This window comes from Streptomyces sp. NPDC002032 (assembly GCF_042890765.1).
In the GTDB taxonomy this organism is placed as follows: Bacteria; Actinomycetota; Actinomycetes; order Streptomycetales; family Streptomycetaceae; genus Streptomyces.
In genome coordinates this window covers 169,947-376,895 of the sequence record NZ_JBIASM010000007.1, presented here as the reverse complement: position 1 = coordinate 376,895, position 206,949 = coordinate 169,947, and the positions used below count along the sequence as shown (strand labels likewise).

Genomic DNA, 206,949 nt, shown 5'->3' with positions numbered 1-206,949 from the left:
CGGTGACCCGCTGCCCGAGGAGGTCCAGCAGGTCGGGGACGGTCACGGGACCGGCCGAGAGCTGGAGCAGCGACAGGAGCTGGGGCATCGCCTCGACCACCTCGGCGACGGCCGAGGGGGCGATGTCGGCGGGGGCCGGGTGGACGAGCGACCAGGCGTCGAAGAGGGCGACCCAGCCGCGCAGTACGGCGGTGTCGTCGCGGTCCCAGGCGCGCAGCCGCCAGCCGGGCCGGGCGTGGCCGCCGTGCACCTCGACGAGGCCGGAGAGCCGGGCGCGGTCCCAGCCGACCCGGATCTGGCCGTGCGTCAGGGAGAGTTCCGCGGCGGCGCGTTCGACGTCGGCGGCGGGCAGCGCGGCCGCCGGGGCGGGCCGTCCGCCGTCGCCGGCTCCCAGGTTCAGCTCGGCCCAGCGGGCCAGCCGTACCGCGTCCGCGAGGGAGGCGCGGGCGCGGTTCGCCAGGTCCGCCGTGGCGGGGGTGCCCGCCGGAGGACGGGGGGCCGTCCGGGTTCGCCGGTCGGTCACCGCCTTGCGCGCCGTGGCGACGGAGCGCGGGGAGACGAGTCGGAGTCTGGAGTCGCGAGCCAACTGCTCATCAGGCTTTCGGGACGTCACGGAAGCAGTCTCGCCCGTCACTGGCCGAAAGCCCAAACGGAACCAGTCGTTTCCACAGGGCGGCGGCGGGATGAACCGGGGCAATGCGGCCACCCCGTCCCGTCCGCCACAGCCCCTTCACATAAGTGATCACATGAGCGGTACGAGGAAGCGGCGCAGCGCCTCCTCGTACCGGGCGGGGTCGGCGTTCCACATCGCCCCGTGCGCGGCGTCCTTGACGGTCTGCAGCACGACCAGGTCGGGCCGGGCGGCGGCGAGCCGGCGGGAGGGTTCCCAGGGGGCCAGGGTGTCGTCGGGGCCGTGGAAGACCAGGACGGGGACGCGCAGGGCGGCGGGGTCCGAGCCGGGCGGCCGACGGTCGACGCGCAGCCCCGCCCGGCCCTCGGCGGCGCGTACGGCGAACGGGATCAGCGGGGCGGGGGTGCGGCGGGCGGCGAGGAGGGCGCGCAGGGTGGCCTGCCAGTCCAGGACGGGCGAGTCCAGCACGATCCCGGAGATCCGGCCGGCCAGGGCGGAGCGCTCGACGGCGTGCAGGGCCATGGCCGCCCCGGTGGACCAGCCGTGCAGGATCACCCGCCGGGCGCCGTAGCGCACGGCGTAGCGGATGGCGGCGTCCAGGTCCCGCCACTCCGACTCACCGAGGTGGCCGACGCCGTCCGGGTTGGCCGGGGCGCCGAGGTCGCCCCGGTAGGCGAGGTCCAGTACGGGGAGCCGCAGGCGGTGCAGGAAGGGCATGACCACCATGGGGTGCTCCCGGCCGGCTCCCAGCCCGTGCACGGTGATCACCCAGGTGTCCCGGGCGGCGGGCACGAACCAGGCGGGCAGGGGGCCCAGCTCCCCGGGGACGTCCACGTCGGCGTGGTCGAGGCCGAGGGCGGTGCTCGGGTTGCCCAGGTGGACCACGGGGGTGAGGGTGACGCGGGTGCCGGGGTCGAGGCTGCCGTGGGTGACGGCGATCAGGCGGCGCACGACGGTGTCGGGGCCGGACGGGACCCCGTCGAGGACCGGGCCGACCACGGCGTGCACCCCGGGCGCGGTCAGTCCGTAGGTGCCCGGACGCAGGGAGGCCAGGGAGCGGGTGAGCACGACGCGCCCGGCGGCGGTGGAGTGGACGCTGAGCCGGGGGCCGCCGGGCAGCGGGCGGCCCGGTTCGGCGCGCAGGGCGCAGTCGGCGGCGTACCGGGCGGCCGCGACGGCGGCCGCTCCGGCACCGATCAGGCTCGTGGTGACGGCCGCTGCCGTCGCTGTGGCGGTACGCACCGCTCCAGTGTCGGGGCGCGGGGGCGGGCGGGCCACCGGAGCGGGATCACGGGGGCGGGCTCCCGGACCGGGAGGACCGGGAGAACCGGAGTGATCTACCTCTCTTTTCCCTCGTGCCGGGGTGGGCGTCCAGGCCGAGGGGCCCCCGGGCCCGGGCCCCGCCACCCGGCCCTGACATGGGCGAATCGATATATCTACGACAGAATCGGGACCAACGACGCGATCGCGCCGTCGGCCGGAACACCACCCGTCCCTAGTCAGTTCACCTTCCGTTCATCCAGGTTGCCTACGGTCGCCGAGCCACTGACGTCAAACAGAAGCTCGGGTAAATGGAGCACATAACGCTTCTCCTCGGGATCGTGATCATCACCGCTCTCGTGTTCGACTTCACGAACGGTTTCCACGACACGGCCAACGCGATGGCCACCACCATCTCGACCGGCGCCCTCAAGCCCAAGACGGCGGTGGCCATGTCCGCCGTGCTCAACCTGGTCGGCGCGTTCATGTCCGTGGAGGTCGCCAAGACGATCTCCAAGGGCCTCGTCAACGAGGAAGGCATCCAGCCGGAAGTGATCTTCGCCGCCCTCGTCGGCGCGATCCTCTGGAACCTGGTGACCTGGCTGGTCGGACTGCCGTCGAGCTCCTCGCACGCCCTGATGGGCGGCCTGGTCGGCGCGGCCGTCGCCTCCGCCGGCCTCGGTGCCGTCAACGGCGGCACGCTCGTCACCAAGGTGCTGCTCCCCGCCGTCGCCGCGCCGATCGTGGCCGGTGCGGCCTCGATGCTGGCCGCCAGGCTGACGTACAAGCTGGGCGGGAACATCGGCGAGAAGACCTCGGCCAAGGGCTACAAGGCCGGTCAGATCGCCTCGGCCGGACTCGTCTCCCTCGCGCACGGCACCAACGACGCGCAGAAGACGATGGGCATCATCACCCTGGCCCTGGTCGCCGGCGGCGCGCTCGCGCCCGGCTCCAACCCGCCGGTCTGGGTCATCGTCTCCGCCGGTCTGGCCATCGCGCTGGGCACCTCCCTGGGCGGCTGGCGCATCATCCGCACCATGGGCAGCGGCCTGACCGACCTCCAGCCGCAGCAGGGCTTCGCCGCCCAGACCTCGGCCGCCAGCGTCATCCTGGCCTCCTCCAGCCTCGGCTTCTCCCTCTCCACCACCCACGCCTGCTCGGGCGCGGTCATGGGCGCGGGTCTGGGCCGCAAGGGCGGTGTGGTCCGCTGGTCCACCGCGACCCGCATGTTCATCGCGTGGGGCCTGACCCTGCCGGCCGCGGCCCTGGTCGCCTCGGGTGCCGAGCTGGTCATGCGCACCGGTGACGTCGGCGTCGCCGCCGTCGCGCTCTTCCTGGTGGCCTCCTGCTTCGCGATCTGGGTGATCTCCCGCCGCCAGGTCGTCGACCACACCAACGTCAACGCCGCCGACGCCGCTTCCGCCGCGTCCGGCTCCGAGCAGCCCGGCGTGGTCACCACCGCGATCGCCGCCGTGGCCGTCCCGCCGACCGCGGGCGCCGTCGCGGCCGCGACCACCGCCGAGGTCACCGACGAAGCCCTCAAGGCCACCATCCCGGCCGCGACGGCGGCCCCCGCGGCTCCGGCCGCGGCGGTCTGACCCCGAGAACGACAGAGGAAACGGCAGTATGAAGATCGACTGGGCAGCACTCGGCTCCGTCTTCGGGGTCAGCCTCTCCGCCACCGTCGCCCTCGTGGCCCTGTTCACCCTGGGCCTGGTGGGCCTGTCCAAGCACGAAGCCGCCACCGAGCGGGGCGGGGCCGCCACCCTGGCCCGCAGCGGCGCCTACGCCTGCTTCGCGCTCTGCGCGGTGGCCGTCAGCTACGGGATCTACCTGATCGTCAGCTGACCCGGCACGCACCACGGCGCGCGAGGGCTCCCTCCGGAATCCCGGGGGGAGCTTTCGCGTACCCGTGCCTCCCCTTCGTCCCCCGTCCCACCGCAGGTCAACAGTAAGTTGACGGGCGTTCGCGGGGCGTGGTGGACTGCCCGGGCCAATACGGCGGCATGGAGAGGAAGTCCGGTGCGAATCCGGCGCGGTCCCGCCACTGTCACCGGGGAGCGCACGCGGCGCGTGCGGGCCCCGGGAGCCAGGAACTCTCGCCGCCGGACACGTCGAACCAGGGCGCGGACCCTGAGTGAGGACATACCTGCCACCATGCGTGCCGACCGCGTCTTCGCGTACGGCGCCACGGCGGGCCTGATCGGCGACCGGATCCTCGGGGATCCGCGCCGAGGGCACCCCGTGGCCGCCTTCGGACGAGCCGCCGCCGCCGTCGAGGGCGCCCTGTGGCGCGACGACCGCGCCCGGGGCGTCCTGCACACCCTGATCTGCGCCGGGGGCGCGGCCGCCGTCGGAGCGCTCGGCGCCCGCGCCGTGCGCTCCCGGCCCGCGGCCGCCCGGATCGCCCTGACCGCCGCTGCCACCTGGGCCGTCGTCGGCGGCACCTCGCTGGGCCGGGAGGCCCGCGCGATCGGCGGAGCGCTCGCCGCCGGCGACACCGACGTCGCCCGCGAACGCCTCCCCCACCTGTGCGGGCGCGACCCGCAGGCCCTGGACGGGCCGCAGATGGCGCGGGCCGTCGTGGAGTCCGTCGCGGAGAACACCTCCGACGCGGTGGTCGGCGCACTGGTGTGGGGAGCCCTCGCCGGGGTCCCCGGCCTGCTCGCCTTCCGCGCCGTGAACACCCTCGACGCGATGGTGGGCCACAAGTCCCCCCGCCACCTGCGCTACGGCTGGGCCTCCGCCCGGCTCGACGACCTGGCCGGCTGGCCCGGGGCCCGGCTGACGGCGCTCGCCGCCGTGGCCGCCGGTCCCGACCGGCGGGGAGCCGTACGGGCCTGGCGCGCGGACGCCGCCGCCCATCCGAGCCCCAACGCCGGCCCCGTCGAGGCCTCCTTCGCCGGGGCCCTGGGGGTCCGCCTCGGCGGGACCCTGTCCTACGGCGGCCGGGTCGAACACCGGGCGGTGCTCAACGGCGCGGCCGGGCGGCCCGTGGAGGTCGCGGACATCGACCGGGCGGTACGCCTCTCGCGGCGGGTGACCTGGCTGGCCCTGGGCACCTGCGTGGCGGGCCGGGCGCTGGCCTCCCGCCTCACCTCGACACGGAAGGGACGCGCATGAACGGCGCGCGGCGCGGCGGCGGACTGCTGGTCGCCGGTACGACCTCGGACGCGGGCAAGAGCGTCGTCACGGCCGGCATCTGCCGCTGGCTGTCCCGGCAGGGCGTGAAGGTGGCCCCGTTCAAGGCCCAGAACATGTCCCTCAACTCCTTCGTGACCCGCGAGGGCGCCGAGATCGGCCGCGCCCAGGCCATGCAGGCGCAGGCCGCGCGGGTGGAGCCGACGGCCCTGATGAACCCGGTGCTGCTCAAGCCGGGCAGCGACCGCAGCAGCCAGGTGGTGCTGCTCGGCAAGCCGGTGGGCGAGATGAGCGCACGCGGCTACCACGGGGGACGCCAGGAGCAGTTGCTCGGCATCGTCACGGACTGCCTGGAGCAGCTGCGGGGCACGTATGACGCCGTGATCTGCGAGGGGGCGGGCAGTCCGGCCGAGATCAACCTGCGCCGGACCGACATCGTGAACATGGGGATCGCGCGGGCCGCGCGGTTCCCGGTGGTCGTGGTCGGCGACATCGACCGGGGCGGGGTGTTCGCCTCCTTCTTCGGGACGACGGCGCTGCTGTCCCCCGAGGACCAGTCGCTGATCGCGGGCTACATGGTCAACAAGTTCCGGGGCGACGTGTCCCTGCTGGAGCCCGGCATGGAGATGCTGCGCGGGCTGACCGGCCGGGCCACGTACGGGGTGCTGCCGTTCCGGCACGGCCTCGGCATCGACGAGGAGGACGGCCTGCGCGTCTCCCTGCGGGGCGCGGTGCGCGAATCCGTGGTGGCCCCGCCGGTGGGCGAGGACGTGCTGCGGGTCGCGGTGTGCGCGGTGCCGCTGATGTCGAACTTCACCGACGTCGACGCGCTGGCGGCGGAGCCGGGCGTGGTCGTGCGGTTCGTGGACCGGGCCGAGGAACTGGCCGACGCGGACCTGGTCGTCGTACCGGGTACGCGGGGCACGGTGAAGGCCCTGGAGTGGCTGCGCGCGCGCGGACTCGCGGACGCGCTGGTCCGGCGCGCCGCGCAGGGCCGCCCGGTCCTGGGCGTCTGCGGCGGCTTCCAGCTGCTCGGGGAGCACATCGAGGACGAGGTCGAGTCGAAGGCCGGGGCGGTGGCGGGCCTCGGGCTGCTGCCGGTACGCGTGCGCTTCGAGCGGGAGAAGACCCTGGCCCGGCCGGTGGGCACGGCCCTCGGCGAGCCGGTGGAGGGGTACGAGATCCACCACGGGGTGGCCGAGGTGCTGGGCGGGGAGCCCTTCCTGGACGGGTGCCGGGTCGGGTCCGTGTGGGGCACCCACTGGCACGGCTCGCTGGAGTCGGACGGCTTCCGGCGGGCGTTCCTGCGCGAGGTGGCCTCGGCGGCGGGGCGCCGGTTCGTACCGGCGCCGGACACCTCGTTCGCGGCGCTGCGCGAGGAGCAGCTGGACCTGCTGGGCGACCTGATCGCCGAGCACGCCGACACCGGCGCCCTGCTCCGTCTGATCGAGGGGGGCGCCCCGTCGGGCCTCCCGTTCCTGCCCCCGGGCGCGCCGTGAGGGGCGCGGGGAGCGCGTCAAGCACGGCGAGCCGCCGGCACGGCGGCACGGAAGTCCATCGCAAGCCACTCGAAGGAGTGACCGTCTCATGAGCAGCGCCCACTTTCCGTTCTCGGCCGTCGTCGGACAGGACGACCTGCGGTTGGCCCTGCTGCTCAACGCCGTGAGCCCCGCGGTCGGCGGGGTGCTCGTGCGCGGGGAGAAGGGGACCGCCAAGTCCACCGCCGTGCGCGCGCTGTCCGCGCTGCTGCCGCAGGTCGACGTCGTTCCCGGCTGCCGGTTCTCCTGTGCGCCGGCGGCTCCCGACCCCTCGTGCCCGGACGGCCCGCACGAAGCCGGTCCCGGCGCCCAACGGCCGGCCCGCATGGTCGAACTGCCCGTCGGCGCCTCGGAAGACCGGCTCGTGGGCGCCCTGGACATCGAACGGGCCCTGGCGGAGGGCGTGAAGGCCTTCGAGCCCGGTCTGCTCGCCGACGCGCACCGCGGGATCCTGTACGTCGACGAAGTGAACCTCCTCCACGACCACTTGGTGGACGTGCTCCTCGACGCCGCCGCCATGGGCGCCTCCTACGTGGAGCGCGAGGGCGTCTCCGTACGCCACGCCGCCCGCTTCCTGCTCGTCGGCACCATGAACCCCGAGGAGGGTGAGCTGCGGCCGCAGCTCCTCGACCGGTTCGGGCTGACCGTCGAGGTGGCGGCCTCCCGCGAGCCCGCCCAGCGCGTCGAGGTGGTGCGCCGCCGGCTGTCCTACGAGGACGACCCCCAGGCCTTCGCGGCCCGCTGGGCCGGGGACGAGCACGAGGTGCGCGCCCGCGTCGTGGCCGCCCGCGCCCTGCTGCCGAAGGTGACGCTCGGGGACACCGCGCTGCTCCGGATCGCGGCCGCCTGCGCCGGGTTCGAGGTGGACGGTATGCGCGCCGACATCGTGATGGCCCGGACCGCGACGGCCCTGGCGGCCTGGGCGGGGCGCACCGAGGTCCGCAAGGAGGACGTCCGGCAGGCCGCCCTGCTGGCGCTCCCCCACCGCCGGCGCCGCAACCCCTTCGACGCGCCGGGCCTGGACGAGGAGCAGCTGGACCGGATCCTGGACGGGTTCCCGGACGACGAGCCCGAGCCGGAGCCCGATCCGCAGCCGCAGGGCCCGGACGACGGCGGCGACGGTGACGGCGATGGCGACGGCGACGGCGACGGGGGCGGCGGTCCGGACGGGGACGGCGGCGGGCTCCCCCCGCGGCACGACGGGCCCCCGGCCCAGGACTCCCCCGAGAGCCCCGACGCCCCCGACGCCCCGCAGACCCCCGACACCGCGCGCGAGGACGCCCCGCAGCCCGCGGCCCAGGGCGCCCCGGCCCCGGAGCAGCCCGCCGTGGCGGCCGCCGAGCCGTTCCGCACCAAGGCCCTCAGCGTGCCCGGGCTCGGCGAGGGCGCGGCGGGCCGGCGCTCGCGCGCCCGTACCGCGCACGGCCGCACCACCGGGTCCCAGCGCCCCCGGGGCCACCTGACGAAGCTGCACCTGGCCGCGACCGTCCACGCGGCCGCCCCGCACCAGAAGGCGCGCGGCCGCGCCGGGCGCGGGCTGGTCATCCGCAAGGACGACCTGCGCCAGGCCACCCGCGAGGGCCGCGAGGGCAACCTCGTGCTGTTCGTGGTCGACGCCTCCGGCTCCATGGCGGCCCGGCAGCGGATGAGCGCCGTCAAGGGCGCCGTCGTCTCGCTGCTCCTCGACGCCTACCAGCGCCGCGACAAGGTCGGCCTGATCACCTTCCGGGGTGCCGGGGCCGAACTGGCGCTGCCGCCCACCTCGTCGGTGGACGCGGCCGCGGCCCGTCTGGAGCGGCTGCCGACCGGCGGCCGCACGCCGCTGGCCGCCGGGCTGCTCAAGGCCCACGAGGTGCTGCGCCTGGAGCGGCTGCGGGATCCCTCGCGGCGCCCGCTGCTCGTGGTCGTCACCGACGGGCGGGCCACCTCGGCCGGGGCCCTGGGCGGCGATCCGCGCGAGCTGTCGGGGCGCAGCGCCCGCCTGCTGGCCGCCGAGGGGATCGCCTCGGTGGTGGTGGACTGCGAGTCCGGTCCGGTCCGGCTGGGGCTGGCCGGGGTGCTCGCCGCCGATCTGGGCGCGGCCGCCGTGACCCTCGACGGGCTGCGGGCCGACTCGCTCGCCGGGCTCGTGCAGAACGTACGTACCGCAGTGACACACACTGCGTCACCCAACAGCGTCTCCAGGAGGGCCGCGTAATGCCGCAGGGACAGCCGTCCGTCGTTCCCGACGACGGGCTCACGACGCGTCAGCGCCGCAACCGTCCGCTCGTCTTCGTCCACACCGGACCGGGCAAGGGCAAGTCGACGGCCGCCTTCGGGCTGGCGCTGCGCGCCTGGAACCAGGGGTGGCCGATCGGGGTGTTCCAGTTCGTGAAGTCGGCGAAGTGGAAGGTCGGCGAGGAGAACGCGCTGAAGGTGCTCGGCGCCTCCGGCGAGGGCGGCAGCGTCGTCTGGCACAAGATGGGCGAGGGCTGGTCCTGGGTGCAGCGCGACGCGCAGCTCGACAACGAGCAGGCGGCCAAGGAGGGCTGGGAGCAGGTCAAGCGCGACCTGGCCGCCGAGACGCACAAGCTGTACGTGCTGGACGAGTTCGCCTACCCGATGCACTGGGGCTGGATCGACGTGGCCGAGGTGATCGAGGTGCTGCGCGGGCGTCCCGGCACCCAGCACGTGGTCATCACGGGCCGCAACGCGCCGCAGGAGCTGGTGGAGTACGCGGACCTGGTCACCGAGATGACCAAGATCAAGCACCCGATGGACGCCGGTCAGAAGGGCCAGAGGGGCATCGAGTGGTGACGTCCGTCCACGTGCCCCGGCTGGTGATCGCCGCGCCGTCCTCCGGCAGCGGCAAGACCACCGTGGCGACGGGCCTGATGGCGGCCTTCGCGGAGCGCGGCCTCGCCGTGTCCCCGCACAAGGCCGGGCCCGACTACATCGACCCCGGCTACCACGCTCTCGCGACCGGGCGCCCCGGGCGGAACCTGGACGCCTTCATGTGCGGGCCGGAGCTGGTGGCACCGCTGTTCGCACACGGGTCCGCCGGCTGCGACCTGGCCGTGGTCGAAGGGGTGATGGGGCTCTACGACGGGGCCGCGGGGCGCGGTGAGCTGGCGTCGACGGCGCAGGTCGCGAAGCTGCTGCGGGCGCCGGTGGTGCTGGTCGTGGACGCCTCCTCGCAGTCCCGGTCGGTGGCCGCGCTGGTGCACGGCTTCGCCTCGTTCGACCCTCAGGTGCGCCTGGGCGGGGTGATCCTCAACAAGGTGGGCTCCGACCGGCACGAGGTGATGCTGCGGGAGGCACTGGAGGAGGCCGGGACGCCGGTCCTCGGCGTGCTGCGGCGGGCCCCGCAGGTGGCGACGCCGTCGCGGCACCTGGGGCTGGTCCCGGTGGCGGAGCGGCGCACCGACGCGCTGGCCGCCGTCGCCGCCCTGGCGGAGCAGGTCCGGGCGGGCTGCGATCTGGAGGCCCTGCTGGCGCTGGCCCGTACGGCGCCGGCGCTGGACTGCGCCTCGTGGTCGCCGGGCGGGGCACTGGCCGGGGAGCCCGCCGGGGAGCCGGCCGGGCCGGCCGGGCCGCGGCCGGTCGTCGCCGTCGCGGGCGGACCGGCGTTCACCTTCTCCTACGCCGAGCACACGGAGTTGCTCACGGCCGCCGGGGCGGAGGTCGTCACCTTCGACCCGCTGCGGGACGAGGCGCTGCCCGCCGGTACGGCCGGGCTGGTGATAGGGGGCGGGTTCCCCGAGGTGTACGCGCCCGAGCTGTCGGCGAACGAGCCGCTGCGGGCGGCGGTGGCCGCCTTCGCCGCGGCCGGCTCCCCGGTGGCGGCGGAGTGCGCCGGGCTGCTGTACCTGGCCCGGTCGCTGGACGGGAAGCCGATGTGCGGGGTGCTCGACGCCGAGGCGCGGATGTCGGAGCGGCTCACGCTCGGGTACCGGGAGGCGGTGGCGGTGTCGGACAGCGCGCTGGCCGTCGCCGGAACCCGGCTGCGCGGCCACGAGTTCCACCGCACGGTGATCGAGCCCGGCGCCGGTTCCGCCCCGGCCTGGGGGTTCACGCATCCGGAGCGGCGCGTGGAGGGCTTCGTACGGGACGGGGTGCACGCCAGCTACCTGCACACGCACTGGGCGGCGCGGCCGTCGGTGGCGGCCCGGTTCGTACGGTCGGCGCGGGCCGGCGGGGCGGACGGGGCCGGCGGGGCCGCGTACGCAGGCGGGACGGACCGGACGGACCGGGCGGCGCGGGCGGCCGGGTGAGGTCAGTCCGCGAGCCCGACCACGAGCCAGATCCCGGCCACCCCGCCCACCGTGCACATCAGCGTGGACAGGGCGGGGTGTTCGTGGTGCGCCTCGGGCAGGATCTCGGCGGCCGCCAGGTACAGCAGGACCCCGCCGAAGAAGCCGAGGTAGGCCCCGAGCGGTTCCTCCGGAAGGGTGAACAGCAGGGTGGACGCGGCGCCCACGACGGGTGCCACCGCGTCCGCGAGGAGCATCTTGACGGCCTTGCGGCGCTCGTTCCCGTAGAGGGTCGTCAGGGTGTACGTGTTGAAGCCGTCGGCGAAGTCGTGGGTGACCACGGCCAGCGCGACGGCGAGGCCCATGCCCCCGCCGACCTGGAAGGCGGCGCCCAGGGCCACCCCGTCGGCGAGGCTGTGGCCGACCATCGCGGCGGCCGCGGTGAGTCCGACCTCGGGGACGCGGCCGCCGTGCCCGGCGCCGTCCTCGGCGCCGTGGGCGGCCTGGCGCACGGCGAGCAGGCGTTCCACGACGTGGGCGACGAGGAAGCCGCCCACGAAGAGCAGCAGGGCCAGGGGGACGCCGAAGACCTCGTCCCCGGCGGCGCGCATCGCCTCGGGGAGCAGGTCCAGGCCCACGACGCCGAGCATCAGCCCGCCGGCCAGGCCCAGCACGAGGTGGCGGCGGTCGGTGACGCGTTGCGCCGTCCATCCGCCCGCCAGCGTCATCAGGAACGCGCCCAACGCCACGATCACCGCCATGTGCCCCTGAATACCGACTGGCGGCCGCGCGCGCACGTCCGCGCGCGGGTGGCGCGGGACACCGTGTTGACGACGACGGCAGACTGACGCAAGTGACTACGGAGGGAGGGCCCCGGTGGGCGAGTACGTGACGCGGCTGGTGGTCGGCGTCGGCGGACGGGCGGGTGTTTCCGTCGCGGAGGTCTGCGCGCTGGTCGAGGAGACGCTGCGGGGGGCCGGACTGACCGCCGGCGCCGTGACGGCGCTGGCGACGGTGGAGGCGAAGACCCTGGAGGCGGGGATCGCGGGGGCGGCGGAACGTTTCGGCGTCCCGCTGGTCGGCTATCCCGCGGAAGAGCTGGCACGGATCTCCGTGCCGCATCCGTCGGGGGCCGTACGGGAGGCCGCCGGGACGGCGTCGGTGGCGGAGGCCGCGGCGCTGGCGGCGGGCGGGGAACTCCTCGTGCCCAAGCGGCGTTCGGTGGCGGCGACCTGTGCGGTGGCCACCGCACAGGAGCACGACCTGCGCCACCACGGGGACGCGGAGGTGGTGGACGCGGGCGGCGCACTGGTGGACCTGGCGGTCAACGTACGGGCGGACACCCCGCCGGAGTGGCTCAAGCGGCGGATCGCGGGCAGCCTCGGCTCGCTGGCCGCCTACCCGGACGGCCGGGCCGCCCGGGCGGCGGTGGCGGCGCGGCACGGGCTGCCGCCCGAGCGGGTGCTGCTGACGGCGGGGGCGGCGGAGGCGTTCGTGCTGATCGCCCGGGCGCTGGGCGCCGAACGGCCGGTCGTGGTGCATCCGCAGTTCACCGAGCCGGAGGCGGCCCTGCGCGATGCGGGGCACCGCGTCGAGCGGGTGGTGCTGCGGGCGGCGGACGGGTTCCGGCTGGACCCGGCGGCCGTGCCGCAGGACGCCGACCTGGTGGTCGTCGGGAACCCGACCAACCCCACCTCGGTGCTGCACCCGGCCGGGGTGCTGGCGGCGCTGGCCCGGCCGGGACGGACCCTGGTGGTGGACGAGGCGTTCATGGACGCCGTCCCGGGCGAACGGGAGGCGCTGGCCGGGCGGATGGACCTGCCGGGGCTGGTGGTGCTCCGGAGCCTGACGAAGACCTGGGGGCTGGCGGGGCTGCGGATCGGCTACGTGCTGGCCGAACCGGAGGTCATCGCGAAGCTGGCGGCGGCGCAGCCGCTGTGGCCGGTGTCGACGCCGGCGCTGGTGGCGGCGGAGGCCTGCGTGGCTCCGGCGGCGCTGGCCGAAGCGGAGGAGGCGGCCCGGCGGATCGCGGTGGACCGGGAGCACCTGCTGGCGGGGCTCACCGAGTTCGAGGAGATCTCGGTGGCGGGGGTCGCGGAGGGGCCGTTCGTACTGATCCGCGTCGCGGGGGCGGCGGAGGTCCGGACCCGGCTGCGCGCGCTCGGCTTCGCGGTGCGCCGCGGGGACACCTTCCCGGGCCTCGACGCCTCGTGGCTGCGCCTGGCGGTCCGCGACCGCGCGACGACGGGCCGCCTCCTCCAGGCGCTCGACCACGCCCTGGCGCTGGCCGCGCGGTAACCCCGGCGGCGGGACCCCGCCCCGGGGCTCCCGCCTCCCCTCCCCCGTCCGCGACGGGGGGTGGGAGGGCCGGGCGGTTCCGGGGGCGGGGCGGCGGGGCGGACCCTACGATGACCGCGCGGAGCATTCGGCACCGGTGGTACGGCGACGGGGGCGGCAGATGAGGGCAGCGGTGAAGGCGGGTGCGGCGGTCGCCGGACTGGCGGTCGCCGGGGGCGCGGTCGCGGTCTACGCCGTTCCCCGGCTGCTGGAGAGCGGCGCGCCGGCCGCCACGGAGCAGCGGCTCGGGCCGGCGCCCTCGGGCACCTCCGCCGCGCCCCCCGGTCCGCCGGGCCGGCCGTTCACCCTGGTGGCGACCGGGGACATCATCCCGTACCCCTCGATCGTCCGGCGCGCGGCGGACGACGCGGGCGGCGCGCCCGGGGAGTACGACTTCCGGCGGATACTCGCCGGGGTGAAGCCCATCGTGTCCGCCGCCGACCTGGCGATATGCCACCACGAGATACCGTACGGGCGGCCCGGCGGCCCCTACACCGGCTACCCCCTGTTCAAGGCCCCGCACCAGCTGGCCGACGCCCTGCGCGACACCGGGTACGACAGTTGCTCCACCGCCTCGAACCACACCCTCGATGACGGCTACGACGGCCTCGTCCGGACCCTCGACCACCTCGACCGCGTCGGCGTCAAGCACGTCGGCTCCGCGCGCGGGGCCGAGGAGGCGAAGGCCCCCGCCGTCCTCACCGCGGGCGGCGCGAAGGTCGCCCAGCTGGACTACACGTACGGGACGAACGGGATACCGCTCCCGGCCGGCAGGCCCTGGGCCGTGAACCTGATCGACCGGGAGCGGATCGTGGCCGACGCCCGGGCGGCCCGCGCCGCCGGGGCGAATGTCGTCGTCCTCAGCGTCCACTGGGGCACCGAGTGGCAGACGGCCCCCGACGAGCAGCAGCGCGAACTGGCCGGGGCCCTCACCGCTTCCCGCGCGGCCGACGGCCTGCCCGACATCGATCTGGTCCTCGGCACCCACAACCACGTGCCGCAGCCCTACGAGAAGATCAACGGCACCTGGGTGGTGTTCGGCATGGGCGACCAGGTGGCCAGCTTCTACGAGGCGGACAAGGCCCGCGGGAACATGTCCTCGATCCCCCGCTTCACCTTCGCCCCGGATCCCGCGCATCCGGGCCGCTGGTCGGTGGTGAAGGCCGAGTACCTCACCCAGTACGCGGACACGGGGCCGCCGTTCCGCGTGGTCTGCGCCTCCTGCGCGAGTGCGGACACCGCCCCGGCGACGGCCGGCGGCGGCGCGTACGCCCGGGCCGACCGCGAGGTCACCGCGGCCGTGAACGCGCGGGGCGCGGCCGCCCAGGGCCTGGAGCGCGCCACCCGCTGACCGCCCCGCGCGTGGCCCGCGCGGAGCCCGCGCGCCGCCCGCGCTCCTTACGAGGCCCTGCCGCGCCGGGTCACGACGAGCGCGCCCGCGCCGATGCCGAGCAGGAGCAGCGCGCCGCCCGCCACGTACGGGGTCACCGAACCGGCCCCGGTCTCGGCCAGGCCGGCGTGGCTGACGGGCGTCCCGGTGCCCGTCGCGGTCTGCGGTTTGACGTCGGGGCCGACCGGGGGGGCGGTCGAGGGCGCGGGAGCCTCGGGGGCCTCGCAGTGGGCCTCGGCGAGCACGACCTCGCCGTCGACCTCGGCCACGTTCAGGTTCAGCGGGTTCACCGACACCTTCAGCCGGAGCGCGGAGGCGGCGGCGGTGGTGGAGGTGGTCTGCGTACCGGACAGCTCCAGGCTGACGAGGCCGACGCCCGGGACGTCGAGCTTGGTGGGGCCGCCCGCCGTCAGGCTGACCTTCTTGCCGAGCGCGGTGACGGACCCGAGGACGTTCGCGCGGGCGACCGGCTTCCTGCCCGCCTCGCAGACGGCCTTGGAGGTGACCTTCTCCACCTCGATGAGGGAGAGCGCGGGCAGTCCGGGCACGTGCACCTTGGCGTGCGCGAGGCTGGCCTCCGCCTCGGCGCGCCCGTCGGCGGCGGTGGCCTTGGCGGTGGCGACGTCCGCCTGGAGGACGTTGACCGGGCGGCCCTGCTCGGCCCCGTCGAGGGTGACGGTGAGGGCGGTCTTGTCGGCGGTCGCGGGGGCGCTGACCTCGTTGAGGGTGGTCTTCAGCGGGACGTGCACGGACTTGTTGAGCAGGCCCACGTCCAGTCCGGCCCGCAGGACGACGGCGCCGGAGCTGCCCTGGCCCGCGCCGCCCTGCGCGCCTCCGCCGCCGGCGGCGAGGGCGGGCGACGCGGTGAGCAGGGCGACCGCTCCCGTGGCGAGCAGAACGGCCGCGGGCAGGCGGAAGGTATTGCTGTTCAAGGTGGTGGAACCCCCGGGGAGATGGGTGCCGTCGCGCCGCCAATGGGGGACATCGCGGGCGCCGACGGCTTCGACCCTCGGAATTTTTACGCACTGTGAGTGAACGGGGGTCAACCTGCGGTGAGTTCACCCCAACGGGTGGTTTCCATGCACATATTCGATTTAACGGGCATCACGCGGCACGCCCGTTCCCTCCTGCCCCACCAGCGGGCCGGACCAGCCCCTGACCGGGTATTCCCAACGAGGGGCGGGGCGTGGACGTCACGCCCCGTCAACCGGCCGCCGCCGTCGTACCCGTCGCCGTCCGCCGTCGCTCAGGCGCGGACCTCGCCGTTCACGATGACCCGGTCCGGCGCCGCCAACGCCCGTACGTCGGCCCGCGGATCGGCGGCGTACACGACGAGGTCGGCCGGCGCCCCCTCGGTCAGGCCGGGCCTGCCGAGCCACTCGCGCGCCGCCCAGGCCGTCGCCGAGAGGGCGTCCAGCGCCGGGATGCCGGCCTTGACCAGCTCCGCGACCTCGGCGGCGACCAGGCCGTGCGGCAGAGAACCCCCCGCGTCGGTGCCGACGTACACCGGGACGCCCGCGTCCCAGGCCGCGCGCACCGTGTCGTACCGCCGCTCGTGCAGCCGCCTCATGTGCGCCGACCAGCGGGGGAACTTGGCGTCGCCGCCCGCCGCCAGCTTCGGGAACGTCGCGATGTTGACCAGGGTCGGCACGATCGCCACCCCGCGCTCCGCGAACAGCGGGACGGTGTCCTCGGTGAGCCCCGTGGCGTGCTCGATACAGTCGATGCCCGCCTCGACGAGGTCGCGCAGCGCGTCCTCGGCGAAGCAGTGCGCGGTGACGCGGGCGCCGAGCCGGTGCGCCTCGGCGATGGCCGCCTCCACCTCGGCGCGTGGCCAGCAGGCCGTCAGGTCGCCGGCCTCGCGGTCGATCCAGTCGCCGACCAGCTTCACCCAGCCGTCGCCGCGCCGCGCTTCCCGGCCGACGTAGGCGACCAGGTCCGCGGGCTCGATCTCGTGGGCGTAATTGCGGATGTAGCGCCGGGTCCTGGCGATGTGCCGGCCGGCGCGGATGATCTTCGGGAGGTCCGCGCGCTCGTCGATCCAGCGGGTGTCGGAGGGGGAGCCCGCGTCGCGGATGAGGAGGGTGCCCGCGTCCCGGTCGGTGAGGGCCTGCTGTTCGGCGGTCCGCGCGTCGACCGGACCGTGGGCGTCCAGCCCCACATGACAGTGCGCGTCGACCAGCCCGGGCAGCACCCAGCCGGTGACGGTGGTGACCTCGCGGGCGGCGCGCGGCCGCTCGAAGGAGACCCGCCCGCCGACGATCCACAGCTCGTCGCGCACCTCGTGGGGCCCGACGAGCACCCGTCCCTTCACATGGAGCACACCGCTCTGATCACTCATGTCGGCACCCTACGCGCGTGCTGGGTACGCTCACCCGGTAACCCCGGACGAAGAGAGCCCCGCCGTGACCCACCCCCTCCTGGACCTTCCGCCGCTCACCGCCGAGCACTTCGCGTCGATCGAGCGGGGGGTGGCCCGGCTCCTCGGCACCCGGCACGACGTCGTGATCACCCAGGGCGAGGCGCTGCTCCCGCTGGAGGGCTGCATCCGCTCCGGGGCGCGGCCCGGTTCGACGGCGCTGAACATCGTGACCGGCCCGTACGGGACCACCTTCGGCAACTGGCTGCGCGACGCCGGGGCGAACGTGGTGGATCTGGCGGTGCCCTTCGACACGGCGGTCGACGGTGACCAGGTCGCCCGCGCGCTGGCCGCGCACCCGGAGATCGACTTCGTCTCCCTGGTGCACGCCGAGGCGGCCACCGGCAACACGAACCCGGTCGCGGAGATCGGCGAGGCGGTACGGGCCCACGGGGCCCTGTTCATGCTGGACGCGGTGGCGTCGGTGGGGGCCGAGCCGCTGCTGCCGGACGCGTGGGGCGTGGACCTGTGCGTGATCGGCGCCCAGAAGGCGATGGGCGGCCCGGCCGGGGTCTCGGCCGTGTCGGTCTCGGACCGGGCGTGGGAGCGGTTCGCGCGGAACCCGGCGGCTCCGCGCCGCTCGTACCTCTCCCTGCTGGACTGGAAGGAGCGCTGGATCGACGGCGGGCGCACGGCCCTGCCGCACGCGCCCGCGCAGCTGGAGATGCTGGGCCTGGAGGCCGCTCTGGACCGGATCGCGGCCGAGGGCCCGGCGGCCGTGCTCGAACGGCACGCCCGCGCCGCCCGGGCCACCCGGGCGGGCGCGGCCGCGCTGGGCGTCGCCCCGTGGGTCGGAAAGGCGGCGCAGGCGGCGCCGGTGGCGACCACGCTGCGCGTCGCGGAGGCCTCCGCGGTGGTGGCGAAGGCCCTGGCGGCGCAGCCGCAGGCGCCGCTGGCGGCGGGCGGCGGGGCGCTGGCCGGGGAGATGGTCCGGGTCAACCACTACGGCCCGGCGGCCTCCCCGGAGGCGGTCGCGACCGCGCTGCGCGCCCTGGCCTCGGCCCTGTCCGCCGACCCGGCCCCGGCCCTGGCGGCCGCGTCGGCGGCCTGGCGGTAGGGGCCCCGGGGGCCGGGCCGCGGGCCGCGGCCCGGTCAGCCGGCCAGTACGTCCAGCAGGCGGTCGACGTCGGCCTCGGTGTTGTACAGGTGGAACGAGGCCCGCAGCGCACCGGCGCGGGCCGCCGTGGACACCCCGGCTTCGAGCAGCGCGGCCTGGCGGCCGGCGAGGCCGGGCACGGAGACGATGGGGGCCGTGCCGGGCACGGCCTCGTGGCCGAGGCGGGCGAGTCCGGCCCGGTAGCGGGCGGCGAGGGCGGTGTCGTGGGCGTGCACCGCCTCGATGCCGATCCGCTCCAGCAGGGCGAGCGAGGGCTCCGCCGCGTGGTAGGGGAGGAAGGCCGGGGACTCGTCGAACCGGCGCGCGTCACGGGCGAGTTGCCGCATGGGCCCGTAGGTGGCGTCCCACATCGACTCCGCCGCCACCCATCCGGCGTGCAGCGGGACCAGGCCGCTCTGGGCCTCTTCGGAGACCGTGAGGTACGAGGCTCCGCGGCCGCCGAGCAGCCACTTGTACCCGGCGGTGACCGTGTAGTCGTACGGCGTGGCGTCGAAGGGCAGCCAGCCCACGGCGTGGGTGGCGTCGACGAGCATCCGCGTCCCGTGCGCGGCCGTGGCCGCGCGGACGGCGGCCAGGTCCGCGGTGCGCCCGTCCGCGGACTGTACGGCGCTCAGCGCGACCAGCGCGGTGTCCGCCTCCACCGCTTCGGCGAGGGACTCCAGCGGGGCGAAGCGGACCTTGAGGTCGCCGCGCACCACGAAGGGGTTCATGACGGAGGCGAAGTCGCCCTCGGGGACGAGGACTTCGGCGCCGGGCGGCAGCGAGGCCGACACCAGGCCCACGTGCGCGGCGACGGACGAGCCGACGGCCACGCGCCCGGCGTCGACCCCGACCAGCCGGCCGAAGGCGGCCCGGACCCGGTTCACGCGCTCGAAGTCGCCGAATCCGGCGGGGAGTCCGGCGCCGGCCGCCTCGGCCAGCGCGCACACCTCGGCGACGGCGGCGCGCGGGAGGATCCCGCTCGTGGCCGTGTTGAGGTAGGTGGTGGAGTGCGCGAACTCGGCGCGGCACAGGTCGGGGAGCGGCGGGAGATCCATGACGCCAACTCTGCGCCAGGAGCTACCCAAAGTCCATCGCCTTAATGCGCATGCCATCCCCAAGGTTTCCTTATGGGGCGCGCCGCCCGGCCCCGGGGCTGCCCGGGGCCGGTCCCGGGGCCGGTCAGCCCTGGGGGACGGCGCAGGCGCCGTCCGGCTCGCAGGCCTCGGCGCCCCCGGCCTGCCCGGCCGGCTCGCGTCCGGCCCAGGCCTGCTCCAGCGCCTGGGTGAACACCTCCGCGGGCTGGCCGCCGGAGATGCCGTAGCGGCGGTCGAACACGAAGAACGGCACGGCGCTCGCGCCCAGTTCGGCTGCCTCGTGCTCGTCGGCCCGCACCTCGGCGGCGTACGCGGAGTCATCGGCGAGGACCTCGCGGGCCTCCGCCTCCTCCAGCCCCGCCTCGACGGCGAGCGCGACGAGCACCTCGGGGTCGAAGACCGACCGCTCCTCGGCGAAGTTGGCCCGGTAGGCGAGGTCGAGCAGCTCCTCCTGGCGGCCGCGGGCGGCGGCCAGGTGCAGCAGGCGGTGGATGTCGAAGGTGTTGCCGTGGTCCCGGCCCTCGGTGCGGTACGTCAGCCCTTCGGCGCGGGCACTGGCCGCGACGTGCTCCTCCATGCCGCGCGCCTCGTCGAGGGTCCGGCCGTACTTGCGGGCCAGCATCTCCAGGACGGGGGCGGTGACGCCCTTGGCGCCGTTGGGGTCGAGCTCGAAGGACCGGAAGACGACCTCCACCTCGTCCCGGTGCGCGAAGGCGGCCAGGCCCTTGGTGAACCGGGCCTTGCCGATGTAGCACCAGGGGCAGGCGATGTCGCTCCAGATCTCGACGCGCATGATCCTTCTTCTCTCCGGGTTCTCACGGGGGCAGGGGTAAGGGGGATAAAACGGTTACCCCTTCAACCATTCAGGGCTCCGTCTCATTCCCCGGACGGGCCGGGGCTCTCCGGGGGGACCTCCAGCCAGAGCGTCCGGTGGGTGCCGGAGGCGGAGTCGGCGGGGGCCGGGCGCCAGCCGTGGGCGGCGTAGAAGGCCTGGGCGCGCAGGTTGTGCGCGTAGACCTCCAGCCGGACCCGCTCGATCCCGGCCCGGCGCCAGGCGGCCAGGCAGGCCTCGTGCAGGGCGGCCCCGGTGCCGCGGCGCCAGTGTGCGGGGTCGACGTGCAGCTGGGTGAGGGTGGTCACGCCGTCGTCGGTGAGGAAGGCGGCCACCCCGGTGACCTCGCCGTCCCGCTCCGCGCAGAACACCCGGCCCTGCACCTCGGACCGGCCGACGGCCCGCGCCCAGCCCTCGCGGGAGCGCGCCAGCTCGGCCTCGCCGGCGTAGGCCTCTTCGGGCACGCGGCCCCGGTAGTAGGTGGCGCGCGCCCGGGTGTGCAGGGCGGCGATGGCGGCGACGTCGGCGGGGAGCGCGGTCCGGATCATGGCAGCAAGAACGCGCCGGGAACCCCGATCGGTTCCCGGCGCGCGGCCCTGCGGGGGCGGGGGCTACTTCTTCAGCCAGGCGGCCATCATCTTCTGGGCGATCGGGGCGGCCAGCTTGCCGCCGCCGATCTCGGAGCGGTCGGTGTCCGAGTTCTCGATCATCACGGCGACGGCGATCTGCTTGCCGCCGGCCTTGCCGTACGAGGTGAACCAGGCGAGCGGCGGGATGTTGTTGTTCACGCCGCGCTGGGCGGTACCCGTCTTGCCGCCCACCTCGGCACCCGCCACCTGGGCGGGCTTGCCGCCGCCGTCGGTGGCGACCGTGCGCATGGCGTCCTGGAGCATCGAGGCGGTCTTCGCGCTCATGACCTCGTCCGCCTTGGGGTCCTTGAAGCTCTCCAGGACGTTGCCATCCGCGTCGGTCACCTCGGAGACCATGTGCGGGGCGACCAGCTTGCCGCCGTTCTCGATCGCGGCGGTCACCATGGCGATCTGGAGCGGGGTGGCCTGCACGTCGAACTGGCCGATACCGGTCTGCGCGACCTGGTCGACGGACATCTTCTTCGACGGGTACTTGCTGGACGGGTTGGTGCGGATCGGGGTGTCGATCTGCGTGTTGAAGCCCAGCTTCTCGGCGGTCGCGCGCATCTTGTCCTGGCCGAGCTTGGAGGCCAGGTCCGCGAAGACGTTGTTGCAGGACAGCTTGAGGGCGGTGCGGGCCGAGACGTTGTTGCAGGCCGCGTCGCCGGCCTCGCTGGGGAGGTTCGTCCGGGTGCCCGGGATCGTGTACGGGGCGGCCACGCCGGTGGGCGCGTCGATGCTGGTGACCAGCCCGTTCTCGATCGCGGAGGTCAGGGTGACCAGCTTGAAGGTGGAGCCGGGGGCCTGCGGCTTGCGCAGTGCCACGTTCTCCATGGCCTTGCCCTGGTCGGCGGACAGCTCGTTCCAGGCGGCCTGGTCGGTGGCGCCCGTGATGCGGCCCGGGTCGTACGAGGGGTTGTTCACCACGGCGAGGATCTCGCCGGTCGCCGGGTCGAGGGCGACGGCCGCGCCCTGCTTGCCCTGGAGGGCGTCGTAGGCGGCCTTCTGGACGCCCTTGTCGATGGTCGTCAGCACGTTGCCGGGGTCGGCCCGCTTGTTGGTGAGGACGTCCATCATCGTCTTGAGCCGGGTGTCGGAGCCGTTGAGGACGTTCTTGTAGACGCCCTCCAGCATGGTCGTGCCGTAGGCCTGGGAGCTGTAGCCGGTGATCGGCGCGTACAGCGGGCCGTCCAGGTACGTCCTCTTGTAGCCGAAGTCCTTGCCGCCCGTCTTCGTGGAGCCGGTGACCGCCTCTCCGCCCACGATGATGTTCCCCAACGGGTTCTCGTACTGCCCGATGAGGTTGCGCCGGTTGTTCTTGTCGTCTGCGAGGGCCTGGCCTTGATATGCCTGCACCCAGGTGACCCGCACCAAAAGGGCCAGCACCAGAAGCAGACAGAAGACCGACGCACGCCTGATCGTCTTGTTCATCCCCCGGAAAGACGCGCGAGCGGCTCCAGGCGTTCCGCTCTGCCCCGATTGTGGCGGGGTTCTCAGCCTTTCCTCATGATGAGACCTGCCTCACCGGCGGCGGCTTCGCCGGGAGCCGGCCCGGCTCACATCCGCCGCGTCACCACCGACAGCCGGTCCCGGGCCTCGAACAGGGCCGACTTGATCAGCTGCTCGTGCCCCGGCGTCAGCCGCGCCACCGGCACCGAACAGCTCACCGCGTCCCGCGCCGGGGTCCGGTACGGCACCGCCACCCCGAAGCAGCGCAGTCCGAGCGTGTTCTCCTCCCGGTCGAGCGCGTACCCCTGCTCCCGCACCAGCGCCAGCTCCTCCACCAGCTGCTCCCGGTCGGTGATGGTGTGCTGCGTGACCGCCTCCAGCCGGCGCGGCAGCAGCGCGCGCACCTCGTCGTCGGTGTGGGTGGCCAGCAGGGCCTTGCCGAGCGCCGTCGAGTGCACCGGCAGCCGCCGGCCGACCCGGGTGAAGGGCCGCAGGTAGTGCTGGGACTGCCGGGTCGCGAGGTAGACCACGCTCGTCCCGTCCATCCGGGCCAGGTGGATGGTCTCGGTGGTGTCGTCGGAGAGCCGGTCCAGGGTGGGCCGGGCGGCCGCCACCACCTCGTCCCCGTCGATGTAGGAACTGCCGACCAGCAGGGCCCGTACGCCGATGCCGTACCGGGTGCCGGTCGCGTCCGTCTCCACCCAGCCCAGGTTCACCAGGGTGCGCAGCAGCATGTAGAGGCTGGACTTGGGCAGGGCGAGGTCGTGCTGGATGTCGGCCAGGCTGTGCAGCCCGGGCCGCGCCGCGAAGTGCTCCAGCAGCAGGACCGTGCGCACCGCCGACTTCACCGGCGCCGCGGTATGCCCCTCCGGACCCTCCGTACCCGCCGCCCCCTCCGGAGCTCCGGCCCCCTGCGCTCCCTCCGGCCCCTCCGGCCCCTCCGGCCCCTCGGCCGTCGCCGCCGTCTCCGCTGTCGTCATGCGCCCGCTTCCCCTCTGTTCGGCTCCGGACTCCCCTTGTCACGCGGTGGGCGCGGAAATAGAGTCCGCAGCAGCAGTGATCATTCATCCACCGGAACACCGTTCAGAATACTGAACGATCCAGGAGGCAGCGGGCGATGGCAGCGACACCAGTCTGGAGTGTGGACCCCCGCACCGGGAAGCAGCGAGAAATGGTCACCGCCGAAGCCTCGCCCCGGGACGTGGACCTGGCCGTGCGCGCCGCGCACTCCGCCCGCGCCGCCCTGGCCGGCTCCCCCGCCCGCGCCGCCTTCCTGCGGGCCGCCGCCACCCTGCTGGACGGCGCCGCCGCGCGGATCGTCGAGACCGCCGACGCCGAGACCGCGCTGGGCCCGGTCCGGCTCACGGGCGAGCTCGCCCGCACCACCGGTCAGCTGCGGGCCTTCGCCGACCTCGTCGAGGAGGGCTCCCACCTCGACGTCCGCATCGACCGCGCCGACCCCGCGCTCACCCCGCCGCGCCCCGAACTGCGCCGCTACAAGGTGCCGCTGGGGGTGGTCGCCGTCTACGCCGCCTCCAACTTCCCGCTCGCCTTCTCCGTACCCGGCGGGGACACCGCCAGCGCCCTCGCCGCCGGCTGCCCGGTGGTGGTCAAGGCCCATCCCGACCACCCCGCCACCTCCGAGCTGTGCGGCTCCCTGCTGCGCCGGGCCGCGGAGTCGGCCGGGCTGCCCGCCTCGGTGGTCCAGGTCGTCCACGGCTTCGACGCGGGCCTGGAGCTGGTCCGCCACCCCCTCGTCACGGCCGCCGGGTTCACCGGTTCCGTGCGGGGCGGGCGGGCCCTGTTCGACGCGGCCGCCGCCCGGCCCGTCCCCATCCCCTTCCACGGCGAGCTCGGCTCCCTCAACCCCGTCGTGGTCACCCCGGCGGCCGCCGCCGAGCGCGCGGAGGAGATCGGCAGCGGACTCGCGGGCTCCGTCACCCTCGGCGCGGGCCAGTTCTGCGTGAAGCCCGGCCTGGTCCTGGTCCCCGAGGGCCCGGGCGGCGACCGGCTCGCGGACGCGCTCGGCACGTCCCTCGCGCGGACCGGTCCCGGGGTCCTCCTCGACCACCGGATGCGGGAGAACTTCCTCGCCGGGGTGGCCGAGCGGGCCGCCCTGCCCGCGGTCACCGCACCCGTCGCGCCGGGACCCGCCGGGGAACACGCCGTCGGCCCCGGATACTTGAGCGTGCCCGCCGCCGATCTGCTGGGCGGCGGCCACGAGGTGCTGCTGGAGGAGTGCTTCGGCCCGGTGACCGTCCTCGTCCGCTACGCCGGGCGCGAGCAGGCCGCCGCGGTGCTGGGCCTGCTCGACGGGAACCTGAGCGCCACCCTCCAGCTCTCCGCCGCCGAGGCGACGGGAACCACGACGGCGGACGGGCCGGACGGCCCGGACAGCCCGGACGGGCCGGACTCCCCCGACGCCCCCTTCGCCGCCGAGCTGATCGGGCTGGTCACGGCGCTGGCCGGACGGATCGTGGTCAACGCCTGGCCGACCGGCGTGGCGGTCGCCCCAGCCCAGCACCACGGCGGCCCCTACCCGGCCGCCACCTCCCACTCCACCTCCGTCGGCGGCACGGCGATCGAACGCTGGCTGCGCCCGGTGGCGTACCAGTCGGTGCCCGACGCGCTGCTCCCGCCCGAGCTGCGCGAGGCCAATCCGCTGGGGGTGCCCCGCCGGGTGACCGGAGCCCGGTAAACCCGTTGCCCGCCCCGCCCGCGGCGGGGCAGGCTGCGCCCATGCCCAAGCCGCACGGGTTCTCGTACGAGATCCGCAACGACACCACCGTCCTCATCACCCACCAGGGCCGTGCCGCCGCCACCCTCCGGGGCGGCCGCGCCACCGCGTTCCTGGCCGAGGTGGAGCGCGGCGACGCCCAGCTGGTGATGGCCCGCTGGACCGGCTCCTACAAGTTCGGCAACGAGCGCACGGCCCGGAACCACCCGCGCAACCGCCGCTGAAATCTCCCGGAATCTCCGGCGAGGGTAAGGGAACGGCAAAGCCGCTCCGGTCGTTCTCCGGGCATGACCGCTATGACCCCTGGTTCCAACCTGCCGCTCAATGCCGTCAGCGTGACGGTCGACGTGGCTGCCCCGGTGCGTCTCGACGTCTCGGGTCTCCTCCTCGCCGCGGACGGCAAGGTGCGTTCCGACGCCGACTTCATCTTCTACAACCAGCCCTCCGGGCCCGGCGTGAGCCACCGGTCCGGCGGCGGGTCGGCGCCCGACTCGATCACCGTGGACACGGGCGCGCTGCCGCCCGGCATCGAGCGGATCGTGGTCACGGCCAGCCCCGATGCCGCCGGGCAGAGCTTCCAGGGCATCGAGCCCACCGCCACCGTGCGGGACGCGGCCACCGGCACCGTGATCGCCACCTTCACCCCGCCCAGGCTGGGCGCGGAGACGGCGCTGGTGGTCGTCGAGGTCTACCAGCGCGGCGGCGTGTGGAAGGTGCGCGCGGTCGGCCAGGGGTACGCCAACGGCCTCGCCGGCATCGCCACCGACTTCGGGGTCTCCGTGGACGAGGAGCCGGCCGCGGCCGCCGCCCCGGCCGCCCCGGCCGCTCCGCCGGTGCCCCCGGCGCCGCCCGCCCCGCCGGTCTCCCACCCCGTCTCCCCCTGGCTCGGCGGCCCCGCGCCCGCCCAGGCCGCGCCCGCCGCGCCGCCCGCCGCCCCGGCCGCCGCCCCCCTCGGCGCCGGGAAGGTCAACCTCGACAAGGGCCGGGTCAGCCTCCAGAAGAACCAGACGGTCTCCCTGGTCAAGGGCGGCCGCCCGCTGCTCTCCCAGGTCAAGATGGGCCTGGGCTGGGAGCCCGCCTTCCGCGGCGCCGACATCGACCTCGACGCCTCCGTCATCGCCTACGGCCCGCAGCGCAACCACATCGACAGCTGCTACTTCGGCAAGCTGTCCATCCTGGGCGGCGCGATCAAGCACTCGGGCGACAACCTCACCGGCGAGGGCGCCGGGGACGACGAGGTGATCGTCGTGGACCTCGGCCGGATCCCCGCCGAGGCCACCGGCCTGGTCTTCACGGTGAACTCCTTCTCCGGGCAGAAGTTCACCGAGGTCGCCAAGGCCTACTGCCGGCTCGTCGACGCGGCGAGCGGTGAGGAGCTGGTCCGCTTCGACCTCACGGGCGCCGAACCGCAGACCGGCGTCATGATGGCCAAGCTGATCAAGCAGTTCTCCGGCGAATGGGAGATGACGGCCATGGGCGACTTTGTGAAGTCCCGCACAGTGCGCGGCATGGTCAAGCCGGCCTCCCAGGCACTCTGAGCAGGTGGGCGGGTACGCGGCGGCCCCGGCGCGGACGGCCGGGGCGGCCGGGTGATGGATGCCACGCGTAATCCGGAGGTGGCTGTCAGTGCCCGCCCGTAGCCTGGAACGCATGCCCATGCAGAACACACTCCAGCCCGCGGGACCCGCGCGCCCGTCCGCCGCCGAGGCGAACGAGGCGATCCGGCTGCTCGTCGAGACCCGGGTCGACGGCGAGTGGCCCGCACAGGCGTACGAGTTCCTGCTGGAGGAGTGGGCCGCGGCCTCCCGCAAGGACGTCCGCGCGGACTGGTGAGCCCCGCCCCGGCGGGCGGGGCTCCGGGCGCCCGCCCCGCCGGCGCCCGCCCCGCCAGTGCCCGCCCCGCCGGCGCCCGCCCCGTCAGTGCCCGCGCCGCCAGGGGCCGGTGACGGCGAGCATGATGCCGGGTTCCTGGATGTTGGCGTACAGGGTCCGGCCGTCCGGCGAGAAGCAGACCCCGGTGAACTCCGAGTACTCGGGTGCCTCGGGGGTTCCGTTGTTGAGCTCGTTGCGCGCCAGCGGGTAGACCCGGCCCGACTCGGTGGCCCCGAGCAGGTGCTGGAGGCCGTTGCCGTCCTCGGCGATGACCAGCCCCCCGTACGGGGACACGGTGATGTTGTCGGGGCCGTCGTAGCCGCCCTCCGCCGCCGGGTCGGCGTTGACCCCCAGCAGGACGACGAGGCGGATGGTGCGCCGCTTCGGGTCGTAGAACCACACCTGGCCGTCGTGGGCCGCGCCCGGGCTCTCCTCGCGGGCGTAGGAGGAGACGAAGTAGGCGCCCCCGTCGGCCCACCACATGCCCTCCAGCTTGCGCGCCCGGGTCACGGCCCCCTCCGCGAACTGCTTCCGTACCGACACGCTCCGCGCGTCGCGGTCGGCCACCGGCGCCCAGTCGACGCCGTAGACGGTGCCGGTCTTCGTCGCGCGCGAGAGGTCGTCCACGAAACGGCCGGAGCTGTCGAAGCACTTGGCGGCCGCCAGCACCCCGGCGTCGGCGGCGAGCGTACGGAGCTTGCCGCGCCCGTGCCGGAAGCCCTGCGGCGGGCTCCAGCGGTAGAGCAGCCCGTTGGGGCCGGAGGCGTCCTCCGTCAGGTACGCGTGGCCCTGGCGCGGGTCGATGACGACGGCCTCGTGCGCGTACCGGCCGAAGGCCTTGACCGGCTGGGGGTCGCGGTTGGCCCGGCGGTCGTGGGGGTCGACCTCGAAGACGTAGCCGTGGTCCTTGGTCATGCCGTTCTTGCCGGCCAGGTCCTCGGTCTCCTCGCAGGTCAGCCAGGTGCCCCAGGGGGTGGCGCCGCCCGCGCAGTTGGTCGACGTACCGGCAATGCCCACCCATTCGGCGACCTCGCCGCCGCGCCGGACCTCGACGACGGTGCAGCCGCCGGCCGCGGCCGGGTCGTAGACGAGGCCCCCGGTGAGCGGGACGGGGTGCGCCCACTTCGCGCGCGGTCCCTTCAGCTCGTGGTTGTTGACGAGGAGGGTGGTGCCGCGCGCGCCCTCGAACGCGGCGGTCCCGTCGTGGTTGGAGGGGGTGCTCTCGCCGGAGTCGAGGCTGGTCACACCGCTGTGGGTGATCACGCGGTAGGTGAACCCGGCGGGCAGGGCGAGCAGTCCGGCCGGGTCGGGGAGGAGCGGTCCGTAGCCGGGGCCGTGCGGGCGGCCGTGCTCGTCGGAGCCCTCCCGGTGGGGGCCGTCGTCGGCCGCCAGCGCCCCGGGGGCCGTGGCGAGCGCGGCGACCGTTCCGGTGAGGGCGACGCCCGCTCCGGCGACGACGGTGCGGGCGGTGAAGTCTCTGCGGCTGAGGGGCATCGGGTCTCCAGGGGTGGGGAGGTGGTGCGCCTGACGTACGGTCGTCGGCGCACACGCTCCCGCCCGTACGTGAACGGCGGCTGAACTACCCGCAAAGGGGGCCCGATCCCTTGCCGGTGGCCGCAATGGCCTACGCCCGCCACTCGAACGGCTGACCGCGCACCGCCACCCGCCGCGGCGGGCGCGCACCCCCCGCCCGCCCGTCAGGGCTGCCGGGAGCGGGCTTTGAACGCCGCCTTCCGGGCCTCCTTCGCGGCCTTCTTGTCGGGGTGCAGCCGGCCCATCGCCTCCAGTACGAACGCCGTCGCGGGGTGCTCGACCCGCCAGGCCTGCTCGAAGAACTCCGCGTGGTGCCCGGTCAGCGAAGCCATCAGCAGCGGCAGTTCCTCGGTCTCCCCGTCCGCCGCGAGCTGCGCGGCGATGGTGTCGACCGTCAGCCACAGCACCATCTCGGCGTCCGGGGCCGGTACGTCGGTCACCCCGTGCTCCGCCAGCCAGACCCGGGCCAGCCCGCCGAGCTCCGGGTCGTCCAGCACGGCCCGCACGGCCGGCTCGGCCTCCCGCCCGGCGGGGGTCAGGGCCTGCTGGCAGCGCAGCCGGCGCAGCGGGGCGCCCTCGTCGTCCCCGCGGGCCGCGGCGAGCAGTTCGGCGACGGCCTCGGCCGGTTCGCGGCCGGCCAGCCACGCTTCGATCTCGGCCTGCGCGGCGCCCTCGGGGTAGAAGGAGACCGCGTCGAGCAGCGCGTCGGCGCCCTTGCCGGCCAGCTCGCCGACGGCGGGGGCCTCGACCCCGGCTTCGAGCATCCGGGCGCGGACCCCGTAGAGGCCGAGCGGGGTCAGCCGCACCATCCCGTACCGGGAGACGTCCTCGTCGTCGCCGTCGTCCTCGGGGAACGCCTCGGCGCTGTCGTCGGCCTCCGCCATCAGCTCCTCGTCGACGGGGCGGTACTCGACCAGGCCGATCGGCTCCAGCTGCCGGAACTGGTCGTCGAGGCGCATCATCGCGTCGGAGACCTGCTCCAGGACCGCGTCGCTCGGGTCCCCCATGTCGTCGGGCACGATCATCGAGGCGGCGAGCACCGGCAGCGGCACGGGGCCCTCGCCCGCGCCGCCCTCCGCGACGGTGAGCAGGTAGAGGTTGGCGAGCACCCCGTCGAGGAAGTCCGCCTCGCGCTGGGGGTTCCAGTCGAGGCGGTCGAAGTCGATCTCCCCGCCCGCGTCCATGGCGTCGACGAGGTCGTCCAGGTCGGGGACGGCCGCGTCGGCGAGGACGGTGTCCAGGGCCGCGAGCCACAGGTCGAGGACGTCGCCGGGGGCGCCGCCCGCCACCAGCGCGAGGTCCTCCCCGGGGGCGGCGGTGCCGAATTCGGGCCCGTCGCCCGCGCCGTCGCCGTCCTCCTCCGGTTCCGTCACGTCGACCAGGCCGGTGTCCACGGCCACCCGCCAGGCCTGGCCGGCGTACACGGGGCTGTCCTCGTCCGCGGCGTCGAGGCCGAGCACGGTCACGGCCTCGGCCAGCTGCCCGGGGACCAGTTCCCCGCCGACGTCGACACGGGTGTCGGGGCCGGCCCAGCGGGCGAGGCGTACGGCGCGGGCGAACAGCGGGGCGACGAGGGCGTCGCGGGCCAGCTCCGCATCGGAGTGCAGCCGTACCGGCGGCAGCGTGGGGTGCGGCTCTGCGGACATGGGGTGGTTCTCCTCGGACGGGACGCGCGGGGGCGGGTGACGGCGGATGAGGGACGGTGACGCGGTTGCGCGGACGGGGTGTCAGGCCCGTTGCGGCGTCCCAGGGTAGACGCATTTCGGGCAGCCCCGAGGAGCCCTCGCCTTCGGTTCATCCCACAGTCAACTCCCGTCTTCCCTGGAGGCCTTGACAACTTCGCTGGTCGCACTGGAAATTGACGCGCGTAGATGTATCAGGGTCCACACCTCCCACCCCCCTCCACACACCGGAGTTCCCGCCCATGCGCTCCTCGCATCCCCGTTCCGCCGCCGTCGCGGCCCTCGTCGCCACCGCCCTGGCCACCGGCCTGCTCGCGGGTTCCGCCGACGCGGCCGAAGGCGCCGTGTCCGCCGATCCGATACGCATCCACGACATCCAGGGCACCACCCGGGTGTCCCCGCTCAACGGCAAGGCCGTCGCCGACGTCGAGGGCATCGTGACCGGCGTGCGCACCTACGGCTCGCGGGGCTTCTGGCTCCAGGACCCGGACGCCGACGACGACCCTGCCACCAGCGAGGGCATCTTCGTCTTCACGAACTCCGTTCCGGCCGTCGCCGTCGGTGACGCGGTCAAGGTCTCGGGCACGGTCGGCGAGTACGTTCCCGGCGGCCTCGGCTCCGGCAACCAGTCGGTCACCCAGATCGCCAAGCCCACCGTGACGGTGGTCTCTTCGGGCAACGCGCTGCCCGCGGCCGTCGCCGTCAACGAGTACTCCGTGCCGGCCGCCTACGCCCCGGCGGGCGACCCGGCCGCGGCCAACAGCATCAACGCCCTGCCGCTGGAGCCCTCGCGCTACGCCCTGGACTACTACGAGTCCCTGGAGGGCATGAACGTCAAGATCGGCACCTCGCGCGTGGTCGGCGCCACCGACCCGTACAACGAGCTGTGGGTCACGGTGAAGGGCTGGGAGAACCCCACCAAGCGCGGCGGCACGCTCTACGGCTCCTACGGGGCCCAGAACACCGGCCGCATCCAGATCCAGCAGCTCGCGCCGGTCGCGCAGCAGCCCTTCCCGGTGGCGAACGTCGGCGACAAGCTGACCGGCACCACCGAGGGCCCCCTCGACTACAACCAGTTCGGCGGCTACACCCTCGCGGCCCGCACCCTGGGCACGGTCACCGCGGGCACCCTGGCCCCCGAGAAGACGAAGGCGCAGGCGGCGAACGAGCTCGCGGTGGCCACGTACAACGTCGAGAACCTCGACCCGACGGACCCGCAGTCGAAGTTCGACAACCTCGCCAAGGCGGTCGTGGAGAACCTCGCCTCGCCCGACGTCCTGGCGCTGGAGGAGATCCAGGACGACAACGGCGCCAAGAACGACGGCACCGTCTCGGCCGAGCAGACCCTGACGAAGTTCACGGCGGCCATCGCGGCCGCGGGCGGCCCGGCCTACCAGTGGCGGTCGGTCAGCCCGGAGAACAACAAGGACGGCGGCGAGCCCGGCGGCAACATCCGCCAGGTGTTCCTGTTCAACCCGGCGCGGGTCTCCTTCACCGAGCGCGCGCCCGGCGACGCGGTGACGGCGACCGGTGTGACGACGGAGAACGGCAAGGCCGCCCTGACCCACTCCCCCGGCCGGATCGACCCGGCGAACCCGGCGTGGGCCGACAGCCGCAAGCCGCTGGCCGGCGAGTTCGTCTTCCAGGGCAAGACGGTCTTCGTCATCGCCAACCACTTCGGCTCCAAGGGCGGCGACGAGGGGCTGACCTCGGTCCACCAGCCGCCGGTGCGCTCCTCGGAGGCCAAGCGGCTGCTCCAGGCGCAGGCCGTGAACGGCTTCGTGAAGCAGCTGCTGGCGGCGGACAAGAACGCGGCCGTGCTCGCCGTCGGTGACATCAACGACTTCGAGTTCTCCGGTACCGCGCAGGCGCTGGAGGACGGCGGGGCGCTGTACTCGGCGATCAAGTCGCTGCCGAAGGCGGAACGTTACTCCTACGTCTACCAGGGCAACGCGCAGGTGCTGGACCAGATCCTGACCAGCCCGGCGGTGAAGAACTTCACCTACGACAGCGTGCACATCAACGCCGAGTTCTCCGCGCAGAACAGCGACCACGACCCGCAGGTGCTGCGCTTCCGCCCGTAAGACCCCGCGCAACGCGGCATGACGCTGCGTGACTTCCGGTCCGCGAAGGGCCCGGCCACCGTCCCGGCCGGGCCCTTCGCCATGCGCGGACGGGGACTTTCGCCCCTGGCGTGACACTCGCCACACCCCTCCCGAAATCGTCCGGTTGTGGTGTTGAGTGTCTGCACGCCCGATCATCCGTCCCGGTTTCGTCCCGGCTCGTACGGTTCGCACTCACTGGAGGACCGCGTGTTCCCCTCCATTTCCCCCGTCCAGGAAATCGGCCTCGCCGTCCTGTTCGTGGCCGCCCTCGTCTGGGTCCTCGGCCTGGGCCACATGCTGTGGGACAGCCGTTTCCACCACCCCGAGCCGGGCGCCTACGAGGGCCTCCCCGTCATCCCGTCCCAGCGCGCCGCCGCCGGGCACCCGATGGAGTCGGTGGAGCTGACGGAGGCGGAGGAGCAGGCCTTCGCGGGCCTGATCCGCACCTTCCCGCTGCACTGACGCCGGGCCCCCGGGCCCCCGGCCCACCCCCTCGCGCACACGGCGGAGCCCCTCACCCCGGCCGGGGTGAGGGGCTCCGCCGCCAGTGGCCCGTACGGGTCAGTTGTGGCTGTGCAGGACCTCGTTCAGGCCGCCCCAGGCCGCCTTGTAGGGGCGGGCCTCGACGGCGCCCGTGACCGAGTTGCGGCGGAAGAGGATGTTGTCGGCGCCGGAGAGCTCCAGGGCCTTGACGATCTGGCCGTCCGGCAGGGTGACCCGGGTGCCGGCGGTGACGTAGAGGCCGGCCTCGACGACGCACTCGTCGCCCAGCGCGATGCCGATGCCCGCCTCGGCGCCGACCAGGGTGCGCTCGCCGATGGAGATGATCTGCTTGCCGCCGCCCGAGAGGGTGCCCATGGTGGACGCGCCGCCGCCGATGTCGGAGCCGTCGCCGACCACGACGCCCGCGGAGATGCGGCCCTCGACCATGGAGGTGCCGAGGGTGCCGGCGTTGAAGTTGACGAAGCCCTCGTGCATGACGGTGGTGCCCTCGGCGAGGTGCGCGCCGAGCCGGACGCGGTCGGCGTCGGCGATGCGCACGCCCTTGGGGGCGACGTAGTCGGTCATGCGGGGGAACTTGTCGATCGAGGTGACCTGGAGGTGCAGGCCCTCGGCGCGGGCGTTGAGCCGGACGGTCTCCACCTGGTCGACGGCGACCGGGCCGAGCGAGGTCCAGGCGACGTTGGCGAGCAGGCCGAAGAGGCCGTCCAGGCTCTGGCCGTGCGGCTTGACCAGGCGGTGGCTCAGCAGGTGCAGGCGCAGGTACGCGTCGTGCGCGTCCAGCGGCTTGTCCTCCAGGGAGGAGATCACCGTACGGACGGCCACGACCTCGACTCCGCGGACCGCGTCCGTACGGATGGCCTTGGCCGCGGCCGCGCCCAGGAGCTCCACGGCCCGCTCGGCGGTGAGCCGCTCGGTGCCGGCCGGGCCGGGCTCGGCGGCCAGCGCGGGAGCGGGGAACCAGGTGTCGAGGACGGTGCCGTCGGAGGCGATGGTGGCAAGTCCGGCGGCGACGGCGCCGGTGGTACGCGTAGCAGTCATGCCCGAAACCTAACCGGCGACGGCCCGCGCCCGCGAACCGGTCTCAGGTGCCGGGCGCACCGCGTGTCGCCGGTCCGCCCGGGCCTGCCGCACCGAGAGCCGGATCAGGGCCGCCCCCGCCCCGGCGGCCAGGCCCGCGCACACCGGCCACAGCAGCCCGGGGGCGGCCGCGTACAGGGCGCCGCCCAGGGGTGGCCCGAGGACGGTCCCGGTGACGGAGACCCCGGCGTACAGGCTCTGGAAGCGGCCGGCGGCGTGTTCGGGGGCCTGGTCGGCCACGTAGGCGGTGGCGGTGGTCTTGTAGAGGATCTCGCCGAGGCTCAGCAGCACCATCATGGTGACCGCGCTCGCGAGGCCCGCGCCCAGCACCAGCGCCCCGTACCCGGCGCCGACCAGCACCAGCCCCGTCCCGGTGACGGCCAGCGGCGGCCGGGCGCGCAGCGCGAGCGCGGCGGGCAGTTCCAGGAGCAGGATGACGGCCCCGTTCAGGGCGATGACGAAGCCGAAGGCGCGGACGTCCTGGCCGTGGTCGGCGAGGAACACCGGGAAGGTGAAGTACTGCTGGCGGTAGACCACGTCGGCGACCAGGATCGCGCCGAGCAGCACCGGCACGGCGGGCCGGGCCCGCAGTGCGGCGAGGATGCCGCCGCGGCCCCGACCCCCGTCCGGGGCCGCGGCGGACGTGCGGGGGGCGCCGCGCGCCGGGACGACGCGGGCGGTCCAGAGGGCGAAGAAGAGGGTGCCGAGGCCGTCGCCGACGAAGAGCCAGTCGTACGAGAGGCCCGTCGCGACCAGGGCGCCCAGCGGCGGCCCGAGGGTGAACCCGCCGTTGGAGGCGCACCGGACGACGGCGAAGGCCTGGCGCCGGGCCCCCTCGGGGACGGTGACCGCCACCAGGGCGGAGTTCGCCGCGCGCACCACCCCCGAGGCGTACTGGGCCAGCGGCAGCGCGGCGTACAGCGCCGGAGTGGGCAGCAGCGGGAGGGCCATGAGGGCCAGGCCGCCGAGGGCGGAGGCGCCGAGCAGCACGCGGCGGTGGCCGAAGCGGTCGCCGTACCAGCCGCCGGTGAAGTTCCCGGCGACGAGGCCGATGCCGCCGATGCCGGTGACGAGGCCCGCCCCGGCGGCGCCGAGGCCGCGCGGGCCGGTCAGGTAGAGGAAGACGAAGACGAAGGTGAAGCCGACGACGGCGTTGACGAAGACCCCCGCAGCCAGCAGCCACACAGCCCTCGGTACGTCCTTGAACCCCTGCAGCACACCCGTGCCCCCCGCCCCACGTGGTCAGTTCCTTTTGGGAACGGACTATGTCAGCATGACAGCCTGGGGTCAACGGACAAAGGAGTGCCATGGCCCAGCGCACACACCTCGGCGACGCGGACTGCTCCATCGCCCAGGCGCTCGACGTCGTCGGCGACTGGTGGACGCTGCTGATCGTGCGCGACACCGCGCGCGGCCTCTGCCGCTTCGACGAGCTCCAGCGCGAGCTGGGCGTGTCCCGCAAGGTGCTCGCCGAGCGGCTGAAACTGCTGGTCGAGGCCGGGGTGCTGACGCGCGAGGCGTACCAGGAACGTCCGGTGCGCCACGAATACCGGCTCAGCCCGCGCGGGCGGGGGCTGTTGCCCGTCCTGGTGGCCCTCCAGGACTGGGGCGACACCTGGGTCCTGGGAGAGGGAGAGATGACGGCGACGACCGAAGAGGCCTCGAAGGAGGCCGTACGGGTGCACGCGCTGCGCGGCACCCGGCTGCCGGAACTGCTGCTGCCGGACCGCTTCGGCGAACTCCGCGACCCCGTGGCGGACACCCCGTTCACCGTCCTGTACTGCTTCCCCGGCGCCTACGCCCGGGCCGAGGCCTATCCGCCGGGCTGGGCGGGGATCCCGGGCGCGAAGGGCTGCACGTTCGAGTCGTGCACCTTCCGCGACCAGCTCGCGGAGTTCACCGCCGCGGGCGCCACCGTCCACGGGGTCTCGACCCAGCGGCCGGACGAGCAGCGGGAGTTCGCCGAGCAGGAGCGGCTGCGCTTCCCGCTCCTGTCGGACGCGGGGCTGGACCTGGTGACGGCGCTGCGGCTGCCGACGTTCCGCGCGGGCGGGGTCAGCCGGCTGAAGCGGCTGACGCTGGTCCTGGACCGGGACCGGACGGTGCGCGAGGTGATCTACCCGATCCGGGACATCGAGGCGAGCGTGACGGCGGCCCTGACGGCGGTCCGCGCGGCCGCCTGACGGACCGGCGCGCGCTGCCCGGCGCCCTGACGGACCGGAGCCCGCCCGCGCCACAGCCGCCTGACGGCCCGAGCCCGCCGCGCGGCGCCCTGACGGGCCGGAGCCCGCCGCCGGGCCGCCGAGGGCCTCCCGTCAGCCGGCCGGCCCCAGGACGCGGCGCAGGACGGCCCGCGCGTACGGCTCCTCGTACGGGCGGCCCGTCAGCAGGACCTGGAGGCTGATGCCGTCCATCACGGCCACCAGCGCCCGCGCCGTCACCGGATCGGTGTGCTCCGCGAGCGCCGTCGCCACCGATTCCAGCCACTCGGCCGCGACCGGCCGCAGCGCGGGGCGGCGCAGGGCGGCCAGGTAGAGCTCGTACTCCAGCTCGGCCCGCCCCCGGCCGGCCCCCAGGAGCCGTCCCAGCAGCCGGGCCAGCGCGTCCGCGAGGTCCTCGCCCGGGCCCGGCGTCCACCCGCGGGCGTGGCCCTCGTTGGCCTGGCGCAGGGCGGCCACGAGCAGCTCGTCCAGGGTCGCGAAGTGGTAGGTCGTCGAGCCCAGCGGCACGTCCGCCTCCGCCGCCACGCTGCGGTGGCTGAGCCCCGCGATCCCCTTGGCGCCCACCACCCGGATCGCGGCGTCGATGATGCGCTGCCGGCGTTCCGGGTCGTACCGGCGCGCCCTCGCCGCCATCAGTGGGCCGCCCCGCCCAGGTTCAGCACGACCACGCCCGCGATGATCAGCGCGATCCCGGCGAGCTTCGCCGCGGTGGCGGCCTCCCCCATGAACACCATGCCGATGGCGGCGATGGCGGCGGTGCCCACCCCGGCCCATATCGCGTACGCCGTGCCGACGGACATGGACTTCAGGGTCTGCGCGAGCAGGGTGAAGGCGATCACGTACCCCAGCAGCGTGCCCAGCGAGGGCCACAGCCGGGTGAAGCCGTCGCTGAACTTCATGGCCGTGGTTCCGGCCACCTCGGCGGCTATGGCCGCGGCAAGCAGTACGTAGGGCATGCGGACAACTGTACGCATCGATGCGTACACATGTACACACGCACGCCCCAGGACACTCACAGGATCCGGGGTTACGGTGTCCCCCCTCATACGACAGGGGGGACCTCGCATGGCGCGGCAATGGACCCACCGGGGCGGCGGCTGGCTGCCCCCACAGCGGCCCCGGCCCGGCGTGGTGCCGCTGCGCCCGCTGGGGCCCGGCGACATCCTCGGGGGTGCCTGGGCCGCCTTCCGGCGCTACGGCGGCCGGGTGTGCGGCGCGCTGCTGCTGGGCCAGCTCGCGGCGGGGGCGCTGGTCATCGCCGCGGCGGGCGCGGCGGCCCTGGCCTCCCTCAGCCCGCACGCCGGCGAACGGGCCTTCGTCTGGGTGCTCTTCCCGGCCGCGGCCCTCTTCCTGCTCTTCACCTGCGCGCTGGCCACCGCCCTGATCGCCGCCCTGCTGCGCCCGGCGGTCCTCGGGCGCGCCGTGACCGTGCCCGGGCTGCTGCTGGCCGCGCTGCGGCGCACGCCGCGGGTGCTCGGCGCCCAGCTGCTGGCCCTGCTCGCGGCGGCGGGTCCGGCCGCGGTGGCCCTGGCGGCGGGGCTGCCGCCGCTGGTGGCGGCGGCGCTCGCCCCGGTCGCACTGTGGCTCGGGGTGGGGTTCGCGCTGGCGCCCACCGCCGCCGGGTACGAGGGGCTCGGGCCGGTGGCGGCGCTGCGCCGCTCGGTACGGCTGGTGCGCGGCGCCTGGTGGCGGACCTTCGGCTGGACCGCTCCGGCCGTGGCCTTCACGGCGGGGGCCGGGTGGGCGCTGCTGGTGTGGGCCGGGCTGCCGGGCGCGCTGCTGGCGCTGGTCCTGCTGCCGGCGTTCCCGCAGCTGCCCGCCGGGCTCCTCTACGTGGACCGGCGGATCCGCCGCGAGCACCTGGCCGAGGCCCTCGCGACGGATCCGGAGCCGGAGCCGGATCCGGTCATCCCAGGGTGAACCAGGCGGCCCGGGCCTTCTTCCACTCCGGGTGGGTGAGGTCCTTGGCCTCGGTCCCGTCGCCGTACAGGTCGGCGGACCCGCTGTCGGTGACCAGCTGCACCCGCGCCCCGGGGGCGTTCAGGTCGGGCACCTCGACGATGGCCTCCCAGCCGCCGGGGTCGCCGGTCGGCAGGTCGGCCCGCTTGACCGGGGCGTGGCCGGGGATCCCGTCCCACTGGTAGAGGGCGTAGGGGTCGGAGTTGTCGTCGGCGGCCCAGGACCCGGCCAGGATCAGGTACTGCCCGGCGTCGTTCTTGCGGAGGTCGCGGACGGCGAGGCCGCCGAGGTCCAGCTCGACGCCGGCCCCGAAGACGGCCTTGGAGCCGCTGGAGAGGACCTTGTCGAAGTTGGTGACGGGCACCAGCAGCGCCTTGCCGCCCGGGACGGCGGGGGCCAGCGGGGCACGGAAGCCCAGGTAGGCGGTGGTGGTGGAGCCCGGGGCGAACTCCAGCCCCTCCACGTTGAACCCGTCGATCTGCTTGGGCGCCTGGCCCGCGGCGGTGCCGGCCGCGAAGCCGTAGCGGTTGCCGTTCGCCGTGTCCCAGGCGACGAGGTCGTCGCGCAGGCTCTTGTACGAGCGCCCGTACGCGAGCTGGGTGGCCGAGCCGGCGCCGCTCACCGTGGTGGTGAACACCGTGTTGCGGGGGGCCTTGTACTCGCCGTCCTTGTTGTTGCCGAGCGAGCCCGTCCAGTAGATGGTGTTCCCGATCCGGGTCGCGCCCTCGATGTCCACCTCCTTGGAGACGCCGAGCTGCGAGCTGAAGTCCCAGGTGCGCACCGGGGCGGCGGAGTGGGAACGGTCGTACAGGCGCAGCACGTTGTTCTCGTCGTCGGCCACCACGGTGAAGCCGCCACCGACGTCGACGGCGGCCGAGGAGTCCGAGGCGCCGCTGAAGTAGCGGGCGTCGGCCGGGTTCTGGACGGCGGCCGAGGCGGCGTAGGAGAGGGTCTTGACGGCGCTCTTGCCGCCGAGCCCGCTCACCTTGACGGTGAGGTTGGTGTAGCCGCGGGCGTGTGCGGTGACGGCCAGCCGGCGGACGGCTCCGGTCCCGGTGACGGTGACGTCGCCGGTGCCCGCGACCGAGGACTTGCTGGAGGCGGTGGCGCTGACGGTGAGCGCGGAGGCGTCGGCCCCGCTCTGCCCCACCGTCACGTCCACGGTCTGGTCGTCGACCCCGCCGACGGCGCCGGACAGGTAGGCGGCGGAGAAGGAGATGGTCGGCGTGCCGTAGGACGCCGCCTGCGCCGGGGCGTTCAGCCCGGCGAGCAGGAGCGCCGCGAGCGCGGCCGTACCCAGGTGCTTGTTCTTCATCGGTGTCCCCCACGGGTCGGGCCGAGCGTGAACCACGCGGAGCGGGACTTCTTCCACTCCGGGGCCGCCAGGTCCTTGGCTTCGGTGCCGTCGCCGTAGAGGTCGGCGGCGCCGTTGTCGGTGATGAGCTGTACGCGGGCGCCGGGCACCCGCAGGTCGGGCACGTTCACGATGGCCTCCCAGCCGCCGGGGTCGGCGGTGGGCAGGTCGGCACGCTTGTGCGGGGCGTGGCCGGGGACCCCGTCCCACTGGTAGAGGGCGTACGGGTCGCTGTTGTCGTCGGCGGCGAAGGAACCGGCCAGGATCAGGTACTGCCCGGCCGCGTTCCTGCGGAGGTCGCGGACGGAGAGGCCGCCCAGGTCCAGCTCGACGGGGTCGCCGAAGACGGGCTTCTCCCCCGAGGCGACGACCCGGTCGAAGTTGGTGACGGGCACCAGCAGCGCCTTGCCGCCCGGGACGGCGGGGGCCAGCGGGGCGCGGAAGCCCAGGTAGGCGGTGGTGGTGGAGCCCGGGGCGAACTCCAGCCCCTCCACGTTGAACCCGTCGATCCGCTGGGGGACGCGGCCGGGCGCGGTGGCGGCGGCGAAGCCGTAGCGGTTGCCGTGCGCGGTGTCCCAGGCGATCAGGTCCTCGCGCAGGCCCCGGTAGGCCGGGCCGACGGTGACCTCGGTGGCGGCCCCGGAGCCGGTGAGGCGGGTGGTGAAGACGGTGTCGCGCTCGGCCTTGTACTTGCCGTCCTTGTTGTTGCCGAGCGAACCCGTCCAGTAGACGGTGTCGCCGACCCGGGCACCGGCCTCGATGTCGGCCTCCTTCTTCAGGCCGAGGGCGGGGCCGAGGTCCCAGGTCTTGACGGGCCCGCCGGAGCGGGAGCGGTCGTACAGCCGCAGCACGTTGGACTCGTCGTCGGCCACCAGCACGTGGCCGTCGCCGGCGTCCACGGCGGCGGAGGCGTCGGAGGAGCCGGTCAGGTAGCGGGTCGAGGAGGGGGCCCCGGTGCGGGCCGAGGCCGCGTAGGAGAGGACGGCGGTGGCGGTCTTCCCACCGCGTCCGGTGACGCGCAGCGTGAGGTCGGTGTACCCCTGGGCGCGGGCCCGGACGGTCAGCGTCCGGTCGCCGTCCGGAGTGCGTTCCTGGCGTACGTCGCCCGCGTCGGCGACGGCCGGGTTGCTGGAGGAGACCACCTGGAGCCGCAGGAATCCGGCCGGGACGCCGGCCTGCTCCACGTCCACCGTGACGGCGGGGTCGCCGCCGGCGTCCACGGCGCCGCTGAGGTGGGTGGCGGACAGCGCGATCGTCGGCGCGGCGTAGCCCGCGGCCGCGTACGCGGGTCCGGTCAGCCCCGCCAGAAGCAGCGCCGCGGCTCCGGCCGCGCCGACGGCGCCGCAGCGGCGTGCCGGTGAAAGGCGAACGGTCACAGAGGGTCCTCTCGTGTGCGCCGCCCTTTCAAGGCGGCCGTCGAGAAGATTCGGCCACCGTGGCCAACTCCCGGTGCACGTCACCTGTCGGCCCGGAAAACAGGGAGGGCCCCCGGCACGACCGTGCCGGGGGCCCTCTCGCAGTCGCCTCGCTCAGACGTTGAAACCGAGCGCGCGCAGCTGTTCACGACCGTCGTCCGTGATCTTGTCCGGGCCCCACGGGGGCATCCAGACCCAGTTGATGCGGAGTTCGTTGACGATGCCGTCCGTCGCCGACTTCGCCTGGTCCTCGATGACGTCCGTCAGCGGGCAGGCCGCCGAGGTCAGGGTCATGTCGAGGGTGGCGATGTTCGCGTCGTCGACGTGGATGCCGTAGATCAGGCCCAGGTTGACGACGTCGATGCCCAGCTCGGGGTCGACCACGTCGTAGAGGGCCTCGCGGACCTCTTCCTCGGTGGCCGGCTTGATCGACGCCTCGGGCGTCGCGTTGTCGGTCATGCCGTCTTCCTCTCCGCGTCGCCCAGAGCCTGGGCGGTCGCGTCCTTCCACGCCATCCAGCTCAGCAGAGCACACTTCACGCGCGCCGGATACTTGGAGACGCCGGAGAAGGCGATGGCGTCCTCCAGCACCTCCTCCATGGCCTCGTCGGGCTCCAGCTTGCCCTTGGACTGCATCAGCTCCAGGAAGGTGCCCTGGATCTTCTGCGCCTCGGCCAGCGACTTGCCGACGAGCAGCTCGTTCAGTACGGACGCGCTGGCCTGGCTGATGGAGCAGCCCTGGCCCTCGTAGGAGACGTCGGTGAGCGTCTCCCCGTCGTACTTCACGCGCAGCGTGATCTCGTCCCCGCACGTGGGGTTGACGTGGTGCACCTCGGCGTCACCGTCGCGCAGGCCGCGACCGTGCGGGTGCTTGTAGTGGTCCAGGATCAGGTCCTGGTACATCGAATCCAGCTTCACTGCGGCCCCAACGCCTTCGTCTCGTCCCTCGTCATCCGAAGAAGCTCCGTACGTGCTCCAGCCCGTCGACCAGCGCGTCGACCTCGGCGGGAGAGGAGTACAGGTAGAAAGACGCTCGCGTCGTCGCGGGAATTCCGTAGCGCAGGCAGACGGGGCGCGCGCAGTGGTGTCCCACGCGGACCGCGATGCCCTGCTCGTCCAGCACCTGGCCGACGTCGTGGGGGTGGATGTCGCCGAGCACGAAGGAGATCGCGGCGCCGCGGTCCTCGGCCGTGGTGGGGCCGATGATCCGCAGGTCGGGGACCTCCAGGAGGCGCTTGACCGCGTACTCGGTGATCGCGTGCTCATGCGCGGCGATCTTGTCCATGCCGATCGCCGACAGGTAGTCCACAGCCGCGCCGAGGCCGACGGCCTGGGCGATCGGGGGCGTACCCGCCTCGAACTTGTGGGGCGCCGGAGCGTACGTCGAGGCGTGCATCGACACGGTCTCGATCATCTCGCCGCCGCCAAGGAACGGAGGCAGGTCCTCCAGCAGCTCCTGGCGGCCCCACAGGACGCCGATGCCGGTCGGGCCGCACATCTTGTGGCCGGTGAAGGCCACGAAGTCGGCGCCGAGCGCCTGCACGTCCAGCGGCATGTGCGGGGCGGCCTGGGAGGCGTCGATCAGGACGAGGGCGCCGACGTCCTGGGCGCGCCGGACGATCGCCTCGACCGGGTTGACCGTGCCCATGATGTTGGAGACCAGCGTGAAGGAGACGATCTTCGTCTTCTCCGTGATGACCTCTTCGATGTTGGACAGGTCGAGCCGGCCGTCGTCGGTCAGGCCGAACCACTTCAGCTTCGCGCCGGTGCGCTGCGAGAGCAGCTGCCACGGCACGATGTTGGAGTGGTGCTCCATCTCCGTGATGGCGATCTCGGTCTCGCGGTCGACCCGATAGGGCTCGTCCGCCCAGCCGAGCATGTTCGCGACCAGGTTGAGCGACTCCGAGGCGTTCTTGGTGAAGATCACCTCGTCGCGGCTCGGTGCGTTGATGAAGGCGGCGACCTTGTCGCGAGCGCCCTCGTACAGCGCCGTGGCCTCCTCGGCCAGCACGTGCACGCCGCGGTGGACGTTGGCGTTGTGCTGCTCGTAGTACTCGTTCAGCGCGTCGAGCACCTGGCGCGGCTTCTGCGAGGTCGCCGCGTTGTCCAGGTAAACGATCTTCTTCCCGTCATGGACCACTCGATCCAGCAGGGGGAAGTCCTTGCGGATCGCCTCGATGTCGAGGAGGCCAGGCAGCTGTGTCACGCGGTCGCGCCACCCTTCGTGCTGTACGCCTCGTAACCTTCCGCCTCCAGCTTGTCGGCGAGCTCGGCGCCGCCGGACTCGACGATGCGGCCCTCGGAGAAGACGTGGACGAAGTCGGGCTTGATGTAACGGAGGATCCGCGTGTAGTGCGTGATCAGCAGCGTGCCGACCTCGCCGGTCGCGCGGACGCGGTTGACGCCCTCGGAGACCTGGCGCAGCGCGTCGACGTCGAGGCCGGAGTCGGTCTCGTCGAGGATCGCGATCTTCGGCCGCAGGAGCTCCAGCTGGAGGATCTCGTGGCGCTTCTTCTCGCCGCCCGAGAAGCCCTCGTTGACGTTGCGCTCGGCGAAGGCCGGGTCCATCGACAGCTGCTCCATCGCGGACTTGACCTCCTTCACCCAGGTGCGCAGCTTGGGGGCCTCGCCGCGGATGGCCGTGGCCGAGGTCCGCAGGAAGTTGGAGACGGAGACGCCGGGGACCTCGACCGGGTACTGCATGGCGAGGAAGACGCCGGCGCGGGCGCGCTCGTCGACGGACATCTCCAGGACGTCTTCGCCGTCGAGGGTCACGGTGCCACCGGTGATGGTGTACTTCGGGTGCCCGGCCAGCGAGTACGCCAGCGTGGACTTGCCGGAGCCGTTCGGACCCATGATGGCGTGCGTCTCACCCTGCTTGACGGTGAGGTCGACGCCCTTGAGGATCTCGCGGGCGCCGTTCTCGGCCTCGACGGAGACGTGCAGGTCGTGGATTTCAAGCGTTGCCATGGATACCTCAGGACTCCTGGGTGAGGGAGGCGCGTACGTCAACGAGGACGCTGCCCCCTTCGATCTTTACGGGGTAAACGGGTACGGGGCGGGTCGCGGGCAGGCCCGAGGGCTTGCCGGTGCGCAGGTCGAAGGCCGACCCGTGCAGCCAGCACTCGATCATGCAGTCCTCGACCTCGCCCTCCGAGAGGGAGACGTTCGCGTGCGAGCAGATGTCGTTGATCGCGAACACCTCCCCCGCGGTGGAGACGATGGAGACCGGCGTGCCGTCGAGTTCCACCCGCTTGGGGGTGTTCTCCTCCAGCTCGCTCAGCGCACAGGCCTTGAGGTAGCTCATCAGACGGACGCCTGGAGCTCGGTCTCGATCCTGGCGAGCAGGCGCTCCTCGATGTCCGCGACGCCGATCTGCTGGACGAGCTCCGCGAAGAAGCCGCGCACGACCAGACGGCGGGCCTCGTCGGCGGGGATGCCGCGGGCCTGGAGGTAGAAGAGCTGCTCGTCGTCGAAACGGCCGGTGGCGGAGGCGTGGCCGGCGCCGACGATCTCGCCGGTCTCGATCTCCAGGTTCGGCACCGAGTCGACGCGCGCCCCGTCCGTCAGGACGAGGTTGCGGTTCATCTCGTAGGTGTCGGTGCCCTCGGCGGTCTTCTCGATGAGCACGTCACCGATCCAGACGGCGTGGGCGTCCTGGCCCTGCAGCGCGCCCTTGTAGACCACGTTCGACTTGCAGTGCGGGGCGTCGTGCTGCACGAGGAGGCGGTGCTCCTGGTGCTGGCCGGCGTCCGTGAAGTACAGGCCGAACAGCTCGGCCTCGCCGCCGGGCCCCGCGTAGCTCACGCGCGGGTGGAGGCGGACCAGGTCGCCGCCGAAGGTGACGACGACCGACTTGAAGGTCGCGTCCCGGCCGATCAGGGCGTTGTGCTGGGAGACGTGGACGGCGGTGTCGTCCCAGTCCTGCACGGAGACCACGGTCAGCTTGGCGCCGTCGCCGACGAGGAAGTCGACGTTGGCGGCGCGCACGCCGTCACCGGTGTGGTCGATGACGATGACGGCCTCGGCGAAGGCCTGCACGTCGAAGACGGTGTGGCCGAAGGTCGTGCCGCCCTCGCCGTGCAGCGTGACGCGCACGGGCTCGGTCAGGACGGCCTCCTTGGGCACGGTCACGACCGTGGCCTTGGCGAAGGACGAGAAGGCCTGCGCGGCGACCCGGTCCACCGGGGTGCCGGCCTTGCCGATGCGCGCGTCGCCGCGCTCCACGGACTCGATCGTGACGACGTCGGGCGCGTCGATCTGGGCCTTCATGGTGCCGTCGGCGACCGCGGTGCCGTCGTGCAGGCCCTTGAGGCGGGCGAGCGGCGTGAAGCGCCACTCCTCCTCGCGGCCGGTGGGCACGGGGAAGTCCGCCACGTCGAAGGACGGGGGGGCACTCATCCGGGTGGCGACGGTGGACTCGGCGGCCACCGCGATCGCGCCGGCGGTGGTGGAACCCGCCGGAATGTTCTGAGCCTCTGCCATGGCTGTCGTCTTGCTCTCTTCCTAAAGAATGTGCTGCGGGACGGGCGGTTCGGCCGGGACTAGCCGACCGAACCCTCCATCTGCAGCTCGATCAGCCGGTTCAGCTCCAGCGCGTACTCCATGGGCAGCTCGCGCGCGATGGGCTCGACGAAGCCGCGCACGATCATGGCCATGGCCTCGAACTCCGTCAGACCGCGGCTCATCAGGTAGAAGAGCTGGTCGTCGGAGACCTTCGAGACGGTGGCCTCGTGGCCCATGGAGACGTCGTCCTCGCGCACGTCCACGTAGGGGTACGTGTCCGAGCGGGAGATCGTGTCGACCAGGAGCGCGTCGCACAGCACGTTGGACTTGGAGCCGTGGGCGCCCTCGCCGATCTCGACCAGACCGCGGTAGGAGGTGCGGCCGCCGCCCCGCGCCACCGACTTGGAGACGATGTTCGAGGAGGTGTTCGGCGCCATGTGGACCATCTTGGAGCCGGCGTCCTGGTGCTGGCCCTCGCCCGCGAAGGCGATGGAGAGGGTCTCGCCCTTGGCGTGCTCGCCCATCAGGTAGACGGCCGGGTACTTCATGGTGACCTTGGAACCGATGTTGCCGTCGATCCACTCCATGGTCGCGCCCTCGTACGCCACGGCGCGCTTGGTGACCAGGTTGTAGACGTTGTTCGACCAGTTCTGGATGGTCGTGTAGCGGCAGCGGCCGCCCTTCTTCACGATGATCTCGACCACGGCGCTGTGCAGCGAGTCCGAGGAGTAGATCGGGGCGGTGCAGCCCTCGACGTAGTGGACGTAGGCGTCCTCGTCGACGATGATCAGCGTCCGCTCGAACTGGCCCATGTTCTCCGTGTTGATGCGGAAGTAGGCCTGGAGCGGGATGTCGACCTTGACGCCCTTGGGGACGTAGATGAACGAGCCGCCCGACCACACGGCGGTGTTCAGCGAGGCGAACTTGTTGTCCCCGACGGGGATGACCGTGCCGAAGTACTCCTGGAAGAGCTCCGGGTGCTCCTTGAGCGCGGTGTCCGTGTCGAGGAAGATCACGCCCTGCTCCTCCAGGTCCTCGCGGATCTGGTGGTAGACGACCTCGGACTCGTACTGGGCCGCGACACCGGCGACGAGGCGCTGCTTCTCCGCCTCCGGGATGCCGAGCTTGTCGTACGTGTTCTTGATGTCCTCCGGCAGGTCCTCCCAAGAAGCGGCCTGCTTCTCGGTGGAACGCACGAAGTACTTGATGTTGTCGAAGTCGATGCCCGAGAGGTCGGAACCCCAGTTGGGCATGGGCTTCTTGCCGAACAGCTTGAGGCCCTTGAGGCGGAGGTTCAGCATCCACTCCGGCTCGGACTTCTTCGCCGAGATGTCGCGGACGACTTCCTCGGACAGACCCCGCTTGGCAGCGGCGCCGGCCGCGTCGGAGTCGGCCCAGCCGTATTCGTAGGTGCCCAGGCCATCGAGCTCAGGGTGAGCAGTCTCCGTGGTCATGCGGGGTTCCTCCCGGCCGTACTTGCAGATGCTGATGTGTCGGTCTGTGTGGCGCTTCGCGGAATGAACGTGGTGCACACTCCGTCGCCGTGGGCGATCGTGGCGAGGCGCTGCACGTGCGTCCCGAGCAGGCGGGAGAAGACCTCGGTCTCCGCCTCGCAGAGCTGTGGGAACTGCTCGGCGACATGTGCGACCGGGCAGTGGTGCTGACAGAGCTGTTCGCCGCTGTGCGGGCCGGGAGCGCTCTTCGCCGTAGCAGCGTACCCGTCCGCGGTCAACGCCCGGGCCAGGGCCTCGGTGCGGTCCGCGGGGGCGGCCGCCTCGACGGACTCCCGGTAGGCCTGTGCCTGCGCCTCCATGCGGGCCCTGGCGAAGGCGGCCACGGCCGCCTCCCCCTGATCGCCGCCGCCGGCGCCCTGTGCGATCCAGCGCAGGGCGTCCGCGGCGAGCGTGTCGTAGGACTGGTCGAAGGCGTCCCGGCCGCAGTCGGTGAGCGCGAAGACCTTGGCGGGCCGGCCCCGGGTGCGCGCGCCGTACACGCGCTGCTCACGGGACTCGACCACGTCGTCGGTGACGAGCGCGTCGAGGTGGCGGCGGACGGCGGCCTGGGTCAGACCGAGACGCTGTGCGAGGTCGGCGACGGTGGAGGGACCGTGGTCCAGGATGGACCGCGCGACCCGGTTGCGGGTTGACCGCTCCCCGGTCGCGAGCTCCCCCTGGGGGGTCTCGCTCATCCGTTCGCCGTATTTCACAACGCCATTGTTGCGTAATTAACCGAGCCGCGACAAGCCGTGATGGAGGACACGCCTGGTGGCCTCCATCACTAAGGGTTACCTAATTTGTCTACGCAGAGTTAATCGGCCGCCATCGCTCCGCGCTCGCGGCGAGACCCTCCGGTGAACCAGTACACGGCTCCCACCAGCAATCCTCCACCCATGATGTTGCCGGGCACGGTGAACATGAGATTCCGGAAAAGGTCACGGAAACCGACTGAGCCATCCAGGATCGCCAAGCTGAAAAGAGCCATGTTCGCGACGCAATGTTCGAATCCGACGGCCACGAAGACCGCCACGGGCAGCCAGAGGACGAAGATCTTGGCCGCGTCCCCGCGGGCCCGGGTGAACATCCAGACCGCCAGACAGACGAGCATGTTGCACAGCACCGCCCGCCAGAACAGCTGACCGCCGCCGAGCGCGGTCTTCCCGTGCACCATGTCCGTGAGCATGGCCCGCGCCGACGGCGAGGAGGTCACACCGGACGCGTGCACCATCGCGCCGAATGCGAAGGCCCCGGCCAGGTTGCCCGCCAGCGACAGCCCCCAGGAGGCGAGCAGGTCCCGCGGCCCGGTGCGCCCGGACAGCGCGCCGACCAGCATCACCATCACGTTGCTCGTGAAGAGCTGGGCCCCGGCGAACATCACGATGGTCAGCGCGACCGGGAAGACCGCCCCCTCCAGCAGCTTCACCGCCGCCGAGCCCTGGGCCACGAACGGCGAGACCGCCACGAGCAGCAGCACCTCGCCGATGCCGATGTACGCGCCCGCGAGCATCGCCGAGACGAAGTAGCGCGGGGGGTGCCCGAGGTCGCGGGCCTTGTGCGCGGCCTGCCCCGAGGTGGCTTCGACGTTCTGAGCGATGCTGTTCACCCTTCGACGCTAGGGCCGCCCGGGACCGCGCGGCAGCCGGTGAAGGTCATCACCGCGGGGGCCGCCGACCCCGCCACCCCCAGGACCAAGGACCCTCCCGCGGGCTCCGTAGACTCACCCCCCATGAGCAACGACCCCGCCGTGGAGATCCGCGGACTGGTGAAACGGTACGGACCCAAGACCGCGGTGGACGGCCTCGACCTCACCGTCCCGGCCGCCTCCGTCACCGCGGTCCTCGGCCCCAACGGCGCGGGCAAGACCACCACCGTGGAGACCTGCGAGGGCTACGTCCGCCCCGACGCGGGCACCGTCCGCGTCCTCGGCCTCGACCCGGTGGCCGGGGCCGCCGCCCTGCGCCCCCGGATCGGCGTGATGCTCCAGTCCGGCGGGGTCTACTCCGGCGCCCGCGCCGTCGAGATGCTCCGGCACATGGCGAAGCTCTACGCGGACCCCCTGGACGTGTCCGCCCTCGTGGAACGCCTCGGCCTCGGCGGCTGCGGCCGCACCCCCTACCGCCGCCTTTCCGGTGGCCAGCAGCAGCGGCTCGCCCTCGCCATGGCCGTCGTCGGCCGCCCCGAGCTGGTGTTCCTCGACGAACCCACCGCCGGCCTCGACCCGCAGGCCCGCCGCGCGACCTGGGACCTCGTACGCGAACTGCGCGCCGACGGGGTCACCGTCGTCCTCACCACCCACCACATGGACGAGGCCGAGCAGCTGGCCGACGAGGTCGCCATCGTGGACGCCGGCCGGGTCATCGCCCACGGCAGCCCCGAGCAGCTGTGCCGCGGCGGCGCCGAGAACACCCTGCGCTTCACCGGCCGCCCCTCCCTCGACCTCGCCTCCCTGCTCAAGGCCCTGCCCGACGGCACCCAGGCCGCCGAGCTCACCGCCGGCGCCTACCGCGTCACCGGTGCCGTGGACCCGCAGCTGCTGGCCACCGTCACCTCCTGGTGCGCCCAGCACGGCGTGCTGCCCAGCAGCCTCTCGGTGGAGCGGCACACCCTCGAAGACGTGTTCCTGGAGCTCACCGGTAAGGAGCTGCGCGCATGAGCGCCGGTACGTTCACCCCCCGCCCGGGGGCCGCGCCCGTATCCCGCATGATCCTCGCGCAGACGGCGCTGGAGACCCGGATGCTGCTGCGCAACGGGGAGCAGCTGCTGCTGACCGTGATCATTCCGGCGCTGCTGCTGACCCTGTTCTCCGCCGTGGACATCGTCGACACGGGGGCCGGGGACCCGGTGGACTTCCTCGCGCCCGGCGTCCTCGCGCTCGCCGTGATGTCCACGGCCTTCACCGGCCAGGCCATCGCCACCGGCTTCGACCGCCGCTACGGGGTCCTCAAGCGGCTCGGCGCCTCCCCGCTGCCGCGCCGGGCCCTGATGGCCGCCAAGACCCTGTCCGTGCTGGTCACCGAGGTCCTGCAGATCGCCCTGCTGACGGTGATCGCCCTCGCGCTGGGCTGGTCCCCGCACGGCGACCCGCTGTCCGTCGCCGCCCTGATCCTGCTGGGCACCGCCGCGTTCTCCGGACTCGGGCTGCTGATGGCGGGCACCCTCAAGGCCGAGGTCACCCTGGCCGCCGCCAATCTGGTCTTCCTGCTGCTGCTGATCGGCGGCGGGGTGATCGTGCCGCTGGAGAAGTTCCCCGGCGCCGTGCGGTCGGTGCTGGAGCTGCTGCCGATCTCCGCGCTCTCCGACGGGCTGCGCGAGGTGCTCCGCGACGGAGCCGTGCTGCCCTGGGGCGACGCGGCGATCCTGGCGGTCTGGGCGGTTCTGGGCCTGGGGGCCGCGGCGAAACTGTTCCGCTGGGAGTGAAGCGGGAGTGAAACCCCTCCGCCGTGCGTTGGGCAGGCGGGAGGATGACCGCCTCCACATCAGCGACATCAGTGACGCACGACCGGACGCCGGGGGGCGGACATGTCTCAGCGGGAGGCCGTTCTGCGGCTGGACGAGCAGTGGGCGCGGATCCGCTCCGGAGCCGCGCACGCGGATCCCGGCGAGGACGACCGGCTGCTCGCCGAGCTGATCGGCGCGCTGCGCGAGCCCGCCCGCACCGATGCCGAGTGCGCGGCCCGGCTGGGGCTGCGCCTGGGCGACCTCGCGGCCCGGCGGTTCGCCGCCGGCGACCGGGCCGGGGCGCTGGCCGCCATCGAGGAGGGCCTGCACCACGCGCGGCAGGCCGCCGGACACGCGCCGGAGTACGCCCGGTGGTACGCCCGGGGTCTGATCAACCAGGGGGTCTGGCTGGCCTGGCCGCTGAGCGACGCGGACCGGCTGCCCCGGCACCCGCTCGGCGAGGCCGGCGAGAGCCGGCCGAGCCCCATGGAGCGGGCGGCCGGCGAGCGCGCCCGCGACCTGACCCGGACCGCCGTCGAGGTGTGGGCCTCCCTGGACCAGGACGACCCCGTCAACCGGCGCGGGCTCGCGCAGGCCAAGGTCTTCCTGGGCGACCGCCTCGCCGAGCTGGGCTCCGCCGCCGACGCGGTCGCCTGGGCGGTGGACGCCGAGGCCGGATTCCGCCGGCTGCTGCGGGCCGCTCCCGGGGCCGAGGAGGCGCAGGAGGCGGAAGAGGCCCTGGACCACATCGGCCGGCAGCTGGAACTGCGGCTGCGCTTCCTGGCGTTCGAATCGCTGGCGGGCCTGCGCGCCGGGGGGCTGCTGCCCGAACGGCTGCTCCCCCAGGCGGTGGTGGCCGCCCGGATCCAGGGCGTGGCCGAGGCGGAGATCGCCGCCCGGCTGGGGCTGGACGCCGAGCAGGTGAGCACGATGCTGGAGGTGACCCCCTGGCGCGCGGTGTGGCGGATCGAGGTGCGCGGCGCCGACGGGCTGTGGGCGGCCGCGCCCGCGCCGTGGCAGGGCTCCGCCGAGGTGAGGAACCGGACAGCAGAGGACGTAGCGTCCGAATTGGTACGGGGGTTCAGGGACTCGGCCGCCTATCCGGGCGAGGGCGCGCTGTGGCGGGTCCGGGTCTGGTGGCACGCGGAGGGGGACCCGGCCGGGGCCCGGTTCCGCCTGGTCATCGGCCCCGACTCACCCGCTCCGACCCCCTCGTGAAAGTTTGCACAAGGCGGCCTTTACGATAGTGGCCGTGTTGAACCCCTTCGCGTACATCGCCAGCCGCTGGACCCCGTCACCCCGGACCGTCCGGCGCGCCGCGCTCGCCGCGCTCGTCATGAGCGTGGTCATCGTCGTCACGGGCGGCGCGGTGCGGCTGACCGGATCCGGTCTCGGCTGCGACACCTGGCCCAAGTGCACCGACGACAGCCTGATCGTGACGCAGGCCCAGGGCTTCCACGGAGCCATCGAGTTCGGCAACCGCATGCTGACCTACGTGCTCTGCGCGGCGGTCGGCGGGATCATCCTCGCGGCCCGCTCGGCGAAGCCGTGGCGGCACTCGCTGACGAAGCTCGGCTGGCTCCAGTTCGCCCTCGTGATGGGCAACGCGGTCCTCGGCGGCATCACCGTCCTGACGGGGCTCAACCCCTACAGCGTGGCCGGCCACTTCCTGCTCGCCACCAGCCTGATCACCGTCACCACCGTCACCTGGCACCGCACCGGCGAGGGCGACACCGCCCCCCGCCCGCGCGTTCCCGGCCCGGTGCGCAGGCTCTCCTGGGCGCTGGTCGCGACCACCCTGGTGCTGATCGCGGCCGGCACGGTCGTCACGGGCTCCGGCCCGCACGCCGGGGACAGCAGCGAGATCCAGCGCATGCCGTTCGACTGGGCGGCCACCGCCCACGCGCACGCCATCGCCGCCTGGCTGGTCTGCGCGCTGGCCGTCGCGATGTGGCTGCTGCTGCGCGTGGCGGACGCCCCCGCCGACACCCGGGCGCGCGCCCGTGACCTGCTCCTCGTACTGCTCGCCCAGGGCGCCGTCGGCTACGTCCAGTTCTTCACGGACCTGCCCGAGGCGCTGGTCGCCGCGCACATGCTGGGCTCCTGCCTGGTGTGGATCTCGGTGCTGCGCGTGGTGCTGAGCCTGCGCGAGCGTCCCGCCGGGCAGACCGGGGCCCCGGTCCAGGGCGACCCGCAGCTCTCGGCGGTCTGAGAGGCGGCCCGGGGCGCGGTCCCCGGCTCCGGGGCGGCCCTGCGGCTCCGGGCGCGGCTCAGCCCCGTTCGTCCAGCCGGTAGACGCGCCGGGCATTGCCGGCCGCGAGCATCGCGGCGACCCGGTCCGCGTCCCGCCAGGACCAGGCCCCGTCGTTGACCCAGCCGACCAGGACCCGGCCGAGCGCCTCGCGGAACACCAGGGCGCCGACCGCGTGCAGCTCCGGCAGGCGCCGGCCCCCGCTGGAGAACAGCAGCTTCCCGAAGGGCGCGAGTTCCAGCAGCTCGGCCAGGACGGCGGCCGCCCGGGCCCCCGTCGCCGCGAGCGCGGGCCCCAGATCGGCGTGGACGTGCGGGTACGCCGCCGCCAGCCGGGCCGTGTGCCGGTGGTGCGGGTAGCCGCCGAGCAGCACCAGCGGCGCCCCGAGCCCCGCGGTGGCCCGGACGAACCCGGCCAGCGGCCCCGGCTCGCGCGCGGCGGTGTGCAGCTGGAGCGGCAGCCCGGTGGTCACCGCGCTCCACAGCAGGTGCCGCAGCAGCACCGGGTCGCGCAAGGACTCCCCCCGGCCCCGCCCGGCGAGCCAGCGCCCGGCCGCCCCGCGCACCTCGCCCGGCCCCGGCGGCCCGGGATCCCGGTCCAGCGCCCGGGCGTATCCGGTGGCGGCCCCGCAGCCGAAGGCGACGGCGACGGCGGCGGCGTGGTGGACGGCTCCGCCGAGGTTGGCCAGGAAGGCGGCGACCGTCCCGGAGGTGTCGGCGGCCTGCTCGGCGAGCAGCTCCAGCCGGGCCACCTCGTACGCCCGGGCGTTCCCGGCCCGGCCCAGCTCCTCGGGCCCGCCCAGGTCCCCCGCGGCGGCGTCCCCGGCCCCCGTGGCGGGCGAGCCGGCCGTACCGGCTCCCGCGCCCACTCCCGTGTCGACGAGGTACGCGCCCACTCCCGAGCCCCCCAGCAGCCGCCGCCCGGTCTCGGCGACCCCGAGCTCGCGCCGCCGGGCCAGGTAGCGGGCGGGCGCGCAGTGCGGCTCCAGCCCGAGCAGGGGCGGACACCAGCGGCGCACGGCGAAGCCGGTCTGGGTGTCGAAGAAGGTGGTGCCGGCGGCGGGCGGGCCGGCCGAGTCGATCAGCTGGGCCTCGAAGGTGCCGAGGCCGAGCTCCGTGCGGAGCACTCCGTGGCAGTACTGGTCCACCAGGGGCGGCGTTTCGATCATCCGGGCATCCCGTTTGCGGACGTGAGGAAGGGGCTTCCACGCGTCCTAACGGGTGAGCGGGGTATGAAGTGTTGCTCGCGCTGTTGACCGAGTCTCACGAACGGGCGCGCGCCGCCGGACGGGCGACGGGGCGCGGCGCCGGAGGCGAGCGTGCGCGGAACGCCGGACGGTGCCCGGGCCGGTTAGGCGGCCCGGGTCCCGCGCGGGCTCAGGCCGCCGGGTTGGCGGGGCCGCCGAGCTGGATGCCGGCCATGCGCGTCCACTCGTACGGTCCGGTGCGGACGCGGGCGGCGAACTCGCCGTCGAACTCGTCGTGGAGGATCAGCCCGGCCTTCTCGGCGGCGAGCCGGGCGACGGCGTGGGTCGGGGCCACCAGGTCGCCCCAGCCGCCGTCACCGCCGACGAGCACGATGCGCGTGCCGGCCTGGCCGATGTAGGCGAGCTGGCCCTCGGCGCCGCCGTGCCGCTTGGCGAACGCGCCGATCTGCCGGGCCAGCTTCGCCGCCGTGCGGCTCTGCTTCCTGTCCGCGCTCTCCGCGGCCTGCGTGCTCTGCGTGGTCTCTCCCATGGAGAGCATGCTACCGGCGAGTAATCAACGGAGGAAGGGATCCACGGCGACGGCCACGAACAGGAGCGAGACGTAGGTGATGGACCAGTGGAACAGCCGCATCTCCTTCAGCTTCGCACCCGTCACCCCGGACCTGGCCCGGACGTTCAGCGCGTGCGCCTCCCACAGCCACCAGCCGCCGGCCAGCAGCGCCACCGAGGTGTAGAACCAGCCGGTGTATCCCAGCGGGGTGAGCAGCAGCGAGACGGCGACCATCACCCAGCTGTAGATGACGATCTGCTTGGCGACGGCCTTGTTGCCGGCCACGACCGGCAGCATCGGCACGCCGACGCGCGCGTAGTCGTCCTTCACCTTCATGGACAGCGGCCAGTAGTGCGGCGGCGTCCAGAAGAAGATGACGAGGAAGAGGATGACCGCGGCCCAGGAGACCTCGTTCTTGACGGCCGACCAGCCGATCAGGACCGGCATGCAGCCGGCGATCCCGCCCCAGACGATGTTCTGCGCGGTGCGCCGCTTCAGGAGCATCGTGTAGACGACGACGTAGAAGAGGAGCGCGCCCAGCGCGAGCGCGGCCGACAGCCAGTTGATCAGCAGCCCGAAGAAGAGGGTGGAGACCACCCCGAGGGTGATGCCGAAGGCCAGGCATTCGCGCGGGCTGACCATGCCGGTCACGAGCGGCCGCTGGGCCGTCCGGTCCATCAGCGCGTCGATGTCGCGGTCGATGTACATGTTCAGCGCGTTGGCGCCGCCCGCGGACAGGTAACCGCCGAAGCAGGTGGCGAGCACCAGCCACAGCGAGGGCACCCCCTGCTCGGCCAGGAACATCACCGGCACTGTGGTGATCAGCAGAAGTTCGATGATCCGCGGCTTGGTCAATGCCACGAAAGCCATGACCCGGGCCCCGAACGGCCGGTGACCGGGGCTCGTCCCGAGCACCCCCGCTGGACGGGATTCGACGGCCGTCACGCACACCCCTGAGAGAGAATCCAGCAAGCTCCGACTCGGACCGTTCAGGACATGAAGGGCCGGTAAAGGCTTGCGCGTACCACGCCACTCTAGACGTTGCACTTCCGTCGCCCCGCGCGGGGGTCGTCTCGTGTTGGGCCGATCGGACCGGGCGGCGGGGCGCGGGGCGGGGGGCGACGGCCCCGCCGGCGGGGCGCCGCGCCGGGGGCGGCGGACCGGACGCCGGGCGCGGACGCCGGATGAACAGCGGGCGGCGACCCGGCGACGCACCATCGGCACTCGAATAGCCGCACGCCCCGGCGGGGGTAGGCTCGGAATCGCGCCGGTGCGTCGTTCGTCACCGGGAATACAACATGTGGAGAGGAGCCCTGACCAACGGTGAGCACCAAGCCGACCACCACAGAGCTCGAGTGGACCGAACTGGACCAGCGGGCCGTCGACACCGCCCGCATCCTGGCCGCGGACGCGGTCCAGAAGGTCGGGAACGGCCACCCCGGTACGGCGATGAGCCTGGCCCCCGCCGCGTACACCCTTTTCCAGAAGGTCATGCGGCACGACCCGTCCGACCCCGAGTGGGTCGGCCGCGACCGCTTCGTGCTCTCCGCGGGGCACTCGTCCCTGACCCTTTACACCCAGCTCTACCTGGCCGGCTTCGGTCTGGAGCTGGATGACCTCAAGGCCTTCCGCACCTGGGGTTCCAAGACTCCCGGCCACCCGGAGTACGGCCACACGGCCGGCGTCGAGACCACCACCGGCCCGCTGGGCCAGGGCGTGGCCAACGCGGTGGGCATGGCCATGGCCTCCCGCTACGAGCGAGGCCTGTTCGACCCGGAGGCGGCCCCCGGCACCTCCCCGTTCGACCACATGATCTACGCGATCGCGGGCGACGGCTGCCTCCAGGAGGGCATCTCCCACGAGGCGTCCGCGCTGGCCGGCCACCAGAAGCTCGGCAACCTCGTGCTGCTGTGGGACGACAACCACATCTCCATCGAGGGCGACACCGAGACGGCCGTCTCCGAGGACACCCTCAAGCGCTACGAGGCGTACGGCTGGCACGTCCAGCGCGTGGCCCCGCAGGCCAACGGCGACCTCGACCCGAAGGCGCTCTACGCCGCCTTCGAGGCCGCCAAGGCCGAGACGGAGCGCCCCTCCTTCATCGCCACCCGTTCGATCATCGCCTGGCCGGCCCCGCACGCCCAGGGCACCGAGGCCGCGCACGGCTCGGCCCTCGGCAAGGACGAGGTCGCCGCGACCAAGCGCGTGCTCGGCTTCGACCCGGAGCAGACCTTCGAGGTCTCCGACGAGGTCCTCGCCCACACCCGCCAGGCCGTGGACCGCGGCCGCGAGGCCCGTGCCGCCTGGGAGAAGGACTTCTCCGCCTGGCGCACCGCCAACCCCGAGCGCGCGGCCTCCTTCGACCGCATCAACTCCAACGAGCTCCCCGCGGGCTGGGAGGACGCGCTCCCCGCCTTCGAGACCGGCAAGGCCGTCGCCACCCGCGCCGCCTCCGGCAAGGTCCTCGAAGCGCTCGGCGCGATCATCCCGGAGCTGTGGGGCGGCTCCGCCGACCTGGCCGGCTCCAACAACACCACCATCGACAAGAACTCCTCGTTCCTGCCGGTGGGCAACCCGCTGCCGGAGGCCGACCCGTACGGCCGCACCATCCACTTCGGCATCCGCGAGCACGCCATGGCCGCCGCCATGAACGGCATCGCGCTGCACGGCCACACCCGCATCTACGGCGGCACCTTCCTGGTGTTCTCCGACTACATGCGCAACGCCGTGCGCCTGTCCTCCCTGATGCACCTGCCGGTGACGTACGTGTGGACGCACGACTCCATCGGCCTGGGCGAGGACGGCCCGACCCACCAGCCCGTCGAGCACGTCGCCGCGCTGCGCGCCATCCCGGGCCTGAACGTGGTCCGTCCGGCCGACGCGAACGAGACCGCCATCGCCTGGCGCGAGGTGCTGCGCCGCCACACCAAGGTGTTCGGCAAGGGCGCCCCGCACGGTCTGGCGCTCACCCGCCAGGGCGTGCCGACGTACGACCGCAACGAGGACGCCGCCAAGGGCGGGTACGTGCTCTTCGAGGCCGAGGGCGGCCCCGCGCAGGTCGTGCTCATCGGCACCGGTTCCGAGGTCCAGCTCGCCGTCGCCGCGCGCGAGGCGCTCCAGGCCGAGGGCGTCCCGGCCCGTGTGGTCTCGATGCCGTGCGTCGAGTGGTTCGAGGAGCAGGACCAGGAGTACAAGGACAGCGTGCTGCCCCCCTCCGTCCGGGCGCGAGTCGCGGTCGAGGCCGGCATCGGCCTGACCTGGCACCGTTACGTCGGGGACGCGGGCAGGATCGTCTCGCTGGAGCACTTCGGTGCCTCCGCCGACGGCGCCGTCCTGTTCCGCGAGTTCGGCCTCACCGCCGAAGCCGTGACCGCAGCCGCCAAGGCCTCCATCACCGCCGCCGCCGCGCGCTGAGACCGGTACCAGAACCAGTAGGAGATGCAATTCCCATGACAGACGCACTCAAGCGCCTCTCCGACGAGGGCGTGGCGATCTGGCTGGACGACCTGTCCCGCAAGCGCATCACGTCGGGCAACCTCGCCGAGCTCATCGACCAGCAGCACGTGGTCGGGGTCACCACCAACCCGTCGATCTTCCAGAAGGCCATCAGCCAGGGAGACGGCTACGATCAGCAGCTCTCTGACCTGGCCGCCCGCAAGGTGACCGTCGAGGAAGCCATCCGCATGATCACCACGGCGGACGTCCGCGACGCCGCCGACATCCTGCGGCCGGTCTACGACGCGACCGACGGGCAGGACGGCCGGGTCTCGATCGAGGTGGACCCGCGCCTCGCGCACAACACCAAGGCGACCGTCGCCGAGGCCAAGCAGCTGGCGTGGCTGGTGGACCGCCCGAACACCCTGATCAAGATCCCGGCGACCATGGGCGGTCTGCCCGCGATCACCGAGGTCATCGGCCGGGGCATCAGCGTCAACGTGACGCTGATTTTCTCCCTGGAGCGCTACCGCCAGGTCATGGACGCCTACCTGGCCGGCCTGGAGAAGGCCAAGGCCGCGGGCCTGGACCTCTCCAAGATCCACTCGGTCGCCTCCTTCTTCGTGTCCCGCGTGGACAGCGAGATCGACAAGCGCCTGGACGGCATCGGCACCGACGAGGCCAAGGCCCTCAAGGGCAAGGCGGCGCTCGCCAACGCCCGTCTGGCCTACCAGGCGTACGAGGAGGTCTTCTCCTCGGAGCGCTGGGCCGCCCTGGACAAGGCGCACGCCAACAAGCAGCGCCCGCTGTGGGCCTCGACCGGCGTGAAGGACCCGGCGTACAAGGACACCCTGTACGTGGTGGACCTGGTCGCCCCCGGCACCGTCAACACCATGCCCGAGGCCACCCTGGAGGCCACCGCCGACCACGGCGAGGTCACCGGGGACACCATCCGCGGCACGTACGAGCAGGCTCGCGCCGAGCTCGACGCGGTCGCGAAGCTGGGCATCTCGTACGACGATGTGGTGCAGCTGCTCGAAGAAGAAGGGGTCGAGAAGTTCGAGGCCTCGTGGAACGACCTGCTGAAGTCGACCGAGGCGGAGCTCAAGCGCCTCGCCCCCGCGGAGGACTGAGTATTTTGTCAGGAAACGGAGCGAACCCGCTTCGTGACGCACAGGACCGACGGCTCCCGCGCATCGCGGGGCCGTCCGGCCTGGTCATTTTCGGCGTTACGGGTGACCTGTCCCGCAAGAAGCTCATGCCCGCCATCTACGACCTGGCGAACCGCGGTCTGCTGCCGCCGGGCTTCTCCCTGATCGGCTTCGCCCGCCGCGAGTGGCAGGACGAGGACTTCGCCCAGGAGGTGCACGACGCCGTCCAGCAGCACTCGCGCACCCCCTTCCGCGAAGAGGTCTGGCAGCAGCTGGTCCAGGGCTGCCGGTTCGTCCAGGGCGACTTCGACGACGACGCGGCCTTCGAGACCCTCAAGGCCACGATCGAGGAACTCGACAAGGCCCAGGGCACGGGCGGCAACTTCGCCTTCTACCTCTCGGTCCCGCCGAAGTTCTTCCCCAAGGTGGTCCAGCAGCTCAAGGACCACGGTCTGGCCCAGAAGGAAGGCTCCTGGCGGCGCGCCGTCATCGAGAAGCCCTTCGGCCACGACCTCAAGAGCGCGGAAGAGCTCAACAAGGTCGTCCACGAGGTCTTCCCCCGTGACGAGGTCTTCCGGATCGACCACTACCTCGGCAAGGAGACCGTCCAGAACATCCTGGCGCTCCGCTTCGCCAACACCATGTTCGAGCCGATCTGGAACCGGTCGTACGTCGACCACGTGCAGATCACCATGGCGGAGGACATCGGCATCGGCGGCCGGGCCGGATACTACGACGGCATCGGCGCGGCCCGTGACGTCATCCAGAACCACCTGCTCCAGTTGCTGGCGCTGACCGCGATGGAGGAGCCCGGCTCCTTCCATCCCAAGGCGCTGGTAGCCGAGAAGCTCAAGGTGCTGACCGCCGTGGAGCTGCCCGAGGACCTGGGCAAGCACACCGTGCGCGGCCAGTACTCGGCGGCCTGGCAGGGCGGCGAGAAGGTCGTCGGGTACCTCGAAGAGGACGGCATCGACCCCAAGTCGAAGACCGACACCTACGCGGCCATCCGCCTGGAGATCAACAACCGCCGCTGGGCGGGCGTCCCGTTCTACCTGCGCACGGGCAAGCGCCTGGGCCGCCGGGTGACCGAGATCGCGGTGGTCTTCAAGCGGGCGCCGTACCTGCCGTTCGAATCGGGCGCGACCGAGGAGCTGGGGCAGAACGCCCTGGTCATCCGGGTGCAGCCGGACGAGGGCATCACGGTCCGCTTCGGCTCCAAGGTGCCGGGCACCTCCATGGAGGTACGGGACGTGACGATGGACTTCGCCTACGGCGAGTCCTTCACCGAGTCCAGCCCCGAGGCCTACGAGCGGCTGATCCTCGACGTCCTGCTGGGTGACGCGAACCTCTTCCCGCGCCACCAGGAGGTCGAGCTCTCCTGGAACATCCTCGACCCGATCGAGCAGTACTGGGACAAGCACGGCAAGCCCGCGCAGTACCCGGCGGGCACCTGGGGACCGGTCGAGGCGGACGAGATGCTCGCACGAGACGGACGGAGCTGGCGCCGGCCATGAAGATCGACCTCACGGAGACCACCTCCAGCAAGATCAACGCCGCGTTGGTGCAGGCGCGCCGGGACATCGGCACGCCGGCCATCGGCATGGTCCTCACGCTGGTGATCGTGACCGACGAGGAGAACGCGTACGACGCGCTCAAGTCGGCGAACGACGCGTCCCACGAACACCCCTCGCGGATCGTCGTCGTGGTCAAGCGGGTCAGCCGTTCCCCCCGCAGCCGTCGTGACGCCCGGCTCGACGCGGAAGTCCGCGTCGGGGCGGACGCCGGCAGCGGTGAGACGGTCGTGCTCCGCCTGCACGGCGAACTGGTCGACCACGCCCAGTCGGTGGTGCTCCCCCTCCTCCTGCCCGACGCCCCCGTGGTCGTCTGGTGGCCGGAAGGCGCTCCCGCCGACCTGGCGGGCGACCCGCTGGGTGCGCTCGGACAGCGCCGGATCACGGACACCTACTCCTCCGAGCACCCGATCGAGGCGCTCGGCAGCCGGGCGGAGGCGTACGCCCCGGGTGACACGGACCTGTCCTGGACCCGGATCACCCCGTGGCGCTCCATGCTGGCCGCCGCGCTGGACCAGCAGTGCCTGTCGGTCATCTCGGCGACCGTCGAGGGCGAGGACGAGAACCCGAGCTGCGAGCTGCTGGCCATGTGGCTGGCGGACCGTCTCGGGGTCCCGGTCCACCGCGCCCTCTCGGGCGGTCCGGGGCTGACCGCCGTACGGCTGGAGACCAAGGACGGCTCGATCGTCCTGGACCGGGCGGACGGCGCGCTGGCGACGCTGTGCATGCCGGGTCAGCCCGACCGTGCGGTGGCGCTCAAGCGCCGCGACACGGCCGAGCTCCTGGCGGAGGAGCTGCGCCGGCTGGATCCGGACAGCACCTACGAGGCCTCGCTGAAGTTCGGCGTGGCCCGCCTGGAAGCGACCCCTCCGGCCCCGGCCGGCAAGGCCGCTCCGGCCAAGGACGCCCCGGCCAAGGAGGCCCCGGCCTCCGCTGGGGACGCGGCCCAGGCACCGAAGCCGGCCGCCAAGCCGGCGGCGAAGAAGGCTCCGGCCAAGTAACCGGCGGTCCACCGCGCGGAGCCGCCCCCCGGCGAGGGGGAACGGCTCCGCGCGGTGGCACCCGGACCCGCGCCGCAGCCACCGCACTCCCCCGAACTACCAAGAAGGCGGCACCACATGGGTATGACGACTCCCCAGGTCGTCGTCCACCGGGACAAGGAGCTGATGGCCCAGGCCACCGCTGCCCGGCTCATCACGAAGATCGTGGACGCGCAGGCCGCCCGGGGCGGTGCCTCCGTGGTCCTGACCGGCGGCCGCAACGGCAACGGGCTGCTCGCGGCCCTGGCCGCCGCCCCCGCCCGGGACGCGGTCGACTGGTCCCGCATCGACCTCTGGTGGGGCGACGAGCGCTACGTCCCCGCCGACGACCCCGAGCGCAACCACGTACAGGCCCGTGAGGCCCTGCTGGACTCGGTTCCGGTGGATCCCGCGCGCGTGCACGTGATGCCCGCCTCCGACGGCCCGTACGGCGCCGACGTGGACGCCGCCGCGGCCGCCTACGCCGCCGAGCTGGCGCGGGCCGCGGGCCCCGAGGACCACGGCCCGGTCCCCACCTTCGACGTGCTGATGCTGGGCGTGGGCCCCGACACGCACGTGGCGTCGCTGTTCCCGGAGCACCCGGCGACCCGCGAGACCGACCGCACGGTGGTCGGGGTGCACGGCGCGCCGAAGCCGCCGCCGACCCGCGTCTCCCTGACCCTCCCCGCGATCTGCGCGGCCCGTGAGGTGTGGCTGCTGGCCGCGGGCGAGGACAAGGCCGCCGCGGTGGCCGTGGCCCTCGGCGGCGCGGGCGGCGTCCAGGCCCCGGCGGCGGCCGTCCACGGCCGCAGCCGCACCCTGTGGCTGCTGGACCGGGCGGCCGCGGCCAAGCTGCCGGCCGGGCTGTACTCCCCGGCGTCCTGACCACGCGAAAGCGCCCCGCACCGGCCGGTGCGGGGCGCTTTCGCGTGCACGCCGGGAGGGCTCAGCGGCCGCGCAGTTCCCGGTACCTGGCCACGAGCGCCCGCGTGGAGGGGTCGAGGCCCGCCACGTCGGCCCCCTCCACCAGAGCGGGCTCCAGCCGCTTGGCGAGGACCTTGCCGAGCTCGACGCCCCACTGGTCGAAGGAGTCGATGTTCCAGACGGCGCCCTGGACGAACACCTTGTGCTCGTAGAGGGCGATGAGCTGCCCCAGCACCGACGGGGTCAGCTCGGGGGCGAGGATGGTCGTCGTCGGGTGGTTGCCCCGGAAGGTCTTGTGCGGGACGAGCTCCTCGGGGACGCCCTCCGCGCGCACCTCCTCCGGCGTCTTGCCGAAGGCCAGCGCCTGCGTCTGGGCGAAGAAGTTGGCCATCAGCAGGTCGTGCTGGGCGACGAGGCCGGGGAGCAGGCCGTCCACCGGGCGGGCGAAACCGATGAAGTCGGCCGGGATCAGCTTCGTGCCCTGGTGGATCAACTGGTAGTACGCGTGCTGCCCGTTGGTGCCGGGCGTGCCCCACACGACCGGGCCGGTCTGCCAGTCGACCGGTTCGCCGTCCCGGTCGACCGACTTGCCGTTGGACTCCATGTCCAGCTGCTGGAGGTAGGCCGTGAACCGGGACAGGTAGTGGCTGTACGGCAGGACCGCGTGGGACTGCGCGTCGTGGAAGTTGCCGTACCAGATGCCCAACAGGCCCAGCAGCAGCGGCGCGTTCTCCTCGGGCGGCGCCGTGCGGAAGTGCTCGTCCATCAGGTGGAAGCCGCTCAGCAGCTCGCGGAAGGCGTCCGGGCCGATGGCGATCATCAGCGAGAGCCCGATGGCCGAGTCGAAGGAGTAACGGCCGCCGACCCAGTCCCAGAACTCGAACATGTTGGCCGTGTCGATGCCGAACTCGGAGACCTTCTCCTCGTTGGTGGACAGCGCCACGAAGTGCCGGGCGACGGCCTCTTGACCGGCCTTCAGCTCCGTGAGCAGCCAATTGCGCGCCGAGGTGGCGTTGGTGATGGTCTCGACGGTGGTGAAGGTCTTCGAGGCGATGACGAACAGCGTCTCGGCCGGGTCCAGGTCGCGCACGGCCTCGTGCAGGTCGGCCCCGTCGACGTTGGAGACGAAACGGACCGTCAGTTCGCGCGCGGAGAAGGCCCGCAGGGCGTCGTACGCCATCGCCGGACCGAGGTCGGAGCCGCCGATGCCGATGTTGACGACGTTCTTGATGCGCTTGCCGGTGGAACCGGTCCACTCCCCCGACCTGATCCGGTCGGAGAAGGCCGCCATCTTGTCGAGGACCGCGTGCACACCGGGTACGACGTTCTCGCCGTCCACCTCGATGACCGCGTCCTTCGGAGCGCGCAGCGCGGTGTGCAGGACCGCCCGGCCCTCCGTCGTGTTGATCTTCTCGCCGCGGAACATGGCCTCGCGCAGTTCGGCCACGCCGGTCGCCGCGGCCAGTTCGCGCAGCAGCGTCAGCGTCTCGTCGGTCACGAGGTGCTTCGCGTAGTCGATGTGCAGGTCCCCGACCCGCAGGGTGTACCCGGTGCCGCGGTCCGGGTCCGCCTCGAACAGCTCCCGCAGATGCGTCTGCCCCAGCTCTTCGCGGTGCTTGCCGAGCGCGTTCCACTGCGGCGTCCGGTTGAGCCTCGTACGGCTGTCTGCGTTCATCTCGGACATCAACCCACTTCTTCCGTCCTGTCGTGCCCCGCCGCCTCCAAACCTAAGGGATCGGAGGGGGAACAACGGACAAAAAGGGGCCCGGCCCGCGGGATTCGCATTCCCACGGGCCGGGCCCCGAGTCACTCTTGAGGGTGGCCCCGACCGTCGCCGAGTCTCAGATCTCGCCGCGCAGCTTGGCGAGGGCCTCGGCGAGGATCGCCTCGCCGTCGGCGTCGGTGCGGCGTTCGCGCACGTACGCGAGGTGCGTCTTGTAGGGCTCGGTGCGCGGCGGCGCGGGCGGGTTGTCCCGGTCCTGGCCGGCCGGGAATCCGCAGCGCGGGCAGTCCCAGGTGTCCGGCACGGTCGCGTCGCTGGCGAAGCTCGGCTGCGTCTCGTGCCCGTTCGAGCACCAGAAGGAGATGCGCAGGCGGGGCGCGGATTCACCGCGCTCGGCCTCGCCCATCGGCCCGGCTCCGACCCGACTTCCACGAATCGCGTTGCCACTTGCCACGGTCGTAACTCCCTGCGTGATGGTGCCGCGGAGCGTGAGGGGGGTGTCCGCTGCGGGCGCCCCAGTCTACGTAAGGCCCAACGCACGTCCAGTAACCGGAGTTACTCGCTCCGGGCGTGGACGCCGGACCTCATGATAGGCCGGGCGCAGCCGCCGGGACCGGCACTATGGCCAGAACGGTCAGCTCGCCGACTTCGTGAGCAGGCCGAGCGCCACGATGCAGGCGAACCACAGGAGCCCGATCACGACGGTGATGCGGTCGAGGTTGCGCTCTGCCACGGAGGAACCGCCGACCGAGGACTGCATGCCGCCGCCGAACATGTCGGACAGGCCGCCGCCCTTGCCCTTGTGCATCAGCACGAGCAGCATCATCAGGGCGCTGAAGACGACCAGGGCGATCGAGAACCCCATAATCACGGCTGATTCCTACTTTCTGGGCATTCAGTGCATTCGGGTTTTCCAGGGCTTCCCCCGGTGCTGCGACCGGTGCCGCTACGCGCACGGGGGCCAGCGGCTGCCGATCGCAGCCCCCTGGCCCCCGCAAGGGTACGACGGATCCGCCCTACCGCATACTCACTGGTCGCGTCACTGGTCGCGGAAGCGGACGATCTTGACGAACTCGTCCACGTCCAGCGCCGCCCCGCCGATCAGGGCGCCGTCGACGTCGGGCTGGGCCATGATCGCGGCGATGTTGCCGGACTTGACGGAGCCGCCGTACTGGATGCGGACCTTGTCGGCCAGCTCCTGCGAGTACAGCTCGGCGAGGCGGCCGCGGATCGCGCCGCAGACCTCCTGCGCGTCCTCGGGGGTGGCGACCTCGCCGGTCCCGATCGCCCAGACGGGCTCGTACGCGATCACGATGGACTCGACCTGCTCGGCCGGGACGCCCTCCAGGCCGCCGTCGACCTGCCGCAGCGTGTACGCGACCTGCTCGCCGGCCTTGCGGACGTCGAGGCCCTCGCCGACGCACAGGATCGGGGTGAGCCCGTGCCGGTAGGCGGCCTTGACCTTGGCGTTGCAGAGCTCGTCGTTCTCGCCGTGGTACTGGCGGCGCTCGCTGTGGCCGACGGCCACGAAGGTGCAGCCGAGCTTGGCGAGCATCGGGCCGGAGATCTCGCCGGTGTAGGCGCCGGAGTCGTGCGCGGAGACGTCCTGGGCGCCGTACTTGATCTTCAGCTTGTCGGCGTCGACCAGGGTCTGGACCGAGCGCAGGTCGACGAAGGGCGGGAGCACCGCCACGTCGACGGCGTCGTAGTCCTTGTCGGCGAGCGAGAAGGCGATCTTCTGGGTGTGGGCGATGGCCTCAAGGTGGTTGAGGTTCATCTTCCAGTTGCCCGCCATCAGCGGGGTGCGGCCGTTGGCAGCAGCAGACATAAGGGTTCAGCCCTCCAGGGCGGCGAGGCCGGGGAGCGTCTTGCCCTCGAGGTATTCGAGGCTGGCGCCACCACCGGTGGAAATGTGACCGAAGGCGTTCTCGTCGAAGCCCAGGATGCGGACCGCGGCCGCGCTGTCGCCACCGCCGACGACGGTGAAGGCGCTGCTGTCGACGAGGGCCTGGGCGACGGCCTTGGTGCCGTTCGCGTAGTCGGGGTGCTCGAAGACGCCGACCGGGCCGTTCCAGAAGACGGTCTCGGCATCGGCGATCTTCGACGCGTAGAGCTCCCGCGTCCTGGGGCCGATGTCCAGGCCCTCCTTGTCGGCGGGGATCTTGTCCGCGTCGACGGTCTCGAAGTCGGCCGGGGCCTTGGTCTTCAGGTCGGGGAACTCCCCGGAGACGAGGACGTCGACCGGCAGGACCAGCTCGACGCCGTTCTTCTCGGCGCGCTCCATGTACTCCGTGACCTTGTCCAGCTGGTCTTCCTGGAGCAGGGAGATGCCGACCTCGTAGCCCTTGGCCTTGAGGAAGGTGTACGCCATGCCGCCGCCGATCAGCAGCCGGTCCGCCTTGCCGAGGAGCTCGTCGATGACGGCGAGCTTGTCGGAGACCTTGGCGCCTCCCAGGACGACCACGTACGGGCGCTTCACCTCGGCGGTGAGCTTCTTCAGGACGCCGACCTCGGTGGCGATGAGGTAGCCGGCCGCGTGCGGGAGGCGCGCGGGGAGGTCGAAGACCGAGGCGTGCTTGCGGTGGACGGCGCCGAAGCCGTCGCCCACGTAGACGTCGGCGAGCTCGGCGAGCCGGTCGGCGAACGCGCCGCGCTCGGCGTCGTCCTTCGCGGTCTCACCGGCGTTGAAGCGCAGGTTCTCCAGGACGGCGACCTGTCCGTCGGCGAGGGCGGCGACGGTCTCCTTGGCGGAGGTCCCGACGGTGTCGGTGGCGAACGCCACCTCCGCGCCGAGCAGTTCGCCGAGCCGCGCGGCGGCCGGGGCGAGCGAGAACGCCGGGTCCGGGGCGCCCTTGGGACGGCCCAGGTGCGAGGCCACGATCACGCGGGCGCCTGCTTCGGCGAGCTTCGCGATGGTGGGCTGGACGGCACGGATGCGGCCGTCGTCGGTGATCCGGCCCCCGTCCAGCGGCACGTTGAGGTCGGCGCGGACGAAGACCCGCTTGCCCTGGACGCCTTCAGCGAGAAGTTCGTCGATCGTCTTCATGTGTTTCTACTCCTTTGAGCGCTTCACCCGAAGGGCGAGGAGGGAGGGCGAGGCAAGCGACAGGGCCCGTGCGGCGCATCGTTGCGCTGCCGGACCCTGTGCTCACATGATGGTGCCTTGCCCTACGTTTTTAGAGCTGACCGCCGACGAAGACGGTGAGGTCGACGAGACGGTTGGAGTAGCCCCACTCGTTGTCGTACCAGCCGATGACCTTGACGCTCTTGCCCTGGACCATGGTCAGGGAGGAGTCGAAGGTGCAGGACGCCGGCCAGTTCACGATGTCGGAAGAGACGATCGCGTCCTCGGTGTAGTCGAGGATGCCCTTGAGCTGGCCCTCGGCGGCCTTCTGGAAAGCGGTGTTGACCTCGTCCTTGGTCACCTCGCGCTCCAGCTCGATGACCAGGTCGGTCACGGAGCCGGTGGGGACCGGGACGCGCATCGCGATGCCGTCGAGCTTGCCCGCGAGCTCCGGGATGACCAGGGCGGTGGCCTTGGCGGCACCGGTGGTCGTCGGGATGATGTTCTCGGCGGCGGCACGCGCGCGGCGCAGGTCCGAGTGCGGGAAGTCCAGGATGCGCTGGTCGTTCGTGTACGCGTGGACCGTGGTCATCATGCCCTTGACGATGCCGAAGTTCTCCAGGAGAACCTTGGCCATCGGCGCCACGCAGTTGGTGGTGCAGGAGGCGTTGGAGATGACGTGGTGGTTGGCCGCGTCGTACTTGTCCTGGTTGACGCCCATCACGATCGTGATGTCCTCGTCCTTGGCCGGAGCCGAGATGAGGACCTTCTTCGCGCCCGCGGCGATGTGCTTGGCGGCGTCGGCCTTCTTGGTGAAGATGCCGGTCGACTCGATGACGATGTCGGCGCCCAGCTCACCCCAGGGGAGGTTCGCGGGGTCGCGCTCGGCGAAGGTCTTGAAGGTGTTGCCGCCCACCGTGATGGTGTCGGCGGTGTGGGAGACCTCGGCCTTGAGGCGGCCCAGGATGGTGTCGTACTTGAGCAGGTGCACCAGGGTGGCGTTGTCAGTCAGGTCGTTGACACCGACGATCTCGATGTCCGCTCCCTGCTCCAGGAGCGCCCGGAAGTAGTTGCGGCCAATTCGGCCAAAACCGTTGATGCCTACGCGGATCGTCACGAACCGATCTCCTCGTTGGTGCGCCGGCCTGTCCGCCGGCGAGCTGTATGGGATGTCCCCGACCGCTTACGACCCTACCTCTCCGTGAGCTTGCGAGTGACATCGACGGGGGCCTGACACTCCCCCTACTCCGTGGGGGAGCCCCGAGGCCCTGTACCAGGCGCCCTGGCACGGGACCTCGGGGACCTTGGCCCCGGTCACCCAGCGTGATCGGGGAGGGAGCCGCAGGTCAGTGGCGCAGGGACCGGAGCGCCTTACCGACGAGTACGGCGCGGTCCGCCGCCGTCGGCAGGTGCTCCAGCCCGAAGCCGAGCAGAACGGTGTCACGCGTAGTCACCGACGCGTAGGACTTGAACAGCTCGCCGGCCCTGGACCAATCGCCCGGAACATCGGGACTTCCGGCCGGCGCGCCCTGCGCGGTCCACGCGCCGAGCGAGCTCTCGAAGCCCTCGACGGCCTGGTCGGAGCCGCCCACCGAGACCCGCGCCTCGTCCGCGAAGACGCCGCGGCCGCCCGAACCGGGGTCGGTCACGTAGGAGAGGGAGACCTCCACCGTCTTGCCCGCGTAGGCGCTCAGGTCGAAGGAGACCTGCTTCCAGCCGCCGGAGGAGCCGGTGAAGCTGTTCCAGCTGCCGCTGGTGCCGCTCGGTGAGCAGCCGCCGCCGTCGAGGGTGAGGTAGTGGCGCAGGAACGGGTGGTCGTTGATGAGGAATCCGGCCCCGCACTCCGCCGGGACTGTGCTGGAGCTCTGCCCGCCCAAGTCCGCAAGTGTGGTCCAGTCCTCGCCGCCGGCCGTACGGGCCTCCAGGACGGCGTGGTCGTAGCCCTCCTCGGTGTTCCAGTTGAGGGCCGTCTTCAGCTTCGGCGCGTCCGCGGCGGTGACATGGGTGAGGTCCACGGTGCGCGTGAGGCGCTTCCAGTCGTCGTCGGTATGGGTGGCCGCCGCCATCCCGGTCCCCGCGAAGGGGGCGTACGGGTTGACGACCCCGGCGTACTGGCCCGCCTGCGCACTCTTGAACTGCGGGAACTGCGCCGGCGCCAGGGTGTCCGAGGTGACGGTGTAGGCCCCGGCGGCGTCGAGCGGGTTGCCCGCCGCACCGGCGAGGGCCCCCTGGGCCCCGGCCAGGGCGCCGGCCCCGGTGAAGCCGGTCGCCCCGGGGACGCTCGCCCGCCCGTAGGCGCCCAGGTAGTACTGGCTGAAGTCGTCCGTCAGGGCGCGGCCGACCTTGGCGTTGCCGCCCGCCAGCTCGCCGGCCTCGATGAGCTTGCCGCCCTCGTTGAGGAAGTCGCGCACGGCCAGCTGGGTCTCACCGCCGGGGGCCTTCGCCCCGGTGTAGTGGACGGCGGTGCGGAAGTGCGAGAGCACCCCGAGGTGGTGCGGGGCGCCCTGGGTGGCCACGTCCCAGACGGCGGCCGACTTGCCGTTGGCGCGCAGCGCGTCCACGTAGGTCTGGGCGTACTGGGCCTTGGCGCCCTCCTCGGCGATCACCAGGACGTCCGCGTGCGGGCGCTGCGCCACGGTGTACGTGAAGTGCTCGCTGGAGACCTGCTTGCCGGAGCGGTCGCGGCCGGTGAACCAGACCTCGACCTTGTCGCCGGGCTTGGCGCCGTCGACCTTGGCGCGGTACTCGTCGAACCAGTTGTTGTCCTCGCCGCCGTAGACGTCACCGCCCTTCCAGGCCTTGAGGGCGTCGTCGTGCGTACGGCCGCCGTTGATGCGGAAGTTGAGCGCCTTGTCCCCCAGCGCCTTGCGGGCCGTGACGGAGACCGTCTGGTCCTCGCCGCGCTCCACGTAGGAGGTGGTGAAGGGGTCCACGGTGAAGTCGGCGGCGCTCAGGCCGACGGAGGAGGAGGGCCGGTCCGGGTGCGCGGCGCTCTCGCCGACGGACAGCGCGAAGGGCACGTTCTTCGCGAACTCCTGCTGGATCAGCTTCTCGTCGTCGGGGAAGTTGAATCCGGAGGGGCAGTCCTCGGGCTTCCAGGCGTCGTTCGGGTCGATCGCGGAGGCCGTCTGGCAGGTGGTCATCTCCGGCGTGAACATCATGACGCCGTTGCCGTTGGCCGCCTGGCCGTCGGCCTCGCCGTTGGTGGTGTAGAGCTCGGAGGAGAGCTGCGGGTAGTAGCCGGGGACGGCCGGGTTCTCGGGAGTGCCGGCGAGGGCCTTGTAGGCGACGTCGTCGGGGGTGGGGGTGGCCACCTGCCAGCCCACTCCGTAGAGCAGCAGCTCGGAGGCGGAGTGGTAGTTGATGGCGTACCGGAAGCCGATGCGCTTCTCGAAGGCGTCCAGGGCCCTGGTCTCGGGCTCGGAGGAGGCCTTGGGGCCGCGGTAGGTCTCGCTGGACGGGTTCGGGGAGGAACCCTCGTTGTCGTAACCCCACTTGTAGTCGAAGTTCCGGTTGAGGTCGACGCCGTCCACGGCGGTGATCTTGCCGTCGCCGTTGTTGTCGTGCATGTTCTTGCGCCACAGCCGGGCGCTGTCGGTGGTGAAGGTGTAGTCGTAGCCGTCGGGGTTGGCCGAGAGCAGGAACCACATCTCGGTGGAGTCCACCAGCTTGGTGATCCGCGGGTCCTTGCCGTAGTTGTCCAGGGTGTGGTGCATCAGCCGCCGGGTCATCTCGGGGGTGATCCACTCACGGGCGTGCTGGTTGGACATGTAGAGGACGGACGGCTTGTCGCCGTCCTTCGACTTCTTGGCGTCCTTGGTGACCTTGACGGCGAGGATGTCCTTGCCCTGGACGGTCTTGCCGATGGAAATGACCTTGGTGAGCCCGGGGTTCTGCCGGGCGGTGGCGAGGATCTCCTCCTGGAGGCCGCCCTTGCCGCTGTACGGGCGGAAGACCCCGTCCCCGGCGGCCTTGGCGCGGGCGAGGCCCTGGGCGGCGACCTTGCGCTCGACGATCCTGACGCCCCGGGCGGCGAGCCCGGCGGCCTGGTCCCCGGTGAGGAACAGCTCGACCCTGGCGGTCCCGGTCTGCGGGGCGCGTTCGGCGAGTTCGTGGGCGTCCTGGCCGGCGGCGAGGACGAGCGGGACCTGTTCCTTCGTGATGTCGGCGTCGTAGACGCGCACTTCGTCGGCGCCGGATGCGGCGTCGGACGCGGGCCGGGCCTGGGCCGTCGCGGGTAGCGCGGCGAGTGTGGTTCCGATGACGAGTGCGCTTGCGGCGAGGATCGATCTCGCGCGGTGCCTCATGTGCCCCCCTGGGCGTCGTCTGCCACGAAAGCGTGCGGACGCAAGGCTCACGACCGGCCCGTGCTCATGTCAATGGGGCGTACCGAGAAGGGACCCGCACGGGTGAGCGTGCGGGCCCCTTCGGAGCAGGTGCGGACGGACGGGCGGGTCAGCCCGCCATGTTGTCGGCCAGTTCCTCGCTGAGGTCCAGGTTGGACTCGGTGCCCGGGATGCCCAGGTCCTGCGCCCGCTTGTCGGCCATCGCCAGCAGGCGGCGGATCCGGCCGGCGACGGCGTCCTTGGTCAGCGGCGGGTCGGCGAGCGCGCCCAGCTCCTCCAGGGAGGCCTGCTTGTGCTCCATGCGCAGCCGGCCGGCCGCGGCGAGGTGCTCGGGGACCTCCTCGCCGAGGATCTCCAGCGCGCGCTGGACCCGGGCACCGGCGGCCACCGCGGCCCGCGCCGAGCGGCGCAGGTTGGCGTCGTCGAAGTTGGCGAGGCGGTTGGCGGTGGCGCGCACCTCGCGCCGCATCCGCCGTTCCTCCCAGGCGAGCACCGAGTCGTGGGCGCCGAGACGGGTCAGCAGCGCGCCGATCGCGTCACCGTCGCGCACGACGACCCGGTCCACGCCGCGCACCTCGCGCGCCTTGGCGGCGATGGAGAGCCTGCGGGCGGCGCCCACCAGGGCCAGGGCGGCCTCGGGGCCGGGGCAGGTGACCTCCAGGGAGGAGGACCTGCCCGGCTCGGTGAGGGAGCCGTGGGCCAGGAAGGCACCGCGCCAGGCCGCCTCGGCGTCACAGGTGGCCCCGGAGACCACCTGCGGGGGCAGACCCCGGATCGGGCGGCCGCGGCCGTCCACGAGGCCCGTCTGGCGTGCGAGCTGGTCCCCGCCCGCGACGACCCGTACGACGAAGCGGCTGCCCCGGCGCAGCCCGCCCGGGGCCATGACCACCAGGTCCGAGGAGTGGCCGAAGATCTCCAGGATGTCCTTGCGCAGGCGCCGCGCGGCGACCCCGGTGTCCAGCTCCGCCTCGATGACGATGCGGCCGCTCACCAGGTGCAGCCCGCCCGCGAACCGAAGGATCGCCGAGACCTCCGCCTTCCTGCAGCAGGTCCGGGTGACGGGGAGGCGGGAAATCTCATCCTTCACCGCGGGCGTCATCGCCATGGGCCGATCCTTCCATGCATCCGAAAAATACGGTCGTACGCGGCGGCCAGCAGCTCCGGATCGTGCTTCGGAGAGCCGTCCCGTCTGGCCACGGGGGCCAGCTCGACCGCGGCACCGAACCGTTTCGCGGCATCGGAGAGGGACTCGCGGTCGGGTACGGCGGCCTCGTCGGCCAGCACCACGTCCAGGGCGAGTTTAGGGGCGTGTCGGGCCAAAACCTCCAAATGACGCTGCGGAGAGAAGCCCTCTGTTTCACCGGGCTGCGGCGCGAGGTTCAGCGAGAGGACCCGCCGGGCCTTCGTCGCGATCAGCGCGTCGAGCAGTTCCGGCACCAGCAGGTGCGGGATCACGGAGGAGAACCAGGAGCCCGGGCCGAGCACCACCCAGTCGGCGTCGAGCACCGCGGCGACGGCCTCGGGCACGGCCGGCGGGTCGCGGGGCACGACCTGGACGGAGAGCACCTCGCCGGGGGTGAGGGCCACGGTGGCCTGTCCCCGTACGGTGTCCACGTCGTCCGGGCGGGCCGGATCGTGCCCCTTGACCAGGGCCTGGAGCTCCAGCGGCACCGCCGACATCGGCAGGACCCGGCCCTGCGCGCCCAGCAGCTTCCCGACCAGGTCGAGGGCCTGGACGGGGTCGCCGAGCTGCTCCCACAGGGCGACGATCAGCAGATTGCCGACGGCGTGCTCGTGCAGGTCGCCGCGCGACTGGAAGCGGTGCTGGATGACGCGGGCCCAGGTCTGTCCCCAGTCGTCGTCCCCGCACAGCGCGGCCAGCGCCTTGCGCAGGTCCCCGGGGGGCAGCACGCCGAGCTCCTCGCGGAGCCGGCCGCTGGAGCCTCCGTCATCGGCGACGGTGACCACCGCGGTGAGCTCGCCGGTGATCCGGCGCAGGGCCGCGAGGGAGGCCGACAGGCCCATGCCGCCGCCGAGGGCGACGACCTTGGGCGCGGCGACCTTGTCGGCCGCCGCGCCGCGGCGGCCGGTGCGCACGGCCACGCCGTCCTCGCCCCGGGTGGGGGTGAGGCGGCGCAGCCGGCGCAGCCGCAGGGTCCGTCCGGTCACTCGCGCCCCATGTCCCGGTGGACGACGACGGTCTCGACTCCCTCGGAGGCGAGGCGGGCGGCGACCTTCTCGGACATGGCCACGCTGCGGTGCTTGCCGCCGGTGCAGCCGACCGCGATGGTCACGTACCGCTTGCCCTCGCGGCGGTAGCCGGTGGCGATGAGCTGGAGCAGCTCGGTGTAGCGGTCGAGGAACTCCTTGGCGCCGGGCTGGCTGAAGACGTACCCGGACACCTCCTCGTTGAGCCCGGTGAAGGGGCGCAGCTCCGGGACCCAGTGGGGGTTGGGGATGAAGCGGCAGTCGACGACGAGGTCGGCGTCGACGGGGAGGCCGTACTTGTAGCCGAAGGACATGACGGTGGCCCGCAGCTCGGGCTCCTCGTCGCCGGCGAACTGGGCGTCCATCTTGGCGCGCAGTTCGTGGACGTTGAGGCTGGAGGTGTCGATGACCAGGTCGGCGTCGCCGCGCAGCTCGCGCAGCAGGTCCCGCTCGGCGGCGATGCCGTCGACGATGCGGCCGTCGCCCTGGAGGGGGTGCGGACGGCGGACCGATTCGAAGCGGCGGACCAGCGCGTCGTCGGAGGACTCCAGGAAGACGATGCGCCGGGTGACCCCGCGGGACTCCAGGTCGGCGAGGGACTCGCGCAGGGCGTCGAAGAACTGGCGGCCGCGGACGTCGACGACGACGGCGATGCGCGCCACGTTGCCCTGCGAGCGGGCGCCGAGCTCCACCATGGTGGGGATCAGCGCCGGCGGGAGGTTGTCGACGACGAACCAGCCGAGGTCCTCCAGACACTTGGCCGCGGTGCTGCGGCCGGCCCCGGACATCCCGGAAATGATCACCAGTTCCGGGATGGCCGCCTCGGCGTTGTCGCCGGGCTCCACTGTCGTGCCCGTACTCACCTGTGCTCCGTCTCCGTCGTACGTGTTCTCGTGCGTGTTCTCGTGCGTGTTCTCGTGCGTGTTCTCGTGCGTGTGGTCAGGCGTGGTCCGCGTGGTCGGCGCGGTCTCGTGCTCGGTCATTGCTCGGTCCCCCGTTCGGACGCTGCTCCCGCGGGCGCGGGTGTCTCGTCCTCCATGATCTCTCCTGTCGCCGTATTGACGGCAGGACCGGCCGGGGGAGCCTGGGCGAGTGCGGCGGCCACGGTCTCGGCCGTCTTGCGTCCTATGCCCGGGACCTCGCAGATCTGGTCGATTGTCGCCTGTCTCAGCTTCTTCACCGAACCGAAGTGCTTGATCAGGGCCTGCCTGCGGCTCTCGCCTAGGCCGGGCACATCGTCGAGCGGGCCCGATTTCAGGCGCTTGCCGCGCTTGTTGCGCTGGTACTGGATCGCGAACCGGTGGGCTTCGTCACGCACCCGCTGGAGCAGGTACAGGCCCTCGCTGGTGCGGGGCAGCACGACGGGGTCGTCCTCGCCGGGCAGCCACACCTCCTCCAGCCGCTTGGCCAGGCCGCAGACCGCCACGTCGTCGATCCCGAGCTCCTCCAGGGCCCGCTTCGCGGCGGCCACCTGGGGCTGCCCGCCGTCGACGACGACGAGCTGGGGCGGGTAGGCGAAGCGGCGGGGGCGGCCGTCGTCCTCCTCGGGCAGCGGGTCGCCGTCCTCCGGGGACCACTCCCCCGTCTTGAGCTTCTCCTGGAGGTAGCGGCGGAAGCGCCGGGAGACCACCTCGTGCATGGAGCGGACGTCGTCCTGGCCCTCGAAGGTCTTGATCTGGAAGCGCCGGTACTCGCTCTTGCGGGCGAGGCCGTCCTCGAAGACGACCATCGAGGCCACCACGTCGTCGCCCTGGAGGTGGGAGATGTCGAAGCACTCGATGCGCAGCGGGGCGCCGTCCAGCTCCAGGGCCTCGGCGATCTCCTCCAGGGCCCGGGAGCGGGTGGTGAGGTCGCTGGCGCGCTTGGTCTTGTGCAGGGCCAGGGACTGCTGCGCGTTGCGGTACACGGTCTCCATGAGGGACTTCTTGTCCCCGCGCTGCGGGATGCGCAGGCTGACGGCCGACCCGCGGCGGGCGGCCAGCCACTCGCTCAGCGCCGGGGTGTCCTCCGGCAGCGCCGGGACCAGTACCTCCTTGGGGACGGCCTCGCCCTTCTCCTCCCCGTACAGCTGCTGGAGGGCGTGCTCGACGAGCCCGGCCGTGTCCACGGCCTCGACCTTGTCGGTGACCCAGCCGCGCTGGCCGCGGACCCGGCCGCCGCGTACGTGGAAGATCTGCACCGCGGCCTCCAGCTCGTCCTCGGCGACCGCGATCAGGTCGGCGTCGGTGGCGTCGGCGAGGACGACGGCGTTCTTCTCCATGGCCCGGCGCAGGGCCCCTATGTCGTCGCGCAGCCGGGCGGCCTTCTCGTACTCCATCTCCTCGGCGGCCTCGTGCATCTGCCGTTCGAGGCGGGAGAGGTAGGTACCGGTGCGGCCGGCCATGAAGTCGCAGAAGTCCTCGGCGAGTTCGCGGTGCTCCTCGGGGCTGACCCGGCCCACGCAGGGGGCGGAGCACTTGCCGATGTAGCCGAGCAGGCAGGGCCGGCCGATCTGGGCGGAACGCTTGAACACGCCGGCCGAGCAGGTGCGGACCGGGAAGACGCGCAGCATCAGGTCGACGGTCTCGCGGATGGCCCAGGCGTGGCCGTACGGGCCGAAGTAGCGCACGCCCTTCTTCTTGGGGCCGCGCATGACCTGGACGCGGGGGTACTGCTCGTTCATGGTGACGGCGAGGGAGGGGTAGCTCTTGTCGTCCCGGTACTTGACGTTGAACCGGGGGTCGTACTCCTTGATCCAGGAGTATTCGAGCTGGAGGGCCTCGACCTCGGTGGAGACCACGGTCCATTCGACGGAGGCGGCCGTGGTGACCATGGTGGCGGTACGGGGGTGCAGCCCGGCGATGTCCTGGAAGTAGCTGGCCAGGCGCTGGCGCAGGCTCTTGGCCTTCCCGACGTAGATCACCCGGCGGTGCTCGTCGCGGAACCTGTAGACCCCCGGGGAGTCGGGAACCTGCCCGGGCTCGGGGCGGTAGCTGGAAGGGTCGGCCATGCCGCCCACCCTACTGGCGCCCGCCGACATCGGGCCGTACGCCTGCCCCGCAGGACCCGGCCCCTGGCGGCGGCCGGGCCCTGCGGGGCGGGGGGTCAGGACCGGGCGGCGCGCCGGCGGCGCAGCAGGAGCACCGAGCCCGCCGCGCCCAGCGCGAGGGCCCCGGCGCCGCCGGCCAGCGCGGCCGCGGGGGGCCCGGCCGGGTCCGGTGCGGGCTGCGCGAAGCCGCCGGCCGCGCCGGCCTTCGCGTAGGCCGAGCCGGGGAGCTTGTCCCCGTACGCCCGGGTCACCCGGGAGCGGTACGCGGCGAGGGTCGTGCCGCGGTCGCCGACGGCCCGTACGGCGTCCTCGTCCAGCGGCAGCACCCGCTCGCCCCCGGCCACGTACCAGGCGTCGATCTGCGGCTCGCGGAAGACGGTGCCGCCGGGGAGCGCGGCGGCGCCGAGCCGCGCGTAGCGGAACTCGTCGTCGCCGGTGGCGATGTTCACCACCTCCCAGCCCTGCCCGGTCTTCGCGGTCCACAGCGCGGCCCGCTGGCCGTCGGAGGAGACCGCCTGGCTGACGAGGAACTCCAGCCTGGCCACGCTCGCGCCGGGCCGGCCCGCGACGAAGTCCGGGGAGAGGTAGCTGACGGGGATGGTCTCGCCCTCGATCCTGGGCTGGGCGGTGGCCGGGGACACCTTGCCCTCCCGGGAGAAGAACCGGGAGAGCGTGGCCAGGGTGGCGGGGGCGGCGGCGGCCTCGTGGGCGGCCGCCCGGTTCTCGGCGGTGGCGGTCTGCGGCTGGGGTACGGGGGCCGCGGCGGCCTGCCCGGCCAGGGCGAGCACGGCGGTGGCGGCGGCGAGGGCGGCCGCGGCGGCGGAGCGCACGGTCATGGCGGTCACGCCCCGATCCGGTAGAGGGAGTGGGTCCAGGAGAAGGTGCCGTTGTCCACGTACCAGGCGTGGGAGGCCCAGTTGTAGCGGTCGCTGGAGGGCCAGGGGTCGCCCCAGTAGACCCAGCTGTTCGCGGTGTCGTAGCCGTAGAGGACGTGCATGTGGCCGCCGCCGTTCGACCACTGGATCCGGGTCTCGACCGGGCGGTCGTTGTTGATCTCGCTCTGGACGGTCGCGTACTGGAGCCAGCCGGTCACGTAGCTGCCGGAGTTGATGCCGGCCCAGCGCAGGGCGGTCTGGACGTTGCCGAGGGTGGCCTGGTTGTTGGGGCACTCGGTGTTCTGCTGGCGGTTGAAGGCGGCGTTGCAGAACTGGTTCTGGCTGTAGCCGCGGCCGAACCAGGTGGCCACGGTGTTGCCGCTCGCCGCCCAGCACCAGTTGCTCTTCTGCTGGGCCTGCATGGTGATGTTCAGGCGCTTGGAGGCCAGGGCCGCGCCGGGGACCTCCGGCGCGGCGGCGGACGGGGCGGTGGCGGTCGTGCCCGCGGCGGCGGCGGCGGCGGCGGCGGTACCGGCGCCGAGGGGTAACAGGACGAGGAGCAGGGCGGCGAGCAGGGCGGCCGGGGAAAGCCGCCGCGTTCTGTCGTTGCGCATCGCGTTCCTCCCGAGGTGGGGACCCGAGGTGGGCGGTGGGGGGGTGGAGGAGCGCGTCCGGACGCTGTGGAGGAGCATCAGGGAGTTGTCGCGATCAGGTCAACACGCTTCAATACGCGGTGACATCGCAGTGTGAACGGTGGGGTTGTGGTGTGAACGGTTGCTGTCGTTCCACCTGCTCCCCCGACCCCCACCGGCACGGCCCCGCCCGGCCCCCACGCCGGCGCGTGTGAACGTTCACAGAGGAGTCGCCATGCGGCCGACCGGCGACCAGGCGCCGACGGCGGAACCGGCGGACGCCGCGGACACGGCCGTCGTGGCCGAACTGCGCCGCCTGCTGCGCGAAGGCCCCTTCCACCTCGCGCTGCGCGCCGCCCTCGCCTTGCGCGGGCTGCCGCTGCACCGGGTGCAGCACCGCCTCGCGGCGCGCGGCATCAAGGTCGGCGTCACCAGCCTCAGCTACTGGCAGCAGGGCGCCCGGCGCCCGCGCCACCCGGAGTCGCTGCGCGCCGTGGCCGCCCTGGAGCAGATCCTGGAGCTGCCCGACGGCGCCCTCCGGCGCCTGCTGACCGGCCCCGGCGGCTCTTCCGGACCGGGCGGGGGCCGCCCCGCCGCCCGCTCGTACCGGGCGCTGGTGAGCGTCGGCGCGGCGGTGGAGCAGCTGCTGGCCGGCATGGAGCTCCCGGCGGACGGCGGCCTGCACTCGGTCGGCCACCACGAGCGGGTCCGCATCGGCGCCGACGGCGCCCTGCGCACGCGGGAGTCCCAGCAGATCGTCCGGGCCCACCGCGACGGCGTCGACCGCTACCTCGCCGTCCACCACGGCGACCCGGGCTGCGACGCGGAGCGGGTGCGGGTGACGGCGTACGAGAACTGCCGCACCGGCCGGATCCGGCGCCACCGGGAGGCGGGCGTGGTGGTGGCGGAGCTGCTCTTCGACGCCCGGCTGCGGCGCGGGGACACGTACGTCTTCGGCTACAGGATCGAGGACGGTACGGGCGCGCGCTGCACGGAGTACGTACGGGGCTTCAGCTACGCGGGCGGGCAGTACATGCTCCAGGTCCGCTTCGACGAGGCGGCCCTGCCGGTGCGCTGCCGCCGCTTCGCCCGCGCCGGGCCGCACGCCCCGCGCACCGGCCTCGCGGACCTCACCCCGAGCGGCCGGCACCGGGCGGTGCACCTGGTGGAGCAGGGGGTGCGGCGGGGCCTCCTCGGCATCGCCTGGGACTGGGACTGATCCGCCGCCCCGGCGCGCCGCCCCGGCGTGCCGCTCCGGCGTGCCGCTCCGGCGTGCGCGCCCTCAGCCCGCGATCAGCTTGCCGTTCTCCACCTTGACCGGGACGGCCGGCAGCGGCCGCTCGGCCGGGCCCTGGACGACCTTGCCGGTGGTGACGTCGAAGCGGCTGCCGTGGCAGGGGCAGTTGCCCTCGCCCTTGTCGATCGTGTCGAGGACGCACCCGGCGTGCGTGCACTGGGCGCTGAACGCCTTGTACTGACCCTCGGCCGGGCAGCTGACCAGGACCTTGCGCTCCCGGAAGAGCTTCGCGCCTCCGACGGGGACCTCGCTCGCGGCGCCCAGCTCGACCGGCTCCTTCGGGACCGCCGGAGCGCCCGCGCCGCCGGGGGCCCCGGTGGAGCAGGCCGAGAGCGTCGCCCCGGCACCCACAGCCCCGGCGAGCGCCGCGGCACCCTTGAGGACGGTACGGCGAGCGGCGGGCGGCGACGCGGACATGCGGTTCTCCTGGCGCGAGGTGAGGGTGCCCGGGCGGGCCCACCCGACGATACCGGCGGGCGATGGGGTACCTTCCCCCGCGTGATCGTCGTCGGTGGAGAAGCCCTGATCGACCTCGTGCCCCTCGCGGAGCCGGCGGGCGCCCTGCTGCCCCGGCCCGGCGGCGGGCCGTACAACACCGCGCTGGCGCTGGGCCGGCTCGGGGCGCAGACGGCCTTCTGCTCCCGGGTGTCCGCCGACGGCTTCGGGGAGACCCTGCTGGCCGGGCTGCGGGCCGCCGGAGTGGACCTGTCGCTGGTGCAGCGCGGGCCCGAGCCGACCACCCTGGCCGTGCCCTCGCTGGCCCCGGACGGCTCGGCGGCGTACGGCTTCTACACCGAGGGGACCGCCGACCGGCTGTTCACCCTGCCGCCCGCGCTGCCGCCGGGCGTACGGGCCCTCGCGCTCGGGACCTGCTCGCTGGTGCTGGAACCGGGCGCGAGCGCGTACGAGGCCCTGCTGCGGCGCGAGTCGCGGCGCGGGCTGACGACCCTGCTCGACCCCAACGTGCGCCCGGCGCTGATCACCGACCCGGCGGCCTACCGCAAGCGGTTCCTGGGCTGGCTGCCGTACGTGTCGGTGCTCAAGCTCTCGCAGGAGGACGCGGCCTGGCTGGGCGGCCGGGTCGAGGACTGGCTGGCCGCCGGGCCGTCGGCGGTGGTGCTGACCGGGGGCGCGGCGGGCCTGACGGTGCGGACGGCGCGGGGCGAGGAGTACGGCGCGCCGGCCCGGCCGGTGGCCGTGGCCGACACGATCGGGGCGGGCGACACCGTCAACGCGGCCCTGCTGTACCGGCTCGCGCAGGCCGGTGGCGCCGGGCGGCTGGACTGGCCGGCCACCCTGGACTTCGCCGCCCGCGCCGCCGCGCTGACCTGCTCCCGGGCCGGCGCGGAGCCCCCGTACGCGGCGGAACTCGGGCTCAGCCGATAGCGGCCCACAGGGTGCGCGCGACGGCCGGGGCGAACTCCTCGACCGGCTGGACCACCTCGGCGCCGGAGAAGTGCAGGAAGAAGGCCCGCTGGAAGCAGGCGCCGAGGAGCAGCGCCGCGGCCGCCCGCGGGTCGGCGCCGGCCCGGAGCCGACCGGCGGCGAGCTCGCGGCGCAGCCGTCCCTCCAGGGCGTCGAGCACCACGTGCGGTCCCGCCCCGATCGCGTGGACGCCCTCGCGGTGGCGGCTGAGGAGGGCGGGCTCGGCGAAGAGCGAGGCCGCCAGCGGCATGGCGTCCGCGTAGAAGAGCGCGGCGTGGCGGGCGATGCCGGTCAGCGCCTCCTCGACGGTCCGCTCCCCGGGCTCGGCGGTGAGGGCGGCCATCAGGGGTCCGGCGTTCGGGGTGCGCTCCATCAGGACGCGGACGAAGAGCTCTTCCTTGTTGGCGTAGTGCTTGTAGAGCGCGGCCTCGGAGCAGCCCGCCTCGCGGGCGATGGCCTTGGTCGTGGTGTTGGCGAGGCCGATGGTGCGCATGAGCATCTCGGCGGCGTCCAGCAGCCGCTCGGGCGTGGGGCGCCTTGACTTCGGGGTGAGCATTCACTCATCCTAAGGGACACGAGGGTGAGTGAACGCTCACCCACCAGCGTTCTCCGGTCAGGGGGCCACGATGAAACTCACGGTGTTCGGAGCCACGGGCGGGGTCGGCCGCGAGGTCGTCCGCCAGGCGCTCGCGGCGGGCCACGAGGTGACGGCGGTCGTCCGCGATCCGGCCCGGCTGGAGGTGCCGGCGCACGAGCGGCTGCGGGTGGAGGTGGTGCGCGACCTGACGGACGGGGACGCGCTGGGCCCGGTGCTGGCCGGGCGGGACGCGGTGGTCTCGGCGCTCGGGGCGTCGAGCAACAAGCAGGCCCGGCTCGCCCCCGTCGCCGGACCGGCCCTGCGGGCGGTCGTCTCGGCGATGGACCGGGCGGGCGTGGCCCGGCTGTCGGCGATCAGCGCGGCCCCGCTCGGGCCGGACGCGCCGGGCGAGGGGATGCTGCTGCGCGCGGTGGTGTACCCGCTGCTGCGGCGGGCGCTGCGCGACGTGTACGCGGACCTGGCGGTGATGGAGGCGGCGATCGGGGCGAGCGGCCTGCGCTGGACGGTGGTGCGCCCGCCGCGCCTGCTGGACCGCCCCCGCACCGGCACCTACCGCCGCGCCCTCGACGGCAACGTCCCGGGCGGCCGGGTGATCCCCCGCGCGGACGTCGCGGACGCCCTGCTGACCACCCTCACCGACCCCGCCACGGCGGGCCACGCGCTGGGCGTGGCCACCTGATCGCACCCGCCCGGCCCCGGCCCCCGGCCCCGGACGCGACGACGGCCCGGCCTCCGCCCCCGGTCGGGGGCGGGGGCCGGGCCGTCGTGCCGCTCGCCGGAGGCCGCGCGCTACGCCTTGCGGGCGCGCGTCGCCTTCTTGGCCGGGGCCGCCTTCTTCACGGCCGCCGCCTTCTGCGTCTCCGCGGCCTTCTTCGCCGTCACGGCCTTCTTCGCCGGGGCCGCCTTCTTCGCGGTGGCCGCCTTCTTCGCCGCCGGGGCCTTCTTCGCGGTCCGCGCCACCGGCACGCCCGCGTCCGAGACCCGGTCCGCGCCCAGGATGTCCCGCAGGAACTTGCCCGTGTGGCTCGCGCCCACCGAGGCCACCTGCTCCGGCGTGCCCTCGGCGACGACGAGCCCGCCGCCGTAACCGCCCTCGGGGCCCATGTCGACGACCCAGTCCGCGGTCTTGATGACGTCCAGGTTGTGCTCGATGACGATCACCGAGTTGCCCTTGTCCACCAGCCCCGACAGCACCTTGATCAGCTTCGAGATGTCCTCGAAGTGCAGACCCGTCGTCGGCTCGTCCAGGACGTAGACCGTCCGGCCCGTCGACCGCTTCTGCAGCTCCGACGCCAGCTTCACGCGCTGCGCCTCACCGCCCGACAGCGTCGGCGCGGACTGGCCGAGCCGGACGTAGCCCAGTCCGACCTCGTTCAGCGTGCGCAGGTGCCGCGCGATGGTGGGAACCGCCTCGAAGAAGTCCAGCGCCTCCTCGATCGGCATGTTGAGGACTTCCGCGATGGACTTGCCCTTGTAGTGGACCTCCAGCGTCTCCCGGTTGTACCGGTCGCCGTGGCAGACCTCGCAGGGGACGTACACGTCCGGCAGGAAGTTCATCTCGATCTTGATCGTGCCGTCGCCGGAGCAGTTCTCGCAGCGGCCGCCCTTGACGTTGAAGGAGAAGCGGCCCGGCAGGTAGCCGCGCACCTTCGCCTCCATCGTCTCCGCGAAGAGCTTGCGCACGTGGTCGAAGACGCCCGTGTACGTCGCCGGGTTGGACCGCGGGGTGCGGCCGATCGGCGACTGGTCGACATGCACGACCTTGTCGACCAGGTCGTCGCCCTCCACCCGGGTGTGCCGTCCGGGCACGGACCGGGCGCCGTTCAGCTCGCGCGCCAGGTGCGTGTAGAGGATGTCGTTGACCAGCGTCGACTTGCCGGAGCCCGATACGCCCGTGACCGCCGTGAGCACGCCCAGCGGGAAGGACACGTCGATGTCCCGCAGGTTGTTCTCCTTGGCGCCGTGGACGGTGAGCCTGCGCTCGCCGTTCACGGGACGGCGTACGTCCGGCACCGGGATGGAGCGCTTGCCGGACAGGTACTGCCCGGTCATCGACTCGGGGTTGGCCAGCAGCTCCTTGAGCGAACCGCTGTGCACCACCTTGCCGCCGTGCTCGCCCGCGCCGGGGCCGATGTCCACGACCCAGTCGGCCACCTTGATGGTGTCCTCGTCGTGCTCGACGACGATGAGGGTGTTGCCCATGTCCCGCAGCCGCACCAGCGTCTCGATCAGCCGGTGGTTGTCCCGCTGGTGCAGGCCGATGGACGGCTCGTCGAGCACGTACAGCACGCCGACGAGGCCGGAGCCGATCTGCGTGGCCAGCCGGATGCGCTGGGCCTCGCCGCCCGACAGGGTGCCGGCGGCGCGGTTGAGCGAGAGGTAGTCCAGGCCGACGTCCACGAGGAAGCGCAGCCGCTCGTTGACCTCCTTGAGGACCCGCTCGGCGATCTTCTTGTCGCGCGCGTCGAGCCGCATCCGGCCCAGGAAGTCCGCGCACTCGCTGATCGACATCGCGGCGACGTCGGCGATGGACTTCTCCATCACCGTCACCGCCAGGACGATCGGCTTGAGCCTGGTCCCCTCGCAGGTCGGGCAGGGCACCTCGCGCATGTAGCCCTCGAAGCGCTCGCGGCTGGCGTCGCTCTCGGACTCCGAGTGCCGCCGCTTGACGAAGGGCACGGCCCCCTCGAAGGCGGTGGTGTAGGCGCGCTCGCGGCCGTACCGGTTGCGGTAGCGGACCTCGATCTGCGTCTTGTGCCCGTACAGCAGCGCCTTCTTCGCGCGCAGGGGCAGCCCGGCCCACGGGATGTCGGTACGGAAGCCCAGCTCGCCCGCGAGCGCGCCGACGAGCCGCTGGAAGTAGTCCCGGGTGTGGCCGAGCGACCACGGCGAGACGGCTCCCTCGTCGAGGGACTTCTCCTCGTCCGGGATGATCAGCTCGGGGTCCACCTCCATGCGCGTACCGATGCCGGTGCACTCGGGGCAGGCGCCGAAGGGCGAGTTGAAGGAGAAGGAGCGCGGCTCCAGCTCCTCGAAGGAGAGGTCGTCGTACGGGCAGTAGAGGTGCTCCGAGTACATCCGCTCGCGCTCGGGGTCGTCCTCCGGGAGGTCGACGAAGTCCAGGATGACCATGCCGCCGGACAGGCCCAGCGCGGTCTCGACGGAGTCGGTGAGCCGGCGCTTGGCGCTGTCCTTGACGGTCAGGCGGTCGATGACCACCTCGATGGTGTGCTTCTCCTGCTTCTTCAGCGTGGGCGGCTCGGAGAGCTGGATGGTCTCGCCGTCCACCCGCGCCCGGCTGTAGCCCTTGGTCTGGAGGTCGGCGAAGAGGTCGACGAACTCGCCCTTGCGCTCGCGGACCAGCGGGGAGAGCACCTGGAAGCGGCTGCCCTCGGGCAGCGCGAGGACCTTGTCCACGATCGCCTGGGGCGACTGGCGGGAGATCGGCCGGCGGCATTCGGGGCAGTGCGGCTTGCCGATGCGCGCGAACAGCAGGCGCAGGTAGTCGTAGACCTCGGTGATGGTGCCGACGGTGGAGCGGGGGTTGCGCGAGGTCGACTTCTGGTCGATCGAGACGGCCGGGGAGAGACCCTCGATGAAGTCGACGTCGGGCTTGTCCATCTGCCCGAGGAACTGGCGGGCGTAGGAGGAGAGCGACTCGACGTAGCGGCGCTGGCCCTCGGCGAAGATCGTGTCGAAGGCCAGGGAGGACTTGCCCGAGCCGGAGAGTCCGGTGAAGACGATGAGGGAGTCGCGGGGCAGGTCGAGCGAGACGTTCTTCAGGTTGTGCTCGCGAGCGCCACGAACGATGAGACGGTCGGTCACGCCGGTCCGCACCTTTCTTGAGAGAAGCGGGGGCCACGGGCCCCGGCTATCCAGGGTATGGGGGGCGCCTCTGCGACGGAGTGGGTCTGGACTCCCGAGCGTATAGCACGCACATTCGATTTATGGCACCCGAGAGGCGTCTTCACCCGATCGTGTGGCGCGGGCCCCGGGGCCACTACGCTCGGTCTCATGACTGATCATGTGCACGACCTGCGATCTGTACGTGAAGCCACGGAACGACTGCTCACCGCGGTCACGAAACTGGACAACGCCGCCCTCGCCGAGGAGTCACTCCTCCCCGGCTGGAGCCGTGGTCACGTCCTGACCCACCTCGCACGCAACGCGGACGCCCTCGTCAACGTCTTCGAGGGCCGCCCGATGTACGAGAGCGCCGCCGCCCGTGACGCGGACATCGCGCGCGACGCCGGCCGGCCTCTGGAAGAACACCTCGCGGACCTCCGTGATTCCGCGGCCCGCTTCCTCGCCACCACCGAGGCCCCCCAGGACTGGTCGCGCACGGTCGAGCTGCGCAACGGCGTCACCGACCTCGCCTCGAACGTGCCGTTCCGGCGCCTGGTGGAGGCCGAGCTGCACCACGTCGACCTCAACGTCGGCTACGGGCTCGGCGATCTCCCGGAGGAGTTCACCGACCGCGAAATCGCCTTCCTCGCCGACCGCTGGTCCGGCCGCCCGGACGTCCCGCCGGTCACCCTGCGCGCCGAGAACGGCGACGTCTGGCACACCGGCGGCCCCGAGGGCGCCCCCGTCACCCTCTCCGGGCCCAAGGACGAACTGCTCGGCTGGCTGGCCGGGCGCGCCGCGCGCGGCGCCGGCCTCACCGTGGAAACCGGCGACGGCCTGCCCACGCTCCCCCCGCTCTAGCCCTCCCCCCTCCCGCACACCCTTAGGATCACGACATGACGTACAGCGGAGCGGTGAAGGTCGGCGGCCCTGCCGACGTGCACGAACTCGCGGACCTGATGATTTCCAAGGTCGCCGTGGGCCCGATGAACAACAACGCGTACCTGCTGCGCTGCCGGGCCACCGGCGCACAGCTGCTGATCGACGCGGCCGCCGAGGCGGACACGCTGCTCGGCCTGATCGGCGACGACGGCATCGAGTCGGTCGTCACCACGCACCGGCACGGCGACCACTGGGGCGCGCTCGCTCCCGTCGTCGATGCCACCGGCGCGCGGACGTACGCGGGCGCCTTCGACGCGGAGGGCATTCCCGTCGCCACGGACGTGCCGGTCCAGGACGGGGACACGATCACGGTCGGCCGGGTCGAGCTGACCGCCCGCCACCTGGTCGGCCACACCCCCGGCTCGATCGCGCTCGTCTACGACGACCCGCACGGTCACCCGCACGTGTTCACCGGCGACTGCCTCTTCCCGGGCGGTGTCGGCAACACCCACGACGACCCCGAGGCCTTCACCCGCCTGCTCGACGACGTGCAGCACAAGATCTTCGAGCAGCTGCCGGACGAGACCTGGGTCTACCCCGGGCACGGCAACGACACCACCCTCGGCGCCGAGCGGCCGCACCTGGCCGAATGGCGCGAACGCGGCTGGTGACCCGCCCGGCGGCCCCCGCCGCCGTCAACCCGGCGGTGCCCTGCACTCCTTCCGGTCGTTGATCACCGAACGCACGTCCCGAGGGGGCGGCCCGGGGTAGTTGCTGCACCATGCAACGACACCCCTCCCCGCCCCCCGGCACGTCCCCCTCCATGCTGCGGATCGCCCTGGCCTCCCTCGCCGGCACGGCCATCGAGTTCTACGACTTCTTCGCCTACGGCACGGCCGCCGCCCTGGTCCTCGGCCCGCTGTTCTTCCCCGTCTTCTCCCCGCTGGCCGCGTCCCTCGCCGCCTTCGCCACCTTCGGCGTCGGCTTCCTCGCCCGCCCGCTCGGCTCCGTCCTCTTCGGCCACATCGGCGACCGCCACGGCCGACGCCCGGTGCTGCTCGGCTCGCTGCTGCTCACCGGCCTCGCCACGGTGGCCGTCGGCTGCGTGCCCTCGTACGGCGCCATCGGGATCGCCGCCCCCGTCCTGCTGGTCCTGCTGCGCTTCCTCCAGGGGCTCGGGCTCGGCGGCGAGTGGGGCGGGGCGGTCCTGCTGACCGCCGAGCACGCCCCGGAGCGGCGCCGCGGGCTGTGGTCGAGCTTCCCGCAGATGGGCCCGCCCGTGGGCTTCCTGCTCGCCAACGGGGTGGTCCTGGCGCTGTCGGCGACCCTGAGCGACGCGCAGTTCGCCGCCTGGGGCTGGCGGGTGCCGTTCTGGGGCGCCGGACTGCTCGCGCTGACGGGGCTGTGGCTGCGCCGCACGGCCGAGGAGACCCCGCAGTTCCGCGCGCTCACCGAGACCGGCCGGCGGGCCGAGGCCCCGCTCACCGAGGTCGTACGCGGCCACTGGCGGCTGCTCCTGCTGACCGGCGGGGCGATGGCCTTCGGGTACGCCGTCTTCTACGCGGTCACCACCTGGTCCCTCGCGTACGCCACCGGCCACCTGCGCATGGACCGCACCGTGATGCTGGCCTGCGTGATGGCGGCGGTCCTGTTCCAGGGGCTGCTCACCCCGCTGCTCGCGGTGCTCGGCGACCGCTGGGGGCGGCGCCCGCTCTGCCTGGCCGGCAGCGCGGCCTGCGCGGTGTGGATGTTCCCCTTCGTGGCCCTGCTGCGCACGGCCGACCCGCTGCTGGTCACCCTCGGCTGCGCGGGGGCGCTGCTCGGGATGGTCTCGGCGTTCGCGGTGGTCGGCGCCTACCTGCCCGAGCTCTACGCCCCGCGGATCCGCTGCACCGGCGCCGCCGTCGGCTACAACCTGGGCGGGGTACTGGGCGGGGCCCTGACCCCGCTGGTGGCGACGGCCCTCGCGGAGGGCTCCGGCCCGCCCTGGGGCGTGGCGGTCTACCTCACCGCCCTCTCCCTGACCAGCCTGGCCTGCTTCGCCCTCCTCCCGGAAACCAACCCCGCCCGGCTCCGGACGCGGGCGGGCACGGGAACGGGGGCGGCCGAAGCGGCCGCCCCCGCGTGATCCGTCGGATCCGTCGGATCCGTCAGACCCGTCAGGCGTCGACGCTCTTGTCCTGCGGGGTGGCGGCGGTTTCGGCCGCCGCCTGCTTCTTCGAGGCGATGAGGCTGGTGATGGTGGTGATCACCAGGACGCCGCAGATGACGCCGAGCGAGACCGGGATGGAGATCTGCGGGACGTGCAGCCCGGACTCGTGCAGGGCGTGCAGCACCAGCTTCACGCCGATGAAGCCGAGGATGACGGACAGGCCGTAGCTGAGGTGGACCAGCTTCTTGAGCAGGCCGCCGATCAGGAAGTACAGCTGGCGCAGGCCCATCAGGGCGAAGGCGTTGGCGGTGAAGACGATGTACGGGTCCTGGGTGAGGCCGAAGATCGCGGGGATCGAGTCCAGGGCGAAGAGGAGGTCGGTGGTGCCGATGGCGAGCATGACGACCATCAGCGGGGTCATGATCCGCTTGCCGTTCTCACGGCTGAAGAGCTTGGTGCCGTGGTAGCGGTCGGCGACGCCGAACTTCTTCTCGATCGACTTCAGGAGGCGGTTCTCCTCGAACTCCTCGTCCTCCTCGTCCTTGCGGGCCTCCTGGATCAGCTTCCACGCGGTGTAGATCAGGAACGCGCCGAAGATGTAGAAGACCCACGAGAAGGTGGTGATGATCGCGGCGCCCGCGGCGATGAAGATCGCGCGCAGCACCAGGGCGATCAGCACGCCGACGAGCAGCACCCGCTGCTGGAGGTGGGAGGGCACCGAGAACTTCGCCATGATCAGGACGAAGACGAAGAGGTTGTCCACGCTCAGGGACTTCTCGGTGATGAAGCCCGCGAAGAACTCCTGGGAGGCCTGGCCGTTGCCGAAGAGCAGCAGGCCGAGGCCGAAGAGGGCGGCGAGCACGATCCAGACGACCGTCCAGATGCCCGCTTCCTTCATGGAAACGTCGTGCGGTTTGCGGCCGATGAAGAAGTCGGCGCCGATGAGGATGCCCAGACCGACGATGGTCAGCACCCATAGGGTCAACGAAACGTCCACGGTATTCACGCCTCCGGCGGATGGCTCAGCACAGGGTCAGCGTCATCGCTGCCGGAGGTCTCTTCCACCCGGGCGGCCCGGTGGGACCGCGGGCCGGCGCCCCGGGACCGTAGCGGTCCGTATTGACGGGTACGCCGCGCAGGAAATAGCAGGAATACTCCCCTCCGCGCGTCCCACAGTACCCGCGGAGGGGGTCAAAGGTAAAGAGCAGACCAAGAAGCGGTCAGTGTCCGGTCATGGACGCTCGTGGACGGTCAGCCGCGGGAGGACCTCCTGGCCCGCGCCACCCGCTCCAGCGCCTGGTCCAGGACCCGGCTGCCCGGCGGGGGCAGGTCCGGCTCGAAGGTCCAGGCGTGCTGCACCCAGGGGTCGGCGAGGTGGCCGTCCGGCACCGGCGACAGCCTCATCAGCGAGCGCCACAGCGGGTCCAGCAGCGGCCCGTACGCCGAGGCCTCGTCACGGTCGGCGACCATCAGCAGGTGCACGCCGACGGCGGGGCCCTCGTCCGCCAGGTAGCGCAGACGGGTCACGGCCCGGTCGTCGAAGCCGTGCGGGAAGTCGTGTACGACCAGCAGCTGCTCGGCCCGGTCCACATCCGGCGGCAGGTCCTCGGGGGACCCGGCGCGCAGCGCCATCTGTACGAGGTCCACGCGCCGGGTCAGCAGCTCCAGGGTCCGGGTGACCCCGGCGGAGCCGGCGGCCGCCGGGGCGGCGAGCACCCCGGCGCGCACCAGCGGGGCCAGGGAGGCGGCCCCGGCCCCGGCCGCGTCGATGACGTGGACCGCGAAGCGGCCGGCGGGGTGGACCGCGAGCAGCCGCGCCGCGTGGGCGACGGCCATGTCCATGGCCAGCCGGCGCAGCCGCTCGGTGTCCATGGTCATGGCCGCCTCCGAGCCGGTGCGGCCGTTGTCGATCCACAGGCCGCGTTCCAGCGGGAGCCGCATCAGCATCGGGATCCGCAGGCCGGGCCGCTCGGGCAGGCTGAGGTCGCCCAGCCGCAGGGCGAGGGGGCCCTCCTCGGGGACGGCCTCGCCGTGCCAGACGGGAGCGGCCCAGCGGGCGTAGGCGGCCGGGAGCGCGGGCTCGACCACCTCGGCCTCGGCGGACAGCTGGACGAGGTCCCGGTCGAGGACGGCGCGGGCCTGCGCGACGAGGTCGTCGCGGCGGGCCCGCGCGGTGTCGCGGGCGGCGTCACCGGAGCCGCCGAGCCGGTGCCGGGGGTCGGCCAGCGCCGCGTCGAGCTCGCGGTCCAGCCGGGAGTCGGCGAAGTCGACGGCGCTGCGGTAGGCGGCGACGCTGCGGGCCAGGTCCTCGAACATGCCCCAGACCTGGTTGTAGAGGCGCTCGTCCATGGACCAGCCACTGGCGTCCCCGGCGACGGGGCGCGGCGGCTCTCCCGGCGCGGCGGCGGGGGCGGCCCGGGGTGCGGGTTCGGGCGCTTCGGCGGTGGTGCGCCGGCGGCGCGGGTGGGCGTAGTCGATGGTGGGCGGACCCCCGGCGGCGACTGGGGCCGTGGCAGCGGCCGCGGCTGCGGCGCCCGCCACGGCGCCGGCGGCCGGGAGCGGATCCGGCGGTCCGGGCGGGGGTGCGGCGGGGCCCTGGGCGGGGTCCTGCGGGGCGTGCGTCCCGCGCGGGAGGGTCGGGGCGCCCCCGGTCGGCAGGGCGGCCAGGGTGACGTCCCCGGAGGCGACGAGCCCCAGGGCGGCGGCGGTCAGCTCCGCGGCGGCCGGCCCGGCCAGACCGGCGTCGGCCAGGAGCGCGCCGAGGCCGCCCGCGTAGCCCTGGCCCACCGCCCGGACCTTCCAGGCGGCCTGGCGCCGGTACAGCTCCAGGGCCACGACGGCGCTCTCGGAGTCCAGGCCGGTGACGGTGTACCCGGCGAGCTCGGCGCCCTCCGGGTCGGCCACGGCCACGTGCGGGACGGCGACCGCGCCGAAGCGGGCCGGGCCGCCGGGCGGGAGCACCAGCAGGACCCGGACGTGGTGCACCTCGGTTCCGACGGCGTCGAGGTCGACGGTGAACCGGTGCCGGTCACCGACCCGGTCCGGCACCTCCAGGCCCGGCAGGGCCCGGGCACCGGGGTGCGCCAGGGCCCGGGGACCGGCGAGCCGGCCCCCCTCGTCGGCGGTGGCGGCCAGTGCCAGCACGGCGGCGCCTGCTGAAACCCTGATCTCCACCCGGTTGCGGGACAGGGGGTGGTTCTGCCCCCGGACCAGTTCGGCCGTCATCGTGCAGCCACCCCCCGTGCCTTCTTCTCTTGTTCCGTACTGCTGGTGCTACTGCTACTGCTACTGCTCCTGCTACCGCTGAGGCCGCCGTCGTTACAGGTGCGGCAGGATCGCCGGCATCAGGTCCTGGAAGGTCCGGCCGTTGGCCGGGTTGCCGAGGGCCGTCATCTGCCAGCCGCCGCCGGCCCGGGAGACCTTCGCCATGATCTGGGCGGTGTACTGGCCGCCGCCGTCCAGGGTGTAACGGGCCAGCTCCTGGCCGTTGGTCTCGTCGACGATGCGGCAGAAGGCGTTCTGCACCTCCTGGAAGGTCTGGCCGGTGAACGAGTTCACCGTGAAGACGATCTGGTCGATGTGGACCGGCACGCGCTGGAGGTCGACGAGGATCGCCTCGTCGTCCCCGCCCTGGCCGACGCCGCCGACGAGGTTGTCACCGGTGTGCCGGACGGAGCCGTCGTCGCTCTGCAGGTGCCGGAAGAACACCACGTCCACCGGCTGCTTCTCGGCGAAGAGCACCGCCGACGCGTCCAGGTCGATCTCCCGGGTCCGCGAGCCGAACAGTCCGCGGCGCTTGGCCGCCTGCCAGCCGAGGCCCATGCGGACCGCGGTCAGCGTGCCGCCGTCCGACTTCTGCAGACTGATGGCCTGACCCTTGGTCATGTTGACCGTCACGCGCTGTCCCCTCTCCGTAGCCCGCCCCCATTAACGGGCGCGCAGCGTGTAACCGTGGCTGTGCGCCCCAACCCTACTGACCGGCCCCGGGTCAGGCGAGACCCGCTTCCCTCATCTGCCGGAGCTCCTTCTTGAGCTCGCTCACCTCGTCGCGGAGGCGTGCGGCGACCTCGAACTGGAGCTCCGCCGCGGCCCCCCGCATGCGCTCCGTCATCTGCTCGATCAGCGCGGCCAGTTCGGCGGCCGGCCGGTCCGTGAGCACCTCGGCCGCCTTCGCGCCCTTGGCCCCCTTGCCGCCCTTGGCCGCCTTCGTCGCGCCCGCCGCCGCCTTGCCGCCGAGGGCCGGTACCGGCGCCTTGGCGCCCTTGCCCTCCTTGGCCTGCCGGTAGCCGGTGCCGAGCAGCTGCTCGGTGTCCAGCTCCTCACGGGCGATGGTGGCGACGATGTCGTTGATCTTCTTGCGCAGCGGCTGCGGGTCGATCCCGTTCGCGGTGTTGTAGGCGACCTGCTTCTCGCGGCGCCGGTTCGTCTCCTCGATGGCCTTCTCCATCGCCGGGGTGATCCGGTCCGCGTACATGTGCACCTGGCCGGACACGTTGCGCGCGGCGCGGCCGATGGTCTGGATGAGGGAGGTACCCGAACGCAGGAAGCCCTCCTTGTCGGCGTCGAGGATCGCCACGAGGGAGACCTCGGGCAGGTCGAGGCCCTCGCGCAGCAGGTTGATGCCGACCAGGACGTCGTACTCGCCGGCGCGCAGCTCGCGCAGCAGCTCGATGCGGCGCAGCGTGTCGACGTCGCTGTGCAGGTAGCGGACCTGGATGCCGAGCTCCAGGAAGTAGTCGGTCAGGTCCTCGGCCATCTTCTTGGTGAGGGTGGTGACCAGGACCCGCTCGTCCTTCTCCACGCGTGCGCGGATCTCGTGCACCAGGTCGTCGATCTGGCCCTCGGTGGGCTTGACCACGACCTCGGGGTCGATGAGGCCGGTGGGGCGGATGATCTGCTCGACGAAGCCGTCGCCGCGCGAGAGCTCGTACTTGCCGGGGGTCGCCGACAGGTAGACCGTCTGGCCGATGCGCTTCTGGAACTCTTCCCACTTCAGCGGCCGGTTGTCGAGGGCGGACGGCAGCCGGAAGCCGTGGTCGACCAGGGTGCGCTTGCGCGAGGCGTCGCCCTCGTACATGGCGCCGATCTGCGGCACGGTGACGTGGGACTCGTCGATGACGAGGAGGAAGTCCTCGGGGAAGTAGTCGATCAGGGTGTTGGGCGCGGAGCCGCGCTCGCGGTCGTCCATGTGCAGCGAGTAGTTCTCGATGCCGGAGCAGGACCCGATCTGGCGCATCATCTCCAGGTCGTAGGTGGTGCGCATGCGCAGCCGCTGGGCCTCCAGCATCTTGCCCTGCTTCTCCAGCTCCGCGAGGCGCTCGGCCAGCTCCGTCTCGATGCCCGCGATGGCCTTCTCCATGCGCTCGGGCCCGGCGATGTAGTGGCTGGCGGGGAAGACGTAGAGCTCGCGGTCCTCGCTGATGACCTCGCCGGTCAGCGGGTGCAGGGTGGACAGGGCCTCGATCTCGTCGCCGAACATCTCGATGCGGACGGCCAGTTCCTCGTAGACCGGGAAGATCTCGATGGTGTCGCCGCGCACCCGGAAGGTCCCTCGGGTGAAGGCGACGTCGTTGCGGGTGTACTGGATGTCGACGAAGCGGCGCAGCAGCTGGTCGCGGTCCATCTCCTCGCCGACCTTGAGCGGGACCATCCGGTCCACGTACTCCTGCGGGGTGCCGAGGCCGTAGATGCAGGACACGGAGGCGACGACGATCACGTCGCGCCGGGTCAGCAGCGAGTTGGTCGCGGAGTGGCGCAGCCGCTCCACCTCCTCGTTGATCGAGGAGTCCTTCTCGATGTAGGTGTCCGACTGCGGTACGTAGGCCTCGGGCTGGTAGTAGTCGTAGTACGAGACGAAGTACTCGACGGCGTTGTTCGGCAGGAGCTCGCGGAACTCGTTCGCCAGCTGGGCGGCGAGGGTCTTGTTCGGCGCCATGACGAGGGTGGGGCGCTGGAGCTTCTCGATCATCCAGGCCGTGGTCGCCGACTTGCCCGTGCCCGTCGCACCCAGCAGTACGACGTCCTTCTCACCTGCACGGATGCGCTTCTCCAGCTCGGCGATGGCCGCCGGCTGGTCGCCACTGGGCTGGTAGGGGCTGACGACCTCGAAAGGCGCCACCGTGCGTTCGATCTTCGATACGGGCCGCATGGGTCAACCGTACGGCCCCCCACTGACACTCGGCACGGTCTGGTCCGTTTGTCGTAGTTCGGTGGCGGGGCCGTGATCATCAAGCCCATGATCGCGGTGGAAGGGCTCGCCGCCGGTGCCCGGCGGGTGCGTCGCCGCAACGTCTGTCGCTCCGCACCCGTTTGAGGCAGAGCAGGGCTCACGACCCGAGGAGATCGCCCATGTACGTCGTCCGACCCGCCGCCGCGGCAGCCGCCGCCTTCCTGGGCCTCGCCCTCAGCCTGCTGGGCGCGGGGGCCGCGGCCGCCGCGCCGGGCGCCCCCGGCTCCCCCGGCTCCCCCCGCTCCACCGGCGCACCGGGCGCCCCGGCCCCCGCCTCCGCCTCCGGCGCCGCCACCGGCCAGCAGCGCTTCCTGGGCCCGGTCGTCTACTCCCACCGGGGGGCTTCGGCCTACGCCCCGGAGAACACCATCGACTCGATCGACCGGGCCATGTGGATGGGCTTCAAGTGGGTCGAGAACGACGTCCAGCGGACCCGCGACGGAGAGCTGGTCGTGATCCACGACGACTCGCTGGCCCGCACGACCAACGTCGAACAGCTGTTCCCCGATCGCAAGCCCTGGCTGGTCAAGGACTTCACGGCGGCCGAGATCGCCCGGCTGGACGCGGGGAGCTGGTTCGACCCGGCGTTCGCGGGCGCCCGGGTGCCGACCCTGCGGGAGTACATGGACCGGGTCCAGGACAACCAGCAGCGGCTGCTGCTGGAGATCAAGAAGCCGGAGCTCTACCCGGGGATCGAGGAGCAGACCCTCAAGCTGCTCGGCGAGCTGGGCTGGCTCGACGCCAAGCACGTCTCCCAGCGGCTGGTGGTGCAGAGCTTCAGCGCCGACTCCGTACGGATCGTGCACCGGCTGCGGCCCGACCTGGTGACGGCCTTCCTGGGCACCCCGACCGTCGCCGAGCTGCCCCGGTACGCCGAGTTCACCGACCGGATCAACCCCTGGCACACCACGATCACGGCCGACTGGGTCAAGGCGGTGCACGGCCTGCGGGGCGCGCACGGCAAGGCCATGGAGGTGGACACCTGGATCGTGGACGACGCGCCGACGGCCCGCAAGGTCCGGGAGATGGGCGTAGACGGGATCATCACCAACATGCCGGACGTCGTACGGGAGGCCGTGGGCGGCTTCTGAGCCGGGGCGGGGGCCGGGGGCCGGGGCGGGCCGGAGGCCGGGGCCCGGGCGCCGCCGGGGCGGGCCGGGCTGTCGGCGGGGCGCCGTACCGTGGAGGCGTGGACAGCACCGAGCGGCCCCGCGGGCCGCACCTCGAATGGACCGTCGTCCCCAGTGACATCGGTCCCCTCCTCCTGGCCGCGACCCCCGAGGGCCTGGTCCGGGTCGAGTTCCACGCCGGGCCGCAGCGGGCCGAGCGGATGATCGGCTCGCTCGTCTCCCGGCTCGGCGCCGACGCCCGGCGCCCGGCCCCGGGCGAGGAGGTCCTGCTGGCCGAGCCGATACGCCAGCTCGACGCGTACTTCGCCGGTGAGCTGCGCCGCTTCGCACTCCCGCTGGACTGGCGGCTCAGCTCCGGCTTCAACCGCCAGGTGCTGCTGGAGCTCGACCGTTCGGTCCCATACGGCTCGGTGGTCGGATACGGGGAGCTGGCCGCGCGGGCCGGGCAGCCGGGGGCGGCCCAGGCGGTGGGCAATGCCATGGGGTCCAATCCGCTGCCCCTGGTCGTGGCCTGCCACCGGGTCGTGGAGAACGACGGGGGCATCGGGGGCTTCGGGGGCGGGGTGGAGACCAAGCGGATGCTGCTCGCGCTGGAGGGAGTCCTTCCGCAGCCCCTCTTCTGACCTGCGCGTTATCCGCCCGGGCCGCCCTGTTCCGCCGCGCGGTAAGGGGTGGGAAACTGCCGCGGTGACTACTGCCGCCGCATCCGGCCTCCCCGCGCGCACCGCCGCGCGCACCCCCGCCCCGGACCTCGATCCCGCGTGTCCGCGAAGGGGGTGCCGGGCGTGACCTCCACCCCCGAAGTCACCCCCGGCGGCGTCGGCGACGCCACCGCGCCCGCCGATGCCGGCGGCGCGACGGCGGCGGTCCAGGCCCGCGCGGCGACCCCCGACGCGGCGGAGCTGCCGCGGCTCCAGCGCCGGATCTCCGGGGTGCTGATCGCCAGCCAGATGATCGGCAGCCTCGGCGTGCCCATCAGCATCGCCCTCGCCCCGGTCCTGGCCACCGAGATCAGCGGGACCGAGGCGCTGTCCGGACTCGCCTCCACCGCCTCCGTGATCGGCACCGCCCTGGTCTCCCTCCCCCTCGCGGCGCTGATGACCGCACGCGGCCGCCGGCCGGGGCTGGTCGTCGCCTACGCGATCGGCACGCTCGGCGCCGTCCTCGTCGTCCTGGCCGCCTCCGTCAAGAGCTTCCCGCTGCTCATGCTCGGCATGGCCGCCTTCGGCGCCGCCTCCTCCGCCAACCTCCAGGCCCGCTTCGCCGCCGCCGACCTCGCCGCGCCCGACCGGCGGGCCCGCTCGATCTCGGTGGTCGTCTGGGCCTCCACCCTCGGCGCCGTGCTCGGCCCCAACCTCTCCGCCCCCGCCAGCTCCAGCTTCGCCGGCACCTCCATACCCCAGACGGCGGGCCCCTTCGTCTGGGCCGCCGCCGTCTTCGTCCTCACCGGCACCCTGATCGCCGTGTTCCTGCGCCCCGACCCGCTGCTGACGGCCCGGGCCCTGGCCGAACCCGCGGAACAGTCCCGGCAGAGCCGCTCGCTGCGCGCCGGGGTCCGCGCCGTACGGGCCTCCCCGAGGGCCCGGCTCGCGCTGCTCACCGTCGCCGTGTCCCACACCACCATGGTCTCGATCATGGTGATGACCCCCGTCGACCTCGGGCACCACGGCGCCGGTCTCAAGCTGGTCGGCCTCGTCATCAGCGGCCACATCGCCGGCATGTTCGCCTTCTCCCCCGTCATGGGGTGGCTCGCCGACCGGCTCGGCCGGCTGTCCGTGATCGGTCTCGCGGCGGGGCTGCTGTCGGTCGCCGCGCTGCTCGCCGGCACCGCGCACGGCAACCACGCCCAGAGCGCGGCGGGCCTGTTCCTGCTCGGCCTCGGCTGGTCCGCCGGGATGGTGGCCGGATCGGCGCTGCTCACGGACTCGGTGCCGCAGCCCGCGCGGGCCGCCGTACAGGGCCTGAGCGACCTGACGATGAACACCGCCGCGGGGCTCGGCGGGGCGGCGTCCGGGCTCGTCATGTCCCAGGCGGGATACGGCTGGCTCAACGCGATCGGCGCCGCGCTGCTGCTGCCGATGGCGGCGCTCGCCCTGTTCACCTCACGGCGCCACCCCGTGACCGCGAAGGGCGTCAGTAGCTGATGTGGTAGGCCTTGCGGAGGGTCTCGTGCACCGTCCAGGTGGTGCGGTCGCCCTCCCGCAGGACGCAGGCCGAGCCCGGGCCGACCTCCAGCGTCGCGCCGCCCTCGACCTCGATCGTGGCCCGGCCGCTGACCACGACGAACAGCTCGTTGGCCTCCGTATCCGTGACCACGCCCGGGGTGATCTGCCAGATCCCCCGGACCTGCGAGCCGTCCTCGGCCTCCCACAGCACCCGGCCGGTCACCACGGGGGCGCCGGAGACGATCTGCGCGGGGTCGAGGTCCTCGGCCTCCAGCTCGGAGTCGGGTACGTCCGCGACGGACACGGCGAAGGAGCCGGGGGCGGGGTGATCACTGGTGCTCATGACGCGTCAGCCTAATCCGGGCTCCCCCGCCCCCGGGGTGATCAGAGCGTCCAGTGCGGACGCGGCGCACCCGTCACTCCGTCGAGCCCGGCCGGCCGGTTCCGGCCGGTTCCGGCCGGCGCGGCCCGGACGGCGGGGACGCGACTCGGACAGCTTCGCGCCGGAGCGCGCCGGGCGAGTTTGGCGGCGCGGAACCCGTGCCATGGATGGGGACATGCCACAGCACAGAGCAACCGAGGTCCCCGTCCTGTCGGAAGAGGTGCGCGAGGCGCTCGCCGCGCGCAGGCCCGTCGTCGCCCTGGAGTCGACGATCATCGCCCACGGGCTGCCGCGCCCCCGCAATCTGGAGGTGGGCCTGGAACTGGAGTCCCTGGTCCGGGCGGAGGGCGCGGTTCCGGCGACGGTCGCGGTGCTGGACGGGGTGGCGTACGCGGGCCTCGACAAGGGCGGACTGGAGCGGATCGCCGCAGGTGAGGGCGTCCGCAAGCTCGGCCACCGCGACCTCGCCCCGGCCCTGGCCACGGGGGCGACCGGCGCGACGACCGTCTCCGCGACGGCCCTGCTCGCCTCGCGGGCGGGGCTGCGGGTCTTCGCAACCGGCGGGCTGGGCGGCGTACACCGGGAGTGGACGCGCTCCCAGGACGAGTCGGCGGACCTCGCGCTGCTCGCCCGGACCCGGATCACGGTGGTGTGCGCGGGGGTGAAGTCGATCCTCGACGTGCCGGCCACCCTCCAGCGGCTGGAAACCCTCGGCGTCGGGATCCTCGGCTACCGGACGCGCCGCTTCCCCGGCTTCTACCTGGCCGACTCGGGCGAGCCCGTCGACTGGACGGTGCAAGGCCCGCGGGAGGTGGCGGCGGTGATGGCCGCTCAGGACGCGCTCGGCGGACCGGCGGCGGCGCTCGTGGTGGCCAACCCGGTACCTCGGGAGCGGCAGCTGGACCCGGCCCTGCACGACCGCGTCCTGGCCGAGGCGCTCGCCGAGTGCCGGACGCGCGGGATCACCGGGCAGGCGGTGACGCCGTTCCTGCTGGACCACCTCGTACGGGCGACCGGCGGAGCCTCCCTGGAGGCGAACCTGGCGGCGGTACGGGGCAACGTACGCCTCGGCGCCCTCATCGCCGGCGCCTGGGCGGCCCGCGCATGACGGCACCGGGGGGACCGGGGGCACCCGGGATACCGGGGGCGCTGGTGGTCGTCGGGGACGTGGTCACGGACGTGGTGGCGGTCCACACGGAGCCCCTCGCTCCGGCGACCGACACCGCCGCCCGGATCCGTACGCTGCCGGGCGGCGCGGGAGCGAACGCGGCCTGCTGGGCGGCCCGCTCGGGAGCCGCGGAGGTGCGTCTGCTCGCCCGGGTGGGCGCGGAGTCGGCCCGCTGGCACGAGCGGGCCCTCGTCGACGCGGGGGTCCGGCCCCGGCTGGTGGTGGACCCGGTGGAGCCGACCGGGACGGTGGTGGCGCTGGTCGGCAAGGACGCGGAGCGGACCTTCCTCACCGACAGCGGGGCCTCGCTGCGGCTGTGCCCCGCCGACTGGGCGCCCGCGCTGCTGGACGGCGCCGCGCACCTGCACCTGTCGGGGTACCTCTTCTTCGCGGAGAGCAGCCGGGAGCTGGCCCTCGTCGCACTGCGGGCCGCCCGGACCCGGGGGGTGCCGGTCAGCGTGGACCCGGCGTCGGCGGGCTTCCTGGCCGTGCTCGGCGCCGGGCGCTTCCTGGCGGCGGTGGCGGGGGCCGGCGTACTGCTGCCGAACGAGGACGAGGCCCGGGTGCTGACGGGCCTGCCCGATCCGGCCGCCGCGGCCGTCGAGCTGAGCCGGCGGGTACCGCTGGTGGTGGTCACCCGGGGCACGGGGGGCGCGCTCGTCGCGGAGGGGGGCCGGGTCACCGCCGAGGTCCCGGCGCGGCCGGCCGACGCCGTGGACACCACGGGCGCCGGTGACGCCTTCACCGGCGGTTTCCTGGCGGCCCGGCTGGCGGGCGCCGACCCGGCCGCCGCCGCCGCGGCGGGCTGCCGCGCGGCCGCCCGGGCGGTGACCCGCCTGGGCGGCCGCCCAGACTGACCGGCCCGGAGCCGGGGGCCGCCCGCGGCACGACGTGACGGGTGGTGCGGGACGGAGCCGCCGGACGGAGCGGGCAGGGAGGCCGGCAGGCCCGCCGCGCCGCCCCGCCCAGGCGCTGCCCCGGGCCCGTCATCCCCCGCCCGGGCAGCCGCTCCACGCCGGGTGCCGTGGATCGTCGGCCCGGACCAGGACGTCGGCCGCCGACGCCGGATCGGTTTCCCGCGCGTACCGGGCGAAGGCGGGCAGCGTCCAGCGCGCGCCCTCCTCCGTGCGCCGCGCCAGCGCCCCCGCCGACAGGCTGATGTGCACGCTGAGGTCGAAGGGGAACCAGTGCCCCATCAGCAGCGGTCCGTGCACGATCAGCACCGCTCCCGGCGGCAGCGCGGTGTACGGGCTGCGGGTGGCCCGGTCGGTCACCGGGTCCCAGAGGTCGGGCAGCACCCGTCCGCTCCCGCCGGGATCGGTCGGTCCGAACACCTCCCGCCACAGGGCGCCGGTGTCGTACCAGCCCCCGAGGAAGGCGTCCACGTCCTGCCGCCCGAACTCGTACCGCAGCGACGCCGGCCGCAGGAACCCCCCGGCGCCGACGACCAGCACCGAGCGGCCCCGCGACCGCAGCGCGTCCGCGAGCAGCCCCGCGAGCAGCCCGGTGTCGGCGGCGGGGGCGCCGTCGATGCCGACGCGCTGCCAGACCGCCTCCTGCCCGCCGCCGACGGCCCCGCCGTCCCCGCCGCCCCCGCCGTCCCCGGCCTGACCGTCGAGGTGGGCGGCGAGCCGCTCGGCCATCCGCTGCCAGGTGATCGCTTCCAGCTTCACCGTCCCATTGTCAGTGCTCGGCCTTAGCTTTTTTCACGAGGGATCACCGGTGAACAGGAGCCGTTGGCCCCGCTCTTGGGGAGGGGTCTGTCATGGCTCGGGAGACGACGTACCTGGAGCTGTCGCAGGAGGACGGCGCGGCGCACAAGTTCTACGAGGTGACGGTCGACGGCACCGCCGTCTCGGTGCGCTACGGCCGCATCGGCGGGGCCGGCCAGGTGCAGAGCTCCTCGTTCCCCACGCCGGACAAGGCCCGCGCGGCGGCCGCCAAGAAGATCGGCGAGAAGGTCCGCAAGGGATACGCGCCGGCGGTGCGGGGCGCCCGCGCGGCCCGCGCGGTGACCCGCAGGCAGGTCACCTCCACGCCGTCCACGGCGCGTGCGGTCGCGCCGGTGCTGTGGCGGATGCGCACGGGCTCCTCGGCGTTCGGCATCCACGTGGACGAGGAGCGCTGCTGGGTCGGCAACCAGGCGGGCGACGTCTACACGGTGAGCCACGGCGGTGAGGTGCTGGCCCGGTACTCGCTGCCGGACGGGGTCAAGTGCCTGGTCGCCGACGAGTTCTGGATCTACGCCGGCTGTGACGACGGCACGGTCTACGACCTCTCCTCCAAGGTGCCGTTCGGGGCGTACGACATCGCGGCGGACGTGGACATCTTCTGGCTCGACATCCGCGAGGGCGTGCTGAACGTGGCCGACCGCGCCGGCGGGCTGACCGTCATCGACCACGAGGACGAGTTCCAGTGGTCGCGCCGGTCCGCGGGCTCCAACGCCTGGATGGTCCGGGCGGACGACAGCGCCGTCTACCACGGCCACAGCCAGGGCGTGACGGCGTACGCCCCCGACGGCAGCGGTGAGTTGTGGCACACGGACACCGACGGCTCGGTGCTCTTCGGCTGGCAGGAGCGGGACGCCGTGTACGCGGGGACGGGGCGCAACACCGTGCAGCGGCTGTCCAAGGCGACGGGCGCGGTGGAGGCCTCGTACCGGTGCGACGCGGCGGTGTACTCCTGCGCGACCTCCCCGGACGGGCGGCACGTGTTCGCGGGCGACCTCGCCTCCTCGGTGTACTGCTTCGATGCCCGGGGGCGCAGGCTCTGGAAGCTCGGCACGGGCAGCGGGGCGGCCCTGTCGATGCAGTACTTCGACGGACGGCTCTATCTCGTCACCACGGACGGCTCGCTGGTGTGCGTGGACGCGAGCGAGGCGGCGATCGCGGCGGCCCAGCAGGGGTCGGTGCCCGCGGCGATGGACGTCAAGTCGGCCGCCGCCCTGCCGGTGTTCACCCCGGCGGCGTCGGCCGCCGCGGTGGCGACGGTCCGGTCGGCCGCGGTCCCGGCGGGCACGGTGGTCGTCGAGTGCGTCCAGCAGAACGGCCGGATGCGGGTGCAGGTGGTGTCGGAAGGGTTCGAGTCCAGCTGGAACGTGCAGTTCCCGCGCGGGATACGGGAGCCCGGCGCCCGGTACGTGGTGGACGGGCTGCACCCGGCGGCCGGGGGCTTCTACCGGGTGCGCGGCGAGATCCGCCGGCTGGTCTGAGCCCCGGCGGTGCGGTGCCGTGGCGGACGGGGGTCACCACGGCACCGCCCCGCGCGGGCCGGGCCCGATTGCCCGTCCGTGCGAGGTGAGAGAAGCACCGGCCGGCGGTATCACCACCGTATGAGTCTCGTCGTGTTCGAGTCGCAGAAGCAGATCCAGTGCGCCGACTGCCGCCGGGGCCCGCTGCGGCACCTCGTGCGGGAGGCCGGCGTGCCCCGCTGTCTGGACTGCGCCGATCTGGGGCACCTCGTGTACCTCCCGCGCGGCGACACGGCGCTCACCCGGCGGGCCCGGGAGGCCAGTTCGCTGTCCGCCGTGGTCGTGCGCCGGCACCGGGGGCGGCGGCGCTACGAGCGTCAGGGGCTGCTGGTCGAGGAGGCCGCCCTGGCCCGGGCCGAACGCGCCTGCCTCGCGGACGCGGACGCCCGCGCCCGCCGCCGGGAGCGCGACCGGCTGCGCAGGGCGGCCGAGGACGTCCGGTTCACCGCGGCGTTCGCCGCCGAGATCCTGCGGCTGTTCCCCCGGTGTCCGCCCGGCCGCGCCCATGCCATCGCGGCGCACGCCTCGGTGCGCGGCAGCGGCCGGGTCGGCCGCACCGCCGCGGGCCGGGCCCTCGACGAACAGGCGGTGTCGGTGGCGGTACGCGCGGCGGTCCGGCACACCGAGACCGACTACGACGCCCTGCTGATGGCGGGTGTTCCCCGCTTCACGGCCCGGGCCCGCCTCGCGGCGCAGATCGACGCGGTGCTGGACGGCTGGCGCGCGGCGTCGTGAGCACCGCCGGGCAGGCGCCCGGGTCCGGCCACCGCGCGGCGGCCGGACCCGCGCACCGCCCCGGGGCCGTCCCTCAGTTGAGGCGGAAGCGCCGGTAGAGGAGGGCGCCGCCCAGGAGCAGGCCCCCGCTGCCGGGCAGCAGGTAGCCGAGCCCGTCGGAGCCGGTGTGGGCCAGTGCCGTGGTCTCGCGCGGCGCGACGGTGCGGACCGCCGGGGCCGTGGGCGCGGGCGGGGTGACGGGCCGTGCCGTGACGGGCGGCTGCGGGGGCTTGCCGGTGGTGGGGGTCTCACCGTTGACGGCGGTGTTGCCCTGGGAGGCGTTGCCGACCCCGACGACGCTCACCGAGTTGCCGCTGAGGTTGACGGGCAAGTCGACGGGGAGCTGGAGGCCGTTGCCGGAGAGCAGACCGGGGGAATCCTTTCCGCGCCCGTCCGCGACGGCCCCCGCGCCGTTCCTCGACCCCGGTTTCGACGTGTCCCCCGATCCGGACGGATGGGCGGGCCTGGGCTCGGGATTCCCCCCGCCCCCCGGCCCGTTGGCACATCGGTTGCCGCTCGCGGAATTGAGCACCCCGACGACGCTGACGGTGTTCCCGCAGACGTTCACCGGGGTCTGCACGGGAAGTTGCAGCAGGTTGCCCGAGAGGAGTCCCGGCGAACGCTCGGCCTGCCCGCCCGCGTCCGCATCGGCGTGGGCGAGGCCACCCACCCCCGCGACCGCCAGTCCACCGCCCGCGACCATCGCCGCGATCAAGCCGTTCCGACGACTGTGACGCATCAGTTTTCCTGCCTTCCGGAGGGTTCGCGGACATCTTGTCCGCACCGGAAACAACGCCTTGAACCCATTCGGGTTATAGAGCCAGTAGGCATTTCACTCCATCGTGTACTGGGTAGTGCCTACTTCATGACGGAACGACCGCTGCTCCTGCTCGATGTGGACGGACCCCTCAATCCGTTCCGTGATCCCTTCGCCGGCCTGCGCGGGTACACGAGTCACCGGATGCGACCCGACGTCTGGCTCTCCTACCGCGACCCGGAGTCCCGGCGCGCCCGGCGCGGGATCCGGGTCCGGCTCCATCCCGCCCACGGGGCCCGCCTGTTGGCGCTCCCGTTCGAACTCGCGTGGGCCACGGCATGGACGCACCAGGCCAACACCCTGATCGCGCCGCACATCGGACTGCCCCCCGACCTGCCCGTCATCGACTGGCCGGAACTGTTCGCACGCGATCCCGACGGGCTGTTCTGGAAGACCCGGCCCCTGCTCGACTGGGCGGCCGGCCGTCCCTTCGCCTGGGTCGACGACATGATCACCCCGGCGGACCGGGCCTGGGTGGCCGCCCACCATCCCTCCCCGGCCCTGCTCCTGCGCATCCATCCCCGGCTCGGCCTGCGCGAACGCGACTTCCGGGCCCTGGCCGGCTGGGCGGCCGAGGTCAGCGCAGGGCGGTGAGGGGATCCGGCGAGGCGGGGGCGCGGGTGGGCCACCAGTCCTCGGTGTCGGGGCGGGACTCGTAGCCGTACCAGAGGCCCTCGCGGCTCAGACGGAGCTGACGGGTCCGGGCGGTGAGGCGGTTGCGGTCGGGACGGAAGGACTCCAGACCGGCCGCGAGGAGCGCCGGACGGGCCCGGTCGAACGGGCCGGCCGGCGGATCCCAGGGCTCGTCGAGGACGGTGAGGGCGGGCAGGCCGCCCTGCCGCCAGGCCGCGGCGGCGCGGGCCAGGTCGGTGCTGGTGCGCCCGGTGGCCCGGGCCAGGTCCCGGTACAGGCTGCGCGCGGCGCCGGTGAGGCCGGCGGTGGGGTGCGCGGAGGCCAGCCGTACGGCGTCCTGCCACAGGGTGAGCCCCCCGGTCGGATCGGATCCGGTGGTGAGCAGGGCGAGGGCGCGGGCGGCGGCGTCCGTGGCCAGCTGGTCCAGGGCCAGCGGGTCGGGGGCCGCCGGGTCGGCCGGGTAGGCGGGCGGCAGCCCGACGGCGGCGGGCGCGGCGGGCGCGGCCGGCAGCGGGGGCAGGGCGGTGCGGGCCGCCGCCGCGCGGGCCGGGACGCCCGGGAAGTCCGGTGTGGAGCCGGGCCGTTCGCGCGCGGCGTGGGCGGCGTTGCGCCGGGCCAGCTCCTCCAGGAGCTCCCGCTCCCCGCGACCGCGCAGGAGCAACAGGACGAAGGGGTCCGTATCGAGCAGCCGGGCGGCCCGGTAACAGAGCGCCGCGGCGTGCTTGCAGGGCGGCCGTGCCACATCGGGGCAGGAGCAGCGCGCGAGGAGCTCGCCCGCGCCGGGCAGCACCGTCTGCGCCAGGGAGCGCGGAACCTCCCGCTCCAGCAGGGCTCCCAGGGCCGCCGGGTCCGCTGCCACCGCCTCCAGGAGTTCGGCCCATTCGCCGTCCGCGAAGGCGGCCAGCGACAGCTCGGTGCGGTACGGGCGGGCACGGCTGCCCCGGACGTAGGCCACGATCCGGCCCGGGGTGACGGTGACGGCGTCGACGTGCCCCTCGGAGGCGTACGCACGGCCCCGGGCGAGCCGGGCGGCGTCCTGCGCACGCGCCTCCAGGGCCGCCACCCAGGCCCGGCCCCACCAGGTCGCCGCTTCCACGCCCGCGGGCACCGTGTCGAAGGTGCGGCGCCGGTCGTCCCGTGCGGTGATCACGCGGGCCTCCGCAGGGAGACGAGGTCGGCGAGTTCACGGTCGGTGAGTTCGGTGAGGGCGGATTCGCCGGAGCCGAGGACGGCGTCGGCGAGGGCACGTTTGGCGTGGAGCATGTCGGCGATGCGGTCTTCCACGGTGCCTTCGGTGATGATGCGGTGGACCTGGACGGGCTGGGTCTGGCCGATGCGGTAGGCGCGGTCGGTGGCCTGGTCCTCGACGGCGGGGTTCCACCAGCGGTCGTAGTGGATGACGTGTCCGGCGCGGGTGAGGTTGAGGCCGGTGCCGGCGGCTTTGAGGGAGAGCAGGAAGACGGGGACCTCGCCGGACTGGAAGCGGTCGACGAGTTCCTCGCGGCGCGGTACGGGGGTTCCGCCGTGCAGGAGCTGGGTGGGGATCCCGCGCGCGGCGAGGTGTTTCTCCAGGAGCCGGGCCATGGTCACGTACTGGGTGAAGACCAGCACCGAGCCACCCTCGGCGAGGATCGTGTCGAGCAGCTCGTCCAGGAGCGCGAGTTTGCCCGAACGGTGCGGGATCCGGGGCGGCTCCTCCTTCAGGTACTGCGCCGGGTGGTTGCAGATCTGCTTCAGCGAGGCCAGCAACTTCATGATCATGCCGCGCCGCGCGATGCCCTCGCTCGACTCGATCACCGCCATGGCCTCCTCCACCGCCGCCTGGTAGAGCGAGACCTGCTCCCGCGTCAGGGACACCGGGTGGTCGGTCTCGGTCTTGGGCGGCAGCTCGGGAACGATCCCGGGGTCGGACTTCTTGCGGCGCAGCAGGAACGGCCGCACCAGCGCCGCCAGCCGGGCGACGGCCGCCTCGTTGCCGCCGTCCTCCTCCTGCTGGTGCTCGACGGGGCGGGCGTGGCGGGCCCGGAAGGTGGTGAGCGGGCCCAGCAGGCCGGGGGTGGTCCAGTCGAGGAGGGCCCACAGTTCGGAGAGGTTGTTCTCGACGGGGGTCCCGGTGAGGGCCACCCGGGCCGGCGCCGGGATCGTGCGCAGCGCGCGGGCGGTCGCCGAATGCGGGTTCTTCACATGCTGGGCCTCGTCCGCGACGACCATGCCCCAGGAAACGGCGGCCAGTTCGGACGCCGCCGTACGCATCGTGCCGTACGTGGTGAGCACGAAGCCCGCGGCCGGGCCGGACGCGCCCGGCGAGCCGGACGAGCCCGAGTCCGAGCCCGACGAGTCCGGCGCGGCCTCCAGGCCCTCCAGGCTGCGGGCCGAGCCGTGGAAGCGGCGCACCGGCGTGCCCGGCGCGAACCTCTCGATCTCCCGCTGCCAGTTCCCCAGCAACGACGCCGGACACACCACGAGCGTCGGCTCCGCCCGGCCCCGGTGCAGATGCAGCGCGATCAGCGTCACCGTCTTGCCCAGACCCATGTCATCCGCCAGACAGCCCCCCAGACCCAGCGACGTCATCAGGTCCAGCCACGCCAGACCCCTCAACTGGTAATCCCGCAACACCGCCTTCAGCCCCACCGGCTGCGCCACTACCGGCAACTCCCCCGTCAGCCGGTCCCGCAGCGCCGCCAGCGCCCCCGCCGGGACCACGGGCACGGTCTCCCCGTCGGTTTCGGCCGCCCCGGTCAGCACGGTGGCCAGCGCGTCCACCGGGTCCAGCAGCCCGAGCTCCCGTTTGCGCGCCTTGCGCACCAGCTCCGGATCGACCCGGACCCACTGGTCGCGCAGCCGCACCACGGGCCGGTGCGCCTGCGCGAGCGCGTCCATCTCGCCGGGGGTGAGCCGGTCCTCGCCGAGCGCGAGTTCCCAGGAGAAGGCGAACAGCGAGGCCGCGTCGAAGAAGGCGGTGCCGTCGGTGGCGGAACCCGGCGCGACCGGGCGCACGACGGCGGTCGCGGACAGGGTACGGGCCAGCTCGCGCGGCCAGTGGACCGGTACGCCGGCCGCCGCGAGGCGGGGCGCGGCCGTGCCGAGGAGGTCTTCGAGCTCCGGGTCGGACAGGGCCAGCGCATCGGGCACGGACTGGTCGAGCAGGCGCAGCAGCGGCGGCCAGACCCGCGCGGCCCGGCGCAGCGCGAGCACGGCGTCGATCCGGGCGCGCGGTCCGAACCCGGCGGCCGCGGCCCCGGCCCACAGCTGCGCGGCGTCCGTCACCAGCGTCGGGTCGGCGAGGCTGTGCACCTGCACCACGGCGGCCCCGGCGCGGCGCACGTCCTCCGGCTCGGCCTCGTCGAACAGCCGGAAGGAGGACAGGTCCAGGCGCAGCGAGACGCCCACCCCGGCATCGGCGCCGGCCGCGACCTGCGCGGCCCACTCCTGTATGCCGGGCACCCGCTGCGGCTCCCGCGCGGCGAAGGGGAGCCCGGCGGCGAAGGGCGCGGCCGGGGTGCGGGGCAGGGTGTCGGCGACCGCGTCGAGGAACGCCCGGACCAGGGCCTCCGGCTCGGGCAGCGTCAGCGGGCGGCGGCCGGCGAGCGGGGTGGCGTACCCCTCGTACGGGAGGGCGGCCGCGACGGCGCGCAGGTACGCGACGTCCCCGGCTTCGAGGGGCCCGGCGCGCCAGGCGTCGATCCCCTCCGGGGTGAGCCCGGGCAGCAGCCGGCCGCGCGCCACGAGGAGCAGGGCGAACCGGGCCGCGGTGCCCCAGGCTCGGGTGGCGGGGTGGGCGGCGGGGCTGTGGGGTGCCCGCGCGAGCACCGGCAGGGCCTCGGTGAGGGACAGGGTCAGGGCGGGCACGGTACGGGTACGGACGCCGTCGCCGTGCGGCCGGACCACCTGGAGCGGCCCGGGGCTGCCACCCCCGGTCTCGGGCAGCGGGTCGCCCTCGGGGCACCAGAAGGCCACCCGGCCCTCCCGGGGGACGGCGGCGGGCAGGAACACCGCGGCCCGGCGCAGCAGCGCCGACGGCTGCGCCGCCTGCTGCCCGGGGCCCGGCGCCGGCCCCTGCCCGTACGGCTGCGACGAGCTCACGGCGCTCCCCCTCCCTGACGTCTCCGGCTCCGCCCGGTCATGGCGGTACCACTGGCGTCGAGTCTAGGCGGGCCCACCGACAACCCCCGCTGACCTGCACGGATGCCGGGCCGGCAGTGGGGCTGGCGCAGTCGGCGGCCCTGCTCGCCGGCGCATCCGTACGCGGCCCGTCCCGTCGTACGGCCCGTCCCGTCATGCGGCCCCGGCCACTGCCGCCGCGACGGTGGGACCATGGATGGGAGGCGATGTCCATGCGTACCGGAAACGAGCCCGTGACCGCCCGCAGTCCGCTGCGGCTGCGGTTCTGGCTGAGTCTGTGGGGGGTGCTCTGGGGCGCCGCCGGGGCGGTCGCGTTCGTGCTGGCCGGCCGTCCCGGGTGGGCTGCGGCCTGTGCGGCGCTCGTGGTGCTGGCCGGGGTGGACCTGGCGGTCGTGGTCCGGCACATGCGTCAGGGCCCGCACTACCAGCCGGGCCGGGACGTGCCGCCGTACGAGCCGCCCCGCCGGGGCCGCTGACTCACTCCTCGAAGCGGGCCGCGGCCAGGTACTCGGGCTGCGGGTCGAGGGCGGCCGCGAGCCGGAAGTGGCGCCGCGCCTGATCGGGCCGCCCGGACCGCTCGTGGGTGCGGGCGAGCGCGAAGTGGGCGAAGGCGTTGTCCGGCTCCCGTTCCAGCACCACCCCGAACTCCCGCTCCGCCCGGCGCAGCTGGGCCGACGCGAAGAAGGCCCGGGCACGCAGCAGCCGGGCCGCGGTGTTCTCGGGGTGGGCGGCTATCACGGAGTCGAGGAGCCGGAGCGCCCCGCGCGGGTCCCGGGCGGCGAGCAGCTGCTCGGCGGCCCGGTAGTCGATGACGTGCGTCTCGGGACTGACGGCACCCGGGGACGGCCGGTCCTCCGGTTGCTCTGGCTGCGGCGGGGGCGTGGTGTCGGACACGGTGTCTTTCCTTCCCTCTACGGGCGCGTTCAACGCCCCCCGCCGCCGGGGCTATTCCGCCGCCGCGCGCGCCGTGAGTTCCTGCCACACCGCGCGCACCTGGGGCTCCAGGGCCTCCAGCGGCCCGTCGTTGTCGATGACCAGCGTGGCCACCGCGAGCCGCTGCTCCCGGGTGGCCTGCGCGGCCATCCGGGCCTTGGCCTCGTCCTCGGTCATGCCGCGCAGTGCGGTCAGCCGGGCCAGTTGCGTCGCGGGCGCGGCGTCCACGACCACGACGAGGTCGTAGAGCGGTGCGAGGCCGTTCTCCGCGAGCAGCGGTACGTCGTGCACCACGATCGCGTCCGGTCCCGCGGCCCGTTCCAGCTCGGCGGAGCGGGCTCCGACCAGCGGGTGCACGATCGCGTTCAGGGTCTTGAGCCGCTCCGGATCGGCGAACACGACCGCCCCGAGCTTCGGCCGGTCCAGGGCGCCGCCCGCGGTCAGTACGCCCTCTCCGAAGGCCTCCACCACGGCCGCGAGCCCCGGGGTTCCGGGTTCGACGACCTCCCGCGCGATGCGGTCGGCGTCCACGACGACCGCCCCGTACCCCGCCAGCAGCCGCGAGACCTCGCTCTTGCCGGCACCGATTCCGCCTGTCAGGCCCACTTTCAGCATGCTGTGCACCCTAGGCCCCGCCGGCCCGCCGCATCCAGGCCCCCCGCACCAGGCCGTCGGCCCCGGAGCCTGACTTCCGGGCTCCGTGCCCTTCCGCGCCCCTCCCCGTCCCTATCCCTCGCCCTCGCGCTCCGCCAGGAAGCGCTCGAACTCGCGGCCGATCTCATCCGCCGACGGGATCTCGGCGGGCTCGGCGATCATGTTGCCCCGGCTCTCGGCCCCGGCGGCGGCGTCGTACTGGTGCTCCAGCCCCTGGACCAGGCTGACGAGCTCCTCGTCGCCCTCCCGGATCTGGCGGTCGATCTCGGTCTGCGTGCGGTGCGCCTCGGTGCGCAGGGCGTGCGCGACGGCCGGCAGGACCAGCCCGGTCGCGGCGGTGATCGCCTCCAGCGCGGTGAGCGCGGCGTCCGGGTACGCGGAGCGGGCGACGTAGTGCGGTACGTGCGCGGCGACGCCCAGCACGTCGTGCCCGGCCTGGCCGAGGCGGAACTCGACGAGCGATTCGGCGCTGCCGGGGACCTGGGCCTCGTCGAAGGGACTGCGGTGGCCGGGCATCAGGTCGGTGCGGTTGCCGTGCGGGGTGATGCCGACGGGGCGGGTGTGCGGGACACCCATGGGGATGCCGTGGAAGTTGACCGAGAGCCGCACTCCGAGCCGCTCGACGATCTGCCGGACGGCGACGGCGAAGCGCTCCCACTCCACGTCCGGCTCGGGGCCGGAGAGCAGCAGGAACGGCGCGCCGGTGGCGTCCTGGACCAGGCGCACCTCCAGGGCGGGCTCCTCGAACTCCGTCCAGTGGTCGCGCTTGAAGGTCAGCAGCGGGCGCCGGGCGCGGTAGTCCACGAGCCGGTCCGCGTCGAACCGGGCGACGACCTGGTGGGGCAGCGAGTCCAGGAGCCGCTCGACGATCTGCTCGCCGGCCTCGCCCGCGTCGATGTACCCCTCGAAGTGGTAGAGCATGACCAGTCCGGCCGAGTCCTGGGCGAGAGCCAGGTCGGCCACCGCCAGCCCCTTGGCGTCCCACTCGTACAGACCCTGTGGATCAAGCACCGTCACCACTCCTCCCTCGCGCCGTGTTCTTGTGGTGAGAACGTCCAAGGAGGCGGTGTCATTCCCCAGTTGACGCCTTTCACCGGAAGAGCCCCGCGACGGCCGGCCGCACGCGCCCCGCAACGCGGCGAGGCCCGCCCCCCGAAGGGGACGGGCCTCGTCGTCGTGCTCAGCTCAGCCCGCGCCGTGGCGCGGTGCCGGTGCCGTGCGCTGCGATCAGCTCTGGCCGCCGGCCAGCTTCTCGCGGAGCGCGGCCAGGGCCTCGTCCGACGCCAGGGCGCCGGAGGTCTCGTCCGCACCCTCGGAGGAGTACGAACCGCCGGAGAGGCTGGCGCCGCCACCGGTGTTGCCACCGGCGGCCGGGGCGGCAGCGCCCTCGGCGGCAGCGGCCTCGTCGGCCTCGCGGCTCTTGATGACCTGCGCCTGGTGCTGCTCGAAGCGGACCTGCGCCTCGGCGTACTGGCGCTCCCACGTCTCGCGCTGGGTGTCGAAGCCCTCGAGCCAGTCGTTGGTCTCGGGGTCGAAGCCCTCGGGGTAGATGTAGTTGCCCTGGTCGTCGTACGAGGCAGCCATGCCGTACAGGGTCGGGTCGAACTCGACCGACGCCGGGTCGGTGCCGAAGGACTCGTTGGCCTGCTTCAGGGACAGCGAGATCCGGCGACGCTCGAGGTCGATGTCGATGACCTTGACGAAGATCTCGTCGTTGACCTGGACGACCTGCTCCGGGATCTCCACGTGGCGCTCGGCCAGCTCGGAGATGTGGACCAGACCCTCGATGCCCTCGTCCACGCGGACGAACGCACCGAACGGAACCAGCTTGGTGACCTTACCCGGGACGACCTGGCCGATCTGGTGGGTCCGGGCGAACTGCTGCCACGGGTCTTCCTGCGTCGCCTTCAGCGACAGGGAGACGCGCTCGCGGTCCATGTCGACGTCGAGGACCTCGACGGTGACTTCCTGGCCGACCTCGACAACCTCGGACGGGTGGTCGATGTGCTTCCAGGAGAGCTCGGAGACGTGCACGAGACCGTCGACGCCGCCCAGGTCCACGAAGGCACCGAAGTTGACGATCGAGGAGACGACGCCGGAGCGGACCTGACCCTTCTGCAGGGTGGTGAGGAACGTCTGGCGAACCTCGGACTGGGTCTGCTCGAGCCAGGCGCGGCGGGACAGGACCACGTTGTTGCGGTTCTTGTCCAGCTCGATGATCTTCGCCTCGAGCTCCTTGCCCACGTAGGGCTGGAGGTCGCGGACGCGACGCATCTCGACGAGAGAGGCCGGCAGGAAGCCGCGGAGGCCGATGTCGAGGATGAGACCACCCTTGACGACCTCGATGACGGTACCGGTGACGATGCCGTCTTCTTCCTTGATCTTCTCGATCGTGCCCCAGGCACGCTCGTACTGAGCGCGCTTCTTGGACAGGATCAGACGGCCTTCCTTGTCCTCCTTCTGGAGAACCAGGGCCTCGATCTCGTCGCCGACCTTGACGACCTCGTTCGGGTCGACGTCGTGCTTGATCGAGAGCTCGCGGCTCGGGATCACGCCCTCCGTCTTGTAACCGATGTCGAGGAGAACCTCGTCCCGGTCCACCTTGACGATGACGCCGTCGACGATGTCGCCGTCGTTGAAGTACTTGATCGTCTCGTCGATGGCCGCGAGGAACGCGTCCGCGTCGCCGATGTCGTTGACCGCTACCTGCGGAGGGGTGGTGGCGGTGGTCTCGGTGCTGCTCGTCATGTGGGAAAGGGCTCCGGTTACGGACAGAAAGTCGTAGGTACTGCTACGCCGGGAGCCCTTATCGGCATCTGCCGAAGCCGGACAGCCAAGGAAGCCCCAGATCCGCGGAAGCGGCAGGGCCTCGAAAACCGAGGGGACATCAACAGAAGCAAGCGCAGCCTGCTAGGTCTGAGGAGCACAGGCTCGCAGCGCAACTTGTAGCATACGGGGGCAGCCGGACAGGGTCAATGCGCGAAGGCGCACACCCCGGGCAGATCACCGCACAACCGGCACAATTCGTGGGCGTGGACGCCCCGATGAGCACGTTCAGAACCCATCCGCAGACTACGACGACGGGCCCCATGAACCAAGAGGACTACGCCCCCGAAGACGCGTACGAGGCGGAAGACGCCGCCGGGGACGACGCCGAGGCCACCCGGCGTGAGGCGGGGGAAGCGGAGAGCAGCCGGGCGAGCCGCGGCTGGTGGGACCGCAACGCCGACGACTACCAGAGCGAGCACGGCGCCTTCCTCGGCGACGACCGCTTCGTGTGGGGCCCCGAGGGCCTCGACGAGGAGCAGGCCGGCCTGCTGGGACCGGCCGCGTCCCTCCGGGGCAAGGACGTGCTGGAGATCGGCGCCGGGGCCGCCCAGTGCTCGCGCTGGCTCGCCGCCCGGGGCGCCCGTCCGGTGGCCCTGGACCTCTCCCACCGCCAGCTCCAGCACGCCCTGCGCATCGGCGACGACGTCCCGCTGGTCGAGGCCGACGCCGGCCGGCTGCCCTTCTGCGACGCCTCCTTCGACCTGGCGTGCTCCGCGTACGGGGCCGTGCCCTTCGTCGCCGACCCGGTCAACGTCATGCGCGAGGTGCGCCGCGTCCTGCGCCCCGGCGGCCGCTGGGTCTTCTCCGTCACGCACCCGCTCCGCTGGGCCTTCCCCGACGAGCCGGGACCGGAGGGGCTCTCCGTCGCCGCCTCCTACTTCGACCGGACCCCGTACGTCGAGCAGGACGAGGAGGGCAACGCCGTGTACGTCGAGCACCACCGCACCCTCGGCGACCGGGTCCGGGACGTGGTGGCGGGCGGGTTCCGGCTGCTGGACCTGGTGGAGCCGGAGTGGCCCGAGTGGAACCACCAGGAGTGGGGCGGCTGGTCCCCGCTGCGCGGCAACCTGATCCCCGGCACCGCGATCTTCGTCTGCGAGCGCGACTGACGTGACCCGCCCCCCGGACCGCCCCGTGACCAACCCCGTGACCAACCCCGTGACCAGCTCCGCGACCCGCCCCGTGACCAGCTCCGCGGCCCGCTCCCCGATGCGGACCGCCGACCTCGAAGCCCTGCCCGTACGGGAGGCCGTGCCCGCGCTCGTCGCCGCCCTGGAGGACCGGGGCGCGGCGGTGCTGTGCGCGCCGCCCGGCACCGGCAAGACCACGCTGGTGCCCCTGGTGCTGGCGGGGCTCGTGGGAGGCGGGCCGCGGCGCCGGGTGATCGTCGCGGAGCCCCGGCGGATCGCGGCCCGGGCCGCCGCCCGGCGGATGGCGTGGCTGCTGGGCGAGCGGACCGGGGAGTCGGTCGGCTTCACGGTGCGCGGCGAGCGGGTCGTGGGGCCCGCCACCCTGGTCGAGGTGGTCACCACCGGAGTGCTGCTCCAGCGGCTCCAGCGGGATCAGGAGCTGACCGGCGTGGACGTGGTGGTCCTGGACGAGTGCCACGAGCGGCACCTGGACGCGGACACCGCCGCCGCCTTCCTCCTCGACGTACGCGCGACCCTGCGCCCGGAGCTGCGTCTGGTGGCGGCCTCGGCGACGACGGACGCGGACGCGTGGGCCCGGCTGCTGGGCGACGCCGGGGACGGGGCCGGGGACGGGGACGGGGCCGGTTCGCCGGCGCCGGTGGTGGAGGCCGCGTCCGTCTCCTACCCGGTGGAGACCGTGTGGGCGCCGCCGGCCCGGCCGGTGCGGCCGCCGCACGGCATGCGGGTGGATCCGGCCCAGCTGACGCACGTGGCCTCGGTGGTGCGGCGGGCCCTGGCGGAACGCTCCGGGGACGTTTTGTGCTTCCTGCCCGGCGTGGGCGAGATCGCCCGGGTCGCCGGGCAGCTGGGGGCGGTCGACGCGGAGGTCCTCCAGGTGCACGGCCGGGCGCCCGCCGCCGTCCAGGACGCGGCGCTGGCGCCCGCGCCGCACCGCCGGGTGATCCTGGCGACGGCGGTCGCGGAGTCGAGCCTGACCGTGCCGGGCGTACGGGTGGTCGTGGACTCGGGGCTCGCGCGCGAACCCCGGGTGGACCACGCCCGGGGCCTGGGGGCGCTGGCGACCGTACGGGCGTCGCGCGCGGCGGGCCGCCAGCGGGCGGGCCGGGCCGGACGGGAGGCGCCGGGGACGGTGTACCGGTGCTGGGCCGAGGCGGAGGACGCCCGGCTGCCCGCCTTCCCCGCTCCCGAGATCCGGATCGCGGACCTGGCGCAGTTCGCGCTCCAGGCCGCCTGCTGGGGCGACCCCGACGCCCGTGGACTGGCCCTGCCGGACCCGCCGCCCGCCGGGGCGATGGGCGCCGCGCGGGAGGTGCTGACGGCCGTCGGCGCGGTGGACGCCGCCGGGCGGCCGACCCCGCGCGGGCAGCGGATGGCCCGGCTGGGGCTGCACCCGCGGATGGCCCGCGCCCTGCTGGACGGCTCCGCCGCGCTGGGGCCCCGGCGGGCGGCGGAGATCGTCGCCCTGCTCAGCGAGGAGCCGCCGCGCGAGTACGGGGACGACCTCGCCGCCGCCTGGCGCCGGGCCCGGTCGGGCGGCGACGCCTACGCCGCGCGCTGGCGGGCCGAGGCCGGGCGGCTGGAACGCGCCGCCACCGCCGGGAAGCCCGCGCCGCGTGCCGAGGGCGCGCTGTCCGACCAGGCCGCCGCCGGGCTCGTCGCGGCCCTCGCCTTCCCGGAGCGGGTGGCGAAGGCCAAGGGCGGGGGCGTCTTCCTGATGGCCAACGGCACGGGAGCCGAGCTCGCCGACGCCTCGCCGCTGCGCAGTGCGCCCTGGCTGGCCGTCGCGGTCGCCGACCGGGGGCCGCACTCCCCCTCCGCCCGGGTACGGCTGGCGGCCGTCATCGACGAGCCGGACGCCCGCGCCGCGGCCCGGCACCTGCTCACCTCCGGCGAGGAGGTGCGCTGGGAGGACGGTGACCTCGTCGCCCGCGCCGCCGAGCGGCTCGGGGCGATCGAGCTGGCCGTCCGCCCGCTCAGGTCCCCCGACCCGGACCTGGTCCGGGCCGCCCTCCTCGACGGCCTGCGCGGCGACGGCCTCGGCCTGCTGCGCTGGTCCCAGGACGCGCTGGCGCTGCGGGCCCGGCTGGGCTTCCTGCACCGCGCGCTGGGCGGCGCCTGGCCCGACGTGGCGGACGACGCCGCGCTGCTGGAGCGGGCCGGGGACTGGCTGGAGCCCGAGCTGTCGCGGGCCCGCCGCCGCGCCGACCTGGGCCGCATCGACGCGGGCCAGGCGCTGAAGCGGCTGCTGCCGTGGGCCACCGGCGAGGCGGGGCGGCTCGACGAGCTCGCCCCCGAGCGGATCGAGGTGCCCAGCGGTTCCCGCGTCCGCGTCGACTACTCCGGCGAGCAGCCCGTGCTCGCGGTGAAGCTCCAGGAGCTGTTCGGGCTGGCCGAGACCCCCCGGGTGGCCGGGGTGCCGGTGCTGGTGCACCTGCTGTCCCCCGCCGGGCGGCCCGCCGCCGTCACCGCCGACCTGGCCTCCTTCTGGCAGGGCGGCTACCGCGCCGTCCGCGCCGAGCTGCGCGGCCGCTACCCCCGGCACCCGTGGCCCGAGGATCCGGCGACCGCCGAGCCGACCCGGCACACCAACGCCCGCCTCAGGCGCTGAGGCCGCCCTCGCCGCGGGGTTCCCCGCGGCGGCCGCGGGCCTCCAGCCAGAGGGCGGCCGCGAGCAGCGCCAGCCCGCCCAGCGCGAGGCCGGCCGGGGCGTAGGTGTGGAGTGCGAGGACCTTCGTACGGTTGGCGGAGACCAGGTCCAGGGTGTACTTCGCGTAGTCGGGCCGCATGGTGACGTGCCCGGCGAAGGCGGTGAGCTTGCCGTCGGGCGCGCCGGCCGCGATGCCGCCGCGCATCTCCTGCTGGATGTCCTGCTCGGCGTTGACGGGTGCCCCGGTGACGGGATCCACCCAGAACCGGGCCGTCACCGTGTACCAGAGGGTGGTGCCGGTGGTCTGCTCGATCGTCGCCGGGTCGATGCCCTCGATCGGCATCTTCTTCGGCATGGGCACCTTGGTCCAGGGGACGGTCTGCTCGAAGTAGTAGACGTCCATGCCCCGGTAGGTGCGCGGTCCGACGTAGTGGATCGGCGACGAGGTGCGGGTCTGGGCGTCGAAGTAGAGGTAGTCGCGCGGCTCGGTGAAGAACGGCCACTTGAACTCGATGCCCCGGCGTTCGACCGGGTCCCCGTCGACCATCTCGCCGGTGGCGTGCACCGGGTCCTGGGTGTGCGCGTCGAAGATGTAGCGCTCGGGGATCCGGGAGACCATCTTGCCGTCCGGCCCGATGATGTAGGACAGCGTGTCCCAGACGACGACGTCCTTGCCGGCGCTGGCCTCGATCTCCCTGGACGCCTCGACGTTGCCCTTGAGGGTCTGGACGATGGTGACCTTGTCGACCTTCTTGGGCTGCATGCCGCCCGTGTAGTCGAGCAGGGTCGCGTCCTTGGCCTCCAGCACCATCTCCTGGTACTGGTTCGGCGGGATCTTGGCCAGCCTGGGGTACGCGTACCAGCGCAGCAGTGGTGCGAGGGCCGCGCAGAACACGGCGAGGGCTAGCAGGACCAGGCTCGCTCTGCGTCGCACGGCCGGTCTCCTCTACTGTCCGGGCGCGGCGGGCGCGGTGGTGAGCAGCGGCTTGGGCGAGGTCGTGCCCTCCGGCGCCCCGAACGCCGTGACGGCGAGGACGAGGGCCAGCGCGGCGGCCAGCCCGATGGCGGCGGCGACGAGTGCGCGCATGCCGGGGCCTCCGATATCTGATGGGGCGTCAGGGAGGCGTACCGTAGCAACGCGGGGGCGAGATGAGAACCGTCTGGACCTGCACCGCGAGAAGGCCCGCCCCGCCCGGGCAGCGGGCGGAGCGGGCCTGGGGATCCCGGCGGTCTCGGGGTCCTGCGGGGTCCTACGGGGTCCTACGGGGTCCGCGAGGCGGAGGCGGCGGGGGCGGGGCTCGCCTTGGGGGTGGCCGCCGGGACGGAGGGCTTCGCCGAGGGGGACGCCGACGCGGAGGGGCTCGGGGTGGGCGTCGGCTTCGGGGTGGGGGTCGGCGTCGGCGTCGGGGTCGGCGTGGGGGTCGGGGTCGGGGTCGGCGTCGGCGTCGGCGTCGGCGTGGGGGTCGGCGTCGGCGTAGGAGTCGGGGTCGGGGTCGGGGTGGGGGTCGGGGTGGGGGTCGGCGTAGGAGTCGGCGTCGGCGTAGGCGTGGGGGTCGGCGTAGGAGTCGGCGTCGGCTTCGGGGTGGGCTTCGGCTCCGGCTTCGGGGTGGGCTTCGGGGTGGACGTCCCGCCCGTCCCGGCGCCCGCGCCCGCACCCGCACCCGTACCGCCGCCGCCCGTACCGCCCGTGTCCGGGACCTCGTGCGCTCCCTGGAGGTAGTACGTGAACCAGGCCCGGACCGTCCTCAGGTACTCCCCGGACTGGTTGTAGGAGAGCACCGCCCGGTCGAGGTCCGCCCCCACCCGCAGGTCACGGTTGCCCGCGCACAGGTAGCGGCCGGCCGCCAGGGCCGCGTCGTGGACGTTGTTCGGGTCGCGGCGCCCGTCGCCGTTGGCGTCCTGGCCCCAGGCCGCCCAGGTGGAGGGGATGAACTGCATCGGTCCGACGGCCCGGTCGTACCGGGCGTCGCCGTCGTAGGCCCCGCCGTCCGTGTCGGAGATGTTCGCGAAGCCGTTGCCGTCGAGCACCGGCCCCAGGATGGGCCGCAGGGTGGTTCCGGCCGCGTCGACCCGGCCGCCGCCCGCCTGTCCGGACTCGACCTTGCCGATCGCCGCGAGGAGCTGCCAGCGCAGCCCGCAGCCGGGGTCCGTCTGCGCCAGCTTGCGTTCGGCCCCCCGGTACGCCGCCAGCACGCTCGCGGGTATCCCCTGGGCGTCGGCGCCCTCCCACACCACCGGCACCGTCACGGGCACCGCAGGTCCCGCCGCGTCGGGGACCGGGCCGGGCGTCGGCTGCGCGGCCGGCGCTGCGTCCTCCCGCAGCAGCACGGCCGGGGGCGCCGGGCTGAGCAGCGGCGGGAGTCCGGTGATGTAGGAGGAGTCGCCCCCGGAACCACCGACGCCGCCGGATCCCCCGGAGGGCCCCGCCGCCTCGGACCGCGCGTCTTCCCCGGCCGCGGACATCCGCCCGCCGATGCCGGAGGCCGGGCCCTGCGAGGCCGTCAGGGCCGCGGCGACCAGCGCCGAGACCAGAGCGGCGGCGGCACCCCTGCGCAGTCCGCGTCCGACTATTCGTGCCGACATGAGCGGTCCCTCCCCTAGGTGTGCGCGTGACCCTACGTCAACTCCCTTCACTGGGCACGCACCTGGGTCCGGATTTCACCGGATCCCCACGTCCCCGCGCGGCTCACGCATACTGTCCCGGTCCGAAGAGTCAGGAGAAGTGCCGTGCCGTTCACCCTCAGCCATGCGGCGGCCGTACTTCCGGCCATCCGCCGGACCGGCCGCGCCCGGGGGCCGCTGGTCGCCTCGGCCCTCGTCGTGGGTTCGTTCGCGCCGGACACCTTCTACTTCGCGGACGCGGTCGTCCAGGGCCTGTTCGGCTACGGGGACTTCGCACACTCCGCCGCCGGGGTGCTCACCGTGGACGCCGCCCTGAGCGCCGCCCTCTGCGCGTACTGGCTCCTGCTGCGCGAGCCGCTCCTCGCGCTGCTGCCGCGGGCCCGGCGGGGCCGGGCGTACGCGTTCGTGCGCGGCGAGGACTGGCGGGAGCGCCGGCCGGCCTCCCTCGCCCTGTGGTTCTACCTGTCGGCGGTGGCGGGCTCGGCCACGCACGTGGGGTGGGACGGCTTCACGCACCCGCACCGCTGGGGCACGGAGGCGCTGCCCCGGCTCGGGGAGCCCTTCGCCTTCGGCCTGCCGCTCTACTCCTTCGTCCAGTACGGCACTTCGGCGCTCGCCGCCTGCGCGCTCCTCTGGTTCGTGGTGAGCGCCCTGCGCCGGACGCCGGCCCCGCCGGCGGCGCCCGCGGCGGTGCCGGAGCTCGGCCGCGGCACCCTGTGGGCGGCGGCCGCGCTGGTCACGGGATGCGTGGCGGCGGGCATCACGCTGCGGGTGATCCGGTACTTCACGTTCTTCGACCGGATCCGCACTCCGCTCGACATCATCCCGACCGTCTGCTTCGGCGCGGGCGGCGGCCTCGCCGTCGGCCTCCTGCTGTACGGGGCCCTCGTGCGGCTGCGCCACCGCCCCGGACCCGCCGGTCCCACCGGCCCCGTCGGCCCCGCCGGTCAGTCCGGCCGGGACGCGCGAACGCCCGTCCCCACCGCGTAGGCGGGGACGGGCGCCCGGGCGGACGGACCGGGGGACCGGGGTCAGTGCGCGGCGGACTCCCAGTCCGCGCCCACGCCCACGGACACGTCGAGCGGGGCCCGCAGTTCGACGGCGGCGGCCATCTCCCGGCGCAGCAGCTCCTCGACCCGCTCGCGCTCGCCGGGCGCGATCTCCAGCACGATTTCGTCGTGGACCTGGAGCAGCATCCGCGAGGTGAGCCCGCCCTCGGCGAGGGCCTTGTCCACGCGCAGCATGGCGACCTTGACGATGTCGGCCGCGGTGCCCTGGATGGGGGCGTTCAGCGCCATCCGCTCGGCGGCCTCGCGGCGCTGGCGGTTGTCGCTGTTGAGGTCGGGCAGGTAGCGGCGGCGCCCGAACACGGTGGCCGTGTACCCCGTCGCGCGGGCCTCGTCGACCACGCGCTGGAGGTAGTCGCGGACCCCGCCGAACCGCTCGAAGAAGGTGTCCATCAGACCGCGCGCCTCGGCGGGCTCGATGTTCAGCTGCTGGGCCAGCCCGAAGGCGGACAGCCCGTACGCCAGACCGTAGGACATGGCCTTGATCTTGCGGCGCATCTCGGCATCGACCTGGGAGCGCTCCACCCCGAACACCTGGGAGGCGACGGTGGTGTGCAGGTCCTCGCCGGTCGCGAAGGCCTCGATCAGGCCCTCGTCCTCGGAGAGGTGGGCCATGACGCGGAGCTCGATCTGGCTGTAGTCGGCGGTCATGAGGGACTCGTAGCCCTCGCCGACGACGAAGCCGCGGCGGATGGCGCGGCCCTCGTCGGTGCGCACCGGCACGTTCTGCAGGTTGGGGTCGGTGGAGGACAGCCGGCCGGTCGCGGCGACGGTCTGGCTGAAGCTGGTGTGCACCCGGCCGTCGGCGGCGATGGCCTTGACCAGGCCCTCGACGGTGACGCGCAGTTTGGCCTGCTCCCGGTGCCGCAGCATGATCACCGGGAGTTCGTGGTCGGTCTGCTTGGCCAGCCAGGCCAGCGCGTCCGCGTCCGTGGTGTACCCGGTCTTGGTCTTCTTCGTCTTCGGCAGGTCCAGCTCACCGAAGAACACCTCCTGGAGCTGCTTGGGCGAGCCGAGGTTGAACTCGTGGCCGACCGCCGCGTGCGCCTCCTTCACCGCCTGCTGCACGGCTCCGGCGAACTGCTGCTCCATGCCCTCCAGGTGGTCGCGGTCGGCGGCGATGCCCGCCCGCTCCAGCCGGGCCAGCAGTGCGGAGGTCGGCAGCTCCATGTCGTGCAGGAGCCCGGTGGCGCCCACCTCGTCGAGCTTGGCGGTGAAGGCCTCGCCCAGGTCCAGGACGGCACGGGCCTGCGCCATCAGGGCGTCGGCCTCGGCGGTCTCGTCGGCGCCGAAGGCGAGCTGGCCGTCGGCGGCGGCGGGCGCCAGCTCCCGGTGCAGGTACTCGTTGGACAGCACGTCCAGCGCGAAGGAGCGGCGGCCCGGCTTGACCAGGTAGGCGGCGAGCGCGGTGTCCATGGTGACCCCGGCCAGCGTCCAGCCGTGCTCGGGGAAGACCCGCATCAGGCCCTTGGCGTTGTGCACGACCTTGGGCCGCGCCGCGTCGGCCGCCCAGGCGGCGAAGGCCTTCTCGTCGGCCTCGTCCACGGCGGACGGGTCGAACCAGGCGGCGGCCCCGCCGGCCGCGGCCAGCGCGACCTCGGAGACGTTGCCCTGGCCCAGGGCCCAGCTGTCGACGGTGGAGACGCCCAGCGGGCCGTGCCCGTGCTCCTCCAGCCAGGGCGCCAGCTCGCCCGCGCCCAGCACGGAGCCGTCCAGCTCCACCCCGGCCGCCGGAGCCGGGGCCGGCTCCTCGGCCGTGCCCGGGTCCACGGCCAGCAGCCGCTCGCGCAGCGAGGCGTTGCGGATCTCCAGCACGTCCAGCACGCCGGTGACCGCGGACCGGTCGTAGGGGGCGCGCTCCAGGTCGGCGGGGGCCTTCGGCAGCTCCACGTCCTTGACCATCTCGGTCAGGACCCGGTTGAGCTTCACGGCCTCCAGGTGGTCCCGGAAATTCTGCCCGGCCTTGCCCTTGACCTCCTCGGCGCGCTCCACCAGCTCCTTGAACGACCCGAACTGGGTGATCCACTTGGCGGCGGTCTTCTCGCCGACGCCGGGGATGCCGGGCAGGTTGTCGGACGGGTCGCCGCGCAGCGCCGCGAAGTCCGGGTACTGCTGCGGGGTCAGGCCGTACTTCTCCTCGACCTTCTCCGGGGTGAAGCGGGTCAGCTCGGAGACGCCCTTGGTCGGGTACAGCACGGTGGTGTGCTCGGACACCAGCTGGAAGGAGTCCCGGTCACCGGTGACGATCAGCACGTCGAAACCGGCCGCCTCGGCCTGCGTGGCCAGCGTCGCGATCACGTCGTCGGCCTCGAAGCCGTCGACGGCGAACCGCGGCACCTTCATCGCGTCGAGCAGCTCGCCGATCAGCTCGACCTGTCCCTTGAACTCATCGGGGGTCTTGGAGCGGTTCGCCTTGTACTCGGGGAACTCCGTCGAGCGCCACGTCTTGCGCGAAACGTCGAACGCCACCGCGAAGTGCGTGGGCGCCTCGTCGCGCAGCGTGTTCGCCAGCATCGACGCGAAGCCGTAGATGGCGTTCGTCGGCTGGCCGGTCGCGGTCGTGAAGTTCTCCGCGGGCAGCGCGAAGAACGCCCGGTACGCCAGGGAGTGCCCGTCCATGAGCATCAGGCGGGGGCGGTCCGCTGCGGTCGGCTGGTCGGTCTTCTTCGCTGCTGTCTCTGCCACGTCCCCGATCCTAGGCGCCCCCACCGACAAATCCGGCTTCGGTGATGTCGGCGGAGCGTGACAGGATCGGGCGCGTACGCGAATACGCGCGGTACCGCAGCCGCACGGGGCGACGAAGCAGCCGACGAAGCAGCCTATGAAGCAGCTCAGGATGCTCGAAGCCCAGGATGCTCAAAGGGGAGCGACATGGCCACCAAGCCGCCCACAGGTGATCCGGTACAGGACGCGCCGCAGGTCGCGCCCCCTCAGCACGCGGCGGCCGGTCTGCCCGCGATCGGGCACACCCTGAAGATCGCCCAGGAGCAGATGGGGCTCGCCCGCACCGCGCGCACCCTCCTCAAGGTCAACCAGAAGGACGGCTTCGACTGCCCCGGCTGCGCCTGGCCCGAGGGCGAGAAGCGGCACACGGCCGAGTTCTGCGAGAACGGCGCCAAAGCCGTCGCCGAGGAAGCCACCCTGCGCCGGGTCACCCCCGCGTTCTTCGCCGAGCACCCCCTCGCCGACCTCGCCACCCGCTCCGGCTACTGGCTCGGCCAGCAGGGCCGCATCACCGAGCCCGTCTACCTCCCCGAGGGCGCGGACCGCTACGAGCCGATCAGCTGGGAGCGGGCCTTCGCGGTGATCGCCGAAGAGCTGCGCGCCCTGTCCTCCCCCGACGAGGCCGTCTTCTACACCTCCGGCCGCACCAGCAACGAGGCCGCGTTCCTCTTCCAGCTCTTCGCCCGCGAATTCGGCACCAACAACCTGCCGGACTGCTCCAACATGTGCCACGAGTCCTCGGGCTCCGCCCTCAACGAGACCATCGGCGTCGGCAAGGGCAGCGTCTCCCTCGAAGACCTCCACCAGGCCGAACTGATCATCGTCGCCGGGCAGAACCCGGGCACCAACCACCCGCGCATGCTCTCCGCCCTGGAGAAGGCCAAGCACGCCGGCGCGAAGATCATCTCGGTGAACCCGCTGCCCGAGGCCGGCACCGAACGCTTCAAGAACCCCCAGAGCCCCCTCGGCATGCTCAAGGGCACCGCCCTGACCGACCTCTTCCTCCAGATCCGCATCGGCGGCGACCAGGCCCTCTTCCGCCTCCTCAACAAGCTCGTCCTCGACGCCGGCGACGCCACCGACGACGCCTTCATCCGCGAGCACACCCACGGCTACGAGGAGTTCGCGGCCGCCGCCAGGGAAGCCGACTGGGACGAGACCCTCACCGCCACCGGCCTCACCCGCCCCGAGATCGAAGCCGCCCTGGCCATGATCCTGGCCTCCCGGCGCACCATCGTCTGCTGGGCCATGGGCCTCACCCAGCACAAGCACGCCGTCGCCACCATCCGCGAGGTCGTCAACCTGCTCCTGCTGCGCGGCGACATCGGCCGCCCCGGCGCCGGCGTCTGCCCCGTCCGCGGCCACTCCAACGTCCAGGGCGACCGCACCATGGGCATCTTCGAACGCCCCGCCCCCGCCTTCCTCGACGCCCTGGACCGGGAATTCGGCATCACCTCGCCGCGCGCCCACGGCTTCGACGTCGTCCGCGCCATCCAGGCCCTGCGCGACGGCGAGGCCAAGGTCTTCTTCGCCATGGGCGGCAACTTCGTCGGCGCCACCCCCGACACCGACGTCACCGAGGCCGCCATGCGCCGCGCCTCCCTCACCGTGCACGTCTCCACCAAGCTCAACCGCTCCCACGCGGTCACCGGCCGGCGGGCCCTGATCCTGCCCACCCTCGGCCGCACCGACAAGGACGTCCAGGCCTCCGGCAAGCAGTTCGTGACCGTCGAGGACTCCATGGGCATGGTCCACGCCTCCCGCGGCAACCTCGCCCCCGCCTCCCCCCACCTGCTGTCCGAGCCCGCCATCGTCGCCCGCATGGCCCGCGCCGTCCTCGGGAAGGCCTCCGCCACCCCGTGGGAGGCGTTCGAAGCGGACTACGCCACCATCCGCGACCGCATCGCGCGCGTCGTCCCCGGCTTCGAGGACTTCAACGCCCGCGTCGCGCGGCCCGGCGGCTTCCAGCTCCCCCACGCCCCCCGCGACGAACGCCGCTTCCCGACCAAGACCGGCAAGGCCAACTTCACCGCCGCCCCCGTCGAGTACCCCCGCGTCCCCGCCGGCCGCCTGCTCCTGCAGACCCTGCGCAGCCACGACCAGTACAACACCACCATCTACGGCCTCGACGACCGCTACCGCGGCATCACCGGCGGCCGCCGCGTCGTCATGGTCCACCCCGAGGACGCCGCCGGGCTCGGCCTCGCCGACGGCTCCTACACCGACCTCGTCAGCGAGTGGACCGACGGCGTCGAACGCCGCGCCCCCGGCTTCCGCGTCGTCCACTACCCCACCGCCCGGGGCTGCGCCGCCGCCTACTACCCGGAGACCAACGTCCTGGTCCCCCTCGACTCCACCGCCGACACCAGCAACACCCCCGCCAGCAAGTCCGTCGTCGTGCGCTTCGAGCAGGCCTGATAGAACGGCCACCACAGACATCGAGTTAACGAGCGTTGACGAACGGAGCAGACCCATGGCCGAGCAGCACGCCGAGCAGCACGCCGTGAAGTTCCCGCAGGAAGTCCTCGACGAGTACGCGGCCCTGGGCATAGACCTGCCCGCGCTCTTCTCGGCCGGCGACCTCGGCACCCGCATGGAGATCCGCGTCCTGGAGGCCTCCGCCGAGCGGGTAGTGGCCACCATGCCCGTCAAGGGCAACACCCAGCCCTACGGACTCCTCCACGGCGGCGCCTCCGCCGTGCTGGCCGAGACCCTCGGCTCCATCGGGGCGATGATGCACGGCGGCATCAACAAGATCGCCGTCGGCGTCGACCTGAACTGCACCCACCACCGCGGCGCCCGCTCCGGCCTGGTCACCGGCGTGGCCACCCCCGTCCACCGGGGCCGCTCCACGGCCACCTACGAGATCGTCATCAGCGACGAAGAGGACCGCCGCGTCTGCACCGCCCGCCTCACCTGCCTGCTGCGCGACACGGAGTCTTAACAAGCGGGCCGATACGAGCAGTTGTGCGGCCACCGGCGCCGGTCTAGCGTTCCCCCATGGGATCGCGACCGGCGCCTGCGCGCGCCACGACCGCGCGCACGCTCGCGACCGCGGCGCTCCTCGCCGCAGCCCTCCCCGGCTGCTCCGCCGCCCCCGCACCGCACGCCCCGCCCTCCCCCAGCACCACCACCCCGCAGGAACTCTGCACCTCCCTGATCACCCACTGGGCCCGCGTCATCCTCGACGGCGGCCAGGGCGCGGACGCCGTCCGCCTCGACTACCAGTCCATGGGCCTGTCCGGCGACCAGAACGAGATCCTGCGCGCCGTCCTCGACGAGGCCCGCGCGCAAGAGCCGGGCCGCGGACCCGACGCCGCCCGCGCGCTCGCCGCACGCGAGAGCGCACGCCGCTGCGCCGAGCGCCACCGCTCGGGCGCCCCGACCGGCGGGCCCTGGCAGTGAGCGGGGGCATCGGGCCGCTGGAGCCCGGAGAGGGCACGGCCGGGCACGAGGCCCCGCGCACGGGTCCCCGTACGCCCACGGGCCGCGCCGCCGGACGGATCCGCGCGGCCGCCACCCGCCACCGGCGGCCCCTGCTGGCCCTGGGAGCGGCGGCCGTCCTGGCCGCGGGCGCCGCCCGCTGGTACGCCACCCGGCCCGAGACCGTGCCCCCGGCCGCGCCGCCGCCCCCTTCCCAGACCCTCTCCCTCGGCTACGGGGATCCGCTGGACCCGCCCCCCGCCGGGAGCGCGTTCGCGTTCACTGTGCGTGTGCGGACCTCCTCCGGTCCGGCCGTCACGCTGGAGCGCATCGGCCAGCCGTCGAGCGCGCTGGGCGTCACGATCCGGCCAGCGCTGCCGGTCACGGTGGGCGCGGGGGAAGTCCGCGAGCTGATCCTGACGATTCAGGCGAAAGACTGCGTGCATGTAGCACGGAATTCTGGGCTCCCTTTCCTGGAAGTAACCCTGAGTAATGGTTTCCAGAAAGAGGATCACAGTTACATCCCCGGTGACCGTTATGCCAGAGATCTTTCCGCCGCCCTGACCAGGGCCTGTCCCGAAACCCGAGACAGCGCGCCCTCACCCTCGTCATGACCAAAAGGCCCCAGAGTCCTGGCGCGACAGGACCCAAACTGCCCTACGGTCCTCACCTGTCTCACCATGCGGACAAGACGAACCGGCCTGAATTCCCCCGTTCCACCCGCAGAGATCCGCTATGTATTACGCCGTGGCATAACAAGAGAGTCACATCATTGGCCTCAGCCCTCCATATCCCCCGAAGAGCCGCTTAGAGTCACGGCCAGTTACCGCGACCGCCGGATTCACTTCAGTTCGGTTCCCCGCGTTCGACTCGGCGCGTCCCAGGGGGGACGCGGCGCCAGGAAAGGACTGATCGTGCGTCATCGTCAGCTCATCGCCGTGACCGCCGCCCTCGCCGCGGGCGCCCTCACTCTCACCGCCTGCGGCTCCCGCGACGGCGGCAGCTCCTCCGGCGACGGTGGCAACACCACGGTCGTCATCGGCGTCGACGCCCCGCTGACGGGCGACCTCTCCGCCCTCGGCCTCGGCATCAAGAACTCCGCCGACCTCGCCGCCAAGCAGGCCAACGAGAAGAAGTACGTCAAGGGCGTCACCTTCAAGATCGAGGCCCTCGACGACCAGGCGCAGGCCTCCTCCGGCCAGCAGAACGCCACCAAGCTCACCGCCGACAAGGACGTCCTCGGCGTCGTCGGCCCGCTGAACTCCTCGGTCTCCGAGTCCATGCAGAAGGTCTTCGACGACGCCAAGCTGGCCCAGATCTCCCCGGCCAACACCAGCCCGTCCCTGACCCAGGGCCCCAAGTGGGCCGAGGGCCAGAAGGTCCGCACCTACAAGAGCTACTTCCGCACCGCCACCACGGACGCCATCCAGGGCCCGTTCGCGGCGCAGTACCTCTTCAACAAGGGCGGCAAGAAGAAGGTCTTCATCATCGATGACAAGAAGACCTACGGCGCCGGCCTCGCCGGAACCTTCAAGGGCGAGTTCACCAAGCTCGGCGGCGCCGTCGCCGGCGAGGGCCACATCGACCCCGAGTCCAAGGACTTCTCGGCGATCGTGACCCAGGTCAAGAGCTCCGGCGCCGACGTCGTCTACTACGGCGGCGAGTACCCCGCGGCCGGCCCGCTCAGCAAGCAGATCAAGGCCTCCGGCGCCAACATCCCGCTCGTCGGCGGCGACGGCATCTACGACAAGAAGTTCGTCGAGCTCGCGGGCGACGCCGCCGCCGGCGACTTCGCCACCTCCGTCGGCGCCCCCGTCGAGAGCCTCCCCTCCGCCAAGGACTTCGTCGCCAACTACACCAAGGCCGGTTACAAGGACCCCTTCGCGGCCTACGGCGGCTACTCCTACGACTCGGCCTGGGCCGTCATCGAAGCCGTCAAGAAGGTCGTCGACGCCAACAACGGCAAGCTTCCCTCCGACGCCCGCGCCAAGGTCCTCGAAGCCGTCCAGGGCGTCTCCTTCGACGGTGTGACCGGCAAGGTCTCCTTCGACGAGTTCGGCGACGCCACCAACAAGCAGCTCACCGTCTACAAGGTCGACGGCGGCGAGTGGAAGTCCGTCGAGTCCGGCACCTACGGCGGCTGACCTCCCCGGCTAGCACCTAGCACCTAGCCCGCTAGCCCCTCACCCCTCACCTGCCGCGCGGGGCGCGCATCCAGCGCCCCGCGCGGTGTCACATCCGTCGAAAGACTCGGAGGACCTGCGGTGCACGAACTGCCGCAACAGCTGGTCAACGGCCTGCTACTGGGATCCATGTACGGGCTCGTCGCCATCGGCTACACGATGGTCTATGGCATTGTCCAGCTCATCAACTTCGCCCACGGCGAGATCTTCATGACAGGCGGGTTCGGAGCCCTCACGGTCTGGCTGATGCTCCCCAGCGGCACCACCATGTGGCTCGCCCTGCCGCTCATGATCATCGGTGCGATCATCATCGCCACCCTCATAGCCGTCGGAGCCGAACGCTTCGCCTACCGCCCCCTGCGCAGCGCACCCCGGCTCGCACCGCTCATCACCGCCATCGGCCTCTCCATCGTCCTCCAGCAGGCGGTATGGGCCTGGTACCCCGACGCGAAGTCCTCCCGGGTCTTCCCCGAAATACCCGGGGGCCCCTTCCACATCGGCAGCATCACCATCCAGACCGGTGACGTCTTCCTGCTGATCGCCGCCCCCATCTCCATGGCCATCCTCGGCTTCTTCGTCAAGAAGACCCGCACCGGCCGCGGCATGCAGGCCACCGCCCAGGACCCCGACACCGCCAAGCTCATGGGCATCAACACCGACCGCATCATCACGGTCGCCTTCGCCCTCGGCGCCGCGTTCGCCGCCATCGGAGCAGTCGCCTACGGCCTCAAGTACGGCGAAGTCAACTACCGCATGGGCTTCATCCTCGGACTCAAGGCCTTCACCGCCGCGGTCCTCGGCGGCATCGGCAACATCTACGGCGCCATGATCGGCGGCCTGGTCCTCGGCCTCGCCGAAACCCTCACCACCGCCTACATCGCCGACGTCCCCGGCATGAGCCAGCTCGGCGGCCAGTCCTGGGGCAACACCTGGGCGTTCGTACTCCTCATCCTCGTGCTGCTCTTCCGACCCCAGGGTCTGCTGGGCGAGCGCGTGGCCGACAGGGCGTGAGAACCATGACGACTACCACCACGGACACCACGGACGCCCCGCAGCAGACGCTCGCCGGCCGCCCGGGGATCTCCCTCCCCGAGACGACGGCCCGCGCCCTCGCCACCTCCGGCGGCGCCCTCACCGTGATCTCCTGCTTCCTCGCCTGGACCTGGACCTCCGCCTTCCCCGGCGACCTCACCGTCTACGGATACCCCGGCGGCCTCCAGTGGCTCGTCCTCGTCGGCGGCGCCCTCACCACCCTCTTCGGCCTCTCCTCCTACGGCGTCAAGGGCCTGCGCTGGCTCACCCCCGCCGGAGCCGACGCCGCGATCAAACTCACCGCCCTCGGCACCCTGCTGACCATGCTCTACACGGCCTGGGCCATCAGCAACACCCTCGGCGGCCTCGTCAACCTCGAACCCGGCGCCTTCGTCGCCCTCGTCACCGCCGCAGCCGCCTACCTCGGCGCCCGCTCCCTCCCCTTCGAACGCCCGGTCCTCGAACCGGCCGACCCCGAAGACACCTGGTGGGAGCAGACCAAGCACAACATCGGCAACAGCTGGGCCGTCACCAAGGCCGCCCACGCCGGCGGCACCCCCAAGCCGGCCCGAGCCCTCCCGGCCTACGCCGAGATCCTGCTCATCGCCGCACTCCTGGCCGTCGCCCTCGGCATCTTCACCTACGGCGTCACCACCGCCTACCAGGAACTCTTCCTCGGCTTCCTGATCATCGCCGCCTTCGGCTTCACCGCCCTCAACAAGGCCGGCCTGGTCGCCCGCTTCACCGCACTCACCGGCAAGCACCGCAACGTCGCCCTCGTCGGCGCCTTCGTCGCGGCCGCCGCCTTCCCCCTCACCCAGACCGACGACCAGTACGCGACCCTCGGCGTCAACATCCTCATCTTCGCCACCGTCGCCCTCGGCCTGAACATCGTCGTCGGCCTCACCGGCCTCCTCGACCTCGGCTACGTCGCCTTCCTCGGCGTCGGCGCCTACACCGCAGCCCTGGTCTCCGGCTCCCCCAACTCCCCCTTCGGAGTGCACTTCCCCTTCTGGGCCGCGATCCTCCTCGGAGCCCTCGCCTCCATGGTCTTCGGCGTCCTCATCGGCGCCCCGACCCTGCGCCTGCGCGGCGACTACCTCGCCATCGTCACCCTCGGCTTCGGAGAGATCTTCCGGATCTCGATGAACAACCTCGACGGCGTCTCCGGCCCCGACCTCACCAACGGCCCCAACGGCATCGCCGGCGTCCCCAACGTCGACCTCTTCGGCTTCGACTTCGGCGCCACCCACACCATCGCCGGATTCACCGTCGGCCGCTTCGCCAACTACTTCCTGCTGATGCTCCTGGTCACCCTCATCGTGATCATGGTCTTCCGGCGCAGCGCCGAATCCCGCATCGGCCGCGCCTGGGTCGCCATCCGCGAAGACGAGACCGCCGCCGAAGCCATGGGCATCAACGGCTTCCGCGTCAAGCTCATCGCCTTCGCCCTCGGCGCCACCCTCGCCGGCCTCGCCGGAGCCGTACAGGCCCACGTGAACTACACCGTCACCCCGGACCAGTACGTCTTCGCCAACGCCGTCCCCCCGAACTCGGCCTTCCTCCTGGCCGCGGTCGTCCTCGGCGGCATGGGCACCATCTCCGGCCCCCTCGTCGGCGGCGCCCTCCTCTTCATGATCCCCAACAAGCTCCAGTTCCTCGGCGAGTACCAGCTCCTCGTCTTCGGCATCGCGCTCGTCATCCTCATGCGCCTGCGCCCCGAGGGCCTCATCCCCAACCGGCGCAACCAGCTCGAACTGCACAAGGACCTCGAAGCACCCACAGTCCTCGGCAAGACAGGGGCCTGATCCATGACCACCACCACGACCGGGACCGTCACCGAGACCGGCACCGAGACCGTCCTCGACGCCCGAGGCGTCACGATGCGCTTCGGCGGCCTCACCGCCGTCAAGAACGTCGACCTCACCGTCCGCAGCGGCGAGATCGTCGGCCTCATCGGCCCCAACGGCGCCGGCAAGACCACCTTCTTCAACTGCCTCACCGGCCTCTACATCCCCACCGAGGGCGAAGTCCGGTACAAGGGCACGGTCCTGCCCCCCAAGTCCTACAAGGTCACCGCGGCCGGCATCGCCCGCACCTTCCAGAACATCCGTCTCTTCAACAACATGACGGTCCTGGAAAACGTCCTCGTCGGACGCCACACCCGCACCAAAGAAGGCCTCTGGTCCGCCCTCCTGCGCCTGCCCAGCTTCGGCCGCGCCGAAGAAGCCAGCCGCCAGCGCGCCATGGAACTCCTGGAGTTCATCGGCCTCGCCCACAAGGCCGACCACCTCGCGCGCAACCTCCCCTACGGCGAACAGCGCAAGCTCGAAATCGCCCGCGCCCTCGCCAGCGACCCCGGCCTCATCCTCCTCGACGAGCCCACCGCCGGCATGAACCCCCAGGAAACCCGCGCCGCCGAAGAACTCATCTTCGCCATCCGCGACCAGGGCATCGCCGTCCTCGTCATCGAGCACGACATGCGCTTCATCTTCAACCTCTGCGACCGCGTCGCCTGCCTCGTCCAGGGCGAAAAGCTCATCGAAGGCACCGCCACCGAAGTCCAGAGCGACGAACGCGTCATCGCCGCCTACCTCGGCGAACCCTTCGAAGGCGCCCCCGGCGCCGAAGAAGCCGCCGAAGTCGAAGCAGCGGAGGCGCACAGCACCACCAGCACGGACGGAGAAGCCAAGTGACCGCCCTCCTCGAGGTCGAGGACCTCCGCGTCGCCTACGGCAAGATCGAAGCCGTCAAGGGCATCTCCTTCACCGTCGAAGCCGGCCAGATCGTCACCCTCATCGGCACCAACGGCGCCGGCAAGACCACCACCCTGCGCACCCTCTCCGGACTGATCAAGCCCCGCGGCGGCCAGATCAAGTTCGAGGGCAAATCGCTCAGGAAGGTCCAGGCCCACGACATCGTCTCCCTCGGACTCGCCCACTCCCCCGAGGGCCGGCACATCTTCCCCCGCATGACCATCGAGGACAACCTGCTCCTCGGCGCCTACCTCCAGAACGACAAGGCCGCCATCCAGCAGGACGTCAACCGCGCCTACGAGCTCTTCCCGATCCTGGGCGAGCGCCGCAAGCAGGCCGCGGGCACCCTCTCCGGCGGCGAACAGCAGATGCTCGCCATGGGCCGCGCGCTCATGTGCCGCCCGAAGCTGCTCATGCTGGACGAGCCCTCCATGGGCCTCTCCCCGCTCATGATGCAGAAGATCATGGCCACGATCGCCGAACTCAAGGCGGCCGGCACCACGATCCTGCTCGTCGAGCAGAACGCCCAGGCCGCGCTCTCCCTGGCCGACCAGGGCCACGTCATGGAGATCGGCAAGATCGTCCTGTCGGGCCCGGGCCGCGAGCTCCTCGTCAACGAGGACGTCCGCAAGGCCTACCTCGGCGAGGACTGACCCCGCCACCCCGTACGCGTGAGGCCCGTCTCCCCTCGGGGGGAGACGGGCCTCACGCATGCGCACGACCGCTACTTCGCGGCGTTCTTCTTCTCCTCGGCGTCCTCGATGACCGCCTCGGCGACCTGCTGCATCGACATCCGGCGGTCCATCGACGTCTTCTGGATCCACCGGAACGCGGCCGGCTCCGTCAGCCCGTACTGGGTCTGCAGGATGCTCTTGGCCCGGTCCACCAGCTTGCGGGTCTCCAGACGGGCGGAAAGATCCGCCACCTCCCTCTCCAGCGCCCGCAGCTCCGCGAAGCGCGACACCGCCATCTCGATGGCCGGCACGACGTCGCTCTTGCTGAACGGCTTCACCAGGTACGCCATGGCCCCGGCGTCCCGGGCCCGCTCCACGAGGTCGCGCTGCGAGAACGCGGTCAGCATGAGGACCGGGGCGATGGACTCCTCCGCGATCTTCTCGGCGGCGGAGATCCCGTCGAGGACGGGCATCTTCACATCGAGGATCACCAGGTCGGGCCTGTGCTCACGGGCCAGCTCGATGGCCGTCTGCCCGTCCCCGGCCTCCCCGACGACGGAGTAGCCCTCCTCCTCCAGCATCTCTTTCAGATCCAGACGGATGAGCGCCTCGTCCTCGGCGATGACGACCCGGGTCGTCAGCGGCGGAACGTGCGACTGGTCGGCGTCGGGCGTGGGCGTCGACTCGTGCTCGGCGGTCACGGGGGGCTCCTCTTTGCGGGGCGGTGCTGCTTGGATGAGCCTACCTAGCAGCGCCGCCACATGGTCACCCGGTACACTCCGACGTGCAGCCCGGCCGGGTTGGTGGAATGGCATACACGGATGTCTCAAACACATCTGCCCGTGAGGGCTTGCGGGTTCGAGTCCCGCACCCGGCACTGTCCGAAAAGCGGACGTTCACCTTCGCGTGAACGTTCGCTTTTTGCTACGCACAGCCACGCAGCCTCACGCACAGTTGCGTCATGGAGTTCCACAGTCTCGAAGTACGGCAAACGGCCCTCTCCCTCCTGCGCGGTGGCGCGAGAAACGCGGACGTGGCCCGGAAGCTCGACGTCCCACTGGGGACCATCGGCTACTGGAAGCACATGGACCGCGCCAAGCGCGGCGAGTGTCCAGGCCGGGGCTACCACGACTGCCCACGATGCGACGGGGTGCCCCTGGACCACGCCGCGTACGCGTACCTCCTGGGCCTCTACCTGGGCGACGGCCACATCAGCCACTACTCCGGGCATCGGACACTCACCCTCATGATCACGCTGGACGACCATTGGCCTGGGATCCAGGACGAGGCGGAAGCCGCGCTGAGGGCGGTGTTCCCCGGACGTGCCACATGCCGAGTCCGCGTGAAGGGTGCACACAACATCAAGGTCTACTCGAAGCATCTGCCCTGCTTGTTCCCTCAGCACGGACCGGGCCGGAAGCACGAACGGCTCATAGCTCTCGCCCCCTGGCAGCAGGAGATCGTCGATCAGCACCCTTGGAACTTCGTCCGGGGGTTGATCCACTCGGACGGCTGCCGGATCACGAACTGGACGGTGCGGAAGGGCAAGCGTTACGAGTACCCCCGCTACTGGTTCACCAATGTGTCCGATGACATCAGGGCACTGTTCACGGGCACCCTAGACCGGCTCGGCGTCGCCTGGACGAACTGCACCCGGCACGGAAAGGGGTACAACGTGTCCGTCGCCCGCAAGGACTCCGTCGCGCTCATGGACGCCCACATCGGGCCGAAGTACTGATCCCGGCGGCTCGCCTAGAGTCGGGGGCATGAGCGATAAGGCACGGAAGCTGTTCGACGCGCTGGATCTGAACCAGGACGGTGAGCTGACCCGCGCGGAGGTGATCTCGGCGTTGCGGAGCAAGGGGCCGACGTTGGCGGCGCGGGGGGATCTGCCGTTCTGGGGGGTGGGGGACGCGGACGCGTCGTCGGCGTTGTTCGACGCGGCGGATGCGAACGGGGACGCGGTGTTGTCGTTCGAGGAGTTCGCGGCGGTGGTGGACCGGCGGTTCGGCTGGTGACACCCCGGGTGGCGGGGGTGTCACCTGGCCGGTGGGGGGTCAGCGGACGGCGTCGCCGATGTGGTGGATGCGGACGAGGTTGGTCTTGCCGCTGACGCCGGGCGGGGAGCCGGCGGTGATGACGACGACGTCGCCGGGGACGCAGCGGCCGATGCGCAGGAGTTCTTCTTCGACCTGGGCGACCATGGCGTCGGTGGAGTCGACGTGGGGGCCGAGGAAGGTTTCGACGCCCCAGGTGAGGTTGAGCTGGGAGCGGGTGGCTTCGTCGGGGGTGAAGGCGAGGAGGGGGATGGGCGAGCGGTAGCGGGAGAGGCGGCGGACGGTGTCGCCGCTCTGGGTGAAGGCGACGAGGAATTTGGCGCCGAGGAAGTCGCCCATTTCGGCTGCGGCGCGGGCGACGGCTCCGCCTTGGGTGCGGGGCTTGTTGCGGTCGGTGAGGGGGGGCAGGCCCTTGGCGAGGATGTCTTCTTCCGCGGCTTCGACGATGCGGGCCATGGTGCGGACCGTTTCGACGGGGTATTTGCCGACGCTGGTTTCGCCGGAGAGCATGACCGCGTCGGTGCCGTCGATGACGGCGTTGGCGACGTCGGAGGCTTCGGCGCGGGTGGGGCGGGAGTTGTCGATCATCGAGTCGAGCATCTGGGTGGCGACGATGACCGGCTTGGCGTTGCGCTTGGCGAGTTTGACGGCGCGCTTCTGGACGATGGGGACTTGTTCGAGGGGCATTTCGACGCCGAGGTCGCCGCGGGCGACCATGATGCCGTCGAAGGCGGCGACGATGTCGTCGATGTTGTCGACGGCCTGGGGCTTTTCGATCTTCGCGATGACGGGGAGGCGTCGGCCTTCCTCGTCCATGATGCGGTGGACGTCCTCGATGTCGCGGCCGCTGCGTACGAAGGAGAGGGCGATGACGTCGGCGCCGGTGCGCAGGGCCCAGCGGAGGTCTTCGATGTCCTTTTCGGAGAGGGCGGGGACGGAGACGGCGACGCCGGGGAGGTTGAGTCCCTTGTGGTCGGAGACCATGCCGCCTTCGATGACGCGGGTGTGGACGCGGGGGCCGTCGATGGCGGTGACTTCGAGGGTGACGCGGCCGTCGTCGACGAGGATGCGTTCGCCGGTGGTGACGTCGGCGGCGAGGCCCTTGTAGGTGGTGCCGCAGGTGTGGCGGTCGCCTTCGTGGTCTTCGACGGTGATGGTGAATGCGTCGCCGCGTTCAAGGAGTACGGGGCCTTCGTGGAAGCGGCCGAGTCGGATCTTCGGGCCTTGGAGGTCGGCGAGGATGCCGACGCTGCGGCCGGTCTCGTCGGAGGCCTTGCGTACGCGCTGGTAACGCTCCTCGTGTTCGGCGTAGGTGCCGTGGCTGAGGTTGAGGCGGGCGATGTCCATTCCGGCTTCGACCAGGGCTTTGATCTGGTCGTATGAGTCGGTGGCGGGGCCCAGGGTACATACGATTTTCGCTCGGCGCATGGGTCGAGCGTATGCCCCTACCAGGCAGTAGGAAATTGGTTCCGGGTGACCACTCAACAACCGTTGGGCAAAAGGTTGTTGACAATTGTTGAATGTGCGTGGGGGTGCTCTGATGAGCACCCCGACAGGGGCACGGGTTCGGCAATTCGTACGGGTTTCAGAGCTGCGGCGGGGTCATCGTGAAGCGGGCGTTCACCTGGGCGTGGACGGTCTGCCGCTGGGGTTCGAGGTCGAGGGGCGGGGCGACGGAGTCGTCGGTGCCGGCGGCGAAGGCCATGGTGCGCATGCCCGCGCCGCCGGGCCGGCCGAAGGGGGCGCCGTCCTCGGCTCCGAGGTCGGCGAGTTCGACGAGGGCGGAGAGTTCGGCGCCGAGGGCCCGGGCGTATTCGCGGGCGCGCTGGACGGCTTCGAGGACGGCCTGGCGGCGGGCTTCGCCGTGGGCGGGGGAGGTGGGGCGCAGGGCCCACCAGGGTCCGTCGACCTGGGTGAGTTCGAGGTCGGCGAGGCGGGTGGTGAGTTCGCCGAGGGTGGTGAAGTCGCTGAGTTCGGCGGTGATGTGGACGCGGCCGTGGTAGGCGCGGACGCGTTCGGCGCGCCCGTGGCGGGTGAGTTCGGGGGTGATGGAGAAGGCGCCGGTTTCGAGTTTTTCGACGGGTTCGCCGTAACTCTTGACGAGGTCGAGGACGGCGTTGTTGCGGCGGGTGAGGTCGTCGAGGGCGGTGCGGCGGTCGGTGCCGCGGGCGTTGACGGTGATGCCGATGCGGGCGATTTCGGGGTCGACTTCGAGGTGGGCTTCGCCGCGTACGGCGACGCGGGGGGTTTCGGGGGTTCCGTAGGGCTGGTGTGCGGGGTCGTGGGTCATGGATTCACTGTCGCACTGTCGCTCGTTCGGGTGTGGTCATCGGATCGAAACCTGTGGGGGGTGTTGCGCTTTGTTACCCGTGGGTCAGAATCTACGCGCGTTGTTCACGCCTGACAGGGGAGATGGCATGACGTTCGACCGTAGAAAGTTCATGGGGGCATCGGCCGCGACCGGTGCGGCCGTCGCGTTGGCGGGGGCCGCGGGCACCCCGGCCGCGGCGCAGGAGGTTCAGGGGGCACAGGGGGCGCAGGGGGCTTCGAAGGGGCCGCGGACGTACGCGTTCACGGTGATGGGGACGACGGACCTGCACGGGAACGTCTTCAACTGGGACTACTTCACGGACAAGGAGTTCGACGACAAGGCGCACAACGATGTGGGTCTGGCGAAGATCTCGACGCTGGTGGAGCAGGTCCGGGCCGAGAAGGGCCGCTGCAACACGCTGATGATCGATGCGGGTGACACGATCCAGGGGACGCAGCTGTCGTACTACTACGCGAAGGTGGATCCCATCACCGCGCGTCGTGGTCCGGTGCATCCGATGGCGCAGGCGATGAACGCGATCGGGTACGACGCGGCGGCGCTGGGGAACCACGAGTTCAATTACGGCATTCCGGTGTTGCGCAAGTTCGAGGAGCAGTGTGACTTCCCGCTGCTGGGGGCGAACGCGCTGGACGCGAAGACGTTGCGGCCGGCGTTCGCGCCGTACAGCATGCACCGGCTGCGGACCCCGCACGGGCGGGACGTGAAGGTGGCGGTGCTGGGGCTGACGAATCCGGGGATCGCGATCTGGGACAAGGCCAATGTGCAGGGGAAGATGACGTTCCCGGGTCTGGAGGAGCAGGCGGCGAAGTACGTGCCGAAGCTGCGTTCGATGGGTGCGGACGTGGTGATCGTGTCGGCGCATTCGGGGTCGAGCGGGACGTCGAGCTACGGGGACCAGCTGCCGTACATCGAGAACGCGGCCGGTCTGGTGGCGGAGCAGGTGGCGGGGATCGACGCGATTCTGGTGGGTCACGCGCACACGGAGATCCCGGAGTACCGGGTGAAGAACAAGGCGACCGGCAAGGACGTGGTGCTGTCGGAGCCGCTCAAGTGGGGTCAGCGGCTGACGCTGTTCGACTTCGAGCTGGTGTGGGACAAGGGCCGCTGGTCGGTGTCGAAGGTGTCGGCGAAGGTGCTGAACTCGAACACGGCGGCCGAGGACCCGAAGATCGTGCGGCTGTTGTCGGACGAGCACCGCAAGGTGGTGGCGTACGTGAACCAGGTGATCGGTACGTCGACGCAGGCGATGTCGTCGGCCGAGGGGCCGGTGAAGGACGTGGCGATCATCGATCTGATCAACCACGTGCAGGCGGAGACGGTGACGGCGGCGCTGGCGGGTTCGGAGTGGGCGGCGCTGCCGGTGCTGTCGCAGGCGTCGTGTTTCTCGCGGACGGCGTCGATTCCGGCGGGGCAGATCACGATCAAGGACGCGGCGGGTCTGTATCCGTTCGAGAACACGCTGGAGGCGCGGCTGCTGACGGGTGCGCAGCTGAAGGACTATCTGGAGTATTCGGCGCGGTATTACGTGCGGACCGCTCCGGGTGATGTGGTGGACCCGGCGAAGATCACGAATTCGGAGAGCGTGCCGGACTACAACTACGACGCGGTGTACGGGCTGACGTACGACATCGACATCGCGCAGCCGGTGGGGTCGCGGATCACGGGGCTGTCGTTCCAGGGGAAGCCGGTGGATCCGGCGGCGCGGTTCGTGTTCGCGGTGAACAACTACCGGGCCTCGGGCGGCGGGAACTTCCCGCACGTGCCGCAGGCCCGGCAGTTGTGGGCGAACTCGGAGGAAATCCGTAACACGATCATCCAGTGGGTGAAGGCGAAGGGGACGGTGGATCCGGCGGCGTTCGCGTCGGTGGACTGGCGTCTGACGCGGGCCGGGGTGCCCGTCTTCTAGGGGCCTGCCGCGGTTTTACGGGTGTTCGACGAGCGGGAGCAGCTCGCCTGCGGGGTGCGGGCGGGTGTGCTCCCGCTGTTCGAGGCCGAAGGTGGTGAAGGCGGTCCGCCGGGGCTGGGGGTAGGGCTCCTTGTCGGTGAGGGTGTTGAGGATGGCGGCGCTGCGCCAGGCGGCGAGGCCGAGGTCGGGGGCGCCGACGCCGTGGGTGTGGCGTTCGCCGTTCTGGACGAAGACGGTGCCGGTGACGGAGGGGTCGAGGACCATGCGGTGGCGGTCGTCGATGCGGGGGCGGCCGGAGGAGTCCTTGCGCATGTAGGGGTCGAGGCCGGCGAGGAGGCTGGTGAGGGGGCGTTCTTCGTAGCCGGTGGCGAGGACGACGGCGTCGGTGGTGAGGCGGGAGCGGGTGCCTTGCTGGGTGTGTTCGAGGTGGAGTTCGACCTTGGTGGTGGCGACGCGGCCGGCGGTGCGGACGCTGACTCCGGGGGTCAGGACGGTGTCGGGCCAGCCGCCGTGGAGGGTGCGGCGGTAGAGCTCTTCGTGGATGGCGGCGATGGTGGTGGCGTCGATGCCCTTGTGGAGCTGCCATTGGGCGGGGAGGAGCCGGTCGCGGACGGGTTCGGGGAGGGCGTGGAAGTAGCGGGTGTAGTCGGGGGTGAAGTGTTCGAGGCCGAGCTTGGAGTACTCCATGGGGGCGAAGGAGGGGGTGCGGGCGAGCCAGGTGAGGCGTTCGCGGCCGTGGGGGCGGGCGCGGAGGAGGTCGAGGAAGACTTCGGCGCCTGACTGGCCGGATCCGACGACGGTGACGTGGTCGGCGCCGAGGATGCGCCGGCGGTTGTCGAGGTAGTCGGCGGAGTGGATGACGGGGACGGTGGGAGCGTCGGCGAGGGGGCGCAGGGGTTCGGGGACGTAGGGGGCGGTGCCGATGCCGAGGGCGAGGTTGCGGGTGTGGGTGCGGCCGAGTGCTTCGGCTTCGCCGTCGGTGTCGAGTTGGGTGTAGTCGACTTCGAAGAGGTCGCGTTCGGGGTTCCAGCGGACGGCGTCGACCTGGTGGCCGAAGTGGAGTCCGGGGAGGCGGCCGGCGACCCAGCGGCAGTAGGCGTCGTATTCGGCGCGCTGGATGTGGAACTGCTCGGAGAAGTAGAAGGGGAAGAGGCGTTCCTTGTGCTTGAGGTAGCTGAGGAAGGTCCAGGGGCTGGTGGGGTCGGCGAGGGTGACGAGGTCCGCGAGGAAGGGGACTTGGAGGGTGGAGCCGTCGATAAGGAGGCCGGGGTGCCAGCGGAAGTCGCGGCGCTGGTCGTAGAAGGCGGTGGCGAGGGGGCCGATGCCTTGTTGGGGGAGGCCGTGGGCGAGGGCGGCGAGGGAGAGGTTGAAGGGGCCGATGCCGATTCCGACGAGGTCGTGGGGTGCATCGAGGTGGGCGGTCATCGGTGGGTTCTGCCTTCCAGGTGGGCGACGAGGGTGTCCAGGTCCTGCGCGGTGGTGTGGGGGTTGAGCAGGGTGGCTTTAAGCCAGAGGCGGCCGTCGGCGGTGGCGCGGCCGAGGACGGCGGTGCCGTGGTGCAGGAGGGTGCGGCGCAGGGTGGCGAGGTGGTCGTCGTCCGTGGGGGTGGGCCGGAAGAGGACCGTGGTGAGGGTGGGGGGTGCGTGGAGTTCGAAGCCGGGGTGTGCGTCGAGGAGTTCGGCGAGCCGGTGGGCTGCGGTGAGGGTGAGGTCGATGAGGTGGGAGAGGCCGTCGCGGCCGAGTGAGCGCAGGGTGACGGCGATTTTGAAGGCGTCGGGGCGGCGGGTGGTGCGCAGGGAGCGGCCGAGGAGGTCGGGGAGGCCGGCTTGGGTGTCGTCGGTGGCGTTGAGGTAGTCGGCCTGGTGGGCGAGGGGGGCGAGGAGGTCGCGGTCGGGGACGGCGAGGAGGCCGGCGGCGACGGGTTGCCAGCCGAGTTTGTGCAGGTCGAGGGTGAGGGAGCGGGCGCGGCTGAGGCCGTCGAGCCGGTGGCGGTGGCGGGGACTGAGGGCGAGGGTGCCGCCGTAGGCGGCGTCGATGTGGAGGCCGGCGCCGTGCTGGTCGCAGAGGTCGGCGAGGGGGGTGAGGGGGTCGATGAGTCCGGCGTCGGTGGTGCCGGCGGTGGCGGTGACGAGGACGGGGCCGGGGGTGGTGGCGAGGGCCTCGGCGAGGGTGGCGGGGTCGAGGACGCCGGTGGGGGTGGGGAGGGCGACGGCGGGGGGCAGGCCGAGGAGCCAGGCGGCGCGCGGGATGGAGTGGTGGGCGTTGGCTCCGTGCAGGACGGTCAGGCGGGGGCCGTGGCGTTCGCGCGCCAGGAGGAGGGCCAGTTGGTTGGCTTCGGTGCCGCCGGTGGTGAGGAGGGCGTCGGCGCGGGGGGTGGCGTAGAGCTCGGCGGCGAGGGTGCGGGTGAGGTGGGCCTCGATGACAGAGGCGGCGGGGGCCTGGTCCCAGGAGTCGAGTGAGGGGTTGAGGCAGCTCGCGGCGAGGTCGGCGGCGGCGGCGACCGCGAGCGGGGGGCAGTGCAGGTGGGCGGCGCAGAGGGGGTGGGCGGGGTCGGCGGCGCCCGCGGCGAGGGTGTGGACGAGGGTGCGGAGCGCTTCGTCGTCTCCGCTTCCCTGGTCGGGCAGTACGTCGCCCAGTGCGGCGGTGACGCGGGCGGCGACGGCGTCGGGGCCGCCGGCGGGGAGGGGGCCGCCGCGTGCTTCGGCGCCGGTGCGCAGGGCGGTGAGGACGGTGTCGAGGAGGGGCCGCAGTGCGTCGGCGCCGTGCCGTCCGCCGGCGAGCGGGGGCGCCGGCGTGGGCGTGGGCGCGGTCATGGGGCCTCCGGGGGCTCGGCGGTGCGGGGCGCCGCTGGGCCGAGGCCGGGCGGGACACCCGGCCGGTACAACGATCCGACCCGAATGGGGTAACCGCCGGGGTTTGTCCGGTGTAGCTTTCCGGCCGTCCCGTCCGGTGACCCGTCAGCCCGCCCGGGGCCGCGCCCGGGGCGCTCAGCCCGCTCGGGGTCCGCGCCGGGCCCCGGCGCCTCGGGGAGGCGCCGGGGGTGGTGGGGTCAGGGGCGGCGGACGTGGAGGGCGCGGGAGAGGTCGTCCAGTTGGTCGACAAGCTGCCGGCGCAGGAGCGGGAGGATGCCGGGGGCGTCGAGCGCGGCGAGGCCGGTCTGGAGGTGGGCTTCGTCGACTGCGTGGGAGGGGAAGGCCCAGCGGCCCGCGGCCTGGCCGATGGCGGGGCCGCGGCGGGCGGCGAGGGCGATGGCGTCCGGGTAGTAGCGGGGGACGTACTCGCTGACGAGGTCGGCCTGTTCGGGCTTCCAGAAGCCCTGGGCGGTGGCGCTGAAGAGGTAGTTGGACAGGGTGTCGTCGTGGAAGAGGCGGTTCCAGGCGGCGGCCTTGGCCTCGGGGGTGGGCAGGGCGGCGCGGCAGCGGGCGGCGCCTTCCCCGCCGGTGGCGCTGGGGTCGGCGGCGAGGGCGGCGTCGATGGCGGCTTCGTCGACGGCGCCGAGGACGGAGAGCCGGCCCAGGATGCGCCAGCGCAGTTCGGGGTCGAGCTCGGGGCTGCCGCCGACGGTGCCGTCGGCGAGCCAGGCGGCGAGGGTGTCGGGCTGGGTGGCGCTGTCGATGGCGGTGCGGACGGCGGCCAGGCGCAGTCCGGGGTCGCGGCCGTCCTCGGTGCGGCGCAGCAGGGCGCGGGCGATGGAGCCGATGGTGGTGAGGGCGGCGCCGCGGTGTTCGGGGGCGGTGTAGTGGTCGGCGATCTGGGTGCGGGCGAAGGCGAGGACGCCCTGGACGACGGCGAGGTCGCTTTCGTCGGGGAGGTGGGCTTCGGCGGTGGCGAGGTAGGTGGCGGGGTCGAGTTCGCCGTCGCGGACCATGTCGCGCAGGCAGGTCCAGACGACGGTGCGGGTGAGGGGGTCGGGGATGCTGGAGAGGTCGCGCAGGGCGGTGTCGAGGGAGGTTTCGTCGAGGCGGACCTTGGCGTAGGTGAGGTCGCCGTCGTTGAGGAGGAGCAGGGCGGGGCGGGGGCCGGCGGCGGAGAGGATCTCGTCGGAGGGGACGTCGAGGTCGAGGAGTTCGGCGCGTTCGAGGCGGTTGTCGGGGGTGCGGGCGTAGGTGCCGGCGGTGATGCGGTGGGGGCGGCTGCCGGTGCGGTCGACGGTGAGGGTCCAGCCGCCGGGGCTTTCCTGGATGCGGGGGGTGAGGGTGTCGATGCCGGTGGTGCGCAGCCAGATCTCGGCCCAGGCGTGGACGTCGCGGTCGGTGTGGGCGGCGAGGGAGTCGACGAAGTCGGCGAGGGAGGCGTTGGCGAACTTGTGGCGGGCGAAATGGGTGTTGATGCCCGCGAGGAAGTCCTTCTCGCCGAGCCAGGCGACGAGCTGGCGCAGTGCGGAGGCGCCCTTGGCGTAGGAGATGCCGTCGAAGTTGAGGAGGGCGGAGGCGGTGTCGGGCACGTCGTCGGGGCCGGGGGCGACGGGGTGGGTGGAGGGGCGCTGGTCGGCGTCGTAGCCCCATGACTTGCGGGTGACGCCGAATTCGGTCCAGGTGTCGGTGAAGCGGGTGGCTTCGGTGAGGGTCTGGTAGCCCATGTATTCGGCGAAGGACTCGTTGAGCCAGATGTCGTCGAACCAGGCGAGGGTGACGAGGTCGCCGAACCACATGTGGGCCATCTCGTGGGCGATGACCATGGCGCGGGTCTGGCGTTCGATGTCGGTGACGGCGGAGCGGAAGACGAATTCGTCGCGGAAGGTGACGAGTCCGGGGTTCTCCATGGCGCCGGCGTTGAATTCGGGGACGAAGGCCTGGTCGTAGGAGTCGAAGGGGTAGGGCTCGGCGAACTTCTCGTGGTAGCGGTCGAAGCAGGCGGTGGTGACGGAGAGGATCTCGTCGGCGTCGGCGTCGAGGTGGGGGGCGAGGGAGCGGCGGCAGTGGAGGCCGAAGGGGAGGCCGGCGTGCTGGGTGGTCACGCTGTGCCAGGGGCCGGCGGCGACGGCGGCGAGGTAGGTGGAGATGAGGGGGGTGGGCGCGGAGGTCCAGGTGGCGGCGGCGGGGCGGTCTTCGGTGGCGGGGGTTTCGCCGGTGCGGGTGGTGATGCCGTTGGCGAGGACGGTCCAGTGCGCGGGGGCGGTGACGGTGAAGGCGAAGACGGCCTTGAGGTCGGGCTGGTCGAAGGCGGGGAAGACGCGCTGGACGTCGTCCATGAACATCTGGGAGTAGACGTACGTCTCCCCGTCCGCGGGGTCGGTGAAGCGGTGCAGGCCCTCGCCGGTGCGGGAGTAGCGCATGCGGGTGTCGAGGCGCAGTTCGTGGGGGCCTTCGGTCAGGCCGGTGAGCGGGAGCCGGTCGTCACTGAGGGCGGCGGGGTCGAGGGGGGTGCCGTCGAGCGTGGCGGAGCGCAGTTCGTCCGGCTTCAGTTCCACGAAGGTGTCGCCCGTGGTGCGGGCGGTGAACCTGATGACGGTGGTGGAGTCGAAGGTGTCGTCGCCGGTGGTCAGGTCGAGGGCGACGGCGTAGTCGTGGACGTCGAGGAGCCGGGCTCGGAGCTGCGCTTCGTTGCGCGTCAGTGCGGACATGCGCCCATGCTGCCTGACGGCCGGTCCGTGCCGAAGGGGGCGTGGGCCGTGGGGCCCGCCCCCTCCGGTGGCGGCGGTTACTGGTCTTCGCGGGCGGCGATGGTCTCGTGGTGGCGGATGACCTCGGCGATGATGAAGTTGAGGAGCTTCTCGGCGAAGGCCGGGTCGAGCTTGGCGTTCTCGGCGAGCTGGCGCAGGCGGGCGATCTGGCTGGCCTCGCGGCTGGGGTCGGCCGGGGGCAGCTGGTGCTTGGCCTTGAGGTGGCCGACCTGCTGGGTGCACTTGAAGCGCTCGGCGAGCATGTGGACCACGGCCGCGTCGATGTTGTCGATGCTGTCGCGCAGGCGGGACAGTTCGGCGGTGACGTTCTCGTCGATCTCGTCGATGTCGCTGTTGTTCATGGTTCCCGAGAATACGTGGCGGCCGCGGCCGGTACTGCGGCCAGTCGGTCCGTGAGACGGGGGCCTCACAGGGGCAGGAGGGCGGTGACGAGCCAGCCTCCCTCGGGGGCGGGTCCGGCGGAGAGGGTGCCGCCGAGGGCTTCGGCGCGTTCGGCCATTCCGGCGAGGCCGTAGCCGCCGCCGCGGGCCTTTTCGGAGAGGCGGGCGGGGCGGCCGCCGTCGTCGGCGACGCGTACTTCGAGGCCGGTGGGCAGGGTGCGCAGCCCGACGCGGACGGCGGTGGCGGTGGCGGCGTGCTTGGAGACGTTGGTGAGGGCTTCGAGGACGATGCGGTGGGCGGTGGCGGCGACGTGGCCGGGGAGGCGTGCGTCGAGGCCGTCCTCGATGGAGAGGACGACGGGCGGGCCGGTCGTGGAGAAGCGTTCGGTGAGGCGGCGCAGGTCGGCGAGGCCGGCGACGGGGGCGGCCGGGGCGGGGTGGGGGCGGTCGTCGTCGCCCTCGCGGAGGATGGCGACGAGGCGGCGCATGGAGCCGAGGGCTTCGTCGCCGGCGGTTTCGATGCGGCCGAAGGTCTCGGCGGCGCGTTCGGCGGAGACCTTGGTGAAGCGGGCGGCGCGGGCTTCGACGACGATGCCGGTGACGTGGTGGGCGACGAGGTCGTGGAGCTCGCGGGCGAGTTCCAGGCGTTCGGCGGTGCGTACGGCGCGCAGCTCGCGCACGCGCTGGACGGACTGCAGGCGCAGCAGCAGGGAGTAGGCGCCGACGACGACGGCCAGGACCGAGAAGAGCAGAGTGAAGCGGCCGGGGTCGGTGTCGCGGACGGGTACGGCCATGCAGCCGAGTCCGAGGAGGGGGCCGAGGACGGCGGCGGTGCGGGCGGGGGCGCGCAGCAGGACCTGGGAGAGCAGGACGAGGAGGGCGATGGCTTCGCCGCCGCCCCAGACGACGAGGGGGTGGTTGCCGAACATCAGCAGGAGGGTGACGGTCCAGGTGGTGGCGGCGGCGAACCAGGCGCGGGCGAGGAGGGGGATGCGGGGCCAGGGGGCGGCGCTGAGGCAGACGAGGACGCCGGAGATCCAGACGGCGGCGTGCGGGAGGCTGGGCTGGCGGGCCAGGACGACGCCTTCGAAGGTGACGAGGGCCAGCAGGAGCAGGGAGAGCAGGAGCCGGATCCGGCCGGCGGCGTGGGGGTGGCGGCGCGACCAGGTGGCGAGGGGGCTCACGCGGGGTGGGCGGCGAGGCCGCTCTCCCAGGCCCAGGCGGCGATCTCGACGCGGTTGCGGGCGTCGAGTTTGGCCTGGACGTTGGCCAGGTGGGTCTTGACGGTGGACAGGGAGACGTACAGCTCGGCGGCGATCTCGGCGTTGGTGAGGCCGCGGGCGAGGCAGCGTACGACTTCCCGTTCGCGTTCGGTGAGGGGTTCGGCGGGGCGGCGGGCGGCTTGGGCGGAGGGCAGGCGGGGGGCCATTTCGCGCAGGAGGCGCACGGTGATGGCCGGGGAGACGAGGGCGTCGCCGACGGCGGCCGCGCGGACGGCTTCAACCAGCATGGCCGGGCTGGCGTCTTTGAGGAGGAAGCCGGACGCGCCGCCGTGGAGTGCCGCGTGGACGTATTCGTCGAGGTCGAAGGTGGTGACGATGACGATGCGCGGGCCGTCCTGGCCGGCGAGGCGGCGGGTGACTTCCAGGCCGTCGAGCCCCGGCATGCGGATGTCGAGGAGGAGGACGTCGGGGTGGTGGGCGGCGACGGCGGTGAGGGCCGCTTCGCCGTCGACGACGTCGGCGACGACCTCGATGTCCGGCTGGCTTTCGAGGATCATCCGGAATCCGGTCCTGACCATCTCCTGGTCGTCCGCGATGACCACTCTGATCGTCATGCGCTGCCTTCCCCACTGTTGCCCGCTGCCGCCGATGGAGTCTTCCCATGGGACCTGCGTGTGCTTCGGCCCGCAACCGCACGGACGGCCGTGGGGAGGGTGCCGCGAGGCGGGGGCGGCGGTGGGCCGGGCTCGTGGCAGCCCGGCCGACTGTACGGGGGTGGGGGGCGGGGCACCTCGTCCGTCCGGCCGTTTCGGGCGGGGCCGGAAGGACGAGGCGCGGGTGCGTGGGGTGGGGCCGGTGGGGCCGGTGGGGCCGGTGGGGCCGGCCGGGCCGGCCGGGGGTGCGGGCCCGGTGGGGCTAGAGGCCGGCCGCGGCGGCCTTGATGTCGGCGGCGAAGGTGGAGACCTCGGTGTAGACGCCGGGGTAGCCGGCGCGGGCACAGCCCTCGCCCCAGCTGACGATGCCGACCTGGATCCAGGCGTTCGCGTTGTCGCGGCGGAACATGGGGCCGCCGGAGTCGCCCTGGCAGGTGTCGACGCCGCCCTGGGTGAAGCCGGCGCAGATCTCCTCGCCGGGGACGAGGTCGGAGCCGTAGGCGCTCTGGCAGGAGGCGTCGGAGACGAAGGGGACGGTGGCCTTCATGAGGTAGCGCTGCTGGCCGCCGCCCTCGCGGGTGGCGCCCCAGCCGGCGACGGTGAAGGTGCCGTTGTCGTAGGCCTTGGTCTCGGCGATCTTGAGGGTGGGCTGGTTGATGGGCTGGGCGAGTTTGATCAGGGCCCAGTCGCGGCCCTTGCCGTTGTAGCCGGGGGCCTGGAGGACCTTGGTGGACCTGACCTTGACGGCGCTGGAGCTGTTGAGGTCGACGACGCCGCCGGTGGCGGTGATGGAGGTGTTGGCGCCGGAGCCGTCGACGCAGTGGGCGGCGGTGAGGACGATCTGCTGGCTGTAGAGGGCGCCGCCGCAGCCCATGGAGAGGCGGACCATGAAGGGGAACTCGCCCTGCGCGGCGCGGGTGCCGCCGACGACGGGGGTGGGTGCGGCGCTGGCTCCGGTGGGCTGGAGGCTGACGGCCGCGAGGGCCACGGCGCCGGCGGCGAGGGTGCGCTTGAGGATTCTTCCGAGAGTGGCCACGGTCAACACACTGCCTTTCGTGGGGGGTTGGGCTGTGCGCGCCATCATGTGCATGACGAGTCCATGACACATCTGTGGTACGGCTGCCTTCAAGAAGGCGTTTTCGGACAACTTCCGGCCCGGAGGGCCTCATGACGGACAACGGTGGGCGGACCAGCCCGGTCGAGCACGGATTTCCGCACCTGGAGACGGTCCGGGCGGCGCTCACGGCGCTGTTCCGCCGGCTGACCGCCGAGGGGATCGGGGCCTACGCCCTGAGCATCTCCCCCGCCGAGGCGGCCTTCGGGCCCGCCGAGGACCTGCACCTGGGCGCCCACCGGGTGGCCTCCGCCGTGGTGCGCGCGCTGCGGCTGCCCGACGCGCGGATGGTGGTCTCGTTCCGGCCGATGCGGGACGCGGCCACCGTGGAGCTGACCGCGGGACCGGAGTACTTCGTGGAGGTCAACGACCGCTTCCGGCTGCACCGGCGCGATCTGGCGGCCGCGCTCTCCCACGAGGTGACGCACGTCCTGCTGCACCGCCTGGGCCTGGGCTTCGCGGACACCGCCGCGAACGAGATCCTCACCGACACGGCCGCCGCCTTCCTCGGCTCCGGCTGGCTGCTGCTCGACGCCTACCGCGAGGACGGGCTGACCCACCAGAAGCTCGGCTACCTCACCCCCGAGGAGTTCGGCTACGTCCTGGCCCGCCGCGCCCGGTACTTCGGGGAGGACCCGGCGCCCTGGTTCTCCAGCCCCCAGGCCTACGAGGCCTACGTGCGCGGGCGCGCGCTGGCCGACCGGGAGGCGCGCCGGGCCCCGCTGGCCGCCGCGGGCGCGGGCGAGCGGCGCCGCTACACCCGGGCCCGGCGGACGGGGTCCGCCCCGCCGCGCGGGGCGGCGTACCGGTTCGGGCGGGACGGGGACGGCGAGGGGGGCGGGGACGGGGTGCTGCGGGTGAGCTTCCCGTGCCCGGTGTGCGGCCAGTGGCTGCGGGTGCCGGCGGGCGGCGGGGCACTGCGGGCGCGGTGCGGGCTGTGCCGCACGGTGCTGGAGTGCGAGGTCTGAGCGGGCCGCGCAGCCGCCGGCGAGGAGCGGACGTGATCATTCACCGGGCGGCCACGAAATGTTTCCTACCGACCAGTAGACAGGGGGGCGGCGCTCCTCCAGCCTGATCGCGTACATGTCAATACGATCGAGGAGCGCCCCCACATGCTCGCAGCCCACCGCGCCCGCACCGCCGCCGCGGCCGCCGTCGCCGCCACCGTCATGACCCTGCTGCCGGCCACCGCCGCCGAGGCCGCCCCCGCGCCCGGGCCGGCGCCGGCGCCCGCCGCGGCGCCCGCCGCCGCCGCGCCCGGCGGCAACGCGGCGATCCTGGGCATCGACTACGCGGTCTGGCAGCGCGACGTGGCCTCCGTCATCGACGCCGCCCGCCCCGGGATCGAGCAGCGGATCGCCGCCTCCCCGGCCGGGGAGAAGCCGGCGATCGTCCTCGACATCGACAACTCCTCGCTGGAGACGGACTTCCACTGGTTCTGGACCTTTCCGACCCCCGCGATCTCCAAGGTCCGCGAGCTGACCCGGTACGCCAGTGACCGCGGCGTGGCGATCTTCTTCGTCACCGCCCGTCCCGGCATCGTGTACTCCCTGACCGAGCGCAACCTCAAGGCCGTCGGCTACCCGGTCTCCGGGCTCTACGTCCGCGATCTGCCCGACCTCTTCTCGCAGGTCAGCGCCTACAAGACGGCCAAGCGCGCGGAGATCGAGGCCCGCGGCTACACGATCATCGCCAACATCGGCAACAACGACGGCGACCTGGTCGGCGGGCATGCCGAGCGCACCGTCAAGCTCCCGGACTACGACGGCAAGCTGTCCTGACCCGCCCCGCCCTCCCGGTCCCGCGCGATGGCGTTCACCGCCGCCCAGGAGAAGGCCATCGCGGGGCCGATGGTGGCGCCCGGGCCCGGGTAGGTCTCGCCCATCACCGCCGCCGAGCAGTTGCCCGAGGCGTACAGCCCCTCGACCGCGGCGGCGTCCTCGCGCAGCACCCGCCCGTCCCCGTCGGTGACCAGGCCGCCCTTGGTGCCGATGTCGCCCGGCTGGACGGGGACCGCGTAGAAGGGGCCCTCGGCGATCGGCGCCAGGTTCGGGGAAGCGGGCGACGGCCGCGGGCAGGCCGGGCGGCGGGGCGCCGGGCGGGCGGCCCGGGCGGCTCCGGCGCCCCCGCCGGACCCGGAACCCGCCGTCTGCGAACGGGCGATGGACAACATGTTGGGCTGGCTGCGGTTCAGCGGGTGGATGTAGCGGGTAGTCATATCCCATCGCACGAGAAAGGCTCCGGACCCGACCCCTCGCCAGGGGGCCGGACCCGGAGCCTTTCTCACGCGTAGCCGATGTGCACCCGGTCGCTCAGCGGCAGCGCCTGACAGGTCAGAACGCAGCCCGGCCAGGTCGGCGCCGTCCAGCACGTCGAGCAGCGGGGCCCGCCGGGGGCGGCGCGGCGGCGGGGGCGCCCCGGCGGCAGCGTCCATCAGCGGGCCGGGCCGGCCGGCGGTCGGCAGCCCCTGGAGCTCCCAGGCGGGGTGCGGGGCGGGCGGGAGGCCGCGCTCCCGCTCAGCGGGAAACGGCGGCCGGGCGGCAGGGGCGCGCGGGTGTCCACCGGAATCCGCCCCGCCACCACCGCGTCTCGGTCAATTCGCCCGCGCGGACGGAACCCGCCTTGCGGGCGGCGGCCGCGCATGAGGCAATCTCCGCGTTTCCATCGGCATCCACCGACTCACACCGACTCCCGGACAAGGAGCACGAGCGTGCCTTCTCGGATCAGCGGGTTACAGCACGGAGTGATGCGGCGAGGGGCGGCGGCCGTGGCCGCCGTCGGACTCGCCCTGGCCGGCGCGGCGGTCGTGGGCGCCGCGCCCGCACAGGCCGCCGGACCGGTCTGCGAGGGGACCAAGGTCGACACCCTGGCCTTCGAGACCGGCTACACCTACCTCTACTACAGCTCCGCGACGGGCCGGAACTGCGCCTACACCGTCCCCAAGAGCGGCAGCGGAACCACCCAGCTGATGTTCGTCGGCCTGACCCGCGCGAGCGACAACGTGGGCTCTTACGACAGCGGCGACTTCAAGTACTACGCGGGCCCCGTCTACCTGGACGCCCGGGGCACCTGCGTGCAGTTCAACGGGCAGGTCGGCTCCTGGGCGGGCAACTCGGGCTGGGGCCACTGCGGCGCCCGCCACTGAGACCCGTGCGGGGCGGGGCGCCCGGGGTGCCCCGCCCCGCAGGCCCTACAGGGCCCGGACGAAGGCGGCGAAGGCGTCCCGCCCGACGGTGAAGACGGGCCCGCCGGCAACCTTGGAGTCCCGCACGGCGACGAGGCAGGTCCGGGGGGAAACCTCGACGCAGTCCCCGCCGGTGCCCCCGCTGTACGAAGCCTTGCGCCAGACGGCGTCGCCGAGGGGAGCGCACTCCACGCACTCGCCCCCGTTGGTGCTGCTGTACGACGCCTTGCGCCAAACGGCGTCGCCGAGGGGAGCGCATTCGACGCAGTCGCCGCCGCTAGAACCGCTGTACGACGACTTACGCCACAGCACGTCCGTCAGGCTCAGGCCGGTCTCCATAGCGTTCCTCCATCACCCGTGCGATCAGCGCCGCTGACAATCCGGGCGACAGCGCCTCGGCTTGAAGGCGAGCGTATCCGACCGAACGTTCCCTGATCACTTGCGGATTGGCCGTCATATGGCCGTCGTCGTAGCTCTCGCTGTAGTGCAAGTCAGGGTTGGTATCGAACCGCAGTAGGTTGAACGAGCCCATCATGCCCGCGTGCTGACCCACCTCGAAGGGAAGCACCTGGAGGTTGACCCACAACCGGTTGCGCAGCTCCAGCAAGGAAGCAAGCTGCTCCCTCATCACGGTGGGACCGCCGATCTCCCGGTGCAGGACCGCCTCGTCCAGCACCACCCACAGCACGGGCGGAGTGCCGCGAGCAAGAATGCGCTGCCGATCCATCCGGGCCGCCAGCATGGTGTCCGCCGTTTTCGGGTAGTCCACGTCGAGCACCGCCCGGGCGTACGCGGCGGTCTGCAGCAGCCCGTACACCAATTGGCACTGGTACGTGGAGATGTACTCGGCCCGGGCCTCCATCTCCGCGTACTCCTGGAACCACACCGGCAACTGGCTCCGCAGGACCAGCCCCACCAGGCGGCTGAACGTGCCGCCCGTGTTCAGGGCCGCGTCGATCCGCTCCGAGAACTCCCGGCTCGGGACCTTCCTCGCGTTCTCGATCTGGCCGATCAGGGACCCCGTACAGAAGACGATGCCGCCCAGGTCGCCCTGCGTCAGCTTGGCCTCCTCCCGCCATCGGCGCAGCTCGGAGCCGTAGTAGTCCAGCGGCGAGGCGCTGGGATCGAGGTCGCGAATGTTGACCACGGGCGGTCACCCCCATGCTCACGCCGTGCGGCGTCCGGTCCGGTCTGTAGCCGAGCGTAACCACGTCACCCCGCTCCGGTACCGGAAATCGGAAAAGGGGGGCGGGGCCGGTCGCACGTCGGCCCCGCCCCCCCCTCCGCCGGGGCGGCTACGTCCGCGGCGCCGGGCAGGTCTGCCAGGCGAGGTGGTACAGGGTGTTCACGCTGGCGTCGGTGGAGTCCATCGCCATGAAGCTGGTGGCGCTGGGGCTGGACGTGCCGCCGTTGACGCGGAGTTCGGTGTTGATGTTGAAGTTGCGCTTCTCGCCGCACGGGGCCCAGACGAGGTCCGCGTACTCGGTCTTGTCGGAGGTCTGCCAGTTGTCGTCCAGCGGTCCGCTGAAGGTGTGGGTGCGCTGGGCGGTCTGCGGCATGCCCTGGAAGTAGTAGTTGGCCCGCTCGACGCCGGACGCGCCGGGATGGAGGAAGCCGAAGCCGCGGTAGTCCGCCTGCACGATGGCGTACGTGAAGCCGTTCGGCACGTGGACGCGGAGGTTGAGCTGGCAGTTCTTGCGGAAGGCGGTCGGCGGGGCGCCGGGGCCGACCTGGGCCATGTACTCGCTGTAGGTGACGGTGAAGGCGGTGTTGTCGGGGGCGACCGCGACCTGGGCGGTGCCCTCGCGGCAGCCGGAGCCGTTCACGGTGGCGAGTTCGATGACGATCTTGTCCGGCGGGACCGTGATCTGCGGGGCCGCGGCCTGCGACGGGGCGGCGGTGGCGATCAGGGCGGCGGCCGCGCCGCCGACGAGCAGGGTGCGGGACAGGGAACGAGACATCGTTGTCACTCCTTCTGCGTGCGCGCGGTCCACGGTCAGGCGGCGGCGGGACACTCCTTCCACTCGAAGTGGTAGACGGTGCTGACGCTGCCGTCCGTGGAGTCCATGCTCATGAAGCTGAGGGCCTGGGGGCTGGACGTGCCCCCGTAGACCCGCAGTTCGGTGTTGACGTTGAGGTTCCGCTCCTCGCCGCAGGGGGCCCAGACGAGGTCGTTGTAGGCGGTCTGGTCACTGGCCTGCCAGTTGTCGGAGTACGGGCCGTTGACCTGGTGGGTGATGCGGGTGGTCTGGGAGGCGCCCTGGAAGTAGTACCCGGCGCGTTCCTGGGCGTAGGCGCCGCGCTGGAGGTGGGCGAAGCCGCGGTAGTCCGCGCGGGCGATGGCGTACGTGTACCCCTGGGGGACGTGGACGCGGAGGGCGAGCTGGCAGTTCTTGCGGAAGTCCGTGCCGCCGGAGCCGGCGCCGGTCTGGGCGAGGTAGTTGCTGTAGGTGACGGTGAAGGCGGTGTTGTCGGAGGCGGCGGCGACCTCGGTGGTGCCCTGGGGGCAGCCGGAGCCGTTGGCGCCGACGACCTCGACGGTGACGCGGCCGGGCGGCACCGAGGGGGTGTCCGCCTGGGCGGGGGCGGGAGCGGCGACGGCCGCCAGGGCGATGGCGGCGGCCCCGAAGGTGAGTCTGCGCAACAGCATGTCCAGGTACTCCGTCCGTCGGAAACGGGGTGGCTTTGGGCATGCACATGCCATCACAGGCCGCGGGGGCCGGGAGGGGCGCGTACCGGACAAGCGGCCCGGGGCCGGGGCCGTCTCCCGCCCCCTGGCCGGAATCCGCAAGTCCGCAACCCCCCGCGGCGCCGCCCCACCAGGCCCGCTCCCCCGTCCCCCGGCGCGCCGGGCGGGCGCGGCCGGGCGCAGGATGTCCCGAACCGCCGGTCCCGCCGGGGCGGGCGCGGGGAAAAACCGGTGGAACGGCGCCGGCGGGGCCATTTACCGTGCTGCCGGACTCCATCGCCCAGGCAAGGACGGCCCGTTGTACACCGTGTGAGACCCCCCGACTGCTGATTCGTCGCGCGCCGCGCCCGTTCGCGCCGCGCTGCTTCCCGCTGCGGACTTCTCACTGGAACCGGTGTCCTCCTGTGCTCGACAACTGGGTCGTCATGCCCACCTGCCTGCCGCTCGTCCTGCGCCACTGCCACACCTGCGCGGCCGGCCGCTTCCGGGCGAACGGCAAATTCCGTATCAACGCGCACCACAAGCTCCTCGACGTCTGGGTCCTGGTTCTCTGCACCGGGTGCGGGGAAACCGCGAAGCTCACGGTCCTGGAGCGGGTGAACGTGCGCTCCGTACCGCCCCGGCTGCTGGAGCGGCTGCACGACAACGACCTCGGCCTGGCGGCCGAGCTGCTCCGGGATCCGCTCCTGCTGCGGCGCAACCGCGTCGCCCTGGACTGGGACGGCGCCTGGCGCCTGGACACCGGCGGCTCCGGCCGCCCGGCGGTCGCCGGGGCGGTACACGAGGCCTCCGACGAGGCGGTCGACGTATCGGTGCGCTTCGCGGCGCGGATCCCGGTCCGGCCGCTGCGGCTGATCGCCGAGGGCTGCGGCCTGTCGCGGGGCGGGGCCGCGCGGCTGCTGACGGAGGGGAAGCTCGTCTCGGCGGTCCGGCTGGACCGCCGGATCAGCGGCGACTTCACCTTCACCCTCAAACACTGAGCGCCGCGGTCGAGTTCCGGGGCTGATGGCCGGGCGCCCGCCCGCGGAGGGTGCCCGGCTCCCCCGGCCTTGACATCACAGCATGTACCTGACACCAGTGGCGGTTGCACCGCCCACCCGCGTCACCCCCACGCACGCCGCCACGGCCCCAAGGGAGCGATCAGCGCATGACCCAGCCGCAGAGCACGGGACACTACGACGTCGTCATCAGCGGGGCCGGCCTCGCCGGGAGCGCCGCGGCGATCCTGCTGGCCCGGCGCGGTGCCCGCGTCGCCCTGCTGGAGCGCCGTTCGGACCCGGCCGCGTACAAGAGCCTCTGCACCCACTCCCTGACGGCCAACGCGTACCCGGTGCTGGAGGAGCTGGGCCTCGTCCCGGCGCTGGAGGAGGCGGGGGCGGTCCGCAACGAGGCCCGCTGGTACACCCGCTGGGGCTGGATCGAGCCCAGGGCCGCGCCGGGCGGGCCCGCGCTGCCGTACGCGTACAACGTGCGGCGCAGCGTCCTGGATCCGATGATCAGGTCCCGCGCGGCCGGGACCCCCGGCGTCGACCTGCTGTTGGGCCACCAGGTGAGCGGGCTGGTCCGGGAAGCCGGGCGGACGCTGGGGGTGCGCGCGTCCACGCCGGAGGGGGAGCGCGAGATCCGGGCCCGGCTGGTGGTCGGCGCCGACGGCCGGGAGTCGGCCGTGGCGAAGTCCGCCCCGGTGGGCGGGCGGCAGTACGAGAACGGGCGGTTCGGCTACCTCGCGCACTTCCGCAACCTCCCGCTGTCCGGCGGGATCGGCCAGACGTGGTTCCTCGAACCCGACATGGCGTACGCCTTCCCGAACGACGACGGGGTGACGGTCCTCGCGGTGCTCCCGGACAAGAAGCGGCTGCCGGCCTTCCGGGAGGACCTGGAGGGCAGCTTCCTCGCCTTCGTCCGCGCCCTGCCCGAGGCGCCGCCCGTGGACTCCGCCGAGCGCGTCTCGAAGATCACCGGCACGGTCAACTACCCGCTGCACAGCCGCGTACCGAGCGCACCGGGCCTCGCCCTCATCGGCGACGCCGCCCTGACCGGCGATCCCCTGTGGGGGGTGGGCTGCGGGTGGGCGCTGCAGTCCGCGCGGTGGCTGGCGGAGGCGGTCGCCCCGGCCCTGACCGGCGGGGGCGACCTCGACCGGTCGCTCGCGCTGTACGCGCGCAGGCACCGGCGGCGGCTCGGCGGCCACCAGAAGCTGGCCGTCGACTTCGCCACCTCCCGCCCCTTCAATCCCGTGGAGCGGCTGATGTTCTCGGCGGCGGCCCGCGACGAGGCGCTGGCGCGGCACATGTACCTGTTCGCGTCGCGCCTCATCGGTCCGCTGCGCTTCCTGAACCCGGTGGCCCTGGCCAGGGCCTCGCGCGTCAACCTCAGGCACCGCGGCCCGGCCCGGGCCCGGCGGACTCCGGGAGGGACGGCCGCCTAGGTGTGTTGTCCCGGGACGTTGGTGTCCCGCGGCTCCCCTAGGTCCCGTACACCGCGCCCGGGGGCTGGGAGGCGGCCAGGAGTTTCGCCGCCGCTTCGCCCGCCTCCGCCGGGGTCCAGCGGGAGGCGCGGTCGGCGGTGGGGCCGGGGCGCCAGCCCTCCATCACGGTGATGCGGCCGCCCTCGGCCTCGAAGACGCGGCCCGTGACGCCGGCCGAGGCGTCCGAGCCGAGCCAGACCACCAGGGGGGAGACGTTCTCGGGGGCCATGACGTCGAAGGCCCCGGGGGCGGGGGCCGCCATGGTCTCGGCGAAGACCTGCTCCGTCATGCGGGTACGGGCCGCCGGGGCGATGGCGTTGACCTGGACCCCGTACCGGCCCATCTCGGCCGCCGCGACCAGGGTCAGGCCGAGGATGCCCGCCTTGGCTGCGCTGTAGTTGCCCTGGCCGACGGAGCCCAGCAGGCCCGCCCCCGAGGAGGTGTTGACCACCCGGGCGGCGACCGGCCGGCCGGCCTTCGCCTCGGCCCGCCACCAGACCGCGGCGTGCTTGAGCGGCAGGAAGTGGCCCTTGAGGTGGACCCGCATCACCGCGTCCCAGTCGTCCTCGTCGAGGTTGACGAGCATCCGGTCGCGCAGGAACCCGGCGTTGTTGACGAGGGTGTCGAGGCGGCCGAAGGCCGAGACGGCGCACTCCACCAGCGCGGCCGCGCCCGCGGCCGTCGCGATGTCCCCGCCGTGGGCCACCGCCTCCCCGCCCGCCGCGCGGATCTCCTCGGCCACCCGCGCCGCCGGGCCGCCGGGTCCGGGCCGGCCGTCCAGGCCCACCCCCAGGTCGTTGACGACGACCCGCGCGCCCTCCGCCGCGAAGGCCAGCGCGTGCGCCCGGCCCAGGCCGCGGCCCGCGCCCGTCACGATGACCACTCGTCCGTCCGCAATTCCCATGTCAGTTCTCCTTGTTGACGTTCGCCGCGTCCAGGAAGGCCGGCCGCTCGCCGCCCCCGTGGACCAGCAGGGCGGCCCCGCTGATGTAGGCCGCCCGGTCGGAGGCGAGGAACACGGCCGCCTCCCCCACGTCCGAGGGCTCGGCCAGCCGGCCCAGGGGGACGGTCGCGCCGACGGCGGCGAGGCCCGCCTCGTCGCCGTAGTGCAGGTGCGCGAGTTCGGTCCGCACCATGCCGAGCACCAGCGAGTTGACCCGTACCTCGGGGGCCCACTCCACGGCCATGGAGCGGGCCAGGTTCTCCAGCCCCGCCTTGGCCGCGCCGTAGGCGGCGGTGCCGGGCGAGGGGCGGGTGCCGCTGACGCTGCCGGTCATCACGACCGAGCCCCGGCTCTCGCGCAGCCACGGGTACGCGGCGATCGAGGCGGTCATCGGGGCGATCAGGTTCAGCGCGAGGACCCGGGCGTGCCGCTCGGCGCCGCCCTCGCCGAGGAGCCGGTACGGGGTGCCGCCCGCGTTGTTCACCAGGCAGTCCAGGCGTCCGTGGCGGCCGGCGACCTCGTCGAAGAAGGCTTCGACGGCGGCGGGTTCGCGCAGGTCGACGGCGGTGTAGGCGGCCTCCCGCCCCCCTGCGGCCACCGGCCGCTCCGGTGGCCGGCGGGCGCAGACCACGACGTCGGCGCCCGCCGTCAGGAACGCCCGCGCGATCCCGGCGCCGACGCCCCGGGTTCCGCCGGTGACGACGACGACCCTCCCCTTGAGCTCCATCGGCTGCTACCTTCCTCACCTAACAAATGTTTGGTGGAAAGGTAGCTGATCCGTTCATGGGTGTCTCCACCTCCCGCCCCGACAAGGGCGTCTCACTCGTCACCGTCGACTTCCCGCCCGTCAACGCGCTCCCGGTACGGGGCTGGTACGACCTCGCCGACGCCCTGCGCGCGGCCGGCCGCGACCCCGAGGTCCGCTGCGTGGTCCTGGCCGCCGAGGGCCGCGGCTTCAACGCGGGCGTCGACATCAAGGAGATGCAGCGCGACACCGGGCACGCCGCCCTCATCGGCGCCAACCGCGGCTGCTACGAGGCCTTCGCCGCCGTCTACGAGTGCGAGGTCCCCGTCGTCGCGGCGGTGCACGGCTTCTGCCTGGGCGGCGGTATCGGCCTCGTCGGCAACGCCGACGCGATCGTCGCCTCCGACGACGCCGTCTTCGGCCTGCCCGAGCTCGACCGGGGCGCCCTCGGCGCGGCCACCCACCTGGCCCGGCTGGTCCCCCAGCACCTGATGCGCACCCTCTACTACACCTCGCGCACCGCCACCGCCGCCGAACTGCACGCGCACGGCTCGGTGTGGAAGGTCGTCCCGGGCGCCGGACTGCGGGCGGCCGCCCTGGAGCTGGCCGCCGAGATCGCCCGCAAGGACGGCTCCCTGCTCCGGCTGGCCAAGGCCGCGATCAACGGCATCGACCCCGTCGACGTCCGGCGCAGCTACCGCTTCGAGCAGGGCTTCACCTTCGAGGCCAACCTCAGCGGGGTCGCCGACCGGGTCCGCGACACCTTCGGGAAGGACGGGAGCACCCCGTGACCGACAAGACCATGACCCCCGACGAGGTGGTCGGCCGGCTGCGCAGCGGCATGACCCTCGGCATCGGCGGCTGGGGCTCGCGGCGCAAGCCGATGGCCCTGGTCAGAGCGCTGCTCCGGTCCGAGATCACCGATCTGACCGTGATCGCGTACGGCGGCCCGGACATCGGCCTGCTCGCCGCGGCGGGCCGCATCAGCCGCCTCGTCACCCCGTTCGTCACCCTCGACTCGATCCCGCTGGAGCCGCACTACCGGGCCGCCCGCGAAAGCGGTGCCTTCGCCCTGACCGAGTACGACGAGGCCATGTTCATGTGGGGCCTGCACGCCGCCGCGAACCGGCTGCCCTTCCTGCCCGTCCGCGCCGGTCTCGGCTCCGACGTGATGCGGGTCAACCCGGAGCTGCGCACCGTCACCTCCCCCTACGCCGACGGGGAGGAGTTCGTCGCCGTCCCCGCCCTGCGCATGGACGCGGCCCTGGTCCACCTCAACCGCGCCGACCGCCTCGGCAACGGCCAGTACCTGGGCCCGGACCCCTACTTCGACGACCTGTTCTGCGAGGCCGCCGACACCGCGTACCTCTCCTGCGAGCAGCTCGTGGAGAGCGCCGAGCTGGCCAAGTCGGGCCCCCTCCAGTCCCTCCTGGTCAGCCGGCACGCGGTGACCGGCGTCGTGGAGACCCCGAACGGCGCGCACTTCACCTCCTGCGCGCCCGACTACGACCGCGACGAGGCCTTCCAGAAGCTGTACGCCACCACCCCCTGGCCGGAGTTCGCCGCCCGCTTCCTGTCGGGCGCGGGCGAACACGACTACCAGAGCGCCGTCCGCGCCTGGCACGAGGAGCAGAAGTGACCGCCCTGCCCACCCGCCCCGAATACTGCGTGATCGCCTGCGCCGAGGCCTGGCGCGACAACGGCGAGGTCCTCGCCAGCCCGATGGGCCTGGTCCCCGGCTTCGGCGCCCGCCTCGCCAAGCGCACCTTCTCCCCCGACCTCCTGCTCACCGACGGCGAGGCCACCCTGGTGGGCCTGGACGGCACGCCCGAGGGCTGGCTCCCGTACCGCAGGCACCTGACGATGGTCACCGGCGGGCGGCGGCACGTGATGATGGGCGCCAGCCAGATCGACCGGTACGGCAACCAGAACATCTCCTGCATCGGCGACTGGGAGCGGCCCGCCCGCCAGCTCCTGGGCGTGCGCGGGGCCCCGGTCAACACCCTGAACAACCCGGTGAGCTACTGGATCCCCAAGCACTCCCCCCGGGTCTTCGTCGAGCGCGTCGACATGGTCAGCGGCGTCGGCCATGACCGCGCCGAGGCGGCCGGGGTCACCCGCTTCCACCGCCTGCCGCGCGTCGTCAGCGACCTCGGCGTCTTCGATTTCGACGGCCCGGGCCACACGATGCGGCTGGCCTCCCTCCACCCGGGCGTCACCCTCGACCGGGTCCGGGAGGCCACCGGCTTCGAGCTGGCGCTGCCCGAGGGCGGGGAGATCCCGTACACCCGCGAGCCGACCGGCGAGGAGCTGCGGCTGATCCGCGAGGTGATCGACCCCAAGGGCCTGCGCGACCGCGAAGTACGGGCCTGACGTGGCGGCGCAGGCGGCGGGGCCCGCCCTGGAGACGGCCTTCACCCGGCTCGTCGGCGTCCGCCACCCCCTCGTCCAGACGGGCATGGGCTGGGTGGCCGGGCCGCGCCTGGTGACGGCGGCGGCCGAGGCCGGGGCGCTCGGCATCCTCGCCTCGGCGACGATGACCACGGAGCAGCTGCGGGCGGCCGTCCACGAGGTGAAGTCCCGTACGGACGCGCCCTTCGGGGTCAACCTGCGCGCGGACGCCGGGGACGCGGCCGAGCGCGCCCAGCTGATCATCGACGAGGGCGTACGGGTGGCCTCCTTCGCCCTGGCCCCCTCCAGGGAGCTGATCGCCCGGCTCAAAGACGCGGGCGTGGTGGTGATCCCCTCCATCGGGGCGCGCCGGCACGCCGAGAAGGTCGCGGCCTGGGGCGCGGACGCGGTCATCGTGCAGGGCGGGGAGGGCGGCGGGCACACCGGGGACGTGGCGACCACGGTGCTGCTGCCGCAGGTGGTCGACGCCGTGGACATCCCGGTGGTCGCGGCGGGCGGCTTCCGCGACGGCCGCGGCCTGGTCGCGGCGCTGGCCTACGGCGCCGCGGGCATCGCCATGGGCACCCGCTTCCTGCTGACCTCCGACTCCCCCGTCCCGGACGCCGTCAAGGCCGAGTACCTGAGGGCCACGGTCAGGGACGTCACCGTCACCACCGCCGTCGACGGGCTGCCGCACCGGATGCTGCGCACCGAGCTGGTCGAGGCCCTGGAGCGGGCGGGCCGGACCCGGGCGCTGGCCCGGGCGGTGCGGCACGCGGCGGGGTTCAAGAAGCTGTCGGGCCTGACCTGGTCGCGGATGGTGCGCGACGGGCTGGCGATGAAGCACGGCAAGGACCTGTCCTGGAGCCAGGTCCTGCTCGCCGCGAACACCCCGATGCTCCTGAAGGCGTCCATGGTCGAGGGCCGTACGGACCTCGGAGTCATGGCATCCGGCCAGGTCGCGGGGGTGATCGAGGATCTGCCGTCCTGTGCGGAGCTCGTCGGCCGCGTCATGGCCGAGGCACACGCGGTCCTGCACACGCTGCGCACCCTGCCTCCACCAGGGTGATCCCCCTTCTCCGTCACGGGAGCCGTATCCCATGAGCCGTGCCCGAATCCGCCTGGCGACCGCGGCGGCCGTCGCCGCGCTGACCGTCGCCGCCGCACCGCCGGCCGCCGCCCTGCCCGCCGCCGCGCCCGCGGCGGCGGCGACGCCCGCAGCGGGGGGCCGGGCCCCGCACGGGCTGCGGCCGCAGGCCCCGGTGATCCGCCAGATCGTCCTCCAGGGGGCCGTCAACGTCCGCGACGTCGGCGGCTACCGCACCTACACCGGCGGCCAGGTCCGCCAGGGGCTGGTCTACCGCTCCGACGGGCTCGGCAAGCTGACCCCGGCGGACGTCGGGACCGTCGCGGGTCTCGGCCTCACGAAGGCCGTCGACTTCCGCGTCCCCGTCGAGGTCCAATACGACGGCGCCGACCGGCTGCCGCCCGGCCTGCCCGCCACCTCCCGCCCGGTCAGCGACCTGGGCCTGTACACGACCCTGCTGACCGCGATCGGCAGCGGTGACCCCGTCCGGCAGGAGGAGATGCTCGGCGGCGGCCGCGCCGAGTCCTACATGCGCGACATCTACCGCACCTTCGTGAGCAGCCCCGAGAACCGGGCGCAGTTCGCGGCGACGCTGCGGGAGATCGCGGACGGCCGGCAGGGCCCGCTGCTCTACCACTGCACCTCGGGCAAGGACCGTACGGGCTGGATGAGTTACGTCCTGCTGCGCGCGCTGGGCGTGCCGGAGCAGAGCGCCGGGGCCGACTACCTGGCCTCCAACACCTTCCGGGGGGCCTACGACGCCCAGGTCCGGGCGGCCCTCAAGCAGTCGGGCCGGATGCAGGACCCGGACCTGCTGATCCCGCTCCAGGAGGTCCGCCAGGACTACCTGGACGCGGCGACCGCGCGGATGGAGGCCGACTACGGCAGCTTCTACGGCTACCTGACCAAGGGCCTCGGCCTGGACCTGGGGACCCTGGCGGCGCTCCAGTCGAAGATGGTCCGCTGACGGCTGACCGCTGACCGCTGACCGTGGGCCGTGGGCCGCCGCGGCCGGAACGCGAAGGAGCCGGGCGGCGCGTGATGCGCCGCCCGGCTCCTTCGTACGTACGTGTCCGCCCGGTCAGACCGCGCGGCGGCGGCCCTGGCCGCCGGTGCCGACGCGGCTGCGCGCGGAGGCCGCGGCGGCGCCGCCGGAAGCGCCGCCCCCGGTGCGCCGGCCCTGGCCGGCGGAGGCCGACCCCGAGCCGGAGCCGCCCTGGCCGCCCTGGCCGCGGCGGGCCTGGCCCGACCCGGCGGCGGGGGCCTGCCCGGACGCGCCGCCGGAGCGGCGGCCGCGGCCGCCGCCCGCCGGGGCGCCGCCCGTGGCGGAGCCGGTGCGCGGGGCGCCCGAACGGCGGCGCGCGGAGCCGGAGCCGGAGCCCGCGCCGGAACGCTGCTTCGGCGGGGTGGCCTGCGGCACCTCCAGCACCACGGGGATGCCCGAGGGCTCCTTGGCGCCGGTGAGGCGGGCGAGCTCCGCGTCGGAGGACTTGATCTGCGCGGTGCGCGGGGTGATGCCGGCGTCCGACATCAGCCGGGTCATGTCGCGCTTCTGGTCGGGCAGGACCAGGGTGACGACGCTGCCGGACTCGCCCGCGCGGGCCGTGCGGCCGCCGCGGTGCAGGTAGTCCTTGTGGTCGGTCGGCGGGTCCACGTTGACGACCAGGTCGAGGTCGTCGATGTGGATGCCGCGCGCGGCCACGTTGGTGGCGACCAGTGCGGTGACCTCGCCCGTCTTGAACCAGTCGAGGGTGCGGTTGCGCTGCGGCTGCGAGCGGCCGCCGTGCAGGCCGGAGGCGCGGACGCCGTCCGCGAGGAGCTTCTTGACCATGCGGTCGACCCCGCGCTTGGTGTCGACGAACATGATCACCCGGCCGTCGCGCGCCGCTATGCGCGTGGCCACGGCCTTCTTGTCGGTCTCGTCCATGACGTACAGGACGTGGTGCTCCATCGTGCTGACCGCACCGGCGGACGGGTCGACGGAGAAGGCGACGGGGTCCGTCAGGAACATCTTGACGAGCTTGTCGATGTTCTTGTCGAGGGTCGCCGAGAACAGCATGGTCTGCCCGCCGGGCGCGACCTGCTTGAGCAGGGCGGTGACCTGCGGCATGAAGCCCATGTCGGTCATCTGGTCGGCCTCGTCGAGGACCGTGACGGCGACCTGGGAGAGGTCGGCGTCGCCGCGGTCGATGAGGTCCTTCAGACGGCCGGGGGTGGCGACGAGCACCTCGGCGCCGCGGCGCAGGGCGCCGGACTGCCGGTTGATCGACATGCCGCCGACGACGGTCGAGATGCGCAGGTTGACGGACGTGGCGTAGGGGGCCAGGGCGTCGGTGACCTGCTGCGCGAGCTCGCGGGTCGGTACGAGGACCAGCGCGAGCGGCTGCTTGGGCTGGGCGCGGCGGCCGGCGGTGCGGGCCAGCAGCGCCAGGCCGAAGGCCAGCGTCTTGCCGGAGCCGGTGCGGCCGCGGCCGAGCAGGTCACGGCCGACGAGGGAGTTCGGCAGCGTGGCGGCCTGGATGGGGAACGGCTCGGTCACGCCCTGGGCGGCGAGGGTCTTCAGCAGCGCCTCGGGCATGGCCATGTCCTCGAACGCGGCCACCGGCGCGAGGGCCGGGGTCAGCGGTTCGGGCATGGTGAATTCCTGCGGCCGGGCAACGGGGGCGGACTTCTGCCGTCCCGCGCCAGCCTTCGGACGTCCCTGGGCCGCACCTCGGCCCCGAGTGGGGCGGCGGCTGGGTCGTGCGGAGCTGGAGCTGGTCATGCGGAAAAAGCCCTCCTGAAACCGGCAGGTACGCACGTTCGTACGCGGTGGGTGCGAACGCGGGGTGAAACAGCAGACAAGCCGGGGCCCGCACCTCGCGGTGCGGACCCCGGCCGGCTGACGTACTTAGTTGGCGGGGAGGATGTTCTCCGCCTGGGGGCCCTTCTGGCCCTGGGTCACGTCGAAGGTCACACGCTGACCCTCCTGGAGCTCACGGAAGCCCTGGGTGGCGATGTTCGAGTAGTGGGCGAAGACGTCCGGGCCGCCACCGTCCTGCTCGATGAAGCCGAAGCCCTTTTCCGAGTTGAACCACTTCACGGTGCCAAGTGCCATTTGAATCTCCTGAATAGGCGGCAAGGGCCCCATCCGGAGATCCCGGTAAAAACAATTAAAGCGCCTGTCGGAGCATTCCCGTCAGGCGCACATAAAGTTCATGGGTACCACAACTGCAACGCGTCCAACGCTAGCACACCTCCCCCTGAGTGCGCTGCCCGGACGGTGACATTTCTTCCGCCCGGGCCTCTGACCTGCGACTACAGCCGTTCGATGATCGTCACGTTGGCTTGGCCGCCGCCCTCGCACATGGTCTGGAGGCCATAGCGGCCGCCGGTGCGCTCCAGCTCGTGCAGGAGGGTGGTCATGAGCTTGACACCCGTCGCGCCCAGCGGGTGGCCGAGGGCGATGGCGCCGCCGTTGACGTTCACCCGTTCCGGGTCGGCGCCGGTCTCCTTCAGCCAGGCCAGGACGACCGGGGCGAATGCCTCGTTGATCTCGACCAGGTCGATATCCGGCAGCGTCAGGCCCGTCTTCTTCAGGGCGTACGCGGTCGCCGGGATCGGCGCGGACAGCATCCGGATGGGGTCCTCCCCGCGGACGGAGAGGTGGTGGATCCGGGCCCGGGGGGTGAGCCCGTGTTCGGCGACCGCCCGGGCGGAGGCGATCAGCATCGCCGCCGCGCCGTCGGAGACCTGGGAGGAGACGGCCGCGGTGATGGTGCCGCCCGGCACGACCGGCTTCAGGGCCGCCATCTTCTCCAGGGAGGTGTCCCGGCGCGGGCCCTCGTCCGCGCGCACGTCCCCGTACGGGACGGTCTCGCGCGCGAAGCGGCCCTCGTCGATGGCCCGCAGGGCCCGCTGGTGGGAGCGCAGGGCGAACTCCTCCATGTCCCGCCGCGAGATCCCCCACTTCTCGGCGATCAGCTGCGCCCCGTGGAACTGGTTGACCGGGGCGTCGCCGTAGCGGGCGCGCCAGCCCGCCGAGCCCGCGTAGGGGCCCTCGGTGAGGCCCAGGGGTTCGGCCGCCTGCCGGGAGGCGAAGGCGATGGGGATCATCGACATGTTCTGGGTGCCGCCCGCGACCACCAGGTCCTGGGTGCCGGACAGGACGCCCTGCGCGGCGAAGTGGACGGCCTGCTGGGAGGAGCCGCACTGGCGGTCGACGGTGACCCCCGGCACCTCCTCGGGCAGGCCCGCCGCCAGCCAGGCCGTCCGCGCGATGTCCCCGGCCTGCGGGCCGACGGTGTCGAGGCAGCCGAAGACCACGTCCTCGACGGCGGCCGGGTCGATCCCCGTCCGTTCGACCAGCGCCTTCAGGACGTGCGCGCCCAGGTCGGCGGGGTGCACGGCGGACAGGCCGCCGCCCCGGCGCCCCACGGGCGTGCGGACGGCGTCGACTATGTAGGCCTCGGGCATCGGGACTCCTCTTGGGGGTTACGTGCGTACGGCGATCCCGTCCAGCACCATCGACAGGTACTGGCGGGCGATCTCCTCGGGGCTGTGCCGGCCGCCGGGCCGGTACCAGGAGGCGGCGACCCACACCGTGTCGCGGACGAAGCGGTAGGTCAGGCGGATGTCGAGGTCGGCCCGGAAGACCCGGGCGGCGACCCCGCGCTCCAGCGTTCCGAGCCAGGCCTTCTCGAACTTGACCTGCGAGTCGGAGAGGTAGTGGAAGCGGGGCTGCGCGGACAGGTGCCGGGCCTCCTTCTGGTAGATGGCGACGGCGGCGCGGTGCCGGTCGATCTCCCGGAAGGACTCGGTGACCAGGGCCTCGATGGTCTCCCTGGGGCCGAGACCGGCGGCGAGGACGGTGTCGTAGCCCGCCCAGAGCTCGTTCAGGAAGGCCGAGAGGATCTCGTCGAGCATCGATTCCTTGGAATCGAAGTGGTAGTAGAGGCTGCCGGCGAGCATGCCGGCGGCGTCGGCGATCTTGCGGACGGTGGTGGCGTTGTAGCCCTGGGCCGCGAAGACCTCGGCGGCGGTGTCGAGGAGTTCGCGACGGCGCTCGGGCGAGGCCGTCACCTGCGTCTTCTTCTTGTTCGTTGGCACGGGCCCATTCTGCGGCTACGCGTGCTGGCTGCTGACCGAGACGGTCTCGCCCGTCATGTAGGAGGAGTAGCCGCCGGCCAGGAAGACGATGACGTTGGCGATCTCCCAGGGTTCGGCGTAGCGGCCGAAGGCCTCGCGGGCGGTGAGCTCGGTGAGCAGCTCCTCGCTGGTGACCTTCACCAGGTGCGGGTGCATGGCCAGGCTCGGGGCGACCGCGTTGACGCGTACGCCGAACGCGGCGGCCTCCAGTGCGGCGCAGCGGGTCAGCGCCATGACCCCGGCCTTGGCAGCGGCGTAGTGGGCCTGGCCGGTCTGGGCGCGCCAGCCGACGACGGAGGCGTTGTTGACGACGACGCCGCCCCGCCCGGCCGCCTTCAGGGACCGCAGGGCGGCGCGGGTGCAGCGGAAGGTGCCGTTCAGGGTGACGTCGAGGACCTTGGACCACTGGTCGTCGCTCATGTCGACGAGCGCGGCGGTGCCGCCGAGCCCGGCGTTGTTGACGACGACGTCGAGGCCGCCGTGGAGCTCCTCGGCCCGCGCGAACAGGGCCCGGACCTGGTCCTCGTCGGTGACGTCGCAGGGCAGGGAGGCGACGCGGGCGGCGCCGAACTCGGCGCCGAGCGCCTCCTCGGTCTCCTTGAGGCGGCGGGCATGGGCGTCGCCGATGAGGACATCGGCGCCCTCCTCCAGGAACCGGCGGGCGGTGGCGCCGCCGATCCCGGCGCCGGCGGCCGCGGTGATGACGGCGGTGCGGCCGCGGAGCAGTCCGTGGGCCGGGACGTACGCGGGGGCGGCGGTCATGCCCGTACCTCCTTGGGAAGGCCGAGGACGCGCTCGGCCACGATGGTGCGCCGGATCTCGTCGGACCCGGCGTAGAGGGTGTCGGCGCGGGAGAAGAGGAAGAGGCGCTGCCGGTCGTCGAGGCCGTACGCCTCCCCGTGCGCGCCGGTTGCCGGCAGCGAGGCGGCGCCGCAGACGTCCACGGCCCGGACCGGCGGGAGGAAGCGGGCCTTCTGCTCCTCGGTGCGGAACTCCTCGACGCTGCTCATGGCCGTACGTTAACCTACCAAACACTTGTTAGGGAAGGATAGGTGGATGCCTGCTCACCCCGCCTCCGACGTGGCCCGCGAGGAGGAGCCCATGGTGCTCTACGAGCACCGCGGCCCCCTCGCCCACGTGACGATGAACCGCCCCCGCTACCGCGACGCCCAGACCGGCGCCATGACGTACGCCCTGCCCAGGCCGGTGATCGCCTCCGTCCGGGGGGCCTGCGTGGCGGCCATGAAGGAGGCGAACGGCTGATGGACCTCGACCACACCGCGGAGGTGGCGGACTTCCGGGCCCGGGCCCGGGACTGGCTGCGCACGCACGTCCCGGCCCGGCCGCTGCCCTCGCTGGAGACCGCGCGGGGGTTCGCGGCGCACCGGGAGTGGGAGGCGCAGCTGCACGCGGACCGCTGGTCGGTGGTGTCCTGGCCCGAGGAGTACGGGGGCCGGGGCGCGGACATAGAGCGGTGGCTGGTCTTCGAGGAGGAGTACTGGGCGGCGGGCGCGCCCGGCCGGGTCTCGCAGAACGGCATCAGCCTGCTCGCCCCCACCCTCTTCGACCACGCCACGCCCGAGCAGCGGGCCCGCGTCCTGCCCCCGATGGCGAGCGGGGAGGTCATCTGGGCCCAGGCCTGGTCCGAACCGGAGGCCGGCTCCGACCTGGCCTCGCTGAAGTCCCGGGCCGAGCGCACGGAGGGCGGCTGGCTGCTGTCGGGGCAGAAGACCTGGTCCTCGCGGGCCGCCTTCGCGGACCGGGCCTTCGGCATCTTCCGTACGGACCCCGGCGCGGCCCGGCCCCACCACGGGCTCACGTACCTGATGTTCGACCTGCGGGCGCCGGGGGTGACGGTGCGGCCCATCGGGCGCCTCGACGGGAAGCCCGCCTTCGCCGAGCTCTTCCTCGACGAGGTCTTCGTCCCCGACGAGGACGTGATCGGGGAGCCGGGCCAGGGCTGGCGGATCGCCATGTCGACGACGGGCAACGAGCGGGGGCTGACCCTGCGCTCCCCCGGCCGGTTCCTGGCCTCCGCCGAGCGGCTCCTGGCCCTGTGGCGGGAGCGGGGCGACCCGGCGGACACCGCGCTGGCCGACCGGGTCGCGGACGCGCTGGTCGGAGCCCGCGCCTACGAGCTGTTCACCTGGACCAACGCCTCCCGCTTCGCGGCCGGGGCCACCCTCGGCGCCGAGTCCAGCCTGAACAAGGTGTTCTGGTCCCAGTACGACATCGCCCTGCACGAGACGGCCCTGGACCTGCTGGGGGCGGACGCCGAGCTGGCGGCGGGCGCATGGGCCGAGCCCTGGGTGTTCTCGCTGGCCGGCCCGATCTACGCGGGCACCAACGAGATCCAGCGCGACATCATCGCCGAGCGGCTGCTCGGCCTCCCGAAGGGCCGCCGCTGATGCGCTTCCTGCCGACCGGGGAACAGGCGGACTTCGCCCGTACCCTGCGCTCCCTGCTCGCCGCCGCCGAAGTGCCGTCCGTCGTACGGGCCTGGGCGGCGGGCGACCACGCGCCGGGGCGGGAGCTGTGGTCCCGGCTGGCCGGCACCGGGCTGGCCGCGCTGGCCGTGCCGGAGGCCCACGACGGGCTGGGCCCGCTCCCGGTGGAACTGGCCCTCGGCTACGTCGAGCTGGGGCGGGCCGGGGTGCCGGGGCCGGTGGTGGAGGGCGCGGCGGCCTGCGTACTGCTGGCACGGCTGGGGGACGAGGCGCTGGCGAAACGGTTCCTCCCGGAGCTCGCCTCCGGCGCGGCCCTCGCCACGCTGACCCTGCCCGGCGGGTCCCCGTACGCCCTGGACGCGGACGCGGCGACGCACCGCTTCACGGTCTCGGCGGCCGGGGAACTGCGCCTCGCCCCCGGCGGCGGCGAGGCGCTGGCCTCCCTCGACCCCGCCCGCGCCCTGTCCGCCCCGGCGGCGGGCGGGGAACTCCTCGCGGCCGGGCCCAACGTCACGGCCGCCGCCCGCGAGGCCCTGCACTGGGCGCGGCTGCTGACGGCGGCCCAGTGCCTGGGCGTCGGCGAGGCCCTGCTCGGGCGCACCGTCGAGTACGCGAAGCAGCGCACCCAGTTCGGCACGCCCATCGGCGCCTTCCAGGCGGTCAAGCACCGGCTGGCGGACACCCTGCTCGGCCTGGAGTTCGCCCGGCCGCTGCTCTGGGCGGCGGCGCTGTCCCTGGAGCCCGGCGAGATCGCGGCGGCGAAGCTCACCGCGGGCGAGGCGGCGTACGCGGCCGCGCTGACCGCGCTCCAGCTGCACGGGGCCGTCGGCTACACGCAGGAGCTGGACCTGTCGCTGTGGCTGCGCAAGGCCCGCCCGCTGCGCGACGCCTGGGGGACGCCCTCGGCGTGCCGGGCTCAGGTGCTGCGGTCCCGGGAGCGGTAGGCGGTGACCAGGGCGGTGTTGACGAGCACCAGCCCCGCGAACCACAGGGCCTGGCGCCCGTGCCCCAGCCCGGCGATGGCCAGCGCCGCGGAGCCGAAGACCAGGGCCTTGACCGCGAGGACGGCCGGCAACGGCACCCGGTAGCGGGCGCGGGGGGCGGCGAAGGCCCCCCACAGGACGGCCGCGGCCCCCGCCACCACCGCCCCGATCAGCGCGCCGACGACCAGGCGGCCGCCCCACTCGTAGCCCCAGACGGCCAGCGCGAGCAGGGCGGCCACCTCCAGGAGGAAGGCGAGGAGGTCGCTGAGCACCCGGAGCGTCCGGAGCGGGCCCCCGGGGCGGTCGGGACGGTGGGGTGCGGGGCCGGTGTCCATCAGCCGTTCCGGGCGACGTGCAGGCTGACGGTGTAGGGCTCCTCCACCGTCCCGTCCGGGAAGTGCCCGGCCAGATGGGCCCGTTCGGCGTCCATGAACGCGCGCGTGCCCTCGGCGCCGAGGAGCAGGAACGCCGAGTGGCTGGAGAGGTTGGCGAGGTGCGCCTCCAGCGGGACCCGGCGCGACCAGGCGACGGTGCGCGTGGCGAATCCCGAGGCGAGGCCCGGCGGGAGGGTGCGGAAGTGGGTGGCTGCGCCCTCGGCGAAGAAGGCCCGGAGCCGCTCGCCCTGCGCGGCGACCCAGGGGACGGTGGTGTCGGCGTCGTTCCACCAGATCGCGAGCGAGCCTCCGGGACGCAGCACGCGGAGCGCCTCGGGGACGGCGAGCGAGGGGCGGGTCCAGTGCCAGGCCTGGGCGTACGTGACGAGGTCGAAGGCGCCGGTGGCGAGCGGCAGCCGGTCCCCGTCGCCGCGCACCACCGGGACGTCCGGGTGCGCGCGCCGGAACTCCGCGGCCATCCCGTCCCCCGGCTCGACGGCGAGCACCCGGGCCCCGCGCCGGTGCATCGGCCCGGTGCCGAGGCCGGTCCCGGCCCCCACGTCGGCCACCCGCGCCCCGTCGAACGGCCGCCCGGCCAGCTCCTCGACGGCGTCGTACAGCGCGTCCGGATATCCGGGGCGGTGGGCCGCGTACAGGGCGGCGGCCGAGTCGAAGGAACGGGCGCGTGTCGTCATGGGGTCATTGTTTTCGATGCCCCCGCCCGCTGACCAGCCCGTTCCCGCCGTTTCCGGGAAGAGGGCTCAGGTACGGCCCCGGGAGAGGCGCAGCAGGACGGCCGTCTGGAAGAGGAGCAGGACGGCGGCGGCGGTCAGGGCGCCCCACGGGGCGGGGCCGGAGTCCCGGCCGGCGTACCCCGTCCAGGCCGCGGCGCCCGCGAGGGCCACGCCCACCGCCAGGACGGCGACGAGGAAGCGGCCCGCGAACTCGGCCGGGGTGCCGTGGGGGACGGCGGAGCCGAGGACGAACACCCCGAGCAGGACGGGGACCGGGGCCGCGGAGCCGCGCAGCAGGAAGGCGGCGCCCGCCTCCACGGCGAGCAGCAGGCAGACGCGCAGCAGGAACCCAGGCATGGACACATCATGCCGGGAAAACCCCCGTGCGCACCCGCCCGTGGCCTGCGTACGATCACCGCACGGGCGGGGCCGTAGCACAGAGGTAGTGCGCCTACACATCATGGAGGAGGACGCCGGTTCGAATCCGGCCGCCCCGCCCCCCTTCTCGCGGCCGTACGGCCAACTTCCGTACGGGCGACCGGCGTAGGGCCACTGGCCGGACGGCCGACGACCGTACCGCCGACGACCGGGCGACCGGACGCCCGCGGCCCTGCGGCTGCCGGTCCTACGGCTGCCGCCCCGGCGGTGTCGCCGCCAGCCAGGCCGCCGCTCCCGCGAGCGCCGCCCGGCCGGCCGGCAGCGGCAGGCCCAGGAAGCCGTGGAAGACCCCCGGGTACAGCCGGACCTCGCAGTCCACGCCCGCCCGGGCGAGCCGCCGCGCGTACGCCAGGCCCTCGTCCCGCAGCAGGTCGCAGTCGGCGAGGACGACCAGCGTGCGCGGCAGCCCGGCCAGTTGCGGGTCCGGGGCCCGCAGCGGCGAGACGTGCGGGTGGGCGGGGTCGCCGCCGTACTGGTCCCAGTACCAGGCCATGTGCGCGGCGGTGTGGAAGTGGTCCCGGCCGTACGCGGTCACCGACCCGGAGTCCATGGCCGCGTCCAGCGGCGGGTACACCAGCAGCTGACCGGCGACGAGTCCGGGCGCCCGCAGGGCGGTGACCGCCGCCAGGTTGCCGCCGCTGGAGTCCCCGGCCACCACCACCCGCCCCGGGTCGCAGCCCAGGGCCGCGGCCCGGGCCCGCGCCCACAGCAGCACCGAGAGCGCGTCGTCGCAGGCGGCCGGCCAGGGGTGTTCCGGGGCCAGCCGGTAGTCGGCCGAGACGAGGACCGCCCCGGAGGCGGCGGCGAGCCGGCGACAGGTGGCGTCGTGGGTGTCGAGCCCGCACATCACCCAGCCGCCGCCGTGCAGGTACACGACGAGCGGGCGGCCCGCGGCCCCGGGCGCGGGGTCGTACACCCTGACCGGGACCCCGTCGGCGCGGGTGTCCCGCACCGAGGCCACCTCCGGGCCCGGCGGCCCGGGCACGGCCGCCGCCCGCAGCGCGGCCGCGTCCCCGGGCGGGGGAAAGGCCGCCGCCATGGCGTCGCACAGCCCCCGCGCGGCCGGGGAGAGCGCGTCCGCCCGGCCGCGCCCGGCGTCTTCCCTGGCTCCGCTCATCGGGCCGTCATCCCCCCGTCGACCGCGAACTCCGCGCCCGTCACGTACGAGGACGCGTCCGAGCACAGGAACAGCACCAGCTCCGCGACCTCCCGCGGCCGCCCCATCCGCCCCAGCGGCACGTGCGACCAGTCCCGCCCGGCGACCGCGTCGGCCACCATCGGGGTGTCGATGGCCCCGGGGTGCACCGAGTTGACGCGGATCCCGTCCGCCGCGAGGTCGAGCGCCGCCGAGCGGGTCAGCCCGCGCAGGGCGAACTTGCTCGACCCGTACGCCGCGTGACCCGGGATGCCGACCAGGCCCGCCGTCGAGGAGATGTTGACGACCGAGCCGCCCCCGGCCGCCCGCAGCACCGGGGCCACCGCCTGGATGCCGAGGAACGGCCCCAGCAGGTTGACCCGCAGCAGTTCCTCGAAGCCCTGCGCGCTCTGCTCCTCCACGTGCGCGGTGCGCCACAGGGCGGCGTTGTTGACGAGCGCCGAGACGGTCCCGAAGGCGGCCACCGCCTCCCGCACCACCTCCGCCCAGCTGCCGGCGTCGGCCACGTCGTGCCGTACGTAGTGCCCCCGGTCGCCCAGCGAGGCGGCGACCGCCTGGCCCTCCTCCTCCCGTACGTCGGTGACGACGACCCGCGCCCCCGCCTCCGCGCACAGCCGGGCCTCCTCGGCTCCCTGTCCGCGGCCGGCGCCGGTGATGACGACGACCTTCCCGTCGAGCGAGACCACGGCTCAGCCCTCCCCGTCCCGCTCCTGGGCCCGGAAGTGCGCCGTCCGGGCCGGGGAGTGGCGCTCCACCGCCCAGATCCGGTCGAAGCCCGTCTCCTCGGCGAACACGGCCTGTTCGACGCAGTCGCGGATGACCCGGCGTTCGCGTTCGGGGGTCGGGCCGACGAGCTGCGCCTCGAAGATCATCGAGAACTTCACGGTGCGGTCCCTCCATCCGGGGATCGGGCGGGCAGCGGTATATCCCTCATAGAAATACACCTAGCAGTCATACGCAGCAGGGAGAAGGGCATCGCGGGCACCGGTCGTAGACTGCGCTGCGTGGCAGACGAGAAGGACGAGACGAACAAGCGCGCGCTCCCCGCTACCAGCTGGGCCGTGCTCGGCCTGCTCTCCTTCGGCGAGGAGCTGTCCGGGTACGACATGAAGAAGTGGTCGGACTGGTCGCTGCGCTTCTTCTACTGGAGCCCCTCCTTCAGCCAGATCTACAGCGAACTCAAGCGGCTGGAGAAGGCCGGTTACGCCTCCTCGCGACTGGTCGCCCAGGACACCGGCACCCGTGACAAGCGCGTCTACCGGATCACCGACGAGGGCATGGCCGCCGTACGCACCTGGGCGCGCGAGGCGCCCGTCGACCCCCCGGTGCTCAAGCACGGGCCGATGCTCCGGCTGTGGCTGGGCCACCTGCTGGAGCCGGAGCAGATGCGCGAGATCCTGCGTGGGCACCAGGAGTTCGCCGAGAAGATGCGCTGCCGCGCGGTGGCGGACGTGGAGGGCGCCCAGGACGAGGCGGCGTGGGCGTACCCCACGCTCACCCTCAAGTGGGCCGAGCGGTACTACGCGTCCGAGCGGGACCTGGCCGCCGGCATGCTGGCGGACATCGAGGCGCTCGCGCCGGAGTCCGGCACCCGCCCGTAGGCCCGGCGGAAGGAGAGCGGCGGCGCGCCGTTCGCTCCTTCCAGACGGTCAGACACCGGCTCGCCGGCCTGTACGCGGCCGTCGGTACGGCCCGCGCCCTGGGGGGTGTCCGGTGGATCATGGCCGGGCCCGGGCCGCCTGGCACCGCGCCTTGCCGCCGCCGCCTGGCCACCCACCTGGGCTACGGCCCGGGCGGGGGCGTCGGGGCAGGCGCTTTGATGGGGCTATGACGACGAACAACTGGGCAGCGTTCGAAAAGGCGGAGCCGGAGTTCGCGGCGGGCGTCCGGGCCCGCTTCGCGCAGTTCCCGCACCACGTGCTGGGCACCCTCCGCAAGGACGGCTCGCCCCGCCTCACCGGACTCAACGTCGACATCCGCGGCGGCGAGCTGTGGCTCGGCATGATGCCGGGCTCGATGAAGGCCCGCGACCTCCAGCGCGATCCCCGGTTCGCCCTGCACACCAACCCCGGCGAGGGCGAGACCATGTCCGGCGGCGACGTACGGATCTCCGGGCGGGCGGTGGAGGTCGTGGATCCGCCCGAGCTCCACCGGTACGCCGAGGAGACCGAGTCCCCGCACCCCTTCCACCTCTTCCACGCCGAGCTGGCGGAGGTGGTGCACACCGGGGTCGAGGGCGACGAACTGGTGGTGCGGACGTGGACCCCGGCGCGGGGGCTGCGCACCCTGCGCCGGGGCAACGACGACGAACCGGCCCGCGAGGAGCCCGTCAGCTGAGCGGGGCCGCCGCCCCGGCGGCCGTCCCGAGCGCGGCCGGGTCCACATCGACCCGGCTGCGGTCGATGTTGATCGTCACCCCGCCGTACGAGGCGTCGTGGTCCCCCCGGAACTGGTGGGCCCGGCGCGGCCCGGCCCACTGCGCGGTGCCCTCGGGCAGGCCCATGTCGTCGTCGGTGACGGTCGCCGACAGGTTCCAGCGGGCCACCCACAGCACGTCCGGCATGGCCTGCGGGGCCTGCTGGTAGTGGTCGCTGAGCGCCTTGGCCCCCGAACTCGCGGAGACGTACGCCGCCGAGTGGTAGCCCAGCTCGTGCAGCCGGACCGTCCAGGCGGTGAGGTAGGCGACGACGGGGGCGTCCCAGGTGGCCCGGTCGGAGTAGTGCTCCAAATCGTTGTAGAGCGGGGTGCCCGGGGCCAGACCGAGCGCCCGGGCGGCGTCGGCCGCCCCGTCGGCGGCCTCCCGGCCCTGCTCGTCGGCCCGGGAGGGATCGGTCGACAGGCCGGTGCTGGAGCTGCTCCACGGCTGCGGGCCGACCCAGATCGGCATCAGGTGCCAGCCCGCCTCGGTCTGCTTGCGGACCCAGCCCGCCGTCAGCTGCGGCTGGGCGCAGGCGCGGGCCCGGCCGCCGATGTAGATGCCGACCGCGCCGAAGGGGGATTCGGCCCGCCAGGTGTCCATCGACTTCTGCGTCGGGGCGGTGCAGGCGTCGAAGCCCGTCCCCTTGAAGGCCTCCTGGGGCGCGCGGGGCGCGGGCGGCGGGCCGGCGGCGGGGACGGCCGGCCCGGGGGCGGGGGCCGCGTCCCCGGGCGTCGCGGCCCGGGCCAGCAGGCCCCGTACGGCGGCCGGGTCCTCCCCGTACGAGAGGGTGGCCATCACCCCCGTGCCGCGCAGGGCGTACCGCACCTCCCCGCTGCGGCCCTCGGCGGGCGGCAGGGCGGTGCCGGGGTCCACGGGGAGGGTCGGCACGTCGGCGCGCGGCGGGGCGCCGGCCATCGGCTCCAGGTGCAGGGTGTCGGCGCGGGTGGCGACGGCCCGGCCGGAGGCGCACTCGGACTGGGAGCCGGCGTGGCCGAGGTAGAGCGCGGGGCGGTCCAGGCGGAGGCAGGCGTCGGGGTGCCGGTCGAGGTCGACGACCCGCCAGCCGGCGGGGAGGGCGAGGTGCAGCCCCTGGTAGTCGACGGTCCGCCCGCCGGCGGCGACGGCGGGCGACAGGGAGGCCACGGGCAGCAGCAGGGCGGCGCCGAGCAGGCACCGCAGCAGCGTTCGGGAGGGCATGGCCCCCACTGTTACCAGACGCCGACCCCCCTCAACTCAACCGAAACCCACCCCAAATGCTCCGTCCGGCCTACCGCCCCCGGACCGGAACACCCCGACCCCGGAACACCCCGCCCCCCGAACCCCCACCCTCCGGCAGCCCCGGCCGCCCCCGCCGAAGCCAGGCGCGGCGGGGCCGGAGGGGGTGCACCGGCTGCCCCACGCAGCCGGTGCGCCCCCTCCGGCCCTCGCCGTAGGCGCCCCGCGCCGTCCACGGGCCCGACCAGCGGGAGCACCGGCTCCCACGGCCCCTCGGCGCGCGTCACCCGGACGAGTGCGACGCATGCGGCCCCGTCGAACCGCGCCGTCCGCTCGGCGATCCGCGGCCGCCTCACGTCCGGCAGCACCGCGGCGCGGTCGGCGGCGCGAGCGGTGCCTCCCGCACCCGGTCACCCGTAACCCGGCCCCGCCGACGGCCCGGGCCGCCGCGGCCGGCGTGGAGGCGGAGCGGCTCGGTCCGCCCACGCGGCGGGCCCCGGCATCGCGGAGCACCACCCGGCCGCCGCCCGCGCGGGGCCCGGCGCCGAGGCGGCCGCCGCGTAAGCCCGCGCCGCCCTGACCGCCCTCACGACCCGCCCGGCCCGGCGGCCCCCGCCCTGACGGCCCGCACCATGTGGACGTCCACCTCGTCCTGGTCCTCCACGATGAACCCGTACCGCTCGTACAGCCCGCGCGCGGCGCTCCCCCGCAGCACGGTCAGCCTGACCTCGGCCCCCTCGGCGTCGGCCGCCGCCAGGACCCCTTCCAGCACCCGGGTCCCGATCCCGCGTCCCTGGTGCGCGGGATCGAGGTAGAAGTGCTCCAGCGTCAAGCCGCCGCCCGCTCCCGGCCGCACGGTCAGGCTCCCCACCGGGCGGCCCCCGGCCTCTATGACCCGGGAGTGCTCACCGCCGAAGGAGTCCCGGACCCGCTGCCGCGCCCGGTGGTGGTCGTACCGCCCGAGCCGCTCCAGATCCCGCCGCATCACGGCCGCCTTCAACTCGGCGACCCACTCGACCTCTTCCCCGCCCCGCACGCCCCGCATCACCACATCCACCCCACCAGTATCACCAGCCCCACCCAGGCGGCGATGTCAGTGGCACCCCCTACGGTTCACCAAGCAGTACCGACCACAAGGCTCGGGGGGAACCGATGAACCACACCCACACCACTACCCACACCACCCGCAAGGCCCTCACCCTCGCGATGGCCGCCGCGGCCCTCGCCCTGACGACGGCGCCGGCCCACGCGTCACCGGCGGCGGACGGGCAACTGATCGCCTATCCCGGCCCGGACGGCGTGATCTGGATCCCCGAGGTCACCGGCTCCAGCGGCTTCGTCTCCGGCGGCCTCGACTCCCGCCTGGACACCTTCACCACCTTCGCCTGCGAGGGCGGCGGCACCATCGAGGTGACCTTCCACCTGGCCGACCACCCGGACCGCGATCCGGCCCCCTTCACCCTGAACTGCCCGACGGGCGACCCGGCGAGCATCACCCTCCCCCTGGGCCCCGCCCTCTCCGGCGGCTTCGTCGCCACGGTCACCACCTCCACCCCCACCACCCGCTGGGGCGCCACGGTCACCCAGCCCGAGTGACCACCCCGCCGCTCGGTGATCCCGTACGCCACAGCGCCCGCCATCCCTGGTCGGGGACATGGCGGGCGCTGTGTCGGGGTGCCGCACTTCGTTGTACGGGCCGTATGAGGGGTCCCGCCCCGGGGGGCGGGGGGGCTGGGGTGGGTTACACCATCAGCGAGCGGTCCGTCGGCTTGACCGGGTACGGGAGGGCGCTGCTGCCGGTCAGGAAGCGGTCCACACCGCGGGCGGCCGAGCGGCCTTCCGCGATGGCCCAGACGATCAGGGACTGGCCGCGGCCCGCGTCACCGGCGACGTAGACGCCATCGACGTTGGTGGCGTACGAGGCGTCACGGGCGATGTTGCCGCGCTCGTCGAGCTCCAGGCCGAACTGGTCCACCAGGCCGTTGGCCCGGTCGGTGCCGGTGAAGCCCATCGCCAGGGTGACCAGCTGCGCGGGGAGGACGCGCTCGGTGCCCGGCTTCTGCTCCAGCTTGCCGTCCTTGAACTCCACCTCGACCAGGTGCAGCGCCTTGACGTTGCCGTCCTCGTCGCCCTCGAAGTGGGTCGTGGAGACGGAGTAGATCCGCTCGCCGCCCTCCTCGTGGGCCGAGGTGACCTTGTAGAGCATCGGGAAGGTCGGCCACGGCTGGCCGGCGGGCCGGTCCTCCGAGGGGCGCGGCATGATCTCCAGCTGCGTGACCGAGGCCGCGCCCTGGCGGTGGGCGGTGCCCACGCAGTCCGCGCCGGTGTCGCCGCCGCCGATGACGACCACGTGCTTGCCCTCGGCGGTGATCGGCGGGGCCAGGAAGTCGCCCTCCTGGACCTTGTTCGCGAGCGGCAGGAACTCCATCGCGAAATGGATGCCCTTCAGCTCGCGCCCCGGGACCGGCAGGTCGCGGGAGACGGTGGCGCCGGCCGCGATGACGACCGCGTCGAACCGCTTGCGCAGGTCGGTCGCCGTGATGTCACGGCCGACCTCGATGCCGGTGCGGAACTTGGTGCCCTCCGCGCGCATCTGCTCGATGCGGCGGTTGATGTGCACCTTCTCCATCTTGAACTCGGGGATGCCGTACCGCAGCAGCCCGCCGACGCGGTCGGCGCGCTCGTACACCACCACGGTGTGCCCGGCCCGGGTCAGCTGCTGGGCCGCGGCCAGACCGGCCGGCCCGGAGCCGATGACGGCGGCCGTCTTGCCGGACAGCCGCTCGGGCGGCTGCGGGGTGACGTCGCCGTTGTCCCAGGCCTTGTCGATGATCGAGACTTCGACGTTCTTGATGGTGACGGCCGGCTGGTTGATGCCGAGCACGCACGCCGACTCGCAGGGCGCCGGGCACAGCCGCCCGGTGAACTCCGGGAAGTTGTTGGTGGCGTGCAGCCGCTCCGAGGCGGCCGACCAGTCCTCGCGGTACGCGAAGTCGTTCCACTCGGGGATCAGGTTCCCGAGGGGACAGCCGTTGTGGCAGAACGGGATGCCGCAGTCCATGCAGCGGCCGGCCTGCTTGCTGATGATCGGGAGCAGCGAGCCCGGGACGTAGACCTCGTTCCAGTCCTTCAGCCGGTCGGCGACGGGACGGGAACAGGCGGTCTCGCGGGGGGTGGTGAGGAAGCCCTTCGGGTCAGCCATTGGTCGCCGCCTCCATCATCTTCTCGGTGGTCTCGGACTCCGAGAGTCCGGCCAGCTCGGCGGCGTCCTTGGCGGCGAGCACTGCCTTGTACGTGGTCGGGATGATCTTGCTGAAGCGGTCCACCGCGACGGACCAGTCGGCGAGGAGCTTGGCGGCGACGGTCGAGCCGGTCTCCTCCTCGTGGCGGCGCACGACGTCGTGCAGCCACTGCTTGTCCGTATCGGACAGCTCGGTCTCGACGGCCCCGGCGTTGCCGACGTTGACGTTGCGCGGGTCGAGGTCGATGACGTAGGCCGAGCCGCCTGACATGCCGGCCGCGAAGTTGCGGCCGGTCTCGCCGAGGACGACGGCGTGGCCGCCGGTCATGTACTCGCAGCCGTGGTCGCCCACGCCCTCCGAGACGACCAGGGCGCCGGAGTTGCGGACGCAGAAGCGTTCGCCGGTGCGGCCGCGCAGGAACATCTCGCCGCCGGTGGCTCCGTAGCCGATGGTGTTGCCCGCGATGGTGGAGTACTCGGCGAGGTGGTCGGCGCCGCGGTCCGGGCGGACCACGACGCGGCCGCCGGAGAGGCCCTTGCCGACGTAGTCGTTGGCGTCGCCCTCCAGGCGCAGGGTGATGCCCTTGGGCAGGAAGGCGCCGAAGGACTGGCCGGCCGAGCCCGTGAAGGTCAGGTCGATGGTGTTGTCGGGCAGGCCCGCACCGCCGAACTTCTTGGTGACCTCGTGGCCGAGCATGGTGCCGACGGTCCGGTTGATGTTGCGGATCGCGACCTGGGCGCGGACCGGCTGGGCGGCCTCCGCCGTGGGGGCGTTCAGCGCGTCGCCGGCGAGCTTGATCAGCTCGTTGTCGAGGGCCTTCTCCAGGCCGTGGTCCTGCTCGATCAGGGCGTGGCGGACCGCGCCCTCGGGCAGCTCGGGCACGAAGAAGAGGGGCTCCAGGTCGAGGCCCTGGGCCTTCCAGTGCGTGACGGCCTTGCTGGTGTCCAGGAGCTGGGCGTGGCCGACGGCCTCCTGGATGGTGCGGAAGCCCAGCTCGGCGAGGATCTCGCGCACCTCCTCCGCGATGAACTCGAAGAAGTTGACGACGAATTCGGGCTTGCCGGAGAAGCGGTCGCGCAGGACCGGGTTCTGGGTGGCGATGCCGACCGGGCAGGTGTCCAGGTGGCAGACGCGCATCATGACGCAGCCGGAGACGACGAGCGGCGCGGTCGCGAAACCGAACTCCTCGGCGCCGAGCAGCGCGGCGATGACGACGTCGCGGCCGGTCTTGAGCTGGCCGTCCGTCTGGACCACGATGCGGTCGCGCAGCCCGTTGAGCAGCAGGGTCTGCTGGGTCTCGGCGAGGCCGAGCTCCCAGGGGCCGCCCGCGTGCTTGAGGGAGGTCAGCGGGGACGCGCCCGTTCCGCCGTCGTGGCCGGAGATGAGGACGACGTCCGCGTGGGCCTTGGAGACACCGGCCGCGACCGTACCGACGCCGACCTCGGACACGAGCTTCACGTGGATGCGCGCGGCCGGGTTGGCGTTCTTGAGGTCGTGGATCAGCTGGGCCAGGTCCTCGATGGAGTAGATGTCGTGGTGCGGCGGCGGGGAGATCAGGCCGACGCCCGGGGTGGAGTGCCGGGTCTTGGCGACCCACGGGTACACCTTGTGGCCGGGCAGCTGGCCGCCCTCGCCGGGCTTGGCGCCCTGGGCCATCTTGATCTGGATGTCGTCCGCGTTGACCAGGTACTCGGAGGTGACGCCGAAGCGGCCGGAGGCGACCTGCTTGATCGACGAGCGCCGCGCCGGGTCGTACAGGCGGTCCGGGTCCTCGCCGCCCTCACCGGTGTTGGACTTGGCGCCCAGCTGGTTCATCGCGATGGCGAGGGTCTCGTGCGCCTCCTTGGAGATGGAGCCGTACGACATGGCGCCGGTGGAGAAGCGCTTGACGATCTCGGAGACCGGCTCGACCTCGTCCACGGAGATGGCGGGGCGGTCGGACTTGAAGCCGAACAGGCCGCGGAGCGTCATCAGGCGCTCGGACTGCTCGTTGACCCGCTCGGTGTACTTCTTGAAGATGTCGTACCGGCGGTTGCGGGTGGCGTGCTGGAGGCGGAAGACCGTCTCCGGGTCGAACAGGTGCGGCTCGCCCTCGCGGCGCCACTGGTACTCGCCGCCGATCTCCAGCGCGCGGTGCGTGGCGGCGATGCCGGAGACCGGGTACGCCTTGGCGTGGCGGGCGGCCACCTCCTTGGCGACGACGTCCAGACCGGCGCCGCCGATCTTGGTGGCGGTGCCGCTGAAGTACGTGGCGACGAACTCCTCGTCGAGGCCGACGGCCTCGAACACCTGGGCGCCGCGGTAGGAGGCGACCGTGGAGATGCCCATCTTGGACATGACCTTCAGGACGCCCTTGCCGAGCGCGTAGATCAGGTTCTTGATGGCCTGCTCCGGCTCCAGGCCGGTCAGGAAGGTGCCCGCGCGCAGCAGGTCCTCGACGGACTCCATCGCCAGGTACGGGTTGACGGCGGCCGCGCCGTAGCCGATGAGCAGCGCGACGTGGTGCACCTCGCGGACGTCGCCGGCCTCGACCAGCAGGCCCACCTGGGTGCGCTGCTTGGTGGCGATGAGGTGGTGGTGCACGGCGGAGGTGAGCAGCAGCGAGGGGATCGGCGCGTGCTCGGCGTCCGAGTGGCGGTCCGACAGGACGATCAGGCGGGCGCCCGCCTCGATGGCGGCGTCGGCCTCGGCGCGGATCTCCTCGATGCGCGCGGCGAGGGCCGCGCCGCCGCCCGAGACCCGGTACAGGCCCGAGAGGGTGGCGGCCTTCATGCCCGGCATGTCGCCGTCGGCGTTGATGTGTATGAGCTTGGCGAGCTCGTCGTTGTCGATCACCGGGAAGGGCAGGGTGACGCTGCGGCACGACGCGGAGGTCGGCTCCAGCAGGTTGCCCTGGGGGCCCAGCGAGGACAGCAGCGAGGTGACGAGCTCCTCGCGGATGGCGTCCAGCGGCGGGTTGGTGACCTGCGCGAAGAGCTGGGTGAAGTAGTCGAAGAGCAGCCGGGGGCGCTCGGAGAGGGCCGCGATCGGGGAGTCCGTGCCCATGGAGCCGAGCGGCTCGCCGGCCGTGCGGGCCATGGGCGCGAGGATGACGCGCAGCTCTTCCTCGGTGTAGCCGAAGGTCTGCTGGCGGCGGGTGACCGAGGCGTGGGTGTGGACGATGTGCTCGCGCTCGGGCAGGTCCGTCAGCTCGATCTCGCCGGTCTCCAGCCATTCGGCGTAGGGGGCGGCGGAGGCCAGCTCGTCCTTGATCTCGTCGTCCTCGATGATCCGCTTCTGCGCGGTGTCGACGAGGAACATCTTGCCGGGCTGGAGGCGGCCCTTGCGGACGACCTTGGCCGGGTCGATGTCGAGGACGCCGACCTCGGAGCCGAGGACGACGAGGCCGTCGTCGGTGACCCAGTAGCGGCCGGGGCGCAGGCCGTTGCGGTCGAGGACCGCGCCGACCTGGGTGCCGTCGGTGAAGGTGACGCAGGCCGGGCCGTCCCAGGGCTCCATCAGCGTGGAGTGGTACTGGTAGAACGCGCGGCGGTCCGGGGCCATGGACGCGTGGTTCTCCCAGGCCTCCGGGATCATCATCAGCACACTGTGCGGCAGCGACCGGCCGCCGAGGTGGAGCAGCTCCAGGACCTCGTCGAAGGAGGCCGAGTCGGAGGCGTCCGGGGTGCAGATCGGGAAGATGCGCTCCAGGGCACCCTCGCCGAAGACGCCGGAGGCCAGCTGGGACTCGCGGGCCTTCATCCAGTTCCGGTTGCCCTTGACCGTGTTGATCTCGCCGTTGTGCGCGACGAAGCGGTACGGGTGGGCGAGCGGCCAGGACGGGAAGGTGTTCGTCGAGAACCGGGAGTGGACCAGGGCGAGCGTCGACGCGAAGCGGCGGTCGGAGAGGTCCGGGAAGAAGGGCTCCAGCTGGCCGGTGGTCAGCATGCCCTTGTAGACGATGGTCCGGGCGGACAGCGACGGGAAGTAGACCCCGGCCTCGCGCTCGGCGCGCTTGCGCAGTACGAAGGCCTTGCGGTCCAGCTCGATGCCGGTGCTGCCTCCCCCGGACTCCGTCCGGGAGGTGCCCCCGGTCACGAACAGCTGCGAGAAGGCCGGCATGGTGGCGCGGGCGCCGTTGCCGAGCAGATCGGGGCTGACGGGGACCTCGCGCCAGCCGAGGACCGTGAGGTCTTCCTCGGCGGCGATGGCTTCGATCCGCTCCACGGCGACGGCCTGTGCGGTGCCGTCGGCGGGGAGGAAGGCGATGCCGACGGCGTACGCGCCGGCCTCGGGGAGCTCGAAGGAGGCGACCTCGCGCAGGAAGGCGTCCGGTACCTGGGACAGGATTCCGGCGCCGTCGCCCGAGTCCGGCTCGGATCCGGTGGCGCCACGGTGCTCGAGGTTCCGCAATACGGTCAGCGCCTGCTCGACCAGCGTGTGGCTGGCCTCGCCGCTGAGGTTGGCCACGAAGCCGACGCCGCAGGCGTCGTGCTCGTTGCGCGGGTCGTACATGCCCTGCTGGGCGGGGCGACCGTCCATGGGCGACCAGGCGGTGGTGCTGGAGCCGGTCGCGGAGTGCGTGGATGCGGAACGCATCGGCTCTCCCGTCGTCGTCGTGGCATATGTGCATAGCCGAGGGACGACGTTGGCCCTCTGCGAAATTTCGTGCAGGTTACATGATGACGGCAATCCCGAGAAGCGGATATGGCGTTCCAACATGCGGACAACGCACGAGGTGGGAAAGAAAGGACCTTCGCTGGGCTGCGGGGGCTCCTGCAAGGACTTCTGCGGACACAACACGGGGCGAAGGTCCCGGCGCGATGCGGGCATCATTGCCCGGCGCCCTGGTCTGATGCCCCGGGGTCACGGAATCGAAACCGCCGGGTAACGGACTACTTATGTTGCGTACTGCATAGTGTCTCATTCCCGCGGCGGTTAGCCTACGACGCCACCGATCCAGGTTCCCAGGATGTACGTCACACCCGCGGCCGCGCCACCCAGGACCAGCTGGCGCAGTCCGCTGAACCACCAGGACCGGGCCGTGACCCGCGCGACGACCGCGCCGCAGCCGAACAGCCCGAGCAGCGCCAGCAGCACGGCCGGCCCCAGCGAGGTCGCGCCGAGCAGGTACGGCAGCAGGGGCAGCAGCGCGCCGAGGGCGAAGGAACCGAAGGAGGAGACGGCGGCGACCAGCGGCGACGGCAGGTCGTCGGGGTCTATGCCGAGCTCCTCGCGGGCGTGGATCTCCAGCGCCTGCTCCGGGTCGCGGGAGAGCTGCATGGCGACCTCGCGGGCCAGGGCGGGCTCGACGCCGCGCGAGACGTAGAGCTCCGCGAGCTCCTCCATCTCGTCGACCGGGTGCTTGCGCAGCTGCTGGCGCTCCACGTCGAGCTCGGCCAGGACGAGCTCGCGCTGGGAGGCGACGGAGGTGTACTCGCCGGCGGCCATCGAGAAGGCGCCGGCCGCGAGGCCCGCCAGGCCGGTGATCACGATGGTCTGCGGGGCGACGGAGCCGCCGGCGACGCCGGTCATCAGGGCGAGGTTGGAGACGAGCCCGTCCATCGCGCCGAACACGGCCGGCCGCAGCCATCCGCCGTTGACATCGCGGTGGGTGTGGTTGTCGCGGTGCGCGGTGTGCAGCGGCGCTTCGTTGTCGATGATGGACATGCGGCGTATCTCCCCGTTCGACGCGAGAGGGCGCGCGAAAGCACGCGCAGCCGTGCCCCATCCGGAGCACTCCCCCTGAACACCTCGAAAGTACGCACGATTTTTGCCGCCCGCCAGCAAGGAAGGCCGTACTTACCTGGGCTTTCGCGGTTCGGCGACCGGGTGACGGGGGCGTTCGGGCGGTGTTTCGCGGCGAGCGACAAACCACATGTCGTGGCACAAATCCCCCAAGGGCTCATCATGAGTCCCATCAAGTGGAGAGGCGCGCATGGAGCTGATCGCATGCAATCCGCAGGTCCTCCCCGAACGGGCCAGGGGCGCTCTTCTCGGCCTCGCGGTGGGTGACGCGCTGGGCGCGCCGGCGGAGAACATGAAGCCGTCGCAGATCCGGGCGAAATGGGGCCGCATCGAGGGCTTCGTATCGGACGACCCGGCGGGCACCGACGACACCGAGTACGCCATCTTCTCCGGCCTGCTGCTGGCCCGGCACGGCTCCGCGCTCACCGTCGCGCACGTCGAGCGGGCCTGGCACCACTGGATCGCGGACCTGGACGAGGGCCCCTTCCGCGGGGCCGGCTTCTCCGAGCGGGGCACCCTGGAGAACCTCCGGCGGGGCCTGGCCGCCCCGATCTCGGCGCAGCACCGCCACGCCTGGAGCGACGGGCTCGCGATGCGGGCGGCCCCCTTCGGCGTCTTCGCGGCGGGCCGCCCGGCGGAGGCCGCCCGGCTGGTCGCCATCGACGGCTCGGTCAGCCACGACGGGGAGGGCATCTACGGGGGCCAGGCCGTGGCCGCCGGGGTCGCGGCGGCGATGGCCGGCGGCTCCCCCGCCTCCGTGGTCTCGGCGGCCCTGTCGGTCATCCCGTCCGACTCCTGGACGGCCCGCTCCCTGCGCCGCGCCGTCACCGCCGCCCCGCGCGGCGAACGGGCGGTGCGCTCCGCGGTGGTCATCGGGGGCTACCCGTGGACGGACCTCGCCCCCGAGGCGGTGGGCCTCGCCTTCGGGGCCTTCGCCGCCTGCGCGGGCGACTTCCCCTCCTCCGTGCTGACGGCCGTCAACATGGGCCGGGACGCCGACACCACCGCCGCCGTCGCGGGCGCCCTGGCCGGCGCCCTGTCGGGGGCCGCCGCCGTCCCGGCCGCCTGGGCCGCGGCCATCGGCCCGGTCCGGGGCAGCTGCCTCCCCTCGATGCGGGGCTACCACGTCCTGGACATCGCGGACCTCCTCACCCCCGACTCCGAGCCCGCCCGATGACCCCGCCCCCGGACGCCCCCCACCGCGAGCCCACGGACCCGCCCCCACCACCCGCCCGGGCCGTGCCCGCCGTACCGGCCCCGGACACCAACCTCCCGGCGCCCCCGCCTCCCACCCCGGCAGCGCCCCCGCAGCACGCCCCGGCCGACCCGGCGCCGGCCCAGCAGGCCGTCCGGTGGGAGGTCGCTGCACCGGCCGGCCCGGGCTGTCCCGGCTCGGCGGCCTTGCCGGAGTACGGAGCCCCCGCCCTCGCGGCGGCCGCGCAGCCCACCTGGCAGGAAGCCGACCCAGCGGCCCCGACACGCCCCGACGCCGCGGCAGCGGCCCCGCAGGCCGTCCGGTGGGAGGTCGCTGCACCGGCCGGCCCGGGCTCCCCCGGCTCGGCGGCCCTGCCGGAGTACGGAGCCCCCGCCCTCGCGGCGGCCCGGCCGCCCGCCTGGCGGGAGGTCGCGTACGCCGGGGGGCTGCCGCCGGTTTCGGGCGGGCTGGGGGGACCCACCGGGATCCGGATCATCGAGCGCCCCACCGACCCGGCGGACCGCGAGCCCCGTACCGCCGCGCCGCCGCCCGTCGGCCTCCGCGACCGGCCGCGTACCCCCGCCGAGCCCGCCGCAGGCGTCCGGCGGATCGAGGGGCTGCTCCTCGGGCTCGCCGCGGGCGACGCCGCCGGGTGGCCCGCCGCCCGGCACCGCGCCAGCCGGATGCCCGAGTGGACCCGCCGCCTCACCCGCGAGCTCGACACCTTCGCGGAGCAGAACGCCACGACCACCCTCCCCGTCCCCATCGCCCTCAACCAGCCCCCCGAACCCCTCCGCCTCGGCCCCTCCGACGACGCCGAATGGGCCGCCTTCGCCGCCGAGTCCGTACTCACCGCCGCCGGGGCCCTGCTCAGCGACCTCTCCCGGTCCCGCCGCATGCGCGCCGCCATCGACCTCGCCTGGAACGCCCTGGCCAGCGAAGTCGCGGCGGCAGCCGACCGCGCCCCGGAGGTCGAGTCGGCCGTCCTGCCGCTGCGCGCCCGGATCTCCGTCCGCGCCGGCCTCGGCAATCTCGCCGCCGGCCTGCGTCCGCCCGCCACCGGCCACGACAACCCGCACTACTTCGACGACGCCGCCTGCGTCCGCGCGTGCGTCCTCGCCGTCGTCCACCCCGGCGACCCGGCCGCCGCCGCCGACCTCGCCGAGTTCGACGCCCGCTACACCCAGGACGGCGACGGAGTCCACGGCGCCCGCGCCATGGCCGCCGCCCTCGCCACCGCCCTGGCCGGCGCCGACACCGACACCGCCGTCGAGGCCGCCCTCGCCCAGCTCCCCGCCGCCACCGAGATCGGCCGCAACGCCCGGCACGCCGTCGCCCTCGCCCGCGCCGACGCCGACGCCGACGCCGGGGCGGGCGCCTTCGCCCTCGTCCCGCTCCTGGAACACCAGATCGTCGACCACGTCTACAGCTACGGCATCGCCGCCGCCGAGACCGTCCCCGTCGCCCTGGCCCTGGCCACCGCCGCCCGCGGCCGCGTCTGCGAGGCCGTCCCGGCAGCCGCCTGCCTCTCCCGCGTCGCGGACTCCGCCCCCGCCCTCGCGGGCGCCCTGACCGGCGCCCTCGGCGGCGGCGACTCCCTCCCCGCCACCTGGCGCGAAGCCTGCCGCACCCTCTCCGGCTGCGCCCTGCCCCGGCTGGCCGGGACCGACCTGGTCGAACTGGCCGCGCTGCTCACCCGCACGGAACTCACCTCACCCAAGGGATGATTCGGACATGACGCTGACACTGGAGGACCGGGTCACCGGCGCCCTCGTCGGAGCCGCCGTCGGCGACGCGCTCGGCGGCCCGGTGGAGGGCTGGTCCCCGGACCAGATCGTCGAACGGCACGGCGGCCGCGTGCACGGCGTGGTCGGGCCCTGGCACGAGGACTGGCGCACCGCCCGCCCCCTCGCCCCGTACCACAAGGGCGACGGGCACGTCACCGACGACACCCTGATGACGCACGCGCTGATCCGCGTCTACGCCGCCGTACGGGACCACCTGGACGCCTACGCGGTCGCCGACCACCTCGTCCCGGACCTGATGACGGTCCCCCGGTGGATCCCGGAGCTGGAGGCGGAAGCCCTGCCCCTCCAGCGGGTCTTCCTCGCCGAGAAGTGGATCGTGACCCGGCTGCACTACGCGCACGCCGACCCCCGCGAGGCCGGCACCGGCAACATCGTCAACTGCGGTGCGGCGATGTACATGGCGCCGGTCGGCCTGGTCAACGCGGGCAATCCGGCGGCCGCGTACGCCGAGGCGCTGGACATCACCGGCGCGCACCAGTCCTCGTACGGGCGGGAGGCGGCGGGGGTGTTCGCGGCGGCCGTGGCGGCGGCCTGCGTGCCGGGCGCGGACGCGGCCTCGGTGGTGGACACCGCGCTGTCCTTCGCGAAGGACGGCACCCGCGCCGCCATCGCCGCCGTCCGCGACGTCGCGCTGCTCCACCGGGACTTCGAATCGGCGCTGGTCCCGCTCCGGGAGGCGGTGGCCCCCTACGACTCCGTCGGCCCGGACTACCGCACGCCCTCCCTCGGCGCGCGCCGGCCCTCCCGGCTGCACTCCATCGAGGAACTCCCCGTCGCCCTCGGCATGCTGCTCGTCGCGGACGGGGCGTACGAGTCCTCGGTGCTCGGCGCCGTCAACTACGGCCGCGACTGCGACTCCATCGCCACCATGGCGGGCGCGGTCGCGGGCGCGCTGGGCGGGCCCGGGGCGGTGCCGGAGGGCTGGGCCAAACAGGTCGCCGAGGCGAGCCGGCTCGACCTGCACGGCCCGGCCCTGACGCTGGCCGCCGTCGCCCGGGACGTCTTCGCCCTCGACCGGGCCCGGCGGCGCGCCCACGAGGCGGCCTTCGCCGCCCTCGCCTCCCCGCGGTGATCCGGCTCACCTGGGCGCAGCCGGAGGACCTGATCGGGCACGAGCTGCGGCAGGCCGCCGAGGACGGCCGGGACGCGGGGCCGGCGGCGCGCGCCTGGACGGCCGCGGGCGGCCACCCGGCCCCGGCCCGGGCCGGGGCCTCCTCCACCCCGGCCCCACCGGAACTCCGCGCCCTCGCCACCCGTCTCCTGGCCGGACTGGCCGCGCTCCCCGTCCCCACGGCCGACGCGGAACCCACCGCCTGGCCCGCCCTCCGGGCCACCTGGCCCCCCGCCCCGGCCCGGCCCCCTCGGCCGGAGCCGGAACCGCAGCCACGCCCCGGCACGGCCCCGGGCACGAGCCCCGCCGCGCACCCGCGCTCCGCGCCGGAGCCGCTGCCCGGGGCGGCGCCGGGGCCGGGGGCCGGTGTGGGAGCACGGCTCGGGGCGGGGCCGGGGGCCGGTGCGGGGGCGGCGGGCGGCGGCTTCGGGGCGGGCACGGCCGCGGCCGCCGCCGGGACGCCGGATGCCGGGCTGCGGCGCAGGCTGGAGGCGGCCTGGATCGGGCGCGCCGTCGGCTGCGTGCTCGGCAAGCCCGTCGAGAAGCTCCCCCTGGAGGGGATCCGGGCCCTCGCCCGCGCCGCGGGCAACTGGCCCCTGGCCGACTGGTTCACCGCCCGGCACGTCCCCCCGGAACTGCTCGCCGCGTACCCGTGGAACCGCCGCTCCGCCCCCACCTCCCTCGCCGAGAACATCGACGGCGCCCCCGAGGACGACGACCTCGACCACCCCCTCCTCGCCCTGCTCCTGCTCCAGCGCCACGGCAAGCGCTTCACCACCGACGACCTGGCCCGCCTCTGGCTCGACGAGCTCCCGGCCGGCCGCACCTTCACCGCCGAGCGCGTCGCGTACCGCAACCTGCTGCTCGGCCTGGAGCCCCCCGCGACCGCCACCCACCACAACCCCTTCCGGGAGTGGATCGGCGCCCTGATCCGGGCCGACGTGCACGGCTGGACCAACCCCGGCGACCCGGCGGCCGCAGCCGAGCAGGCGTACCGCGACGCCGCCCTCACCCACACCGCGAACGGCGTCTACGCCGCCCTCTTCGCCGCCGCCACCATCGCCGAGGCGGCCGGGGGCCGCAGCGACGTGCACACCGCGCTGCGGGCCGGCCTCTCCGTCGTACCGCCCCGCTCGCGCCTCGCCGACGCCGTCCGCTTCGGGATCCGTACCGCCCGCGCCGAGGCGGACTTCGACCGGGTCGTGGACCGGCTGCACGCCTGTTACGGCCACTACCACTGGGTACACGCCCTCCCGAACACCGCCCTGATCGCGGCCGCCCTCACCCACGCGGACGGAGACTTCACGCACTCCGTGTGCCGGGTGGTGTCCGGCGGCTGGGACACCGACTCCAACGGCGCCACGGCCGGTTCGGTCGCCGGGCTCCTGGCCGGGTCCCCCGACCGGCTGCCGGAGCGCTGGACCGCTCCGCTCAAGAACCGGCTCCGCACCACCGTCGCCGGCTTCGACGGCATCGGCTTCGACACCCTCGCCCATCTCACCGCCCAGGAGGCAGCCCGCTCATGACGGCCATCGCCGTGCTCGGCAGTACCAACATGGACCTCGTCGCCTACGTGTCCCGGGCGCCCCGCCTCGGGGAGACCGTCACCGGGCGGGAGTTCCGCACCGTCCCCGGCGGCAAGGGCGCCAACCAGGCGGTGGCCGCCGCCCGGCTCGGCGGGGAGGTGGTGATGATCGGCGCGGTCGGCACGGACGAGTTCGGCGTACGGCTGCGCTCCGCGCTCACCGCCGCCGGGGTCGAGACGGCCGCGCTGCGCACCGTCGAGGGCGCCAGCGGCACCGCGCACATCACCGTCGACGACGAGGGTGCCAACAGCATCGTCGTCGTCCCCGGCGCCAACGGGCACGTCACCGGCCTGGCGCCGGGTGACGCATCCCGGATCGGCGCCGCCGACGCGCTGCTGCTCCAGCTCGAACTTCCCCTGGAGGCCGTCGTCGCGGGGGCGACGGCGGCCCGCGCCCACGGGGTCCGTACGGTCCTCACCCCGGCCCCGGCGCGGCCGCTGCCGCGGGAGCTGCTGGAGCTGATCGACCTCCTGGTGCCGAACGAGCACGAGGCCGCCACCCTCACCGGCTTCACCGATCCCCTCGCGGCGGCGGAGGCGCTGCTGCGCGAGGTGCCGGAGGTGGTGGTCACGCTGGGCGCGGCCGGGGCCCTGTACGCGGCGCGGGGGCGGGAGCCGCTGACGGTGCCCGCGCCTCGGGTCCGGGCCGTGGACACCACGGCGGCCGGGGACACCTTCGTCGGGGCCCTCGCGGTGGCCCTCGGCGAGGGCCGCCCGATGCCCGAGGCCCTGACCTGGGCCGCCCGCGCGGCCGCCCTCGCGGTCCAGCGCCCCGGCGCCCAGCCCTCCATGCCCACCCGCGCCGACCTGGACGCCCCGCCACCGCCCGCCGCACCCGGACCGGACCCGGCCACCGCACCCCCGCCCGGCCCCGGGGCCGCCGCCGGAGCGGCGTCGCTTCCCCGGGGCGGGGGTGGCGCGTGACGGCCGGGGCCGGCGGCGCGCCCGGCGGCGCCGGGTCCTGCGCCGGGCCCCTGGAGGGGCTCCGGGTGCTGGACCTGGCCACCCTCTTCGCCGGGCCGCTCGCCGCCACCCTGCTCGGAGACTTCGGCGCCGAGGTGATCAAGGTCGAGCACCCCGAGCGCCCCGACCCCTCCCGCGGCCACGGCCCCGCCAAGGACGGCGTCGGGCTGTGGTGGAAGCTGCTCGGGCGGAACAAGCGGACGATGACCCTCGACCTGTCCGCCCCCGGTGGCCGGGACACCCTGCTGCGGCTGGCCGCCACCGCCGACGTGGTGATCGAGAACTTCCGCCCCGGCACCCTGGAGAGGTGGGGCCTGGGCTGGCCCGAGCTGGAGGCCGCCAACCCGCGCCTGGTGCTGGCCCGCGTCACGGCCTTCGGCCAGCACGGCCCGTACTCCCACCGCCCCGGCTTCGGCACCCTCGCCGAGGCCATGAGCGGCTTCGCGGCGATCACCGGCGAGCCGGAGGGCCCGCCGACCCTGCCCCCCTTCGGCCTCGCGGACTCCATCGCCGCGCTCACCACCGCGTACGCCGTGATGACGGCCCTCGCCGGCCGCGACCGCACCGGCCGCGGCCAGGTGGTCGACCTGGCGATCATCGAGCCGATCCTCACCGTGCTCGGCCCGCACCCGCTCTGGTACGACCAGCTCGGCTACGTCCAGCCCCGCTCCGGCAACCGTTCCGCCAACAACGCGCCCCGCAACACCTACCGCAGCGCGGACGGCCGCTGGCTGGCGGTGTCCACCTCGGCCCAGTCCGTCGCCGAGCGGGTGCTATGCCTGGTCGGACGGCCCGAGCTGACCGCCGAACCCTGGTTCGCGGACGGCTCCGGGCGGGCCGCCCACGCCGAGCTCCTCGACGGGGCCGTCGGCGGCTGGATCGCCCGGCACAAGGCCGAGGAGGTCATCGCCGCCTTCGAGGAGGCCGAGGCGGCCGTGGCCCCGGTCTACGACGTCCGGGACGTACTGGCCGATCCGCAGTTCGCGGCCCTGGACACGGTGACCGAGGTCGAGGACCCCGAACTCGGCCCGATCCGCATGCAGAACGTCCTCTTCCGGCTGTCCGGCACCCCCGGCGGGATCCGCTGGGCGGGCCGCCCGCACGGCGCCGACACCGACGCCGTCCTGACCGAACTCGGCCTGACCCGGGCCGAGATCGCCGCCCTCCGAACGGAGCGAGCCCTGTGATCCTGACCTGGCTCTACGCCCCCGGCGACCGCCCCGAGGTGGTGGCCAAGGCCCTGCGGTGCGGGGCGGACGCCGTCATCGTGGACCTGGAGGACTCGGTGTCCGCCTCCCGCAAGGAGTACGCCCGCGCGGCCACCGCCGAGCTGCTCACCGAGCGGCCCCCGGTCCCCGTCCACGTGCGCGTCAACGCCCTCGGCTCCCCCTGGGCGGGCGCCGACCTCACCGCTCTGGCCCGGCTGCACGGGCTCGCCGGGCTGCGGCTGCCGAAGATCGACGCCCCGGAGCAGGTCGTACGGGTCGCCGACCGGGCCGGCGGGGTGGCCCTGTACGCGCTGCTGGAGAGCGCGCTGGGGGTGGAGCGGGCGTACGAGATCGCCCGGGCGCACCCCTCCCTGCACGGGCTGACCCTGGGCGAGGCGGACCTCCGCGCCGATCTGGGGGTCAGCGCGGAGGAGGGGCTGGACTGGCCGCGCTCGCGGGTGGTGGTCGCCGCCCGGGCCGCCGGGCTGGCCCCCCCGGCCCAGTCGGTGTTCCCGGACATCCGGGACCTGGAGGCGCTGGCCGCCTCCTGTGCCCGCGGCCGCGCGCTCGGCTTCCTCGGCCGGGCGGCGATCCACCCCCGCCAGCTCCCGGTGATCGAGGGGGCCTACCTGCCCCGGCCGGAGGAGGTCACCGCCGCCGAGGAGATCGTCACCGCCGCCCGCGCCACGCCGGGGGCCCAGGCCCTGCCGGACGGCCGCTTCGTGGACCCGGCGGTGGTGGCGGCCGCCCACCGCACCCTGACCCTCTCCCGCCGGACGCTTTCTTGACGCGCCGCTCGCGCGGCTGCGCCGGACTCCGTCAACCGTTCTCGCCTCAATCGCCGGCGGGGCTGGATTTTCCAGCCCCGCCGGCGATTGAGGCGAGGGGTCCGGGGCGGAGGAAGGGCGGGTAGGGAACGGCCCCGCGGGGGCCGGGTACGCCGGAGGGGGCGCCGCGACCTGCGGCGCCCCCTCCGGTACGACCCGGTCAGCTCTTGTCGGCCCCGTTGGCGACGCCCTCGGCGGGCTTGCCCAGATCCGCCTTCGCGGCGCCCTCGGCACCCTTCCCGTCCGCAGGGGCGGCCTTGGTGAGGTCGGTCTTCGCCTCGGCTCCGGCCGCCTCGGGCTCGCCCGCAGCCGTGGCCGCAGCCACCTCGCCCGGACCGCCGGAGGTCTCCGGCTCGACGACCTCCTCGCGCCCGGGCCGCAGCTTGGCGGAGAGCACGAAGTAGACCACCGCGAGGACGAAGACGATCATGGCCGTCCACACGTTCAGCCGCAGGCCGAGGATGTGGTGCGCCTCGTCGACCCGCATGTACTCGATCCAGCCGCGGCCCAGGCAGTACGCGGCCACGTACAGGGCGAAGGCCCGGCCGTGCCCGAGCTTGAAGCGGCGGTCGGCCCAGATGACCAGCGCGGCGACGCCGAGGCACCAGAGCGACTCGTAGAGGAAGGTCGGGTGGTAGGTCCCGGCGACCCGGTTGGGCCCCTCGCTGATCTTCACCGCCCACGGCAGGTCGGTGGCGCGGCCGTACAGCTCCTGGTTGAACCAGTTGCCCCAGCGGCCGCAGGCCTGCGCGATGGCGATGCCGGGGGCCAGGGCGTCGGCCCAGGCCGGCAGCGGGATGCCGCGCAGCCTGCAGCCGATCCAGGCGCCGACCGCGCCCAGCGCGATGGCGCCCCAGATGCCGAGGCCGCCCTCCCAGATCTTGAAGGCGTCGACCCAGTCGCGGCCTTCGCCGAAGTAGAGCTGGTAGTCGGTGATCACGTGGTAGAGGCGGCCGCCGACGAGGCCGAACGGCACCGCCCACACGGCGATGTCCGCGACCGTGCCCGGCTTTCCGCCGCGCGCGATCCACCGCTTGTTGCCGAGCCAGACGGCGACGAAGACGCCGATGATGATGCAGAACGCGTAGCCGCGGAGCGGGATCGGTCCGAGATGGATCACGCCGGTCGACGGACTGGGGATATAGGCAAGGGTCATGGCAGACCTGACGCTACCCTGCCGGGCGGTGCGCACCGCAACCCGCCCGGCAAGCTGAAACCAAAACCACACACGGCGACCGGCGCCGCTCAGTCCTGCGAGGTCCCCTTGGAGAGGCCCTTCGGGGAGCCGGACGGCGCGGGCGTCCCCTTCCCGGAACCCTTGACCGATCCGGAACCGGACCCGGAACCGGAACCGGAACCGGACCCCGACGCCGAAGCGGAAGGCGACGGCGAGGCCGAAGCCGTTCCCGCGCCCCCGCCCGCCTTGGCCTCGACCTTCGCCCTCAGCTTCTGCGGGGTCAGCGGATCGGCCTGGTCGGCGAAGAGGTCCTTGCCGTCGAGCAGGATGGTCGGGGTGCCGCGGAACTTGCCCGCCACGAAGGCCTCCTGCGACTTGCCGACCCAGGCGTTGTGCGTGCCGTTCTCCACGCAGGAGCGGAACGCGGGGCTGTCCAGTCCGTCCACCTGGCCGGCCAGCTCCAGCAGCCTGGCGTTCTTGCCGTAGGCGTCGTCGGTCTCCTCCGGCTGGTTCTGGAAGAGGACGTCGTGGTACGCGGTGAACTTCCCGGCGTCCTGCGCGCAGGCGGCCGCGTTGGCACCCTTGAGCGAGCCGCTGCCGCGCATGTTCCCGTCGATGAGGGTGACGAGGTGGTACTCGACCTTCAGCAGCCCCTTGGCCTCCAGATCGTGGATGGTGTCCCGGTAGCTGGTCTCGAAGGCCTTGCAGGCCGGGCAGCGGAAGTCCTCCCAGACGGTCAGCTGGGACGGGGCCCCGTCCTTGCCGGACTGGATGGCGAGCGCGTCCTTGCCGGTGGCTCCCGACGGGGCCGCCACCGGACCCGCCTTCGCCGACTTGTCCCCGGACCCGGCATTGGCGGCGATCAGGCCGACGACGGCCGCGAGGCCGAGCACGCCGACCACCGCCGCCGACACGACGAGGGTCCGCCGGCGCTTGTCCCGGGTCTTCTCCCGCTCGCGCTCCTGCTGGAGCCGCTCCCGGGCCGATCGTTTCGTCATCGCATCGCGGTTCGCACCGTCGTTCTTCTCGCTCACGTTCGGCCAAACGAAGCGGGGAGGCACTCGCGTGCCTCCCCGCCCCCGTTTCCACCCGATCGGGCTACGGAACCCCCGTCGGGGCCCGCCCGGCGTCAGGACCTGCGTACGCCTTCCGCAAGCTCGCCCGCCAGGGCCCGTACGGCGTCCAGCCCCGACCGCTCGTCCGGTGCGTCCAGCAGCAGCTTCACGAAGGCCGAGCCGACGATGACGCCGTCGGCGAAGGCGGCGACCTGCTTGGCCTGAGCGGCGTTCGAGACGCCGAGGCCGACGCAGACCGGCAGGTCGCTGGTGGCGCGGGTGCGGCGCACCAGGTCCTCGGCCTGGTTGCCGACCGACTCGCGGGTGCCCGTGACGCCCATCAGGGACGCCGCGTAGACGAAGCCGGAACCGGCCGCCGTGATGGTGGCCAGGCGCTCGTCCTTGCTGCTGGGGGCCACGACGAAGACGGTCGCCAGACCGTGCTTGGCCGCGTGCTCGCGCCACAGCGCGGACTCCTGGACCGGCAGGTCGGGCAGGATGCAGCCGGCCCCGCCCGCCGCCGCCAGCTCGGCGGTGAACCGCTCGACGCCGTAGCGGTCGATGGGGTTCCAGTACGTCATGACCAGGATCGGGGCCCCGGTCGCCTCGTGCGCCTCGCGGACCGTGCGCATCACGTCGGCGATCTTCACGCCGCCGCGCAGGGCGATGTCGTCGGCGGTCTGGATGACCGGGCCGTCCAGGACCGGGTCGCTGTGCGGCAGGCCGATCTCGACGACGTCCGCGCCGCCCGCGACGATGGCCTTGACGGCCTCGACGGCCCCGTCCACGGTCGGGAAGCCGGCCGGGAGGTAGGCGACGAGGGCGGCCCGGTCCTCGGACTTCGCCTTGGCGAGGGTCGCGCTCAGCAGCTCGATGTTGCCGGTGGTGCTCACTTGTCGTCCCCCTCGGAGAACTCGTTGCCGGCGACTTCGCCGTCGGTGTCGTAGAGGCCGAAGTAGCGGGCGGCCGTGTCCATGTCCTTGTCGCCGCGGCCGGACAGGTTGACCACGATCAGGCCGTCCTTGCCCAGCTCCTTGCCCAGGTCGAGGGCGCCGGCGAGGGCGTGCGCCGACTCGATCGCCGGGATGATGCCCTCGGTGCGCGAGAGCAGCCGCAGCGCCTGCATGGCGGCGTCGTCGGTGACCGCGCGGTACTCGCCGCGGCCGGAGTCCTTGAGGTAGGAGTGCTCCGGGCCGATGCCCGGGTAGTCCAGACCGGCGGAGATCGAGTAGGGCTCGGTGATCTGGCCCTCCTCGTCCTGGAGCACGTAGGAGCGGGAGCCGTGCAGGATGCCGGGCTCGCCGGCGCTGAGGGTGGCGGCGTGCTCGCCGGTCTCGATGCCGTGCCCGGCGGGCTCGAAGCCGACCAGGCGGACGTCGGCGTCCGGGATGAAGGCGTGGAAGAGGCCGATGGCGTTGGAGCCGCCGCCGACGCAGGCCGCGACGGCGTCGGGCAGCCGGCCGGTGCGCTCCAGGATCTGGCGGCGGGCCTCGACGCCGATGACGCGGTGGAAGTCGCGGACCATGGCCGGGAAGGGGTGCGGGCCGGCCACCGTACCGAAGAGGTAGTGGGTCCGGTCCACGTTGGCGACCCAGTCGCGGAACGCCTCGTTGATGGCGTCCTTGAGGGTCCGGGAGCCGGACTTCACGGCGATGACCTCGGCGCCGAGCATGCGCATGCGGGCCACGTTCAGGGCCTGGCGCTGGGTGTCGACCTCGCCCATGTAGATGGTGCACTCAAGGCCGAAGAGGGCGCAGGCGGTGGCGGTGGCCACGCCGTGCTGGCCCGCGCCGGTCTCGGCGATCACGCGGGTCTTGCCCATGCGCTTGGTGAGCAGCGCCTGGCCCAGCACGTTGTTGATCTTGTGCGAGCCGGTGTGGTTGAGGTCCTCGCGCTTGAGGAAGATCCGGGCGCCGCCCGCGTGCTCGGCGAAGCGCGGCACCTCGGTGAGGGAGCTGGGCCGGCCGGTGTAGTTGACCATGAGGTCGTCGAGCTCGGCGGCGAAGGCCGGGTCGCCCTTGGCCTTCTCGTACTCGACGGCGACCTCGTCCACGGCGGCGACGAGCGCCTCCGGGATGAACTTGCCGCCGAAGTCACCGAAGTAGCCCTCGGAGTTGGGGACGTGACCCTCCGGGTCCGGAATGAAGAACGAGCGGGTGGACATGGCCACTACTCCTACGTGTACGGAACTGCGCGACGGGGGCTGGTTGTACCGTATTGCGCTGTCGGTCCGCGGCCCGCGCACCCCGCTCGGGGGGCGCGGCCGTGCGGACGCGGCAACCCGCGCCGGGAGCGTGCGCTCGGGCGGCGTGGGGCCGTGCGCGGCCTTCCGCCCGGCGCGCCTTCGCGTACCGGGCCGGGGGGGCCGTCGTCTACAGCGCGGCTCCGCCGCGCCATCGCATTCCGTTGACCTGTCCGGGTTCGGAGCCGATCACGTAGCGCACCCGCCGGCCGTGCACGCGCCGGGCCGGGGCGCGGCAGCCGCGGGGGCGGCAGCCGCGCGCCAGGGGCGCGTGCGCCGTCGGCACACCGGCCGGGCCGCGGCCCGGTCGGGTGCGGACGGAGGGGCGGGAGTCAGGCATGGGAAGGATCAGCTCCGGCCGTGGCGCAGGGCGGGGTGGGCTCCGGCGGCGACGAGGTCGGCGACGGCCGCCTTCGGGTCGCGGCCGGTGACCAGGGACTCGCCGACGAGGACCGCGTCGGCGCCCTCGTTGGCGTAGGCGATCAGGTCGTGCGGTCCGCGGATGCCGGACTCGGCGACCTTCACGATGTGGGCCGGGATCTCGCCGACGATCCGCTCGAAGGTGGAGCGGTCGACCTTGAGGTCCTTCAGGTTGCGCGCGTTGACGCCGATGATCTTGGCGCCGGCGGCCACGGCCCGCTCGATCTCCTCCTCGTCGTGCACCTCCACGAGCGGGGTGAGGCCGATGGACTCGGCCCGCTCGATCAGGGAGACGAGGGCCTCCTGGTCCAGGGCCGCGACGATCAGCAGCACGAGGTCGGCGCCGTAGGCGCGGGCCTCCCACAGCTGGTACGCCGTGACGATGAAGTCCTTGCGCAGGATCGGGATGTCCACGCGGGCGCGGACGGCCTCCAGGTCGGCCAGCGAGCCGCCGAAACGACGCTGTTCGGTGAGGACGGAGATGACCGCGGCACCGCCCGCCTCGTAGTCGGCGGCGAGCCCGGCCGGATCGGCGATCGCGGCCAGCGCGCCCTTGGAGGGGCTGGAGCGCTTGACCTCGCAGATCACCTTGACGCTGTCGCCGCGCAGGGCCGCGACACCGTCCTTGGCCTGGGGCGCCTTGGCGGCACGCTCCTTGAGCTCGTCGAGGCTCACGCGGGCCTGCCGTTCGGCAAGGTCTTCGCGGACCCCTTCGATGATCTCGTCGAGCACACTCACGCGAGCGGCCCCCTTCCGGGTTAGTGACGGTCGGCCGCCTTGCGGACACGTACCCCTGCAAGGTCAGCACTCCAAATGGTATCCGCAGGTCTCTACGGCCTCTGCACTGACTTCGCGGATTCCCAGGGACTGGACAGTCGGAATATGGCCTTCCCGTAGCTCCCCGCAAGGCCCCGCAAGGGCTCAGGGGGCCAGAGCGGAACCGAAGGGAAAATTGCGGACAATCGAGAAGGCGAGCACCAGGACCCCGATTCCCCACCAGTACGCGGGCCGCAGCGCGAACCGGGGGACGGGGCCGCCGCGGACGGCCCTGACCAGCCACAGCGCCAGGAAACCGGCGAAGACGAGGTAGCCGGCGACGGCCACGGCGTTGGACCCGAGCGCGGCCGCCAGGTCCCCCCGGGCGAAGGCGTGCGCGCTGCGCAGTCCGCCGCAGCCGGGGCACAGGACGCCGGTCAGCCGGAACAGCGGGCACACCGGGTAGTGCCCGGGCTCGTTCGGGTCCACCGCACCGACGTAGGCGAAGGCGGCCACGGCCCCGGCGAGCGTGAGCACCGGCCCGGCCAGCCGGCGGGCCCGCGAGGCGGGTACGGGGGCGGCGGGCCCGGGGGCGAAGGGCCCGGGGGCGGGTCCTGCGGCGGGTCCTGGGGCGGCGGGGGTGCGAGGGGCGTCCACCGGCTGATTCTCTCCGCTCATGACAAAAGGCGCAGCCCGACCGGGCCGCGCCTTTCGAACCTGGGTACCGCTCAGACCTTGGCGGGGACCCGGTTGGCGGCGATGACGTCGGCGAGGTCCCGGTGCTCGGCCTTCGGGGCGCCCATGCCCGCGGCCTTCATCGCGAGGCCGACGACTCCGCCGACGGCGACGACGACGAGACCGGCCCAGAACCCGATCGGGTTCGCCAGCACCATGAAGGCGCCGGAGACGCAGAAACCGATGAAGGCGATGATGACACCGGTCCAGGCGGCCGGGGTGTGTCCGTGGCTCGTGCCCGCCATGAGTTGCTCCTCGTTGCTCTGTCTCGCGTGCTGTGTCGCACGCTCGCTGTCATTGTCCCGCACGGGGCGGGCCCTTTCGCCAGTGGGTGGGCCTTCGCCGGGCGGCCCTTCAGCCGGTCGGGTCCTCGCCACGGTCCAGAGCTTTCCACAGGTCCTCCGGCCGGTCCGGGTCCACCGCCGCCGGAGTCCTCCGGCGCGGGCTGCCGTCACGCTCGTAGCGGCCCCCCATCGCGGGCCAGCTCCGGCCGAAACGCAGCGCCAGCAGGCCCGCCAGCAGGATCAGGACGCAGCCGAAGGCCGTGACGTACGGCCAGGCCGTATGGGTCAGCCCGGCCACCCGGGCGGCGGTGTCGGCCGTCGCGGTGACGGCCCGCTCGTCCAGCGCCCGGTGGTCGTCGGCGGCGGCCACCGCGGACAGCGCCCCGCCGAGCCCGCTCAGCGCGAGCAGCCCGGACACCAGCAGCCGTCCCCGGCCGCGTACGGCGAACACCGCCACCAAGGCCGCGAGGCCGACGATGGCCAGGGCCGCGGGCAGGCCGGTGACGGCGCGGCCGTCCGCGGTCAGGGGCAGCGAGCCACCTCCCACGGCGGCGCTGCCCCGGGCCCAGACGCGGCCGGAGGCGAGCAGGACGACGGCGGCGCCCAGCGCGCCGAGCAGCAGGGCGACGACCACGCTGCGGCGGCCGTTCTTGCTCTCGGGACTCTCGGGGGCGTCCGTTGCGGCGGGGGGCGGGGGCGGGGGCACGGCACTCACGTACCCCACTATCCCCTACGTGCTCAGCCGCGGTGGAGGCGGTTCGCCGCTCCGACGGCCCGGAGCACGGCGGCCGCCTTGTTGCGGCACTCCTGGTCCTCCAGTTCGGGCACCGAATCCGCGACGACGCCCGCTCCGGCCTGCACGTACGCCGTCCCGTCGCGCAGCAGCGCGGTACGGATGGCGATGGCCGTGTCGGAGTCCCCCGCGAAGTCGAGGTAGCCGACGCAGCCGCCGTACAGGCCGCGGCGGGAGGGCTCCAGCTCCTCGATGATCTGCATGGCGCGCGGCTTGGGGGCGCCGGAGAGGGTGCCGGCCGGGAAGCAGGCGGTGAGCACGTCGAAGGCGGTCTTGCCCTCGGCGACGCGCCCGGTGACCGTGGAGACGATGTGCATCACGTGGGAGTAGCGCTCGATCGACATGAAGTCGACGACCTCCACGGATCCGGGCTCGCAGACCCGGCCGAGGTCGTTGCGTCCGAGGTCGACGAGCATCAGGTGCTCGGCGCGTTCCTTGGGGTCGGCCAGCAGCTCGTCGGCGAGGTCGTTGTCCTCCTGCGGGGTGGCCCCGCGGTGGCGGGTGCCCGCGATGGGGTGGACCATGGCCCGCCCGTCCTCGACCTTGACCAGCGCCTCGGGGCTGGAGCCGACCACGTCGAAGCCGTTCTCGAAGCGGAAGAGGTACATGTACGGGGACGGGTTGGTGGCCCGCAGCACCCGGTACACGTCCAGCGCGGACGCGTGGCAGGGGGTCTCGAACCGCTGCGAGGGCACCACCTGGAAGGCCTCGCCGGCCCGGATGCGTTCCTTGACGTCCTCGACGGCCGCCTGGTACTTCTCGCCGCCCCACAGGGCGTCGAAGGGCGGCAGCGCGGACTCCGGGAGCGGGGCGGGCACGTAGGGCGCCGGGCGCGCCAGGTCGGCCTCCATCGCGTCGAGGCGGGCGACGGCGTCCGCGTGGGCCTCGTCCGCGCCGGTGTCCAGGGCGTTGTGGTTGATCGCGTTGGCGATGAGCAGGACCGTGCCGTCCCAGTGGTCGAGGACCGCCAGGTCGGAGGTGAGCAGCATGGTCAGCTCGGGGAGCCGCAGGTCGTCCTCGGTGTGGTCCCCGATGCGTTCCAGACGGCGCACGATGTCGTAGCCGAGGTAGCCGACCATGCCGCCGGTGAAGGGGGGCATCCCGGCCGCGAGGTCGCGGGGGGTGTGCAGGGCCTCGACGGTGGCGCGCAGCGCTTCGAGGGGGTCGCCGTCGGTGGGCACGCCGACGGGCGGGGTGCCGATCCAGTGGGCCCGGCCGTCCTCGACGGTCAGGGTGGCGTCGCTGCGGACGCCGACGAAGGAGTAGCGGGACCAGGAACGGCCGTTCTCGGCGGACTCCAGCAGGAAGGTGCCGGGGCGCTCGGCGGCGAGCTTCCGGTAGAGCCCGACCGGGGTGTCCCCGTCGGCGAGCAGCTTGCGGCTCACGGGGATGACGCGGCGGTCGGCCGCGAGCTTGCGGAACGTCTCTAGATCCATGGCGCGGACCCTACCTATTCGGCGTCGGTGCGGAGGAGGACGTCGGCGTCGAAGCAGGTCCGGGCGCCGGTGTGGCAGGCGGCGCCGACCTGGTCGACCTTGACGAGCAGGGTGTCGGCGTCGCAGTCGAGGGCGACGGACTTCACGTGCTGGACGTGGCCGGAGGTGTCCCCCTTGACCCAGTACTCGCCGCGGCTGCGCGACCAGTAGGTGCAGCGGCCGGTGGTCAGGGTGCGGTGCAGGGCCTCGTCGTCCATCCAGCCGAGCATGAGCACCTCGCCGGTGTCGTACTGCTGGGCGATGGCGGGCACCAGGCCGTCCGGGGAGCGCTTGAGGCGGGCCGCGAGGGCGGGATCGAGGGAGGACGTACTCATGCGGGCCATTGTGCCGCGTGATCGGTGCGGGTACGGAGCGCCGTCCGCCTGGTGGGCGGGCACGGGACGGCGTCCGGCCGTAGGCTGTCGCGCATGTCTACCCATGCGAAGCGTGAACGCCTGCTGCTGGCGGACCTGTTGGAGGCGGCCGGGCCCGAGGCGCCGACCCTGTGCGACGGCTGGCGGGCGCGGGAGCTCGCGGCGCACGTGGTCGTGCGCGAGCGGCGGCCGGACGCGGCGGGCGGTCTGGTGCTGAAGGCGCTCAAGGCCCGGCTGGACCGGACGATGGCCGAGTACGCGGCCAAGCCGTACGAGGAGCTCATCCGGCTGATCCGGACCGGTCCGCCGAAGCTGTCGCCCTACTCGCTCAAGCAGATCGACGAGGCGGCGAACGCGGTGGAGTTCTACGTCCACGCCGAGGACGTGCGGCGCGCGCAGCCGGACTGGTCGCCGCGGACGCTGGACCCGGTGTTCTCGGACTCGCTCTGGTCCCGCCTGGAGAAGCTGGCCCGGCTGATGGGGCGGCGCTCGCCGGTCGGCCTGGTCCTGCGCCGGCCGGACGGCCGCACGGCGGTGGCGCACAAGGGCGCCCCGGTGGTGACGGTGACCGGCGAACCGGGTGAGCTCACCCTGTTCTGCTTCGGCCGCCAGGAAGCCGCCGCGGTGGAGCTGGACGGCGACAAGGAAGCCGTCTCCCGCCTGACGAGGGCCCAGCTCGGCCTCTGACCCCGCGGGCCGGCGGGCGGCCGCCCCTCCCCGACCGGTCCGGACCGGGAGGGGCGGCCGCGCCACGGCACGGGCGCGGCCCGCCTCAGCGGACCGGGTGCCCCGCTTCCCGCAGGGCCGACTTGACCTCGGAGATCCGCAGGTCGCCGAAGTGGAACACCGACGCCGCGAGCACCGCGTCGGCGCCCGCCGCGATGGCCGGCGGGAAGTGCGCCAGCGTGCCCGCGCCCCCGGAGGCGATCACCGGGACGGTGACGTGCCGGCGCACGGCGGCGATCATCTCGGTGTCGTAGCCGTCCTTGGTGCCGTCGGCGTCCATCGAGTTCAGCAGGATCTCCCCGGCGCCCAGGTCGGCGGCGCGGTGGGCCCATTCGACGGCGTCGATCCCGGTGCCCTTGCGGCCGCCGTGGGTGGTGACCTCGAAGGAACCGGAGGCGGTGCGGCGGGCGTCCACGGACAGCACGAGCACCTGCCGGCCGAAGCGTTCGGCGATCTCCCGGATCAGCTCGGGGCGGGCGATGGCGGCGGTGTTCACGCCCACCTTGTCGGCCCCGGCCCGCAGCAGCTTGTCGACGTCGTCCGCGGTGCGCACCCCGCCGCCCACGGTCAGCGGGATGAAGACCTGTTCGGCGGTGCGGCGGACCACGTCGTAGGTGGTCTCGCGGTTGCCGGAGGAGGCGGTGATGTCGAGGAAGGTCAGCTCGTCGGCGCCCTCGGCGTCGTAGAGCTTGGCCATCTCGACCGGGTCGCCGGCGTCCCGCAGGTTCTGGAAGTTGACGCCCTTGACGACGCGGCCGTTGTCCACGTCGAGGCAGGGGATCACGCGTACGGCGAGGCTCACCGCGCCACCTCCTTGTACGCCTCGACCTCCACCTCGACGACCATCGACGGGTCGACGAAGCCGGAGACGATGATCATGGAGGCGGCGGGGCGGACGGCGTCGAAGAGCTCCTTGTGGGCGCGGCCCACCTCTTCCACGTCCCGGGCGTGCGTGAGGTACATCCGGGTGCGGACCACGTCCTCGGGGCCGAGGCCCGCCTGCGCGAGCGCCTTGAAGGCGACGCCGAAGGCCGTCATCGCCTGGTCGTACGGGCCCCCGCCGTCGGCGGCGGTGCAGCCGGAGACGAGGACGAGCCCGTTGGAGAGCTGCACGGCGCGCGAGTAGCCGATGACGTCCTCGTAGGGGCCGCCGGAGGAGATGCGGCGCACCGCTTCGGAGGAGCTGCTCGTGCTGCTCATGCGGAGACCACCTTCAGGGCTTCTTCCAGGGTGAAGGCCTTGGCGTACAGGGCCTTGCCGACGATCGCGCCCTCGACGCCCTCGGGGACCAGCGCGGCGAGCGCGCGCAGGTCGTCCAGGCTGGAGATGCCGCCGGAGGCGACGACGGGCCGGTCGGTGGCGGCGCAGACGTTGCGCAGCAGCTCCAGGTTGGGGCCGGTCAGCGTGCCGTCCTTGCCGATGTCGGTGACGACGTAGCGGGCGCAGCCCTCGGAGTCGAGGCGGGCGAGGGTCTCGTAGAGGTCGCCGCCCTCGCTGGTCCAGCCGCGGCCCTTGAGGGTGGTGCCGCGCACGTCGAGGCCGATGGCGATCCTGTCGCCGTGCTCGGCGATGGCCTTGGCGGCCCACTCGGGGGTCTCCAGGGCGGCGGTGCCGAGGTTGACGCGGGTGCAGCCGGTGGCGAGGGCGGCGGCGAGCGAGGCGTCGTCGCGGATGCCGCCGGACAGCTCGACCTTGATGTCCATGGCGCGGGTGATCCCGGCGACGAGGTCGCGGTTGTCACCGGTGCCGAAGGCGGCGTCGAGGTCGACGAGGTGCAGCCATTCGGCGCCGGAGCGCTGCCAGGCCAGGGCCGCCTCCAGCGGGGAGCCGTAGGAGGTCTCGCTGCCGGAGACCCCGTGCACGAGGCGGACCGCCTGGCCGTCGCGGACGTCGACGGCGGGGAGGAGCTCAAGCGTCTTCATCAGAGGGTCTCGATCCAGTTGGTGAGCAGCTGGGCTCCGGTGTCGCCGGACTTCTCGGGGTGGAACTGGGTGGCCCACAGTGCCCGGTTCTCCACCGCCGCGACGAAGGGCTCGCCGTGGGTGGCCCAGGTGACCCTG

The 206,949-nt window shown here is 73.3% G+C and carries 190 protein-coding genes, 2 tRNA genes, 3 pseudogenes and 1 riboswitch (1 of these 196 cut by a window edge); of the genes and pseudogenes, 83 read left to right on the top strand and 112 right to left on the bottom strand.

Annotation, left to right across the window (positions count from 1 at the left end; translation table 11 throughout):
* Together ACFYYT_RS19630 and ACFYYT_RS19625 are read right to left on the bottom strand one after the other, a co-directional pair.
* A pseudogene (locus ACFYYT_RS19630) lies at window positions 1-613 on the bottom strand (hypothetical protein); the annotation flags it as partial.
* A 129-nt stretch (window positions 614-742) separates the two neighbouring features.
* A complete protein-coding gene (locus ACFYYT_RS19625; protein ID WP_351816306.1) occupies window positions 743-1,873 on the bottom strand; it encodes a hypothetical protein in 1,131 nt (376 codons plus the stop codon).
* Window positions 1,874-2,202: 329 nt separating this feature from the next.
* On the opposite strand from ACFYYT_RS19625, the gene ACFYYT_RS19620 reads away from it, so the two are divergent.
* The 7 genes from ACFYYT_RS19620 to ACFYYT_RS19590 all read left to right on the top strand — a co-directional run bounded on the left by ACFYYT_RS19620 (window position 2,203) and on the right by ACFYYT_RS19590 (window position 10,823).
* Entirely contained in the window at window positions 2,203-3,489 is a 1,287-nt protein-coding gene (locus tag ACFYYT_RS19620; RefSeq protein WP_351816309.1) for an inorganic phosphate transporter, read from the top strand.
* A 28-nt stretch (window positions 3,490-3,517) separates the two neighbouring features.
* Window positions 3,518-3,739, top strand: a complete 222-nt coding sequence (locus ACFYYT_RS19615; RefSeq protein WP_351816312.1) for a hypothetical protein — start codon at window positions 3,518-3,520, stop codon at window positions 3,737-3,739.
* Between the two features lie 162 nt (window positions 3,740-3,901).
* Window positions 3,902-3,990, top strand: a riboswitch (cobalamin riboswitch).
* Window positions 3,991-4,048: 58 nt separating this feature from the next.
* The gene (locus ACFYYT_RS19610) at window positions 4,049-5,014 is read left to right on the top strand and encodes a cobalamin biosynthesis protein (RefSeq protein WP_351816315.1); all 966 of its coding nucleotides are present in this window, start codon (window positions 4,049-4,051) and stop codon (window positions 5,012-5,014) included.
* Window positions 5,011-6,531: a cobyric acid synthase gene (locus tag ACFYYT_RS19605; protein ID WP_351816317.1), complete on the top strand. Its 1,521-nt coding sequence runs from the start codon at window positions 5,011-5,013 to the stop codon at window positions 6,529-6,531. Before ACFYYT_RS19610 ends, ACFYYT_RS19605 begins: the two co-directional genes overlap by 4 nt.
* Window positions 6,532-6,619: 88 nt before the next feature.
* The gene (locus ACFYYT_RS19600) at window positions 6,620-8,767 is read left to right on the top strand and encodes a putative cobaltochelatase (protein ID WP_351816320.1); all 2,148 of its coding nucleotides are present in this window, start codon (window positions 6,620-6,622) and stop codon (window positions 8,765-8,767) included.
* On the top strand, window positions 8,767-9,366 hold the full coding sequence (gene cobO, locus ACFYYT_RS19595) for a cob(I)yrinic acid a,c-diamide adenosyltransferase (RefSeq protein WP_351816323.1): 600 nt from the start codon (window positions 8,767-8,769) through the stop codon (window positions 9,364-9,366). Before ACFYYT_RS19600 ends, cobO begins: the two co-directional genes overlap by 1 nt.
* Window positions 9,360-10,823 carry a cobyrinate a,c-diamide synthase gene (locus tag ACFYYT_RS19590; protein WP_351816326.1) on the top strand — a complete coding sequence of 488 codons (1,464 nt, stop codon included), beginning with the start codon at window positions 9,360-9,362 and terminating at the stop codon, window positions 10,821-10,823. The genes cobO and ACFYYT_RS19590 overlap by 7 nt, the downstream gene beginning before the upstream one ends.
* A 2-nt stretch (window positions 10,824-10,825) precedes the next feature.
* Here the strand turns inward: ACFYYT_RS19590 and ACFYYT_RS19585 are convergent, their stop codons facing one another.
* The gene (locus ACFYYT_RS19585) at window positions 10,826-11,563 is read right to left on the bottom strand and encodes a ZIP family metal transporter (RefSeq protein ID WP_351816329.1); all 738 of its coding nucleotides are present in this window, start codon (window positions 11,561-11,563) and stop codon (window positions 10,826-10,828) included.
* A 115-nt stretch (window positions 11,564-11,678) separates the two neighbouring features.
* Between ACFYYT_RS19585 and cobC the strand changes: the two genes are divergently transcribed.
* Window positions 11,679-13,100: an Rv2231c family pyridoxal phosphate-dependent protein CobC gene (cobC, locus tag ACFYYT_RS19580; protein ID WP_385317779.1), complete on the top strand. Its 1,422-nt coding sequence runs from the start codon at window positions 11,679-11,681 to the stop codon at window positions 13,098-13,100.
* A 160-nt stretch (window positions 13,101-13,260) separates the two neighbouring features.
* A complete protein-coding gene (locus ACFYYT_RS19575) occupies window positions 13,261-14,490 on the top strand; it encodes a CapA family protein (protein ID WP_351816332.1) in 1,230 nt (409 codons plus the stop codon).
* A gap of 47 nt (window positions 14,491-14,537) precedes the next feature.
* Here ACFYYT_RS19575 and ACFYYT_RS19570 read toward each other — a convergent pair whose 3' ends face one another.
* Window positions 14,538-15,461 carry an SCO1860 family LAETG-anchored protein gene (locus tag ACFYYT_RS19570; protein ID WP_351816335.1) on the bottom strand — a complete coding sequence of 308 codons (924 nt, stop codon included), beginning with the start codon at window positions 15,459-15,461 and terminating at the stop codon, window positions 14,538-14,540.
* 314 nt (window positions 15,462-15,775) lie between these two features.
* The gene (locus ACFYYT_RS19565; protein WP_351816338.1) at window positions 15,776-16,870 is read right to left on the bottom strand and encodes an amidohydrolase family protein; all 1,095 of its coding nucleotides are present in this window, start codon (window positions 16,868-16,870) and stop codon (window positions 15,776-15,778) included.
* A 64-nt stretch (window positions 16,871-16,934) separates the two neighbouring features.
* Between ACFYYT_RS19565 and ACFYYT_RS19560 the strand changes: the two genes are divergently transcribed.
* On the top strand, window positions 16,935-18,005 hold the full coding sequence (locus ACFYYT_RS19560; protein ID WP_351816341.1) for an aminotransferase class V-fold PLP-dependent enzyme: 1,071 nt from the start codon (window positions 16,935-16,937) through the stop codon (window positions 18,003-18,005).
* 35 nt (window positions 18,006-18,040) lie between these two features.
* On the opposite strand, the gene ACFYYT_RS19555 is transcribed toward ACFYYT_RS19560, so the two are convergent.
* The 5 genes from ACFYYT_RS19555 to ACFYYT_RS19535 form a co-directional block, all read right to left on the bottom strand.
* The gene (locus ACFYYT_RS19555) at window positions 18,041-19,102 is read right to left on the bottom strand and encodes an aminotransferase class V-fold PLP-dependent enzyme (protein WP_351816344.1); all 1,062 of its coding nucleotides are present in this window, start codon (window positions 19,100-19,102) and stop codon (window positions 18,041-18,043) included.
* 124 nt (window positions 19,103-19,226) lie between these two features.
* Window positions 19,227-19,934 carry a DsbA family oxidoreductase gene (locus tag ACFYYT_RS19550; protein ID WP_351816347.1) on the bottom strand — a complete coding sequence of 236 codons (708 nt, stop codon included), beginning with the start codon at window positions 19,932-19,934 and terminating at the stop codon, window positions 19,227-19,229.
* An 83-nt stretch (window positions 19,935-20,017) separates the two neighbouring features.
* A complete protein-coding gene (locus ACFYYT_RS19545; protein ID WP_351816350.1) occupies window positions 20,018-20,521 on the bottom strand; it encodes a GNAT family N-acetyltransferase in 504 nt (167 codons plus the stop codon).
* Between the two features lie 63 nt (window positions 20,522-20,584).
* A complete protein-coding gene (locus tag ACFYYT_RS19540) occupies window positions 20,585-22,033 on the bottom strand; it encodes a penicillin-binding protein 2 (protein ID WP_351816353.1) in 1,449 nt (482 codons plus the stop codon).
* A 125-nt stretch (window positions 22,034-22,158) separates the two neighbouring features.
* Window positions 22,159-23,031 (bottom strand): IclR family transcriptional regulator, encoded by an 873-nt coding sequence (locus ACFYYT_RS19535; RefSeq protein ID WP_351816356.1) that lies wholly within the window; start codon window positions 23,029-23,031, stop codon window positions 22,159-22,161.
* Between the two features lie 137 nt (window positions 23,032-23,168).
* Here ACFYYT_RS19535 and ACFYYT_RS19530 point away from each other — a divergent pair, with 137 nt between their 5' ends.
* The 4 genes from ACFYYT_RS19530 to ACFYYT_RS19515 all read left to right on the top strand — a co-directional run bounded on the left by ACFYYT_RS19530 (window position 23,169) and on the right by ACFYYT_RS19515 (window position 26,621).
* Window positions 23,169-24,749, top strand: a complete 1,581-nt coding sequence (locus ACFYYT_RS19530) for an aldehyde dehydrogenase (NADP(+)) (protein WP_351816359.1) — start codon at window positions 23,169-23,171, stop codon at window positions 24,747-24,749.
* A gap of 41 nt (window positions 24,750-24,790) precedes the next feature.
* Window positions 24,791-25,012, top strand: coding sequence for a hypothetical protein (locus ACFYYT_RS19525; RefSeq protein ID WP_351816362.1), 222 nt, complete (start codon window positions 24,791-24,793; stop codon window positions 25,010-25,012).
* 63 nt (window positions 25,013-25,075) lie between these two features.
* Window positions 25,076-26,326 carry a TerD family protein gene (locus tag ACFYYT_RS19520; RefSeq protein ID WP_385365245.1) on the top strand — a complete coding sequence of 417 codons (1,251 nt, stop codon included), beginning with the start codon at window positions 25,076-25,078 and terminating at the stop codon, window positions 26,324-26,326.
* 112 nt (window positions 26,327-26,438) lie between these two features.
* Window positions 26,439-26,621: a hypothetical protein gene (locus ACFYYT_RS19515; protein ID WP_351816368.1), complete on the top strand. Its 183-nt coding sequence runs from the start codon at window positions 26,439-26,441 to the stop codon at window positions 26,619-26,621.
* Between the two features lie 84 nt (window positions 26,622-26,705).
* Here the strand turns inward: ACFYYT_RS19515 and ACFYYT_RS19510 are convergent, their stop codons facing one another.
* Together ACFYYT_RS19510 and ACFYYT_RS19505 are read right to left on the bottom strand one after the other, a co-directional pair.
* A complete protein-coding gene (locus ACFYYT_RS19510; protein WP_351816371.1) occupies window positions 26,706-28,154 on the bottom strand; it encodes an alkaline phosphatase PhoX in 1,449 nt (482 codons plus the stop codon).
* Window positions 28,155-28,357: 203 nt separating this feature from the next.
* Window positions 28,358-29,839: a hypothetical protein gene (locus ACFYYT_RS19505; protein ID WP_351816374.1), complete on the bottom strand. Its 1,482-nt coding sequence runs from the start codon at window positions 29,837-29,839 to the stop codon at window positions 28,358-28,360.
* A gap of 278 nt (window positions 29,840-30,117) precedes the next feature.
* Between ACFYYT_RS19505 and ACFYYT_RS19500 the strand changes: the two genes are divergently transcribed.
* Window positions 30,118-31,959: an endonuclease/exonuclease/phosphatase family protein gene (locus ACFYYT_RS19500; RefSeq protein WP_351816377.1), complete on the top strand. Its 1,842-nt coding sequence runs from the start codon at window positions 30,118-30,120 to the stop codon at window positions 31,957-31,959.
* Window positions 31,960-32,187: 228 nt separating this feature from the next.
* A complete protein-coding gene (locus ACFYYT_RS19495) occupies window positions 32,188-32,442 on the top strand; it encodes a hypothetical protein (RefSeq protein WP_351816380.1) in 255 nt (84 codons plus the stop codon).
* Between the two features lie 99 nt (window positions 32,443-32,541).
* Here the strand turns inward: ACFYYT_RS19495 and dapD are convergent, their stop codons facing one another.
* Together dapD and ACFYYT_RS19485 are read right to left on the bottom strand one after the other, a co-directional pair.
* Window positions 32,542-33,522: a 2,3,4,5-tetrahydropyridine-2,6-dicarboxylate N-succinyltransferase gene (gene dapD, locus ACFYYT_RS19490; protein ID WP_351816382.1), complete on the bottom strand. Its 981-nt coding sequence runs from the start codon at window positions 33,520-33,522 to the stop codon at window positions 32,542-32,544.
* Between the two features lie 9 nt (window positions 33,523-33,531).
* Window positions 33,532-34,776: an MFS transporter gene (locus ACFYYT_RS19485; RefSeq protein ID WP_351816488.1), complete on the bottom strand. Its 1,245-nt coding sequence runs from the start codon at window positions 34,774-34,776 to the stop codon at window positions 33,532-33,534.
* A 92-nt stretch (window positions 34,777-34,868) separates the two neighbouring features.
* Here ACFYYT_RS19485 and ACFYYT_RS19480 point away from each other — a divergent pair, with 92 nt between their 5' ends.
* On the top strand, window positions 34,869-35,744 hold the full coding sequence (locus tag ACFYYT_RS19480; RefSeq protein WP_351816385.1) for a winged helix-turn-helix transcriptional regulator: 876 nt from the start codon (window positions 34,869-34,871) through the stop codon (window positions 35,742-35,744).
* A 132-nt stretch (window positions 35,745-35,876) separates the two neighbouring features.
* Here ACFYYT_RS19480 and ACFYYT_RS19475 read toward each other — a convergent pair whose 3' ends face one another.
* Both ACFYYT_RS19475 and ACFYYT_RS19470 read right to left on the bottom strand, forming a co-directional pair.
* The gene (locus ACFYYT_RS19475; protein ID WP_351816389.1) at window positions 35,877-36,416 is read right to left on the bottom strand and encodes a TetR family transcriptional regulator; all 540 of its coding nucleotides are present in this window, start codon (window positions 36,414-36,416) and stop codon (window positions 35,877-35,879) included.
* On the bottom strand, window positions 36,416-36,739 hold the full coding sequence (locus ACFYYT_RS19470; protein WP_351816392.1) for a multidrug efflux SMR transporter: 324 nt from the start codon (window positions 36,737-36,739) through the stop codon (window positions 36,416-36,418). Before ACFYYT_RS19470 ends, ACFYYT_RS19475 begins: the two co-directional genes overlap by 1 nt.
* A gap of 109 nt (window positions 36,740-36,848) precedes the next feature.
* Here ACFYYT_RS19470 and ACFYYT_RS19465 point away from each other — a divergent pair, with 109 nt between their 5' ends.
* Complete coding sequence (locus tag ACFYYT_RS19465) at window positions 36,849-37,703, top strand: hypothetical protein (protein WP_351816395.1); 855 nt, start codon at window positions 36,849-36,851, stop codon at window positions 37,701-37,703.
* Here the strand turns inward: ACFYYT_RS19465 and ACFYYT_RS19460 are convergent.
* From ACFYYT_RS19460 to ACFYYT_RS19410, 11 genes are all read right to left on the bottom strand, one after another.
* The gene (locus tag ACFYYT_RS19460) at window positions 37,690-39,057 is read right to left on the bottom strand and encodes a hypothetical protein (protein ID WP_351816397.1); all 1,368 of its coding nucleotides are present in this window, start codon (window positions 39,055-39,057) and stop codon (window positions 37,690-37,692) included. The two genes, ACFYYT_RS19465 and ACFYYT_RS19460, sit on opposite strands and share 14 nt — an antisense overlap.
* Complete coding sequence (locus ACFYYT_RS19455; protein ID WP_351816400.1) at window positions 39,054-40,472, bottom strand: hypothetical protein; 1,419 nt, start codon at window positions 40,470-40,472, stop codon at window positions 39,054-39,056. Before ACFYYT_RS19455 ends, ACFYYT_RS19460 begins: the two co-directional genes overlap by 4 nt.
* A gap of 153 nt (window positions 40,473-40,625) precedes the next feature.
* Entirely contained in the window at window positions 40,626-40,970 is a 345-nt protein-coding gene (locus ACFYYT_RS19450; RefSeq protein WP_008741046.1) for a metal-sulfur cluster assembly factor, read from the bottom strand.
* Window positions 40,967-41,428, bottom strand: a complete 462-nt coding sequence (gene sufU, locus ACFYYT_RS19445; RefSeq protein WP_351816403.1) for a Fe-S cluster assembly sulfur transfer protein SufU — start codon at window positions 41,426-41,428, stop codon at window positions 40,967-40,969. Before sufU ends, ACFYYT_RS19450 begins: the two co-directional genes overlap by 4 nt.
* A 31-nt stretch (window positions 41,429-41,459) precedes the next feature.
* A complete protein-coding gene (locus tag ACFYYT_RS19440) occupies window positions 41,460-42,716 on the bottom strand; it encodes a cysteine desulfurase (protein ID WP_351816406.1) in 1,257 nt (418 codons plus the stop codon).
* Window positions 42,713-43,480, bottom strand: a complete 768-nt coding sequence (gene sufC, locus ACFYYT_RS19435; RefSeq protein ID WP_351816409.1) for a Fe-S cluster assembly ATPase SufC — start codon at window positions 43,478-43,480, stop codon at window positions 42,713-42,715. Before sufC ends, ACFYYT_RS19440 begins: the two co-directional genes overlap by 4 nt.
* A gap of 7 nt (window positions 43,481-43,487) precedes the next feature.
* Window positions 43,488-43,817, bottom strand: a complete 330-nt coding sequence (locus ACFYYT_RS19430) for a bifunctional 3-phenylpropionate/cinnamic acid dioxygenase ferredoxin subunit (RefSeq protein ID WP_351816412.1) — start codon at window positions 43,815-43,817, stop codon at window positions 43,488-43,490.
* Window positions 43,817-44,995 (bottom strand): Fe-S cluster assembly protein SufD, encoded by a 1,179-nt coding sequence (gene sufD, locus ACFYYT_RS19425; protein WP_351816414.1) that lies wholly within the window; start codon window positions 44,993-44,995, stop codon window positions 43,817-43,819. Before sufD ends, ACFYYT_RS19430 begins: the two co-directional genes overlap by 1 nt.
* Window positions 44,996-45,054: 59 nt before the next feature.
* A complete protein-coding gene (gene sufB, locus ACFYYT_RS19420) occupies window positions 45,055-46,470 on the bottom strand; it encodes a Fe-S cluster assembly protein SufB (protein ID WP_351816417.1) in 1,416 nt (471 codons plus the stop codon).
* Window positions 46,467-47,204: an ArsR family transcriptional regulator gene (locus ACFYYT_RS19415; protein WP_351816420.1), complete on the bottom strand. Its 738-nt coding sequence runs from the start codon at window positions 47,202-47,204 to the stop codon at window positions 46,467-46,469. Before ACFYYT_RS19415 ends, sufB begins: the two co-directional genes overlap by 4 nt.
* Window positions 47,205-47,323: 119 nt before the next feature.
* Window positions 47,324-48,115, bottom strand: coding sequence for a formate/nitrite transporter family protein (locus ACFYYT_RS19410; RefSeq protein ID WP_351816423.1), 792 nt, complete (start codon window positions 48,113-48,115; stop codon window positions 47,324-47,326).
* 123 nt (window positions 48,116-48,238) lie between these two features.
* Between ACFYYT_RS19410 and ACFYYT_RS19405 the strand changes: the two genes are divergently transcribed.
* The 4 genes from ACFYYT_RS19405 (at window position 48,239) to ACFYYT_RS19390 (ending at window position 52,162) form a co-directional block, all read left to right on the top strand.
* Complete coding sequence (locus ACFYYT_RS19405) at window positions 48,239-49,165, top strand: ABC transporter ATP-binding protein (RefSeq protein WP_351816425.1); 927 nt, start codon at window positions 48,239-48,241, stop codon at window positions 49,163-49,165.
* A complete protein-coding gene (locus tag ACFYYT_RS19400) occupies window positions 49,162-49,929 on the top strand; it encodes an ABC transporter permease (protein ID WP_351816428.1) in 768 nt (255 codons plus the stop codon). Before ACFYYT_RS19405 ends, ACFYYT_RS19400 begins: the two co-directional genes overlap by 4 nt.
* 102 nt (window positions 49,930-50,031) lie before the next feature.
* Window positions 50,032-51,168 carry a hypothetical protein gene (locus ACFYYT_RS19395; RefSeq protein ID WP_351816431.1) on the top strand — a complete coding sequence of 379 codons (1,137 nt, stop codon included), beginning with the start codon at window positions 50,032-50,034 and terminating at the stop codon, window positions 51,166-51,168.
* A gap of 4 nt (window positions 51,169-51,172) precedes the next feature.
* A complete protein-coding gene (locus tag ACFYYT_RS19390) occupies window positions 51,173-52,162 on the top strand; it encodes a heme A synthase (protein ID WP_388608604.1) in 990 nt (329 codons plus the stop codon).
* 58 nt (window positions 52,163-52,220) lie between these two features.
* Here the strand turns inward: ACFYYT_RS19390 and ACFYYT_RS19385 are convergent, their stop codons facing one another.
* The 3 genes from ACFYYT_RS19385 to ACFYYT_RS19375 form a co-directional block, all read right to left on the bottom strand.
* Window positions 52,221-53,369 carry an amidohydrolase gene (locus ACFYYT_RS19385; RefSeq protein ID WP_351816433.1) on the bottom strand — a complete coding sequence of 383 codons (1,149 nt, stop codon included), beginning with the start codon at window positions 53,367-53,369 and terminating at the stop codon, window positions 52,221-52,223.
* A gap of 208 nt (window positions 53,370-53,577) precedes the next feature.
* Entirely contained in the window at window positions 53,578-53,937 is a 360-nt protein-coding gene (locus ACFYYT_RS19380; protein WP_351816436.1) for a hypothetical protein, read from the bottom strand.
* A 24-nt stretch (window positions 53,938-53,961) separates the two neighbouring features.
* Complete coding sequence (locus tag ACFYYT_RS19375; RefSeq protein WP_351816494.1) at window positions 53,962-54,909, bottom strand: heme o synthase; 948 nt, start codon at window positions 54,907-54,909, stop codon at window positions 53,962-53,964.
* Window positions 54,910-55,281: 372 nt separating this feature from the next.
* Here ACFYYT_RS19375 and tkt point away from each other — a divergent pair, with 372 nt between their 5' ends.
* The 5 genes from tkt (at window position 55,282) to pgl (ending at window position 62,019) form a co-directional block, all read left to right on the top strand.
* Complete coding sequence (tkt, locus tag ACFYYT_RS19370; protein ID WP_351816439.1) at window positions 55,282-57,372, top strand: transketolase; 2,091 nt, start codon at window positions 55,282-55,284, stop codon at window positions 57,370-57,372.
* Window positions 57,373-57,407: 35 nt separating this feature from the next.
* Window positions 57,408-58,526 carry a transaldolase gene (gene tal / locus ACFYYT_RS19365; RefSeq protein WP_351816442.1) on the top strand — a complete coding sequence of 373 codons (1,119 nt, stop codon included), beginning with the start codon at window positions 57,408-57,410 and terminating at the stop codon, window positions 58,524-58,526.
* Between the two features lie 5 nt (window positions 58,527-58,531).
* Window positions 58,532-60,058 carry a glucose-6-phosphate dehydrogenase gene (gene zwf, locus ACFYYT_RS19360; protein ID WP_351816445.1) on the top strand — a complete coding sequence of 509 codons (1,527 nt, stop codon included), beginning with the start codon at window positions 58,532-58,534 and terminating at the stop codon, window positions 60,056-60,058.
* Complete coding sequence (opcA, locus tag ACFYYT_RS19355; protein WP_351816448.1) at window positions 60,055-61,116, top strand: glucose-6-phosphate dehydrogenase assembly protein OpcA; 1,062 nt, start codon at window positions 60,055-60,057, stop codon at window positions 61,114-61,116. Before zwf ends, opcA begins: the two co-directional genes overlap by 4 nt.
* Before the next feature lie 123 nt (window positions 61,117-61,239).
* Complete coding sequence (pgl, locus tag ACFYYT_RS19350) at window positions 61,240-62,019, top strand: 6-phosphogluconolactonase (RefSeq protein ID WP_351816452.1); 780 nt, start codon at window positions 61,240-61,242, stop codon at window positions 62,017-62,019.
* 61 nt (window positions 62,020-62,080) lie between these two features.
* Here the strand turns inward: pgl and pgi are convergent, their stop codons facing one another.
* From pgi to ACFYYT_RS19285, 13 genes are all read right to left on the bottom strand, one after another.
* The gene (pgi, locus tag ACFYYT_RS19345) at window positions 62,081-63,733 is read right to left on the bottom strand and encodes a glucose-6-phosphate isomerase (RefSeq protein WP_351816497.1); all 1,653 of its coding nucleotides are present in this window, start codon (window positions 63,731-63,733) and stop codon (window positions 62,081-62,083) included.
* 166 nt (window positions 63,734-63,899) lie between these two features.
* Entirely contained in the window at window positions 63,900-64,235 is a 336-nt protein-coding gene (locus tag ACFYYT_RS19340; RefSeq protein WP_078950560.1) for an RNA polymerase-binding protein RbpA, read from the bottom strand.
* A gap of 180 nt (window positions 64,236-64,415) precedes the next feature.
* Window positions 64,416-64,646: a preprotein translocase subunit SecG gene (gene secG / locus ACFYYT_RS19335; RefSeq protein ID WP_351816500.1), complete on the bottom strand. Its 231-nt coding sequence runs from the start codon at window positions 64,644-64,646 to the stop codon at window positions 64,416-64,418.
* Window positions 64,647-64,820: 174 nt separating this feature from the next.
* Window positions 64,821-65,609 carry a triose-phosphate isomerase gene (gene tpiA / locus ACFYYT_RS19330; RefSeq protein WP_351816455.1) on the bottom strand — a complete coding sequence of 263 codons (789 nt, stop codon included), beginning with the start codon at window positions 65,607-65,609 and terminating at the stop codon, window positions 64,821-64,823.
* Between the two features lie 6 nt (window positions 65,610-65,615).
* Entirely contained in the window at window positions 65,616-66,827 is a 1,212-nt protein-coding gene (locus tag ACFYYT_RS19325) for a phosphoglycerate kinase (protein ID WP_351816458.1), read from the bottom strand.
* A 130-nt stretch (window positions 66,828-66,957) separates the two neighbouring features.
* The gene (gene gap / locus ACFYYT_RS19320) at window positions 66,958-67,962 is read right to left on the bottom strand and encodes a type I glyceraldehyde-3-phosphate dehydrogenase (protein ID WP_351816461.1); all 1,005 of its coding nucleotides are present in this window, start codon (window positions 67,960-67,962) and stop codon (window positions 66,958-66,960) included.
* Between the two features lie 229 nt (window positions 67,963-68,191).
* The gene (locus tag ACFYYT_RS19315; RefSeq protein WP_351816464.1) at window positions 68,192-71,152 is read right to left on the bottom strand and encodes a M14 family zinc carboxypeptidase; all 2,961 of its coding nucleotides are present in this window, start codon (window positions 71,150-71,152) and stop codon (window positions 68,192-68,194) included.
* A 148-nt stretch (window positions 71,153-71,300) separates the two neighbouring features.
* A complete protein-coding gene (gene whiA / locus ACFYYT_RS19310) occupies window positions 71,301-72,296 on the bottom strand; it encodes a DNA-binding protein WhiA (protein ID WP_053681599.1) in 996 nt (331 codons plus the stop codon).
* A complete protein-coding gene (gene yvcK, locus ACFYYT_RS19305) occupies window positions 72,287-73,360 on the bottom strand; it encodes a uridine diphosphate-N-acetylglucosamine-binding protein YvcK (RefSeq protein WP_351816467.1) in 1,074 nt (357 codons plus the stop codon). The genes whiA and yvcK overlap by 10 nt, the downstream gene beginning before the upstream one ends.
* The gene (gene rapZ, locus ACFYYT_RS19300; protein ID WP_351816469.1) at window positions 73,357-74,382 is read right to left on the bottom strand and encodes an RNase adapter RapZ; all 1,026 of its coding nucleotides are present in this window, start codon (window positions 74,380-74,382) and stop codon (window positions 73,357-73,359) included. The genes yvcK and rapZ overlap by 4 nt, the downstream gene beginning before the upstream one ends.
* Window positions 74,379-76,388 carry an excinuclease ABC subunit UvrC gene (uvrC, locus tag ACFYYT_RS19295; RefSeq protein WP_351816471.1) on the bottom strand — a complete coding sequence of 670 codons (2,010 nt, stop codon included), beginning with the start codon at window positions 76,386-76,388 and terminating at the stop codon, window positions 74,379-74,381. Before uvrC ends, rapZ begins: the two co-directional genes overlap by 4 nt.
* A gap of 95 nt (window positions 76,389-76,483) precedes the next feature.
* Entirely contained in the window at window positions 76,484-77,272 is a 789-nt protein-coding gene (locus ACFYYT_RS19290; protein WP_362868446.1) for a hypothetical protein, read from the bottom strand.
* Entirely contained in the window at window positions 77,269-77,916 is a 648-nt protein-coding gene (locus ACFYYT_RS19285; protein WP_351828994.1) for a papain-like cysteine protease family protein, read from the bottom strand. The genes ACFYYT_RS19290 and ACFYYT_RS19285 overlap by 4 nt, the downstream gene beginning before the upstream one ends.
* Before the next feature lie 253 nt (window positions 77,917-78,169).
* Between ACFYYT_RS19285 and ACFYYT_RS19280 the strand changes: the two genes are divergently transcribed.
* Window positions 78,170-79,153, top strand: a complete 984-nt coding sequence (locus ACFYYT_RS19280; protein WP_351828991.1) for a hypothetical protein — start codon at window positions 78,170-78,172, stop codon at window positions 79,151-79,153.
* 63 nt (window positions 79,154-79,216) lie between these two features.
* On the opposite strand, the gene ACFYYT_RS19275 is transcribed toward ACFYYT_RS19280, so the two are convergent.
* Window positions 79,217-79,648 carry a Rieske (2Fe-2S) protein gene (locus tag ACFYYT_RS19275; protein ID WP_351828988.1) on the bottom strand — a complete coding sequence of 144 codons (432 nt, stop codon included), beginning with the start codon at window positions 79,646-79,648 and terminating at the stop codon, window positions 79,217-79,219.
* A gap of 81 nt (window positions 79,649-79,729) precedes the next feature.
* On the opposite strand from ACFYYT_RS19275, the gene ACFYYT_RS19270 reads away from it, so the two are divergent.
* Complete coding sequence (locus ACFYYT_RS19270; RefSeq protein ID WP_351828985.1) at window positions 79,730-80,617, top strand: carbohydrate kinase; 888 nt, start codon at window positions 79,730-79,732, stop codon at window positions 80,615-80,617.
* Here ACFYYT_RS19270 and ACFYYT_RS19265 read toward each other — a convergent pair.
* The gene (locus ACFYYT_RS19265) at window positions 80,607-81,212 is read right to left on the bottom strand and encodes a helix-turn-helix domain-containing protein (protein ID WP_351828983.1); all 606 of its coding nucleotides are present in this window, start codon (window positions 81,210-81,212) and stop codon (window positions 80,607-80,609) included. The genes ACFYYT_RS19270 and ACFYYT_RS19265 overlap by 11 nt on opposite strands.
* A 70-nt stretch (window positions 81,213-81,282) precedes the next feature.
* On the opposite strand from ACFYYT_RS19265, the gene ACFYYT_RS19260 reads away from it, so the two are divergent.
* Window positions 81,283-81,933, top strand: coding sequence for an SDR family oxidoreductase (locus tag ACFYYT_RS19260; RefSeq protein WP_351828980.1), 651 nt, complete (start codon window positions 81,283-81,285; stop codon window positions 81,931-81,933).
* A gap of 110 nt (window positions 81,934-82,043) precedes the next feature.
* Here the strand turns inward: ACFYYT_RS19260 and uvrA are convergent, their stop codons facing one another.
* Complete coding sequence (gene uvrA, locus ACFYYT_RS19255; protein ID WP_351828978.1) at window positions 82,044-85,079, bottom strand: excinuclease ABC subunit UvrA; 3,036 nt, start codon at window positions 85,077-85,079, stop codon at window positions 82,044-82,046.
* A gap of 189 nt (window positions 85,080-85,268) precedes the next feature.
* On the opposite strand from uvrA, the gene ACFYYT_RS19250 reads away from it, so the two are divergent.
* The 3 genes from ACFYYT_RS19250 to ACFYYT_RS19240 all read left to right on the top strand — a co-directional run bounded on the left by ACFYYT_RS19250 (window position 85,269) and on the right by ACFYYT_RS19240 (window position 88,110).
* Window positions 85,269-85,961, top strand: coding sequence for a maleylpyruvate isomerase family mycothiol-dependent enzyme (locus ACFYYT_RS19250; RefSeq protein WP_351828976.1), 693 nt, complete (start codon window positions 85,269-85,271; stop codon window positions 85,959-85,961).
* A gap of 35 nt (window positions 85,962-85,996) precedes the next feature.
* Window positions 85,997-86,653 (top strand): MBL fold metallo-hydrolase, encoded by a 657-nt coding sequence (locus ACFYYT_RS19245; RefSeq protein ID WP_351828974.1) that lies wholly within the window; start codon window positions 85,997-85,999, stop codon window positions 86,651-86,653.
* 110 nt (window positions 86,654-86,763) lie between these two features.
* A complete protein-coding gene (locus ACFYYT_RS19240) occupies window positions 86,764-88,110 on the top strand; it encodes an MFS transporter (protein ID WP_351828971.1) in 1,347 nt (448 codons plus the stop codon).
* Window positions 88,111-88,141: 31 nt separating this feature from the next.
* Here ACFYYT_RS19240 and ACFYYT_RS19235 read toward each other — a convergent pair whose 3' ends face one another.
* The 4 genes from ACFYYT_RS19235 to uvrB all read right to left on the bottom strand — a co-directional run bounded on the left by ACFYYT_RS19235 (window position 88,142) and on the right by uvrB (window position 94,282).
* Window positions 88,142-89,131 (bottom strand): TerC/Alx family metal homeostasis membrane protein, encoded by a 990-nt coding sequence (locus ACFYYT_RS19235; protein ID WP_351828969.1) that lies wholly within the window; start codon window positions 89,129-89,131, stop codon window positions 88,142-88,144.
* 254 nt (window positions 89,132-89,385) lie between these two features.
* Window positions 89,386-91,359 (bottom strand): TerD family protein, encoded by a 1,974-nt coding sequence (locus tag ACFYYT_RS19230; protein ID WP_351828966.1) that lies wholly within the window; start codon window positions 91,357-91,359, stop codon window positions 89,386-89,388.
* 93 nt (window positions 91,360-91,452) lie between these two features.
* A complete protein-coding gene (locus ACFYYT_RS19225) occupies window positions 91,453-92,031 on the bottom strand; it encodes a TerD family protein (RefSeq protein ID WP_351828963.1) in 579 nt (192 codons plus the stop codon).
* A gap of 91 nt (window positions 92,032-92,122) precedes the next feature.
* Window positions 92,123-94,282, bottom strand: a complete 2,160-nt coding sequence (uvrB, locus tag ACFYYT_RS19220) for an excinuclease ABC subunit UvrB (RefSeq protein ID WP_351828961.1) — start codon at window positions 94,280-94,282, stop codon at window positions 92,123-92,125.
* Window positions 94,283-94,482: 200 nt separating this feature from the next.
* On the opposite strand from uvrB, the gene ACFYYT_RS19215 reads away from it, so the two are divergent.
* From ACFYYT_RS19215 to ACFYYT_RS19205, 3 genes are all read left to right on the top strand, one after another.
* Window positions 94,483-95,454, top strand: coding sequence for a glycerophosphodiester phosphodiesterase family protein (locus tag ACFYYT_RS19215; RefSeq protein ID WP_351828958.1), 972 nt, complete (start codon window positions 94,483-94,485; stop codon window positions 95,452-95,454).
* A 98-nt stretch (window positions 95,455-95,552) separates the two neighbouring features.
* Window positions 95,553-96,116, top strand: coding sequence for a methylated-DNA--[protein]-cysteine S-methyltransferase (locus tag ACFYYT_RS19210; protein WP_351828955.1), 564 nt, complete (start codon window positions 95,553-95,555; stop codon window positions 96,114-96,116).
* Between the two features lie 327 nt (window positions 96,117-96,443).
* Window positions 96,444-97,637, top strand: a complete 1,194-nt coding sequence (locus ACFYYT_RS19205) for an MFS transporter (RefSeq protein ID WP_388608644.1) — start codon at window positions 96,444-96,446, stop codon at window positions 97,635-97,637.
* On the opposite strand, the gene ACFYYT_RS19200 is transcribed toward ACFYYT_RS19205, so the two are convergent.
* On the bottom strand, window positions 97,627-98,001 hold the full coding sequence (locus ACFYYT_RS19200) for a cupin domain-containing protein (RefSeq protein ID WP_351828952.1): 375 nt from the start codon (window positions 97,999-98,001) through the stop codon (window positions 97,627-97,629). The two genes, ACFYYT_RS19205 and ACFYYT_RS19200, sit on opposite strands and share 11 nt — an antisense overlap.
* A gap of 214 nt (window positions 98,002-98,215) precedes the next feature.
* On the opposite strand from ACFYYT_RS19200, the gene ACFYYT_RS19195 reads away from it, so the two are divergent.
* Window positions 98,216-99,148 carry a pseudouridine-5'-phosphate glycosidase gene (locus ACFYYT_RS19195; protein ID WP_351828949.1) on the top strand — a complete coding sequence of 311 codons (933 nt, stop codon included), beginning with the start codon at window positions 98,216-98,218 and terminating at the stop codon, window positions 99,146-99,148.
* A complete protein-coding gene (locus ACFYYT_RS19190; RefSeq protein ID WP_388608583.1) occupies window positions 99,145-100,065 on the top strand; it encodes a carbohydrate kinase family protein in 921 nt (306 codons plus the stop codon). Before ACFYYT_RS19195 ends, ACFYYT_RS19190 begins: the two co-directional genes overlap by 4 nt.
* Before the next feature lie 129 nt (window positions 100,066-100,194).
* Here ACFYYT_RS19190 and ACFYYT_RS19185 read toward each other — a convergent pair whose 3' ends face one another.
* Window positions 100,195-100,881, bottom strand: coding sequence for a uridine kinase (locus ACFYYT_RS19185; protein ID WP_351825898.1), 687 nt, complete (start codon window positions 100,879-100,881; stop codon window positions 100,195-100,197).
* A 92-nt stretch (window positions 100,882-100,973) separates the two neighbouring features.
* Here ACFYYT_RS19185 and ACFYYT_RS19180 point away from each other — a divergent pair, with 92 nt between their 5' ends.
* Both ACFYYT_RS19180 and ACFYYT_RS19175 read left to right on the top strand, forming a co-directional pair.
* Complete coding sequence (locus tag ACFYYT_RS19180) at window positions 100,974-102,419, top strand: WGR domain-containing protein (RefSeq protein ID WP_351825897.1); 1,446 nt, start codon at window positions 100,974-100,976, stop codon at window positions 102,417-102,419.
* A gap of 120 nt (window positions 102,420-102,539) precedes the next feature.
* On the top strand, window positions 102,540-103,193 hold the full coding sequence (locus tag ACFYYT_RS19175; RefSeq protein ID WP_351825896.1) for a DUF2293 domain-containing protein: 654 nt from the start codon (window positions 102,540-102,542) through the stop codon (window positions 103,191-103,193).
* A gap of 73 nt (window positions 103,194-103,266) precedes the next feature.
* On the opposite strand, the gene ACFYYT_RS19170 is transcribed toward ACFYYT_RS19175, so the two are convergent.
* A complete protein-coding gene (locus ACFYYT_RS19170) occupies window positions 103,267-103,971 on the bottom strand; it encodes a chaplin (RefSeq protein WP_351825895.1) in 705 nt (234 codons plus the stop codon).
* 126 nt (window positions 103,972-104,097) lie between these two features.
* On the opposite strand from ACFYYT_RS19170, the gene ACFYYT_RS19165 reads away from it, so the two are divergent.
* A complete protein-coding gene (locus ACFYYT_RS19165; RefSeq protein ID WP_351825894.1) occupies window positions 104,098-104,643 on the top strand; it encodes a hypothetical protein in 546 nt (181 codons plus the stop codon).
* Here ACFYYT_RS19165 and ACFYYT_RS19160 read toward each other — a convergent pair.
* Entirely contained in the window at window positions 104,627-105,832 is a 1,206-nt protein-coding gene (locus ACFYYT_RS19160; RefSeq protein WP_351825893.1) for an SWIM zinc finger family protein, read from the bottom strand. The two genes, ACFYYT_RS19165 and ACFYYT_RS19160, sit on opposite strands and share 17 nt — an antisense overlap.
* Complete coding sequence (locus ACFYYT_RS19155) at window positions 105,829-108,693, bottom strand: DEAD/DEAH box helicase (RefSeq protein ID WP_351825902.1); 2,865 nt, start codon at window positions 108,691-108,693, stop codon at window positions 105,829-105,831. The genes ACFYYT_RS19160 and ACFYYT_RS19155 overlap by 4 nt, the downstream gene beginning before the upstream one ends.
* Window positions 108,694-109,016: 323 nt before the next feature.
* Here ACFYYT_RS19155 and ACFYYT_RS19150 point away from each other — a divergent pair, with 323 nt between their 5' ends.
* Window positions 109,017-109,280, top strand: coding sequence for a DUF6343 family protein (locus ACFYYT_RS19150; protein ID WP_351825901.1), 264 nt, complete (start codon window positions 109,017-109,019; stop codon window positions 109,278-109,280).
* A gap of 1 nt (window position 109,281) precedes the next feature.
* Here the strand turns inward: ACFYYT_RS19150 and ACFYYT_RS19145 are convergent, their stop codons facing one another.
* From ACFYYT_RS19145 to rpsA, 4 genes are all read right to left on the bottom strand, one after another.
* Window positions 109,282-109,614, bottom strand: a complete 333-nt coding sequence (locus ACFYYT_RS19145; RefSeq protein ID WP_351825900.1) for a tetratricopeptide repeat protein — start codon at window positions 109,612-109,614, stop codon at window positions 109,282-109,284.
* A gap of 135 nt (window positions 109,615-109,749) precedes the next feature.
* Window positions 109,750-110,352, bottom strand: coding sequence for a dephospho-CoA kinase (coaE, locus tag ACFYYT_RS19140; RefSeq protein ID WP_351825892.1), 603 nt, complete (start codon window positions 110,350-110,352; stop codon window positions 109,750-109,752).
* A gap of 111 nt (window positions 110,353-110,463) precedes the next feature.
* Window positions 110,464-111,402: a PAC2 family protein gene (locus tag ACFYYT_RS19135; RefSeq protein ID WP_351825891.1), complete on the bottom strand. Its 939-nt coding sequence runs from the start codon at window positions 111,400-111,402 to the stop codon at window positions 110,464-110,466.
* A gap of 216 nt (window positions 111,403-111,618) precedes the next feature.
* Window positions 111,619-113,139 (bottom strand): 30S ribosomal protein S1, encoded by a 1,521-nt coding sequence (gene rpsA / locus ACFYYT_RS19130; protein ID WP_351825890.1) that lies wholly within the window; start codon window positions 113,137-113,139, stop codon window positions 111,619-111,621.
* A gap of 341 nt (window positions 113,140-113,480) precedes the next feature.
* Here rpsA and ACFYYT_RS19125 point away from each other — a divergent pair, with 341 nt between their 5' ends.
* Window positions 113,481-114,329 carry a class I SAM-dependent methyltransferase gene (locus ACFYYT_RS19125; RefSeq protein ID WP_351825889.1) on the top strand — a complete coding sequence of 283 codons (849 nt, stop codon included), beginning with the start codon at window positions 113,481-113,483 and terminating at the stop codon, window positions 114,327-114,329.
* A 100-nt stretch (window positions 114,330-114,429) separates the two neighbouring features.
* On the top strand, window positions 114,430-116,979 hold the full coding sequence (gene hrpB / locus ACFYYT_RS19120; protein ID WP_351825899.1) for an ATP-dependent helicase HrpB: 2,550 nt from the start codon (window positions 114,430-114,432) through the stop codon (window positions 116,977-116,979).
* Here the strand turns inward: hrpB and ACFYYT_RS19115 are convergent.
* The 3 genes from ACFYYT_RS19115 to ACFYYT_RS19105 all read right to left on the bottom strand — a co-directional run bounded on the left by ACFYYT_RS19115 (window position 116,969) and on the right by ACFYYT_RS19105 (window position 119,601).
* Window positions 116,969-117,952 (bottom strand): DUF3068 domain-containing protein, encoded by a 984-nt coding sequence (locus ACFYYT_RS19115; protein ID WP_351825888.1) that lies wholly within the window; start codon window positions 117,950-117,952, stop codon window positions 116,969-116,971. The genes hrpB and ACFYYT_RS19115 overlap by 11 nt on opposite strands.
* A gap of 12 nt (window positions 117,953-117,964) precedes the next feature.
* A complete protein-coding gene (locus tag ACFYYT_RS19110; RefSeq protein ID WP_351825887.1) occupies window positions 117,965-118,105 on the bottom strand; it encodes an SPW_0924 family protein in 141 nt (46 codons plus the stop codon).
* Between the two features lie 173 nt (window positions 118,106-118,278).
* The gene (locus ACFYYT_RS19105) at window positions 118,279-119,601 is read right to left on the bottom strand and encodes a lytic transglycosylase domain-containing protein (protein ID WP_351825886.1); all 1,323 of its coding nucleotides are present in this window, start codon (window positions 119,599-119,601) and stop codon (window positions 118,279-118,281) included.
* Window positions 119,602-119,745: 144 nt separating this feature from the next.
* On the opposite strand from ACFYYT_RS19105, the gene ACFYYT_RS19100 reads away from it, so the two are divergent.
* The gene (locus ACFYYT_RS19100) at window positions 119,746-120,630 is read left to right on the top strand and encodes a DUF4184 family protein (protein ID WP_351825885.1); all 885 of its coding nucleotides are present in this window, start codon (window positions 119,746-119,748) and stop codon (window positions 120,628-120,630) included.
* 41 nt (window positions 120,631-120,671) lie between these two features.
* Here the strand turns inward: ACFYYT_RS19100 and polA are convergent, their stop codons facing one another.
* Window positions 120,672-123,392: a DNA polymerase I gene (gene polA / locus ACFYYT_RS19095; protein WP_351825884.1), complete on the bottom strand. Its 2,721-nt coding sequence runs from the start codon at window positions 123,390-123,392 to the stop codon at window positions 120,672-120,674.
* 186 nt (window positions 123,393-123,578) lie between these two features.
* Here polA and ACFYYT_RS19090 point away from each other — a divergent pair, with 186 nt between their 5' ends.
* The 9 genes from ACFYYT_RS19090 to ACFYYT_RS19050 all read left to right on the top strand — a co-directional run bounded on the left by ACFYYT_RS19090 (window position 123,579) and on the right by ACFYYT_RS19050 (window position 133,478).
* Window positions 123,579-125,849, top strand: coding sequence for an FdhF/YdeP family oxidoreductase (locus ACFYYT_RS19090; RefSeq protein ID WP_351825883.1), 2,271 nt, complete (start codon window positions 123,579-123,581; stop codon window positions 125,847-125,849).
* A gap of 55 nt (window positions 125,850-125,904) precedes the next feature.
* Window positions 125,905-126,375: a hotdog fold thioesterase gene (locus tag ACFYYT_RS19085; protein ID WP_351825882.1), complete on the top strand. Its 471-nt coding sequence runs from the start codon at window positions 125,905-125,907 to the stop codon at window positions 126,373-126,375.
* Between the two features lie 56 nt (window positions 126,376-126,431).
* On the top strand, window positions 126,432-126,836 hold the full coding sequence (locus ACFYYT_RS19080; RefSeq protein ID WP_351825881.1) for a hypothetical protein: 405 nt from the start codon (window positions 126,432-126,434) through the stop codon (window positions 126,834-126,836).
* A 308-nt stretch (window positions 126,837-127,144) separates the two neighbouring features.
* On the top strand, window positions 127,145-127,468 hold the full coding sequence (locus ACFYYT_RS19075; RefSeq protein WP_351825880.1) for a hypothetical protein: 324 nt from the start codon (window positions 127,145-127,147) through the stop codon (window positions 127,466-127,468).
* Between the two features lie 300 nt (window positions 127,469-127,768).
* Window positions 127,769-128,998 carry a branched-chain amino acid ABC transporter substrate-binding protein gene (locus tag ACFYYT_RS19070; protein WP_351825879.1) on the top strand — a complete coding sequence of 410 codons (1,230 nt, stop codon included), beginning with the start codon at window positions 127,769-127,771 and terminating at the stop codon, window positions 128,996-128,998.
* 120 nt (window positions 128,999-129,118) lie between these two features.
* Complete coding sequence (locus tag ACFYYT_RS19065; RefSeq protein WP_351825878.1) at window positions 129,119-130,048, top strand: branched-chain amino acid ABC transporter permease; 930 nt, start codon at window positions 129,119-129,121, stop codon at window positions 130,046-130,048.
* A complete protein-coding gene (locus tag ACFYYT_RS19060; protein ID WP_351825877.1) occupies window positions 130,045-131,877 on the top strand; it encodes a branched-chain amino acid ABC transporter permease in 1,833 nt (610 codons plus the stop codon). Before ACFYYT_RS19065 ends, ACFYYT_RS19060 begins: the two co-directional genes overlap by 4 nt.
* 3 nt (window positions 131,878-131,880) lie before the next feature.
* Window positions 131,881-132,765 (top strand): ABC transporter ATP-binding protein, encoded by an 885-nt coding sequence (locus ACFYYT_RS19055; protein WP_351825876.1) that lies wholly within the window; start codon window positions 131,881-131,883, stop codon window positions 132,763-132,765.
* Window positions 132,762-133,478, top strand: a complete 717-nt coding sequence (locus ACFYYT_RS19050) for an ABC transporter ATP-binding protein (protein WP_351825875.1) — start codon at window positions 132,762-132,764, stop codon at window positions 133,476-133,478. The genes ACFYYT_RS19055 and ACFYYT_RS19050 overlap by 4 nt, the downstream gene beginning before the upstream one ends.
* A gap of 71 nt (window positions 133,479-133,549) precedes the next feature.
* Here the strand turns inward: ACFYYT_RS19050 and ACFYYT_RS19045 are convergent, their stop codons facing one another.
* Window positions 133,550-134,200, bottom strand: coding sequence for a response regulator (locus ACFYYT_RS19045; RefSeq protein ID WP_351825874.1), 651 nt, complete (start codon window positions 134,198-134,200; stop codon window positions 133,550-133,552).
* Between the two features lie 93 nt (window positions 134,201-134,293).
* On the opposite strand from ACFYYT_RS19045, the gene ACFYYT_RS19040 reads away from it, so the two are divergent.
* The 3 genes from ACFYYT_RS19040 to ACFYYT_RS19030 all read left to right on the top strand — a co-directional run bounded on the left by ACFYYT_RS19040 (window position 134,294) and on the right by ACFYYT_RS19030 (window position 135,517).
* A tRNA-Leu gene (locus ACFYYT_RS19040) sits at window positions 134,294-134,376 on the top strand.
* 84 nt (window positions 134,377-134,460) lie between these two features.
* A complete protein-coding gene (locus tag ACFYYT_RS19035) occupies window positions 134,461-135,237 on the top strand; it encodes a helix-turn-helix domain-containing protein (protein WP_351825873.1) in 777 nt (258 codons plus the stop codon).
* 28 nt (window positions 135,238-135,265) lie between these two features.
* On the top strand, window positions 135,266-135,517 hold the full coding sequence (locus tag ACFYYT_RS19030; protein WP_351825872.1) for an EF-hand domain-containing protein: 252 nt from the start codon (window positions 135,266-135,268) through the stop codon (window positions 135,515-135,517).
* Between the two features lie 39 nt (window positions 135,518-135,556).
* Here the strand turns inward: ACFYYT_RS19030 and pyk are convergent, their stop codons facing one another.
* Both pyk and ACFYYT_RS19020 read right to left on the bottom strand, forming a co-directional pair.
* A complete protein-coding gene (gene pyk / locus ACFYYT_RS19025) occupies window positions 135,557-136,984 on the bottom strand; it encodes a pyruvate kinase (RefSeq protein WP_351825871.1) in 1,428 nt (475 codons plus the stop codon).
* A gap of 157 nt (window positions 136,985-137,141) precedes the next feature.
* Window positions 137,142-137,846, bottom strand: coding sequence for an SIMPL domain-containing protein (locus ACFYYT_RS19020; protein ID WP_351825870.1), 705 nt, complete (start codon window positions 137,844-137,846; stop codon window positions 137,142-137,144).
* A gap of 127 nt (window positions 137,847-137,973) precedes the next feature.
* On the opposite strand from ACFYYT_RS19020, the gene ACFYYT_RS19015 reads away from it, so the two are divergent.
* Window positions 137,974-139,794 carry a 5'-nucleotidase C-terminal domain-containing protein gene (locus ACFYYT_RS19015; RefSeq protein ID WP_351825869.1) on the top strand — a complete coding sequence of 607 codons (1,821 nt, stop codon included), beginning with the start codon at window positions 137,974-137,976 and terminating at the stop codon, window positions 139,792-139,794.
* A 15-nt stretch (window positions 139,795-139,809) separates the two neighbouring features.
* Here the strand turns inward: ACFYYT_RS19015 and ACFYYT_RS19010 are convergent, their stop codons facing one another.
* From ACFYYT_RS19010 to ACFYYT_RS18980, 7 genes are all read right to left on the bottom strand, one after another.
* A complete protein-coding gene (locus tag ACFYYT_RS19010; RefSeq protein WP_351825868.1) occupies window positions 139,810-141,219 on the bottom strand; it encodes a SidA/IucD/PvdA family monooxygenase in 1,410 nt (469 codons plus the stop codon).
* Window positions 141,216-142,607 carry an aminotransferase class V-fold PLP-dependent enzyme gene (locus ACFYYT_RS19005; RefSeq protein ID WP_351825867.1) on the bottom strand — a complete coding sequence of 464 codons (1,392 nt, stop codon included), beginning with the start codon at window positions 142,605-142,607 and terminating at the stop codon, window positions 141,216-141,218. Before ACFYYT_RS19005 ends, ACFYYT_RS19010 begins: the two co-directional genes overlap by 4 nt.
* Window positions 142,608-142,843: 236 nt before the next feature.
* Window positions 142,844-145,357, bottom strand: coding sequence for an aminopeptidase N (pepN, locus tag ACFYYT_RS19000; protein ID WP_351825866.1), 2,514 nt, complete (start codon window positions 145,355-145,357; stop codon window positions 142,844-142,846).
* A gap of 77 nt (window positions 145,358-145,434) precedes the next feature.
* On the bottom strand, window positions 145,435-145,758 hold the full coding sequence (locus ACFYYT_RS18995) for a chorismate mutase (RefSeq protein WP_351825865.1): 324 nt from the start codon (window positions 145,756-145,758) through the stop codon (window positions 145,435-145,437).
* A 65-nt stretch (window positions 145,759-145,823) separates the two neighbouring features.
* A complete protein-coding gene (locus tag ACFYYT_RS18990) occupies window positions 145,824-146,981 on the bottom strand; it encodes a histidine kinase (protein ID WP_351825864.1) in 1,158 nt (385 codons plus the stop codon).
* Window positions 146,978-147,634 carry a response regulator transcription factor gene (locus ACFYYT_RS18985; protein ID WP_351825863.1) on the bottom strand — a complete coding sequence of 219 codons (657 nt, stop codon included), beginning with the start codon at window positions 147,632-147,634 and terminating at the stop codon, window positions 146,978-146,980. The genes ACFYYT_RS18990 and ACFYYT_RS18985 overlap by 4 nt, the downstream gene beginning before the upstream one ends.
* A 301-nt stretch (window positions 147,635-147,935) precedes the next feature.
* Entirely contained in the window at window positions 147,936-148,754 is an 819-nt protein-coding gene (locus ACFYYT_RS18980) for a serine protease (RefSeq protein ID WP_385324859.1), read from the bottom strand.
* A gap of 86 nt (window positions 148,755-148,840) precedes the next feature.
* Between ACFYYT_RS18980 and ACFYYT_RS18975 the strand changes: the two genes are divergently transcribed.
* Together ACFYYT_RS18975 and ACFYYT_RS18970 are read left to right on the top strand one after the other, a co-directional pair.
* Complete coding sequence (locus ACFYYT_RS18975) at window positions 148,841-149,755, top strand: hypothetical protein (RefSeq protein WP_351825861.1); 915 nt, start codon at window positions 148,841-148,843, stop codon at window positions 149,753-149,755.
* 144 nt (window positions 149,756-149,899) lie between these two features.
* Window positions 149,900-150,568, top strand: a complete 669-nt coding sequence (locus ACFYYT_RS18970) for an HAD family acid phosphatase (RefSeq protein ID WP_362868948.1) — start codon at window positions 149,900-149,902, stop codon at window positions 150,566-150,568.
* On the opposite strand, the gene ACFYYT_RS18965 is transcribed toward ACFYYT_RS18970, so the two are convergent.
* Entirely contained in the window at window positions 150,547-151,005 is a 459-nt protein-coding gene (locus tag ACFYYT_RS18965; protein ID WP_351830642.1) for an FAD-binding protein, read from the bottom strand. The two genes, ACFYYT_RS18970 and ACFYYT_RS18965, sit on opposite strands and share 22 nt — an antisense overlap.
* 549 nt (window positions 151,006-151,554) lie before the next feature.
* Here ACFYYT_RS18965 and ACFYYT_RS18960 point away from each other — a divergent pair.
* Window positions 151,555-151,932: a hypothetical protein gene (locus ACFYYT_RS18960; RefSeq protein WP_351830645.1), complete on the top strand. Its 378-nt coding sequence runs from the start codon at window positions 151,555-151,557 to the stop codon at window positions 151,930-151,932.
* A gap of 45 nt (window positions 151,933-151,977) precedes the next feature.
* Here the strand turns inward: ACFYYT_RS18960 and ACFYYT_RS18955 are convergent, their stop codons facing one another.
* The 4 genes from ACFYYT_RS18955 to ACFYYT_RS18940 form a co-directional block, all read right to left on the bottom strand.
* Window positions 151,978-152,310, bottom strand: a complete 333-nt coding sequence (locus ACFYYT_RS18955; RefSeq protein ID WP_351830647.1) for a DUF397 domain-containing protein — start codon at window positions 152,308-152,310, stop codon at window positions 151,978-151,980.
* Window positions 152,270-153,118 (bottom strand): helix-turn-helix transcriptional regulator, encoded by an 849-nt coding sequence (locus tag ACFYYT_RS18950; protein ID WP_351830649.1) that lies wholly within the window; start codon window positions 153,116-153,118, stop codon window positions 152,270-152,272. The genes ACFYYT_RS18955 and ACFYYT_RS18950 overlap by 41 nt, the downstream gene beginning before the upstream one ends.
* A gap of 148 nt (window positions 153,119-153,266) precedes the next feature.
* Complete coding sequence (locus ACFYYT_RS18945) at window positions 153,267-153,932, bottom strand: DUF4360 domain-containing protein (protein WP_351830652.1); 666 nt, start codon at window positions 153,930-153,932, stop codon at window positions 153,267-153,269.
* Between the two features lie 35 nt (window positions 153,933-153,967).
* A complete protein-coding gene (locus ACFYYT_RS18940; protein WP_351830655.1) occupies window positions 153,968-154,621 on the bottom strand; it encodes a DUF4360 domain-containing protein in 654 nt (217 codons plus the stop codon).
* Window positions 154,622-155,064: 443 nt separating this feature from the next.
* Here ACFYYT_RS18940 and ACFYYT_RS18935 point away from each other — a divergent pair, with 443 nt between their 5' ends.
* Together ACFYYT_RS18935 and ACFYYT_RS18930 are read left to right on the top strand one after the other, a co-directional pair.
* Complete coding sequence (locus tag ACFYYT_RS18935) at window positions 155,065-155,640, top strand: DUF1062 domain-containing protein (protein ID WP_351830658.1); 576 nt, start codon at window positions 155,065-155,067, stop codon at window positions 155,638-155,640.
* Window positions 155,641-155,807: 167 nt separating this feature from the next.
* Window positions 155,808-157,088, top strand: coding sequence for an NAD(P)/FAD-dependent oxidoreductase (locus ACFYYT_RS18930; protein ID WP_351830660.1), 1,281 nt, complete (start codon window positions 155,808-155,810; stop codon window positions 157,086-157,088).
* Window positions 157,089-157,125: 37 nt separating this feature from the next.
* Here the strand turns inward: ACFYYT_RS18930 and ACFYYT_RS18925 are convergent, their stop codons facing one another.
* Both ACFYYT_RS18925 and ACFYYT_RS18920 read right to left on the bottom strand, forming a co-directional pair.
* Window positions 157,126-158,031 (bottom strand): SDR family oxidoreductase, encoded by a 906-nt coding sequence (locus ACFYYT_RS18925; RefSeq protein WP_351830663.1) that lies wholly within the window; start codon window positions 158,029-158,031, stop codon window positions 157,126-157,128.
* A gap of 1 nt (window position 158,032) precedes the next feature.
* A complete protein-coding gene (locus ACFYYT_RS18920) occupies window positions 158,033-158,797 on the bottom strand; it encodes an SDR family oxidoreductase (protein WP_351830666.1) in 765 nt (254 codons plus the stop codon).
* Between the two features lie 56 nt (window positions 158,798-158,853).
* Between ACFYYT_RS18920 and ACFYYT_RS18915 the strand changes: the two genes are divergently transcribed.
* Genes ACFYYT_RS18915 through ACFYYT_RS18895 form a run of 5 tightly spaced genes read left to right on the top strand, consistent with a single transcriptional unit; the run spans window position 158,854 to window position 163,260 of the window.
* The gene (locus tag ACFYYT_RS18915; RefSeq protein WP_351830669.1) at window positions 158,854-159,606 is read left to right on the top strand and encodes an enoyl-CoA hydratase family protein; all 753 of its coding nucleotides are present in this window, start codon (window positions 158,854-158,856) and stop codon (window positions 159,604-159,606) included.
* Window positions 159,603-160,454, top strand: coding sequence for a CoA-transferase (locus ACFYYT_RS18910; protein WP_351830672.1), 852 nt, complete (start codon window positions 159,603-159,605; stop codon window positions 160,452-160,454). The genes ACFYYT_RS18915 and ACFYYT_RS18910 overlap by 4 nt, the downstream gene beginning before the upstream one ends.
* A 5-nt stretch (window positions 160,455-160,459) precedes the next feature.
* Window positions 160,460-161,188 (top strand): CoA-transferase, encoded by a 729-nt coding sequence (locus ACFYYT_RS18905; RefSeq protein WP_351830678.1) that lies wholly within the window; start codon window positions 160,460-160,462, stop codon window positions 161,186-161,188.
* 28 nt (window positions 161,189-161,216) lie between these two features.
* Window positions 161,217-162,275, top strand: a complete 1,059-nt coding sequence (locus ACFYYT_RS18900; RefSeq protein ID WP_351830681.1) for a nitronate monooxygenase — start codon at window positions 161,217-161,219, stop codon at window positions 162,273-162,275.
* Between the two features lie 31 nt (window positions 162,276-162,306).
* Entirely contained in the window at window positions 162,307-163,260 is a 954-nt protein-coding gene (locus ACFYYT_RS18895) for a tyrosine-protein phosphatase (RefSeq protein WP_388608551.1), read from the top strand.
* A 114-nt stretch (window positions 163,261-163,374) separates the two neighbouring features.
* Here the strand turns inward: ACFYYT_RS18895 and ACFYYT_RS18890 are convergent, their stop codons facing one another.
* From ACFYYT_RS18890 to ACFYYT_RS18865, 6 genes and pseudogenes are all read right to left on the bottom strand, one after another.
* On the bottom strand, window positions 163,375-165,057 hold the full coding sequence (locus tag ACFYYT_RS18890) for a DEAD/DEAH box helicase (RefSeq protein ID WP_388608548.1): 1,683 nt from the start codon (window positions 165,055-165,057) through the stop codon (window positions 163,375-163,377).
* A 126-nt stretch (window positions 165,058-165,183) separates the two neighbouring features.
* Window positions 165,184-165,390 (bottom strand): cold-shock protein, encoded by a 207-nt coding sequence (locus ACFYYT_RS18885; RefSeq protein WP_351827929.1) that lies wholly within the window; start codon window positions 165,388-165,390, stop codon window positions 165,184-165,186.
* 200 nt (window positions 165,391-165,590) lie between these two features.
* Window positions 165,591-166,748, bottom strand: a complete 1,158-nt coding sequence (locus ACFYYT_RS18880) for an acetyl-CoA C-acetyltransferase (RefSeq protein WP_351827927.1) — start codon at window positions 166,746-166,748, stop codon at window positions 165,591-165,593.
* 18 nt (window positions 166,749-166,766) lie between these two features.
* A complete protein-coding gene (locus ACFYYT_RS18875) occupies window positions 166,767-167,381 on the bottom strand; it encodes a TetR/AcrR family transcriptional regulator (RefSeq protein WP_351827924.1) in 615 nt (204 codons plus the stop codon).
* A gap of 15 nt (window positions 167,382-167,396) precedes the next feature.
* Window positions 167,397-168,182 (bottom strand): SDR family oxidoreductase, encoded by a 786-nt coding sequence (locus ACFYYT_RS18870; RefSeq protein ID WP_351827921.1) that lies wholly within the window; start codon window positions 168,180-168,182, stop codon window positions 167,397-167,399.
* Window positions 168,179-168,367 (bottom strand): annotated as a pseudogene (locus ACFYYT_RS18865) (acyl-CoA dehydrogenase family protein); the annotation flags it as partial. The pseudogene ACFYYT_RS18865 and the gene ACFYYT_RS18870, both read right to left, overlap by 4 nt.
* 109 nt (window positions 168,368-168,476) lie before the next feature.
* Between ACFYYT_RS18865 and ACFYYT_RS18860 the strand changes: the two are divergent.
* Genes ACFYYT_RS18860 through ACFYYT_RS18850 form a run of 3 tightly spaced genes read left to right on the top strand, consistent with a single transcriptional unit; the run spans window position 168,477 to window position 170,811 of the window.
* The gene (locus ACFYYT_RS18860; RefSeq protein ID WP_351827918.1) at window positions 168,477-168,683 is read left to right on the top strand and encodes a hypothetical protein; all 207 of its coding nucleotides are present in this window, start codon (window positions 168,477-168,479) and stop codon (window positions 168,681-168,683) included.
* Window positions 168,683-169,828 (top strand): acyl-CoA dehydrogenase family protein, encoded by a 1,146-nt coding sequence (locus ACFYYT_RS18855; protein ID WP_351827916.1) that lies wholly within the window; start codon window positions 168,683-168,685, stop codon window positions 169,826-169,828. Before ACFYYT_RS18860 ends, ACFYYT_RS18855 begins: the two co-directional genes overlap by 1 nt.
* Window positions 169,828-170,811, top strand: coding sequence for an acyl-CoA dehydrogenase family protein (locus tag ACFYYT_RS18850; protein WP_351827913.1), 984 nt, complete (start codon window positions 169,828-169,830; stop codon window positions 170,809-170,811). The genes ACFYYT_RS18855 and ACFYYT_RS18850 overlap by 1 nt, the downstream gene beginning before the upstream one ends.
* Here ACFYYT_RS18850 and ACFYYT_RS18845 read toward each other — a convergent pair.
* From ACFYYT_RS18845 to ACFYYT_RS18835, 3 genes are all read right to left on the bottom strand, one after another.
* Complete coding sequence (locus ACFYYT_RS18845) at window positions 170,784-171,185, bottom strand: YrdB family protein (protein WP_351827910.1); 402 nt, start codon at window positions 171,183-171,185, stop codon at window positions 170,784-170,786. The genes ACFYYT_RS18850 and ACFYYT_RS18845 overlap by 28 nt on opposite strands.
* Entirely contained in the window at window positions 171,185-171,919 is a 735-nt protein-coding gene (locus ACFYYT_RS18840) for a methyltransferase domain-containing protein (protein WP_351827907.1), read from the bottom strand. The genes ACFYYT_RS18845 and ACFYYT_RS18840 overlap by 1 nt, the downstream gene beginning before the upstream one ends.
* 66 nt (window positions 171,920-171,985) lie before the next feature.
* Window positions 171,986-172,315, bottom strand: a complete 330-nt coding sequence (locus ACFYYT_RS18835) for a hypothetical protein (protein WP_351827904.1) — start codon at window positions 172,313-172,315, stop codon at window positions 171,986-171,988.
* A gap of 66 nt (window positions 172,316-172,381) precedes the next feature.
* Here ACFYYT_RS18835 and ACFYYT_RS18830 point away from each other — a divergent pair.
* Window positions 172,382-172,456 (top strand) — tRNA-Asp (locus tag ACFYYT_RS18830).
* 127 nt (window positions 172,457-172,583) lie between these two features.
* Here the strand turns inward: ACFYYT_RS18830 and ACFYYT_RS18825 are convergent.
* The 3 genes and pseudogenes from ACFYYT_RS18825 to ACFYYT_RS18815 all read right to left on the bottom strand — a co-directional run.
* On the bottom strand, window positions 172,584-173,513 hold the full coding sequence (locus ACFYYT_RS18825) for an alpha/beta hydrolase (protein ID WP_351827902.1): 930 nt from the start codon (window positions 173,511-173,513) through the stop codon (window positions 172,584-172,586).
* Window positions 173,510-174,238: a glucose 1-dehydrogenase gene (locus tag ACFYYT_RS18820; RefSeq protein WP_351827900.1), complete on the bottom strand. Its 729-nt coding sequence runs from the start codon at window positions 174,236-174,238 to the stop codon at window positions 173,510-173,512. Before ACFYYT_RS18820 ends, ACFYYT_RS18825 begins: the two co-directional genes overlap by 4 nt.
* Window positions 174,239-174,259: 21 nt before the next feature.
* Window positions 174,260-174,436, bottom strand: a pseudogene (locus ACFYYT_RS18815) (LLM class flavin-dependent oxidoreductase); the annotation flags it as partial.
* Window positions 174,437-174,547: 111 nt separating this feature from the next.
* Between ACFYYT_RS18815 and ACFYYT_RS18810 the strand changes: the two are divergent.
* Window positions 174,548-175,153 carry a PadR family transcriptional regulator gene (locus ACFYYT_RS18810; protein WP_385321554.1) on the top strand — a complete coding sequence of 202 codons (606 nt, stop codon included), beginning with the start codon at window positions 174,548-174,550 and terminating at the stop codon, window positions 175,151-175,153.
* A gap of 226 nt (window positions 175,154-175,379) precedes the next feature.
* On the top strand, window positions 175,380-175,889 hold the full coding sequence (locus ACFYYT_RS18805) for a pyridoxamine 5'-phosphate oxidase family protein (RefSeq protein ID WP_351827891.1): 510 nt from the start codon (window positions 175,380-175,382) through the stop codon (window positions 175,887-175,889).
* On the opposite strand, the gene ACFYYT_RS18800 is transcribed toward ACFYYT_RS18805, so the two are convergent.
* Together ACFYYT_RS18800 and ACFYYT_RS18795 are read right to left on the bottom strand one after the other, a co-directional pair.
* On the bottom strand, window positions 175,882-177,168 hold the full coding sequence (locus ACFYYT_RS18800; RefSeq protein ID WP_351827889.1) for a DUF1906 domain-containing protein: 1,287 nt from the start codon (window positions 177,166-177,168) through the stop codon (window positions 175,882-175,884). The genes ACFYYT_RS18805 and ACFYYT_RS18800 overlap by 8 nt on opposite strands.
* Window positions 177,169-177,772: 604 nt before the next feature.
* Window positions 177,773-178,231, bottom strand: a complete 459-nt coding sequence (locus ACFYYT_RS18795) for a GNAT family N-acetyltransferase (RefSeq protein ID WP_351827941.1) — start codon at window positions 178,229-178,231, stop codon at window positions 177,773-177,775.
* A gap of 107 nt (window positions 178,232-178,338) precedes the next feature.
* Here ACFYYT_RS18795 and ACFYYT_RS18790 point away from each other — a divergent pair, with 107 nt between their 5' ends.
* Window positions 178,339-178,782: a hypothetical protein gene (locus tag ACFYYT_RS18790; RefSeq protein ID WP_351827886.1), complete on the top strand. Its 444-nt coding sequence runs from the start codon at window positions 178,339-178,341 to the stop codon at window positions 178,780-178,782.
* 145 nt (window positions 178,783-178,927) lie between these two features.
* On the opposite strand, the gene ACFYYT_RS18785 is transcribed toward ACFYYT_RS18790, so the two are convergent.
* From ACFYYT_RS18785 to ACFYYT_RS18775, 3 genes are all read right to left on the bottom strand, one after another.
* Window positions 178,928-180,388, bottom strand: a complete 1,461-nt coding sequence (locus tag ACFYYT_RS18785) for a glutamate synthase subunit beta (protein ID WP_351827883.1) — start codon at window positions 180,386-180,388, stop codon at window positions 178,928-178,930.
* Window positions 180,381-184,949 (bottom strand): glutamate synthase large subunit, encoded by a 4,569-nt coding sequence (gltB, locus tag ACFYYT_RS18780; RefSeq protein WP_351827938.1) that lies wholly within the window; start codon window positions 184,947-184,949, stop codon window positions 180,381-180,383. The genes ACFYYT_RS18785 and gltB overlap by 8 nt, the downstream gene beginning before the upstream one ends.
* A 396-nt stretch (window positions 184,950-185,345) precedes the next feature.
* Window positions 185,346-186,077 (bottom strand): VIT1/CCC1 transporter family protein, encoded by a 732-nt coding sequence (locus tag ACFYYT_RS18775; protein ID WP_351827881.1) that lies wholly within the window; start codon window positions 186,075-186,077, stop codon window positions 185,346-185,348.
* A gap of 268 nt (window positions 186,078-186,345) precedes the next feature.
* Between ACFYYT_RS18775 and ACFYYT_RS18770 the strand changes: the two genes are divergently transcribed.
* The 7 genes from ACFYYT_RS18770 to ACFYYT_RS18740 all read left to right on the top strand — a co-directional run bounded on the left by ACFYYT_RS18770 (window position 186,346) and on the right by ACFYYT_RS18740 (window position 194,813).
* On the top strand, window positions 186,346-187,332 hold the full coding sequence (locus tag ACFYYT_RS18770) for an ADP-ribosylglycohydrolase family protein (RefSeq protein ID WP_351827878.1): 987 nt from the start codon (window positions 186,346-186,348) through the stop codon (window positions 187,330-187,332).
* Between the two features lie 224 nt (window positions 187,333-187,556).
* A complete protein-coding gene (locus ACFYYT_RS18765; RefSeq protein ID WP_351827935.1) occupies window positions 187,557-189,077 on the top strand; it encodes an ADP-ribosylglycohydrolase family protein in 1,521 nt (506 codons plus the stop codon).
* A gap of 7 nt (window positions 189,078-189,084) precedes the next feature.
* Window positions 189,085-190,230, top strand: a complete 1,146-nt coding sequence (locus tag ACFYYT_RS18760; RefSeq protein WP_351827875.1) for an ADP-ribosylglycohydrolase family protein — start codon at window positions 189,085-189,087, stop codon at window positions 190,228-190,230.
* Window positions 190,227-191,795 carry an ADP-ribosylglycohydrolase family protein gene (locus ACFYYT_RS18755; protein WP_351827872.1) on the top strand — a complete coding sequence of 523 codons (1,569 nt, stop codon included), beginning with the start codon at window positions 190,227-190,229 and terminating at the stop codon, window positions 191,793-191,795. The genes ACFYYT_RS18760 and ACFYYT_RS18755 overlap by 4 nt, the downstream gene beginning before the upstream one ends.
* Complete coding sequence (gene rbsK, locus ACFYYT_RS18750; protein ID WP_351827870.1) at window positions 191,792-192,778, top strand: ribokinase; 987 nt, start codon at window positions 191,792-191,794, stop codon at window positions 192,776-192,778. The genes ACFYYT_RS18755 and rbsK overlap by 4 nt, the downstream gene beginning before the upstream one ends.
* The gene (locus ACFYYT_RS18745) at window positions 192,775-194,004 is read left to right on the top strand and encodes a CoA transferase (RefSeq protein ID WP_351827868.1); all 1,230 of its coding nucleotides are present in this window, start codon (window positions 192,775-192,777) and stop codon (window positions 194,002-194,004) included. Before rbsK ends, ACFYYT_RS18745 begins: the two co-directional genes overlap by 4 nt.
* Window positions 194,001-194,813: a CoA ester lyase gene (locus ACFYYT_RS18740; protein ID WP_351827865.1), complete on the top strand. Its 813-nt coding sequence runs from the start codon at window positions 194,001-194,003 to the stop codon at window positions 194,811-194,813. Before ACFYYT_RS18745 ends, ACFYYT_RS18740 begins: the two co-directional genes overlap by 4 nt.
* 199 nt (window positions 194,814-195,012) lie before the next feature.
* Here ACFYYT_RS18740 and lgt read toward each other — a convergent pair whose 3' ends face one another.
* The 11 genes from lgt to hisI form a co-directional block, all read right to left on the bottom strand.
* Complete coding sequence (gene lgt, locus ACFYYT_RS18735) at window positions 195,013-196,008, bottom strand: prolipoprotein diacylglyceryl transferase (RefSeq protein ID WP_351818737.1); 996 nt, start codon at window positions 196,006-196,008, stop codon at window positions 195,013-195,015.
* A gap of 89 nt (window positions 196,009-196,097) precedes the next feature.
* Window positions 196,098-197,063, bottom strand: coding sequence for a DsbA family protein (locus ACFYYT_RS18730; RefSeq protein ID WP_388608531.1), 966 nt, complete (start codon window positions 197,061-197,063; stop codon window positions 196,098-196,100).
* 95 nt (window positions 197,064-197,158) lie between these two features.
* A complete protein-coding gene (gene trpA, locus ACFYYT_RS18725) occupies window positions 197,159-197,977 on the bottom strand; it encodes a tryptophan synthase subunit alpha (protein WP_351818743.1) in 819 nt (272 codons plus the stop codon).
* Window positions 197,974-199,248 carry a tryptophan synthase subunit beta gene (gene trpB, locus ACFYYT_RS18720; protein ID WP_351818746.1) on the bottom strand — a complete coding sequence of 425 codons (1,275 nt, stop codon included), beginning with the start codon at window positions 199,246-199,248 and terminating at the stop codon, window positions 197,974-197,976. Before trpB ends, trpA begins: the two co-directional genes overlap by 4 nt.
* Before the next feature lie 208 nt (window positions 199,249-199,456).
* Window positions 199,457-199,666, bottom strand: coding sequence for a tryptophan biosynthesis modulator TrpM (trpM, locus tag ACFYYT_RS18715; RefSeq protein ID WP_351818748.1), 210 nt, complete (start codon window positions 199,664-199,666; stop codon window positions 199,457-199,459).
* 8 nt (window positions 199,667-199,674) lie between these two features.
* On the bottom strand, window positions 199,675-200,484 hold the full coding sequence (gene trpC / locus ACFYYT_RS18710) for an indole-3-glycerol phosphate synthase TrpC (RefSeq protein WP_351818750.1): 810 nt from the start codon (window positions 200,482-200,484) through the stop codon (window positions 199,675-199,677).
* Window positions 200,485-200,667: 183 nt separating this feature from the next.
* Window positions 200,668-201,180 (bottom strand): DUF2752 domain-containing protein, encoded by a 513-nt coding sequence (locus ACFYYT_RS18705; RefSeq protein ID WP_388608526.1) that lies wholly within the window; start codon window positions 201,178-201,180, stop codon window positions 200,668-200,670.
* Between the two features lie 50 nt (window positions 201,181-201,230).
* Complete coding sequence (locus ACFYYT_RS18700) at window positions 201,231-201,482, bottom strand: HGxxPAAW family protein (RefSeq protein WP_351818755.1); 252 nt, start codon at window positions 201,480-201,482, stop codon at window positions 201,231-201,233.
* A gap of 109 nt (window positions 201,483-201,591) precedes the next feature.
* Entirely contained in the window at window positions 201,592-202,245 is a 654-nt protein-coding gene (locus ACFYYT_RS18695) for a TIGR02234 family membrane protein (RefSeq protein WP_351818757.1), read from the bottom strand.
* A 14-nt stretch (window positions 202,246-202,259) separates the two neighbouring features.
* Window positions 202,260-203,750 carry an anthranilate synthase component I gene (locus ACFYYT_RS18690; RefSeq protein WP_351818760.1) on the bottom strand — a complete coding sequence of 497 codons (1,491 nt, stop codon included), beginning with the start codon at window positions 203,748-203,750 and terminating at the stop codon, window positions 202,260-202,262.
* 14 nt (window positions 203,751-203,764) lie between these two features.
* Window positions 203,765-204,133, bottom strand: coding sequence for a phosphoribosyl-AMP cyclohydrolase (gene hisI, locus ACFYYT_RS18685; protein ID WP_351818763.1), 369 nt, complete (start codon window positions 204,131-204,133; stop codon window positions 203,765-203,767).
* Window positions 204,134-204,217: 84 nt separating this feature from the next.
* Between hisI and ACFYYT_RS18680 the strand changes: the two genes are divergently transcribed.
* Window positions 204,218-204,850, top strand: a complete 633-nt coding sequence (locus ACFYYT_RS18680) for a TIGR03085 family metal-binding protein (protein ID WP_351818766.1) — start codon at window positions 204,218-204,220, stop codon at window positions 204,848-204,850.
* Between the two features lie 85 nt (window positions 204,851-204,935).
* On the opposite strand, the gene hisF is transcribed toward ACFYYT_RS18680, so the two are convergent.
* The 4 genes in view from hisF to hisH are tightly spaced (each overlapping or abutting the next) and all read right to left on the bottom strand, a layout consistent with a single transcriptional unit that may run on beyond the window.
* Window positions 204,936-205,691 (bottom strand): imidazole glycerol phosphate synthase subunit HisF, encoded by a 756-nt coding sequence (gene hisF / locus ACFYYT_RS18675; protein ID WP_351818769.1) that lies wholly within the window; start codon window positions 205,689-205,691, stop codon window positions 204,936-204,938.
* Window positions 205,688-206,089 carry a RidA family protein gene (locus ACFYYT_RS18670; protein WP_351818772.1) on the bottom strand — a complete coding sequence of 134 codons (402 nt, stop codon included), beginning with the start codon at window positions 206,087-206,089 and terminating at the stop codon, window positions 205,688-205,690. The genes hisF and ACFYYT_RS18670 overlap by 4 nt, the downstream gene beginning before the upstream one ends.
* The gene (gene priA / locus ACFYYT_RS18665) at window positions 206,086-206,811 is read right to left on the bottom strand and encodes a bifunctional 1-(5-phosphoribosyl)-5-((5-phosphoribosylamino)methylideneamino)imidazole-4-carboxamide isomerase/phosphoribosylanthranilate isomerase PriA (RefSeq protein WP_351818775.1); all 726 of its coding nucleotides are present in this window, start codon (window positions 206,809-206,811) and stop codon (window positions 206,086-206,088) included. Before priA ends, ACFYYT_RS18670 begins: the two co-directional genes overlap by 4 nt.
* On the bottom strand, window positions 206,811-206,949 hold the end of the coding sequence (hisH, locus tag ACFYYT_RS18660) for an imidazole glycerol phosphate synthase subunit HisH (protein WP_351818778.1). It continues 503 nt past the right edge of the window; the window shows 139 of its 642 coding nt (coding positions 504-642); its start codon lies off the right edge, out of view; the stop codon is at window positions 206,811-206,813. The genes priA and hisH overlap by 1 nt, the downstream gene beginning before the upstream one ends.

What these genes read in the sequence shown, in the direction of transcription:
- ACFYYT_RS18700 (WP_351818755.1), bottom strand. Translation starts at nt 201,482, where the DNA reads ATGGCGGGCACGAGCCACGGACACACCCCGGCCGCCTGGACCGGTGTC.
- ACFYYT_RS18870 (WP_351827921.1), bottom strand. Translation starts at nt 168,182, where the DNA reads ATGACCGCCGCCCCCGCGTACGTCCCGGCCCACGGACTGCTCCGCGGC.
- ACFYYT_RS19150 (WP_351825901.1), top strand. Translation starts at nt 109,017, where the DNA reads ATGCGTACCGGAAACGAGCCCGTGACCGCCCGCAGTCCGCTGCGGCTG.
- ACFYYT_RS19530 (WP_351816359.1), top strand. Translation starts at nt 23,169, where the DNA reads ATGGCAGCGACACCAGTCTGGAGTGTGGACCCCCGCACCGGGAAGCAG.
- ACFYYT_RS19265 (WP_351828983.1), bottom strand. Translation starts at nt 81,212, where the DNA reads ATGCTCACCCCGAAGTCAAGGCGCCCCACGCCCGAGCGGCTGCTGGAC.
- ACFYYT_RS19325 (WP_351816458.1), bottom strand. Translation starts at nt 66,827, where the DNA reads ATGAAGACGATCGACGAACTTCTCGCTGAAGGCGTCCAGGGCAAGCGG.
- ACFYYT_RS19055 (WP_351825876.1), top strand. Translation starts at nt 131,881, where the DNA reads ATGACCACCACCACGACCGGGACCGTCACCGAGACCGGCACCGAGACC.
- secG (WP_351816500.1), bottom strand. Translation starts at nt 64,646, where the DNA reads ATGGGGTTCTCGATCGCCCTGGTCGTCTTCAGCGCCCTGATGATGCTG.
- ACFYYT_RS19475 (WP_351816389.1), bottom strand. Translation starts at nt 36,416, where the DNA reads ATGGCGGCGAGGGCGCGCCGGTACGACCCGGAACGCCGGCAGCGCATC.
- ACFYYT_RS19430 (WP_351816412.1), bottom strand. Translation starts at nt 43,817, where the DNA reads ATGAGCTACCTCAAGGCCTGTGCGCTGAGCGAGCTGGAGGAGAACACC.
- ACFYYT_RS19555 (WP_351816344.1), bottom strand. Translation starts at nt 19,102, where the DNA reads ATGGATCTCCCGCCGCTCCCCGACCTGTGCCGCGCCGAGTTCGCGCAC.
- ACFYYT_RS18895 (WP_388608551.1), top strand. Translation starts at nt 162,307, where the DNA reads ATGAGCCGTGCCCGAATCCGCCTGGCGACCGCGGCGGCCGTCGCCGCG.
- ACFYYT_RS18785 (WP_351827883.1), bottom strand. Translation starts at nt 180,388, where the DNA reads ATGGCTGACCCGAAGGGCTTCCTCACCACCCCCCGCGAGACCGCCTGT.
- ACFYYT_RS18920 (WP_351830666.1), bottom strand. Translation starts at nt 158,797, where the DNA reads ATGGAGCTCAAGGGGAGGGTCGTCGTCGTCACCGGCGGAACCCGGGGC.
- ACFYYT_RS19465 (WP_351816395.1), top strand. Translation starts at nt 36,849, where the DNA reads ATGGCGCGGCAATGGACCCACCGGGGCGGCGGCTGGCTGCCCCCACAG.
- sufB (WP_351816417.1), bottom strand. Translation starts at nt 46,470, where the DNA reads ATGACCACGGAGACTGCTCACCCTGAGCTCGATGGCCTGGGCACCTAC.
- ACFYYT_RS19315 (WP_351816464.1), bottom strand. Translation starts at nt 71,152, where the DNA reads ATGAGGCACCGCGCGAGATCGATCCTCGCCGCAAGCGCACTCGTCATC.
- ACFYYT_RS19035 (WP_351825873.1), top strand. Translation starts at nt 134,461, where the DNA reads ATGGAGTTCCACAGTCTCGAAGTACGGCAAACGGCCCTCTCCCTCCTG.
- tal (WP_351816442.1), top strand. Translation starts at nt 57,408, where the DNA reads ATGACAGACGCACTCAAGCGCCTCTCCGACGAGGGCGTGGCGATCTGG.
- ACFYYT_RS19105 (WP_351825886.1), bottom strand. Translation starts at nt 119,601, where the DNA reads ATGTCGGCACGAATAGTCGGACGCGGACTGCGCAGGGGTGCCGCCGCC.
- ACFYYT_RS18670 (WP_351818772.1), bottom strand. Translation starts at nt 206,089, where the DNA reads ATGAGCAGCACGAGCAGCTCCTCCGAAGCGGTGCGCCGCATCTCCTCC.
- ACFYYT_RS18680 (WP_351818766.1), top strand. Translation starts at nt 204,218, where the DNA reads ATGTCTACCCATGCGAAGCGTGAACGCCTGCTGCTGGCGGACCTGTTG.
- ACFYYT_RS19175 (WP_351825896.1), top strand. Translation starts at nt 102,540, where the DNA reads ATGAGTCTCGTCGTGTTCGAGTCGCAGAAGCAGATCCAGTGCGCCGAC.
- uvrC (WP_351816471.1), bottom strand. Translation starts at nt 76,388, where the DNA reads ATGGCCGACCCTTCCAGCTACCGCCCCGAGCCCGGGCAGGTTCCCGAC.
- ACFYYT_RS19195 (WP_351828949.1), top strand. Translation starts at nt 98,216, where the DNA reads ATGCCACAGCACAGAGCAACCGAGGTCCCCGTCCTGTCGGAAGAGGTG.
- ACFYYT_RS18860 (WP_351827918.1), top strand. Translation starts at nt 168,477, where the DNA reads ATGCCTGCTCACCCCGCCTCCGACGTGGCCCGCGAGGAGGAGCCCATG.
- ACFYYT_RS19280 (WP_351828991.1), top strand. Translation starts at nt 78,170, where the DNA reads ATGCGGCCGACCGGCGACCAGGCGCCGACGGCGGAACCGGCGGACGCC.
- ACFYYT_RS18965 (WP_351830642.1), bottom strand. Translation starts at nt 151,005, where the DNA reads ATGACTACCCGCTACATCCACCCGCTGAACCGCAGCCAGCCCAACATG.
- sufC (WP_351816409.1), bottom strand. Translation starts at nt 43,480, where the DNA reads ATGGCAACGCTTGAAATCCACGACCTGCACGTCTCCGTCGAGGCCGAG.
- ACFYYT_RS19600 (WP_351816320.1), top strand. Translation starts at nt 6,620, where the DNA reads ATGAGCAGCGCCCACTTTCCGTTCTCGGCCGTCGTCGGACAGGACGAC.
- ACFYYT_RS18795 (WP_351827941.1), bottom strand. Translation starts at nt 178,231, where the DNA reads ATGCGGGGCGTGCGGGGCGGGGAAGAGGTCGAGTGGGTCGCCGAGTTG.
- ACFYYT_RS19470 (WP_351816392.1), bottom strand. Translation starts at nt 36,739, where the DNA reads ATGCCCTACGTACTGCTTGCCGCGGCCATAGCCGCCGAGGTGGCCGGA.
- ACFYYT_RS19510 (WP_351816371.1), bottom strand. Translation starts at nt 28,154, where the DNA reads ATGCCCCTCAGCCGCAGAGACTTCACCGCCCGCACCGTCGTCGCCGGA.
- ACFYYT_RS19015 (WP_351825869.1), top strand. Translation starts at nt 137,974, where the DNA reads ATGACGTTCGACCGTAGAAAGTTCATGGGGGCATCGGCCGCGACCGGT.
- ACFYYT_RS19550 (WP_351816347.1), bottom strand. Translation starts at nt 19,934, where the DNA reads ATGCGCGTCGAGATCTGGAGCGACATCGCCTGCCCCTGGTGCTACATC.
- ACFYYT_RS18840 (WP_351827907.1), bottom strand. Translation starts at nt 171,919, where the DNA reads ATGACGACACGCGCCCGTTCCTTCGACTCGGCCGCCGCCCTGTACGCG.
- ACFYYT_RS18805 (WP_351827891.1), top strand. Translation starts at nt 175,380, where the DNA reads ATGACGACGAACAACTGGGCAGCGTTCGAAAAGGCGGAGCCGGAGTTC.
- ACFYYT_RS18970 (WP_362868948.1), top strand. Translation starts at nt 149,900, where the DNA reads ATGCTCGCAGCCCACCGCGCCCGCACCGCCGCCGCGGCCGCCGTCGCC.
- ACFYYT_RS19515 (WP_351816368.1), top strand. Translation starts at nt 26,439, where the DNA reads ATGCCCATGCAGAACACACTCCAGCCCGCGGGACCCGCGCGCCCGTCC.
- ACFYYT_RS19170 (WP_351825895.1), bottom strand. Translation starts at nt 103,971, where the DNA reads ATGCGTCACAGTCGTCGGAACGGCTTGATCGCGGCGATGGTCGCGGGC.
- ACFYYT_RS19605 (WP_351816317.1), top strand. Translation starts at nt 5,011, where the DNA reads ATGAACGGCGCGCGGCGCGGCGGCGGACTGCTGGTCGCCGGTACGACC.
- uvrB (WP_351828961.1), bottom strand. Translation starts at nt 94,282, where the DNA reads ATGCGGCCCGTATCGAAGATCGAACGCACGGTGGCGCCTTTCGAGGTC.
- ACFYYT_RS18690 (WP_351818760.1), bottom strand. Translation starts at nt 203,750, where the DNA reads ATGGATCTAGAGACGTTCCGCAAGCTCGCGGCCGACCGCCGCGTCATC.
- tpiA (WP_351816455.1), bottom strand. Translation starts at nt 65,609, where the DNA reads ATGTCTGCTGCTGCCAACGGCCGCACCCCGCTGATGGCGGGCAACTGG.
- ACFYYT_RS19205 (WP_388608644.1), top strand. Translation starts at nt 96,444, where the DNA reads ATGATCGGCAGCCTCGGCGTGCCCATCAGCATCGCCCTCGCCCCGGTC.
- ACFYYT_RS19525 (WP_351816362.1), top strand. Translation starts at nt 24,791, where the DNA reads ATGCCCAAGCCGCACGGGTTCTCGTACGAGATCCGCAACGACACCACC.
- ACFYYT_RS18985 (WP_351825863.1), bottom strand. Translation starts at nt 147,634, where the DNA reads ATGACGATCAGAGTGGTCATCGCGGACGACCAGGAGATGGTCAGGACC.
- ACFYYT_RS19080 (WP_351825881.1), top strand. Translation starts at nt 126,432, where the DNA reads ATGGGATCGCGACCGGCGCCTGCGCGCGCCACGACCGCGCGCACGCTC.
- ACFYYT_RS18890 (WP_388608548.1), bottom strand. Translation starts at nt 165,057, where the DNA reads ATGACCAGCTCCAGCTCCGCACGACCCAGCCGCCGCCCCACTCGGGGC.
- ACFYYT_RS18880 (WP_351827927.1), bottom strand. Translation starts at nt 166,748, where the DNA reads ATGCCCGAGGCCTACATAGTCGACGCCGTCCGCACGCCCGTGGGGCGC.
- ACFYYT_RS19400 (WP_351816428.1), top strand. Translation starts at nt 49,162, where the DNA reads ATGAGCGCCGGTACGTTCACCCCCCGCCCGGGGGCCGCGCCCGTATCC.
- trpM (WP_351818748.1), bottom strand. Translation starts at nt 199,666, where the DNA reads ATGCCTGACTCCCGCCCCTCCGTCCGCACCCGACCGGGCCGCGGCCCG.
- ACFYYT_RS19575 (WP_351816332.1), top strand. Translation starts at nt 13,261, where the DNA reads ATGAGGGCAGCGGTGAAGGCGGGTGCGGCGGTCGCCGGACTGGCGGTC.
- ACFYYT_RS19275 (WP_351828988.1), bottom strand. Translation starts at nt 79,648, where the DNA reads ATGTCCGCGTCGCCGCCCGCCGCTCGCCGTACCGTCCTCAAGGGTGCC.
- ACFYYT_RS19585 (WP_351816329.1), bottom strand. Translation starts at nt 11,563, where the DNA reads ATGGCGGTGATCGTGGCGTTGGGCGCGTTCCTGATGACGCTGGCGGGC.
- ACFYYT_RS19180 (WP_351825897.1), top strand. Translation starts at nt 100,974, where the DNA reads ATGGCTCGGGAGACGACGTACCTGGAGCTGTCGCAGGAGGACGGCGCG.
- pepN (WP_351825866.1), bottom strand. Translation starts at nt 145,357, where the DNA reads ATGTCCGCACTGACGCGCAACGAAGCGCAGCTCCGAGCCCGGCTCCTC.
- ACFYYT_RS19540 (WP_351816353.1), bottom strand. Translation starts at nt 22,033, where the DNA reads ATGAACAAGACGATCAGGCGTGCGTCGGTCTTCTGTCTGCTTCTGGTG.
- coaE (WP_351825892.1), bottom strand. Translation starts at nt 110,352, where the DNA reads ATGCTGAAAGTGGGCCTGACAGGCGGAATCGGTGCCGGCAAGAGCGAG.
- ACFYYT_RS19165 (WP_351825894.1), top strand. Translation starts at nt 104,098, where the DNA reads ATGACGGAACGACCGCTGCTCCTGCTCGATGTGGACGGACCCCTCAAT.
- sufD (WP_351816414.1), bottom strand. Translation starts at nt 44,995, where the DNA reads ATGGCAGAGGCTCAGAACATTCCGGCGGGTTCCACCACCGCCGGCGCG.
- ACFYYT_RS19240 (WP_351828971.1), top strand. Translation starts at nt 86,764, where the DNA reads ATGCAACGACACCCCTCCCCGCCCCCCGGCACGTCCCCCTCCATGCTG.
- rpsA (WP_351825890.1), bottom strand. Translation starts at nt 113,139, where the DNA reads ATGACGAGCAGCACCGAGACCACCGCCACCACCCCTCCGCAGGTAGCG.
- ACFYYT_RS19385 (WP_351816433.1), bottom strand. Translation starts at nt 53,369, where the DNA reads ATGATCGAAACGCCGCCCCTGGTGGACCAGTACTGCCACGGAGTGCTC.
- ACFYYT_RS19460 (WP_351816397.1), bottom strand. Translation starts at nt 39,057, where the DNA reads ATGAAGAACAAGCACCTGGGTACGGCCGCGCTCGCGGCGCTCCTGCTC.
- ACFYYT_RS18790 (WP_351827886.1), top strand. Translation starts at nt 178,339, where the DNA reads ATGAACCACACCCACACCACTACCCACACCACCCGCAAGGCCCTCACC.
- gltB (WP_351827938.1), bottom strand. Translation starts at nt 184,949, where the DNA reads ATGGACGGTCGCCCCGCCCAGCAGGGCATGTACGACCCGCGCAACGAG.
- ACFYYT_RS19260 (WP_351828980.1), top strand. Translation starts at nt 81,283, where the DNA reads ATGAAACTCACGGTGTTCGGAGCCACGGGCGGGGTCGGCCGCGAGGTC.
- ACFYYT_RS19215 (WP_351828958.1), top strand. Translation starts at nt 94,483, where the DNA reads ATGTACGTCGTCCGACCCGCCGCCGCGGCAGCCGCCGCCTTCCTGGGC.
- whiA (WP_053681599.1), bottom strand. Translation starts at nt 72,296, where the DNA reads ATGGCGATGACGCCCGCGGTGAAGGATGAGATTTCCCGCCTCCCCGTC.
- ACFYYT_RS18835 (WP_351827904.1), bottom strand. Translation starts at nt 172,315, where the DNA reads ATGCCTGGGTTCCTGCTGCGCGTCTGCCTGCTGCTCGCCGTGGAGGCG.
- ACFYYT_RS18975 (WP_351825861.1), top strand. Translation starts at nt 148,841, where the DNA reads ATGACGGACAACGGTGGGCGGACCAGCCCGGTCGAGCACGGATTTCCG.
- ACFYYT_RS19005 (WP_351825867.1), bottom strand. Translation starts at nt 142,607, where the DNA reads ATGACCGCGCCCACGCCCACGCCGGCGCCCCCGCTCGCCGGCGGACGG.
- ACFYYT_RS18800 (WP_351827889.1), bottom strand. Translation starts at nt 177,168, where the DNA reads ATGCCCTCCCGAACGCTGCTGCGGTGCCTGCTCGGCGCCGCCCTGCTG.
- ACFYYT_RS19230 (WP_351828966.1), bottom strand. Translation starts at nt 91,359, where the DNA reads ATGACGGCCGAACTGGTCCGGGGGCAGAACCACCCCCTGTCCCGCAAC.
- ACFYYT_RS18770 (WP_351827878.1), top strand. Translation starts at nt 186,346, where the DNA reads ATGGAGCTGATCGCATGCAATCCGCAGGTCCTCCCCGAACGGGCCAGG.
- ACFYYT_RS19545 (WP_351816350.1), bottom strand. Translation starts at nt 20,521, where the DNA reads ATGATCCGGACCGCGCTCCCCGCCGACGTCGCCGCCATCGCCGCCCTG.
- ACFYYT_RS18775 (WP_351827881.1), bottom strand. Translation starts at nt 186,077, where the DNA reads ATGTCCATCATCGACAACGAAGCGCCGCTGCACACCGCGCACCGCGAC.
- ACFYYT_RS19505 (WP_351816374.1), bottom strand. Translation starts at nt 29,839, where the DNA reads ATGTCCGCAGAGCCGCACCCCACGCTGCCGCCGGTACGGCTGCACTCC.
- ACFYYT_RS18980 (WP_385324859.1), bottom strand. Translation starts at nt 148,754, where the DNA reads ATGGCGCGCACAGCCCAACCCCCCACGAAAGGCAGTGTGTTGACCGTG.
- ACFYYT_RS19010 (WP_351825868.1), bottom strand. Translation starts at nt 141,219, where the DNA reads ATGACCGCCCACCTCGATGCACCCCACGACCTCGTCGGAATCGGCATC.
- ACFYYT_RS19395 (WP_351816431.1), top strand. Translation starts at nt 50,032, where the DNA reads ATGTCTCAGCGGGAGGCCGTTCTGCGGCTGGACGAGCAGTGGGCGCGG.
- pyk (WP_351825871.1), bottom strand. Translation starts at nt 136,984, where the DNA reads ATGCGCCGAGCGAAAATCGTATGTACCCTGGGCCCCGCCACCGACTCA.
- ACFYYT_RS18845 (WP_351827910.1), bottom strand. Translation starts at nt 171,185, where the DNA reads ATGGACACCGGCCCCGCACCCCACCGTCCCGACCGCCCCGGGGGCCCG.
- ACFYYT_RS19090 (WP_351825883.1), top strand. Translation starts at nt 123,579, where the DNA reads ATGGCCACCAAGCCGCCCACAGGTGATCCGGTACAGGACGCGCCGCAG.
- cobO (WP_351816323.1), top strand. Translation starts at nt 8,767, where the DNA reads ATGCCGCAGGGACAGCCGTCCGTCGTTCCCGACGACGGGCTCACGACG.
- ACFYYT_RS18915 (WP_351830669.1), top strand. Translation starts at nt 158,854, where the DNA reads ATGGGTGTCTCCACCTCCCGCCCCGACAAGGGCGTCTCACTCGTCACC.
- ACFYYT_RS18940 (WP_351830655.1), bottom strand. Translation starts at nt 154,621, where the DNA reads ATGCTGTTGCGCAGACTCACCTTCGGGGCCGCCGCCATCGCCCTGGCG.
- ACFYYT_RS19085 (WP_351825882.1), top strand. Translation starts at nt 125,905, where the DNA reads ATGGCCGAGCAGCACGCCGAGCAGCACGCCGTGAAGTTCCCGCAGGAA.
- ACFYYT_RS18760 (WP_351827875.1), top strand. Translation starts at nt 189,085, where the DNA reads ATGACGCTGACACTGGAGGACCGGGTCACCGGCGCCCTCGTCGGAGCC.
- ACFYYT_RS19250 (WP_351828976.1), top strand. Translation starts at nt 85,269, where the DNA reads ATGACTGATCATGTGCACGACCTGCGATCTGTACGTGAAGCCACGGAA.
- trpB (WP_351818746.1), bottom strand. Translation starts at nt 199,248, where the DNA reads ATGTCCACCCGCTCGTTCTTCATTCCGGACCCGGAGGGTCACGTCCCC.
- ACFYYT_RS18930 (WP_351830660.1), top strand. Translation starts at nt 155,808, where the DNA reads ATGACCCAGCCGCAGAGCACGGGACACTACGACGTCGTCATCAGCGGG.
- ACFYYT_RS19110 (WP_351825887.1), bottom strand. Translation starts at nt 118,105, where the DNA reads ATGCGCGCACTCGTCGCCGCCGCCATCGGGCTGGCCGCCGCGCTGGCC.
- ACFYYT_RS18945 (WP_351830652.1), bottom strand. Translation starts at nt 153,932, where the DNA reads ATGTCTCGTTCCCTGTCCCGCACCCTGCTCGTCGGCGGCGCGGCCGCC.
- ACFYYT_RS19380 (WP_351816436.1), bottom strand. Translation starts at nt 53,937, where the DNA reads ATGGGAGAGACCACGCAGAGCACGCAGGCCGCGGAGAGCGCGGACAGG.
- ACFYYT_RS18850 (WP_351827913.1), top strand. Translation starts at nt 169,828, where the DNA reads ATGCGCTTCCTGCCGACCGGGGAACAGGCGGACTTCGCCCGTACCCTG.
- hrpB (WP_351825899.1), top strand. Translation starts at nt 114,430, where the DNA reads ATGCGGACCGCCGACCTCGAAGCCCTGCCCGTACGGGAGGCCGTGCCC.
- ACFYYT_RS19480 (WP_351816385.1), top strand. Translation starts at nt 34,869, where the DNA reads ATGGCCCAGCGCACACACCTCGGCGACGCGGACTGCTCCATCGCCCAG.
- opcA (WP_351816448.1), top strand. Translation starts at nt 60,055, where the DNA reads ATGAAGATCGACCTCACGGAGACCACCTCCAGCAAGATCAACGCCGCG.
- ACFYYT_RS19615 (WP_351816312.1), top strand. Translation starts at nt 3,518, where the DNA reads ATGAAGATCGACTGGGCAGCACTCGGCTCCGTCTTCGGGGTCAGCCTC.
- ACFYYT_RS19020 (WP_351825870.1), bottom strand. Translation starts at nt 137,846, where the DNA reads ATGACCCACGACCCCGCACACCAGCCCTACGGAACCCCCGAAACCCCC.
- priA (WP_351818775.1), bottom strand. Translation starts at nt 206,811, where the DNA reads ATGAAGACGCTTGAGCTCCTCCCCGCCGTCGACGTCCGCGACGGCCAG.
- ACFYYT_RS19190 (WP_388608583.1), top strand. Translation starts at nt 99,145, where the DNA reads ATGACGGCACCGGGGGGACCGGGGGCACCCGGGATACCGGGGGCGCTG.
- ACFYYT_RS19610 (WP_351816315.1), top strand. Translation starts at nt 4,049, where the DNA reads ATGCGTGCCGACCGCGTCTTCGCGTACGGCGCCACGGCGGGCCTGATC.
- ACFYYT_RS19535 (WP_351816356.1), bottom strand. Translation starts at nt 23,031, where the DNA reads ATGACGACAGCGGAGACGGCGGCGACGGCCGAGGGGCCGGAGGGGCCG.
- ACFYYT_RS19200 (WP_351828952.1), bottom strand. Translation starts at nt 98,001, where the DNA reads ATGAGCACCAGTGATCACCCCGCCCCCGGCTCCTTCGCCGTGTCCGTC.
- lgt (WP_351818737.1), bottom strand. Translation starts at nt 196,008, where the DNA reads ATGACCCTTGCCTATATCCCCAGTCCGTCGACCGGCGTGATCCATCTC.
- ACFYYT_RS19520 (WP_385365245.1), top strand. Translation starts at nt 25,076, where the DNA reads ATGACCGCTATGACCCCTGGTTCCAACCTGCCGCTCAATGCCGTCAGC.
- ACFYYT_RS18955 (WP_351830647.1), bottom strand. Translation starts at nt 152,310, where the DNA reads ATGGAGACCGGCCTGAGCCTGACGGACGTGCTGTGGCGTAAGTCGTCG.
- ACFYYT_RS18885 (WP_351827929.1), bottom strand. Translation starts at nt 165,390, where the DNA reads ATGGCACTTGGCACCGTGAAGTGGTTCAACTCGGAAAAGGGCTTCGGC.
- dapD (WP_351816382.1), bottom strand. Translation starts at nt 33,522, where the DNA reads ATGACTGCTACGCGTACCACCGGCGCCGTCGCCGCCGGACTTGCCACC.
- ACFYYT_RS19415 (WP_351816420.1), bottom strand. Translation starts at nt 47,204, where the DNA reads ATGAGCGAGACCCCCCAGGGGGAGCTCGCGACCGGGGAGCGGTCAACC.
- ACFYYT_RS18925 (WP_351830663.1), bottom strand. Translation starts at nt 158,031, where the DNA reads ATGGGAATTGCGGACGGACGAGTGGTCATCGTGACGGGCGCGGGCCGC.
- ACFYYT_RS19565 (WP_351816338.1), bottom strand. Translation starts at nt 16,870, where the DNA reads ATGAGTGATCAGAGCGGTGTGCTCCATGTGAAGGGACGGGTGCTCGTC.
- ACFYYT_RS18995 (WP_351825865.1), bottom strand. Translation starts at nt 145,758, where the DNA reads ATGAACAACAGCGACATCGACGAGATCGACGAGAACGTCACCGCCGAA.
- pgi (WP_351816497.1), bottom strand. Translation starts at nt 63,733, where the DNA reads ATGAACGCAGACAGCCGTACGAGGCTCAACCGGACGCCGCAGTGGAAC.
- ACFYYT_RS19285 (WP_351828994.1), bottom strand. Translation starts at nt 77,916, where the DNA reads ATGCGCAACGACAGAACGCGGCGGCTTTCCCCGGCCGCCCTGCTCGCC.
- ACFYYT_RS18825 (WP_351827902.1), bottom strand. Translation starts at nt 173,513, where the DNA reads ATGAGCGGAGCCAGGGAAGACGCCGGGCGCGGCCGGGCGGACGCGCTC.
- pgl (WP_351816452.1), top strand. Translation starts at nt 61,240, where the DNA reads ATGACGACTCCCCAGGTCGTCGTCCACCGGGACAAGGAGCTGATGGCC.
- ACFYYT_RS19500 (WP_351816377.1), top strand. Translation starts at nt 30,118, where the DNA reads ATGCGCTCCTCGCATCCCCGTTCCGCCGCCGTCGCGGCCCTCGTCGCC.
- ACFYYT_RS19405 (WP_351816425.1), top strand. Translation starts at nt 48,239, where the DNA reads ATGAGCAACGACCCCGCCGTGGAGATCCGCGGACTGGTGAAACGGTAC.
- ACFYYT_RS19245 (WP_351828974.1), top strand. Translation starts at nt 85,997, where the DNA reads ATGACGTACAGCGGAGCGGTGAAGGTCGGCGGCCCTGCCGACGTGCAC.
- rapZ (WP_351816469.1), bottom strand. Translation starts at nt 74,382, where the DNA reads ATGACCGAGCACGAGACCGCGCCGACCACGCGGACCACGCCTGACCAC.
- rbsK (WP_351827870.1), top strand. Translation starts at nt 191,792, where the DNA reads ATGACGGCCATCGCCGTGCTCGGCAGTACCAACATGGACCTCGTCGCC.
- hisI (WP_351818763.1), bottom strand. Translation starts at nt 204,133, where the DNA reads ATGGCCCGCATGAGTACGTCCTCCCTCGATCCCGCCCTCGCGGCCCGC.
- ACFYYT_RS19450 (WP_008741046.1), bottom strand. Translation starts at nt 40,970, where the DNA reads ATGACCGACAACGCGACGCCCGAGGCGTCGATCAAGCCGGCCACCGAG.
- ACFYYT_RS18855 (WP_351827916.1), top strand. Translation starts at nt 168,683, where the DNA reads ATGGACCTCGACCACACCGCGGAGGTGGCGGACTTCCGGGCCCGGGCC.
- ACFYYT_RS19620 (WP_351816309.1), top strand. Translation starts at nt 2,203, where the DNA reads ATGGAGCACATAACGCTTCTCCTCGGGATCGTGATCATCACCGCTCTC.
- ACFYYT_RS18705 (WP_388608526.1), bottom strand. Translation starts at nt 201,180, where the DNA reads ATGAGCGGAGAGAATCAGCCGGTGGACGCCCCTCGCACCCCCGCCGCC.
- ACFYYT_RS19030 (WP_351825872.1), top strand. Translation starts at nt 135,266, where the DNA reads ATGAGCGATAAGGCACGGAAGCTGTTCGACGCGCTGGATCTGAACCAG.
- ACFYYT_RS19125 (WP_351825889.1), top strand. Translation starts at nt 113,481, where the DNA reads ATGAACCAAGAGGACTACGCCCCCGAAGACGCGTACGAGGCGGAAGAC.